Below are 230,686 nucleotides of genomic sequence, written 5' to 3' on the forward strand. Positions count from 1 at the left end.
CCATCGGAGATCGACATACGCCGATGCCGTGTTTGCCGCGAGCGCGAGACGAAGTTCATCGACGGCGTGTTGACGGCCGGTCAGTTGCGCTTCTGCCGCCAGTAATTCGAGGCGTTCTCCGCCGAAGACATCGGGCGCCCAGCCAAGCGCGACGCCAAACCCTGCATCACGTACGTAACCCAAAGGCGGCGGCGCGTTCTGGCGGGTGTTCGCGGCCGTCGCAGTGGCGTCGAGCTCGGGCAAGAGCACCGCACGACGTTGCGTGGTGACGGCCTGCGCCTGTTTCACGCGCTCGATCGCCGCTTGCACATCGAGGTTCTGGCTCAGCACCGACGCCACCAGTTCGTGCAGCACCGGGTCGCCGAATTGCAGCCACCATGCGGCGGTATCGGCGTTGTCCTGGGGTGCATCGACGCTCCAGTTTTCGGGCGCAACCGTCTTTACCGTCGATGGCAGATCCGCGTGCTGCGCGGGTTGAACGGCGCATGCCGCGAGCATCAGGCCCGGTATCAGCGCCATCAGCGCCAGCAATCTTTTATGCATGATCGACCTTAATGAGCGTCAGGAGAAGGCGGAGCAGCGCCGATTGGCCGCGCGAATATCACGCTGATTGCGCCGATGGCAAAGCACATCGAGAGTACGAAGAACGTGTCGGAGAACGTGAGGACGAGCGCCTCGCGCATCACGAGCGCATGCAGGTTCGCAAGGCTGGCGCTGGTCGCATTCAACGCGTCGCCAGCGGCCGACCCCCAATGCGCGAACTGGCGCGTGAGGAATGCCTCGGTTTGCGGGTTGCCGGTCGTGACGCTTTCGCTCAGGCGCTCGTAGTGGAAATTCAGGCGGTCGTTGAGCATGGTCGCGCTCACTGCAATGCCGATCGCCCCGCCGAGATTGCGCATCAGGTTGAACAAACCGCTTGCCGACTTCAGGCGTGATTGCGGCAACGAACCAAGCGCCATGGTGACCACGGGCGGCACGAGGAACTGCTGTCCGATTCCGCGCAGCGCTTGAGGCAATAACAACTGCTGCCAGCCCCAGTCGTTGGTCAGCGGCACATAGAAATAACAGCCGACACCAAAACACACGATCCCGAAGATAAGGCACCAGCGCATGTCGACGAGACGGGAAATGTAGGCGTATGCGCACAGCGACATCAACTGGAACACACCGACCGAAAGCAACGCAATGCCGATCTGCAGCGAATCGAATTCACGCACACGGCTCAGGAACAACGGCGTGAGAAACACCGAAACGAAGATGCCGATGCCCGTCACGAACGAAAGCAGACAGCCGATCGCGAAGTTCCGGACCGCGAGCGCACGCAGGTCGACGACAGGATCCTTTGCAGTGAACGCGCGGACGAGGAACAGAAAGGCGCAGATGGCGGAGATCCATGTACAGGTGACGATCACGTCATCGCCGAACCAGTTCTTGCGCGGACCTTCTTCGAGCACGTATTCCAGGCAGCCGAGAAAGCCCGACATCAGCGCAATGCCCAGGTAGTCGCCTTTTTTGAGCAAGGCCAGATTCGGTTCATCGATATGAACGAATTTCGGCACCAGAATGGCAACGACAAGGCCCGGCACGAGGTTCAGATAAAACAGCCAGTGCCACGACCATTGCGATGTGATCCAGCCGCCGATCACCGGGCCAATAGCCGGCGCGAGCGATGCAAGCGCGCCGATCGTCGTCGATGCAATCACGCGCTGCTTGCCTGGGAACAACACGAACGCCGTGGTGAAAACCGTGGGAATCATCGCGGCGCCGAGCGCGCCTTGCAGACCGCGAAAGAGGATCATGGAGTTGATGTCCCATGCGAGGCCGCAGAGCATGCTCGTGATGGTGAAGCCGACCGCCGAGGCTACGAACAACCATCGTGTGGAGAACACTTTCGAGAGCCAGCCCGACATCGGGATCACCAGGATTTCCGCGATCAGGTAGGACGTCTGCACCCACGAGAGTTCGTCCTGGCTTGCGGACAAGCCTCCGCCAATGTCCTTCAACGACGACGCCACGATCTGGATATCGAGCGTCGCCATGAAGAAGCCCAGGCACATCAGCGCGAAGGCGAAGATGCGTTGCTTGACCGGCTGGTCGGCGGGAGTGAGGGGCGCGGCGTTCATGAATGGCTCACGCCGCCGAGGTGCACCGTGACCGTTGCCGAGAGTCCGGCGCGCAGCACGTTCTCCTTGCCGGGCGGCACGTCCAGGCGAATTCGCACGGGTACGCGCTGCACGATCTTCGTGAAGTTGCCCGTGGCGTTCTCGGGCGGAAGCACGCTGAACGTCGCGCCGGTTGCGGGCGCCAGGCTTTCTATATGACCCTGGATCACGTCGCTCGCGGCATCGAGCGCCACGTCGACCCGATCACCCACGCGCATCTTCTTGAGTTGATCCTCCTTGAAGTTTGCATCGACCCAAAGGCCGTCCGCCGGGACGACGGTCAGGAGCGCCGCGCCCGTGTTTGCCAGCATGCCGACGCGTGCCGTGCGATTGCCTACGTAGCCATCGACCGGCGCGCGAATGGTCGTGTATTCCACATTCAACTCGGCAACGCGTCGCAACGCGACGGCGGTCGCCACCTTTGCTTTCGCGTCTTAGACCTGTGCGGCGAGCACGGCGAGCTGACGGGTGGCGGCAAGCGTTGCGGCGTTGCTGTTGTCAAGCGTCGCGCGGGCCTTGAGAAAGTCGGCATCGGCACGTTCGACTACCTGATTCGATACCGCCTCGTCCTTCACCAGTTGCCGATAACGCACCTGATCCGACGCGCTGCGCGTGACTTCCGCCGACGACGCCCGCGCCTGCGCCTGACTCTGGTTGATCACGGCGGCCTGCAGTTGCTGCCGCGCAACCAGTTCATCAACCGATGCACGTGCGCTCTTCAGGTCGGCGTCGGCCTGGGCGAGACGGGCATCGTAGTCGCGGGAATCTAGGCGGACCAGCACTTGTCCGGCCTTCACGCGCTGGTTGTCGGCGACCAGTAACTCGGTCACGAAACCGTTCACCTTCGGCGCCATGACGGTGACGTTGCCGCCTACATAGGCGTCATCGGTGCTCTGGACAAAACGCAGCACGGTGTACCAGTAAGTGGCGGCAGCGGCCACCACGACCAGCACGACGATGATCGCCGCCGGCATCCAGCCGATCCGGAACGAGCGCCGGGCGCCTCCTTCAACGGCGGGAGATGCGGTGGACGCAAGCGGCGTGGAAGGCGTGGTCATGTCGTTTCCTGTTGGTTGCATCGGATATCTTTTAAGCGCGTGGTCATTCGCTCGTCAGCCGGAACAGTTCGCGCCGCAGGCGCGCGGCCTGCCGCCGCCCGAACTTCGCTTCGAATTCTTCCTGCGCCGCATGCCAGTGGCGCAGTGCATCGGCGAGCCTGGCCTGGCCAATCTGTGTGAGCGTGAGTTGCAGCCGCCGCTGGCACGGACCGCCCAGTTCCGCCGATACCAGACCGTTGCGCAACAACGGCTGCAGCACGCGAACGACTGTCGTGCGTTCCATCACCATTGCTTGCGCAAGCTCTGCCATCGTCATGTCGGGCGCGCGTTCCAGCGCCGACACGATGCTGAATTGCGTCGGCGTCATGCCGGCCGCCGAGAGATGCCGCTCGTAAAGCTGCGAGATGTGGCGCGCGGCCTGCCGGAGGGCAAAACAGTCATCGTGTCGGGGTGGACGGGTGTGCATGTGCACAGACTAAGTGTGTATATGCACCTAGTCAACCGTCATCGCGCACATCAGATTGATGTCGAGTCAGTCAACAATGGAATGGAATCGATGCAAAAGGAGGATGAAAGCTGACGCTTCAGACTTCGAAAAACTCGGATGCATGCTCGATGAACGCCCGCACCTTGGCCGGCAACAAGGTCCGGCTGCTATAGGCGAGACGGATTTCGATGGCGCCATCGATTATCTCGAAGTCGTCCATCAGCGAAACCAGCGTGCCGGCCGCAAGCTCGTCGCGCACCAGCGCGGAAGGCAGCACGCCCACGCCAAGTCCCTGCAACACGAGGCCGCGGTTCAGCAGCGCATTATTCGATGTCATGTCGGCCTTGGTCTGCACCGTCAATTCTTCGCCGTCGCCCAAGCGGAACGTCAGCATATGCTTGCGGATGGACGGATGCATGGCGACGAACTCATGTTCCGCCAGGTCCGCGGGGTGAATGGGCCGCGGCTTGTCCGCCAGGTATTCGGGCGTGGCCACGATCACAAGCGGGATGCGTTCAAGCAGGCGCGTGACGGTGGTGTCGCTGGTCAGCATGAAAGGCAGCACGATGCCGAGATCGTAACCGTCGGCGACCAGATCGACGGGACGCTCCGTCAAGGTGACATCCACGCCGACCAGCGGATAGCGGCGTCGAAAGGTGGCGAGCAGCGGCACGAGGCGGCTCAATGTCGCCGTGGTATGGGAAACCACACGCAGGTTGCCGCTTGGATCGCTGGCACGGTTCGACGCCTGCGTTTCCAGCGCATCGAGTTCATCGAGCACGCGCGAGCAACCCTGGAAAAACTTCTCGGCGGTTTCCGTCAGCGAAATATGTCGGGTCGTGCGATGAAAAAGCCGGTTACCGAGCCGCTGCTCGAGCGTGGAGATGGCACGCGATACAACCGGCGGCGAGACGCCAAGCAGATCGGCGGCGCGCGTGAAGCTTTTCGCCTCCACGACCGCCCGGAACACTTTCAGGCTTGTCAGATAGTCCATCGCTCGATCCTTGAGAAAGCCGCGCGTTTCAATGTTGATGTCGGGCGCGGACGTCGTCGGGATTGTGCGGCAAATCCAGGATCTGGACTGGAATGGCAAGACCGGCTTGCCCGTGACTTAGAAAAGGTGGGGTGGCGTGCGGTCGGTCAGGCTGCGTGGAAGGGTTTCATCGAGCGTCAGTTCAAAGTGCGGCAGGTCGGCCAGCTTGCCGTGGAATTCAGTGACATCCTCGCTGGTGAAAAGACCATCGAGGTAGTCAAACGTGATCTGCGACGCAATGTTCTGCAGCGCTTTTTTCTCGCTCGCTTCCGGCTCCGATTCCAGTTCGTCGACGTCCAGCGACACGACAAACCCCTTCTTTTCACGATGCTCGATCGCGCCGATATCGATCAGTTTGCCATCGCCGTTTTGCGCCAGAACGCGATGGTCGGTTGCGAACAACTTGAAGGTGTAAGCGAGACTTGCCGCCAGACTCGCCGGAGCGGAGTCGTCGGCCTGCCTGGGTTTGGATGCCATGGTTCGGTCCTCGGTTTCAATGATTTCAGCCGGCCTCTCCAACGTCTTTCGGGTCGGACAGGTCGGTGCCGCTTCCGGGTTTGGGCGGTGCGGGCTCGCCCTTGGGCGAGTCCTTCTCCGCGTCGCTCAGTTGCCGGTCTGCTGCGGTGGCATCGTCGTCACGTTGTTTGGGCGGTGTGTCGCGTGATGATTCTGTCGCCATGGTTCAGTCCTCGGTTGAAATGGATTCAGGTGCCCCGGCCGGTCTTCGCCTGAAGCTCTTCAATTCTTCGCGACGCCTCCGCTTTATTCAGCGATGCATCAAATGGTTCTTTCGCTTCTTCCGACAACGTCTTTAAATACGATGCCTGCGCGCCGGTCATTGCTTCGTCGCCCGTGACCCAGTCGGCAGGATCTTTTTCGGCATTTGATGTCGGATGGCTCTTGGGGTTTTCGTCGGCTGGCTGATTCGGTTGATTGCTCATGATCGCGTCCTGGTTGAGGTCACAAGTCCACAGCAAGCCGTGTTCCAAGCACTCAGGACGTTTTTGCCGGGAGCGTTACTTGCTCGACTCAATTCATCGATAAAACCGGGCGGCGACTCCAGCCGAATAACAATGACATTCTCCCCACGCGTTCTTTTGATGATCGGCAGTTTGATCGCGGCATCGGCTGTCCCACTTTACGCCGATGGCCAGCAGCAAAAGCCCAACAAGCTCGAGTCCGACAGCACGCCAGCCTACGACGAGCACAACACCACGTCGCCCGCGAGCGCTACGAGTTCCTCCGTGGCGCGGGACAACGCCCTCAAGCCCGCGCCGGGCAAGGTGTCGGCGGGAAAGGAGCCGCCCAGCGGCCGCAAGAACGGAATGGGGCTCGATGCTGGCGCAAGCAGCATGAGCAAGAAGCCCTGAATGCTTTCAGGTTTTTTCGGGCCAGGGCCAGCGGGTGAGGCCCGAGGCCTCTGAGGCTTCCGGTTCAGGTTCGCCTTCGGCGGGAGGTGCTTTCAGGCCTTCCGCAAACCACGCGACGTCTTTTCTGCGCTCGGCCACGTACCTGGACCACCCTTGCGGATTGCCGGCAAAAAGATCGTGCTGCACTGTCGATGCTAATAACGGCCGGTTCAGGTTTTCGTCGAGCAACGACTTGGGCCAGAGAAAGAACGCGTTGGCCGCGCGATCCGATACGGTTCGCGGCGACATTGCGGAATCGATGAAACCCAGCCATGTAAAACTCACCAGCGAATCTTCCGCGACCAGCGCCTCGCCGAGCGTCGCGTGCGGTGCGCCGCTGCGTGACAGGCACGAGAGCGCTTCGAGCACATCGCCCAGATGCAGGAGCAGCGCACGTCGTTCGTAAGCATCATCTTTCATCAACGTCTCCGGAATGTTCGTGTGATTGCGCGAGTGGATGCGAGCACAAACCGGAGCACGAACCGGTCCAGCGTTCGTCCATGCAAGGATCAGCTTTCGCGCTTCTGAAAACTCACCCGATAATCATTCGGCGACACGCCTAGCCGCTGCCGGAACACGATCCGCATCCGGTCCGCTGTCCCAAAGCCGCACTCATACGCGATGGTCTTCAGCGGCGTGACCGTGCTTTCGAGCGCGTTGCGCGCGGCATCGATACGCGCGCGTTCCACGAAATCATGCGGCGTCAGTTCGGTCGCCTCCACGAAAGCCCGGGCGAAATTGCGTTCGCTCATGCCAGCGATCTGCGCGAGCTTCTCGACCGTGAGCCGCTCGCCGATATGCTCCATCACGTAAGCCTGGACCCGGGCGGCGGGTGAGGTCTCGTCGGCGGGTGCACTCAGGTAAGGACTGAATTGCGACTGGCCGCCACGTCGCTGAGCAAACACCACAAGCCGTTTCGCCACCGCCAGCGCGACCGTCGAGCCATGATCCTCTGCGACGAGTGCAAGCGCGACATCGATACCCGCCGTCACCCCCGCCGACGTGACGAGGTTTCCGTCGCGAATATGAATGCGGTCGAGCTCCACGTTGGCCTTGGGAAACATCCGTGCGAGTTGCGGCGCGTTCTGCCAGTGCGTCGTCACATGACGGCCATCGATCAAACCCGCATGACCCAGCGCGAAGGCGCCCGTGCAGATCGACCCGTAGCGATCGCAGCGGGACGCGACATCGCGCAACCAGGCTGTCAGGCGCGGGTCGGGTTGATCGACTGGAAGCGCCGGGCCGCCCGCGACCAGCGCGATATCGAAGCCGCCCTGCGCTTCATCGCATGTGAGATCCGCAAGCATGCGCGTGCCGTTCGACGCGCGCACCGGCGTGTTGTCGACACCCACCAGCGTGATCGCGTATCCGTCGTCCAGCGCGACAAACCCGTTCGCTTCGGCGAAAACATCGAGTGGACCGGCTACATCGAGCGCCTGCACTTGCGGAAAGATCGCGATGGCGACGCTGCGCATGAAGTCGTGCTCCTCAAGAATTTGCGGGGGTTTTTCGGTGCTTGGCAGCAGACGCCGTGCGGTTGGCAGGCTTCGACGGATGACATCGATTGCCGCAGCAACCCGCCGGGGCGACACTGATCTGGTCGTCCAACCTCTTCAGCTTGCCCGGCGAACCCACGCAGTTTAACAAGACGTCCGCGGCAAACCTCACACCAAGGAGCACCGAACATGACTACCACGATCGCCGGCATCCGCATCCCCGACAGCGCCATGGCGCGCGCCGCCACAGAACTCGTCCGCGATACCGAGCCGGACCTTCTCTACAACCACTCGCGCCGCGTGTTCCTGTTCGGCGCGCTGACGGGTGAGCGCCGCAAGCTCGGCTACGACGCCGAGCTGCTTTATATCGGCGCGATGTTCCACGACATGGGCCTGATCGATGCCTACAGCAGCAAGCACGACCGCTTCGAAGTCGATGGCGCCAACGCGGCGCGCGATTTCCTGAAGGGCTATGGCATTGGCGAACACGACATTGAACAGGTCTGGGATTCCATCGCGCTGCACACCACGCCCGGCATTGCGCAGCACAAGAAACCGGTTGTCGCGCTGGTCACGGCCGGCGTGGAAATGGACGTGCTGGGTCTTGCATACGACGAATTCAGCGACACACAACGCAAGCAGGTCATTGCCGTGCATCCGCGTGAAGTGAATTTCAAGGAAGGAATCATCGATGCATTCGCGCACGGCACGATCCAGAAGCCGGAAACGACCTTCGGCAATGTGAAAGCCGATGTCCTCGCGCTGAAAGACCCGACTTACAAACGCCTGAATTTCTGCAGCCTGATTTTGGGCTCCGCGTGGAACGACAGCCCGGGTGCATGTGCGCATTGCAACGATGCATCGCACAATCACTGAGCTGCGCGCTCGCCCCGACAGCCGTTCCTCTACTGGAACGGCTTGTTTATCGCTAAAACAGATAAGCGTATGGGATTTGGTTTGTTGACCTTGTACGCGCGGAAACATAGATTCGATAATCTGCCAAAGCAATTTCCCAATCGAATAACGAGTCCCGCGTGACGACCCAAACTCTCAACCAGACCATTGCAATCACGCCGTTCCAAGGCCCGGTAGGCGCCGAAGTAACCGGTCTCGACCTGAGCCAGCCTCTCGCCGACGACGATTTCAAGCGCATTCACCGTGCGCACCTCGATCATCACGTGGTCGTGTTCCGCGACCAGCGCATCACGCCCGAACAGCACATTGCCTTCAGCCGCCGCTTTGGTCCGCTGCAAATCCACGTGCTTCACCAGTTCCAGTTGAGTGGCCACCCGGAGATCCTGATCGTTTCGAACGTGATGGAAAACGGCAAGCCGATCGGTCTTGGCGATGCCGGGCACTTCTGGCATTCGGACCTTTCGTATAAGGAAACGCCCAGCTTGGGTTCACTCTTGCACGCGCAGGAATTGCCGTCGGAAGGCGGCGATACGCTCTTCGCGAACATGCATCTGGCTTGGGATACGTTGCCGCAAGCGTTGCGCGATGCAGTAAAGGGCCGCTTCGCCGAACACACCTATCTTGCAAAATACGCCGAACTGCAAAAACGCAGCCCGTGGAGGCCGAATTTGTCGGCTGAACAGATCGCTCAGGTCAAACCCGTGGTACAGCCGATCGTGCGCACGCATCCGGAAACCGGGCGCAAGGCTCTGTTCGTGAGCGAGCACTTCACCACGCGCGTGATCGACATGCCCGACGACGAGAGCCGCGATCTGCTGCAAGCGCTCTTCGACCACAGCGTGCGCGAAGAACATCTGTACCGGCATCAATGGCGTGAACATGATCTCGTGTTCTGGGACAACCGCTCGCTGATGCACCTCGCGGCCGGCACGCCCGATCATCTGCGCCGCAAGATGTACCGGACCACGATTGAAGGCGATACGCCGTTCTGATCACATCTTCCAGAACCGCAATTGGCTCCGCACGGATCGCGTGTTCGCGGGACTCGCCGCGCTGATCGGGATCGGCCTGGTCGTCGAACTCTCGTCTTCGATACCTTCGAGCGCCTGACGGTTCGCCGCTGAGGCGTGCAACGATAGGGCCTTTTACCGCAGATATGAAAACCCGCGAGATTGCGTCTCGCGGGTTTTTTTACGCCTGCTGATTTCAGAACACGTTGACCGGCACATTCACCATCAGGCGATACACATCGCTCGAAGAATCCGAATAATATTTGCCGCCGTGGTGATGCATGTAATAGAACTTGGCGCTCGCGCCCTTCAGTTTGCCCGAACCGATGGTATAAGACGGAATGACGCCAAACTCGTAATGCGTCCCGTGAACCGGTTCGCCGTTTTTCCAGTACAGATCGTGAAGCGAACTGGCGGGATCGGCATAACGGTCGGCCAAGGTCGATGCATCCGCGCCCCAGCCGTACGCACCCCACGTCGTCACCTTCGCGCCAGGCAAACCATAACCGGCAAGATTCAACGTGTAACCGAGTTGGAGTGACTTTTCATGCGGCGCGTTGTAGTCCACATCGAGCGAGTTCGCCAGATAATCCCCCGCCGACTGACCGACATAATCGAAGAACTGGTTGCTCGCGATTTGCTGGAAACCCACGGAAATGGTATGCGCGTTGTGCGTACCCGATAACAACAAGCTATACGCATGGTTATTGATGGGACCATTCCTGCTTTGTCCGACGTCATGCGTGTAGTAATAAGTCAGATTGCCGGTCCAGCGAATCTGTGCCGGATCGCCAATACTGTGACCCAGCGTCAGGTAATACTGGTCCCAGACGTTCTCGGCACGGCTGGCATATAACGACGCTGACGTGTCGTCATTGGGCGCGTAATCGCCGCCGGCAAACGTAAAGCGGCTGAACCGGGTGCCGCCGTATTCCGTCTTCAGCGTGGTCACGCTGGTCTGGCCGCGCGCCATGACGCCATCCACGCTTCCCGCCTTGAGCGTCACGTTCCTGATCTCTTCGCTGGCAAGAGAGAAGCCGCGATAGCTTGGCGGCAGCGCGCGGTTATCGTGGGGAACGAGAAAGGGGTTATCGAATAGTTGCAGGCCGTATTTGAGCACCGTATTCGATACCCGCGCCTTTACGTCCCACACGCCTGGATACGTCCACGCCAACTGGTTCTGGCCGGTCTGGCCATCGTGATTCAAATGCACGCGGTTTCCCGCGCCTTGTCCGCCATTCAGTTTTAAATCGCTGAACAACGACGCATCCAGACCCACGCCGAATAATCCGCGCGTATACCCCGATTCAAATACTGCCTGATTACCCAATACCCACGCGTCCTTGTTCTTCGCCCCATCCGATTCCAGGCGCTCGGTATAACTGCGGAAAAGCAACTTCAAATGTGAATCTTCGATAAACCCCTGCGATTTCGATTGATTGCTGATAGGCGCGTCGGCTTCTGTATTAGGCGGGGAACTCGGTGGTGCTTCAGTGTGACGCGTTGAAACATCGTCATCATCCGCAAAAGCGGAAATGGACGGACCCATCAATGCAGTGGCAACAGTTAAAGTGAGTGCAAGCGAATGTTTCTGTATTGTCATTATTGTTGTCTCTGACTTGTTATAGATTGTGATCAAAGGCCGACAACCATCTCAATAAAACCGGCGCGAGTTTATAAACGCGCCTGTTCAAGGAGCGAAGCATCGGAGGGTTACCGCGGGAACTACGGGGTTAGCAAAGCACCGCCGCATTCCGCCGTTGAAAAACGGCGAAACGCGCGATGTCTAGGCAATGGACGAAATCAGTCGTGGATCAGGCGAGCAGGCAGGCGGCGGCAACTCCATGTTCAAGGGTTCGCAATGCGGGCACTTCCTGCGAACAGCGCGGCTCCGCAATCGGACATCGAGTATGAAACACACAGCCGGTCGGCGGGTTGATCGGGCTCGGGATATCGCTCGAAAGAATCTGCACGACCTTCGTCCGCTCGATGGCCGGATTCGGCACCGGCACGGCGGACAGCAACGCGCGTGTGTAGGGATGGCGAGGCCGGGCATAGAGAGAATGTTTATCGGAGAGTTCCATGACGTGACCGAGATACATCACCATCACGCGATCCGAGATGTGTTTGACCACGGCCAGATCGTGCGCAATGAAAATCAGCGCGAGCCCCATTTCCTGCTGCAGTGACTTGAGCAAGTTGACGATCTGCGCCTGGATGGACACGTCGAGCGCGGAAACAGGCTCGTCGCAGACAATCAGCTTCGGCTCCACGATCAGCGCACGCGCAATGCCGATCCGCTGGCACTGTCCCCCGGAGAACTCATGCGCGTAGCGGTTGATCATCTGTTCGCGCAGGCCGACCTTCGCCATCATCGCGCGCACGCGCTGGTTCATCTCGTCCTTCGACATGCCCGGCCGGTGTTCCCGCAACGGTTCCGCAATGATCTGTCCGACCGTCATGCGCGGATCGAGCGATGCCAGCGGGTCCTGGAAGATCATCTGGATGTCGGCCCGCACGCCGTGCCATTGTTTGACCGTCGCGCCGCTCAGGTCCTGCCCCATCCAAACAATCTTGCCGTGCGTCGCGGGAATCAGGTTGAGGATTGCGCGCGATAACGTCGATTTACCGCAGCCCGACTCACCGACCACGCCGAGCGTTTCGCCCGCCTTCAGGTCGAAGCTCACGCCATCGACGGCCTTCAAGGTGCGCCTCGGCGCCCACGGCAGCTTGCTCTTTGCCTTGACGCTGAAGTGGACCTGCACGTCGCGTACGGACAGAATAGTTTGCTCAGGCATGGGCGACCTCGTGCAGCGACTTCATTTGCTCGACCGGGCGATAACACGCGCGCAGCCAGGTTGGATCGCCGGCGAACGCTTCGAGCGGCGGCGTTGATTCGGCGCAGCCCTGGCTGGCATCGATACACCGCTCCTGGAACGGGCAACCCGAGGGCGGATGCGCCATGTTCGGCGGATTGCCCGGAATGCCGACGAGCGGCGCGTCGCTTTGATCGAGACGCGGCAGCGCCCGCAACAAACCGATGGTGTAAGGATGCGACGGACGCGCAAACAGATCGTCCGCGTTGCAATGCTCCATCACGCGGCCGCCATACATGACCATGACCTTCTCGCACAGGCCGGCAACCACGCCCAGGTCGTGCGTGATCAGGACGATTGCCGTGCCGAAGTCGTGCTGCAGGTTGCGCAGAAGCTGGAGAATTTGCGCCTGGACGGTGACGTCGAGCGCGGTCGTGGGTTCATCGGCGAACAGCACTTGCGGTTCGCACAGGAGCGCCATCGCGATCATCACGCGCTGGCGCATGCCGCCGGAAAGCTCGTGCGGGTATTGGTCGATACGATGCGCCGCTTCCGGAATCCGCACCGCTTCGAGCATGTCGATTGCGCGCTTTTTCGCGGCCCGCCGCGTCATGTTCTTGTGCAGTTCGAGCACTTCCGTCATCTGGCGTTCGATCGTCAGATACGGATTGAGCGATGTCATCGGGTCCTGGAAGATCATCGACAAGCGGTTGCCGCGAATCCGGTTCAGCTTTTTCGACGGCATGGTCAAGAGGTCTTCGCCCTGATAGATCGCGTTACCTTTGACACGGCCGTTGCGCGCGAGCAGTCCGAGCATGGCGAGCACGCTCTGGCTCTTGCCCGAGCCCGATTCGCCCACGATGCCAAGCGTGCTGCCCTCTTCCAGATCGAAGCTCACGCCGTTCACCGCGCGAACGACGGCGTCGGGTGTATCGAATGCGACTTCGAGATTGTGTACCTTGAGCAATGACATGATGCTTACCGATCCTTCGGGTCGAGCGCGTCACGCAGACCGTCGCCGACAAAGTTGATGCAATACAGCGTCACCGACAACAGCGCCGCCGGGAACAGGAGAATCCACGGCGACGTTTCCATCACGCCCACGCCGTCCTGGATCAGCACGCCCCAGCTTGTCATGGGCTCCTGCACGCCGAGCCCGAGAAACGATAGTACGGACTCCGTGAGAATCACGCCCGGCACGGTCACGGTCGTATAGATCGCGACAATGCCCAGCAGGTTCGGCACGATATGCCGCAAGATGATGCCGCTCGTCGATACACCGATCGCACGCGCCGCCTCGACGTATTCCTTCGACCGGATCGCGAGCGTCTGGCCACGCACCACCCGCGCCATGTCCATCCACGAAAATACGGTGATGGTCAGCACCACGAGGTAGAACTCGCGTCCAAGCAGCGTCACCATCAGGATCGCGATCAGCAGGTAGGGAATGGCGTACATCATGTCGACAATGCGCATCATCGCGTTGTCCACGCGTCCGCCCACGAACCCCGCAATCGCGCCCCACACAATGCCGAGCGTCACGGACGTGAGCGTCGCCAACGCGCCGATCATCAGCGACACACGTCCGCCCACGAGACACCGCACGAGCAGGTCGCGGCCGGTTTCATCGGTGCCGAACAAATGCCAGTTGGCAAACGTCGGCGTGGAACTCATCATGTTCCAGTCGGTGGAATCGAAGGCGTTGGGCAATACGATCGGACCGATGATGCAGGCGAGCGTGATCAGAACAAGAATCACGAGGCTCGCGACGGCCGCCTTGTTGCGCGCAAAGCGCAAGCGCGCGTCCTGCCACGGGCTGCGCCCTTCAACCGGCACGGCCAGCACGCTTTCGAGCGCGGGGACGAGCGTTCCTTGTTTCATTGCAGACCTCATGCGCATGGGCTAACTGATCAGTAGCGGATTTTCGGATCGAGCCACGCATACGCGAGATCGACCAGCAGATTGAGCAGGACGGCAACCACGGTCACCAGCACGACGAGTCCGAGCACCAGCGTGTAATCGCGATTCGCGGCGCCGTTCACGATCAGCTTGCCGATACCCGGTAGCGAGAACACGGACTCCGTGACAACAGCCGCGGTGATCGAACCAATGGCAAGCGGCCCGATCACCGATACCACCGGGATCATGGTCGGGCGCAGCGCGTGGCGCAGCACGACGGTCCATTGCGACAGGCCCTTTGCATAGGAGGTACGAATGTAGTTGGTGTTCATTACTTCGATCAGACTGCCGCGCGTCACGCGTCCGACGGTCGCCACATTGATGATGGTCAGGAGCGCAATAGGCAGCACCATGTAGCGCACATGGAAACCGTTCCAGCCGCCGGCGGGAAGCCATTTGAGAAGAATCGCGAACACGAGAATGAGCACGGGCCCGATCACGAACGACGGAAACGCACTGCCCGCATTCCCCACGATCATCAGCAGGTAATCCGCCGGGCTGTTCCTGTAGAGCGCCGCGAAGATGCCGAGTATCACGCCGAGCACGATTGCGAGCACCATCGACACACCGCCGATGGTCAGCGACACCGGCAACGCGCGCAGCACGAGGTCGTTCACGCTCCAGTCGGCGTATCTGAACGATGCACCCAGGTCCCCATGCAAGAGGCTGTTGAGATACAGCAGATACTGCTTCCACAGCGGTTCGCCGAGATGGTATTTCGCCTGCAGGTTCGCAAGCACTTCGGCCGAGACCTTGCGCTCGCCATCGAACGGACCGCCCGGCGTTGCATGCAGCAGCAGATAACACACCGTGACGACAATCAGCAGCGTCGGCACGGTCAGCAGTACACGCCTCAACGTATAAGACCACATGGAACTTCTCTCCTGGCGGCGTCGCGATCAGTGTGCGTCGCGACGGCCGCCTCATGGGTGTTGCGGGAACGGTAGCGAAAGCGTGGCGCCTCGCTCAATGCTTCACGATATACAGATCCTTGCTGCGATAACGGTCCATCGGGTTCTTCAGTGAATACCCGCCCACGTAGCTCTTCACGAGCCGCGCGATCGTGTATTGCAACAGCGGCAACATCGGATAGTCGTCCATCACGAGTTTCGCGGCCTGCGTCTGCAATTGCGTGCGTTTTGCCTGATCGGTGGTGGAGTTCGCTTCCTTGATCAGCGCGTCGGCCTTGGGATTGCAGTTGAAGTTGTCGTTCTGCTCCGACCCGCATGAGACGAGCCCGAGAAACGTGGTCGCGTCGTTGTAGTCGGCGACCCAGCCATTGCGCGCGATCTGGAAGTCACCGGAATGACGTTTTTTGGTCAGGACCTTGAATTCCATGGTGTCGATCTGCGTGTCGAGACCCAACTTGGTCTTCCATTCCGATGCCGCGAAAATGGCCATCTTCTTGTGGTAATCGCTCGAGTTCATGGCGAAGCGAATCGTCGTGCCGGGCTTTACGCCCGCTTGCGCGAGCAGCTTCTTCGCTTCTTCCACGCGCTTGGCCATCGGCCATGTCGACCAGTCGTAGGCCGTGACGTCGGCGCCCTTCACACCCTTCACGATCACACCATACGCCGGGATCTGGCCGTCGGCGGTGACGCGTTGCGCGAGGATGTCGCGATCGATCACCATCGACAACGCCTGGCGCACGCGCACGTCCTTGAGCAGCGGGTCCTTGTTGTTGAACGAGTAATAGCGCAGGCCGAGCATGGGCGAGAGCTTGATGTCGTTCGGGAAGTCCTGCTTGTACTTCGCGTACGTTCCCGACGGCAACTGGTAGACCCAGTCGTTGTCGCCTGACTGGAACAGCTTGATGTCGGTGGTTTCGCTTTCCACCGGCAGATACGTAACCTGCGTCAGTTGCACGTGCGCCGCGTCCCAGTAGTTCGGGTTGCGCGCAAGCACCAGCTTGCTGTTCACTTGCCAGTCCTTCAGCACGAACGCGCCGTTGCCGACCAGCTTGCCGGGCTTCGTCCAGTCCTTGCCGAATTTATCGATGGCGGCTTTGTTGACCGGACCCAGGTTCGTATTCGACATCAGTTCGGGAATGAACGACACAGGACCCGGCGTCCTGACTTCGATGGTATAGGCGTCGACCGCGCGAACGCCGAGCGAATCCAGCGGCTTTTTCCCCGCGATGATGTCAGCGCCATTGAGCAGGAAGATGCCAAACGTCGTTGCGTAAGGCGACGCGATCTTCGGGTCGACAAGACGCTGGCATCCGTAGACGAAATCATTGGCGACCACAGGTTCGCCATTGGACCACTTCGCGTTCTTTCGCAAATGGAAGACCCATGTAGTGGCATCTTTCTGTTCCCATTTTTCCGCCACGCCCGGGACGACTTCGCCATCGGCATTCGTCGCGGTCAGGCCTTCAAAAAGATCGCGGGTCACGTTGTTCGACGGCACGGTTTCGGCCAGGTTCGGATCGAGCGTCTCGACTTCAGACGCGTTGTTGCGGACCAGCTCCTGCTTGGCGGCGAGCTGCACGCCGGCCGGCACGTTTGCCGCATGCGCTACAGGAATCGTGCTGGCGGCGACAACGACGCTCGCGGCCAATGCCGGCAGCCATTTACCGCTTTTGCCGAAGATGCGGCGATCGACAGCATCGCCCGGACGAAAAAAAGCGTCAACGCGTGCGCTACGAGCAACGAGTCCTGCGAACAACATCATGGGAATCCTTTTTATTTATCTGTACAACGGCGCAGCGGGGCATGCACGCGCCAGACAAGGCCAGCTTTTACCTTATCTGGCGGCGCGTTCTGTGCAGAAATGTGTCAGCGTCTGCGGCTTGATCAGGAACGACGTTCCGGCCTCCTGCGTGTGTCTCCAATCCGCAGTGACTGCTTTGCTTATCTTTCAAACTGCTTTACCGACGCTACGAATCCACAACAAATTCGAATTCGCCGGGAGTATTTCAGAGCAATAAAGTGGAATCCACTCACATGTGCTTATAGGCCATGTGTTTTATGTATGACTGAGTAGCCTCCGTGCATAAGTTTTGTGTTTTCGCACGAGCGTTTTTCTTCGGTCGGCAAGCATGGGCGTATCGCGCTACCATCGGCGTCCTCACGGTTCACCAGCAGGCTCGCTACGATGATTCGTTTTCGCCAGATAGAAGCATTCCGTTCGTTGATCATGACCGGTACCAGCGTGGGCGCTGCGCGTGCTTTGCACGTCACGCAACCCGCCATTAGCCGTCTGATTGCAGATTTAGAGGCTGACCTCGGTTTCAGTCTGTTCAGCCGCACTGGCGGCAGGCTCAATCCAACCAATGCCGGATTGCGTTTCTTCAAGTCGGTCGAAGAGAATTTCCTGGGGCTCGACCGCTTGAAACAAGTGGCCGAACTCATCCGCGATGAAGCTTCAGAAGGACTGACCGTCGCCTGCTTGCCGGTGCTTGCAAGCACCCTGCTGCCGCCTATACTCGCCGATTTTGTCGAGCGTCATCCGGGCGTGCCCATCCGCGTGGACTCGGTAAAGGTGCCCGAAGTGCTTACCATCCTTCAGAATCACAAGGCCGACGTTGCGATCAGCCAGGCGTTCGCGCCGGTTGCAGGTATCGAAGTGGAAAAACTGCTGAGCGCGCGCGGTCAATGCGCGATGCCGGCGTCGCATCGGTTGGCCAGGAAAAAGGTCGTGCGTACGTCGGATCTTCGTGGCGAACGCATCATTGGATGGCTGCCGAATTCGCGTCAACCGTATGCCGCCGAGCAATCGTTGTTCGCGGCCGGCGAGGATCGCGCGAACTATACGGTGATGACCGACACCGCGCATACACGATACGCCATGGTCGCGGGCGGCCTGGGCGTGTCGATCGTCGAACCGTTCGCCGCGAAGGTGTGGCGCATGCACGGCGTGATCGTGCGGCCGTTCGAAGCGGCTATTGAATACGAGTACGTGCTTTCGTATCCGAGCAGCGGCATCCGTTCGGATCTGGTCGCGTCTTTTCGCGAGTCCGTCCTGCGCGTGGTGGCGACGTATTCCCTCGATGAAGCCCCCGTGCTCGCCGACGCATAAAAACACCGGATTTGCCAGCCTTTCAAAAGAATTCCGCCTCGTGGTATAAGCCCGGATGCGCTTCCCGTGAAGCCGTCCACCGGGAAGTGACGACGAGACGAGACGAATCGACGAGACGAATACCCAATCAAGAGGAGGAGAAAGATGGCAATGAAGATGTCCATGAATTCACTGCATCGCACGCGTTCGTTTGCGCTTGGAAGTGTAGCGGCGGCGATTTTTGCGGTATCGATGGGATTTGTCGAAAGCACGCCGGCATACGCCAAGGTTGCACAGCAACCGGTGGTGCTGACGGCGTCGGCTGTTGCTGTCGCGGACAAGTTCGCCGCTGATGCCGCCGAGCAGATCTTCAAACAAGGCGGCAACGCGGTCGACGCCGCCGTTGCCGTCGCCTTCACGCTGGCGGTGACGTATCCGGAAGCAGGCAATCTCGGCGGCGGCGGTTTCATGACGCTGTACGTGGATCATCGTCCGTACTTCCTCGATTATCGTGAGCGCGCGCCGATCGCGGCCACGAAGAACATGTATCTCGACGACAAAGGCGAAGTCATCAAAGGCATGAGCCTTTACGGACATCGCGCGGTCGGCGTGCCGGGCACGGTCTCGGGCATGTGGGAAGCGCAAAAGCGCTTTGGCAAGCTGAAGTGGAAGCAAGTGGTCGCGCCCGCGATCAAGTACGCGCAGGACGGCTTCGAAGTCAGCGACCAGTTGCAGGAACGCAAGGACGCGGCATCGAAGGAATTTGCAGGCAAGACGAACTTCGACAGTTACTTCGGAACCCTGAATAAAGGCGTGAACTTCAAGCAGCCGGAACTGGCTGCCACGTTGCAGCGCATTGCGGACAAGGGCGCGAAGGGCTTTTATGAAGGTCAGACCGCAAGCCTGATTGCCGACTCCATGCGTGGCCACGGCCTCATCACGGAACAGGATCTGAAAGAGTACAAGGCGGTCTGGCGCACGCCGGTTCTCGCAAGCTGGAACGGCTACCGGATCATCACCGCGCCGCCTCCGAGTTCGGGTGGCATCGGTCTCGTCCAGTTGCTCAAGATGAAGGCCGATCTCAAGGACAAGTACGCAAACGTTCCGCTGAATTCGGCGCAATACATCCACCTGACGGCGGAGATCGAGAAACGCGTCTTTGCCGATCGTGCGCAGTATCTCGGCGATCCTGATTTCTACAAGGTGCCGATCGCGCAACTCATCAACGACGACTACATCCTGAAGCGTGCATCCGAAGTGAATCCGGACACGCCGTCAGACACGAAGAGTGTTGTTCCGGGCCTGGGCACCACAATGCCCGAGAAAGCCGAGACCACGCACTTTTCGATCGTGGACAAATGGGGCAACGCGGTATCGAATACGTACACCATCAACGGTTATTTCGGCGCGGGTGTAATTGCCGACGGTACGGGTGTGGTGCTCAACGACGAGATGGATGACTTCTCCTCGAAACCGGGTGTTGCAAACATGTTCGGCGTGGTCGGCAGCGATGCCAACGCAATCGAACCGCGCAAGCGTCCGCTCTCCTCCATGTCGCCCACGATCCTGACGAAGGACGATCAGGTCGCAATGGTGATCGGCACGCCGGGCGGCTCGCGCATCTTCACCTCGATCTTTCAGGTGATCAACAACGTGTACGACTTCTCAATGCCGCTGCCCGAGGCCGTCGCCGCGATGCGCTGGCATCACCAGTTGCTGCCGCCGAACACGATCTTCTGGGAGCCGTACAAGCCTATCGACGGTGATCTGGCGAAGGAGCTCGAAGCGAAGGGTTATACGCTGCAGAAGCAAGGTTTCAACGGAGACATCCAGGCCATCGAGATCAACGATAAAACGCCTGAACCCGTCGCCGATCCCCGCGGCCGCGGCGTGACGCGCGTGATCCAGTAAGCCTTGTAAGGAGCCTCGACAAAGCACAAAGGCCAGGTCTTCGGACCTGGCCTTTGCATTTTCCGCCGCACGATAAAACCCGCCCATAAGCCCCTGGAATCAAGCTTATAAGGATCGCGGCATGACTGGAATCCCATTTTTGAGATTGGATGCGGCGTGCTGATCGCCTAGTCTCTGTCCTGGCCCAGTCCAGCGCATCGTTTCTGGCCACTACTAAAAATACGACTTTCGAGACGACCCCTGAAGACGGCTCTCCGGCTTGTTCCCGGCCCGTTTCAGCATGCTGATAAAGGAGAACAGCTCATGATGGAACCCCACGCCCAGCCGCTTCGCGGCATCGATATTCAACAGGACGAATCCCCGTCCGCTCACGGCCGAACTCAAGACGAGACGCAAAGCAAAACGCAAGGCGGCGCAATCGACCGCTATTTCCAGATCAGCGCACGCGGCAGCACGCAGCGGCGCGAAGTGATCGCCGGCATTACCACGTTTCTCGCGATGGTTTATTCCGTCTTCGTCGTCCCCGCCATGCTCGGAAAAGCCGGATTCGATACCCGCGCCGTCTTCGTCGCCGTCTGCCTCACGACCGCCTTCGGTTCGCTGCTGATGGGCGTCTGGGCACGCCTGCCGATCGCAATCGGCTGCGCAATCTCGCTGACCGCCTTCACCGCATTCGGGCTTGTGCTGGGCAAAGGGCTCTCGCCATCCGTGGCGCTCGGCGCCGTATTCCTGATGGGTGTCACCTTTACGGCGATTTCCGTGACCGGCGTGCGTTCGTGGATCTTGCGTAACCTGCCGGCCGGGGTCGCTCATGGGACGGGCATAGGAATTGGCTTGTTCCTGCTGCTGATTGCATCGAACGATGTCGGGCTGATCGTGAAGAACCCGGGCGCGGGCATGCCCATATCCCTCGGCCATATCACTGCGTTTCCGGTGCTGATGTCCGTGTTCGGGCTGGCTGCGATTCTCGGCCTGGAGCGGCGCCGTGTGCCCGGCGGGATTCTGATCGTGGTGATCGGCTTGTCCGTGCTGGGTCTCGCCTTCGATCCGTCCGTTCACTACACGGGGGTATTCGCGGTGCCGTCGCTGAGCGCGCCGGGCCATGCCTCGTTGATTGGGGCAATGGATATTCGTGGCGCGCTTTCCATGGCCGTGCTGCCGAGCGTTCTTGCACTCGTGATGACCGCAGTCTTCGATGCCACCGGCACCATTCGCGCAGTCGCGGGCCAGGCGGGTCAGATCGATGAAAACGGCCGAATTGTGAATGGCGGACGCGCATTGACAGCGGATTCGGTGAGCTCGATCGTGGCCGCTTGCCTGGGCGGTGCGCCGGCTGCGGCTTATATTGAATCGACGGTAGGTGTAGCGGCGGGCGCGAAGTCGGGCCTGGCTGCCGCGACCGTGGGCCTGCTGTTCCTGGCCGTGATGTTCTTCTCGCCGATCGCAGGCCTTGTGCCTTCGTATGCGACGGCGCCGGCGCTGATGTACGTCGGTTTGCTGATGCTTTCAAGCGTGAGCAAACTGCACATGGACGATCTCGTCGATGCCATGTCCGGCTTGGTCTGCGCAGTGTTTATCGTGCTTTCGGCGAACATTGTCACCGGCATCATGCTCGGCTTCTGCACGCTCGTGATCGGACGCGTGATTGCGGGTGAATACCGCAAGCTGAACGTGGGTACGGTCGTGATTGCAGCCGTACTCGCCGCGTTTTATCTCGGCGGCTGGGCGATCTGACGCTCAGCTAATCGGCCTGCAAGCTCCCTGCTTTTTGCGTTCAGCCTGTAAATCCGTGCAAATCGACGTGCGAGAGCCGGTGAAAAGCTCGATCAGCGCGTCGATCCAATGCAAACGGATTTACTTGCGACGATACGCCTCTGCCATCACAGCGCAGTTTTGCAGGTGAAGGTTCAATGCGCGAACAGCTTCGCGGCGAACAGCTGCTTTCGTCTTGCGAAACCATGAACCGAACGAAACGAGAACTGAACCTTGAGCGGCGGTTTTCATAGAGCACCTTTGCGTAGTTAGGGTATTTACTCTTAGTGAATACCCTTAATTATACGCATTTCGTGCTGCATTGCAAAAAAGTTTCAGGAAATTGTGGCCAGGGTCGTGTCGATGCAACAGCAAAGCCACGCCCTGCGGCCCTCTTACGGCACAACGGACAAGAACAGGAACGTCGCAAAAATCACCAAGTGGACGACGCCCTGCAGTACGGTCGAACGGCCAGTTCCGAGCGTGAGGATGCTGACCAGCAAGGTCAGCGCAAGCAATACGATCTCCTTCGAGCCCAAGCCAAGTGAAATTGGCTGGCTGATCGCGATCGACACGACGGCGACCGCTGGAATCGTCAAGCCGATGCTGGCCAGCGCCGATCCAAGCGCGAGATTCAAGCTTGTCTGCAGCCGGTTCAGTCGTGCAGCGCGCAATGCGGCCACGCCTTCCGGCAACAGCACGAGCGCCGCGATCACCACGCCAACCACCGCTTCCGGTGCGCCTGCGCTGGCAACGCCCGCTTCGACCGTCGGAGAAAGAATCTTGGCCAGTCCGACCACGGCCAATAACGACAGCAACAGCAATCCGCCCGAAGCCAGCGCGTGCCCGTTCGTTGGCAGCGGCGCGTGGACATCGTCGGGACGGTTGGGATCGAGCGCGGGCACCGGCGGCAGGAAGTAGTCGCGATGCCGGACGGTCTGGACGAACACGAATACGATGTAAAGCACGAGCGATGTCACCCCGACGAACACCAGTTGCGATGTCGAAAGACCCGGTCCGACAACAGTACTCGTGAAGTTCGGCAGCACCATGGTCAGCACCGACAGCGCGCAAAGAATGGCAAGGGCAGCGCTCGCACCGCTTAGCTGGAAATTCTGTTCGTGATGGCGCAAGCCGCCGACCAGCAAACAGATTCCGACGATTCCGTTGCAGCAGATCATGGCCGCGGCGAACACGGTATCGCGGGGAAGCGCAGCTTTTTCCGGACCGCCCGTGAGCATCACGGAGACTATCAGCGCCACTTCAATGACCGTTACCGCAATCGCCAGTACCAGGGTCCCGAATGGCTCGCCCACTCGATGCGCCACCACTTCCGCGTGATGCACGGCGGCGAACACGGCGGCGGCCAGGGTGATTGCGGCCAGACCGAGTATCCAGCCGTTCGGCATGGCGACTGCAAGTCCAAGGATGATGAGTGCGGCAAATGGTGCGATGCCCGTCCAGTCCAGCTTGAATTTCATCGATGCTCCAGGGCGGTAATGCAGATAGAGGGGTGGCAGAAGCGGCCAGCGAGTTCAAACATGACGCGTCCGAAAGATCACGTTTTCTGGCCGGGCTTGAATGCCGGAAGAACCGTCAGATTACAGGTTCCTCCTTCAAATTAATCGAATTGAACGCTTGCGGGAATGCGGGTTGAATGCGTGTCGGGCAAAGACAGGCATCACTGCACGCAATCTGCCGGAGAGCTACAAACCGTTACGCGTCAGTGAGTTGATGAGCACTTCAGCATGTTGTCCACACGGCTATCCACAAAATCTGTGGACAACCTTCGGACGTTGCGTTCATTCGCTGATGCACGAAATGCCACGCTTTGTGGTTTTTCTAAGTTCGAGCGCTTGAGCGGCTTATCTATCACGATAAAAAAGCGCGACCAGTTCATGAGTCGCGCTTCTTGTCATACCCAGTTTAACGAACTTATTCGACGAATTCCGAATTCATCGTGATCTTCGCGTTGCCGGCAAAAAGTTTCGATACCGGGCAACCTTCCTTCGCGGCGGTCGCCAGTTTTTCGAACGTGGCCTTGTCAGTGCCCGGGACCTTGGCCTTCACGTCAAGATGGCAAGCGGTGATCGAGAAACCCTCGCCGTCCTTGTCCAGCGTCACGGTAGACTTCGTTTCAATGCTTTCCGCCGTGAGTCCTGCCTGCGTGAGCTGCAGCGACAAGGCCATGGTGAAGCAGCCTGAATGCGCCGCGCCGATCAGTTCTTCCGGGTTCGTTCCCGGACCGCCTTCAAAGCGCGCCGCAAAGCCGTACGGCGCGTCCTTCAATACGCCGGTTTGCGTCGAAATGTAACCTTTACCGTCCTTGATGCCGCCACTCCATTTTGCAGATGCTGTCTTTTGCACGAGTGTTCTCCAGTAAGTCAGGGTGGATTGCCGCGCAGTGCCGCCGCAGCAAGGATTCGACCGCAAAGCCTGCATTCAGTACGAACCGGCTTGGCGTGCCATCGGGTTGGACCAAGCACACAGAATGCCCGAAAGCGCATCGGGCAGGTTGATTGATCGTCGAACATCAAATCACTCAGGAGAATGGATGGGTCCGCAAGTCGTGGTTGTCGATGAAGACCGGGTGTTGCCGGAGCAGGTAGATGTCGTTGTCGTGGGCGGCGGGATCATCGGCATGAGCACCGCGCTCTACCTCGCCGAGAAAGGGATTTCGGTCGCCGTCTGCGAGAAGGGGTATATCGGCGGAGAACAGTCGAGCCGCAACTGGGGTTGGTGCCGCGCGACGCATCGCGATTTGCGCGAGCTTGAGTTGAGCATCGAAAGCCTCAAGCTGTGGCGAAGACTGGATCAAACGCTCGGGATAGACACCGGCTTTTGGCAAAGCGGCATTCTCTACGCTGCCGATAACGAAGAAGCGCTCGCCGATCACGAAAGCTGGCTCGCCCGCGCGGTGGAACGGGTGGGTCGAGATGGCATCGATTCACGCATCACGTCCGGCAGCGAAACCGCCGCGCTCATGCCGGGCGCATCGCGCATGTTCGCCGGCGGCATTTTCACGCCTTCGGATGGCCGCGCCGAACCGCAGCGCGCGGCACCCGCGATCGCCAATGCGTTGCGTGCGCGCGGCATGAAAATACTGACGCCATGCGCCGTGCGTGGTGTCGAAACAAGTGGCGGCGCGGTCAGCGCAGTCGTCACCGAACACGGCACGATCCGATGCCAAAGCGTCGTAGTCGCGGGCGGCGCATGGACGCGATTGTTCGCCGGGAACCTCGGTATAGATGTGTCTCAACTGACCGTACGCTCGTCGGTGCTGCGCACGGAGCCCATTGACGGCGGCCCGGAAGTCAGCGCCTGCACGGACACTGTTGGATATCGCAAACGTATGGATGGCGGCTACACGATCGCCAACGCATTTCGCAGTCTCGCCGAGCTCACGCCCGATAGCTTCCGGCTGTTCGGTCAGTTCCTCCCGGCACTCAAAAGCAACTTCCGTTCGATGGACTTCGCCCTCGGCGAGCGTTTCTTCGATGCGCTGCGCCAGCCACGCTCATGGCAGCTCGATCAACCGACGATCTTCGAATCGGTCCGAACCCTCGATCCGGCGCCGACGCAAATGTACAACCGGACCGCCATCGACGAATTCCGCGCGATCTTTCCGGCCCTCGCGCACGTAAAGGTTGCGCAGGCGTGGGCGGGGTATATCGATGTCACGCCTGACGCGGTGCCGGTCATCTCGCCGGCGGACACGCTGCGCGGTATGTTCGTCGCGACCGGGTTTTCGGGTCATGGCTTCGGAATCGGGCCGGGCGCGGGGAAACTGATGGCGGACATCGTTGCAAACGATACCCCGCTGGTCAATCCGCACGCGTTCCGGCTGGCGCGGTTTCGCGATGGATCGAAAATCGAACTTGACGGCGGGTTTTAAACGGCCCGATTGCGGCCGGGTTGCCGCTTGTTGCGTGGCGCCTGAGACAAAACCAAATGCGGGGTAAAATTTCGCACGAATTTTCAACGAGCCTCATATGACAAGCCCCACGCTGTACCTCGACGTCTGGTCGGACTATGTTTGCCCGTTCTGCTATCTGGAACTGCCGGTCATCGACCAGTTCCAGAACGCTTATGGCGATGCCGTCGAAGTCCGCTGGCATGCGTTCGAATTGCGCCCGGAACCCACGCCGCCGCTCGAACCGGATAGCGACCTTCTGCAACAGAGCTGGGACAGCTCCGTTTATCCGATGGCGATCGACCGCGGCCTGCTGATGCGCCTGCCGCCGGTTCAACCGCGCAGCCGCAAGGCGTTCGAGACCGCGTTTTTTGCGCGCGAGTCGGGACGGTTCGATGTTGTGCATCGGGCGATCTTCAAGGCGTTTTTCGAGGACGGCATTGATATCGGCGATACCGATGCGCTTCTCGACATCGCGGCCACGTGCGGTATCGATCCGGAATCGCTGGAAGAAGTTTTGCTTGGCGACGAGCTCACGGACGCGGTGATAGAAGACGAGGAATTCGCGCAGAAGCTGGGCGTGACGGGCGTGCCGTTCGTGGTGCTGTCGCGCGATGGCGTGGGCGATCAGGAACCGCCGCCGCCCATCGCACTGCGTGGCGCGGCGCCGATCGAGCACTTCCAGGCCGCGGTCGAGCGGCTTTTCCCCGATGGTTTTCCTCCGGGCGCAAGCGGCGCGAACCTGCCGTAATTTACGCAACGGACTGACGTGGCGGACTAGTAGACCTGCTCCGCCATGAACGACTTCAGCGCAATGCGCTGCGACGGCTCGAGCGTCTCGAACTCGAGCCCGTACCCGGCGTTCCTGCCGTGGGCATCGGCATCATGAAGGTGCCGCACGATCGCGTGGCAATCGATATCGACATCCGTATCGTCCGTATTGAAACGGAACAATAAGCGCAGACGGTCGCCCAGCTTCGCGTGCGCCTCGGTCACTGCGAGCGACATGCCGAAGGGGCTGATATCGCGGATCAGGCCGAGCTGGGATGCGGGTTCATGGCTTTGCGCCGGGTCGATCACCGAAAAACGGGCCGGCAAACGCGTGGACATCCGCACGAACTTGCGCGCCCGCAAACGGCGGATCGCGCCGGGTTCCGACAACACCAGGTAGCTGAACGGCTCGCGGCAGACGGCATTGACGGTGCACGCGAACTGGAACACCGCGCGCGTGCCGAGCGCGACGATTTCGACGCGCTCGCCTTGCGACAAAGCCAGCGGCCCATGCCCCGCCATCACCGGCTGTGTGATGAACACCGCCCGCGTGCGATGCGGTCCCGGCGTCGAAAACCCGATCACGCGGGCGGAATACGTCGCAGAGCCGGCCGGTCCGCGCAGACCGAGACGCGCGCCGATGGTCAAACCGATGGTATCGAGCGTGAGTAATTCGGCCGATGCGGACGACGAATCCGCCAGCGGCGGTTCCGGAGCGACCGGTTCGATCAAATCATCCAGCCTGTGCGGTTCGAAGTGCGCAAACAGGAACGCGCGCTCAGGGACGCCGGCGACGACAGCGCCGGCATTGAAGAGCAACGCTCCGTCGGCGGCGACGATCGGCCATGCAAGCGGCTCGCCAATCGGAACGTCCGCCAGCGAGAGACGGACGAGAGACGCTTGAGTCAACGTAACGGATTCTTCTTCGGACATGGTCGCTTGGATCGCTTGGGTCGATCTGGCCGCCTGGAAGCGGCAATCGTCTTATGAGTCCGCGACTGCGTCAAGTGCCGCGGTGCTACGAGCTTGCCTGACCGGCAGCGATCAAGCTTGCCGGGCTTGCGGACGACCTTTCTGCGCCCGGCATCACGCTTTCGATTGCGCTGAGTACTGCAGGGACATCGGGCGGTGCAAAGTGATCGCCGACCGATACGGAGCGTCCCGGCGCGCTGAAGCCAAAATGCTCGCGCGAGGTTGCGGTAAAGATCATGACCGTGGGCCGCCCAAGCGCATGGGCCAAGTGAACCAGGCCGGTATCCATGCCGACCACGATCGCCGATTCATCGATGCAATGCGCGCATTCAGTCACGCTCAGTTTGGGCAACACCACCGCGCCGGGCACGAGCGCGGCGATCTGCTCGCCCTCCCGGCGCTCGCCGTCCGTGCCCCACGGCAGCGCGATCCGGTAGCCGCGCCCGGTGAGCCATCGGCCGGTTTCGGCCCAACGCTCGATCGGCCATTTTTTTTCATCGGCGGATGTAGCGTGGAACAGCATCGCGACCGGCGCGCCCTGAGGCAACGCCGACGGCGTTGCGAGCGGCGGTAGATGCAGGTTGAAGTCAGGGGTAACGTCGAAGGTATAGCCCAGCGCGTCCGCTACGCTCACGCGCATGCCGCGCCATGCATCGGTGCGGGGGCGCGGCCCGAAGCGCGCGTTGTACGCGAACGCCGCGCCAAGCTCGCCCAGGTCCTTGTTCTTGTAGCCATAACGGCGACGTCCGCGCGCCAGAAACGCGATGATCGCACTCTTGTAGACGCCGTGGATATCCAGCACGACGTCGTACTTCTCGGCCCTCAATTCGCCGATGGACGCTGCGATTTCCTTGAGGTCGGCCCAGCCGCGAGCCTTCTTGAACTTTCGCAACGGCGCGCACAGGACGCGATCTACGGCGGGATTCCAGCGGATGATATCGGCGAACGCTGCATCAGCGGCCCAGTCGATCTTGGCCGAGGGAAAGGCACGGCGAAGATCGGAGACGACCGGTTGCGTCTCTACGATATCGCCCAATGACGTCACTTTGACAATCAGGATTCGCTTCATGGGGATGCAGGGGGACCTTTAATTCATCCGGCGGCCGGCCTCACGCGCGCCATGATCAACGCGCGAGACGGGCTGCCCGAGGCTAACTCGCCTGACCGGCGCGCTTTCTGCGGATCAAAAGGCGGCTCGGCGGCGATCTGTTATGAACGGCAGAATTGCACGAACTGGCACGCGGAGCGCTGAAAGCGAATCCGCGCCTGTCGCAACTTCTTCGGACGGAATTATCCGTCGAAATGGCGCTTTACTCTAGCCGCTTTTTACCGATGCCGCCCTGAAGCTCACAGCGACTGGGCGCCGAAGGTATCACACTGCCCCAGGTCGCCCGTTGCCAGTCCCCGGTTGAGCCAGCGCTGGCGCTGCGCGCTCGTGCCGTGCGTAAACGCTTCCGGCACCACGCGTCCCTGCGTTTCCTTTTGCAACCGGTCATCGCCGATGGCGCCCGCCGCGTTCAAGCCTTGCTGGAAATCGCCGGGCTCGATCAGCTTCGCGTTGTTCTTCTGCGCCACGTTCGCCCAGACGCCCGCGAAGCAGTCGGCCTGCAATTCCACGCGCACCGACAACTGGTTCGCCTGAGCGGGCGACATGCGGCGGCGGGCGTTATCGACTTTGGTCATGATGCCGAGCACGTTCTGCACGTGATGACCGACCTCGTGCGCGATCACATACGCCTGTGCAAAGTCTCCGCCCGCGCCAAAGCGGTCGCGCAATTCCTTATAAAACGACAAGTCGATATATACGCTCCGGTCGTTCGGGCAATAGAACGGACCCATTGCGGATTGGCCCGTCCCGCAAGCGGTCGCGGTGCCTCCGCTGAATAGTACGAGCTTGGGCGCCGGATAGTCCTGGTTGAGTTGCGTTCGGAAGATTTGCTGCCACGTACGCTCGGTGTTCCCGAGAATGCGCCGCACGAACACCGCGCCCGCGTCGCTTGCAGCGGCCTGTGGCTGCCCGTTCGAGTCCGCCGGACGCTGTTGCTGCTGCGTGTAAGAAGTGCTCGATGAGCCGCCCGATCCCCCGACAGAAGATTCAGGACGACCATCGGATTGATGCCGAAAAAATACGACGCCGCGAGCGCAATGACGATGGAGCCGATCCCGATCGAACCACCGCCCATGCGGAAACCGCCGCCGCCCCCGCCTCCCGAGCCGCGCCGGTCTTCGACATTCTGGCTCTCTCGTTCGTCGTCCAGACGCATGATTTCTCTCCCTTCACCTTGTTCGACTCGTTTTCCGTTTGCGGCCCTGCTGTCGATGCGCTGATCAAGCACGACACGGGCCAGCCGTGATGACGCCATGGTACCCGGCGCGCTGCAGCAAGCGTTGCGAGACGTGTAAAACATCGTGCGCTTCAGTTCGGCACATGCGAATCGAAACAACCTTTCAGAAGACAACGTGCCCGATTGACGCAGTGCGGTTGATTGTCGCGCAAATTCCACCTGAAACGTTGAGAGCGCCTACTCCGTGAAGGGCAGCAAGTACTTGATAAAGCGCAAGTTATCGAGAAATTATGCCCGATAGCGCGACATTTACGCACATGAGAACGCGCCTGCCGCGTCGCAGCAAACGTCTCAAAAATTGGCTTACAGTCGCCTCTGAAGTAACCAGTCCAACCAACCAGCGCCCGCCCGCGACTCCATCAGAGTGCGCCCGCGATGGCTGCACAACCTGTCATGCATGCCACTCAACAAGCGCTCGACCTGGCGCGTATCCAGTTCGCCTTCACCGTTTCGTTCCACATCGTTTTTCCGGCGTTGAGTATCGGGCTGGCGAGCTTTATCGCCGTGCTCGAAGGCGCGTGGCTCAAAACCGGGAAACCGGTCTACAAGGAGCTGTGCCTGTTCTGGTCGAAAGTGTTCGCCATTGCTTTCGGAATGGGCGTCGTCTCCGGCGTGGTGATGAGCTACGAGTTCGGCACCAACTGGGGCGGTTTTTCGAGCTTCGCCGGTCCGATCACGGGCCCACTCCTCGCCTACGAAGTGATGACCGCGTTTTTCCTCGAGGCCGGTTTCCTTGGCATCATGCTGTTCGGCTGGAACAAGGTCGGCCCGAAAGCGCACTTCGGCGCCACGCTGATGGTTGCGATCGGCACGTTGATCTCGACGTTCTGGATCCTGGCATCGAATAGCTGGATGCAGACGCCGCAAGGATTCCGGATCGAAGGCGACCACGTCGTACCGGTGAGCTGGTTCCAGATCATCTTCAACCCATCGTTTCCTTATCGGCTTGCACACATGGCCATCGCGGCGTTCATTGTCGCGGGGCTGGTGGTCGCGGCATCGGGCGCATATCACCTGCTGAAGGGCCGCCGCGACCCGGCGATCAAGAAGATGTTTTCGATGGCGCTCTGGCTTTTGCTCGTACTTACGCCCCTCCAGGCGATGGTCGGCGACCAGCACGGACTGAACACGCGTAAATATCAGCCTGCGAAGATCGCCGCCATCGAAGGCCTGTGGGAAACCGAGAAAGGCGGCACGGCGCTGAATCTGTTCGGCATTCCGGATATGGAAGCCGAGACCACGAAGTACGCGCTATCCGTTCCCCATCTGGGCAGCCTGATTCTCACGCATAGCTGGGACGGCGAGATCCGCGGGCTCAAGTCCTTCCCGAAGGAAGACCGGCCCAACTCGACAGTCGTGTTCTGGAGCTTCCGGATCATGGCCGGATTGGGCGTCCTGATGATCCTGATGAGCACTGCGGGATGGGTGCTCAGACGGAAAGACAAGCTGTTCGAGTCGAAGCTGTTTCAGCGTTTCGTGCTTGTCATGGGGCCGACGGGTTTCATCTCGCTGCTTGCCGGTTGGGTGACGACAGAGGCCGGGCGGCAACCGTGGGTGGTCTATGGCGTGATGCGCACGTCGGAGGCCGTGTCGCCCGTGACCGCGCAGCAAGTCGGCGTGACGCTGCTGATCTTCGTCATCGTTTATACGCTCGTGTTCGGCACGGGCATCTATTACCTGCTCAAGCTGCTCAAGACCGGGCCGGCGTTGCCGGGCACGATCACGCACGCGCCCAGCATGGACGATGACAACCACACCGCGCGCCGGCCGCTCTCGGTCGCGACGCATTCGATAGAAGGAGCGTGAGATGGATTTATCGCTGACATGGGCCGCGATCATCGCGCTGGGCGTGCTGATGTACGTGGTGCTGGACGGGTTCGACCTGGGCATTGGCATCCTGTTTCCGTTCTTCCCGGACGAACATGACCGCGACGTGATGATGAACACCGTCGCGCCCGTCTGGGACGGTAACGAGACGTGGCTGGTGCTCGGAGGCGCGGGCCTGTTCGCCGCGTTCCCGATGATCTATTCCACTGTGCTTTCCGGGCTTTACCTGCCGCTGATCTTCATGCTGGTCTGCCTGATCTTTCGCGGCGTCACGTTCGAGATCCGCTCGAAGGCAACGCGCACGAAGCCCATGTGGGATCTTGCGTTTATTGGCGGATCAGCGGGGGCGACGTTCTTCCAGGGCGTGGCGCTCGGCGCGTTTCTCAATGGCATACCGGTCGCCGACGGCCGTTATTCCGGCGATGCCTTCACGTGGTTCACACCGTTCAGCATGTTCACCGGGCTCGCGCTCGTGGTCACTTATGCGCTGCTCGGCTGTTGCTGGCTGATTGCCAAGACCGAAGGCGACCTGCAACGGCGCTTTTACCGGATCGTTTGGCCGCTCACGCTGTTGCAGCTCGGGACCATTGCGGTCGTCAGTATCTGGACGCCGCTGCAGGACGCGGGCATCGCGTCGCGCTGGTTCGATACCCCCTGGTTTTATCGGTTCCTGCCGGTGCCGGTGCTAGTGGTCGCCTGTGCCTGGCTGATGCGCCGGTCCATCCTCTCACGTCACGAAACGCGGCCGTTCATGATGGCGCTCGCGTTCGTGCTGCTGGGTTATAGCGGTCTGGTCCTGAGCATTTCGCCTCACGCCATTTTCCCTGGCGTGTCGCTTTGGGAACTGGCTGCACCGCATTCGAGCCAGAAGTTCACGTTGATAGGGGCGGCGGTGATCTTGCCGGTGATCATCGCTTATACGACGCTCGGTTACTGGGTCTTCAGAGGCAAGGTGCGCCATGGCGAACATCACTATCACTGAAACACGCGTTGAGCCGCGGAAGCGTTCTGCACTTAAAAAGACGCTTTGGTTTATCGCGCTTTGGGGCGTAGGTGTGGCGGGGGCAATGTTGCTGGCGCTGCCGTTCAAGTTGCTGGTTCAGGCGGCAGCGCGATAAGACGTCGCTCAACGCCTGTTCGATTGAATCGATGCGCAAGTGCACCGCGCACAGCTCACGTGAGAGCTTTCGGGCGATGCTCGTTTTTCCCGTTCCAGGCAGTCCGCCAAGCGCAATCAGCATTTTGCCCTCAGACTGAAGTCATTCAAAGCTACGATTCGGACACTGTATCCCATCCTCACCGGGCCAAGCCTGTGTCAGCCAAATGGCACGTTACGGCGCTCAAGCAGCCTCAAGCAGCCTCAAGCAGTTCGCAGTATCTGGGCGCAGCCGTCTGTTCGGGAAAGTCAGCTTCGTATAGCAACCCGGCCGTGTTCCAATCGATACCCACCGCTGCCTCCGGTTTGTAGACGATCAGCGCCATTTCGAAGCGGGTCATCCAAAGTTGACGTGCCAGTTTATAGCCCGCTGAGTGGCGCGTGATATCTTTCATGAATGCTCCTTTGCACGTGATAGAACACCAACCCTACTCCACCTCGTCGATCCTGTCTTGAGTGCTTTAGTGTCGTGATCGGGTCTGCAGTGACAGGTGCACGCACAATGCGCTCGTCAGCCTCGCGGCGAATCAGTCGATAAGCAACGATCAGGACTGCCGATTGCACTTCACTCTCAGCAACATCTCATGTGGTTCACATCAAACTCTTCGCTGTATTGCGAACAAAAAGTAGTTCAGACGATTGGCTCGTGCCTGGTTGATGAATGAGGAAGTCATCTCACGAGCGCACTCACTATCAAAGAACACGACATACCGTCAATAACGAGTGAGAACCAGGACCGCCTATGTTGAAAAAGCTTATTCAATTCCTGATTGGATTTGGGTGCGTTCTCGCTTGCACCGGGATAGGCGTGCTCGCGCTTGGTTTTCTTGGCGTAGTGAATGTAGAGCGTTTTGCATTTGGCCTGTCTGCTGGCGTTCGGATCGTGGGCTCGGTTGCCATTGCCGGGTGCTTGCTTTGCGCAATCGGCTATGGCCTCGAAGAAAATACTTAACTCACCTCCGGAATACGCATGTTCAGAAAATCTGACTTTTTCATCATCTCCGCTGTTCTTCTGTCCTTCATCATTTCCGGCTATCTCTGGTTCGTTCTAAAGGACCGGGAGCAGGCGATCTTCACTGCAATCTGGGTGCCTTCGATCCTGAGCTTCGGGATCTATTTCAAACTGTGTTTCCTGTTGGGTAGAAAGACATGACGTTCCCCCTGCTCTACCCGGCCGTAGCCATCTTTTCGCTGCTGCTCGTCGGTCTGCTGCTTACTGTCATCGAATTCAGACAGATGTCGGTGCGCACGGCGAGCGTGCGCAAGCGCGGCCTTTGCACGAAGGAAGTGAGCGCTGAAGTGTGATGCGACCGAAGCAATCAATGCAGTGAGCGACGGGAACCCACGCCCCGAATCGCAAGATTTCATAACTGGATAGGACCATGACCATAAGCGCTCTGACTACCCTCAACGGCCTCTTCGAGCGGCATGCCGCTCTTCGCCAGCGAGTGGATGATGTTGCCCCGGAATTTCCCGACGGTCTCGCGCGGCAAGTGCGGCTGTTACTCAGCTACACGGTCGAATATGGCCAGGATCGGCATGTCCGCCTGGACACGCTCGGCATCGCGCAGTCGATGCTGATGCTGAAGCGTCCTGGCAACGCACTGGACCGTGTCCTGTGCGTACTGCTCCAGTACAAGAAAGAAGACGACAAGCCGCGTTTAAGTATCAATGGCACGGAATCGCGCGACCCGCAGCCCTCACTCGATACCCATGTGTAATGACGGCATGACGAAAGGACGGCATGACGAAAGCGAGGCGGCAGCGATCGCCCCGTGTCGCCAACCAGATTCAGAACCCCAGCGCCACTGCCAGCAATCCCGCGAGGACCCCGAACCCGACCACGGCAACTGCAACCATCGTCAATACCCGTGGTGGAAAAGAGCGCCCCAGCATGGCAACTGACGGCAGGCTGATCGGCGGCAGCGTCATCAATAACGCGCCTGCCGGCCCCACGGACATGCCGAGCGAGAGCATCGCCTGGATGATCGGCACTTCGCCGGCCGTCGGAATGACGAATAAGGTGCCGGCAATGGCAAGACCGACGATCCACAACACGCTGTTGTCGATGTTCGGTCCGATATGCGGAAACAACCACGCACGCGCCGCCCCAAGCACCAGTACGAGAACGATGTACTCCGGCACCAGCCGGATGGTCATGCGCCCGAGGATGCGAACCCAGCGCGTGAACGCAGTCCCCGGATCTTCCGCAGCCACGAGCTTCGCCATCTCGCCGCGCGACGCCTCTGCTTCTTTCGGCGTCACCATGCGGTTCACGGCGTAGCCGAGCCCGAACACCATCAGGACCCCCAGGGCTAGACGCAAGCCCATCCATTGCCAGCCGAGCACGAAGCCCATGAAAATCAGCGTGGCCGGATTGAGTACGGTATTGCCGAGCCAGAATGCGATGGCCGCCCCCGGCGCCGCCTGACGCGCACGCAAGCCAGCGACGACAGGCGCCGCGCAGCAGGTGCACATCATGCCTGGCAGTGACATCAGGCCGCCGTTCACGACGCTGCCAAAGCCGCTTTTTCCCAGCGCACGCGCGACCCATTGCGGCGGAATCAGCGCCTGCACTGCGGAGCCGAGCAAGAGGCCCAGGACCATCGCTTGCCAGATCGCCTTGCCGTACGCAAACGCGTAATCGATAGCCGCTTTCCACGACGGCTCGGGCGCACTCGCGGCCGTGCCCATCAGGATCGATTTACCGATGGAATGCTGGCTGGCCGCAACGAACGCACGGTTGTAGTACGGAAACCATTTGACGTAGAACAGGCCGACGACGGCGATCAGCAGGAAGACGATCCAGCCGGCCGCTACGCGGGGTTGTCGAAGAGTGGATTGCATGGTTGGTCTTGGTTTTTAAGAAAAAATAAGGTGTCACGCCGCGCTCGCGGAGGTCTCGATCTGCGCGAGCAGCGCCTTCGCCTGCTCGACGACATCGGCGTCATTCGGGCGGAACAGCACACGTGTAGCGCGCGGCAACTCGGTGAAATGCGCGCCGCTGCTGCGGGTATAGGCGGGATCGTAATGCTGGTCGATCAGTTCGCGAGCGAGTTCGGGACCCCGGTTTTCATCGATCAGCTTGTGCCAGTGGTGCACTCGCTCCCGGCTATGCAAACCGATCAGCTTCGATAACTGCTGCTTGAACAAGTCGGGATCGTGGAACAGATGCGCGTAATCATGCAGGAGGAACGCGGCGCGGTCGTCTCGGCTTGCTTCGACCTGGATGCAATCGCCGCGATGAAACGTGTCCACCAGCGCGAGCGGCAACGCCACCGCGCCGATCCGCCGGCTTTCCGCCTCGACAAACACAGGCCGCGCCGGATCGAAGCCCCGCAGCGCGCCGACCAGCAACGTATCGAACCATTTCTGCGATGGCTGCAGCTCACCAGGCAACGCGCCGAGCAGCGATCCGCGATGCGCCGCAAGCTGCTCCAGGTCGAGCGTCTGCGCCCCGGCAACGCTCAAAGCGTGCAGCAAACGCGTCTTGCCGCTGCCTGTCGGGCCCGTCAGCGCGATATAGCGAAACGCCGCCGGAAGACGCTCGAGCGTCTCGATCGTCGCGCGCCGGTAGGTCTTGTATCCGCCTTCCAATTGCCGCGCCTGCCAGCCGATCATGTTGAACATGGTCGTCATGGAGCCGGACCGGGTACCGCCGCGCCAGCAATAAATCAGCGGGCGCCAATTGCGGGGCCGGTCGGCGAAGACCGTATCCAGATACTGCGCGATATTGCGCGCGACCAGCGCCGCGCCCACCCGGGCGGCTTCGAAGGGCGAAACCTGCTTGTACATCGTGCCGATGCGCACCCGCTCTTCGTTGCTCAGCACCGGCGCGTTCAACGCGCCCGGAATGTGGTCATCGGTGAATTCGAGTGGTGTGCGGACGTCGATTATTTCGTCGAAATCGGCCAGCCGGTCGAGCGGAACAAGCAGGTTTTTCAAGGTGCGACGCTACAAAGTGAACAAATACGGTGGACAAACCGGAGGTTTCGGATTATCGCATGGGCAAAACGGACAGTGGATGGTCCGCATTTTTGACCATGCACGGATACGTCGCATACTTCAGTATTGGATGGCCGCCCTGAAATCAAGGATCACGCGATGAGCTACAACGAGACCATCGGTCATCGGACGTATCGTTTCGACGACCTGAAAACCCTGCTGGCCCGAGCCACGCCGCAGCGCTCCGGCGATCAGCTTGCGGGCGTCGCGGCCGCCACCGAGGAAGAGCGCGTCGCCGCGAAGATGGCGCTGGCGCAAGTGCCGCTGCGCACGTTCCTCAGCGAAACCGTGATCCCTTACGAAAGCGATGAGGTGACGCGGCTGATCATCGACGAACATTGCGCGCAGGCCTTCGCGGAGATATCGCATCTCACGGTGGGCGATTTCCGCAACTGGCTGCTCGCCGACACCACCGATACCGCCGCGCTCGTGCGCATCGCGCCCGGGCTCACGCCGGAAATGGTCGCCGCCGTATCGAAACTCATGCGCAATCAGGACCTGATTCTCGCGGCCAAGAAACGGCCGGTGGTCACGCGCTTTCGCAATACCATCGGGTTGCCCGGACGCATGTCCGTGCGCCTGCAGCCGAACCATCCCACCGACGACGTCAAGGGCATCGCCGCGTCCATGCTCGACGGGCTCATGTACGGCTGCGGGGATGCGGTGATCGGCATCAATCCGGCATCGGATTCGCTCAATGCAATCACGACACTGCTCGTGATGATCGATGACTTCCGGCAACGCTACGAAGTCCCGACGCAATCCTGCGTGCTGACCCATGTGACGAACACGATCGCTGCGATCGAGAAAGGCGCGCCCGTGGATCTCGTGTTCCAGTCGATCGCGGGCACGGAAAAAGCCAACGCGAGTTTCGGCGCGTCGCTCGCGCTGCTGCAGGAAGCGTATGAGGCGGGGTTGTCGCTGAAGCGCGGTACGGTCGGCGACAACCTCATGTACTTCGAGACCGGCCAGGGCAGCGCGCTTTCCGCCGATGCCCATCACGGCGTCGATCAGCAAACCTGCGAAGTTCGCGCCTATGCGGTCGCCCGCAAGTTCAAGCCGTTGCTGGTGAATACGGTGGTGGGGTTCATCGGCCCGGAGTATCTCTACGATGGACGCCAGATCATTCGCGCCGGTCTCGAAGATCATTTCTGCGGCAAGCTGCTCGGCGTACCGATGGGTTGCGACATCTGCTATACGAACCACGCCGAAGCCGATTCCGACGACATGGACACCTTGCTCACGCTGCTTGGCGTAGCCAACGTCAACTTCATCATGGGCGTACCGGGCGCTGACGACATCATGCTCAACTACCAAAGCACATCGTTTCATGACGCGTTATATGTGCGCAATGTGCTGGGGCTGCGCCGCGCCCCGGAGTTCGAGGCATGGCTTGAATCGATGCAGATCATCGATACACGCGGCGCCCTGCTCAGCCCGTCCGCACCGCAACCCTTGCTTGAATGGATCACGACGTAATGGCCGATACCGACGCAGATCCAAAGGACGCGCCCGCGCCATCCAACGCCAGTCCGTGGGACGCGCTGCGCCGTTTCACGAACGCGCGCATCGCGCTGGGCCGCGCCGGCAGCAGCCTGCCGACGGCGCCCTTGCTTGCGTTCAATTTATCGCACGCGCAGGCTCGTGACGCCGTGCATCAACCGCTCGATGTGGACGCGCTGCATGCAGCACTGCGAGAAGCCGGTTTCGATACGCTCGATGCCGAAAGCGCAGCGCCCGATCGCGATCATTATTTGCGTCGCCCGGATCTGGGCCGCAAGCTCAACGATGAAAGTACGGCACGTCTTCGCGATCACGAAGGCAAGGGTTTCGATGTGGTGTTCGTCGTCGCCGACGGCTTGTCGGCCTACGCTGCAACGCGCCATGCCGTGCCGTTGCTGCAGCGCATGCGCTCGAAGCTGGATGGCGTGCGCATCGGTCCTGTCGTCGTGGCGCGGCAGGCGCGGGTGGCGCTGGGCGACGGTATCGGTGAGCTTTTACGGGCGCGGATCGTAGTCGTGCTGATCGGCGAACGGCCGGGTTTGAGTTCGCCCGACAGCCTTGGCGTGTACCTGACTTACGAGCCGCGAGCCGGCCGGAGCGATGCCGAGCGCAACTGCATCTCGAACGTCCGGCCCGAAGGTCTCCCCTACGATGCCGCCGCGTTCAAGCTGCATTACCTGCTCAACGAAGCGGTCCGTCTGAAGCTGACCGGCGTCAGGCTCAAGGACGATAGCGATGCGCTGTTGTCGGCGTCCGACCGCACCACGCTGCCGCCGGCCTGATGATTTGTGTGGCGTTAGTAACGAATCGGGGCGCCTTGGCAGGCGCCCCGATTCGTTACTACGCGTGCTGTGTGTGAGCCGTTAGAGCACCAGTGAACCTGCCGAGATAGCCACGACCAGGAAGATCACGAACAGCACGAGGAAAATGAAGAAGAAGATCTTGGCGATCCCCGCCGCGCCCGACGATACGCGTCCGAAGCCGAAGAATCCAGCGATAACCGATATCACCGCGAAGAGAATGGCAAGCTTGAGCATGGTAAATCCGTTGTTATGGTTGAAGTCGCAACGGTTTAGCAAAGCCTATGCCCGGCTTGTTCTTGCCGGACGTTTCTTGAAAGCGGATCGACACTCGAACCAGCAGGCGGATGGGGCACATGTAGACCGTTAGTAGCGTTTTAGATGAGCTGGCTGAAGCTCAGAAATATCGCCGCGCTACCCTTTCGCCTTTGCCGCAGACGTTATCGATCCAAAGCCCAACGCATCGAACAGACGCTGCCGATGCGGGATCGCAAACAGCAAGCCGATCGCGATGGCATCGGCGGCGAAACCATACGGCACGTCGAGCAAACCGCCCGTCAGCGTGAACAACACCGAATCCACGATCAGCGAGATCACCGCGCCCGCCACGAAACACACGAGGCCGTCGCGTCCTACCGCGCCCACCCAGGGCGCAAGCTGCGCGATCCGCCGGACCACGCCGCGACGCGTCAGATCGCTGGCGAGCCACGCGATAGCCACGAAATTGACGATGCGCGCGCCCGCCAGATTGCGCTTGAAATCACCATCGAAGGAAGTCGGGAGCACGAGCAGCTTGTAGTACGCCATGCCCAGGGCAACTGCGAGCGCGGCCACGCTAACGATCCATCCGAACCTGTGCCCGCTCACCCGCTGATAAACCGGCTGGGCAACAGGCAATCACGCCGATCACGAACATCAGTTGCCATGCGGCAGGGTTGAAGTCCCACAGCAAATCTTCCGCCGACGGCAAATACTCGGCGACAGGAGGGGCGAGCGCCCACAACGCAATACTCGCGGCGAGCAGAAGCCACGGCTTGCTGCGCGCGAGCGGTAACACGAGCGGCACGGCGAGCGCGAAAAACGCGTACATCGGCAGGACGGATGCGAGATAGGGCTGGCGTCGCAACAGCAGGATATCGATGAGCGCCGTGAACGGTGCGGCAATGAACGCGTCGAGGTCGGTCGTGGCGAGATTCGGCGCGCTGCCGAACAGCGGCCGCAACACGAAGCTCGTGAGCAGCATGAGCGCGGCGGTGACCAGAAATGCTCTATATATCTGGAAAGCGCGGCGGAGAAATCTTGCGCGGGCGGCGGATTCCGAGCGCCTCGCGCACATCGATACATAGGCGGTGGCAGTCGCAAAACCGCCGAGGAAAACGAAGACTTCGGCGGCATCGTTAAGAGCGAACGCGTGCAGCGTCATGCGGGACACCATGCTGCCGCCAATATGATCGACAAGAATCACGAGCAGGACGAGGCCGCGAAAAAAGTCCAGCTCAACCAGTCGTTGCGATTTTCCCTGCATGCGTAACCCGAAAGACTGCCGGATCAGGCAGCGAACGTGAAAGGCGCGATTCCAACTTCCAACTTCCAACTGAGGAATAGCGTGCGGCACCGAGAGTTTACCCGTATTTGTGCGCGAAAGTTTTTCGAAGCCGGTGCCCGCTTGGAAATGGTGGAGAACTTTTTTCAGCTCGAAGCACTCTCAAAATTTCAATAAGCTTACATTATCGATGCGAACGTCGCGTACGATTGCGTGAAATTCGTGACCTATAACCGGACAACCCTCACATCTCATGGATTACCTCGTAGCGCTTGCCAGCGACCCCACCGCCTGGGCGGCCCTGGCGACACTCGTTGTCATGGAAGTCGTGCTCGGCATCGACAACCTGATTTTTATCTCCATTCTCACGAACAAATTGCCAGAAGCGCACCGGGCGCGCACGCAGCGTCTGGGTATCGGGCTTGCGCTCATCATGCGGCTTGGCTTGCTCGGCACGGTCGCACTGATCGTGCGGCTGACGGCGCCGATTTTCACGGCGTTCGGGCATGATTTTTCGTGGCGCGACCTGATCCTGATTGCCGGCGGCGTGTTCCTGGTATGGAAGGCGACCACGGAGATCCATCATCACGTGTCGCATGCTTCCGGCGAATCCGGCGGCCCGGCCAAGACCGCTTCGATCACGCCCTTGGCGGCGATCGGGCAAATCCTGGTGCTGGATCTGGTGTTTTCCATCGACAGCATCGTGACCGCCGTCGGCATGACGGAACACATTCCCATCATGTTCGTCGCCGTGATTGCAGCGGTGGCCGTGATGATGTTCGCGGCGGGTCCGTTGTCGCGGTTTATCGATAGAAACCCGACCGTGGTGATGCTCGCGCTCGGCTTCCTGCTGGTGATCGGGATGACGCTGGTTGCCGAAGGGTTCGGGTCTCACGTGCCGAAGGGCTACATCTACGCGGCGATGGCGTTCTCGGCGCTGGTCGAGGGGTTGAACATGCTGTCGCGCAGGGCGAAGAAGAAACGCGCCTGACGTGCTGAGTCTGGTGCGTTGATCGTGGGAACGCCGCGCGCCTTTGAAACCGCGCGGCGTTTTTTCAATGTCTCAAGGCTCCTTCCGGTACAGCGAAGAATCCGTGAATCCCTCGGCATTCAGCACGTACCCGACCACGATCAACGCCGTCCTTTCGATGCCTTTTTCAAGCACTTTCACAGCGATATCCGCGAGCGTTCCAAGCACTTTCTCTTCGTCGGGCCAACTCGCGCGGAAGATCACGGCAACGGGACAATCCGCGCCGTAATGCGGGATCAGGTCGGCGACGATGCGCTCGATATGGCGCACGCCCAGGTGAATCGCCATGGTCGCGCGGTGGCGCGCGAGATCGGCGAGTTGCTCGCCTTCGGGCATCGATGTCTTCGTCGCAAAGCGCGTGAGGATCACGGTCTGCGAGATGCCGGGCAACGTGAATTCGCACCCGAGCGCCGCCGCCGATGCCGCCGCTGCCGTCACGCCCGGCACGATTTCATAGGGAATGGCGAGCGCGTTCAGACGGCGAATCTGTTCGCCGATCGCGCCGTACAGCGACGGATCGCCCGAATGAACGCGCGCCACGTCCTGCCCTTTGGCATGCGCGGTTTCGAGCAACGCGATGATTTCATCGAGGTGAAGATCGGCGGTGTTCACGCAGATTTCCGCGCGATGCCCGCTCAAAACCGCTTCCGGCACCAGCGACCCGGCATACAGGATGACGGGACACGAGCGCACGAGACGCTGCCCTTTCACGGTGATGAGTTCGGGATCGCCGGGTCCGGCGCCAATGAAATAGACCGTCATTTAAAGGGCTTTCTGTAAAGCGTCGAGCGCGTTCAGGAGTGAGGCCGTATCGGTGAATTCGCGTTCGACTTGAGGAAGTGACGGACGTTGCAGCATCACGACGGGCAGACCGCGTTCACGCGCGACCGCGAGTTTCGCTTCGGTCGCCGCCCCGCCGCTGTTCTTGCTGATGAGGACATCGGTATCTTGCTGGTCGAATAAAGCGCGCTCGCCGTCCAGCGAGAACGGCCCGCGCGCCGCGATGATCGTCGCGCGTGCGTGGCCAACATGGGGATCGAGGCAACGGATGGTCCAGTGTTGCCCCGACGGGATTTCGTCAAGATGATCGAGCGGCTCGCGGCCGAGCGTCCAAAACGGATGTTTGTATGGCGCGATGGCTGCCATGATCGATGCAAAGTCAGAGACGCTCCGCCAGTCATCGTCCGATCCCGGTTGCCACGGCGCACGGCGAAGCGCCCAGCATGGGACGCTCGTCACCGCTGAAGCAGCGGCGGCATGACGGCTCATTTGCGCGGCGAAGGGATGAGTTGCATCGACGATCAGACCAACCGATTCTGCTTTTATAAAAGCCGCCAGCCCTTCCACTCCGCCGAACCCGCCAACTCGCACGCAACACACGAGATCGCCCGGCGTGCGTCCCAGTCCAGCAAGGCTATAGACATGTTCCGGACTGAGACGCCGCGCGATCGTCAATGCTTCGCCCGTGCCGCCGAGCAGCAGGACGCGCGTCATGATTTCACTGCATGCAGCAGCGTGATGGGGAGCGCCTGACGCCATGTATCGAAGGCGCCGAGAGGTTGCGCGTGCGCCACGCTTATACGCGTCAGCTCGCCGCCATGCACCGCCCGCCACGCGACGAGCGTCGCCTCGCTTTGGATCGTCACTGCGTTGACGATCATCCGGCCGCCTTTCTTCAGACGCGCCCAACATGTATCGAGCATCTCGGGCGCGGTTACACCGCCGCCAATGAAGATCGCATCCGGCGATGGCAACCCCATCAACGCGGTCGGCGCTTCGCCCTCCACGAGTTGCAGTCCGGGCACACCAAGCGCATCACGATTGTGTTCGATAAAACGCTGACGTCCGCTATCCGCTTCGATCGCGATGGCGCGGCAATCAGCGTGCGCGCGCATCCATTCAATGCCGATCGAACCGCATCCCGCGCCCACGTCCCACAGCAATTCGCCGGGTTCGGGGGCGAGCCGCGCGAGGGTGATGGCGCGGACGTCGCGTTTGGTGAGCTGGCCATCGTGCTGGTACGCGTCGTCGGGAAGACCGGGTGTGAGCGGCAGACGCAAGGCGTTGGCATCCGCAATGCAGGCGATCGCCACCAGGTTCAGCGCAGCGATATCGGCTTGCGGGTTCCACGTGTTTGCGATGCCATCAGTGCGACGTTCACGCTCGCCGCCCAGATGTTCGAACACGCTCATCCGGCTGGCGCCGAAGCCGCGCCGGTTCAATAACTGCGCGACTTCGGAAGGGCTTGAACCATCGCTGCTGAGAACGAGCATGCGCGTGCCGGAATGAAGGCGAACGCCAAGCGCTGCGATCGGACGCCCGACGAGCGAGACCACGGCCACATCCTGCATCGCCCAACGCAAACGCGCTGCAGCAAGCGACACCGATGACGGCGCAGGCAATACGGTGAACTCACCGGGCTCCAGTTCGCGCGCGAACGTGGCGCCGACGCCGAACATCATCGGGTCGCCGCTTGCGAGCACGCAGACTCGCTTGCCGCGATAGTCGAACACCGGCGTTATCGAAAACGGCGTGGGCCACGCGCGGCGCTCAGCGGAAATCTGCTCCGGCAACAGGTCGAGATGGCGCTTGCCACCGAAGATGATGTCGGCGGCAAGCAACGCTTCGTGCGACGTCCGGCTGAGCCCATACCAGCCGTCCTCGCCGATTCCCACTACCGTCAACCACGTTGCCATCCGCCGATCCTCGCATGATTCATTTGCAGGTTACGCTGCCCGGCCGCTTGCCGAGCCATGCGGCGATTGGTTTTGTCGGCTGCAAAAACGGGCATAATATCGCGTTTAGTCGGTGCCCTCACGGGCCTAACAGGGAACACAGCGAAACTGTGGCTGCCCCCGCAATTGTACGCAGCGAGTCCGCGCTCCACTGCCACTGGTTTCGACTGGGAAGGCCGGCGCGGGCGGCGACCTGCCAGCCAAGAGACCTGCCGACCGGAATTCTTCGTGCAAGCCAACATCGGGCGGGGTGTACCGATGCCGCGATCCTGCCTGTTTTCATGTGCTGCTGACAAGGCAAAGGTCGAGGCGCCGCGCGAGACCGGACGGGTCACGCTTTGAACGCATCGCAAACACTCACTACTGAACGCGGGTCGGTACCGGCATCGAGGCCATCGGCATGTCCCGGCCTGATGCGGATCGTGCCTGCGCGCGACGGCGGCCTGTGCCGCATTCGCCTGACCGGCGGCGAGATGAGCGCGGCGCAGGCGCGTGTGGTGGCGGATGTGGCGATGACGTGTGGATCGGGTGTCATCGATGCAACGAATCGCTCGAACTTGCAGATTCGAGGCGTGCGGCCGGACGCTGAAGATGCGTTGATTTCCCGTTTGATCGAAGCAGGCCTGGGTCCGGCCACACCGGATGCGGACGATCTGCGCAACCTCTTGCTCAGCCCGCTCGCCGGTCTCGATCCGCATGCCATTGTGGACGTCACGCCGATCGCTCGCGTGTTGCTCGAACAAATGCAGCACGATGCGCGTCTGCGCGAGTTATCGCCGAAATTTGCAATCATGCTCGACGGCGGCGAGCGTCTTGCCATGCTCGATCATCCTCACGATGTCTGGTTTTCGGCGCTATCGGCGGATCGGTTCGCATTCGGACTTGGCGGTTGTCCACCGACTTGCGCGGAGCATTTGCCTGCGGCCGCGTCGGTCGAGTCCGTGCACGTCCCCGACTTGATGAACGCGGTGTTGCATACATTCCTCGATCTTGCGCTGCCGGAGCAGACGAGGATGCGGGACTTGCTGCAGACGTATTCAGCCGAAGCGGTTCTTGACCGCGTGCAGCAGAAACTCGATTTCCAGCTCAAGCAAGACACAAAAGATTGGCGTCGCCCTTCGTCCAATGCACAACTGCGTTTCGGCGTGCATCCGCAACGCAACGAAGGCGCGGTGTGCATCGGTACGCAGACACCGCTGGGCCGTCTGGATGCAACCACGCTCCGGGCGCTCGCCGACATCGCGCCGCGCATGCGCATGACGCCGTGGCAAAGCGTGATGTTGCTTGACGTACCTGTGGCAGACGCCGCGTCAACCATCGACCGGCTCAAGGCGCTCGACCTCGCAACCACGCCGAACGAGCCCTTCGCGCGCCTCATCGCATGCACGGGTTCGCAAGGCTGCGCCAAAGGTTTCTCCGATACCAAGGCGGACGCGCATCAACTTGCGTCCTTGATGCCCGAAACAGGCAACGTCCACTTGAGCGGATGCGCGCGTTCCTGCGCGGCGGCTCATCACGTCGACACAACCCTGCTCGCCGTCGCGCCCGGCCGCTACGATGTATACACGCAAGCGTCTGAACCGGTCGCCCGGCGCATAACCATTGAAGAGGCGGCCCGCTGGCTCGCCCGGAGCACCACCGATGCTTGATTACATCCGCGACGGGCAGGCGATTTATCGTGCGTCGTTCGCGACCATTCGCGCCGAAACGAACCTCGACGCGATTCCCCCCGACCTCGAAAAACTGGCTGTGCGCGTGATCCACGCATGCGGCATGACGGACGTGATCGATGACCTCGTGTTCTCGAATGACGCCGGAACAGCGGGCCGCGAAGCGCTCAAGCAAGGCGCGTCCATTCTCTGCGATGCCCGCATGGTCGCCGAAGGCATCACGCGCGCGCGCCTGCCGGCTGAGAACCGCGTGATCTGCACGCTCAACGACGCATCCGTGCCCGAACGCGCGCGCGAACTCGGCAATACGCGCTCGGCGGCCGCGCTCGAATTGTGGCGTCCGGATCTTGAAGGCAGCGTGGTTGTGATCGGCAATGCGCCGACCGCGCTGTTCCATCTGCTCGACATGCTCGACGCCGGCGCACCAAAGCCCGCGTTGATCCTCGGCTTTCCGGTGGGGTTCATCGGCGCGGCGGAATCGAAGGCGATGCTTGCCGCCGACAGCCGCGGCGTCCCGTTCGTCGCGTTGCGCGGCAAGCGCGGCGGCAGCGCGATGGCGGCGGCCGCAGTGAACGCGCTGGCTTCGGAGACTGAATAGATGAGCGGACGTCTCTATGGTCTGGGCGTCGGTCCGGGCGATCCCGAACTGATCACGGTGAAGGCGCTGCGTTTGCTGACATCCGCGCCGGTGGTCGCGTACTTCGTGGCGAAAGGCAAGAAGGGCAACGCGTTCGGGATCATCGAAGGGCATTTGAAGGACACGCAGACGCGCATGCCGCTCGTGTATCCCGTGACGACCGAAGCGCTCGAACCGCCGCTTTGCTATGAAACGATCATCGGCGATTTCTACGATGAATCCGCCATCCGCATTGCCGATCATCTCGAAGCCGGCCGCGATGTCGCCGTGATCTGCGAAGGCGATCCGTTTTTCTATGGCTCGTACATGTACCTGCACGACCGGCTCGCCGAGCGCTTCGAAGCTGAAGTCGTACCCGGCGTATGTTCGATGCTCGGCGGCGTCGCCGTGCTCGGCGTGCCGCTCGTGTACCGGAACCAGAGTTTGTCGGTGTTATCGGGCGTGCTGCCGGAAGCGGATCTTCGTGACAGGCTTGCCGCCACCGACGCCGCCGTGATCATGAAACTTGGCCGCAACTTCGACAAGGTCCGGCGCGTGTTGAAAGACCTCGGACTCGATAAACGCGCGCTCTATGTCGAACGCGCGACCATGGCGAACCAGCGCATCGTGCCGCTGGAGGATGTCGATCCTATGGCGTCGCCCTACTTCTCGCTGCTGGTCGTGCCGGGGGAAAAATGGCGGGGTTGATCGACGCAAAATCGCCTGCAATCGTGGTGCTCGGTACGGGCGCATTGCAGACTGCGCAGCGAATCCAGGCACGTTATCCCGGCGCGTTGATTCACGGCCTCGCGAACCGCGTGCAAGCCGATGTCGCGTTCACTGAATTGAGCGCTCATCTGCGCGAGCTCTATTCGAGCAACACGCCGATCGTCGCGTTGTGCGCGGCGGGAATCGTGATCCGTTGCGTGGCTCCCCTTCTAGCCGATAAAACCGTCGAACCGCCCGTGCTTGCCGTCGCCGAAGATGGCAGCGTGGTCGTGCCGCTGCTCGGCGGCCTTGGCGGCGTCAACGTCATGGCGCGCGAAATCGCGGCGGTCCTGCAGGTCGCGCCCGCGATCACGACGAGCGGCGAATTGCGTTTCGGCACATGCCTGCTGAATCCTCCGGCGGGGTATGTGCTTGCGGATATCGAACATGGAAAGCGCTTCGTGTCCGATCTTCTGGCGGGAAGCACTACGCGTATTGAAGGCAACGCACCGTGGCTGGATCAGGTCGAATTGCCCCGTGCCTCCGATGCAAACCGCGCAATCCGGATCTCGCCGCATGTTAGTGAAAACGCCGGCGAACTCATGATTCACCCGCGCTCGGTCGTCATTTGCGTGAACGCGGTGCGTTCGGATGATCCGATCGCCGAACGCATCCGCCGTGCGTTGCTTGAGACAAAGATCTCGCCGCTGTCGGTCGCCGCCATGCTTGCGCCCGTGTCCATGATGACGTCGGCGCGCCTGATCGAAGCTGCGCATGTCCTCGATGTACCCCTGAGATTCGGCGCCCTGCCGGAAGGGTTCGAAACGCTGAGACCGCATGATCAAGACCTCGCGATATCGATTGCATCGCATCCGGTTGATGTCACGAACCTCGGACAAGCACGCGGCACGCTGACCGTGATCGGCCTGGGTCCCGGCAGCGCGGACTTGATGGTACCGGCGGCCAAATACGTGTTGTCCCTCGCCGACGATATTCTTGGCTACGAAACCTACGTGCGCATGGCCGGTCCATTCAAGCCGAATCAAATCCTCCATTGCACCGATAACCGCGAAGAAATGCAGCGCGCGCGTCATGCGTTGGAACTGGCGAGCACGGGGCGCAGGGTCGTGGTTGTGTCGTCAGGAGATCCGGGCGTGTTCGCCATGGCCGCCGCAGTGCTCGAAGCACTTGACGCAGGACAATCCAACGAGGCGTGGTCTTCCGTAGACCTGAACATCCTGCCCGGTGTGTCGGCTGCGCTGGCGACTGCCGCGCGTGCCGGCGCGCCGCTCGGTCACGACTTCTGCATGCTCTCGCTTTCCGATAACCTGAAACCATGGGCCGTCATCGAGATGCGTCTGCGACATGCCGCTCAAGCCGATCTCGTGATGGCGTTCTACAACCCGGTCTCGCGTGCAAGGCCTTGGCAGTTGGATCGTGCGCTTGAGATCGTGCGTGAGTATCGCGATGGAACGACCACGGTCGTGCTGGGAAGGAACATCGGCAGGCCGGGTGAAACGTTGATCACGACCACGCTCGCAAACCTGCGTTCCGATCAGGTCGATATGCGAACCATGGTGATCGTCGGATCATCGACGACGCGAAGCTTTGCGCGCGGCGATGGCAGTGGCGAGTGGGCGTACACGCCCCGCTGGTACGAATGAGCGGCTGATGAGCCACTAAGCCGCTGTCATGTCAGCGGCCGTGCGGTAATCCGCATGCCACGACTTGGCGAGTTTCGCGCATCGGCCAAGACTCACGGCCGCGCTTTCAAAATCGACGACAACGATCTGATCCGCCGAATCGGGACGCGCCGGCGTTTCGGCGCTTCGCCCATCGGTGAGCAACCAGAGAATGCGACGCTGCGAAGGCTTGCGACGCGCAGCGCGCAGCAACACGTTGGCGCCCGTGCGCACGCCCAACGCGAGCGGCGTACCGCCTCCGCCACCGATCGGCGCAAGCCATCGGTCGTTCCACCAGTGCGCGGCGCCTGGCTCGCGGCGCACCTCGGCCGTCGCGCCGCCAAAACACACGAGCGCCACCTCCGCACGCTCCCGGTATGCGCGATCGAACAACGCAACAACCAGCCCCTTCGCGAGCGCGAGCCGCTTGCCGCCAAGCATCGAACCTGAACAATCGAGCACGAAACAATGCAGCGCGCTCGCCTCGCCTTCCTCGCAATGAAACCGCAGATGCGCCGCGTCGAGCATCTGATTGCGTTTCGCGAGCAGCGTTTGCATCCAGTCGATGCGCCCGCTCTTCTCGCCTTCGCGTGAACGCGCTTTGCCGGGAGCGAAAGCATCGAGCCATCGAAGGCGGCCGGGGTCGGCGCGTGTTTCCGGCCTTCGATGGCTCAGGATTTTTTTGACGTGAGCGGCCTCACGTTTTTTACGGCGGTTATATCGACGGGCTCGGGCGGCATGTAGCCGAAGTTGGCTTCATCGGTGTCTTGCGATTGGGGTTGCTGCTTTTCCTGTTCGCGTTTGCCTGCAGGTTCGTTGCCGACTTTCCGCCGATGCAAAAGCACCGCCTCCGCAATGCGTTCGACATGATCTACCCGGACCGCATCGGCCTCTTCCAATGCAGCCAGCGCACGCGCCGCACGCAGCATGACCAGATCGGCGCGCAAGCCGTCGACGTTTGCCTCGATGCAAAGCTCGCTCACACGCGCATGAACGGAGTCATCGAATTCGAGGGCGGGAAGAGCTGAACGTGCACGTAGAAGCTTATGCGACAACGCATCTTGTTGCGGCGCTAACCGCAAACGGAACCCTTCAGGGTTTGCGTCGAATGCAAGCCGCGCCTTGACGATCTCGCGACGTACGTTGGCATCAAAGCAATTCTGCAACTCCACCGCAAGCCCAAACCGATCGAGCAACTGCGGCCTGAGTTCGCCTTCCTCGGGGTTCATCGTGCCAATCAACACAAACCGCGCGTCATGCCGATGCGAGATGCCATCGCGCTCGATCAAGTTCACGCCGCTTGCAGCGACATCGAGCAATTGATCCACGAGCTGATTCGGCAGCAGATTGACTTCATCCACATACAACACGCCTTCATGCGCCTTCGAAAGCAAGCCCGGCGAAAAACGCACGCCGCCGTCGCGTAACGCCGTTTCAAGATCGAGCGATCCGATCAGTTGCTCTTCACTCGCGCCCAACGGCAGGGTGACGAAGCGGCCTTCGGGAAGCAGCTCGGCCAGTGCGCGCGCTGTGGTGGACTTCGCCGTGCCGCGCGGGCCGCTCACCAGCACGCCACCCAGCGCAGGGTCGACCGCAGCGAGCAAAAGTGCTTGTTGCAAGGGCTCCTGCGCGACCAATGCGGTGAAAGGAAAGAGAATATCGTTCACGTTCGTTGCCCTTCGAGTTGCTGTTCGGCATCCAGCAGATGGCGTTCGATCTGCGTCTGGTAGTCGCCCGGGCTTTGCCATAAACCGCGTTGCATGGCTTCCGTCAAACGCTCGCAGATGGAATGCAGCGCATGCGGATTGTGCTGCTGCATGAACTCGCGGGTATTGGCGTCGTTCACGTAAGCATCGGCGACGAGCCCGTATTGATGATCCGACACCACGCGTGCGGTGGCGTCATAGCCAAAGAGATAATCCACCGTGGCCGCGAGTTCCGATGCGCCCTTGTAGCCGTGCCGCTTCACGCCATCGATCCATTTTGGATTGACCACGCGCGAGCGGATCACGCGCGATATCTCTTCCTGCAAGGTGCGTATGCGCGGCGATGCGGGGTTGCTGTGATCGGCGTTGTACGCCTGCGGCTGCGCGCCCGACAGATGCCGCACCGCCGCGACCATGCCGCCCTGGAATTGATGATAATCGTTGGAATCGAGCAAGTCGTGTTCGCGGTTGTCCTGGTTCTGCACCACCACGTCAATAGTCGATAACCTCGCGCCAAATGAATCGCGTGCATGGACGCCATCGCCCTTTTGCGAGTACGCGTAACCGCCCGAGTCCTGGAATCCACGCGCAAGATCAGCATCGCTCTGCCATTGCTTTGCGTCGATCATCTCCTGCAAACCCGCACCGTACGCACCCGGTTTCGTGCTGAACACGCGCCAGCCCGCGCGCAGACGCGCTTCTTTTTCGTCCAGTCCGCGAGCGACGTGTTCATCACGTTCGCGCATGATGCGTGCGCGGATCGGATTGATGTCTTCGTCTTCATCGTCGAGTTCGGCGACGGCCTGAACGGCTGCGTCGAAGAGATGCATCAGGTTCGCGAAGGCATCGCGGAAGAAACCCGAAACGCGCAGCGTGACATCGATACGCGGCCGGTTGAAGATCGTGATAGGCAAGACCTCGAAGTCCGTCACACGATTGCTGCCCGCGGCCCACTTCGGACGCACGCCGATCAGCGCCATGGCTTGCGCAATATCGTCGCCGCCCGTGCGCATCGTGGCCGTTCCCCACACCGACAAACCAATCGCACGCGGGTAATCGCCGTGCTCTTGAAGATGTCGTTCGATCAGCAAGTTCGCGGACTTCAGGCCGAGCGTCCAGGCTGCGCGCGTGGGGACAGCGCGGGTGTCGACGGAATAGAAGTTGCGTCCGGTGGGGAGAACATCGGGTCGTCCGCGTGAAGGTGAACCACTCGGACCTGGCGGCACAAAGCGTCCGTCGAGGCCGCGCTGGAGTTGCAGCAGCTCTTGCGGACCGCATGCATCAAGGCGAGATAAAAGATCGCCGTTCAAACGCCTGAGCACCTGCGATGTGTTGGGGCCGACCGTATTCGCGGGACCGTCCAGCAGCGACGTTGCAAGCAACTCAAGACGCTCGCGCGTATCGCCATGATGACGCCAGGGGGCATCGATCATTTGCATCAGTCGAGCAGGACGCGGCCCCGTCCATGCCGCAGTCCAGTCGGAGTCCAAAGGATCGAACGTGTCGCCGAGTTGCAGGTCACGAGCCAGCGCCGTGAGCACGCTCGCATTAGCGCCGAGTCCGTCGCCTGTCGGATAACGGCCCAATGCGAGCAAGGTATCGCGGCGTTGAACGCCTTGCGGCGAAGCACCGAACACGTGCAGTCCATCGCGGATTTGCGCTTCCTTCAGCTCGCACAAATAGGCATCGGCACGATTGAGCAACGCGTCTTCGGTATTGGAGTCGCGCGGTTTCTCGAGTCCCAGTTCTTCATGCAGCCGATGCTCCACGATGCTCGCCAGAATCGTCTTTCGCAAGAGCTTCGCGCGGCGTGGATCGACCATCAGCGCTTCATAATATTCATCGACCTGACGTTCGAGGTCTTGCAACGGCCCATAGTTTTCAGCGCGCGTAAGCGGCGGCATCAGATGATCGATGATCACCGCCTGCGCGCGCCGCTTCGCCTGACTGCCCTCACCCGGATCGTTGACGATGAACGGATATAAATGCGGCATGGCGCAGAGCGTCAGGTCGGGCCAGCACGACGCGCTCAACGCCACGCTTTTCCCCGGCAGCCATTCAAGATTGCCATGCTTGCCGACGTGTACGATTGCATCGATGTTGAAGCGCAAACGCAGCCAGAAGTAGAACGCGAGATACGAATGCGGCGGCACGAGTTCGGCGTCGTGATAACTCGCGTAATCGCCGCGTTCTCGCGAGCGCGCCGGTTGAATGCCGACGAACACATGCCCGCACCGCCAGCCCGCGATCATGAAGCGGCCGCGCCGCACAGTCGGATCAGCTTCGGGCGGACCCCAGCGGGCGTTCAGGTCTTGCTGAACGTCGGAGGGGAGCTTGCGGAATGCATCGAGATAATCATCGAGCGCGAGACTCTGCAGCGCAGGACGCATATCGCGCACGACGGGATCGTTGGTCACGCCCGCTGTCAGCGCCTGCATCAGCGCGTCGGCATTAACGGGAATATCCTGCGTGGTATATCCCTCGCGTGCGAGCATCGAAAGAATATTCACGACCGATGCCGGCGTATCGAGACCCACGCCGTTACCAATGCGCCCTTCGCTCAGCGGATAATTTGCGAGCACGAGCGCGATGCGTTTGCCGGCGTTCGGAAGCTGCCTCAGGCGACACCAGCGCCTGCTCAGCTCGGCGACGAAACGCACACGCTCGAGGTCGGGCTGATAACGCACGACATCCACTTGCGTCAGTTTGCATCTGTACGCCAGGCCCTTGAAACTGATCGCGCGGGTGATGATGCGCCCATCGACTTCCGGCAGCGCAACGTGCATGGCAATGTCGCGCGATGTCAGCCCGTGGTTGTCCTTGACCCAGTCCTCGCGATTCCCGCCGCTGAGGATCACTTGCAGCACGGGCGCGTCGCCAGCGAGTTCGAACGGCGCGGGGTCATCGATCACGCCGGCCGCGAAGGAGGTCGTGTTCAACACGAGCAACGCATTGTTGTCCGCGCACAATGTCTGCACGACTTCGCGGCTCAACGGGTCCTTCAGCGACGCCATCGCGATCGGCAACGGGTTCAGGCCTTGCGCTTCGAGCGCATCGATCAATGCGTCGAATACGTCTGTATTGCCAGACTGCAGATGCGCGCGGTAGAACAGCACGGCAACGACAGGCGCGCCCTGCGTCCATCTGTCCTTCCAGTCGTCGATGGTCGCAATCTGCCGCGCCGGATGATAGATCGCAACCGCGGGCAACTGCGTGGGCAAGTCGGCCTCGCGCCCGTAGCCCAGCGCCCGATACGCAATGCAGCGCAGGAACGCCTCGGCATTTTGCGCGCCGCCCTCACGCAGATAACGCCAGAGCTGGTCGCACAATGCGGGCTCCGCGGTGCTCTTCGCAACGAGGTTCGGGTCTTCCTGCAAGTCGCCGGAAAACATCACGAGCATCTGGCCATTCTTGCGCGCAAGCGTGGTGATACTCTCGATTCCGTAGGGCCAATAGGCCTCGCCGCCAAGGTGATCGATCACGATCACGCGCGCATGCCTGAGCACGTCATCGACGTAGAAGTCCACCGATGCCGGCTGCCGCAGGAACGCCTGATTGGCGAGGCGCACAGCAGGAAACCCCGCTTCGAGATTCGGCACGACGCCTGCAAGAAGCGACAGCGTGGTATCGGCCGAACTCAGCACGACGATCGGCGCAGGCGTCTGGTCGATGCGCATGACGCCCGCGGCGTCATCGACAAAACCACCGGGCGTCGTGCGTAGCAGATGCACGGTTCAGGCCTGCACAGGTGCGCTGGCGAGCGCGTCGAGAAGCGCTTGTTGCAGACGCGGCTGATCCAGGTCTTCGCCAATGAGCACAAAGCGGCTCGTTCCGACCTCGGCTTCAGCGGGTGTCCACCGGCGATCGAAGTAGGTATCGAAACGTTGCCCCACGCCCTGCACCACAAGACGCATCGGCGTGCCCGGCAACGCGGCGAAGCCCTTCACACGATAAATCGTGTTGGCGTCGACCAGCGCGCGCAATGCAGCGACCGCCGCGTCGCGCGACTCCACGCGCGCCTCGACCACGACAGAATCGAAGTCGTCGTGATGATGGTCGGCGTGGCCTTCGTCATCTACCGACCCATGATGATCCACGCGCAGATGGATCGTGGTCTCCGACGCCGCTTCGAGCCCGAGCAGCGCATGCAGGTCGAGTTGCCCCATCTGCGCCGGAACGATCTTCACGCCCGCCGGAATCTCGCCGCGTATGAGCGTTTCGACGGCGCGTTGCTGCGCCTCATCGATCAGGTCGATCTTGTTGAGAATCACCAGATCGGCTGACGCCAACTGGTCTTCGAACAACTCGTGCAGCGGCGATTCGTGATCGAGATTCGGATCGGCGCGGCGTTGTTCGTCGACGGCTTGCGGGTTCGCCGCGAACTGGCCGCTTGCAGCAGCCGGACCATCGACCACGGTCACGACGGCATCGACCGTGAACGCATTTTTGATCGATGGCCAGTTGAACGCCTGAACCAGCGGCTTGGGCAAGGCGAGACCGGAGGTCTCGATCAGCACATGATCGATCTGATCGCGACGCTCGACGAGCTGCTCCATCACCGGATAAAACTCTTCCTGAACGGTGCAGCAGAGGCAACCATTCGAAAGCTCATAGAGGTTCGGCTGGTCGGTCGTGCTTTCGTCCTCGCAACCAATGCTGCAGCCCTTCAATATCTCACCATCGATACCCAGTTCGCCGAACTCGTTCACGATCACTGCGATCCGCAGCCCTTTGGCATTTTCAAGGATATGCCGCATCAACGTGGTCTTGCCGCTGCCGAGGAAGCCTGTGACGACCGTGACCGGGATCTTGCGCATTTGCATCCTTCACTCCGTTTTTATCGATTGACTGCCTGATGCCGGAAACGCCATGAGCCTCCAAATGACGCAAGCGAAAAGCATACTGGGCTTCAAACCCGGCAAGGCATGATGAAAGTGTCGAGCCCGCACCGCATCCCCGCGGCACCTGTTGCTCCAGATGTCAAACCGTTCCGGCCGGTATCCGGGCTGGCGAAATGCCGCTTCACCTTCCCGCACGCAGCACGCATGCAGTGGTGTTCGAAGCCGGCTTTGCCGCGCGCGACGTCATGCTGCGCGGTTTTCGCTTACCGTTGCGGGGGCAGCGCAGGTTGGCGCGCACGAGTGTCCGGCGGCGCTCCCTGCTTCCCGTTTAACTGCGCACAGAGAGAGACCGCGCGCGAGCACCAGAAAACTGCGCCAAGTCTAGGCCGGTGAAGCCTTGCGGTCAAGGTTACGGCCAGTTGTCGAGCAATGGAAACCCAAGCGCCGGCACGCCTCCGTGTGCTATCTTTGGCTCGCGTCTGGTGCTCACGCGCGCTTTTCCTGCGTGCGTAGTTAAACGGGAAACAGGATGCAAGAGCGTTTATTCTCAGCGCGCCTGCATGCAAGAAACCTGTGCTGTCCCCGCAACGGTACGCGACCCGCGCCGGTTCGAATTGGTTTCACAGAACCCGTGCGCACATTTGCTTCATGGCCACTGCTTGCCAAAGCGGGAAGGCGCAAGCGAATGCGGTCGCCAAGCCCGGATACCGGCCAGCGCAAGTGGCGTGTCATGGACGCGCCGGACGCCGCATCCGCGAGGGACGGATGAAGGACGTAATGAATCTATCGTCTTACATGAAATCTGATCCGCAGTGTATTTGCAAGCTTCTATCCGCGCGTCTGGAACGCACGGATGGAGCGGGACGTTGAGCGCGTGGGTGATCGGCATAGGCTGCCGGCGTGGCGTGAGCATCGGGCAGATCGATGCGGCGGTTTGCGCGGCGCTTGGCAATGAGCCGATCACGCATGTGCGCGCGCTGGCATCGATTGACGGCAAACAGGATGAAACCGCTTTGCTCGAATTCGCCGCTCTTCACCACCTGCCGATAGAATTTTTTTCGAAGGACCGCGTGTCGCAAGTCGAGACGAGAGCATCGGAACGCGTCCGGACACTGATCGGCGTCGATGGCGTCTGCGAACCGTGTGCGCTCCTGGCATCGCGTGACGGACGAATCGTACGGCCCAAGATCGCAGTGGATGGCGTGACTGTCGCCATTGCCGAAGACAACTCGAATCAACAGAAAGACAACGAGAGAATGTAATGAAAACGGACGAAGAAGCGCATCTGCGCATGACCCAGCGTCGCAAGGAAGGCCACGAGAAAAAGCAGGCACAGGCGTCGATTGAAAAAGGCTTGTTGATCGTCAATACGGGCACGGGCAAAGGCAAGACCACGGCCGCATTCGGCATGGCCGTGCGCGTGCTCGGCCATGGCATGCGGCTTGGCGTCGTGCAGTTCATCAAGGGTGCGCTGCATACGTCGGAGCGCGATTTTCTCGGCGCGATCGCCAATTGCGACTTCGTGACGATGGGCGACGGCTACACCTGGGACACGCAGAATCGCGACGCCGATATCGCCACCGCCCGCAAGGGCTGGGACGCGGCGCGCACCATGATCGAAAGCGGCGAGTACCAAATGGTCGTGCTCGACGAACTCTGCACGGTGTTGAAATACGAATACCTGCCGCTCGATGAAGTCCTCGGCGTGCTCAACGCACGGCCCGAGATGCTGCATGTGGTCGTGACAGGCCGTCATGCCCCTGAAGCGCTGATCGAAGCGGCCGACCTCGTGACGGAAATGCGGCCGGTCAAGCATCCGTATCGCGAGCAAGGGGTCAAGGCGCAACGTGGCGTCGAGTTCTGACGTGCGCGCCTGTCCTGCTTTATTCATCAGCGCGCCTGCATCGAACCAGGGTAAAACCACCGTGACCGCAGCGCTTGCGCGCTATCACAGACGGCTCGGCCGGCGTGTGCGCGTCTTCAAGACCGGCCCGGATTTCCTCGACCCGATGATCCTCGAACGCGCATCGGGCGCGCCCGTTTATGCATTGCATCTCTGGATGGTCGGCGAGCGCGGCTGCCGCGCGTTGCTTGCAGAAGCCGCGCAAACGGCCGACCTGATCCTGATTGAAGGCGTGATGGGTCTCTTCGACGGCACCCCCAGCAGCGCCGATCTTGCCGCGACATTCGGCGTACCGGTGCTGGCCGTGATCGGCGCGCATGGCATGGCGCAGACCTTCGGCGCGGTGGCGTTCGGGCTCGCGCGATATCGTGACGACCTGCCGTTTTACGGGGTGCTGGCGAACCGCGTGGCATCCGAGCGGCACGCGCAAATGCTGCGCGAAGCGATTCCCGAGGGCGTGCGTTATTGCGGACATGTATCGACCATGGACGACGTCGCGCTGCCCGGGCGTCATCTCGGTCTGACGCAAGCGGCCGAAGTCGAAGACCTCGATGCACGGCTGGATCGCGCCGCGGACGCCATCGGCGAGACTACGTTGCGCGAGTTGCCTCCTTCAGTTGAATTCGCCGAGGAACCTCGCGAACAGCCATCATGTTTGCTCGAAGGTCTGCACATTGCCATTGCGCGTGACGCGGCGTTTTCGTTCATCTACCCAGCCAATCTCGATCTGCTCAGATCGATGGGCGCAACGCTGTCGCACTTTTCTCCCTTGGCCGATGAACCGTTCAATGCCGATGCGCTTTATCTGCCGGGCGGTTATCCCGAGCTGCATGCCGCGCGCCTTGCCGCGAATGCGACGACGGCGGCATCGATTCGCGCGCATGTCGGAGCAGGGAAACCGGTGGTCGCCGAATGTGGCGGCATGCTGTATCTTCTCGAGTCGCTGACCGATATAGATGGCGCACAGCACACCATGCTCGGCCTCTTACCCGGCCACGCGAAGATGCAAAAGCGCCTTTCCCGCCTCGCTATGCAGCGCATCGAAAGCTGTCACGGCGTCAGTACAGGGCACACATTCCATTACTCGTCAGTGACGACCGACATGGCACCTGTCCTGAACGCAACGCACGCAACCACGGGCAAGGAAGGCGAAGCCTTCTACCAGGAAGGCCCGATTACCGCGACCTACATGCACACTTACTGGCCGACGAATCCGGCGGCAGCCGCCGCCCTTTTCCGTGGCGAACCGCTATGACAATGCCTTTGGAAACACCTGTAAAAACGCCGCTTGAACTCGCATTCACCATCGAACGTGCGAGCCAGCTTCAGCCCGTAGGTTCACCCTGCACGGACGTATGCCGCCTCGATAAAACCACGGGTTATTGCGAAGGCTGCTTCAGAAGCCGCGAAGAGATCAAGGCATGGAAGACATTGCCCGACGCCGACAAGCTCGGCCTCTTCCCTGCCTTGCTGGCCAGAAAAGCAGCGGCATAAAAAAGGGCGGCTCGCGAGCCGCCCTTCTCTTACCAAGAATCTTAATCGATCAAGCCGTTGCTACACGCCGCGCGGGCACACGTTCCACTTCACGCTGTGCAAGCACGCCGAACAACAAACCGAGCGTGGTCCAGATCACCGCCTGAATGCCGATTGCGGCCACGCGGAAATTCCACAACAAGGTCGCCGAAAACTTCGCCGGTACTTCATCGATCGATGGCAACGCAGCGTAAGCGAGCCCCATCAGCACGATGTAACCCGCGAGCGCAATCAGCGACGCATTCCAGTTGCCGTGTGTCGGCTGCATGCGGCGCTGAAACCGCACCGCGAACACGGCCACCACGAGTGAGATCGCGACCATGCCGAAAAAGAGCGCCGTTCTCGCGCCAATCGTCTCGGGATTTCCCACGGACGGCGGGTTCGGCGGATACTTGAGAAACGGCACGATTGCAACCGTCACAAAGCCGAACACGCCGAGCAATGCTGACGTTCCGCGGGCGCGCAACGCACCGAGCCGCGCATACGAAAACGCGAACACGAGCGAGAACAAACCGCCCAGCGCCGTACCGAACACCGAGACGCCTGTCAGCAAACCTAGCCCCGCTTGCGTGCCGCGGCTGACCAGTTCGACATCGTCGCCATGTTCGTGCGGATGCCCGGCGGCCGCTTCCGCCTGCTCATGTGCCTGTTCCTGCTGGGATTCGAATGCAATGGCACGATCCACCGACGGCTCGCCGAAGGTTTTTGCAAACCCGAAACCGAGCAGGCCCGCGACCAGCCCCGCGATCATGCCGCGTATGAGGAGATTTCTGATCATGGACGGTCTCAGTGGCAGGGGAAACCGAGCAGATGGCGACCGTCGTGCACGAACTCGTGGATATACATGCCCTGGAAGATCGACGTTGCGCCTTGCTCCGCGCCCACGAAATAAATTGCGATCAACAAAAGCAGACCGATAAACACCGCCCAAGGCAGCACCTCACGCACCGGAATAGGTACGGGTGCATCAAATGCGGGATTCATGGCGGACAGATTCGCCGTTGGATTGGCTTGATTCATGAAAGCTCCGAGGGATAAGCGCGTCCCGTAAGAAAATAGAAAGGCTGCAGCGGGGGTCTGACTTGCATGCGTCGAATGGTTTTTTTACCTTGATTCAAGGATGAAAACGCACTCGGCACGCTTACAGTGGCGCGACCGTGCCGGGTTTTCACCGGCTTCCTCGCGCTGCAAGCTTGCCATTCTAAGATGTGATCACCGAAAGTAAAGCAATGCATCATTGAAGCGAATCCGGAAACCATGAAAAACGAACTGATCCTGCTTTGCCACGCGGCAACGCACGCCATGAAAACCGGCATGTTTCCCACGCTCCATGATCCGATCGAGCATCTCGAGCGCCCGCGTCTTTCGGCGCTTGCATCGGTTTATGTGCCCGACCGTGTCATCACGAGCCCGTCCCATGCCGCAGTGGAAACGGGACGGACGTTTGGCATCGAAATGTCGGCCGATGCGCAGTGGAGCGACCTGGATCATGGCCGCTGGCAAGGACGTTCTTTGAAAGAGATCTACGACGAGGAGACCGGCGCGTTGAGCGCTTGGTTGTCGGAACCGGACAGCGCTGCGCATGGCGGCGAAAGCCTGGAGGCCCTTCAGGGGCGGGTTCGGCGCGCGCTCGACGAACAGCGCGATGACGGGACTACGGTAATCGTGACGCACGCCATCGTAATCAAGGTGGTGCTTGCCGTGGTGCTGGACGCACCGCTTACGACGGTTTATCGGATGGATCTGGAGCCGCTTTCTGCAGTCACGCTGACCCGCGCGGACGATACATGGCGTCTGCGCTGCAAATCGTCCATCTGATCAGGCCCCGGCGCCCCGCGCCATGCGCCGAAGCGTCGATGAATCAATCGCGCCCGCGCAGATCCGGACCGCCTCGTTCAGCGTGCGGGGCCGGCCAGCGGCGAAATGCGCTTCGAGCATGGCAATAGCGCGAAGCCGTTCGTTATTACCGAGCTTCTCGCCGGTGGCAAGTTCAAGCACCGAGATGAAGTAGGTCGCGGGAGGCGTGGCGCCCCGCGCGCCGGTCGAAAACACGGGAATCGCGTCGGAGCATGCCTGCCTTGCAATCGTCGCAACATCGCGTTGGGGAAGCCAACTCGATTCGCTGAGCTGGTGTTCGGTTTGGCGTGTCATGGATAAAGCCCTGGAATATCCGTAAGTCGTATGACCTTTACCTAGCAAGGACTATTCCAGCTTGACAAGCAGTCACACATTGGTGTGGACACCATCCCAGCGTCGCGACAAAAGAATCAGCACAGGCAGCAAAACCGCCCAACCGGCAGCTAGCGTGAGCGTCGCCGCCAAAGGCTGCGCGAAGCGAACCGCGCCCAGCGCAGCGCCGCCCCGGAACGATAAAGGCCCCGCAACCGCGCCCAACACCGAAGCCAGCAGCATGCGCGACTTCAGCCAACCGAAGGTCGTATTGAATTGCGCGGCGAAGAGTGCCCACAACGCGAGAATCCAGTAAGGTGCGGCGCCGGGAAGGACCGTACCGTTCGGGTAGCGCAGCAACCCGGCCGCGACCGGCACGCTTTCCCAAACGGCGCCGATCGCAATCACGCTCGCCAGCAGCTTGAGCTCCGGCACCCGCCGGTCCACCCGAGCCAGATGCACGGCGACCAGGACCAGCGTGACGGCAACGCCGATCCACGGGACATCGTGCGCTGCGCTCAGCACGCAGGCGAACCACCCGAATTGCCCGACGATGAAATAGATCGTCGGTGCCCAGCGCTCAAAAGCTGACCTCCGGGCGGGACCGTCTGGAATGTTGCTGGATGCGTCGGGCATGCGGCTCGCGGTTATCTGATTGGCGTAACGACGTGGGGCGATGCTACCGCATTGGCGTTTTAAAGCGGGGCCGATGATCCATCCGACCAATCAGCCTCCCGGAATAGCGTTTGCTGCCGTAACATTCCTGAAATCAAGCGGCCGGATAATCGTCATTGTGCAGGATTGCGTCCTGATTCCAGCGATGCCCAGCAATACCAGAACGCCGCCAACATGCCAAATCAACGGAGCTACTCATGAATTCGCAGGAAAAACAGCGCCGCTTCGAAGAAGACCTGATCGACAGCTACGACGAAGAACTGGAGATGGAAGTCGACGACCGGATTCTCGACGGCGAAGGTGCGTTTTCCGCCGAAGCGCGCGAGCAGCGCAAGGTTTATTTCCGCGAGCTGTTCCGGCTGCAAGGCGAACTCGTAAAGTTGCAGGACTGGGTGGTTGCGAGCGGACATCGTCTGGTGGTGATCTTCGAAGGCCGCGACGCCGCCGGCAAGGGCGGTGCGATCAAGCGCATTACGCAGCGGCTCAATCCCCGCGTGTGCCGCGTAGCCGCCCTGCCCGCGCCGAACAATCGCGAGCGCACGCAATGGTATTTCCAGCGTTACGTCTCGCACTTGCCGGCGGGAGGCGAGATCGTCCTGTTCGACCGCAGTTGGTACAACCGCGCGGGTGTGGAACGCGTGATGAACTTTTGCACCGACGACGAGTACGAAGAGTTCTTCCGCTCAGTGCCGGAGTTCGAAAAGATGCTGGCGAGAAGCGGTGTGCAGATCCTGAAGTACTGGTTCTCGATCACCGACGACGAGCAGGAAGTGCGCTTCCAGGCGCGCATCCAAGACCCGCTCAAGCAATGGAAACTCAGTCCGATGGATCTTGAAAGCCGCCGCCGCTGGGAGGCTTATACGCAGGCGAAGGAAGTGATGCTGGCGCGCTCGCATATTCCAGAGGCGCCGTGGTGGGTAGTGCAGGCGGTCGATAAGAAACGTGCTCGCCTCAATTGCATCAGTCATCTGTTGAGCCAGGTGCCGTACCACGAGATCGAACACCCGGCGATCGAATTGCCCGACCGTGTCTACAACGATGACTACTTGCGCCAGCCCGTGCCGGAAACCATGGTCGTTCCGGAAGTGTATTGAGGCAGGTTCAGCAGTGGCAGGTCTTCTCATGCATGGCGTGGACCTGCTGCGGCTTCTGGACGTCGCCACGGTCATGGCGATGCCTGAATACCACTTGAAATAGGTATTGCGAACTCTTCATGACCACGACGAACGTCACTTGCATCAGGTTGAAATCGAGCGTCACCATCAGGCGCATCAGGACCAACAGAGGAAGTACGACGGCAGGCCGGTAGAGTTGTCGTTCAAGTAATGCTTTCATGACGGCTCCCGTATCCATAAACAGAATTCTACGGATCGGGAGCCTCCGGATAAACCCGCTGTAATCGAAGACACTTGTCGTGCGGCTTGAACAATCGCGTTTTTATCGCGATGCCACGCTCGCGTTTGACGCGTCAGAGGCGGCAACAGCCGGCTCAGCCGATGCCACCGGCATATCGCCCCAGCCACCACCCAGCGCACGGATCAGGTTCACCGTGGACGTCGCCTGCACGCCCGCCAGTTGCACCGCAGTGCGCTGCGACTGCAGTACGGTACGCTCGGCATCGATCACATCGAGGTAATTGATTGCGCCCTCGGTGTATTGCGTGCGCGAGAGCTGCGCTGCGCGATTCGATGCGTTCACAGCCTCAGCTTGCGTCTGCGTCTGCGTTTCCAGAATGCGCAGGTCGGAGAGGTTGTCCTCTACTTCCTGGAACGCCACCAGCACCTGCTGACGGTAATTCGCCACATCCTCTTCATAGATGGCGCGTGCGTTCGCGAGGTTGCCCTTGCGACGGCCGCCATCGAAGATAGGAAGATTGAGCGCCGTACCCGCGAACGGTCCGAGCAGGAACGTACGGCTTGACCAGTTGAACAGGTCGCCGAGCGTTGCCGACTCGAACCCACCCGAACCGGTGATGTTCAGCGACGGGAAGAACGCCGACTTCGCCACGCCGATGCGCGAATTCGCTGCCGCCATAGCGCGTTCGGCTGCCGAGATATCCGGACGGCGTTCAAGCAACGACGAAGGCAAGCCCGGCGGAATCTTGATATCGACGGGCGTCAGCGGGTTGGCGGCCATGGTGAACTGCGATGCCGACTTGCCCAGCAACACGGCAAGGCTATGTTCCGATGCAGCCCGCATGCGCTGCACCGTCATGGCGTCGGACCTGGCGCTCGCAAGCTCGGAACGCGAACGTGCAACGTCGAGCTCGCTGATGTCGCCCTCTGCAAAGCGATGCTGCACGAGCTTCAGGCTTTGTTCCCGCAATGCGACCGTGCGTGCAAACACATCGTTTTCGGCATCGAGTTCGCGCAAGTTGAAGTAGTTCTGCGCAACGTCCGCTTGCAAGGCAAGTTGTACCGAGCGGAATAGCGCTTCGCTTTGCGCGGTATCGGCGTTTGCCGCTTTCACCGAATCCGATACGCGCCCAAACAGATCGACTTCGTACGATGCACTCGCCTGCGCGCGCCACAAGGTCTGCGACGGCACGTTGGTGTTCTGCGGCAGGAATTGCGACGCCGGCGACAGCCGCTCGCGCGTCGGGCCAAAACCCGCGTCGAGCGTCGGAAACAAGCCCGCCCGCGCCGTCTGGTTGATTGCACGCGATTCCGACACGCGCGCCGCTGCAGCTTTCAGGTTCTGGTTGGCATCGGCGGCCTGGCGTTCGAGGTCGTTCAGGGTGTCGTCGTTGAAGACGGTCCACCATTCGCCGCGCATCACCTGCTCCGACGGTTGCGCCGTCTTCCACGTGCCCTGCTCGGATGCGGCAAGCACCGTCTGCGATGTTTCCTTGAACGCAGCCGGCTCCTTCACGTCAGGCCTGGCATAAGTCGGTGCGAGCGAGCAGCCCGCGACGACCAGCAACGACCCGAGCAGCGCCGACAATCCCAGCCATCGTTTGATATTCAGCGTTTTCATTTCAATTTCTCTCATGCTTCGAGCGAAGCATTGACACCGCGCATGTGCGGATTGTGGCCGTGCTTGTCGACGAGATGCTCGCCGCCAGCCAGCTTTCTCAACAGCACATAAAACACCGGCGTAAGCATCAGGCCGAACAAGGTCACACCGAGCATGCCGAAGAACACCGCCACGCCCATCGCGTGACGCATCTCCGAACCGGCGCCCGACGAAATCACCAGCGGCACCACGCCCATGATGAAAGCGATCGACGTCATCAGAATCGGACGCAGACGCAGACGGCTTGCTTCAATCGCGGCTTCCACAATGGAGCGTCCCTGCATCTCCAGCTCACGCGCAAACTCGACAATCAAAATGGCGTTCTTCGCCGACAAGCCCACCAGCACCATCAAGCCAATCTGCGTGAAGATGTTGTTGTCGCCACCTGTGAGCCATACACCGACCAGCGCCGAGAGAATGCTCATGGGCACGATCAGGATCACGGCGAGCGGCAGCGTCAGGCTTTCATAGAGCGCAGCCAGCACCAGGAAAACCAGCAGCACGCTGATCGGGAACACCCACAACGCTGCATTGCCCGCGAGGATTTGCTGATACGTCAGGTCGGTCCATTCGAACTTGATGCCGCGCGGCAGCGTTTCGGCTGCGATGCGTTCCACTGCGGCTTGCGCCTGACCGGACGAATAACCCGGAGCCGGCCCACCGTTGATGTCGGCTGAGGTATAGCCGTTGTAGCGCACCACCATTTCCGGACCGTAAGTCGGCGTCACCTTCACGAGCGACGAGAGCGGCACCATTTCGCCGTTCGCATTGCGCGTCTTCAGCAAGCCGATGTCTTCCGTGTTCGCGCGGAACGGCGCATCCGCCTGCACCCGCACCTGATACACACGGCCGAAGCGGTTGAAGTCGTTCACGTACAACGAGCCGAGATACACCTGCATCGTGCTGAAAACATCGGTGACGGACACGCCCAGTTGCTTTGCCTTTACCCGGTCCAGATCCACGTTCAGTTGCGGCACGTTGATCTGATAGCTCGAGAACGTCGGGCCGAGCTCAGGCGACTGCGATGCGCGTTTGATGAACGCCTGCGTGGCGTCGTTCAATGCGGCATACCCCAGGGCGCCACGGTCTTCCAGTTGCAGCTTGAAACCACCCAACGTACCGAGACCCAGAACCGGCGGCGGCGGGAACACGGCAATGAAGGACCCCTTGATCACGGCGTACTGCTGATTCAGGGAACCCGCGATTGCACCGGCTGACAGCGCGCGGCCCTTGCGTTCGTCGAATGGCTTGAGCGTCACGAACACAACGCCGGCGCTCGACGAGTTGGTGAAGCCATTCACCGACAAACCCGGAAACTCCACCGCGCTTTGCACGCCCGGCGTCTTGCGCGCGATATCCGTCATCTGGCGGATCACAGCTTCGGTACGATCCAGCGATGCACCGTTGGGCAGTTGCGCAAAGCTGATCAGGTACTCCTTGTCCTGCGCGGGCACGAAGCCGCCCGGCACGATCTTGCCCATCATCACCGCGCCTGCAAGCAGCACGACATAAATGCCGACCATCACGGCCTTGCGGTTGATGACACCCGTCACGCCCTTGCCGTATTTCTCCGAACCGCGTTTGAAGACCTTGTTGAACTGCCGGAAGAATCCGCCGAACACGCGATCCATGCCGCGCGTGAGCCAGTCCTTCGGTTCGTCGTGGCCCTTCAGCAACATTGCTGCGAGCGCCGGCGACAAGGTAAGCGAGTTGAACGCGGAGATCACCGTCGAGATGGCGATGGTCATCGCAAACTGCTTGTAGAACTGACCTGTCAGGCCCGACATGAATGCGAGCGGCACGAACACGGCGGTCAGCGTCAGCGCAATCGCGACGATTGGCCCGCTCACCTCTCGCATTGCCTGGTAGGTCGCCTCCCGCGCCGACAAGCCGGCCTCGATATTGCGCTCGACGTTCTCCACCACCACGATCGCATCGTCGACCACGATCCCGATGGCAAGCACCATCCCGAAGAGTGACAACGCGTTGATCGAGAATCCAAACGCGAGCAACAACGAGAACGTACCGATGATCGAAACCGGAACGGCCAACAACGGAATGATCGATGCGCGCCACGTCTGCAGGAACACGATCACTACCAGCACGACCAGCGCAATGGCTTCGGCCAGCGTGTGGATCACCGCGTCGATACTCGAGCGCACGAACTGCGTCGGGTCATACACGATCTGGTATTCCACGCCCGCGGGCATGTCCGCCTGCAGTTCCTTCATGGTCTTGCGGACCGTGTCGGAGATCTGCAGCGAATTCGCGCCCGGCTGCTGGTTGATCGCCATCGCGACCGCGGTCTTGTTGTCGAGCAACGAACGCAGTCCATATTCCGATGCCGCCAGTTCAACGCGCGCCACGTCATGCAGGTACGTGACGGCGCCGTCAGGCGAAGTCTTCAGCACGATATCGCGGAATTCCTGTTCGGTCTGCAAGCGCCCCTGTGCGTTCACGTTCAACTGCAACGGCACGTTCGGCAAGGTCGGCGATGAACCGATCACACCAGCCGCCACCTGCACGTTCTGCTCGCGAATCGCGTTCACCACATCGGTCGCCGTCATGCCGCGTTGCGCGACTTTCTGCGGATCGAGCCAGATGCGCATCGAATAATCGCCCGAGCCCCAGAGCTGAACCTGCCCCACGCCCTGAATCCGCTCCAGCCGGTCCTTCACATTGATCAGCGCGTAGTTGCGCAGATACGTCATGTCGTAACGGTTATTCGGCGAGTTCAGGTGAACCACCATGGTGAGCGTCGGCGACGACTTGATCGTCGTCACGCCAAGACGCGTCACGTCTTCCGGCAAACGCGGCAACGCTTGCGACACGCGGTTCTGCACCAGTTGCTGTGCCTTGTCCGGGTCCGTGCCGAGCTTGAACGTCACCGTGATGTTCAGGTTGCCGTCGCTGTTCGCCTGCGACTGCATGTACAGCATGTCTTCCACGCCGTTGATCTGCTCTTCCAATGGCGACGCCACCGTTTCAGCAATCACCTTCGGGTTTGCGCCCGGATATTGCGCATGGACGACCACGGACGGCGGCACGACTTCCGGATACTCGGAGATCGGCAGCTTGAACATGGCGATGACACCCGCCAGCAGGATGAGCACCGACAGCACGCCCGCAAAGATCGGGCGGTCGATGAAAAACTTGGAAATGTTCATGACGATTTCTTTATAAGCATGAGAGGCTGCGCGCGCGTTTCCCGCAGCGTGTCCCGTACCGGAACTCGCCGCTGTCACGCACACCAGGAGCCACCGTTAAGCGGCTATAAAGCGCGTCTTATGAAGCTTGTTTTGTTGCCGGCGACGCACTCGCCATTGCTACCGCGTTGGGTTTCACGACATCGTTCGGACGCACGCGCTGCAGACCGTTCACCACGATCCGTTCGCCCGGCTGCAAGCCCTTCACGATCACGCGCAAACCATCGCTCTGGGTGCCGAGCGTGACTTCACGGTATTGAACGCGGCTGTCTTTATCGACGACCATGACGAATTTCTTGTCCTGGTCCGTACCGATAGCGGCATCTTCGATCAGCACTGCTGGATGCGGCGTCCCGCCGCCGACCTTGATGCGGGCATAGAGCCCCGGCAGCAGGGAACCGTCGTTGTTGTCGAAACGGGCACGCACGCGGATGGTGCCCGAGCCGGTATCCAGTTGGTTATCGACCGATGCCACCTTGCCTTCGCGCGAGAAACCATCTTCATTTGCAAGGCCGAGCGAAACCGGCACGCTTGAGCGTGAGTCGCGGCTCAGATAACGCAGGTAGGTTTGTTCATCGACATCAAACGATGCGTAGATGGGCGAGACCGAAACCAAAGTGGTCAGCAACGGCGCGCTGGAACCGGTGGAAACAATATTGCCCACCGTCATTTCCGCACGCGATACGCGACCCGACACAGGCGCCACGATATGCGTGTACGTCAGGTTGATCTTCGCGGTTTCGAGCGCCGCTTGCGCCGCCTTCAGGTTCGCCGCCGCCTCGTGCGCGGCGTTCTGCTTCTCGTCGTAATCGCGTTTGGCGATCGCATTGTCCGTGAGCAAACGCTCGGCGCGCGCCGCATCGGTCGATGTATAACCGTTGCGCGCCTGAGCCGCCGCGAGTTGCGCCGCAGCCTGGTCGACCGCCGCCACGTACGGACGCGGGTCGATCGTGAAGAGCGGATCGCCCTTCTTGACCAGCGCGCCGTCGGTGAAATGCACGGCTACGATCGTGCCGGGCACGAGCGGCCGGATATCGACTTTATCGACGGCTTCGAGGCGCCCCGAATAGTTCTGGTAGTCGGTGATGGTCTTCGAGACCACAGTGGCGACATCCACTTCCGTTGCGGGCGGCGCGGCCTGGACCGCGGCCTCGGCATTGTTGACCGGCAGGCCGAAACCGTGCATGGCAGTGTATGTGCCGATGCCTGCCACGACCAGCGTCGCCCCTAGCGCGACGGTAATTCGTTTGCGAGTGATGGACATGCGATGCTCCAATAAAGTCGTTGAGATTGTTTTAAATTTTTAGTGTGCTGCATGCGTCTTCGGCTTGGCGCGCGCGGGCCCTGGCCGCTGCGCATGATCGGTCCTATCCCGCAGCCGCTTCCTGAAGAACGCGACCACGTCGGCGAGCGCGGAGGGATCCGTGACCAGCCCGTAATGCGATGCGTCGACGTGGCGCGTCACTTCAGTCGGCACGCCCGCCGCGATCAGTTCGCCGGCGTATTTCTCGGCCTCGATATGCAACAGGTCATGCTGGGCGCTCGCGATCAATGCCGGCGGCAGTCCTGCAAGACGCCTCGATTCCAGCGGCGCCGCATACGGATGAAGCCGTTGCGAAGCATTGGGCAGATACGCCCGGTAACACTGCGCGCACTCGGACGCGCAGATGTCCGGTGACAGCACCTTGTTCTCGTCGGCCATGCGCGTCATGCTCGGGTCCAGCAAGGGCGCGAGCAACGCTTGCGCGTGGATTGCGATGTCACCGCGGTCCCGGGCAATCGCCGCAAGACACGTGGCTAAGTTGCCGCCTGCATCGTGTCCCGCCACGCCGATGCGATTTGCATCGGCCCCTTGTGCACGGGCGTTCGCCACCACCCACTGCGCCGCCCGGTATGCGTCTTCGGGCGCCGCCGGAAAAGGAAAGGCCGGCGCGAGCGAATAACCGACCGAGACGACCCACGCGGGGGTATCGCGGGCAATGGTCGTCGCTGCGATATCCGCGTCGTCGAGCGTGCCGCGAACAAACCCGCCGCCATGAAAATAAAGCACGACCGGCAGGACGGTGCCGTCCGATGCGGGGCGATAACTGCGCAAGGTTATGGGTTGCGCATGTCCCGCGATTCGAACATCCTCTATGCAGAGGCCCAGATCCAGCGTCGATGCCATGGTTATTTTCAGCGCGTCCGCGCCATCCCACCTTGATTGCGATGGGACGAATTCTGAGGTCTACGTCTTTCGAAATAAATGCCTATAATCCGGCAACACAATTCGGTCGCGCTGAACAATCACGATCAATTTGACACTGCCCATTCCTACAACATCCTCGCAGCGGCTTTATTCCATGCGCTGCAAAGATTTGACGGTGAGAGAAAAATGGACCGGCTACAAGCTATGCAGGTGTTTACAAGAGTCGTCGATACCAATAGTTTTTCGCGCGCTGCAGACACGCTGGATATGCCTCGCGCCTCGGTAACGACGATTATTCAAAACCTTGAAGCGTTTCTTAACGTGCGTCTTCTGCAACGTACGACACGACGCTTGAACCTCACGCCCGACGGTGCTGCTTACTATGAGCGCTGCGTGCGGATTCTCGCGGACATTGAAGAAACCGAGAGTTCATTCGCCAATACAGGAAAAGGTCCGCGCGGCAAATTGCGGATCGATATGCCGGGGTCGATCGGACGAATGATCGTCATGCCCCAATTATGTGAATTCCATACGCGTTATCCGGATATCGAGCTGATGATCGGATTCGGCGACAAACCGGTCGACCTGATTCAGGAAGGCGTGGACTGCGTGATTCGCGTGGGGACTTTGCAGGATTCTAGTCTTGTTGCAAGAAGGATTGGCGTTTTTCAAGGGCTGACCGCGGCGAGCCCGGATTATCTTGAACTGCATGGCGTGCCGCATACCATCGAGGAATTGCAGCAGCACACGGCGGTGAATTATTTTTCCAGCCGTACCGGCCGCGTGATGGATATGGATTTCGTCATCGATGGGAAATCCGTCGATGTGAAGATGCGTGGCGCCATCGCGGTGAACGATGCAGAGGCTTATCTGGCTTGCGGCGTGAAGGGCGTCGGGCTCGTGCAGATCGCACGATTCATGGCGCTGCCGTACCTGCGTTCGGGTGAGCTGGTCGAAGTGCTGCCGCAATGGAAGCCGTTGCCCATGCCTATTTCGGTCGTGTATCCCCATAACCGGCACTTGTCGCCCAAAGTGCGCGTGTTCGTTGACTGGGCCGCCGAATTGTTCGAGCGTTGCCCGTTGTTGTCCGGTCAGGAAGATGCGGAAGAGCGCTGCTTGCCAACAGCGACACCGCGTTCGGTTATCGTCAAGCACGGAACACCGGATGTTGCTGGAACCGCTGAAGTGGTCGTTTAAGAGCGCTTATTGAAGGGGTTTATTCGCGGGCTTTTTACGGCGAATAAACCCCTTTCTTTTGCAACGTCGCGGCGGTCGGCAATTCAATTCAGCACTTTCAACCATCCTCAGTGTAAGGGCTTAAGCCCCTATCGCACCGATAGATTTTCTCCGAAACCCCTTGGAATAAGGCGCTTTGCGATTGTTCGGATCTCGTGATTAATCAATTCGCCTAAGCATCATTTATCCCGCAGTCGCGGTTGACTACATTTCGTCCTGTCGCAGCGCGGCATCGCATTTGCCGCTGACTGCCCGTGCATCTATTCGAATGGCATCGATCTGATTCATGCCTTCGCTTGAACCGACAGGAGCATCACCGTGAAAACCGCAATCGCAGCGCTCTCGCTTTCCGCCGTATCCGCACTCGTTGCAACGACCGCCTTTGCCGATGGCGGCATCGGGCGCGCCGGAACCTATCAAACCGCAACGACGTCGCAAAGCACGATGACCCGCGAACAGGTCCGCGCCGAACTCGCCGCTTCTTATGCAAACGGAACACTGCCCGCATTGAACCGGAACACGTATCCGGATCGCAGCATGGCAGGTATCGCGATCGCCGCTCAGCACGATCAACGCGCTCGTGACGCGGCGCTCGCAGAAGAACGCAATCGTTCGATAGTCGAATTTGCCAACGGGTCCGTCACGCAAAGCGGCAAGGCACGAATCCAGTAATCGCCTTGAATGTGCATTGAATGTGCTTTGAACACACAGGAGCCGATCATGGATGATCTAGCACCGCTGGAAGACTTCTCCGCACTCGATGACTGGTTGCCCGAAGCGCAGCCGTTGTGGAAGCCGTTCAGGCCTCAGCTTGCCCGGGAAGAAGTGGCTGTAGAAGTGGAAGGTTGAAGGTGGGAAGCATTGACCGCAGACTTATGAGGTCCGCGGTCAATAAAAGACCAGGCCGGCGTTATCCGCAAGCCCCTACTTCACCGCACGCAGTACAGAAGTCGCAGCCGTCCTTGCGAATCATCGCGTTGGCGCCGCATGTCGGGCATTTACGGCCCGGGATCGGCAGCAATGCGTGAGGGTTGGCGGCATCCGCGTTCTCTTCTACAACGGTCGTGATGTCGTTGTCTTCACCAGCGGAAGCGGGCACGTCCTGCGTGGCCTGCGCCGAGTCCTTGCGGCGTTGAGCAAGCAAGCGCGACGGTACTTGTCCGCCTTCGACATCGAGAAATCCGCGCCGATGCAAAATCTGCTGGATCGCATACGCGAGCGCCGCGACTTCGGAATCGTGCCAGCGCGGTGACCTGTGTCCATCGAGATGCTCTACATCGCCCAGACGCACTTGGCCGCGATCCCATGACACCTTGCGCATGTCCTGCAAGTTGCGTGCGACAAACCCGCCACGCGCAGCAAGCGACAACGAGCGCATGGTCGCCGTGATCCACTGCTGCGATTCATCGCGCTGACCCGTTGGAATGAAGAACTCGATAGGCCGCTCGATGGTGACATCTTCACCGCCAAGCCGCCCCGTGATCTCCATGAAGGACACCGCCACGTATAGCGACTTCTTGCCCGCTTGCGTGAGGTACTCCACTTTTTCGATGATCGCCGGCAATTCACCGCGCGGCCGGTGATCGATGGCAATGCGCAACGGATCGAGTTGCACTTCCGAGTCGGCTGCATCGGATGGATCGGAAGCGACGACCGCCGGCGTCTCGGGGGTGACTGAGAGTACCGCGCCAAGGGTTTCATTGGGCCTGTAAGTGGCGAGCCCTTTCAGCCCGCGACGCCACGCATCGAAGTAGAGATCCTTGAAGGCATCGAAGGGATAATCGGCGGGGACATTGACGGTCTTCGAAATCGATGTATCCACGAACGGCTGAACCGCCGCCATCATCTCCAGATGATCGTGCGCGGACATGTCGAGCGCGCTGACGAAGTAGTCGGGCAGCGCCTTCACATCGCCCCCAAGCTCACGATACAACCGGTACGCATGATCCTCGACCGCGAACGATTGCCTGCTGCCATCGGCCATGCGCTTCGTGCGGGTATAGCTCCACGAGAACGCGGGTTCGATTCCGTTCGACGCGTTGTCCGCGAACGCAAGGCTCACGGTCCCCGTCGGTGCAATGGAAAGCAGATGGCTGTTGCGGATGCCGTCGCGGCGGATTTCATCCTTGAGGTCATCGGGAAGACGTGACGCAAAAGTGCCTGTTTCAAGGTACTTTTCTGCATTGAAGAGCGCAAACGCGCCGCGCTCACGCGCGAGATCAACCGATGCACGATACGCCTCATCGCGCATCGTCCGCGCCACGCGCGTCGCGAATTCGCGTCCCTCTTTCGAGTTGTAGCGAACACCGAGCATCACGAGCGTATCGCCGAGTCCTGTAAAACCAACGCCGATGCGCCGCTTGTCCTGCGCTTCCTTGTCCTGCTCCGGCAGCGGCCAGAGCGTCACGTCGAGCACGTCATCGAGAAAACGAACCTGCGTGCGTGTGCTCTTGGCAAGCGCATCCCAGTCGAAGACCGGCGTGCCGCCATGCCGCTGCGCGAACGGATCGCGCACGAAACGCGTCAGGTTCAGCGGCCCGAGATTGCAGCATCCATACGCGGGCAAAGGCTGCTCGCCACACGGATTTGTCGCACGAATCGTTTCCACGGCGCGCAGGTTGTTGTCGTCGTTCATGCGCGACATGAAGACCACGCCGGGCTCCGCCACGTCATAAGTCGAACGCATGATCGTGTCCCACACTTCACGCGCCTGCACCTCGCGGTACACCCACAAACCGTCGTCACGCTGATGTGAGTCGGCGGAAGCCTTGAACGCGGGCGACGGTTCCGCGCGATGCACGAGTTGCCACGACGCGTCGTCGGACACGGCCTGCATGAACTCGTCGGTCACCGCGACCGATACATTGAAGTTGTTCCAGCGCCCCTTCACATGCTTCGCCGCGATGAACTCCAGCAAGTCGGGGTGCGTGCAGTCGAGAATGCCCATCTGCGCGCCGCGTCGCGAGCCCGCGCTTTCCACGGTCCTGCACGATGCATCGAATACGTCCATATAACTGCACGGACCCGACGCCGATGAACCCGTCGAATGCACGCGCGCCCCTTTCGGCCTGATGGCGGAAAAGTTGTAACCCACGCCGCCGCCGCGCCGCATGGTTTCGGCGGCCTGCAGCAACGCCACGTAAATGCCCGGCAAGCCGTTTTCGTCGATGCCCTGAATCGCGTCGCCCACCGGCTGCACGAAGCAGTTGATGAGCGTTGCCTGGATTCCCGTCCCTGCCGCGCTCATGATGCGCCCGGCGCCCAGCGCGCCGCGCTGGAAATTCTCGAAAAACGCCGTCTCGGCCTGCTTGCGAAGCGCCTCGGGTTCCGCGAGCGCCACGCCTCGCGCGACCCGCCGAAAGATATCGTCGATCCGGGTTTCATCGCCCTTTGCGTACTTTTCCAGCATTACGTCGATGGAAAACTGCTGCGGTGAAACCGTCAGCTTCAAATCGTCTTCAGCCATGTCCTGTCCTCATGTCCAGCGGGTGGTGCGTAGTCGCGAAGTTGCGGCGTCGGGTCCGTCCCGGGTCCGTCCCGGGTCCGTCCCATATGGGTTTGGCACGGATTTACTCCGTTCGAAGTAGTGCCGCCGGCGGAGCGACATGAAGTCGCGTCATCCCATCGGCGAATGGGCGGCACGCCGCGCAATTCCTAATCTTGCAGTCGATTCCCACTACAACGCAAACTTAATCGACAGGCACGCACCATGACGGCCTCACGCAAGACTTCCGCGACTACTCCGTCCGCTTTGGCGGCAGCCGATCCGCGCGCCTGGCGCGTCCTGTGGTCGAGCACTTTCGCTTTCACCATCTGCTTCGCGATCTGGATGATGTTCGCGATTCTCGGCATTCCGCTGAAAACGCAGCTCGGCCTCTCCGATACCGAATTCGGCCTGATCGCCGCCACGCCGGTTTTGTCGGGTTCGCTTGCACGCGTGCCGCTCGGTATCTGCACGGACCGCTTCGGTGGCCGCATCGTCTTTTTCCTCACGATGCTCGCCACCGTCATTCCCATCTGGCTGCTCACCTATGCCACGCAATTCTTGCAATTCATTTCGCTGGGACTTCTGATCGGGCTCGCAGGCGCCTGTTTTTCGATCGGCACGCCTTACGTGGCGCGCTGGTTCCCCAAAGACCGCCAGGGCCTTGCAATGGGCATCTTCGGCGCCGGCAACAGCGGCGCTGCGTTGACCAAATTCGTCGCGCCGGTGCTGATCGTGAGCTTCGGCACGTGGATGATCGTGCCGAAGGTCTACGCCATTGCAATGCTGGTGACGGCCGTGGTGTTCTGGATGACTTCGGCTACCAATCCCGCACATCGCGTCGAGAATCCGCCGAGTTTCTCGAGCCAGTTGCGCGTGATGAAAGATCGCCGCGCATGGCGCTACTCGCAGTACTACTCGGTCGTGTTCGGCGGTTATGTGGGCCTCGCTCTGTGGCTGCCGCATTACTACGTCAACCACTACGGTTTTCATATCGAACAGGCGGCGCTGCTCGCTGCGTGTTTCTCGTTGCCCGGCGGCGTACTGCGCGCGGTCGGCGGATGGCTCTCGGACCGCTTCGGCGCGCAAAAAACGACGTGGGTCGTGATGTGGACCGTGCTCGCCTGCTTCTTCTTTCTAAGCTATCCCGACACCGACCTGATCGTGCAATCGGCCCGAGGCCCGCTCGCGTTCAACATCGCCATTTCTCCCACGCTGTTCACCGTGCTGATGTTCACCGTCGGCATTGCCATGGCGATCGGCAAGGCCTCGGTCTTCAAATTCGTCTCCGATGAATACATCGGCAATATCGGCGCGGTGTCCGGTGTGGTCGGGCTTGCGGGCGGTCTGGCGGGTTTCGCGCTGCCGATTCTTTTCGGCGTGCTCGCCGACCTGACCGGCGTCAGCAGCTCGTGTTTCATGCTGCTTTTCGGCGCGACGGCTGTCAGTCTCGTCTGGATGCATTTCTCTTTTCGCGCGCATGGCACGGCTGTCGAGCCACGCGCATCCACCTAACCCATCGGCTGAAACCATGTCCAACCATGTGCTGAAAAATTGGGAGCCGGAAGATCCGGCTTTCTGGAAAACACGCGGCTCGGCGATTGCGAACCGCAACCTGTGGATCTCGATCCCCGCGCTGATGCTCGCGTTCGCCGTGTGGTCGTTGTGGAGCGTCGTGGTCGTCAACCTCGACAAGGGCGGCTTCCACTTCACCAAGAACGAATTGTTCTGGCTGACCGCGTTGCCCGCGCTTTCCGGCGCCACACTGCGCATCTTCTATTCGTTTCTCGTACCCATTTTCGGCGGCCGGCGCTTTACCGCTTTCTCCACGGCCACGCTGCTGATTCCTGCTCTTGGCATGGGCTTCGCGTTGCGCGATCCGGCCACGAGCTATTCCACCATGCTCGTACTCGCGTTGCTGTGCGGGTTTGGCGGCGCGAACTTCAGCTCGTCGATGGCCAACATCAGCTTCTTTTTTCCCAAAGCCAGAAAAGGGCTGGCGACAGGACTGAACGCGGGCATCGGCAACCTGGGGGTGTCGCTGGTCCAGTTCGTGACGCCGATCGTGATCGCCACGGCCGCGTTCGCCTCCTTCGCAGGCGGCGGCCAAACCTTCGTCAAGGAAGGCGTCGAGCATGGCATCTGGCTGCAGAACGCGGGCTTCATCTGGATGCCGTTCATTATCGTTTCGTCGATTGCGGCGTGGTTCGGCATGAACGATATCGCCGACGCGAAAGCCTCTTTCGCCGATCAGGCCGTGATCTTCAAGCGCATGCACAACTGGTTGATGTGCTGGCTGTATATCGGCACGTTCGGTTCCTTCATTGGTTTCTCGGCAGGCTTCGCGCTCTTGACCAAGGCGCAATTCCCATCGATCAACCCGACCGCCTATGCGTTCCTCGGGCCGCTCGCAGGCGCGCTGACGCGTCCTGTCGGAGGATGGATCTCGGACCGCCTGGGCGGCGCGCGAGTGACGTTGTGGACGTTCGTCGGCATGATCGCCTCGGTATTCGTCGTCATTTCGTTCATGCCGGGCGCAGGATCAAGCGGCAACTTCGCCGGCTTCCTCGGCGCGTTCATCGTGTTGTTCATGCTGGCGGGTATCGGCAATGGCTCGACCTTCCGCATGATCCCGGTGATCTTCATGACCCAGCATCAGCGCGCAGCCAAAGGGCTCGACGACGCTGCCCAGCGCCAGGCGCTTCACAACGCCGCGAAGGAATCCGCGGCCGTGCTGGGCTTCTCCGCAGCAATCGGCGCGTACGGCGGCTTCTTCATTCCCAAAACCTTTGGTACGGCGCTCGACATGACCGGCTCGGCCGTTCCCGCGCTGTATGTGTTCATCGCGTTCTACGTGACGTGCGTTGCCATCACGTGGTTTTTCTATGCACGCCGCAACGCCGGCATGCCTTGCTGACGCGCCCTACCCGACACAGGACAAAACAATGAGTCATTTTCTGGATCGCCTGAAGTTCGTCAAGCGCACGCAGTCGACGTTTGCGAACGGCCATGGCGCGGTTGTCAGCGAAGACCGCAAGTGGGAAGACGGATATAGAAACCGTTGGCAACACGACAAGATCGTACGTTCCACGCACGGTGTGAACTGCACCGGTTCATGCTCGTGGAAGGTGTACGTGAAGAACGGTTTGATTGTCTGGGAAACGCAGCAGACCGACTATCCGCGCACACGCGCCGACTTGCCCAATCACGAACCGCGCGGCTGTCCGCGGGGGGCATCGTATAGCTGGTACGTGTATTCCGCGCAGCGCGTGAAGTACCCGATGATCCGCGGCCGCCTGATGGACATGTGGCGCGAAGCACGCAAGAGCATGGACCCGGTCGCGGCCTGGGCATCGATCAGTCAGGACCCCGTCAAGTCGAAACGCTACAAGAGCGTGCGCGGACTCGGCGGCTTCGTGCGCGCCGACTGGAATACCGCCAATGAAATGATCGCGGCGGCGAATGCGTTCACCATCGGCAAGTTCGGGCCGGATCGCGTGATCGGCTTCTCGCCGATCCCGGCAATGTCGATGGTGTCATACGCCGCCGGTTCACGTTATCTCAGCCTGATCGGCGGCGTCTGCCTCTCGTTCTACGACTGGTATTGCGATCTGCCGCCGGCTTCGCCGCAAGTGTGGGGCGAGCAGACCGACGTGCCGGAATCAGCCGACTGGTACAACTCGACCTACCTCATGGTGTGGGGATCGAACATTCCTCAAACCCGTACGCCCGACGCGCACTTCTATTCCGAAGTCCGCTACAAGGGCACGAAGACTGTGGCGGTATCGTCGGATTTCGGCGAGATGGTCAAGTTCGGCGATATCTGGCTCGCGCCGACGCAAGGCACCGACGCAGCGTTGGCAATGGCAATGGGCCACGTCGTGCTGAAGGAATTCCACGCGGCCAACGCGTCGAACAAGTCCGCGTATTTTCGCGACTACGTGAAGCAATACACCGACATGCCGATGCTCGTGCTGCTGCGCGACAACGGCGAAACCCTGGTCCCCGATCACTTCCTGCGCGCATCGCATCTCGCCGATAACCTCGATGAAGCCAACAACGCGCAATGGAAGACGCTCGTGCTGGACGCCGGCAGCGGCGAGATTGTCGCGCCCAACGGCACGATCGGTTTTCGCTGGAACGAGGCGTCGCACAACGACGGCGAGAAGGTCGGCCGCTGGAACCTCGAACTGAAGGACGGCGGCAGCGGCCGCGCCATCGACCCGCGTCTTTCCATGATCGACGCGCACGACGAAGCCGTCGAAGTCGGCTTCCCCTATTTCGGCAGCGAGCACGACGCGCTGCTGAGCCGGCGCGTCCCGGCAAAACGCGTCACCCTCGCCGATGGCACCTGCGCGCTCGTTGCGACCGTGTTCGATCTGCAGATGGCGAACTACGGCGTGGACCAAGGCCTTGGCGGCCCGAACGTCGCAACGAGCTACGACGACGACGTCCCCTACACGCCGGCATGGCAGGAAAAGCACACCACGGTCCCGCGCAACCTCGTGATCCAGGTGGCGCGCGAATTTGCGACGAACGCCCATCAGACCCAGGGCAAGAGCATGGTGATCGTGGGCGCGGCGCTCAATCACTGGTATCACAACGACATGATTTATCGCGGCATCATCAACCTCCTGATGATGTGCGGTTGCGTGGGCAAGAGCGGCGGCGGCTGGGCGCACTACGTAGGCCAGGAAAAGCTGCGTCCGCAGTTCGGCTGGGCGCCGCTCGCATTCGCGCTCGACTGGTCGAAGCCGCCGCGCCAGATGAACGGCACGTCGTTCTTCTACAACCACACGAGTCAGTGGCGTCACGAGAAAGTGGGCCTGAGTGAAGTCCTCGCGCCGACCGCGAACATGGGCAAGTATTCGCACCTCTCCATGCTCGATCTCAACGCGAAGTCCGAGCGCATGGGCTGGTTGCCGAGCGCACCGCAACTCGGTGCAAACCCGCTCGACCTCACTGACGCGGCCGTTCACGCCGGCATGAAGCCTGTGGATTACGTGGTGGACCGCCTGAAGTCCGGCAAGCTGCAGTTCTCCTGCGACGACCCGGACAACCCCGTCAACTTCCCGCGCAACATGTTCGTCTGGCGCTCGAACATCCTGGGCAGTTCGGGCAAGGGGCACGAGTATTTCCTGAAGTATTTGCTCGGCACGCAGAACGCCCTCTTCTCCGATGAAAACGACGCCATCATGCCGGGCGAAGTCAACGTGCGCCCCGCCGCCGAAGGCAAGCTCGATCTTCTCACCGTGCTCGATTTCCGCATGAGCACGACTTGCCTTTATGGCGACATCGTGTTGCCGACCGCTACGTGGTACGAGAAAGACGACCTCAATACATCGGACATGCATCCGTTCATTCATCCGTTGTCGGAAGCCGTGCAACCCTTGTGGGAAAGCAAGAGCGACTGGGAAATCTACAAGGGCATTGCCGAGAAGTTCGCGGAAATCGGCGGTGCGCATCTGGGCACGCGCACCGACCTGGTCTGCACGCCGCTCATGCACGACACCCCCGGCGAGCTCGGCCAGCCGTTCGAGCCGAAGGACTGGCGCGCGGGCGAATGCGACCTGATCCCGGGCAAGACCGCACCGTCCATGACCGTCGTCGAGCGTAACTACAAGGATGTGTATCGCAAGTTCACGTCGGTCGGACCGCTGCTCGATACGCAAGGCAACGGCGGCAAGGGCATCAACTGGAACAGCAAGCACGAAGTCGGCGAGCTCGCGGACATCACGAAAACCGTCACCGAACCGGGCGTGAGCCTGGGACGTCCGCGTCTGGATACGGCTATCGATGCAGCCGAGATGATCCTCACGTTCGCGCCGGAAACCAACGGGCATGTGGCAGTCAAGGCGTGGGAAGCGTTGTCGAAGATCACGGGACGCGAACACGCGCACCTCGCGCTTGGCCGCGAGCACGACAAGATCCGTTTCCGCGACGTCCAGGCGCAGCCGCGCAAGATCATTTCCGCGCCCACATGGTCGGGCCTCGAATCCGAGGAAGTGAGCTACAACGCCGGTTATACGAACGTGCATGAACTGATCCCATGGCGCACGCTGACGGGCCGGCAGCAGTTCTACCAGGATCATCGATGGATGCTGGATTTCGGCGAAGGCTCGTGCGTGTATCGCCCGGCGATCAACACGAAAACCGTCACCGCCATGCTTGGCGCAAAACCCAACGGCGAGCATGAGCTCGTGCTCAACTGGATCACGCCCCACCAGAAATGGGGCATCCACTCCACTTACTCGGACAACCTGCGCATGTTGACGCTCTCGCGCGGCGGACCTCACGTGTGGGTGTCTGAAGCAGAGGCAAAAGAAGCAGGTCTCGTCGATAACGACTGGGTGGAAGTGTTCAACGTGAACGGCACGCTGACAGCGCGGGTCGTGGTGAGCCAGCGCGTGCCGCGCGGCATGTGCCTGATGTATCACGCGCAGGAAAAGATCGTGAACGTGCCGGGGGCCGAAACAAGCGGCATGCGCGGCGGCATCCACAACTCGGTCACGCGCACGGTGCTCAAGCCGACGCACATGATCGGCGGGTACGCGCAGCAAGCCTACGGTTTCAATTACTACGGCACCGTGGGGTCGAACCGCGACGAGTACGTGATCGTGCGCAAGATGAAAAAAGTGGCGTGGCTCGAAGGTCCGCTGAAGGAACATGAAGGAGCTGCATCGTGAAAATTCGTGCGCAAGTCGCAATGGTGTTGAATCTGGATAAATGCATCGGTTGCCATACGTGCTCCGTGACGTGCAAGAACGTGTGGACCTCGCGCGACGGCGTGGAGTACGCGTGGTTCAACAACGTGGAGACGAAACCCGGCATCGGTTATCCGAAGGAATGGGAGAACCAGAAGAAGTGGCAAGGTGGCTGGATACGCGATGCATCTGGCCGACTGCGTCCACGCCAGGGCGGCAAGCTGAAGGTGCTCGCGAACCTGTTCGCGAACCCGAATCTGCCGGCTATCGACGATTACTATGAGCCGTTCACGTTCGACTACGAGCATTTGCAGAAAGCGCGCCTGAGCGAGACGCCGCCGACCGCGCGCCCTGTTTCGGTCATCACCGGCAAGAAGATGGACAAGATCGTCTGGGGTCCGAACTGGGAAGACGACCTGGGCGGCGAGTTTTCATCGCGCGGACGTGACGCGTTGTTCGAGAACGTGCAGAAGGAGATGTACGCCACCTTCGAAAACACCTTCATGATGTATTTGCCGCGGCTGTGCGAGCACTGCCTGAACCCGGCGTGCGTGGCGTCGTGCCCGTCAGGTTCTGTTTATAAGCGCGAAGACGACGGCATTGTTCTCGTCGATCAGGACAAGTGCCGCGGCTGGCGCATGTGCATCTCGGGGTGCCCGTACAAGAAGATCTACTTCAACTGGAAAAGCGGCAAGGCCGAAAAGTGCAACTTTTGCTATCCGCGACTTGAAGCAGGTCAGCCGACCGTATGCTCGGAGACGTGCGTGGGACGGATTCGCTATCTCGGCGTGCTGCTCTATGACGCCGACAAGATTGGCGATGCGGCAGCGGTTGAAAACGAGAAGGACCTGTATCAGTCGCAGCTCGATGTGTTCCTCGATCCGCACGATCCCGCCGTGCAGGCCGAAGCGCTCGCACAAGGCATTCCGCAAAGCTGGCTGGATTCCGCACGCAAGTCGCCGGTCTACAAGATGGCGGTTGAATGGAAGGTCGCGTTTCCGCTGCATCCCGAGTACCGGACGTTGCCGATGGTCTGGTACATCCCGCCCCTTTCGCCGATTCAATCGGCGGCGGATGCGGGTCATATCGGCATGGACGGCATCATTCCGGACGTGAAGAGCCTGCGCATTCCGGTGAAGTATCTGGCCAACCTGCTGACCGCCGGCGACGAAGCCCCAGTCACGTCCGCTCTCGAACGCATGCTCGCCATGCGCGCGTTCAAGCGCGCTGAAGTCGTGCATGGCCGCGCCGAACCGGAATTGCTGAAGGGCCTGAACATCACGCCCGCACAAGTTGAAGACATGTACCAGACGATGGCCATTGCGAACTACGAAGACCGTTTCGTCGTGCCGTCATCGCATAAGGAAATCGTCGAAGACAGCTTCAACGACAAAGGCAGTTGCGGCTTTACGTTTGGCAATGGCTGCTCGGGCGGGGTCTCGGAAGTATCGTTGTTCGGCAAGAAACCGCAGGGCAGCGTGGTATTCGCCGACATGCCGAAGTCGCGCAAGCAAGCTGAGGTCTCATCGTGAACGCTACGCTTTCCATCTACACGTTGCTCGCGACCTTGCTCGACTACCCCGAGCAGGAATTGCTCGATGCACTTGGCGAGATCGATCAGGAGCTGCACGCGTTCCCGGACACGACCCGCGCCGCGCTGCAGCCACTCGTCGCCTTGCTCAATGCATCCCCGTTGATCGAGTTGCAGGAGAATTACGTCGCGACATTCGACCGTAATCCCGCGCATTCGCTGCATCTGTTCGAGCACGTTCACGGCGAAAGCCGGGACCGCGGACAAGCCATGGTCGATCTGCTCGATGAATACCGCCGGCATGGCCTCGAAATGGCGACGAACGAATTGCCCGACCACGTGCCGCTGTTTCTGGAAGTCCTTGGCAACATCGAGCCTTCCGAAGCACGTGCGTTACTCGACGAAGCCATCCACGTCCTCGCCGCGTTAGGCGACCGTCTTGCTCGCGATCAAAGCCCGTACGCCGGTGTCTTCACAGTCCTGCGTTCAATGACCGATGTCGTCCCGCAAGCCGCCGAGATTCCACCCATTCGCGACATGGACGAGGCGCTCGAACGCTTCGGCCCGGGCGCGGACGGAGTCGAACCGCTGCTTGCTCCATCCACGTCCACGCCGATGGCCCAGCCGGTGCATTTCCATCCGCGTCCACCGGCCACGGCCAACTGAGTTCAAGGGACCCGCTCATGTTCAATCAATTTCTATTCGGCATTTATCCGTATATCGCGGCCGCCATCTTCCTGTTCGGCAGCCTTGCGCGTTTCGAGCGCGAGCAGTACACATGGAAAACCGACAGCTCGCAGATGCTTCATCGCGGCAATTTGCGGCTGGGCAATATCCTGTTCCACATCGGCATTCTCGGGTTGTTCTTCGGGCATCTCGCCGGCTTGCTGACGCCGGTCGCCGTATGGGATTTTCTCGGTGTCGATCACAGCACGAAACAAGCCGTCGCGATGATCGCCGGCGGCATCATGGGATGGCTGTGCCTGTCGGGACTGCTGATCCTGATTCATCGGCGCATGACCAACGCGCGTGTTTCGGCCGTCACCCGCATGGGCGACAAGATCCTGCTGCTCTGGATTCTTTGCACGCTGCTGCTGGGACTGACGACGATCGGAGAATCGTCCGCTCACATGGACGGTCACGTGATGGTTCAGCTGATGACGTGGGCGCAGCACGTGGTCACGTTCCGGGGCGACGCCGCCAGCTTCGTTGCGAGCACCCCGCTGCTGTTCCGCCTGCATCTCTTCATGGGAATGACGCTCTTCGTGATCTTCCCGTTCACGCGGCTCGTGCATGTCTGGAGCGGCTTTTCTTCCGTGACGTATCTGGGCCGCGCATGGCAGCTCGTGCGTCCGCGCTGATCGGCGCTTGTCCGCGCTTATTGTTTGGAAAGGAACATCATGGCGATCACAGTCAACGGCACGGAACTGACAGACCAGGATATCGAACGCGAGTTGTCCGGCGAAGCAGAGACGCCCGACGCACATCAGGCAGCACTGACGGCGGCCGTACTGCGCCGTGTGCTCCTCGATGAAGCCGCACATCTGGACCTCGCGTCCGCTGCGAGCGACGAGCAGTTGATCGAAGCGCTGCTCGAGCACCAGATCGCCGGAGCCGTCGCGCCCACGCACGAAGAGTGCAAGCGCCATTACCTGGCGGATCAGGAACGCTGGCGCGTGAACGAGCGCGCGAGGGTCAGCCACATCCTGTTCCAGGTGACCGACCGCGTGGACCTGGCGGCGCTGAGAAAACGCGCGCAGCAAACGCTCGACGCGTTGCTGGGAGCGGGCGCCGACATCGAACTGCGTTTCGTCGATGCTGCGCGGACCTTGTCCAATTGCCCCTCGGGACGGGATGGCGGCGCGCTCGGAGAAATCGGCCGCGGCGATACCGTGGCAGAATTCGAGCGCGCGGTATTCGCCGCGCCCGCCGGCACGCTCTGCCCTGCGCTCGTGGAAACGGAATTCGGTTTTCATATTGTCCGCGTTCACGAAAAATCGCCGGGCAGGATCTTGCCGTTCGAACAGGTCGAGTTGCGTATCCGCGAAGCGATGTCGCTCGCACTGCGCGACCTTGCCGAACAGCGCTATGTCACCGAAGCAGTAGCGCGCGCGGATATCAAGGGTTGGAAAGACGGGAAAGCGATATGACGCAAGCGGCGGCAAAGCTGCACATCTTCGGAATCTGCGGGCGTTCGGGACAAGGCAAGACCACGCTGATTGAAGCGCTCCTGCCCTGGTTCCAGGCGCGCGGCCTGATTGTGAACGTGGTGAAACACAGCCATCATTCGATCGATCTGGAACCGCCGGGCAAGGACAGCGCACGGTTTCGCGCCGCCGGCGCGGGAGAAGTGCTGATCGCTTCGCCGTACCGTTACGCGATCGTGCGTGAGTTGCACGATGGTCCCGAGCCGCCGCTTACTGATCTGATTGCGCGGCTGAGTCCCGCTGACCTCACGCTCGTGGAAGGCTTCACGCGGGAGCCATTGCCGCGTCTGGAAGTCGTGCGGCCGGGCGAGGGTCGCGATCCGCTGTATCTCTCCGATACAGCGATCCTCGCCATCGCCACCGACGACGCCCCGCGTCTTCATGCCGCACCCAATGTTCCGCTTCTGCCTCTGGCGGACGTCGCTGGGATTGGGGAGTTCATATGTAAAACAGTCGGACTTTCGCTTTAAGCTGCGGGTACGCCGGATAATCAGGAGTCTTTGCTTTTTCCTGGCATCAACCCGGCTTCCACCCGCAGTCCAATGTCCGACCTTCTCTTTCACGCGGCTTCACCCGCCACACCGCTGCGCTACCGGCTTTCCACCCGCATCGTCACATTGTCGGGCGTGGCGCTGGCGCTGTTCTTATCGATGATCGTGGGGACGCTGTGGCTGTCGTGGCAGCTCGAAGGCGCCGGCGCCGCGATCAACGACGCCGGCAGCCTGCGCATGCGTGCGGGCAACATCGCGATCCAGCTCGGCGAAATGCGCGCCGCCCGTCCCGCCAACGTGGCTTTGCAAAGCGCACAACTCGACCAGACGCTCGCGCGGCTCGACCAGGGCGATCCGGTCCGCCCGCTCTTTCTACCGGAAACGCCTGCCATACGCGTGCAATTCAATGTCGTATCGGCGACCTGGCGCGACGCGCTGAAACCCGCGATCGCACAGAACGGCATGGCCCCTCACCTGTATCTCGACCGTCTGCCCGCCTTTGTCATGCAAGCCGATGCACTCGTGCGTCTGATCGAGCAGGAAAACGCGCGCAAGACCGCGTGGCTCAGGCGCTCGCAACTCGCGCTCGCGGCGCTGGCCTGCCTTGGCACCATGGCGATCGTGTACCTGCTCTACGCGTGGTTCGTGCTGCCCGTGAGGCGCCTAGAACGCGGTTTGTCGCGAATTGAACAACGCGAATTCACCGCCCGCCTGCAAGTCGAATCGCGTGATGAATTCGGCCATCTGGCGCAGGGCTTCAATCGCATGGCGGCAGAACTCCAAAGCCTTTACCAGGACCTGGCGCTGCGCGTTACGCACAAGACCGCGCAACTTTCGGCACGCAACGGCGAACTGCTTGCGCTCTACGAGATGACGGCGTTCCTGCACGGCGCGCACGACGTAGAGGTGCTGTGCCGCGGTTTTCTGACGCGCGTGATGCGCCAGTTCCACGCCAACGCTGGTTCGGTCCGCATCCTCGCCCCGGACGATGACAACCTCCATATGGTCGTCTCGGAAGGATTGCCCGAGCGCATGACCGACGTTGAACGCTGCATGCCGGCGAGCGATTGCGTATGCGGCGCGGTGGCGACAAGCGGTATCGCCGTGATCAGGGACCTGCGTTCGGGACGCGCCTCGATCAGCGCACCCGCAGTCGATTGCGGCACCGCGGGGTTCGCCACCGTCACTGCGTTCGGTATTGTCTCGAAGCAGATTGCGCTCGGCTCGTTCTCGCTGCACTTTCGTCACGAACGCGACATGCTGCCGTCCGAGACGCGGTTGCTCGAGACGCTCGGACGGCATCTTGGCACCGCACTGCAGAACCATCGGCTGGCGGCGGCCGCCCGTCAGCTTGCGGTGGCGCAGGAGCGCCATCTGGTCGCGCAGGGCTTGCACGACAGCATTGCGCAAAGCCTCAATTTCCTGAAGATGCAATTACATCTGCTCGACACCGCCGCGACCCGCGACGACTTGAACGAGATCCGCGAGATCGTGCCGCTGCTGCGTGGCGGCCTGGAAGAAAGTTACGAAGATGTGCGCGAACTGCTCGTGAATTTCCGTACGAAGTTCGGTGCGGGAAATCTTCGCGATGCCATCGAGGAAACAGTCACGCGCTTCGAGCGGCAATCGGGCTCGCCCTTGCACCTCGATTACGAAGAGGCAAGCGGATTGCCGTTGCCGTCCGATCAGCAATTGCAGGTGCTGTTCATCCTGCAGGAGGCGTTGTCGAATGTGCGCAAACATGCATCGGCCTCGAACGTGCGTGTAGTCATCAGGAACGCCGAGGATTTTCATCTGACCGTGCAGGACGACGGCGATGGTTACGACCCGGCCGACATCGCGAGCCGCGGCGAAGCGCACGTCGGCTTTCACATCATGCGCGAACGCGCGGCACGCCTCGGGGCGCAACTCCGACTCGAAAGCCGGCCGGGCGGCGGCGCACGCGTTCACCTCCTGCTGCCCGCAAGCAGAAGGCAGGCAGCATGACCATCCGCATTCTGTTGATCGACGACCACACGCTGTTCCGCTCCGGCGTGCATGCGCTGTTGCAGCATCAGCCGGACTTCGAGGTCGTGGGAGATGCCGCCGATGGCATCGAGGGAATCAAGCGCGCAAAGCAGCATCGGCCGGATGTGGTGTTGCTCGATCTGAACACGCCGGGGTTATCGGGTATCGAGACGCTGCAGTTGCTGCAGCAGGACTTGCCCGACACGGCCGTGATCATGCTAACGGTGTCGGAGGACGTGGATGAACTGACGTCCGCGCTGCGCGAAGGCGCGTGCGGATATCTGCTCAAGAACATGGACGCCGATGCACTCGCCACCATGATCCGTCGCGCCGCCGGTGGCGAATCAGTCATCGCGGAAAGCATGACGCAGCGTTTGATCGCGAAAATGAGGACGCCGCAGAAGGCAGAAGAATTGCCTGCACGCGATGCCCGTGAATCATCCGCGTTGACGCCGCGCGAGCGCGACATTGTGCGGATCGTTGCACGCGGCGCGAGCAACAAGGACATTGCGCGCGAACTCGATCTGGCCGAAAGCACCGTGAAGATTCACGTTCGCAACGTGCTGCGCAAGCTCAACCTGACGAGCCGCGTGCAGATCGCGATCCACGCGCTCGCACGCGACATGGAAGACTAGACCGTCAGTTCGTGATACACCTCTGCATATCGCAACGCCGAGGCTTCCCAGCCGAAGTCCTGCTCCATCGCGCGATGCACGACGGCCTTCCAGTCGGGCCTCCGCGCTTTCAACGCAAACGCCCGCCGGACGGCCGCGACAATCGACGGCCGGTCGAACTTCTCGAACACGAAGCCGGTGGCGATTTCATCGGCGAGATTCTCAAGCGATGTATCCACGACCGTGTCCGCCAGGCCGCCCACGCAATGCACGAGCGGCAGCGAACCATATGCAAGCGCATAAAGCTGCGTCAGTCCGCACGGTTCGAAACGTGAAGGCACCATCACGATATCGCTGCCCGCGATAATCGAATGAGACAGCGTTTCATCGAATCCGAGTTCCACCGCCACCGATTGGGGATTGGCTGCCGCAGCGTACTTGAGGCCGTTCTCGAGCGCCGGATCGCCGGTCCCGAGCACCACGAGCTGACCGCCGCGCTGGACAATATCGGGCAGCGCCGAGAGCAACAGGTCGATGCCCTTTTGCTCCGTCAACCGGCTTACCACGCCAAACAGGAGCGCGTCGGGATCGCGCGCGAGGCCCATGCGTTCCTGCAGCGCCGCCTTGCATTTCTCCTTGCCGGAGATCTTTTCAACGGAATACTGCGTGTTGATGGCTGTATCAGTGGCCGGATTCCATACCGTTTTATCGACACCGTTCAGGATGCCGGTGATGTCGTGTGTACGGGTGCGCAACAGGCCGTCGAGACCGGCGCCCTGAACCCGGGTCTGGATTTCGCGGGCGTAGGTTGGACTTACCGTCGTGATGCGATCGGCGTAGAAAAGCCCCGCCTTCAAGAAAGACAAGTGACCGTAAAACTCGATTCCATCGACGGAGAAAAAATCCGCCGGCAATTGCAGCACGCCGAATTCGGCTGCCGGGAAAACGCCTTGATATGCGAGGTTGTGAACCGTGATGACCGACGGCACGCGCACGCCCGACGTGCGTTCCCACGCTCGCAAGTAAGCCGGCGCGAGCCCCGCGTGCCAGTCGTGCGCGTGCACCACATCGGGTCGCCACGTTGAATCGGCGCCGTGGGCAATGCGCGCTGCCGCCCAGCCGAGCAATGCGAAACGCCGGTCGCTATCGGCATATTGAGTGTGCGATGCATCCAGATACGGATTGCCGGGCCGGTTGTAGAAGGCATCGGCGCGCACGATGTACACCACGATCGCATGCGGCTCCAGCACGCCGCGTTCGAGCCTGACATTTCCCAGTCCGAACGCCGGACCGAGATCCGCCACGTGCTCGATCTGCGTCAAACCCGCCACAACAGAGGGAAACGCCGGCAGGACCACCCGGGCATCCGTGCCCAGCTGCATCTGGGCCGGCGGCAAGGCGCCCACTACATCGGCGAGGCCGCCGGTCTTCAAAAGCGGATACATTTCCGCTGCAACATGCAGCACGCATACGGTCATCGGTTCCCCATTGGCTGGTTGCGCTGAACGGTATCGTCCGCTCAGTCTTTCACGCACGCAGTTTAGCGAACTATGACTGCTTTGCTTGTCCGAGACGTGTCAACGCCTCTTGCGTGACCAGCACCACACCGCTTTCCGTCCTGTAGAACCGCTCCGCGTCGTACTGGGGATCCTCGCCGATCACAAGCCCCTCCGGCAGCGTGCAACCCCGGTCGATCACCACCTTCTTCAGCCGGCAACTCGACCCCACCGTGACTTGCGGCAGCAACACGGCTTCATTGATGTGACAGAACGAATTCACTCGTACCGCCGATGAAAACACCGACCGCGACACTTGCGACCCCGCGATCACGCAACCGCCGCACACCAGCAGGTTGTTGATCGCGCCTTGCTGTCCGTGCAGGTCGCGTACGAACTTGCCCGGTGGCAACTGTTCCTGATTGGTCCAGATCGGCCAGCGCCGGTCGTAGAGATCGAGCGCGGGTATCGTCGATGCCAGGTCGAGATTAGCCGCCCAGTACGCGTCGACGGTGCCCACATCGCGCCAGTACGGCGGTGCGTTGGGATCGGTTTCCGACGTCACGCACGACATGCCGAACGGATGAGCGATCGCCCTGCCGCTCGTCACTACGCGCGGCAGAATGTCCTTGCCGAAGTCGTGGTCCGTCTCGGACGTAAGAATGTTTTCCTCGAGCAACTGGTAGAGATACTTCGCGCTGAACACATAGATGCCCATGCTCGCAAGCGCGATGTCGGGCTTGCCGGGCATGGCGGGCGGATCTTCGGGCTTTTCCAGGAACGCGGTGATGCGGCGTTGTGCATCGACGTGCATCACACCGAACGCGGTCGCTTCCATGCGCGGCACTTCAATACAGCCGACCGTGCAATCCGCGCCGCTCTCCACATGGTCGAGCACCATGCGCGTGTAGTCCTGCTTGTAGATGTGATCGCCCGCCAGCACGACTATGTATTCCGGGCCGATCGAACGAATGATGTCGAGATTCTGGAACACGGCGTCCGCCGTCCCGCGATACCAGCTTGCATCGACACGTTGCTGTGCCGGCCAGATATCGATGAATTCATTGAATTCGCCACGGAGGAAACCCCAGCCGCGCTGCAGGTGGCGCAACAGCGAATGCGCCTTGTATTGCGTCACGACGGCGATGCGCCGGATGCCCGAATTCAGACAGTTGGACAACGCAAAGTCGACGATCCTGTATTTGCCGCCGAAGTGCACCGCCGGTTTGACGCGTTTGTTCGTCAGTGCGCCGAGGCGCGTGCCGCGACCGCCTGCAAGGACGATGGCTAACGTGTTTTTCTGCAAATCGGTGTGACTTTGCGACAACTTCTCTCTGTTCAGCGTCTCCATACTGACCTCCTCTTTTGCGGCCTGTGCGGCCTGTTTCTGATTGTTCCCGACCTGTCCCATCAAATTCGAACCAAAGAATTCGGATTTCCTCCAGAAGATTCAAATGGCTTGGAAATACAGCTCGTGGGATTGATTCTGCTGCAAAGGTAAATAGTTCGCACCTGCTTTTCAGCGTTGAATGGACAAAGATCTAGGTGGTGGCGGATGGGGCTGTGAAAGGCCGGTCAAACGCTTGGCAATCCGAGGGTTTCAGGCACCCTGAGCAATCACCGTGCCAAACGAGGCTACTCGAAGCGTTAACGTGTCGGGAGGAAGGAAAAATCTGCTTTTCGGCGCGTCACAAAGCCACGCGCCACGGCACAATGACGTGCGGTGCGCCAGGCCTCGGCGCATATGGCGCCGCGACCGATCCGCCACATTGGCCAATGACGAAAAAACATCATGAACAACGTCCTCAGTATTCAGTCGCACGTCGTGTTTGGTCACGCAGGCAACAGCGCGGCCGTCTTTCCCATGCGCCGCATGGGCGTGAACGTCTGGCCGCTCAACACCGGGCAGTTTTCCAACCATACCCAATACGGGCGCTGGACCGGCAGTGCTGTCGACGCCGGCGAGCTCACGCGCGTGATCGAAGGCGTCGGCGCCATCGGCGTACTTTCTCGATGCAATGCCGTGCTGTCCGGATATCTCGGCGCGCCCGACCAGGCCGCGGCGGTGGTCGAGATCGTCAGGATGGTCAAGGCCGTGAATCCCAAAGCGCTCTACTATTGCGATCCGGTCATGGGTGCGGCGACCGGTTGCATCGTGGAGCCGGGAATCCAGGAGTTTCTCGTCACCACCATGCCCGGGATCTCCGATGCCATGACGCCGAATCACGTCGAGCTGCAGAAGCTGACCGGCCGCACAATCGAGACCGTGGAAGAAGCCGTCGAAGCGTGCCGGGAACTCATTGCGCGCGGTCCGAAGGTCGTGCTGGTCAAACATCTGATCGACAGGAACAGCCGCGCCGACACCTTCAACATGCTCGCCGTGACCGAAAGCCAGGCGTGGTTCGCGCAGCGGCCGCTCTATCCGTTCGCGCGCCAGCCGGTCGGTGTGGGCGACCTGACGAGCGCGGTGTTCCTTGCGCGCACGCTGCTGGGCGATTCGGTGCGCGGAGCTCTCGAACACTCGTTGGCCGCCGTCAACGCAGTTGTGAAAACCACCTACGAAGCCGGGCGATACGAGCTCGAAATCGTCGCGGCACAAGAAGAAATTGCGCACCCGACCGAGCTGTTCCCCGCGCTCGCCGTTCACGCGGAGTGATACCCCGCGCTGGCCTGACGGCCGGGACCGGGATTTGCTTGCGGCCATGACATCGCCGGCTCCGGCCGGCCCCATAAGGATGCATCGCGAGCCAGCCTCCGGAACTCGCTTCGCATCGAATCAGGGAACGCCATGGCTCAAAGACTTGCAGGTCAAATCGCGCTCGTAACCGGCGGCAGCTCCGGCATTGGTTACGGAGTCGTGCTCGCGCTCGCCGAAGCTGGCGCGAGCGTCGCCATCAACTACCACTCACATGGTGAAGAGGCCGAAGGCCTCGCTGCCAAAATCGAACAGGCCGGTGGCCAGGCGATCGCGATCCAGGCCGACGTCTCCGACGAAGCCGACATCGACGCCATGTTCGATACCCTCGTCAAACGCTTCGGCACGGTCGATATCGTGGTCGCCAACTCCGGCGTGCAGAAGGACGCGAAGTTCATCGACATGACGCTTGCCGACTGGAACGCGGTGATGAACCTGAATCTCACAGGCCAGTTCATGACCGCACAACGTGCCGTACGCGAATTCCTTCGACGCGGTCCGCGGCCCGTATCGAAAGCGCTCGGCAAGATCATCTGCATGAGTTCGGTTCATGAGGTCATTCCCTGGGCGGGGCACGTCAACTATGCGGCGTCGAAGGGCGGCATCCAGATGATGATGAAATCGCTCGCACAGGAAGTCGCACCGCACAAGATCCGCGTGAACTCGATCGCTCCCGGCGCGATACAGACGCCGATCAACAAGTCGGCCTGGGACAACCCCGACGCGCTCAAGAAGCTGCTCGAACTCGTGCCTTACGGCCGCATTGGAGAAGCGGAGGACATCGGCAATGCGGCGGTATGGCTAGCATACGACGAAAGCGACTACGTGACCGGCACCACGCTGTTCGTGGACGGCGGCATGACCTTGTATCCGGGGTTCGCTGATAATGGCTGATCCGCGGACGCAGGACTCTCACGACGACAGCCCGGCCAAGACCGATCCGCCGACCTTGCACGGCATTCCTATCGATGCACACGGTCTGATCGGCAACATGCGCACGACGGCGCTCATATCCACGGAAGGCTCGATCGACTTCATGTGTTTTCCGCGCGTCGATTCGCCGACCATCTTCGGCGCGCTGCTCGACGAAAAGCGCGGCGGCGCCTTCACCATTGCGCCGACCTTCAAGATCGCGCGCACCAGGCAGATGTATCTGCCTGAGACCAACGTGCTGCTGACGCGCTTCATGTCGGGCGATGCGGTGTGCGAGCTTGTCGACTTCATGCCGGTATCGAAAGACGATGAGGACGAGAAAGGCGACTCGAATTGCGTCGTTCGCGTGATCCGCGCGAAGTACGGCGACATGTCCGTACGCATGCATTGCGCGCCGCGCTTCGACTACGCGCGTGGCAGCCACGAAGCCGCTCAAGTCGATAAGAACACCATCCGCTTCACGCCCTCAGGCAAGAACCCGGGCGAGATCGACGCGCTGATACTGGACTCGACAATCGAGCTGGGAATCGATGGAAACGATGCTGTCGCGCAGTTCGAACTCAAGGAAGGCGAGACCGCGTGCTTCCTTTTCGGCGGCGAAACAGAGCCCGCTCGCGGCGAACTGCCGTGCAAGCAGGCGCTCTCCGACACCATCGATTTCTGGCGGGCTTGGTCAGCGAAATCGACTTATCACGGGCGTTATCGCGAGGTCGTGATGCGCTCCGCGCTGCTGCTGAAGCTGCTCAGCTCGCGCGAGACTGGCGCAATCATCGCCGCACCGACCTTTGGCATGCCGGAAACGCCGGACGGCGGCCGCCGCTGGGATTATCGCTACGCGTGGATTCGCGACGCCGCGTTCTCCGTCTACGCGCTGCTGCGCCTCGGCTACGTCGGCGAAGCGCGCGACTTCAAGAACTGGATCGCCGAGCGCAACAAGCAATGCGACTCGGATGGATCGTTCAACGTGATGTACGCCGTCGACGGCGAAGCACCGCCCGACGAAGAAGCCGTCGATACCCTTTATGGCAGCGGCATGGAGCCGCCGTTGATTGGCAATGGCGCGCGCGACCAGACCCAGCTCGACGTGTACGGCGCGTTGCTCGACGCCATCTACCTCTACAACAAGTATGGCGAATCCATCTCCTACGATGGCTGGCAACACGTCACGCGCACCGTCAACTTCGTCGCGCAGAAGTGGCAGAACCCGGACCAGGGCATCTGGGAATTCCGCAACGGTGGCCGGCCGTTACTGCACTCGAGATTGATGTGCTGGGTCACCCTCGACCGGGCGATACGCCTTGCGCAAAAGCGCTCGCTGCCCGCTCCGTTCCAGGAATGGAATGCGGTACGCGACGCGATTCACGAGGACATCTACACGAACTTCTGGAACGATGAGATCAAGAGTTTCGTGCAGACGCCGGATTCGAAAACGCTCGATGCCTCCACGCTGATGATGCCGCTCGTGCGCTTCATAGGACCGAAGGATCCGCGCTGGCTTACGACGCTCGATGCAATCGGCAACGAGCTTGGAGTCGATCCGTTGATCTTTCGCTACACCCGCGGCGATTCACTCGACGGCTTGCCCGGAGAAGAAGGCGGTTTCAGCGCCTGTTCGTTCTGGTACGCGGAGGCGCTCGCGCGCGCAGGCCGTGTCGACGAAGGCCGGCTCGTCTTCGAAAAAATGCTCGCGTATGCAAATCACGTGGGGCTTTATTCGGAGGAAGTCGCCATCAGCGGAGAAGCGCTCGGCAATTTCCCGCAGGCACTGACGCATCTGGCGCTGATCAGCGCAGCGTTCCAGCTAGACCGCAGCCTCGGCGGCGAACATCCGCAATGGTCGTAGAAACACTCAAAGGGTACTGATGAAGCAAATCAAGGTGGACGTCGCCGTCATTGGCGCGGGAACGTCGGGCATGGCCGCGTATCGTGCGGCACGCAGTGCGGGCAAGGAAGCCGTGATCATAGAAGGCGCCGATTTTGGCACCACGTGCGCGCGGGTGGGCTGCATGCCATCCAAGCTCTTGCTGGCGGCGGCAAACGGCCTGCACGATGCCAAGGATCAAGCGGCAAGAGGTATTGAAGGCACGCACGATCTCGAAGCGAACGGCGATCACGTGCTCGCTTACATGCGCAGCGAACGTGATCATTTCGTCAAGGGTGTGCTGGAGGAAATCGCTTCGTTCCCGCCGGAAACAGTGATTCGCGGACATGCACGTTTCGAGTCACGCAACGTACTGATCGTCGATGATGCAACGCGCATTGAAGCCACGAGCGTGGTCATCGCGACCGGATCTGCATCGGTCATTCCCGACGACTTCAAGATTTTCGGCGACCGGCTCGTCACGAGTGACCAGGTCTTCGAGTTGAAGACCTTGCCCAAACGTTGCGCTGTATTCGGCGCAGGTCCTATCGCGCTGGAACTGGGCCAGGCGTTTGCGCGGCTCGGCGTGGACGTCTTCATGTTCAGCCAGAAAAACCAGGTAGGCGCGCTTACCGATACCCCCGTGCGCGATGCGCTGGTCAAAGCGCTGCAGGCGGAGTTCTATCTCGACCCGGACGCAACCGTCCACGAGAAGTCGATGCAGGATGGCGAACCGACCATCCGCTTCAAATCGCTCGATGGCAGCGATCGCACCGAGCGTTTCGATCTTGTCCTGGTCGCAACCGGCAGGAAGCCGACGCTCGGCAATCTGCGACTGGACACCACGGGTATCGAACTCGACAAGAAGGGTGTTCCCGCCTTCAACGAACAATCGATGCAATGTGGCGACAGCAACATCTTCATTGCCGGCGATTGCGACGGTACGCGGCCTTTTCTATCCGACGCCGCCGACGAAGGCAAGCTCGCGGGCGACAACGCGGCAAATTTCCCCAACGTGCAGACGGTCAGGCGGAAGGTACCGTTCTCGCTGGTCTTCAGCGAGCCGCAAGTGGCGATCGTGGGCGCGTCCTACGACGACCTCGATAAACAGATGACAGTGACCGGCAGCGTGTCATTCGAAACGCAAGGCCGCAGTCGCGTGCTGAGACAAAATCGCGGCTTGCTGCATGTCTATGCGGATGCGAAAACGGGCAAGCTGCTCGGCGCGCAGGGTTGCGGGCCGGCCGCCGAACATCTGGGTCATCTGCTCGCGTGGGCATTGCAACTTGAACTCAGCGTGGCAGACATGTTGAAGTTGCCCTACTACCACCCGGTCGTTGAAGAAGGCTTGCGCACCGCGCTCAAGGAAGCGAACAAGAAGTGCTTCGAGGCGCGCGCGGAGAAGGCGCCGGAACTCGCGAGCGCAGTGGGTTGCTGAAACGCTTGCACACTTCGGCAGCACGATAAAAAGCCCGCTTGAACCTGATGTTCAAACGGGCTTTTCTTTGCTGCGAGAACCCAAAGCGATTTTAAGAATTACATCGCATATTGCAACGCGAGGTCGAACCCCAATACGACCACCGAACAGAAAATGCCGAGCAGCAAGTTGCCTGCGCGATGCGCCACATCATGATGCTTGGTCAGCATGGCTGCCGCCATGAATGCGATCTCGACCACGACCTGCATCAGGAACACGGCCAGCATGAGCGCGAACTCATAACTCATCGCGCTGAAGTCCGTGAAGTTGAATCCGCGGACTGCGACCCACGACCCTACGCGCCATAGCTCATACACTGCCAGTACCAACGGGAACAGATAACTGAACACGTAGGTCGGCATTGTTGCGTGACGCAACTCCATGTGGAAATGACGAGTTGTTTGCATCTGGCTCTCCTTGATCCTGGCTTGCCGCCGGTATTGCTGCCGGCCTAGGTTAAACCTAATGTGTATTCCAAAGCGGCTTCGCTGACTTCGTCATCTACTTACTAATTAAGACGGAGACATGAACGTCGTGCTTTGAGAATAGGCCAATTTCAGACGAAGCGAATCATCGTATTCCCCATGTCCCTGTCCCATATGACGCGGACGTTCGACATGTTGCAACGCAGCTTAATAAAGCACCTACAGACGTATTTTCACTATTGCGGTTTATTCAGGCATCCTCGTTACTGTACAGCTTGATGATCGCGGAGAAGTCCAGCCCGCCCAAGCCCTGCATGCTCATCGATTGATAAAGCTGTTGTGCAAGCGCGCCAAGCAGGATCGGTTGCTTCACCTGACGCGCTGCATCAACGGCGAGTCCCAGATCCTTGAGCATCAGGTCTGCGCCAAATCCCCCGGTATACCCGCGTGAAGAGGGCGCGTTCGGCAGCACGTTAGGGTAGGGATTACACGTATCGGCGCTCCAGCAACGACCTGTCGATGTGTTGATGATCCCGGCAAGCTTGTTCGGATCGATTCCGAGCGAAGCGCCCAGCTTCATGGCTTCGGCCACGCCGATCATCGAAATGCCTAGCAGGAGGTTGTTGCAGATTTTCGCGATCTGGCCGGTGCCGGTGTCACCGCACTGCACCATGTTCTTGCCCATCCCCGCGAGCACCGGCTTGAGCGTTTCGAACAACTCAGCATTTGCACCGACCATGAACGTCAGCGTACCGGCCTGGGCGCCCACCGTGCCGCCGGACACGGGGGCATCGGCGAACGGGTTGCCATGTTTTGCCGCGCTCTCACTAATCGACCGGGCGGTCGCCGGATCGATCGTGCTGCTGTCCACCAGCGGCACGCCTGCGCGCACGCCCGCGAGCACGCCGTCGTCGTTTAGATAGACCGCCCTGACGTGCGCGGCCGCGGGCAGCATGGTGATCACCACCTCGGCCTCGCGCACCGCTTCACGAGGCGATACGGCAGTCCGCGCGCCGGCGTCGACGGCTGCCTGCAAGGCCGTCTTCGATAAATCGAACACCGTCAGCGAATGTCCCGCCTTCAGCAAGTTGGCGGCCATGGGGCCACCCATGTTGCCGAGCCCGATAAAACCGATTTCCATGGCGTATCTCCTGGTTATTGTTCTGTGCGGAAAATGCTTAGCGAAGCGAAATAGTTGTGTTCACACCGTCGTTGACCGTGGCGTCGTCGAACCAGCGCGATGTGATCGTTTTCGTCTGCGTGTAGAACTGCACGACCTGCTTGCCGTACGGGCCGAGATCGCCGAGTTTCGATCCGCGCGAACCGGTGAAACTGAAGTACGGGACCGGAACGGGAATCGGGATATTGATGCCGACCTGGCCCACGTCGATCTCGCTCTGGAACTTGCGCGCCGCCGCGCCGCTTTGCGTGAAGAGGCCAACGCCGTTACCCATGGGATTGCGGTTGACGAGGGCGATGGCGTCATCGAGCGTGGCTGCTTCCAGCACGCAGATCACCGGGCCGAAGATCTCCTGCTTGTAGACGGTCATCTCGGTGGTGACATCGGAGAAGATCGTCGGGCCGATGAAGTTACCCTTCTCATAGCCCTTCACTTCCACGCCGCGGCCGTCGAGCGAAAGCGTTGCGCCCTCGCCCACACCTGCTTCGATCAAACCGATAATGCGCTCCTTCGCCGCACGCGAAACAACGGGCCCGACATCCGTATTCGCCTCCGTGCCGCCGTTGATAGACAATCCGCGCGCACGCTCGACCAGATCCGGCAACCAGTCCTTCGACGCCCCCACGAACACCACGACGGACGTCGCCATGCAGCGTTGCCCTGCCGCGCCGAACCCGGCGCCCGCAAGTGCGTTGAGGGTCTGCTCCTTGTTTGCATCGGGCAGGACGACGGCGTGATTCTTCGCGCCCATCATGGCCTGCACGCGCTTGCCATGCTGGCTGCCCAGGTTGTACACGTGCGTACCCACATGCGTCGATCCGACGAACGATATGGCCCGGATGTCGGGATGCGTGCAGATGGCATCGACCACATCCTTGCCGCCGTGGACCACGTTCAAGACGCCCGCCGGAACGCCGGCTTCGAGCGCGAGTTCGACGAGTTCCATGGTCGACAACGGGTCCTGTTCCGATGGCTTCAGCACGAACGTATTGCCGCAGACGATCGCCATCGGGAACATCCAGAGCGGGATCATGGCGGGGAAGTTGAACGGCGTGATGCCGGCGCAGACGCCTATCGGCTGGCGCAGCGTGTAGGTATCCACGCCGCCCGCGACGTTCTCCGAGAATTCCCCTTGCTGCAACGTGCCGATGGAACAAGCATGCTCCACGACTTCGAGCCCGCGGAAGATATCGCCTTCGGCATCCGCCAGCGTCTTGCCTTGCTCGGCCGTCAGCGTCTGCGCGATGCGTTTCATGTTCTGGCGCACGAGGTCCTGGAACTTGAGCATCACGCGCATGCGCACGCCAAGCGATGTCAGCCGCCACGTCCTGAACGCATTCGCCGCCGATGCCACTGCGGCATCGACTTCGTCTTTCGTCGCGAACGGTACGCGTCCGACCACTTCCTGCGTGGCGGGATTGACGATGTCGCGCCATTCCTTCGTAGTCGATTCCACGAACTTGCCATCGATCAGCAATTTGGCCGTGCGTACGGAAGCGGTGTGTTCGGCGAGCGCCGGGCGGTCAGCAGCGGTATTCATGTGGGAGTCTCCTGAAGGAAGGGGCAAGCAAGCGGAAGACGCGGACCATTGCTACGGGAAAACCCGCGCGAGGTCGCCAAGGGAAATGTCGTCTCCGTTTATTTGAATAACGTCAGTATAGTTATGCAAATCTCTCTAAAGTATCGATAGAAACACCCATCCGATATGCAAAAAAGCACGCCATCGACCGCACACAACCTGCATAACCTGAACTGGGACGACCTGCGTTACTTCCTCGAAGTCGCGCGGACGCAGCGGGCGAGCGGCGCGGCGAAGCGTCTTGGCGTGGACTACACGACCGTCGCGCGCCGCGTCCGTGCGCTCGAAGACGCATTGGGCACCCTACTCTTCGATAAATCCCGCAGCGGCGGATTCGTCCTCACTGCGGAAGGCCAGCGCCTGCTTGCCTACGTCGATGCCATGGAAACCACGGTCCAGTCCGCGACGGAACACATCGCGAACTCGGGGCACGCGTTGTCCGGCCACGTGCGCGTGGGATGCACCGAAGGCTTCGGCTGCTTTTTTCTCGCGCCGCAACTCGCGCGCTTTCAGGACACGCACAGGCAGATCTCCATCGACCTGTTGCCGGTCCCGCATTTCGTGAGCTTGTCCAAACGCGAAGCGGATATCGCGGTGACGCTCGAGCGCCCCGAACACGGGCAGACCGTCTACACGAAACTCTGCGACTACCGCTTGCGTCTCTACGCCACGCGCGAATATCTCGCACAGCATGAGCCTGTGCATCGAGTCGAAGATCTGAGGACGCACCGCTTCGCAAGCTACATCGACGACCTCGCTTTCAGCTACGAACTCCTCTATCTCGATCGTGCCATTCCGGGTGCGGTTTCCAACTGGCGCAGCACCAGCGTGATCGCGCAATATCACGCTGCATTGCAGGGTCGCGCGCTCGCCATCCTGCCGTGTTTCATGGCCGCACAGGACCCGCGTCTCGAACCGGTACTCGCCGATGACATCGTCGTCACGCGTGCGTTTTATCTTTCCTGCCGCGAGGATTTGCGCAAACTGAAACGCATCACGGCAGTGTGGGATTTCCTGCGCACAGTGGCCGAATTGAACCGTCCGCTGCTCATGGGCGAAGCCCGTGAAATGCTGTGGAGCGAAACGGCGCAGCCCTGAATTTCGCGTTTATTCAGCAACCCTTATATATGAGATACGCATTTGGATAGTTGGCGCATAATCGTCCGCCCATAAGGCCTCTCGCCGTAGCCCCGCTGCGGCGTTTTCACATGGACGTGACTTTCATTTATCTCAATTTCAACCGTCGAACACGCGCCAGTGTTTCTGTTTTGGTGAACGTTATTTTGCCTTTGCGCGCGTCGCGCCCGGTGCACTGATGGCGTTCGTCATCTGGTCGCGAAGGACCATGTCGAACCAGCGTGTCCGGTTCGTCGAAGCGCGCACGGTCCGCACAATGGTGATCATCGCCGTCATTGCAATGGTTCTCGCTGCGCTCGCGCTTGGCATTGCAATTGGCGCAGCAATGGGCAACACGCATGCAGCCGGAGAAAAAGCGCAGGCCGAGCGCCGCTCCTACGAAATCGATGAGCTCGGCAAGATCAGTGCAACGCTCATTCATCTCGAACCGCGCGTGGGACAACTCGTTACGCAAGTCAACGAACTGCAGGACTTCGAAGCGCAGTTGAAGGCATCGCGGCGCGCGGCCGATCGTCCGGATATCCACAACGTGCCGCCGCTGCCCGACAACGACGACGAATCGCCGCTCGACAGCGCCGGTGGTCCGTTATTGCCCCCACGACGTCCGAAAGACAGCGCCGCGACGAACACCCGACGCCCGGCGTCACCGCCCGCGCAGGCGAGTGCAACCGACGCCGCCGAGGGCGGTCCGGCACTCCCCGCAAGGCTCTGCGATGCCCAGCGCGCCACGCAGACCGGTTCGGCGCCGCAGCGCCTGCGCCGCACGCAGAACGCACTCGATTGCCTCGATACAACCCTCAACCAGCTCGACAATGCCGTCCTCGCGCACTACGCCTCGTACATGGCGTTTCCCGGCCGGCAACCCGCGCCGGGGGCACGCTTTGGCTCGCCGTTCGGCAACCGCATCGATCCGTTCAACCAGCATCTGAGTTTTCATCCAGGCATGGATCTCGTCGCGCCGTCAGGCACGCCCATCTTCGCAAGCGCGGGCGGCCGCGTGATCCAGGCGGGACCGCACGGCGGATACGGCAATGCAATCGATATCCAGCACAGCACCGGCATGGTGACGCGCTACGGTCATACGTCGAAGATCTTCGTGAAGGTCGGCGACCTCGTGATGCCCGGCCAGAAGATCGGCGAAATCGGTTCCACCGGCCGCTCGACCGGACCGCACTTGCATTTCGAGGTGATCGTCGACGGAACGCAGGTCAATCCCAAGCACTATCTCGCGCTCTTCAAGCCGACTTCCCATGCCGCAAGCTGACAAACGCCGGGCGACGCATCGCCTCACGCGCCGCACCTACTCGCTGACTTCGCGCCGGGGCCCGAGCTGGGCCATGATCATGCTCGGCCTGCTTGCTGCCGCGTGCGCCGCCGCAGCGCTCGCGGCAGCAGGCTTTGCGCTCGTGACATCGCGGGAAAACAGCAAGAAAGCCGATGCCTTGTGCGCACCGCCCATGTCCGAGCGTGAAATTCGCGAACAGCTCGCAAAGGCGCAGATCGCGCTCGATCACGAGGTCGCGACGCGGCTCGTGCTGCAGCAGCAGGCAACCGACAGTGCGGCCGAAATGCATCAGATGCGCACTGATCTCGCGTTCATCAAACGCCAGCGCGACAAATCCAACTAACGCAGCATCCAGGGCTTCCAGGCGCCGGCCACGCGCCTTGCACGCGGCCAGTATCGAAATCGCAATCCAGACCAGAAAGGGGTCATCCATGTTCAAAGCAAAAAAAACCACCGGCGTCGGCCAGGCCAAGCTTGCCACGCTGATCGCACACGATGTCCAGATCGCCGGCAATCTCGAATTCAGTGACGGGCTGCGCATGGACGGACATGTCAAGGGCAACGTGACCGGGCGTCCAGGCGAGCAGACATTGCTGGTCGTCAGCGACCAGGGATCGATCACGGGCAATGTCGTGGCCTATGACATCGTGATCAACGGGACCATCAATGGCGATGTGACCGTCGAGCATTTCGTGGAACTGCAATCGAACGCGCACGTGAACGGCAACATCTATTACCAGCAACTGCGCATGGATGTCGGCGCGTCGGTGGAAGGCAAGCTCACGAAGCGTGACAACACACTGGCGCCGGTCGAGACGCCCCGGCTAAGTTCCGAGATGGCATCGGATTATTCGAACAGTTAGGCTTCACCTCGTGGCCGGCGCCGCCCGCCGGCCACCCGATGCGCGCCCTCGCCTTGGGCAGATTCGCAAATCCGCTAAGATTCACGGAAGTTCCGGCGGACGGCCTCACCACGCATCCAGTATCAGTGCGGGGTGGGCCGCGCCGGTTTCATTACCGTGTAAGAAGGGCGGACTACATGCTGGTCAATTGCGCGGCCTATCAAGATGGCCGCAAGCTCGCCGATGTCCCCATCGACGATATCTCCGCCTATCGGGATGTTCCCGACTGCTTCGTGTGGGTCGCCTTGAAAGACCCGGGTCCCGGCGAACTCGCGCACATGACGCACCAGTTCGGGCTGCATGAACTCGCGGTGGAAGATGCCCAGCACGGCCACCAGCGTCCGAAGATCGAGGAATACACGGATTCGCTGTTTTGCGTGCTCCACACGGTCGAACTCGACGCCGAGGACGAACTCGTGGTCGGCGAGATCAATGTGTTCGTGGGCCAGAACTACGTGCTCTCGGTGCGCAACCGGACCAGCCAGGGTTTCCAGGAAGTGCGCACGCGCTGCGAGCGCGAGCCGCATCTGCTCAAGCACGGCCCGGCGTTCGTGATGTACGCCCTGATCGATAACGTCGTCGACCGCTATTTCCCCATCCTGGAAGCGCTCGGATCGGAACTCGATGAACTCGAGGAGCGCATTTTCGAGCGCAATGGCTCGGCGGCGTCGCGGGTGATCATCGAAGACCTGTATTCGTTGAAGCGCCGTCTCGTCTTGCTGCAGCATCACACGGCGCCGTTGCTGGAGGCGGTCAGCAAACTCTATGGCGGCCGCGCGCCGGGCGTCTGCGACGGCATGCAGGACTATTTCCGCGATGTCTACGACCATCTGCAGCGCATTGTGAAGACCATCGAGGGACGCCGGGAAATGGTCGTCACCGCCATTCAGGTCAATCTGGGGCTGATTTCGCTGGCGGAAAGCGAGGTGACCAAACGTTTGGGGTCATTTGCTGCGCTTTTTGCGGTCCCGACCATGATTGCCGGCATCTACGGCATGAATTTCCACAAGATTCCGGAACTGGACTGGGCGTATGGCTATCCGGCGTGCATCACCGTGATGCTGCTGGTCGACATCTTCCTTTGCTGGCGGTTCCGCAAGGCGGGCTGGCTATGACGGTATAATGGATCTTTCGATGCTGCCGGAAAGCAGCGGGGCGGCGGGCGCGAATGAGCAGCATTGCTCCGAAAGCGGACGAGTGCTCAGGTCTGAGGCCACGTCAGCATTGCAGCATCGAGAGGCGGGGCCTCCGGCGACAGCAGAACTTTTTTCTGATTTGCTGTCTAATATTACACAGTGCGCCTTGGCGCAGCGTGTTCGCCACGGCAGCAGCGATCCACCCGGCATTTCAGCGCAAGTTCTGGTTGAGTGTCATCGCCCCGGCAGTGCAGGCTTCGCATCGAACGCGGCCAGGCACTCGTCTTCAGAGTCGTCTTCAAAGTTTAAACAGCAGCGACGTCGGCGGATGGCTTAGTCCATGCGTTATATCGTGTATGACTCACGGTATTGCGCGCTTTACCCCGGCGTTCTTCGACACCTACAGCCCGGCGAACGGCTGCACCCCGAGTGCGCCGTGCGCTATTTTTTGCTCGAAACCGCTGATCGACCGCGAGCGCCGAGGCGCCCGGACTGGCCGTCGGCGGGGTTGTGACGCATCGAATGCACTATTTCGATGCCCGGGCGGGCGCAATACAGGAATTCACGAAACATGAAAGAACTGGTCAAGCCGCTTAAGACGTACAAGGGTTACGAGATTCACCCGCTGATCTACCCGCGCGGAGCACGTCAAGGCGCAGCGGTTCGTGCAGCGGATACCGGTTACGAAGCATCGGTGCGTATCTGCCGCGCGCCGCCGGCTGGTGAGGAAGCCACGGGCGAAAGCCGCGTGTTCCGTATCGAGCAGGACGGAAGTTTCGAAAATGGCGGACAGGCGCGGCGGGCCTGCTTGTTGCATGCGGAAAAGCTGATCGACGGTCAGATCGACGGGCAGTCTGTTGCAGATCTGTGACTATCGGTGATTGATATCCGATAAAAGGCATCGCGGTTGCATGCTGGTCTCGCATACAATCGCATCGAACGACGAATTAAGGAGCTTTATATGGCGAAAGAAGAGTTACTCGAGCTGGACGGCATTGTTGACGAAGTGCTTCCCGATAGCCGCTACCGCGTGACGCTGGATAACGGCGTGGTCGTGGGCGCGTATGCATCGGGCCGCATGCGCAAGAATCACATCCGGATTCTTGCTGGTGACCGCGTGACGCTGGAATTGTCGGTGTATGACCTGACGAAAGGCCGGATCAACTTCCGGCACAAGGACGAGCGCGCTACCGGCGGCGGTGGACCGCGTCCGCAAATGCGTCGCCGTTAAGACCGGATGTCCGTATAGGGCACGCGTCAATGCGCGCCGTGGGCAACAGGTAACAACGCAGCAACGCCGAGAGCCAGGCTTCGTCGGCGCCGCCGCTGGATGCTGTCAGTCAGCATCGCATGGCGCCGATGTCGCTCTCCCGTCTGTCAAAAAACTTTTCCCCCTTTCCGGGCCGCGAGCAATCCGTTCACGCCCGCTGCAAAGCCGTTTTCGTCATTTGTCGACGATACGAAGGTAGCACTTGCCTGTACCTGCGCCGACGCCTGCCCCATCACAATCGACACGCCCGCAACATCGAACATGGCGACGTCGTTCTGCATATCCCCCAGAACCGCCACGTTTTCCAGCGCCACGCCGGCAAGCTGCGCAAGTTCCCGGATGCCTTCACCTTTGTTGGCGAGCGGATGCGTGATGTCGAGGTAATAGCTTTGCGAACGCATGGCAGTGGCCTGGCCCTTCAACGTGCCTGCAAACTCAGCTTCCTTGCGTTCGAGCAAATCCGCGTTACTGGTCGACGCCACGATCTTCTCGACCGAACCCAGGTCGATGTCCTCGAACCGCTTCACCACCACCGCGTCGTATCCCACGGTCCGGCGCTCGAGCGGCACGTACTCGCCGGCGGGATTCGTGATGTACCACTGGTCGTCGATAAACACCCACGCATCGATCCCGTCGCGCGCCAGGCTTTCCAGCGCGGTTTCGGCGGCATCACGCGCGAGCCAATGCGCGTTCATGGTCTTCCAGCCGGCGGGGTCCACAAGTTTGCCGCCGTTGAACGCGGCAAACGGCGTCTTGATACCGAGCGTATCCACGATCGTGCGCATGCCCTTGCCCGGCCGGCTGCTCGCAACCGTAAAGCGCACGCCCGCGGCGCTCAGGTTGCGCACGGCTTCCTTTGCGGGCTCGCCGAGAGTTTTATCGGTGTAGAGCAGCGTGCCGTCGCAATCGGTGATCACAAGTTCGACCTTCGATAACGCCTCCAGCGCGCGATCGGAGTCGTCCTGTGAGCGTTTGGTCAGCTTCAAACCCTTGGGCATCATTCGAATGTCCCCGGCGGCAATTGCCGCGTTTCGCGTACCGAACGCGGATGCCAGAGACGCGCGCCGCCTTCGATGCCCGCTTCGTTCGACACCACCTTCACGTTATCCGGCAAATCGAACTTGAGATTGGCCGCGTTGCCGCCGCCGATCCAGAGGCGGTCGTAGTTCACGAGCGAACTCAGGATGCCGATGACCTTTTCCACACGACGGTTCCAGCGCTTGTTACCCGCCTTGTCGCGCGCGGCATTACCGAGATATTCGTCGTACGTCTTGTTCTTGCTGACCGGATGATGCGCGAGTTCCAGATGCGGCATCAGCTCGCCATCGCGGAAAAGCGCGGTGCCGGCGCCTGTACCGAGCGTCAGCACGAGTTCGATCCCCTTTCCTTCGATAGCCGCCAATCCCTGCATCTCGGCGTCGTTGATGATGCGCACCGGCAAGTGGTGGCCGAGCTGATCCGAAAGCATTTGCGCGAGCGGGATGTTGCGCCAGCTTTCATTGCCGAGGTTCGGCGCGGTCAGCACATGGTTGTCGCGCACCACACCAGGAAAGCCGATCGAGATATGCGTCGCCGGCAACGGCTGCATCAACGGCTCGACCAGCTTGACCAGCGTGTCCACCAGCAACTCAGGCGGGCACGGATGCGGCGTCGCGACCTTCAGGCGCTCGGTCTTCATGGTCCCGTCCGCGTCGATGATGGCCGCTTTCAGGCCCGTCCCGCCGACATCGATGGCAAGGATTCTTTCGAGGTGAGTTCGGTCTTTCGTGGCACTGCGTTTCGCCGGTGTGCTTGCCGCTGCCTTTTTTGCTGCTGTCCCCATCAGGTTTCTCCTCAGTTCTTGTCGTTGTGACCGGCGTTTTTCGTATGTTCGTCGCCAAGCGGACGCCATGCGCGGCCATCAGCCTGCAGCAGTGCGTCGGCTTCCTTTGGGCCGGCGCTTCCCGCCTCGTAGCCATGAACCGGCAACGGACCGCCTTCGGGATGCAGAACCGCGTCGACCGCCGCCCAGCTCGTCTCGATGCTGTCCGCGCGCTGGAACAGCGTTTCGTCGCCGAGCATGCAGTCGTACAGCAGCGTTTCGTAGCCTACGTTCGGTTTTTCATCGAAGAAATCGCCGTATTTGAACGACGACTGCACCGCCCCGACCTGCATCACCGGACCCGGCACCTTGACGTTGAAGTCGAAGGTCGTACCGTGTTGCGGGTCGATGCGCAATGTCAGCACGTTCGGCACGAGCGTATCGACGGGTGTGTCGCGAAACAGCAGGAACGGCACGGCTTTCAGTTGAATCGATATCTCCGTGCGCCGCGCCGTCATGCGCTTGCCCGTGCGCAGGTAGAACGGTACACCGGCCCAGCGCCAGTTCTCGACATACACCCGCGCCGCCGCGTACGTTTCCGTCTGGCTGTCAGGCGCAACGTCCTTTTCCTCGCGATAACCCGGCATGCTCGCGGACTTCTCGTATTGTCCGAGCACCACGTCGCCGGCTTTCAGCGGCTGGATGGCGTCGAAGATCTCGGCTTTCTTGTCGCGGACGGCCTCGGCGTCGAAGGAATTCGGCGGTTCCATGGCGACCATGCCGAGCAACTGGAACAGGTGGTTAGGAACCATGTCGCGAAATGCGCCGGTTTGCTCGTAGAATCCGCCACGCCCTTCCACGCCGATGGTTTCCGCCGCCGTAATCTGCACGTGATCGATATATTCACGCCGGAAGATCGGCTCGAACAACGCGTTGGCAAAGCGCACGGCAAGAATGCTCTGAACGGTGTCCTTGCCGAGAAAGTGATCAATGCGATAGATCTGATTTTCCCCGGCGAACTTGAGAATGCTCTCATTCAAGTCTTTCGCCGATGCGTAGTCATGCCCAAACGGCTTTTCAATGACCACGCGCCGGAACGCTTGATCGTTTTCTTTCAGTAATCCTGCTTTGCCGAGCCGCTCGACAATGGGCTTGAAGAAGCGTGAGCTGACGGCGAGATAAAAAATGACATTTCCACTTTCACCCAAAGTCTGCTTTAGCTTGTTGAATACGTCATCCGTTTCGAACTCGCCCGCAACGTACTGCAGGCGGTCGGCAACCCAGTTCCATGCCTTTTCGTCGAGCTGGGATGTATGAAAGGCGCCGGCCTTGTCGGCGGCGAAACTCTTGAGCGATTCGGTGAGCTGGTCACGCCAGGCGCTGGTTTCGAGCTCGCCGTGATTGACACCGATGATCTTCATCTTGTCGTCGAGCAGACCGTCCGACGAGAGGTTGTACAGTGCCGGCATCAAGAGCCGCTTGGTGAGGTCGCCGGCAGCGCCGAAGATCACGAGCGTGCATGGTGGGGCAGGATGTTTGCCGGGAGCCGGCGGGGAGGACGTAGCAGTAGCAAGTGGGGTCGACATAGGGTTCTTTAAGAGAAGAGTTGAACGCACCGCCTATTAAAGACCATCTTAGTCGTCTCACAGTTCAAAATCGTGACCAATCGGCGAGCTTATGCCCGCCGCCGTATGCAATTTGTAATCAAGACTGGGCTGTGCCGGTAGAATGTCGGCACCTCGCGGCGGCACGCCCGGCCGAGTTTTTCCATCATCAGGGCAGGAGTTCCACACATGATTCAGACAGTCTCGCCGGTGCAGCTCACCGCCTATTTCGACCGCATCGGTTATACCGGCCCGCATGAAGCGAGCGCTGATACGCTGCATGCGCTGCACCGGCTGCACCCGCAGGCCATCCCGTTTGAAAACATCGACACGCTGCTTGGCGTCACGCCGCGGCTCGATCTCGAGTCGGTGTTCGCAAAGCTCGTGAGCGCGCGCCGCGGTGGTTATTGCTATGAACACAACCTGCTGTTTCGCGCAGTGCTGGAGACCATCGGATTCGAGACGACCGGGCTTGCAGCGCGCGTGCTCTGGGCCGATCCGGATGCCATGCTGCCGCGCACGCACATGATGCTGCTCGTGGAAACGCCGGATGAAACCTGGCTCGCCGACGTTGGTTTCGGCAGCATGACGCTCACCGCTCCCCTAGTGTTCGATAACGGCCGTGAACAGGCCACGCCGCACGAGACCTTCCGCCTCGATCTGATCGAGCGCGGCGATTTCAAGCTGCTGGTGAAGCTCGGCGAGACGTGGAAGCCCGTGTACCGGTTCGATCTCGAACCCCAGGTGCCCTCCGACTACGCCATGGCGAACCATTACGTGTCCACCCTCCCCGATTCGATCTTCGTCAATCACCTGATCGTGGCGCGCGTGATCCCGGGGCAACGCCAGACGTTGTTCGACCGGACGGTGACCCGCCGGGGCACGGCTGAAGAGCATCGCGAACTCACGTCGGCCGCCGAGCTGCGCGGCGTGCTGGAAGACACCTTTGGCATCACATTACCGACGGACGCCAAACTTGCAAGCGTGCTCGAGCACCTGGCTGCGCAAGCCGCATCCGCCGCGACCTGACCCATCAAACGAGCCGACCCAAGCATGCGTAAAACCGCCAGGCGCGCTCACGAAGCGTACCGGACGCCCGTGAAGAACGCCGTCCTCGAAAGCCGGCTGCCTCAGTGGCGCTCCACTTTCATCGTCATGCTGATGTTCGCCGCGTTCGCGGCGCTGGCGGCGCGCGCGCTGTGGGTTCAGGTCGTGAACCAGGACTTTTACATCGGTGAGGGACAAAAGCGGTATCAGCGCACACTCGAACTCGCCGCCACGCGCGGGCGAATTGTCGACCGAAACGGCGCGATGCTCGCCGTGAGCCTCGCAACCTATTCCATCTGGGCGACGCCGTCGCGCTTCAGTGCCGAAACCCGGCCGCATGTCGCGCGGCTGCTCGACATGCCCGAAAAGGAACTCGCCCGCCGGCTCGGAACGGAGCGTTCGTTCGTCCTGCTGAAACGTCAGGTCGATGCCGACCAGGCGACGCGCATTGCGGAAACGGGTCTGGCGGGTGTCACGCTCGTCGCAGACACCAAACGCTTTTATCCTGAGGGAGAGTCGGCGGCGCATATCGTCGGTTTCACCGATAACGAGGACCACGGCCAGGAAGGCGTCGAGCTCGCCGCGAACGATCGCCTCACCGGGGAACACGGTCAGCGCGAAGTGATCCGCGACCGGCTGGGCCGCGTTGTATCGGAGATTGGCGAAGCCGAATTACCCGAGAACGGCGAGACCATCCACCTGACCATCGACCGGCGCATCCAGCAGCTCGCGCATACGCAACTGGCAGCGGCGATCAAAAAGCACAAGGCACGCGCGGGCAGCGTGGTCGTGCTGGATGCCAAGAACGGCGAGATCCTCGCGCTCGCCAACTATCCGACCTTCGACCCGAACGATCGCTCGCGCCTGACCGGCGAGCAGTTGCGCAACCGGGCGCTCACCGACACGTTCGAGCCCGGCTCGACCATCAAGCCGCTGGTCGCGGCGCTTGCCATTGATATGGGACAGGTGCGCCCCGATACCCGTATCGATACCTCGCCGGGCACCTTCAAGCTCGGTCCGAACACGATCCACGATACATCGAATCACGGCGTCATTACGGTGTCGGAGGCCGTGCAGATGTCGAGCAATATTGCGTTGACGAAGCTCTCGCTCAAGCTGCCTGCGCAGACGGTTTGGGACAAGTACCGCGAATATGGCATAGGGCAGGCGCCGGAGCTGACGTTCCCCGGTGCGGCGACGGGGCGCTTGCGCGCGTACCAGCGCTGGAGGCCTATCGAGCAGGCGACCATGGCTTACGGCTATGGCCTGTCCTTGTCGCTGTTGCAGATCGCGCAGGTTTATACGGCTTATGCCGGCACCGGTGAATTCCGCCAGTCGACGCTCGTACGCGGCAAAGCGGCACCGGAACCGGTTCAGGTCACCAAGGCCACGACGGCCGCGGCCGTGCGCAACATGCTCGAACTCGCGATGGGGCCCCGTGGCACGGGACGTGCGGCAGCGGTAGAGGGTTATCGGGTGGGCGGCAAGACCGGTACGGCGCGCAAACAGGTCGGGCGAACCTATGCTGCGAACAAGTATCGTGCGTCGTTTGTCGGAATGGCGCCCATGAGCGACCCGCAAGTGATTGTCGCGGTGATGATCGATGAACCGTCGGCAGGCTCGTATTACGGCGGGACCGTGGCAGGGCCGGTGTTTTCAGGCGTTGTCGGTGGAACCATGCAGCTTCTGGGCGTGCCGCCCGACGCCTGATGCGCTTTTACGTAAATCGTAAGGCCGCTGTGATGTAATCGGCATGACAGACCCAGCGTTGCTGTGGCCGAATTTTTGAAGGACACCATGAAAAAGATTGCCTGCGCTCTCGCGCTTCCCTTGTTTTTGCTCCAGGCCTGCGGCCAGTTTCATAATGCCGACGCCGGACAACCCGAAGTCGAAACCGCTACGAACGCATCGGTCACGAGCATCGTCCAGTGCCTGACGGACGAGGCGCAAAAGCACGATGCGAAGTTCAAGAAAACACCGATTCCGCAAGGCACGATGCTCGAATTCGGCGATTCCAATGTGATCAAGGTTCGCTTCGACAACGGCGAGACTTCGTACCGGTTTTATCCGGGCGAACGGCACGTGTCGAACTTGTGGCTCGAAGGCGCGAGCAAGAAATGCGCGCCCGGAACCAACGGTTCCTGATGAGTTCGCCTTTCAAAGCCGGACAGCAAGTCAGACGAGCCGATCGTGCGGTCCACTAAAGCCATCAACGCCGTTGAACGGCTCAAGACACGCTCGGGCAATCCTCAGTACGCCGCGATCAGCCTGAGCGGCGGCCTTTTCTATCTCGTCGACCGCGCGCTCGCCGGCGAGCAAAAACTGTCCTCACCCCTGCCGCTCGACGATTTTGTAGCGTTCGTGAACGCGCTCAAGCCGGAAAAACCACGACGCGTGAGCAAGCTCGACCTTGCGATGGACGAGCAGATCAAACGCAGCGGCAAGCCACGCGACCCAAGCACCGGGTAATCCTTACTACGCGAGCGTCCCATCACGGATACCCTTTACCGCGAAAACGTTTGCGTATTTCATCCGTAAAATTCCCGTGTTCCCCTGCGCACCCAGCGGCGCGCCCAATGTGCGATTCCAGACAGTGCATGGCCGCCACACCGGGCGAGTATGCATCGACGGTCGCATCAAACCGGGGCCGCCCGACGCGCAGATAAGCGCGCAGGCGAAGGGGAAAAAAAGCCGGACGACGCACGACGGGCCTTGTCATCGAAACAGGTGGCAGCGCTCGCGGCAGTACGCCGGCAAAAACGGTGGCGCAGATGAAAAACAAACAGGGTGCAACATCAGGGGGCTTGAAAACATCGTCGCATGCGGACGCGGAACTCCAGCACATTGAACGCGCAATCGGCCAGTTGCGCGCAATGAGCCAGAAGCCGACAGGCGCGATGAATGTGGACTACTGGCGTGAACGGCTTGCTGCGGTAGGCGGTGAACACGTGCTCGTGCCGGCTCAGCGGCAACGTATCGATGCATTGCGCAAGGTTCTCGATTCGTTTTCACAGCCGCCCGGCGGTCCGGTACCCGGGGGCAAGAGATCGACCAACAGGCTTTGGGCGAAAGCGGCGTAATCACGACGCTTTCGCCATCGCGCGCAAAAAGTGCGCTTTCGTTGTTCATATGTTGTTGCTTGCGAACAGCGTGCCCTGGAGGCGTGCCGCTCGCAAGCAGGCAGAAGCATCAGTCGATCTCGGGCGCAATCGCCGCGTGATTGACGATCGCCACAAGCGAGATCCCGCCGATCATATTGCCGATGAACGTCGGCAACAGGAATACGAGCAGGTAATCGCGAATGGTCGCGGCGCCCGTCATGACCGCGTACGACGTTTCCACGGACCCGGCGATCACATGCGACAGCTTACTCACTGCGACCGTGTAGGTGATCAGCAGGATTGTCAGGAAACGGGCGGAGCGCGCGCTCGGCAGCAGCCATACCATCAGCGCGATCAGCCATCCTGCGAAGATCGCGCGGACTACGGTCACGCCGAAGCTGCCGGAGATCGGTAACTGCGCAAGCTTGCCGAGCGACCCGACGACATCGTCAGAGAACACACCGTGGATCTGCAGGATCGCGGCGAAGATGATCGTCCCGATCAGGTTGAACGACAGCACGATCGCCCATAGCCGAAACGTCTTCAACAAGGTCTTCAGATCGCGGCGCGTGAGCACGGGCAATACGGCGCTCAGGGTGCTTTCGGTGAACAATTGCTGGCGTCCGAGAATCACGATCACGAATCCGATCGTGTATCCAAACGATGCCACCAGATCGCGCCAAGGCTCATCGGGTAACGCGCTTAGAAGCGTGGCCTGCGTGAGAAACGAAAATCCTATCGATAACCCCGCCGCAAGCGCCGACCACGCCAGCGCGAAGAAGGTACGGTCCATCGAATTCTCGCCTTCCTCGCGAACGATCTCGTGGATCACGAGCGCGTGCGGGGACGAATGTTCGGCGGCCTGTTCCTTTTCGTCGCTGTCGAGATGGGGAGAGTTCGACCCTGCTTCCTGATTCTTTTGTTCTGCTTCCTGCTTTTGCGGCATCGCGCGCTCCCTGCAGCGGTCGCCGGGCCATGGCCGACGTCGCGCTGTCTTGTCTTGGCCAAGTCCGGACGAACGAGCCACCCCGACCATGGTTGGGGTTGCATCGCACGAGCAGGAAAGATGCCTACTAAATCCTTACACCGTCTGAAATGTGGAGTGCGTCAACAGCGTGATAAACAGATTCATCGCATGGGAACAAGCTTAGCGGAATCGCTTGGTTTGGCCGGCGGCGACGCGACGCTAAGATCGTGGCTCGATCCGTCACCGAATTCCCATGAGTATTTACATCGACGACGCCCAACGCCGCACCATCCATCAGCTTCGCGCTTCGTGGCGCTGGCGCAGCGAATGGCCCACGTGGCTCCTGATCGTGGCCCTGTATGGCGGATGGTTCGGCACGGCGCTCAATGCACGCGCCCTTGGCGTGCCGCTCGCCGTCGGGATCCTTGCGGTGCTTTCCTGCCTTTATCTTTCGTTGCAGCACGAATTGCTGCACGGCCATCCGACCTGCTTTCCGTTGCTCAACGCGTTGTTCGGCATTGCGCCGCTCGCGGTGTGGTTTCCGTACGCGGTGTATCGCGAGTCGCATCTGCGCCATCACGACGACGTTCATCTCACAGATCCCGATCTGGATCCGGAAACCTATTTTGTATCGGCGGAACGCTGGCGCGGCGCGGGGTTCGTCGTGCGTGGCCTGCTCACGTTTCGCAACACGTTCGTTGGACGCATTGTGCTCGCGCCCTGGTTTTCGATTGCATCGACGCTCGGTTCGGCAATGGTCGCAATTGCGCGCGGCAACGCCCGGATGGCTGGCGCATGGGCGCTCCATCTCGTGATGCTCGGTCTGCTTGTCACGTGGCTCGATCGTTATTGCGGCATCAGTCCTCTCGTTTTCGTTTTCGGCGTGGGATACCCGGCGCTGGCCCTGAGCGCAATCCGCTCATTCCAGGAACACCGCGCAGCCGATAACATCAGTGAACGCACCGTCATCAACGAAGCATCGTGGTTCTGGCGGCTGCTGTTCCTGAACAACAACTTCCACTCGGTCCATCATGATCTGCCGGGCGCGCCGTGGTTCGCGTTATCGGCGATCTATCATGACGAACGCGATGCTTACTTGCAGCGAAACGGCGGCTTTATCGTGCGGGGTTATCAGGAATGGATGGTCCGGTACGGCGTAAAACCGGTGGCGCCGGCGCTGCATCCGCTGCACGCCCGCGCCGATCAGATCGCGCTCGCCGAACTCGAAGCTGCCAAGGACGCAAAGTCCGGAGTCGCGCAAGCCGTATAAGGGACAACGAACCTGCATGAAATGGCTTGCGGCTTTACCGATGTACAACGTCACACCAACGCTCGCCGGGGACTGGCGCGTGCTGCTGGAACACGTGCGCAGTCAACTGCGGCCGTGGCTCGACGCTCGCGGCGATACGCTGGAGCTGGTCGATCCCGACACATCGCTGACCGAATTCTGGCTGCGCGACGACGTGCTCCTTACCCAGACCTGCGGTTATCCGCTGATGCACGCGCTTGACGGCCGCGTGCAGCTACTCGCGACCCCGATTTTTTCCATCGATGGCTGCGCGAACGGGGATTATCGAAGCGTGCTGGTCGCGCGCAAGGCGGCGAGCGTGACATCGCTCGAATCCAGTCGAGGCCTGCGCGCCGCCTACAACAGCGACGACTCGAACAGCGGCATGAACCTGCTGCGCCACGCCGTTGCGCCATTCGCGAATGGCCGTGCGTTCTTCTCGTCGCTGGTCGAAACCGGAGGGCATCTGGCGTCGCTCAAAGCGCTTGCCGACGATCGTGCCGACATTGCCGCCATCGACTGCGTGACCTTCGCCTTCGTGCGCGAACATCTTCCAGCACTCGCCGATGGCGTCATCGAGATTGACGTGACGGCCTCGTCGCCGGGCTTGCCGCTGATTGCGTCGAAGAGGGTTCCGGCGGATGGAATCGATGCGCTTCGAACCGCTCTTTCCCGCGCCCTCACCCAGGATGCACCGCTGGCAACGCGCCTCAAGCTCGCCGGCTTCGCGCAGCGCCTGTTGAGCGATTATTCGGCGATCATCGATCTCGAATCCGACGCCGCGAGGCGCGGCTACCCTCGCCTCGCCTGAGGGCGGTCACGGCAGACTTTCAAGACTTTCGGCACAATCGGCATTTAGCCACGCGTTCGCGGTGCGCGTCTACGGTGTGTTTTCGTCCGCCGCACGCACAGCCGCCCGCTCGAAGTCACGGAAGCCGCAATGATCCCCTTTTCAGTTCTCGACCTCTCCCCGATCCCCGTCGGATCGACCGCCGCCGACGCGTTTCAACATTCACGCGAGCTCGCCCAGCACGCCGAAAAACTCGGCTACCTGCGCTTCTGGCTGGCCGAACACCACAACATGACGGGCATCGCGAGCGCCGCGACATCGGTTGTGATCGGACACGTTGCCGCAGGCACCAGCACGATTCGCGTCGGCTCCGGCGGCGTCATGCTGCCGAACCACGCGCCGCTCGTGATCGCGGAGCAGTTCGGCACGCTCGCGTCGCTGTTTCCGGGGCGCATCGACCTGGGACTCGGCCGCGCGCCCGGCACCGACCAGACGACGGCTCGCGCGCTGCGTCGCGACCTGCACGGCAGCGCCGACAGTTTTCCCGACGATGTGGTCGAACTGCAGCGCTATTTCGCCGAACCGGTCGAAGGCCAGCGCGTACGCGCGGTGCCGGGCGCGGGGCTGGAAGTGCCGATCTGGCTGCTGGGGTCATCCACGTTCAGCGCGCAGCTCGCCGCCGCGCTCGGACTGCCGTTCGCATTCGCCTCGCATTTCGCGCCGGATTACCTGCTGACAGCACTGCAGGTCTACCGGTCGCAATTCCGCCCATCGAAGCAACTGGATCGTCCTTACGCAATGGTCGGCGTCAACGTCTTCGCCGCCGATACCACCGCCGAGGCGGAGTTCCTGTTCACATCGTTGCAGCAGCAGTTCATCAACCTGCGCCGCGGCACGCCGGGTCAGTTGCCCCCGCCCGTGAAGCAGATTCCGTGGAACGACGGAGAACGCGCGGGCGTCGATCACTCGCTGGCATGTTCGGTAATCGGCGACCAGCGGGAAGTGGAAGCAGGACTGGCGTCGCTGATTGAACAGACGCAGCCCGACGAACTGATGGTCACCGCGCAAATCTACGATCAGGCTGCGCGGCTGCGCTCGTTCGAAATCACGGCGCAGGCACGCGCCGCATTGTCGTCGTAAAGCATCACTTCGGGCTGCGTTCTTTCAGGATGGAACGCGGCGCAGCGAACCCGCGTTCAATACTGGACGGGTATCGTTTTGACAAGCAATAATAAGGTCAGTGACCTCACGACCCGGCGCGCAATGCCCGTTTTTAGTGCCTGACGCGTTGACGAAGGGTCTCGACAACAAGCTGTCGGATTATTGGAAGGGAGAGAGAGAATGGCCAGAAGTCCCGCCACAGGATCCATGACCTTGCTGACGGAGCGTGATGAGGCAACCGGTCAGGAAGTGCGTACGTTGCGTCTCGAGCCGGCTGCGGATGGCAAGGCTGTTCTACTGATTGAAGTCGACGAACGGAAGGCAGGCATTCATCGTGAAGTACGTTATGAAATCACGCCGGCGGAACTGATTGCTGCAATTCGCGCGCATGGCGCGGAACTGCCAGGCGAGCAACATAATCGCTAAAATGATTTAGGCATACAATAGCGGCATTCGGCGCTATCATTTCCTCGTGGCGCCCGCGGGTGTCGGGACAAATTGTTAAATGCGCGGCTGGGTCGAAGGTGTTACTGAAACAAGACCGGCCGCCAGTCGTGCACCGATCTGGTCGTGAGCTTTCAGCCGCTGAATCGGCAATTCATCGCTTTGCACCGATCTCAACCACAGTAACCAGTTTGTAGAACCGCATTCGCAGCAGCCCATTATTGGTTGTTGCGAGTAAGGCGGCGATTTGCGGTATTACACTAATTGACGCGTGCCATTCAGCGCGCCACGATTTTAGTCAACCCACTTATTCCTCGAGCCGCCCCGGTCCGCGCGGGCAGATGGCTCGCCTTCAAGAAAGTAAAAGCTGAATCAGGACAGCCGTGGACGAAAGAAAGCGAGACAGCATCATTGCCTATTTGCGCAGCCGAATGGCTGAGTTTGGCATTTCCGAAACAGCACTGGCCGAAGCATTGGCCGAAGCGCAGGCTTCTGTTACTCCTCCCCCATTGACGAAGAGTTCGAGCGCCACAAAGCGCGCGCTACCTTCCATGCCTCAAATGCCTGAGAACGCCAACGGCGCTACGCCGGTATTCAGGAATGCAAGCGGCGACACGTGGGACGGAGAAGGTGAAATGCCAGAGTGGCTCAAACGCGCCGTGCATGCCGGGCAAGATATAGAGTTCTACAGGGTTTGAAGTCGCTGGCTCAGTCGCTGACTCAGTCGCTGGATTAGTCGCTTCGGGACTGCGAGCTTCAGGCGTGTCAGGCTGCAACCTGCAGACTGACCAGGGACGGCGTTGCCTTGTCCACGGTGGAACCATCTACCTTCATTACGCCGTCTGAAACGCCCCGAAGGGCGTTTCAGACGGCTATTGCCAGACGCTCTAGAAGTTGAAGTTATCGATATTCGATGAATCGAACGTCGTTGGCGGTCCGAGTACGACCTCACCGCTCTTGCCTACCGTGCGCTTGCCGAGCTTGCCCGCTTCGAAGCTGTCGCCTTCCTTCCCGGTGATCGTGCCCGACGCGAGGTTGGCTGCCGCGTACGCCGCGAGATAACCGAGTTGACCCGGGTCCCACAACTGGAACGCCGTGACGGTGCCGTTCTTCACGAACGCGCGCATCTGGTTCGGTGTGCCGAGGCCCGTGACCATCACTTTGCCTTTGGCCGGCGACGTCGAGATATAACGCGCCGCTGCCGCGATACCCACAGTGGTCGGCGAAATGATGCCCTTAAGGTTCGGATATGCCTGCAGCAAGCCCTGCGTTTCGACGAACGATTTCTGGTCGTCGTCATTGCCGTAGGCGATCTTCACGAGCTTCAGCTTCGCATACTCAGGCTTCTTCAACTCCTCCTGCATGTACTTGATCCAGGTGTTCTGGTTGGTCGCGTTCGGCGTGGCCGAGAGAATCGCGAACTCGCCCTCGCCGCCTACCAGTTTCGACAATAGCTGGATCTGTCCACGGCCGATCGCTTCCGAGTTCGCCTGGTTCACGAAGATCTGGCGGCCGTCGGGCGCGGTATCGGAGTCGAACGTCACGACCTTGATGCCTTGCGCCATCGCTTTTTTCAGGTACGGAACGACTGCGTTCGCATCGTTGGCGGCCACCACGATCGCGTTCTGGCGTTGCGTGATCAACGTGTTGATGTATTGCACCTGCGACGACGCGCCCGCATCCGATGGTCCGACCACCTTGCCCTGCCCGCCCATCTCCTTGATGGCGGCAAGGCCGCCTTCGTCGGCGATCACTTCATAGGGGTTGTTGATCTGCTTCGGCAAGAAGGCGATCTTCAGGTCCTTCTTCAGATCAGCGGCGGCCGCACTAATCGGCACTGTGGCCGCCGCGGAGATCGCGATCAGTGCGGCGCATAGCACCGGACCGCGAAGTGAGTGAAAGGGTTTGAACATGCTTGTGTCTCCTGATGTCGCGCGCCGCTCCGTTTTTTTGGAGTCTTCACGCTGGTTTTAAAAAGCCAACTTTCATCAAAGCGTCTGCGTCATCAGGCGCTTTTCGCGCATGACACGCCAACGTGCAACAAGATTCGGGATCAACACCGACGACAGCAACAGGCCGCCGGTCACAATGGTCAGCGTTTCGCTGGAGACGTCGGACAAAGTCAGCGCATTGCGCAGCACACCAATGATCAGCAACGACAACAGCACGCCGATCATCGATCCTCTTCCGCCGAAAATACTCACGCCGCCGAACAGCACGGCCGCGATCACGGACAACTCGAAGCCTTCGCCATTGTCGCCGCGCGCGCTCGTGAAACGCAGCGTGTAGACAATCCCGGCGAGCGCGCTCATCGCGCCGGAGAGCATGAACAGCTTGATCTTGGTACGGGCTACATCGATGCCGGAGAATTGCGCCGCGACCGGGTTTGCGCCTATCGCGTAGAGGCTGCGGCCGAAAGGCGTGGCCTGCAACAGCACGGTAAAAACGATCGCTCCGATGATCACGAGCACGAAAGGCATCGGCAGGAAAGCGGCGATGGTGTCGATGCCGAACGATGTGTAAGAGGGAGGGAAATCGGCCACGGCCTGATCGCCGAGCAGCACGTACGCAAGCCCGCGAAAGAGCGCCAGCGTGCCGATGGTGACCGCAAGCGAAGGCAGGTTGAAGCGCACGATCACAAGGCCGTTGAAGAGCCCGGCGAGCGTCCCGGCAACCATTACGATGGCAATCACGAGCGGCATCGGCAGGCCCATGTGCCAGAGCACACCCATCAGTGCGCTCGATGCGCCGAGCACCGACGCCACCGACAAATCGATCTCGGCCGCGACGATGATCAGCGTCATCGGCAAGGCGATCAGCGCAATCTCGGTGAAGTCGGCGAGCATGTTGGAGAGATTGGCGCTCGATAAAAACTCGGGCGACAACACGCGGCCCAGGACCAGCGCGAGCACGAGGACCGCAACGAGCATGGTCTCCCACGAGAGATGGCGCCGCTTGGTCAGCGCGAGTGCGGAATCGGGTTTAGCCATGATCGCGTTTCCTCATCATGCGCCGTGCGACGGAACGCGCCAGCATTGTGTCGAGCGCGATCGCAGCAACGATCAGCGCGCCTTGAATTGCTTGTTGCCAGAACGGCGACACGCGTAGCACCACGAGCGCGATATTGATCACGCCCAGCACGAGCGCGCCGAGGGTCGCGCCCATGATCGTGCCCACGCCGCCCGTGATCGCGACGCTGCCGACGACCGCCGCAGCCACGACCTGCAACTCGATGCCTTTCGCCGTGCTGGCATCGACGGTGCCGAAACGGGCGAGCCACAAAACCCCTGCCAGACCCGCAATCGCGCCCGACAACAGGAAGCCGATCATCACGCGGCGCTCGACCTGGATGCCCGCGAGACGCGCGGCCTCGGGGTTGGAGCCGATCGCGTAATGCTCGCGGCCACCGCGATATTGCTTGAGGTAGATGCCGATCACGACCAGCACCACCACTGCGATCAGCACGAGATTCGGAATGCCCAGCAGCGTGCCCGTGGCGATGTGCGAGAAGGCATCGGGCAGGCTCGTTGCGTTGATCTGGCCGCCGTGGACCCACGCGTAATCGGCACCCCGTACGATGTACAACGTGGACAGCGTCGCGACCAGAGACGGCACGCGCCCAAACGTCACGAGCGTCCCGTTCACCGCGCCGATCAAAAAGCCGATCGCGATCCCTGCCAGCATCGCGAGGATGATGGGCATATGCGGGAACATCACATAAAGCGCGCCGACGGAATATGCGCTCACGCCAACCACCGACGCCACCGACAAATCGATGTGCCGCATCAGCATCACGACCGTCATGCCGGCGGTCAGCAAGCCAATGATCGACACGTTGAGCAATACGTCGCGCAGGTTCTGCAGATTGAGGAACTCAGGTTTGACTGCTGCGGTGGCCGCTATCAACGCAATCAGCACGACAAACAGCGTCGCCTCGCGGCTCCGAACGAGTTCCGCGAGCACGTTGCGGCGCTTCGGTTTGGGTGCGTGCACGGCCGGCATCGCGGGAGAATGTCGGGTCATCATGCGGCCTTCCCTAGCGTCGATGGCAAAGCGCCGAGCGCCGCGCTCATCACGCGTTCTTCGTTGGCATCGGCGCGTGGAATGTCGGCGCTGATCCGGCCTTCGTGCATCACCAGGATGCGGTCGGCCATGCCGAGGACTTCCGGCAACTCGCTGGAAATCATCAGGACCGCCATGCCTTCACGGACCAGATCGGCAAGGGTCTTATAGACTTCGGCTTTTGCACCGACGTCGATACCGCGCGTCGGTTCATCGATGATCAGCACTTTAGGGCCTGTGGCAAGCCACTTTCCGAGCACGACCTTTTGTTGATTGCCGCCCGAGAGCGTGCCGACGGGCGCATCCAGATCGCTCGCCTTCAGACGCAAGCGCTTGCCCCAATCGGAGGCGAGATTGGTCTCGCTACGCGCCGAGATCAGCCCGTGCTTGACGAGCCGGCCAAGTACAGTGAGCGACGCATTGCGCGCAATGCTCAGCTCCAGAGCCAGGCCCTGCGCGCGTCGGTCTTCGGGAACAAGCGCGAGTCCCGCGCGAACCGCGGCTTGCGGACGGCCGAGTTGCAGGGTCTTGCCCGCGATCTTTACTTCACCCGCATCTACCGGATCGATACCGAAGATTGCCCGGGCGACTTCGCTGCGCCCCGCGCCGACCAGTCCCGCTAAAGCGACGATCTCGCCCGCGTGGACATCGAAGGAAATATTCTTGAAAACACCGTCGCGCGTGAGGCCTCGCACCGAAAGACGCACCTCGCCCGGCGGTACATCGGCTTTAGGATAGAACGTATCGAGATCGCGTCCAACCATCTTGCTCACGATGGAATCGATGGTCATGTCGGTGGTCATCGAGTCGAAAACCTTCATGCCGTCGCGCATGATGGTCAGGCGCTGCGTCAGCGCAAAGACTTCATCGAGCCGGTGCGTGATGAACAAGATGGCGGCATCGCGTTCACGCAATGCACGCACGATTGCAAACAGACGCTCGACTTCCGTCAACGACAACGCCGCGGTGGGTTCGTCCATGATGAGCACGTTTGCATTGAGCGACAGCGCCTTGGCGATCTCGACCACTTGCTGGTCAGCGATCGACAAACCGCGCACCAGACGTTCAGCACGCAGATTGACGCCCAGCGATTGCAGCAGTGCATCGACTTCGCGATTCATCTCATCGTAACGAATCCGTCCAATGCGATCGCGCGGTTGACGCCCCATGTAGATGTTTTCGGCGATCGAAAGGTCCGCGAACAGCGTGGGTTCCTGGTAGATCACGGCAAGGCCTGCGTCGCGTGCTTCAGCGGGATTCGCGAACGTGCGCGCCACGCCGTCGACGAGCAATTCGCCCGAGTCCGGCTGATAAACGCCCGCAAGCAACTTGACCAGCGTCGACTTGCCCGCGCCGTTTTCGCCAAGCAGCGCGTGCACTTCTCCTGGCCATAACGCGAGGCTGCCGTCGCCGAGCGCGCGCACGCGCCCGAACGACTTGCTCGCGTGCCTCAACTCCAGCCGAGGCGTTTGATTCGTGCTCATGCCTGTCTCCTTCAGATGCGATAGATTCGCTCTGCGTTGCTTTTGAAGAGCGCATCTTTTTCTGTATCGCTGAAATGCTTCACGATAGACGCATACGCCTTCCACAGTCCTTCATACGTGGCGAACAACCGGTCCACCGGAAAGTTCGATGCGAACATCGACCGGTCGCAACCGAATGTATCGATGGTTTCGAGCACGTAGGGACGAAAGCTTTCGACGGTCCATTCGTGATCGAACATTGCAAGGCCGCTGACTTTTACCGCTACATTCGGGCGTGCTGCCAACGCTTTCATGCCGTCACGCCATTCGGCCTTGCCTTCGGCGGAATCACGATCCACGCACATGCCCGCATGGTTCACGATGAACTGCGTATCGGGATGCTCTTGCGCCAGCTGAGCCGCTTCATGCATCTGCGACGGGTAGAGCTGCAGATCGAAGGACAGCGAATACTGCTTCAACAGCGCGAAATTCCTGCGCCATTGCGCATCACGCATGAAGTGCCGGCTTACGTAGTTGTAGAGCGGGTTCGAATGCACGTTCAATATCTGGCGAATGCCGCGCGTGTTCTTGAACGCCGCATGCGCCTCGAGAATTTCATGCGCGTTTTCCGCCGACAGATCCGCGCCCGCCACGATTGCATTGGGCATGCCGTGGCCTTCGTTATCGGCGACTTGCTGCAGCCAGCGCGTCTCTTCAACGGGGTCGTCCGGATCGTGATTCGCGTCCACATGCACGGTCTTCAGCACCTGCACCGAGCCCGTCTCGCTCAAATAATCCTTGATCAGATAGTCATGCTTCAGGTCGCGTGCGTCGCCCACGAACGACCTTCCCGGGCTTGCCAGCCACGGATAGTGATGCGTCTTCAAATCCCAAAGATGAATGTGCGGATCGACAACCTGCATGAATATGTCCTCGTGCCGAAAAGCTGAAAGCGAGCCAAAGCGTATTGACTGTAGATACCGGGCGTAATCAGGGAAGATGGAAAACCGGCACGAGCGCGGCCTGCACCGGCGAGCGGTCGGAATTCGTTTCCATGAGTTCGGCCATGCTGTCCCACCATTTGCGCATCACGGGCAAATCGGGCAGCGCGTCCATGCTGTGATCGGCCGCACGCTTGAGCGTGGCGAAAAGCTGGCCGGTGGGTTCGTCGAGAAAGATCCAGTAGTCGCGCACGCCGGCGTGCCGCAAGGCTTCCACCAGCTCGGGCCAGATCTCGCGATGACGCCGCTCGTATTCATCGCGCATGCCCGGCTTGAGGGTCATCCTGAACGCAATCGTCTCCATTGCGGCTTGCCTTTTATAAGTGTTGAAGCTACGGCGTAGCGTCGTTTGGCTACGACTATAATTCGCCGACTGATAACATGACAATCCGAAGTCAGGATCAGCCGATCGCAAAACCGAATCGCAGGCCGGAGTTCCTCGCGGAGTGCCAATGACCCAGAACGTGTCCCAGATTGCCCTCGTCAATCGCCTCAAATTCAAGCACCTTGCGCTGCTGGTCGCGCTCGATGACGCCCGCAACCTGCATCAGGCGGCCGAAATCATCAACGTCGCACAACCCAGCGCCAGCCGCATGCTGAGCGACATAGAGGAAGCGTTCGGCTTCCTCCTGTTCGAGCGCAATGCGCGCGGCATGCAGCCCACGCCGCTTGGCGTCACCACGCTCGCCTACGCGCGCCGCTCGCTTGCCGACCTCACCCGCTTTGCCGCCGACCTGGAAAGCAAGCGGCGCGGCGGACACGGACAACTCACGGTCGGCGCGATCATGGGCGCCGCGCCCGATGTGCTCGCCATGGCCATTGCGGAACTCAAAAGCGAACGGCCGCTGCTCAATGTCCGCATTCTTGGCGAAACCAGCGACCAGGTCGTGCAACTGCTGCATCGCCGGGAAGTGGATCTTGCGCTCGGCCGCCTCACCACGCCGCTGCAACACAACGACTTCGATTTCGAACCGCTTTCCCGTGAAGCGATGCGTCTGGTCGTGCGCGCCGGCCACCCGCTGGGCAAACAGACGTCGCTCTCGCTCGATGCGCTGATCTCATGGCCGTGGATACTGCAGCCCATCACGAGCCCTGCTCGCGCCTTGTTCGAAGAAGAGCTTGCTCGTGCAAAACTTGCATCGCCTTCCAACATAGTTGAATGCGCTTCGATCTTCGCAACGTTGCAGCTTCTCCAAAACAGCGACGCCGTGGCGATGCTGCCTGAATCAGTGGTGCGCGACTATTTGCGCGCGCATCTGCTGGTGGAACTGCCCATTGAAATCGGCAAGAGCCTTTCGGGCTTCGGCCTTCTGCGACGCAAAAACGAAACGCTCAGTGAACCCGCCGAATACTGCATTGCATTGCTGCGCAAATACTCGGCGGGTTCATTCAGTGAAACTCACTGAAGGTTGACGAACAAACCGCCATCTACCAGTAACGATGCACCCGTCACGTACCGGGCGCGATCGGACGCGAGAAACGTCACGCATTGTGCGACGTCGTCGGGCTGACCCAGACGTCCCAGCGGAATGCGCTTTTCCATGTAGGCGCGCTTTTCGGAATCGGCTAGATCTTCGGCGTTCAGGTCGGTGGCGATCGTGCCGGGCATCACCGAATTGCAGCGAATGCCGTAAGGTCCCAACGCGATCGCGCACGATTGCATCAGCGAATGCACGCCCGCCTTGGTCGGCGTGTAATGCGTCTGCATCGCGCCGCCAACCAGTGCGCTGATCGAGCTCGTCGCGACAATCGCGCCGCCCGTTCCCTGCAACTTCATCTGGTTCGCTACCGCCTGCGTGACATAGAACGCGCCGTTCAGGTTCACGCCGACCGTCGCTTCATACACCGACGCCGGCATGTCCAGGAACGCATGAAACGGGCAGATGCCGGCGTTGCTTGCGAGGACATCCACGTGACCGAATGCATCGACAGCGTGCTTCACCAGTTCGATACCCGTCTCGCGCTCGGCAACATTGCCTTCCACCGCGATCACACGCTGGCCGAGTTGTTCGATCTCGCCGGTGACTTCTTCCACAGCGGATAAACGTCCGTATGAGCGGTCGTTATCGCCCCAGTAATTCAGCACGACGTCCGCGCCTTCCTTCGCGCACGCCACCGCGATCGCGCGGCCAATGCCTCGCGATGCGCCGGTCACGATCACCACTTTGTTCTCGAGCAGCACGATTAACCTCAATAGGCTCAGTGTGTATAAGGACGCGTCAGCGTGCATTCGGGATTGAGCCGCACGCCGAAACCCGGCGTCTCCGGCACCTTCATCCGGCCATTCACGGGCACGGGTTCATCCAGCAGAAGCGGGTTGAACATGGGCACGACTTCATCGGCTTTGGGCGCCATCATCAGGAACTCGGCGAACGGCGAGTTATGTCTTGTGACCACGAAATGATAGCTATATACCGATGAACCATGCGGCACGACAAGCACGTTATGCGCGTCGGCAAGCGCCGAGATCTTGATCAGTTCCGTGATGCCACCGCACCAGCCCACATCGGGCTGCACGAGATCGGCGCAACCCATTTCAAACAGCATACGGAAACCCCAGCGTGTGGCTTCGTGCTCGCCGGTCGTCACCATCATGCCGCGCGGCACCGAACGGCGCAGTTCGGCGTAACCCCAATAGTCGTCGGGCGGCAGCGCTTCTTCAATCCACTTCAGGCCATACTCTTTCGCTGCATGCGCAAGACGTGTGGCGTAGTTCAGGTCGAGGCTCATCCAGCAATCCAGCATCAGCCAGAAATCGTCGCCCACTTTCGCCCGCATATCGGCGAGCTTGGCAATGTTCTTCAGGAGCCCTTCTTCGCCCTCGGCAGGCCCATGTTGCAATGGCATCTTCCCGCCGATAAACCCCATCCCCTTCGCCAGATCCGGACGTGCGCCCGTTGCATAGAATTGCAGTTCGTCGCGAACGGGTCCGCCCAAGAGGTGAAATACCGGTTCCTTGCGCACCTTCGCAAGCAAGTCCCACAGCGCAAGATCCACCCCTGATATTGCGTTGAGCACGATACCTTTACGCCCGTAATAGAGCGTGGCGAAATACATCTGGTCCCACATCTTCTCGATGTCCGTCACGCGCTGGCCTTCAAGGAATCTCGCCAGATGCTTCTCCACGATGAACGCGCCGATCTCGCCGCCCGTGGTCACTGCAAAGCCGACGGTTCCATCGCTTGCTTCGATCTCGACGACCAGCGAGCCGAGCACGTTCAGGCCAAACGACTGCCGGCTTTGCCTGTACTCGGGATAACGCGCCATTGGCGTGGAGACGTGGTCATCGATCCAGTGATCGGCGCCCTGGTCGTGGTAGTCGGCGCCGCCGCCGCGAACGGTGAACGCGCGGACGTGGCGAATGGTAGGCATGGACATGATCGGACTCCGTTTAAGTTCTGGTGTTCAGGATGCTTTGGCGTGTTCGCCAGGTGTGTAAGCAGATGTCCGCGCGGGTCGCACGAATACGATGATGGCTATCGCGGCGAGCACGGCAACGACGCCGAGAAGCACGAGGCCGGCGCTCGTTGAATCGTAGAAACGCTCGGCGCTCGTACGGATCATCGGCGCGACGAAACCGCCGAGGCCGCCGAGCGAGTTGATCAGCGCAATCGCGCCCGCCGCCGCAGCGCCCGTCAGATAATGCGTCGGAAAGGTCCAGAAGAGCGGCTGCGCGGCAATCAGTCCACTTGCGGCAAAACACAGGGCGATGAGCGAAATCAGCGGCTGGCCCGCGAGCCCCGAGATCGCGATACCCAATCCCGCCACGACCAGCATGACGACAGCGAGACGCCTGTGCTGCGCGTGACGATCCGCGTAACGCGGCACGATCCACGTGACGAGCACCGCGCACAGCCACGGAATCGCCGTCACGAAGCCGACCTTGGCGCCGACATGCGCGCCCATCAGCGCGGCCACCTGTTGCGGCAGATAAAAGATCACGCCATACACGGACATCTGGATCAGGAAATACACCGCCGACAAAATCAGCACGCGCGGATCGACCAGCGCGGCAAACACGGAACGCGGACCATGCGCGGATGCGGTCGCCGCGTCCTGGTCGAGTCGCGCGATCAGCAGGCTGCGTTGGTTTGCATCGAGCCAGCGCGCCTTGGACGGATCGTTGTCGAGATACCAGAACGCCCAGATTCCCACGAGCGATGCCAGCACGCCTTCGACCAGAAAGAGCCATTGCCAACCGGCAAATCCGAGCGCGCCGTGAAGGTCGAGCAACGCGCCCGACAGCGGACTGCCGAAGATGAACGCGAGCGGCGCGCCGAAATAAAACACGCCCAACGCCCTTGCACGCGCGGATTGCGGAAACCATCGCGTGAGGTAATAGACGATGCCGGGGAAAAATCCTGCTTCCGCCACGCCGAGCATGAAGCGCAAGACGTAGAACGCCGTGGCCGTATGCGCGAACGCCATTGCCGCCGACACAAGCCCCCATGTCACCATGATCCGGCACATCCAGAGCTTCGCGCCCACGCGATGCAGCAGTAGGTTGCTCGGCACTTCGAAGAGTGCATAACCCACGAAGAACACACCCGCGCCGAATGCGAACGCGGCGTTCGACAAACCCGTATCGTGCTGAAGCGCTTTCTGTGCGAAGCCGATGTTCGCCCGGTCGAGGAACGCGAGCATGTACATCAGCAACAGGAACGGCAGCAGGCGACGCATCACGCGAGCGGTGACGGCGTCCTCCGCATTTGCGAGATCGCTCATGCGTGTCTCCGGATATTGTTATGTCGCGGGCAACGCCCGCGTGAAGCAGAACGCTTTAGTAAGTCGCGCGTCCGCCCGACAGATCGAATACCGACGCCGTGCTGAATGCGCAATCCTCGGAACTGAGCCACAGGATCAGCGACGCCGCTTCTTCCGGCAGAAGGAAGCGGTTCATCGGGATCTTGGAGAGCATGTAGTCGATGTGCTGCTGCGACATCGAATCGAAGATCTCGGTCTTGGCAGCAGCCGGCGTCACGGCATTCACGAGAATGCCGCGCGTGGCGAGTTCCTTGCCGAGCGACTTCGTCAGTCCGATAAGACCTGCCTTCGAAGCGCTGTAGTGCGATGCGTTCGGGTTGCCTTCCTTGCCGGCCACTGATGCAATGTTCACGATACGCCCATACCCTTCCTTCAGCATATGCGGCACGATTGCGCGGCAGGTGAGATACGGGCCGATCAGGTTCACGTCGATCACGCGGCGCCAGACATCGGGCGCGAGTTCCCATGTCGTGCCGTTGCCGCCCGTGATACCGGCGCAGTTGATCAGCACGTCGATCTTGCGATGCGCTTCCAGCGTCTGCTGAACCGCCTGTTCAACCGATGTTTCCTCGGTCAGTTCGACCACGGCAATGCTCACCTTGCCGCCATTCGACAGTTCGCCACGGGCGCGTTCGAGCCGCTCGGAATCGATATCCCACAGCGCGACTTCCGCGCCCGAAGCCAGCGCGCGTTGCGCCACCGCATAACCGATACCGCGTGCGCCGCCGGTAATCACAACGGTCCGTCCGGCCAGATCGATCTGGTTCATCGTGTCTCCTTGTGTTGGATGTTCTGCTGTTGCAAGCACTATAGGGGCCAAGTCATAGCCGGACAATCCGAGTATTCGATGATGCGATAGCGAAAGCGGATCGCAGCGCGGTGATAGCATTCCTGTCACTACTCGGAAGTCAGGGTAACAACATGCGGAGTGGACATGCCGGAAGTCATCGAACACACGGTGTTTGCCGAGGGGCGGCTTTCAATCGGCTTGACCCTGCCGATGCTGTCATCGGGCAATGCCGTAGCCGACTTCGATGAACAGATCGCGTTGGCCCGCCTCGCAGACGAGCTTGGCTTCGCCGCGCTGTGGGTGCGCGACGTGCCGTTGAACAGCAGCGACTACCCGGACCCGGTCGGGCATCTCGATCCCTGGGTATTGCTTGGCGCGGTGGCGTCGCACACCAAGAACATCGCGCTCGCCAGCGGCGCAATCGTGCTGACGCTGCGGCATCCGCTTCATATCGCGAAGGGTGCGGTATCGGTGAACACACTGAGTAAAGGGCGATTCATCCTGGGCCTTGGCTCCGGCGATCGTCCGCATGAATACGCGGCGTTTGGCATTGATGCGAACGAGCGGCGGGAGGTGTATCGGCAGCATTGGGATACGGTCGCGGCCGCGATTGGCCGCGAACCAAGGGTCATTCCGGACCAGTCGCCGCCGGACGCGCCCGAATTCTTCCTGTTACCAACATCGCCGACACCCGTTCCGATGATCGCCGTCGGTTCAGGCGGCCAGAGCGTCGACTGGATTGCACGCAATGCGATCGGCTGGATGACGTATCACCGAGAGCCGGAAAAGCAGCGCGCGAGGTACAGCATGTGGAGGGCGGCGGTCGATCGCGTCGCGCCGGGCGAGTTTCGGGCGTTCGGCGTGGCGATGGGGCTCGATCTCGCCGCCGATCAAAACGAAGCCGCCGAGCCTCGCTCGCTGGGATACCGGACGGGGAGCAACGATCTCATCAGGATTCTGCGAGAGATGCGCGAGAACGGCACGCATCACGTCACGCTGAACCTGCAGGCATCGAAGCGCCCATCGCGCGAGATTCTTGAAGAACTCGCAGCGGAAGTACTGCCTGAGTTTCAGATCCGGGCGTAAGGCGGCGGGGATTCGCCGCAGCGGTATCTGGCGTCGAAGTAAGGGTGTTCGAACGCTCAGACGTGGAAGAACTGCGCCACCAGCGTCGCGCCCAGGAACGTTCCCGCATTCGCCACGAACGAAACCAGCACGATGCGCCATCCCAGCCGGCGAAACGCGGGGATGTCCTTGGCAATCGAGAGGCCTGCAAAGGTCAACATGGGCGTGGTGATGTTGAGAAAATCGTTCTGTGCGCTGTACGCCGATATCTGTGACGCCCACGGGCACCACGGTGACGTCAGGAACATCGCGACAATCGAGACCCAGCAAACCGCCGGGATCTTGCGTCCGCTCACCGTGTAGATTGCATCGCCAACAATGGTCGCAAGCACCATGATCAACATGCCGGGGAAACCGGAAAACGGCGTGGTGCCGTGCGTGATCCAGTCGCAACCGAGTGCGAACACAGCGGTCACGCCCCACGCAACCAGCTTCCCGCGATAACCCAGTTCGGGCGCGGCGGTTTCGACATCGCCAAGCTTCGGACGCTCGTCTTCAATGACCTTCGACGCATCCGACGCCTTGCTCGTACGCCCGATCAGCGGCTCGAGAATGCGGTATCCCCATACGGCCATCGGCAGCGAAATGAAGAGCGTGAAGTAGGTGCCGACAGTCGTCGTGATCAGGTTGCTCGCGGCGGCAAACGTCAGCACGGCCTTCGCCATTTCGGGCGTCTGCTGTGCGGCGATTGCACCTGATGCGGCGGCCATCATGCTGCCCGACCCAACACCCGAACCCATTGCAAGCGCAAGCGGATGGAAGATGTTCAGGCTTGCGACAAAGCCCGCAAAGATCGCGATGAACACCGCGCCGAAGACCGTCCCCGTCAGATACTCGGCAAGCACGCCGCGTCCTTCCGGCGAGTCCATGCCGTACTTCTCGCCGATGATCGCAAGACTCGGTTCGCGCCCCACGGAAAAGGTCGCGCCGATCGCCTCGCGCTTGATACCGAGCAGCAACGCAAGCGGCAAACCGAGCAGGATGGTCCCGACAAAATGCCCGAGCTCCTGGAACGCCAGTGCCCACCCCGACGCGGCGAGCTTGGGCAACGCACCGCCCACCAGCAATCCCAGCTTGGCTACAAACAAGAGAAGTGCAGGCTGCAATACGGCCGCAGCGAGGAACTGCGTCTTGACGTCGAGCCGCGCGGCGCCGCTCCATCGGCCACTTGCCAGACCTAGAGCGGCGCCGAGAAGAAGCGCCCAGATCATAGGGAGCAGAACGACTTTTCCCGGCCCGACCTTGAACGTGAACGAGCCGATGAATTCGGCAATGAGCAGGATGACTGCTGCATAAAAGAAGAGCTTCGCGCTCCTCAAGCCATCACTGCCCCGTTGTTGCGCAGCCACCGTGCTTGCCATTGTTTTTCTCCTTTATGTCCTCTTGTCTTCCCGCTTCGGTCCAACGCGGGAAGGCATGTTGCCTTATAAAAAACTTCAAAGATAGCCGAATGCAGTTGCCGGTTCTTTAGCCGTTTCAACCCACACGCTCTTGGTCTGCGTGTACTCGTACAACGCTTCCACCCCGCTCGAACGTCCGTATCCACTCATACCATAGCCACCGAACGGAGACGCGACATTAATGGTTTTATAGCCATTGATCCAGAAGGTTCCGGCATTGACCTGACCCGCCACGCGATGAGCACGGCCCACGTCGTTGGTCCACACCGCACCGGCAAGGCCAAACTCGGTATCGTTCGCAATGGCAAGCGCCTCTTCTTCGGTATCGAATGGAATGGCGGCCACCACCGGTCCGAAAATCTCCGTGCGCGCCACATCCATTTCGTTCGTTACGTTCGACAGCACCGTCGGCGAGACGAAGTAGCCGCCATCGGATCGCTCAGCCGATCCCGCTGCGAGCGTTGCGCCTGCCTCGACGCCGCTTGCGATCATCTTCATCACATGGTTGTACTGCGTGATGTTATTGATCGGGCCGACTTCGGTGGCGTCATCGAGCGGAAGACCGACCTTGATCTTGCGCGCGCCCGCTGCCACCATGCCGACGAACTCGTCATAGACCGAACGCTGGACCAGCAGACGCGATCCCGCCACGCAACTCTGGCCAGCTCCGGCGAAGATCGCGGCTTGCGCGGTCAGCGCGGCGTGCTTCAGGTTGGCATCGGCGAAGATGATGTTGGCCGACTTGCCGCCGAGTTCCAGCACGCAGGGCAGCACCCGTTTGGCCGCCGCTTCTGCAATGCGCACGCCGGTCGCGGGCGAACCGACGAACACGACTTTCTTCACTGCCTTGTGCGCGATTGCAGCTTGCGCAACGGTGTGTCCAAGACCTGCGAGAACGTTGATCAAGCCCTTGGGCGCACCCGCCTTTTCCGCGAGCATGGCAACGACGAGCGACGTAAAAGGTGTCATCTCCGACGGCTTCAGCAACACCGCATTACCCATGCAGATAGCCGGTGCAAGTTGCCATCCGCATGTGAAGACCGGTGCGTTCCAGGGCGTGATCTGCAAGACGGTGCCCGCCGGTTCGCGCCGCGTGTAGTTCAGATGCGATGTCGGGACGGGGATCACGTCGCCGTAGAACTTGTCGGCCCAGCCGCCGTAGTACTCGAACATTTCCGCGACCTTGGCGACTTCGCCACGGCAATCGCGAATAGGCTTGCCAGAGCCCATCGATTCAAGGCGTGCGAGGTTTTCGGTATCGCGCCGCAACTCGCGCGCAATGTCGAACATCACGCGCCCGCGTGCGGCGTGCGTCATCGCCCACCATTGTTTCTGCGCGCGTTGTGCAGCATCCGCGGCGATATCGACGATGGCCGCGCCGCCATCCTTGTACGAAAGGCTCGGCTTGCCGGTGGCGGCATCGTAGAGCTGGATCAGTTCGCCCGTTCCTTCTATGAGTTCACCGCCAACATACGATCCGATCGTCTTTGCATTCGGGAAGAAATGTGCGAAGGCGGCCAACAGGTTTTCTGCTGCGTTGTCATCCATTTTGATTCTCCGGAATTCGCTTACTTTGGTTCGATGAATTGCACGATGCGATTGAAGTCCTCCGCATCGCCGATGGTCTTTTCGCTTTCCGCCCACAAGCGCCCTGCTTCCGTGGCGACCGGTGCATCGATGTCCTGAGCGCGCAGCAAGTCCATCGCGAGGCGCACGTCCTTGCGCATCAGTTTCATGGTGAAACCGGAATCGAACGTGTCGGTGAAGATCCACGTGGGATAGTTCGTGAGCGTCGCGCTGTTGCGGCCCGAACCGCCGTTGAGCGCTTCGACCAGTTTCTCCGGATCCACGCCGGCGGCCTTTGCCGCGCGCACCGCTTCACTCGTTGCGAGCAGATGCACGCCCGTCAGCAAGTTGTTGATGATCTTCGTGACGTGCCCCGCGCCGACCGGGCCGACATGCACGCGCTTCGCGCTCATCACGGCGAGGATCGGTTCGACCGCCGCGACGTCCTGTTCCGAACCGCCGAGAACCATGGTCATGGTCGCGGTTGCCGCGCCTTTCGGACCGCCGCTCACGGGAGCATCAACGAAACCGATCTTCAGCTCCGCCAACGCAGCCGCGACCTTGCGCGTGCTGTTAGGCTCGGCCGTAGTTGTATCGATAACGATGAGCCCCGCCTTTCCGTGCGCGGCAATTCCGCCTTCACCGAGTACGACCGCTTCCACGATCGCCGATGTCGGCAGCGACAAGACCAGCACATCCGCGTCCCGCGTGATGTCGGCAATGGACGCACGCGGCGAGACGCCCTCGGCTTCGAGCGCGGCCGCGACACCGGGCGCCGCATCGAATCCAAGCACGGCATAACCGCCGCGTTTGAGCGAAAGCGCCATGCCGCGCCCCATGTTCCCCAATCCCACCACACCAACCGTCTGCATAAATCCACTCCATCGGGAATACGCCCCGGCCGGAGAGAAAAGGTCTGTCCGTCGTCGAGCGTGTTTGGAAGGCTTATCTTCGGTCGGCAAGACCCTATAATCAATCAGCGCCAATATTGATATCGTTCTGATTTTTAGAACACTCACCCTCGAAGCGAGCGCTGGAAAACCACGCCATGGCCGACAACCTGACCGAAAGCAGAATCGTCTATTTTTTCGAGGCGGTCCGATGCGGCACGATCCGCGCCGCCGCCGACTGGCTCGACGTAGCGCCTTCGGCCGTGAGCCGGCAAATCGGCTTGCTGGAGACGGAACTGGACGCGGCATTGCTCGAGCGGCACGCACGCGGCGTGCGGCCCACGGAGGCCGGCCAGATCCTGATCGAATACTTCCGCGAGCAACTCGCGCACAAGGACGACCTGATCTCGCGTCTGCAGGAATTGCGCGGGTTGAGAACAGGAACGGTCGGTGTCGTGCTCGGAGAAGGTTTTGTTTCCGACGTCCTGGCCGGACCCATGCAGCATTTCTGCAGGCTTTACCCCGGGATCAAGATCAACCTCGATCTCGGCAGCACGAACGACGTCATGCGCAGAATCTCCGAAGACGAAGGCGAGATCGGACTGGTTTATAACCCGCCGGGCGAACCCAAGATCGTGTCGCGCGCGATCAAGCAGCAACCGATGATGGCCATCGTCAATCCGAAGTTCATTCGTTCCAGCAAGCAGAAAACCATGAGCGTCAAAGAGCTGGCGGGTTATCCGTTGGCGGCAACACATGCGACCTACGGCACGCGGCAGATGCTCCAGGCCGTCGAATTCGCGGAAAAGGTCAGGCTCGATCCCGTTGTCACGACCAACTCCATCAACATCCTCAAGCAGTTCGCAAAATCAAACCTGGGTCTCGCTGTCCTGCCTGCGTTCGCCGTGACGACCGAACTGGCAGCGGGCGAACTGCTAGCCATTGAAATCGATCATCCAATACTGAAGAAGGCCGAAGCGCACCTGGTCACGCGTGCAGGAAGGAAGTTGTCGGTGGCATCGAACAAGATGCTCCAACTGATGTCCTCGCAAATGAGAGCGTTTCGTTAAGCGAAGGTCGCGGTTGTTGATCAATCTAAAATGAGTATCCAGGGCACCGAGCTTAGTTCTTATGTCCTTCATTAACTCAGTCAAAACGATTCAACATGGTCACCAAGCTCGTCACTACAAAGACCAACGCAATGCTTCGAAGATGCAGCACGATGTGCGGCATCTTCATTGCGACAATGCTTCTACTGCAGCCATATGGCGCCCTCGCCGCGGATCCCAACGCTAATTCGAACAGCGCGCCAACGCTCAAGGGAAAGCGGATCGGCATCAGCGTGGCCGGCACGGAACACTACTGGGACTTGAAGGCGTACCAGGGACAAATCGATGAAGTGAAACGGCTTGGCGGCACGCCCATTCCCATGGACGCGGGCCGCGAAGACAGCAGGCAAGTCGAGCAGTTGCAGGCGCTGACCGGGCAGAAGCCTGATGCGATCATCGAACAGCTTGGTTCGGCCGCGCTGCTCGAACCGTACCTCAAGAAGATTCGCGAGGCAGGCATTCCGCTTTTCACCGTCGATACCGCCAGTCCGTCGAGCATCAACGTCACGACATCGGATAACTTTTATATTGGCGAGCAACTGGCGTTGAAGCTCGCCAACGATCTTCGCGGTGAAGGAAAGATCATGGTGTTCAACGGCTTCTATAACACGCCGGTCGATGCCATCCGCTACGAGATGCTGCGCGCTGTGCTGAGGTGGTATCCGAAGATCACGATCATCGAGCCCGAGTTGCACGAAGTCATTCCGAATACGGTGGAAAACGCACGTCAGCAGGTTGCGAGGCTGCTTGAAAAGTACCCGAAGGGAACCGTGCAGGCGATCTGGGCCGCATGGGACGGGCCGCAAGTAGGCGCCACGCAAGCAGTGGATGCAGCGCACCGCAGCGAGATCCGGACCTATGGCGTGGATGGAAGTCCCGAAGCAGTCGCGCTCGTGAAGGACGCCCATTCAAGCGCAGCGGCTGTGGTCGCACAACAGCCTTACTTGATCGGCAAGACGGCTGTCGACAACGTCGCACGGTATCTTGCGGGCGATCGCACGATACCGCCCGCGACATACGTGCCTTCGATTCTCGTCAGCAAGGAGAACGCGGCGCAAGCGCAGAAGATGCTGGGGCAGGACAAGGCGAAGTGAGCAGTGCAACCCGTTCCAGTGAACGTTGCATCACCCATGAAATTCATCCGTCGAACTTGACCAGGTCCTTGAAGATCAGTTGACCCCAGCTATTTCCGCGCGCCTGCACAAGCAGTCCACCTTCCGAAAGGCCGCCAAGTTTGATCGGCGAGAAACCGAGATTTTCCGCAACCGTACCAATCTTCGCTGCCGCGCCGTCATCGTCGCTCGCCAGGAACACGACTCTCCTGCCACCCTTTACGGCCGGATCCTGGTCAAGGACGGCCGCGCCCAAATGATTGAAACCCTTGACCAGTCTTCCGCCAGTGAAGGCCTGCGCGACGACCCTGGAAGAAGGTTGTCCCCCCAGTTCCTCAGGCGGCACGCCGTAGGCGTTGGTCACATCGACGATGGTCTTGCCCTGCCAGGTGGACAGCGCCTTCGCGACATCCCGGTGCGACTCGAAACGCACAGCCAGGAATACGATGTCCGCCTTGACCGCTTCCTCCAGTTTTTTGGGAATGATCATGGGTCCGATCGCGGCCGCGGCGGATGCAAAGCTTTCCGGGTCGCGCGTGGTTGCAACGGATACTTCGATGCCGCTTCGGGCAAACGCCTTGGCAAGCGCCTGGCCGATCTTGCCGAAGCCGATGATTGCGTAGCTCATACATTCTCCTTCGATTAATACGCCCTACGGGCTCCGAATATTGAATGGAGTGACCGGCGGGCGTAGCGCATCAGAGTTGCGCCAGGCCGCCGTCGACGGCGACCTCGCTGGCGGTCATGAAGCTGCTGTCCGACGACGCGAGAAAGGCGGCCACAGCCCCGATTTCTGCCGGATCGGCCATGCGCTGGAGCGGATTCATCGAGGCGAAGACCTTCATGCCCTCCTCGCCTAGCGCTGCCTTCGCGAGATCGGTCGCAGTCCCCCCAGGCGACAGCACGTTGACCCGGATGCCGGTGCCCTTCAGATCCTCCGCCCAGGTCCGCGCGAGGTTGCGCACTGCCGCCTTGCTCGCGCTATAAGCGCTCATTGCCGGGGCGCCCGTGGTACCGGCGCTCGATCCGGTCAGGATGATCGAACCGCCCTTGCCCATCAGCGGCAGCGCCTTCTGGACTGTGAAGATCGTACCCTTCACATTGGTGTCGAAGTGTTCGTCGATGTGCTCGGCGGTGATCTTGCCGAGCGCAGCCTGGCTTCCCGCCCCGGCATTGGCGAAGACTATGTCGAGGGTTCCGCGCTCGGCCTTCACCGCCGCGTAGAGCCGGTCGAGGTCAGCCTCATTCGAGACCGAGCCCTTCACCGCGCGGGCATTAGGACCGAGGGCGGCCACGGCGGCGTCGAGCGCTTCTTGCCGGCGGCCGAAGATGAAGACGAAGGCGCCCTCTTCGATGAACCGCTTTGCTGAGGCGAGGCCGATGCCGGTGGCGCCGCCAGTGATCACCGCGGTCTTTCCATTGAGTCTGGTCATGTCGTGCATCCTTCCTTGAAGTTGTCCGGAAGCAGGGAACTGCTTTCTTGAGACAAGCATGCACTTCTGATAACCTAAGCACAAGTATGCACCTTTTGGTAACCATGATATGATCGACTCTTCTGACCATTGCGGTGGCCGTTACTCCTACGGGCTCGCGGCCACACTCAGCATCATCGCGGGCAAGTGGAAGCCGCTGATCCTGTACTTCCTGCTCGACGGCCCGAAGCGCTACGGTGAGATCAAGCGCAACGTCCATGGCGTCAGCGCCAAGGTGCTGATCCAGCAATTGAAGGAACTGGAGACCGATCGCGTGCTGGTGAGGACCGACTACAAGGAGGTGCCACCGCGCGTGGACTACGCGCTGACTCCGCTCGGCCGCAGTCTGACCGACCGGATTGTCCCGCTGTGCACTTGGGGAACCGAGAACATGGCAGATATGGTGAGCGCTCTCGTCGAGCGCGACACGTTGCGCTAGCCGGATGCTGAAGAACTGCCGAGTCGGACGACCCGCCGCATTCGTGGGAGAGCGGCAGGTCGAACTCTTCCGATGAGGCCGTCAGGATGGGCGACTGTGATCGCCGCGCTCGGCTCAGAGCCATCGTCCGCGCTTGTATCAAGCCGGCGCGAGCCGAGCCGTTTCAATCACGTCACAGGCGCAGGATTGAACAGCGTCAACGCGTTATGCAGATTGAGCTTCTCGGCACACGTCTGCTTGCGTCCGCTCGCGACATCGAGCATCAGGCGGAACAGTTCCCAGCCCACGTCCTCGATCGTCGCGTCGCCCGTTGCGATCCTGCCAGCATCGATGTCCATCAGATCATGCCAGCGGCGCGCAAGGTCGGAACGCGTCGCCATCTTGATGACCGGTACTTCGGCAAGGCTGTACGGCGTGCCGCGTCCGGTCGTGAAGACATGCAGGTTGATACCGGCGGCCACTTGCAACGTGCCGCAAATAAAATCGCTGGCGGGCGTTGCAGCGAAGATCAAGCCCTTTTGCTTCACTTTCTCGCCGGGTGAAAGCACGCCGGAGATGGCCGAATTGCCGGACTTGATGATCGAACCCATCGCTTTTTCGACGATGTTCGACAAGCCGCCTTTTTTATTGCCGGGCGTCGTGTTCGCGCTGCGGTCCGCGCCGCCGCGCTTCAGATAGCTGTCGTACCACTGCATCTCGCGGATGATCGCCTGCGCGACCTCCGCGTTCGCAGCGCGGCTCGTCAGTTGATCGACGCCGTCACGGACTTCGGTCACTTCCGAAAACATCACCGTTGCGCCGGCGCGCACCAGCAAATCGGTTGCGTAACCGACTGCAGGATTGGCCGTGAGTCCGGAGAACGCATCGCTGCCGCCGCACTGGACGCCAATCGTCAGGTCGGAGGCGGGACACGTCTCGCGCCGCCGCTGGTTCAGGCGTTCGAGATGGCGCGTGGCTGTGCGCATGATGGAATCGATCATCGACTGGAAGCCGACGTGCGCATTGTCCTGCAGTACGACGACGTCGCCGTTGGCTTCGTCCTGCATCGCGATCGGGATCGTGCCGGCGGGCATGAGGCGTTCGGGCTGTAGCTTTTCGCAACCGAGACTCACCATCATCACTTCGCCGCCGAAGTTCGGGTTCAGGCTGATGTTTCGCACGGTGCGAATGGGGACCATGGCATCGGTTGCATCGATAGCCACGCCACAACCGTAGGTATGTTCGAGTCCGACGACGTCATCCACATTCGGATAACGTGGCAGCAGCTCCGCCTTGATGCGCGCGACCGCGTGTTCGACCACGCCCGATACACATTGAACGGTCGTCGTGATGGCCAGGATATTGCGCGAGCCCACGGTGCCATCGGCGTTGCGATAGCCTTCGAAGGTGAAGCCTTCGAGCGGCGGCATGTCGGGCGGGACGCGAGTCGCGATCGGCAAGTCTTCGAGGCCTGGCGGCTCGGGCATGCGGATTACGTGCTCGTTGATCCAGCTTCCCTTGGGCAGGTCCTTTAGCGCATAGCCGATGACCACGTCGTAGCGTATGACGGCATCGTTTTCGGCGAGGTCCGCCAGCGCGACTTTATGGCCTTGGGGGATGCGTTCGCGCAGCGCGAGACCATCGGGGAAGGTTGCGCCTTCGGGCAGGCCACCGTCGTTGACGACAATCGCTACATTGTCGTTGGGGTGGACTTGGATGTAGTGGGGGGACTGGTCCATGGTTTTGATGGTTCCGGGTTTAGCGGTCGGAGATTGTGATGGCAGTGTGCACGGGTTGTTCGCTGGGGCTTGGTCGGTTATTGGCAGCGGTCAGGGTTCATGCTGGGTTGCTGCTCTTGAGGCTACCGCGCGTTTTGTGTTGGCTGACTTTTTTAGCACTATTAGCCACTGTCCGTGGCGGGACTTCTTTTCACGGGTTATGCGCTGGCGCTTGGTCGGTTTTTGGCAGCGGTCAGGGTTGATGCCGGGTTGCTGCTCTTGAGGCTACCGCGCGTTTTGTGTTGGCTGACTTTTTTAGCACTATTAGCCACTGTCCGTGGCGGGACTTCATTTCTTTTTCCAACGGCGAAAAAGAAACGAAGCAAAGAAAACGCCTTTCAACCGCTAATTCTTAAGTGTCCCGAGCGTGCACTGACAACTGTTTGGTACTTCACAAGAACGCTCGACGCCAGAATTCAGAACACTTGAAACCCTCCCCCTCCGTCAACAGATACCCACACGCTTCGCCACCAGTAACTGTGGCAGTCAATACGGAAATCTGGCCCAGGTAAACAACGGGTCGAGCTCATAACGGCCCTACAGCATCCTGATTTTGCCAAGCTTCGCGGCGTCGGTCCCAGGTAAGCACGGGCACAACGGAACCAGTACAGCGAACTCCCCCGTTTGGGCGCGAGCGCGCGCAGCGCGGAGGCCTGGTTAACGGATTCCCACACCGGTGGCGAAGCGTGTGGGTTGCCGTTTACGGAGGGGGAGGGTTTCAAGTGTTCTGAACTCCGGCGTCGAGCGTTCTTCTGAAGTACCAAACAGTTGTCAGTGCACGCTCGGGACACTTATGTGCCGTCGGTGGAGAGGCGTTTTCTTTGCTTCGTTTCTTTTTCGCCGTTGGAAAAAGAAATGAAGTCCCGCCACGGACAGTGGCTAACAGTGCTAAAGAAATCAGAAAACAGGGAACGCGCGAAGGCCTAAGCAGCAGCAACCCAGCATTAATCCTGACCGCTGCCAAAGACCAGCCAAGCGTCAGCGCATTACCCGTGAAATGAAGTCCCGCCACGAACAGTGGCTAATAGTGCTAGAAAAATCAGCCAAGACAAACCGCGCGAAGACCTAAAAAGCAGCAACCCGGCATCAACCCCGACCGCCCACCTCCCACCCCTTACCTCTGCTCCTTAACCCTCGAAACAAGCTGCGTCGGACTAACAAACTGCAGCGCGATCAAAACCCACACCAGCGTGATAGCCATATAGATCATCGCCATTGCATCAATGGACTGAGGTGCTCTCACACCCGTCGAAAACACAGCGTAATACAGCGCAACAACAAGCGTCTGCGTGGTCGGCCCAGCAGTAAAAAACGTCAACTCGAACATGCCAATGGTCCGAACCAGCACAAGCAACCCCGCGGCAAGCATCCCGGGCATCAACAGCGGCAGCAGCACATATCGAAAGTACTTCGCCGTGTTCGCGCCAAAGATCCGTGCGGCCGCTTCGAGATTCGGATCAATCTGTTCAATGAACGGCGTCATCACCAAAATCACAAACGGCAACGCCGGCACGAGGTTCGCAAGGATCACGCCGCTCAGCGTTCCAGCAAGACCAACCTTGTACATGACGGTCGCCATCGGAATGCCGTAAGTGACCGGCGGCACCATCAGCGGCAACAGGAACACGAGCATCGCAAAACGTTTGCCGCGAAACTGCACCCGGGCGAGCGCATAGGCTGCGGGTACACCAAGCGCTATCGACAAAAGCACCACCGCGCCAACGACTTCCATGGTCACCCACAGCACGCTCGCCAACTGAAAGTCGCCCCAAGCCTGCGCGTACCAGTGCAGCGTGAAGCCGGCCGGCAACAGCGTACCGAACCAGCGCGTCGCCACCGAATTCACCGCGACAGTTGCAATCAGCAACAGCACGTTGAAGAGGAAAAACGCCATCGCGCCCCAGACGAACATCTTCCAGACGCGGTCGCCGAGGCTCACATGAGGTTTCATCGGCTTTGCGGGTTGAGCGCCGTCGTTACGGCTGTCGGGCGCCGGAGCACGGGAGGAAGCGGACCACACGGGTGCGTGATTATCGGTTGCCATCAGCCTTTACCTCCGGTCACCGGACCCGTGTAGAAGAAGCGCCGCGTGCCGAGCATGCCCGCGACCACCAGCAATTGTACGAAGCCCATAACCATCGCAATGGCGGATGCAAGCGAATAATCATAGTTCTCGAAGGCGGCTTCCGCAGCGGCGATCGAGATCACGCGGGTTGGGCCGGCCGGCGCGCCAAGCAGAACCGCCGATGGAAACACCGAGAACGCCTGCACGAACGAGAGGCACGCAGCCATGGTGAGCCCCGGCATCAGAAGCGGCAGGTAGATCTGCTTGAACTGCTGCCAAGGACTGGCGCCAAGGGTAGCGGCGGCACGTGCAAGCGTCGGATCGATGCCGGTCACGTACGAGAGCGTCAGCAAGAACGCAAACGGAAACCCCGACACGATCAGCGATATCAGCACGCCCCAATAGTTATGCGTGAGCCGGACTTCATCGCGATAAAAATGCAGTCCGTGCACCGCTTGCGAGAACCAGCCGTTGGGGCCGAAGTACGTCAGCATGCCATCGGCAATCAACACGGTGCCGAGTGTCACCGGAATCACGAGCAGCGTGGTCACGAACTTCTGGTACGGCGAATTGCGCCGCAACGCGAAGGCAACCGGAACCGATAATCCCACGTTGATGATCGTCGCCGGAACAGCGAGCTTCAACGTGACGATGATGGTGGGCCACATCGCGGTATCGGTGAAGAACGTGATGTAATTGGCGAACGCGGAACCGCCGTTCATGGGCTGGAACGAAAGCACCAGGCCGTAGATGAACGGATAGACGAACAACGCGAAGATGAAGATCAGCGCCGGCGAGACGAGCCATGCCTTGGCGTCGCGCGGAACCGCATTGGGTAGCGGCAGCGGTGGCGAGCTCATTGCGCTTCCCCTTCATATACGAGCGTACGCAGTGGCGGCACGCGAAGTGTGATGACTTCGCCAACGGCTACGTCGCCCGTCACGCGCGCCCACAACAAACCGAACGCGGCCTTCACGCGGATCAGCGAATCCTGGCCGCCGTATTCGACCGTCAGCACTTCGGCGTTAAATGAATTCTCCGCACCCGGCGACGCATGGTCGATATCCTCGGGACGCATTGCAACGCTCACGCGCTTGGTGTTGAAACCGGCCATCGGCATGCCGACCAGGCGCACGCCATTCGCGTTGACCGCAACGCCCTCGCCCGCCATGCCTTCCAGCGTGAACTCCGCCACGTTCCGATACCCCAGGAAACGCGCCACATGCAGATTGCCGGGCCGCTCGTAAATCTCTTTCGGCGACGCGACTTGCTGCACGGTGCCTTCACGCATCACCACGATACGATCCGCCATCGACAACGCCTCGTCCTGATCGTGCGTCACATAAATGGTCGAGCGTCCGAGCTGGCTGTGAATGCGCCGGATCTCGGCACGCATTTCAATGCGCAACTTCGTATCCAGGTTAGAAAGCGGTTCATCCATCAACACGAGCGACGGTTCGATCACGATCGCCCGCGCGATGGCAACACGCTGTTGCTGACCACCGGACAACTGTCCAGGCAGCTTCTTTTCCTGTCCGACGAGCTGCACCATCTGCAACGCTTCGAACGCCCGGCGCGCGGCTTCGCTCTTGGCTACGCCCCGCATCTTGAGGCCGAAGCCGACGTTATCCAGCACCGACATATGCGGGAACAACGCATAGTTCTGGAACACCATGCCGAACCCGCGCTTCTCGGGTGGGAGGACATCGATACGCTGTGTATCGAGCCAGATCTTTCCGCCGGTCAGCGGCTGCAATCCGGCGATGCAATTGAGCGCCGTCGACTTGCCGCATCCGGAAGGTCCCAGCAACGCGATGAACTCGCCACGCTGGATACTCAATGCTAGTCCGCGCAATGCCGCGACCGCCTGGCCTTCGGCGTTCATGAAACTGCGGCTGACGGAATCGAGTCGCAACTCATCGAACTGATGTTTCATGGCAGGTTCCTGATACTTCACTCACGAAGCTGTTGATGAAGCTGTTGATGAAACTGTTGATGAAACTGTTAACGACGCCGTGCGGCTTGATGAAAACCGCACGGCCTTAGGCGCTTTACTTCGCCTGCCTTACTTTGATTTCTGCGAACCGATCTCGCGGTCCCATTTCTGGAACGCGGCAACCATCGCGGTCGCGCTCAACGGCACCACGTGCGGACGGTCAGCCAGCAGCTTTGCGTATTCCGGACGGCCGTACTTCTTGATCACGTCCTGGCTCTTCGCCGGCGCCGATTCGATCGTTACGCCCTTTACGGCCGGCCCCGGATAGAAATAACCATCGTCGAAAGTCATGGCCTGCTGCGCCGGTTCGAGCATGAAGTTCATCATCTTGTAGAGCACGTCGAGCTTTTCCTTCGGCACGCCGTTCGGGATCACCATGTAGTGGGCGTCGTTGACCCACGTCATGTTGTCGAACGCCTGGACCTTGAACTCCGCCGGCACCAGACCCAGTGCGCGCGGATTGATGTCCCAGCCTGTCACCGTGAGCGTCATGTCGCGCGAGCCTTCGCCCAGCTCCTTCATCACCGCCGATGTTCCGCCCGGGTAATAAGGAATGCAATCATTCAGTTGCTTGAGGAAGGCCCATGTCTTGTCCCAGCCGTTGATGGGGTCACGCGGGTCCTTGTCGCCGAGAACGTATGGCAGGCCCATCAGGAAAGTGCGTCCCGGACCGGAGTTGGCCGGGCGTGCATAGATGAGCTTGTCCGGATGTGCCTTGCACCATGCGAGCAACTGCTCGGGCGTCTTCGGCGGATCGGTGACCTTCGCCGGGTTGTATTCAATCAGCGGACCGGCAGGCATGTACGTCACTTCAATGCCGTAACCCTGCGCTATGTCCTGCATCTTGCGCGGACCGGGTGCGTATTTATCGAGGAGACCGGGGAATGAGGCCGATTGTTCGGGCAGCAGTTTCATCCACAGCTTCTGTTCGATACCCGCAGCCAGCGCGTCGGTGCCGGTCAGCACGAGGTCGATGTCGGAGCGTCCGGCGGCCTGCATCGCCTTGATCTTGCCGGGCAATTGCGGGGCGGGCGCGTTGGTGAAGGTAATGTTGGAAACGAGCTGCGGATACTTCGCCTTGAATGCTTCGAACGCCTTTTGCGTGAGCTGCAGGTTGCCCGCTACGTCGACGATGTTGATCGACACAGGGTCGGCCGCGTGCGCGGCAGGCGTGGTGATCACGGCAATAGCCGCCACCGCGCTCAACGCGCCGCACAGCACGGTCAGCTTCGCTGAAAATCTAGCCAGTAATCGGCCGGACAGAATCATTTCGTCTCCTCGCTCTTCGTATGGATTTTATGCGGATCGATTTGGGGCCGATGCCGGCCGACGGCCAGGTAACGGCCGCAGGAGGACGCTCTTTACGGCGCATTTATCGATGTATGTTGTCGTATGAGAACATAACCGGGACGGACTACGCTTTCCATAACCGTTAACCCTTAAACGTAAGGTTGCAGGTGAACGCTGAATTCTCGCGCATGGACGCACGAAGGCCCGTATATAAACCATCTCGCCGTTTAGAGCAGCCCGCACAGGTCATTTGCGAGTGGAGAATTAATTGCGACAACCACCCGACAAGCAGGTACGTTGTACGACAACTTTTCGGTGAGTGCGTGAAAGTGTAGTTGGCAAGATCGGCCACCTTGATGCGTGGCAACCGGAGAACGGTAACTCCCCGACGAGCAATGTCGCCGGGCAAGCATGATCTTACTGCCAGCCAGCTTAGTGGCTGATTGAAGCCGTCTGCATCGAGGTTTCGACGCGCGGTTCTTGAACCCGCAAATCGGGCGGAGCCTGGGGCTGCTCGACGATTTCCGACGCCTCGACGGAAAACCCAAACGTATTGATGCCACCCGCGCTGGTCGCGAACACCTTGCCGCCGTGCATCTCGGCCGTCGCTTTCACGATAGCCAGGCCCAGTCCGTGATTCTCGCGGCTGTTCGTACGCGATACTTCCGCCCGGTAAAACCGGTCGAACAGATGATCGAGCACGCCCGGTTCTATCGCCTGCCCCGGGTTCGCCACCGCCACGCGCACCTGATCGCCTTCGCGCCTGATCGAAACGCTGATGACCGATCCCGCCTCGCAATGCTGGATCGCGTTCATCAGCAAGTTGATGCATGCGCGGCCGAACAGCGATTTGTTGACGCGCACGAAGGCGTCGCCGGAAGAAATTGCATGGACCTGCGCCTCTTCCAGCGGAATCTCGAGAAACTCCAGCGTGTGCGCGACTTCGGCGGCAAGCGATGTATCGACGAGACCCGTTGCTCGCTCGCCCTGGTCGGCACGCGCGAGGAACAACATGTCGTTGATGATCGCCCGCATGCGACCGAACTCTTCCAGATTGGATTGCAGCGTCTGGCGCAGGTCGTCGACTGACCGATTGCGCGTCAATGCGACTTCCGTCTGCCCGATCAGGATCGTGACCGGCGTGCGCAACTCGTGCGCGACATCGGCATTGAACGACTCGAGCCGTCCATACGCGGCGTCGAGCCGCTCCAGCGCGCCGTTGAACGAGTTGGCGAGATCGCTCAGTTCGAGCGGCAGCGAACTCGTGTTGAGACGCTGCGAGCGATTGTTCGGGCTGACTGCCGAAGCGTCGCGTGTTAGCCGGGTGAGCGGCGCGAGGCCCAGACGCGTGACCGAATAACTCAACAACAAGACCCCGAGACTTCCAAGCGCCGATAACGCCGCAAGCGCAAAACCAAACGCGCGCATGGTGCGCGTGTTCGCGGCATAACCCGCGCCGACCTGGAGCTGAACCGCGGGCCTGTCGCCATACGACGGGATCTCGATCGTGTTGATGAGCATGTCGCATTTGCCGTCGTTCGTGCGGACGCGTTCGTAACCGCCGGGCCAGCGATCGACCACCTGGCCTGTCATCGGTTGCCCGATGCTGAACGCCGGATTGCTGCTCGTCACCGAATAGCGGGTGTAGCCGTCGCGGGGGGTCATGTCGGCGAGGCGTTCGCGCGCGAGCTTCCATTTCTCGGGTGTCATCGCGTGATAAACGATGATCTTCGCAATCTCGCTGCGGTCATCGAGCGATTCGCGCAAATGCTGTTCAAGCTGCGTGCTCAGTACCAGGAATAGCCCGGAGCCTACGAGCGTGAACACGAACAGCGCGACCGCCGCGAACATGAATGCAAGACGGCGCGAGATGGACCGGTTCATGATGCGGCCGCTTCGTCGCGGACCTCGAGGACGTAACCCATGCCGCGCACCGTGTGCAGCAGCTTGGTCCGGAACGGACCGTCGAGCTTCGCGCGCAGCCGCTTGATCGCGGTTTCCACCACGTTGGTGTGGCTGTCGAAATTGACCTCCCACACCAGCTCCGTGATGGCCGTCTTCGACAGGATGTCGCCCTGGCGGCGCGCCAGAACGCTCAGCAACTGGAACTCCTTCGCGGTCAGGTCAAGCCGTATGCCGTCGCGCGTCGCCCGGCGGCCGATCAGGTCCACATACAGATCGCCCAGTGCGATCAGCGTGGATTCCTGCGCACGCGTGCGGCGCGCGAGCGCGTGCAGCCGCTCGACGAGTTCGAGGAATGAAAACGGTTTGGTCAGGTAATCGTCCGCGCCTTCGCGCAGGCCGCGCACGCGGTCGTTGATCTGGTCACGCGCGGTCAGCATGATCACAGGCGTCGCCTTGTGTGCCCGGAGCGCCTTCAGCACGCTGAAGCCGTCGCGCTTGGGCAGCATCACGTCGAGTACGATCACGTCGTAATCGAACTCGATCGCGAGATGCGTGCCCTCCTCGCCGTCCATGGCGACATCGACTATCCAGCCCTGCTCCGTCAGCCCGGAGCGCAGGTAGTCGACTACCTTGTGTTCGTCTTCCACGATGAGCAGTTTCATGCGCGCCTTCTTATGTACGTTCTTCCATTATAGGAAACGTAATGGCTCTGTCACTGCGATGACGGCGGGTTCGCTGCCATCGTATTGGCGGGTGCGGGCGAGCCTGCAAGGGGCGTATTCACGTCCCAGCCGCCGCCCAGCGCTTTCACCAGCGACACCGACATTGTCAGCTGTTGCCCGTGAATCTGCACATCCTGCCGCTCGCTCGTGAGCAGCGACTGCTGCGCGGTGATCACATCGAGAAACGCGACGAGGCCGCCCGAATAGCGATCGTTCGCGAGCGTCAAGAGGCGCCGCGCGTCGGTCACGGCCTCTTGCGACTCCTTCGCGGCGGCATCGAGCACCGATAAACCCGTTACCCCGTCCTGAACTTGCTGGAACGCGTTGAGCACCGTCTGCCGATAATTCGCCTCGGCGGCCTGATAACCCGCGCTCGCGAAATCCACGTTCGCGGCGCGCCGCCCGCCATCGAAGATGACCTGGCCGACCGTTGCGCCGAGCGTCCACATCAAGGTGGGCGCGCTCAGCAGGCTGGCGAACTGCGTGCTTTCCCAGCCGATACCCGGCATCAGCGAAAGGCTCGGGAAATAGGCCGCCTTCGCCACGCCGATCTGCGCGTTGGCGGCGGCCATCGCACGTTCCGCCGATGCGATGTCCGGACGCCGTTGCAGCAGATCGCTCGGCAAGCCGAGCGGGATGATCGGCACGTTGGCATCGATCACCTTCGGCGCAATGGCAAACTGCGGCGCGGGCACGCCGATCAGCGCCGCGATCGCATGCTCGAACTGGGCGCGCTGGTTGAGCAGCAGGCGCGCCTGTACGCGCGTGGTATCGAGTTCGGATTTCTGCTGCAGCACGTCGAGCCCTGACACCGAGCCGAGATCGTGCTGCGTCGTCACGTAATCCAGCGCCTTCTGTTGCAGTACGACCGAGCGGTTTAGCACGTCGATCTCGGCGTCGAGTTCGCGCATCGAGAAGTAGTCGTTCGCGAGATCCGTGGTGAGCACGAGGCGCGCGTTCGCAAGATCATCGGCGGATTGCTGCGCGGACGCCGTCGCACTTTCGATCTCGCGGCGAATCCGGCCGAACAGATCCGTGTCGTAATCGATGGTCGGACCAACGCGAATGTCGTTCTGAACCGTCGACTGCGTCGGCGTTGCGTAACTGGTTTGCGGCCGGTTCTGCGAGATCCGGGCGCGTGCGCCGGTCGCGCCGAAATCGACCTCGGGCAGGCGTTGCGCCGCGTTGTTTGCAAGCGTCGCGCGTGCCTGCGCGTAGTGGGCAAGCGCCGCGGCGAGCGTCTGGTTCTGCGCGAGCGCCTGATCCACGAAGCCGTTGAGCGTTGCGTCGCCGTAACTCGTCCACCAGTTGGCGCCAAGCGGCGCATGCGAAGGTTCGGCGACGCGCCAGTACGAATCCGTCTGCCACTCGGGCGGCGTCTGCGCAACCGGCTGCTTGTAGTCCGGCCCGACCGTGCAGGCGGACAGCAGGATCGCGCCGGCTGCCAGCGCCCCCAGCCGCATGGTCCGATGCGCCTCCATCACGACATCCCCTTCTTTGCAGGCTTGAGCGGCGCTATGGTGACCGGGTCGCCGTCCGCGATGGAATCGCTCGGATTGACGATGATCTTGTCGCTCTGCTCTATGCCGCTTTCGATTTCCAGTGTTCGCCCCAGGTCTTGCGCAATGACGATCTTGCGCAAGACGACCTTGCCGTTCTGGTCGACGACAGCAACCCGCGGCCCTTCGGCGCGAAACAGCAGCACGTTGCCAGGAACGACCAGCGGCGCCCGCGCGACACCCGGCAACGCCACCTGAACGTAAGCACCCGGGCGCAACTTGTTGTCCGGATTCGGCAAGCGCACTTCGACCTGCAGCGAACGCGTAGGGACATCGATTGCGCCGGAGATATTCGCGATGCTTCCATGGAACTGCTGCCCCGGCAGTTCCGCTTGCGTGACGATCACGTCCTGCCCGGGCTTGATGTTTTGCGCATATGCCTGCGGAAGCTGCACGTAGACCCGCAACGGGTCGGCCTGCGCCATTGCGAAGAGCGCGCGGCTCGCGCCGCTGCCGGCATCGATAAGATCGCCTACGTCCACGTTGCGCTGCGTCACCACGCCCGTGAACGGCGCCACGATGCGCTTGAACGACTCGAGCTGCTTCAGGCGCTGCACGTTCGCGTTCGCCGCCGCGAGGTTCGCGACGCCCTGGTTGAAGGTGCTCTGGCGTTCATCGAGTTCCTGCTGGGACACGGCGTCGCGTTGACGCAGTTGCTGCCAGCGCGTGAACGAACTCTTCGCGAGCACGAGGCTCGATGCCGTCTGGTCGCGCTGCGCGACGGCTTGCGCAAGCTCCTGGTCGATCTCCGGGGTATCGAGCGTGGCGAGCAACTGGCCCTGCTTCACGCGTACGCCGATATCCGCATACCAGTGCAGCAGATAGCCGGTCGCCCGCGCATAGATGGGCGACTCCACGTAGCCTCGCAAGGTGCCGGGCAACACGGTTTCACCGCCGCCTTCCGCCGGTTTCGGCGAGATCACGTTGACGTACACCTTCGCGTTTTGCTGAGAGGTCTCGGTCGCCGCGTGGCTTTCCGACACGTTCGATACCACGGTGCGCACGGCCCCCGCCGCGAGCACGATCAGCACGATCACCACTGCGATCTTCGCGCGCTTCCATTCGCGCCCCCGGGGCGGCAACGCGTGGCCCTCGTCGGATTCCCTGACGGGAATCCCCAGCGATGCGTGAGTTTTTTCGGTCATATCGTTCAGCCAGTTTTAACTTGGTGCATGTTCGGGCGTGCCGTGGCCATCGCGATCATCGTCGTCATGGTCGTTTTCCGAACGCTCGCGCCGCCGGGCCAGCCGGCTATGGATACCCGCAAAAATAAGCGGCACGAAGAAAAGGGTGGATACGGTTGCAAACAGCAGGCCGCCGATCACTGCGCGCCCGAGCGGCGCATTCTGCTCGGCGCCTTCGCCAAGCCCGAGCGCCATCGGAATCATGCCGATGATCATTGCGAACGCCGTCATCAGGACCGGCCGAATACGGCTCGCGCCCGCTTCGAGTGCGGCGGTGAGCGGCGGCGCGCCGGCCTGCAGGCGCTGTCTTGCGAACGACACCATCAGGATACTGTTCGCGGTCGCCACACCCATGGTCATGATCGCGCCGGTGAGCGCCGGGACACTCAGGTGCGTGCCCGTGAGAAACAGCATCCATGCAATACCCGCCAGCGCCGCGGGCAATGCGCTGATGATGATCAGCGGGTCGACCCACGACTGGAAGTTCACCACGATCAGCAGATACACGAGCACGATGGCCATCGCGACGCCCACGCCCAGGCCGAAGAACGATGAGCGCATGGTCGCGACCTGGCCGCGCACGGTGATCTCGCTGCCGCGCGGCAACTTGGCGCGCGCCTGGTCCACGAGCTTGTCCACCTCCTTCGCGACGCTGCCGAGATCGCGTCCTTCGACGCTTACGAATACATCGATGACCGGCTTGATGTTGTAGCGCGTCACCACGGCGAACTGGCTTTGCGGCGAGACGCGCACGAGATTGCCGAGCAGTTGCGTAGGACCCGTTGCGCTGCCGGAAACAGGTGTGCGCAGCAGCTCATCGATGGAAGAAATCTGGTACTGCGGCGTCTGCACCGCGACCTGATACTCCACGCCATTCTTGTTGTTGAACCAGAAACCCGGCGACGTTTGCGAGCTGCCCGAGAGCGAAACCAGCACGTTCTGCGCGACGTTGTTCGCCGTCAGGTTGAGCTGCTGCAGCCGCGTGCGGTCCATTTGCAGGTTGAGCACCGGCTGGTCGAACTTCTGCTGGATGTGGGTGTCGACGGTGCCGGGAATTTGCCGGATCGACTTCATCAGGCCGGACGCAACTTCGAAATTGCCGCGCTGGTTCGCACCGGAAATCTGCACATCGACGGCTGCCGGCAGACCGAAGTTCAGGATCTGCGTGACGATGTCAGCCGGCTGGAAGAAGAAGTCCACGCCCGGAAATTTCTGCGGAAGAATGGTGCGCAGCTTGTCCACGAAACCCGCGGTCGGATCGTGGTCGGGCTTCAATGCGACCTGGATCTCGCCATCGAGCGTGCCGATGGTTCCTGCGTTGCTGTACGAGAGGTTGATACCGCTGTACGGCAACCCGAGGTTGTCGAGGATCGTTTCGAGCTGGCTGGCGGGCACGACCTGACGCACGACGCGCTCGACATCGTCCGCGAGCCGCGCCGTTTCTTCGATGCGCGTACCCGTCGGAGCGCGCATGTGAAGCCGGATGTTGCCGGAATCGACGCTCGGGAAAAAGTCTTCGCCGAGCACGAACACGAGTCCGACCGAGACAATACAAAAGTTCAGGAATCCCACTGCGAACAAGCGGCGGCGCACGAGCAACGTGCTCAGGATCACAATGTAGGTGGCGCGCATCCGCTCGAAACCGGCATCGAAACGATGATACAGACGCATGAACAGATTCGGCTTCGCGTTCTTTTTTGGCTTGTGCGCGTGACCCATCAGCAGCATGGCGAGCGTCGGCACGAGCGTCCGTGAAAGCACGTAGGACGCGAGCATGGCGAACACTACGGCTTCGGCGAGCGGCACGAACAGGAACTTCGCCACGCCGGTGAGAAAGAACATCGGCACGAACACAATACAGATACATAACGTGGACACGAGCGCCGGAATTGCGATTTCGCCCGCGCCCTCCAGGATCGCCTCGTGCAGGTCCGTGCCCATGTGCAAATGCCGCTCGATATTCTCGATGGTCACCGTGGCGTCATCAACCAGGATACCCACGGCAAGCGCGAGTCCGCCCAGCGTCATGATGTTGATGGTCTGCCCGAGCGCATGCAACGCCAGCAGCGACGACAGAATTGAAAGTGGAATCGATATCGCGATGATGCAGGTGCTGCGCCAGTTGCCGAGAAACAGCAGGATCATCGCGGCGGTCAAGGCGGCGGCGATCACGGCTTCCTTGATCACGCCCTGCACGGCGGCTTTCACGAACACGGACTGATCGAAGAGCGCCGTGATCGTCAAGTCTTCCGGCAACGAAGCCTTGGCTTTCGGCAAGATGGCGCGCAACGCATTGACGATCGACAGCGTCGACGCGCTGCCGTTTTTCATGACTGATATCAGCACACCGCGCTGTCCGTTCTGCCGCACGATGTTCGTCTGCGGAGAGAAACCGTCGCGCACGTGAGCGACTTCACGCAAGTAAGTAGTCGCACCGTTCACGGTGCGCACGGGGATCTCGTTCAACGCGGCGATGGTCGCCGGCGAACCGTTCATGTTGATGGTGTATTCCTTCGGGCCGATCTTGGCTGTGCCCGTTGGCAAGATCAGGTTCTGCGCGTTGAAAGCGCTGACGACATCGGAGGGCGTGAGGCCCTTCGCCAGCAGCGCGCGCGTATTCAGATCCACGGAGATCAGCCGGCTCTTGCCGCCGTACGGATAAGGCACCGACGCGCCCGGAATGGTCACCAGTTGCGGGCGCAGGAAGTTCAGCGCCGAGTCGTTCAGGTCTTGTTCGGAGAGCGTCTGGCTCGACAACCCGAGCTGGATCACCGGAATGCTCGATGCCGAATAACTCAGCACGAGCGGCGGTGTGGCGCCGGGCGGCATCTGTTTCAACTGCGCCTGTTCGACGGCCACCGTCTGCGCAATCGCAGTCTGGATGTTCGCATTCGGCTGCAGAAAGACCTTGATGATGGCGATGCCCGGCAACGACTGCGACTCGATATGCTCGATATCGTTGACCGTGGTCGTGAGGCTACGCTCGTTGACCTGGGCGATACGGTTCGCCATGTCTTCGGCCGACAAACCCGTATATGTCCAGATGATGCTGACGACCGGAATATTGATTTCCGGCAGGACGTCGACGGGCGTTGTCAGGAGCGCAAACGGCGTCGCCAACAGGATCATGATGGCCATCACAATGAATGTGTAGGGCCGCTTCAGCGCAACGTTGACGATCCACATTAAGACGCGCTCGAAAAAAGCAGGAAAAGAAAATGACTGAGCCAGTGCCGGGACTGCACGCATTCGGCGAGCCTGATGTCCCAGGCAAACCAACCTCCGCGCAAACCGCCGACGCCCGCATCTTAACGGCCAAGCCCCAACGCCTAAATGGCGCCAAAATGGCAAAACTGCCAGAAAACTCTGCACGCCCTCCACATGCTTCCGGTGAAAATCAGAACGAAAAACCTTTCAATGTTCAAACACTTGAACAAAACCTCTGGACACGACCGGTTCTAGACAACAGGTTCTGTGCGGTTATTTCCCCGGGCGCGCTGCAATTCCAACGACTCGATGACAGCGTCCACGACCCGCTCGACGCTCGGCCAGTTCAGAGCATGCTCGCCAGGAACGTACCGCTCGGGCGCAACGCTCCGATAAGGCGGCGGATAACCCCAGATAGCGTCGTGAACCTCGGGCCGCGTCACGCTGCCGCCGATCACGGCAACTGTCGGACGCTGGAAAGCGGCGGCAACGTGCAGCAGCATGGAGGAATTTGTCAGCACGACGTCCGCGTTCTCGACCAGCGCAAACATGATGCGCATCGATACTTCTCCTGCCATCGAACGGATCGCCGTAGCCGGACTCGCAGCGGCCATGGCCTCTTCCGCGCGCAGCCGGTCGGTGTCGCTGCCGACGATCACGATATTGCATGCATTACCGGCCTTTTCCATTGCCTCCGCAATCCGGGTTAGCGCGTCCCCGACCTGCCGCGCATCCCATGCCTTGCTTGAAACGCCGGCGCCCACGCCGGCAACTATCCGCACCGTGCGGCGGCCGCCGGCCTCGCCCGCGTTCCAGACCTGCGCCGCCTGCAAGCGTTCATCGTCAGTCAGGAAAAGCTGGGGACGTGCCTCCGGCAGCGTCTTCGCACCGAGCAGTTCCGCTTGCCCGAGCGCGGCCCGGCCGCATTGCCGCCTGGCGAACTCGATGTAATCCTGGCAGCCGCTCCAGCCGCCGCGATACCCGCGCACGCCAATGCGGTATCTGACGCCCGCGCGCATCATCAGCACCGCGCCCATGTAGCTGCCGAGCACGTCGATACCCACGTCAAAACCGCCTCGTGCGCGCAGTGCCGCGACTTGCGGCGACTTCCAGAGAAACCGCATTACATTGCGATGCGACCGGTCCTCGACGAGCTTGTTGTTCCAGGGCGCATCGATCTCGACGATTTCATCGACGAACGGATTGTTTTCCAGAATGGGACGCGCCCAGCTTCCTACACCGGCGATCAGGCGCGTCGTTGGAAAGCGCTTGCGCAGCGCTTCGAAAAGCGGAGTGGTGGTGAGCAGCTCACCGAAATCATTCGGGCGCAACACCAGAATCTCGCGGGGCGTCTTGCGGTTCGGATCGAAGCGCGGCCGGTAGAACCGGCTGATTAACCAGACGGGCGCTTCGATCAGCAGGTTTTTCCAACCCATTGTTTCTCCAATATCGCATTGACTATGTTGACTGTCGCCGGAATCCCGCTCGGGCCGGAACACGTCCGTTCTTCAGGTGATTGTGCTTTGTCGCGTCAATGCGATATGTGGCCGGCCAAACGGAAATGCACAAACGGGTCGCGCTCCCTGCTGCCGAAGCAGGGAACGCGACCCGGCAGTCGTGCTTCAGAAACAACGTTCAAACGTCGGCGTTGGCCGCGATGAAAGTTGCAAAGGCCGCGTAGGGGAGAATCGACTTCACGCCGGCCGTAACGATCCCGAAGGTGTTGTTGCCGCTGTCGAGCACGTAATACATCGTCGATTGAATATTGTGGGTTTTCCGCGCCTGATACAGGTTCGTCAACTGGGTTGTGATGTAGGTCGCACGGTAAGCCTGCGTTTGCTCAGGACCCGTATTCCACTCGGTGATCATGAACGGCACACCGTACCGGGCCTTGCAGTACGTCGGCAAGTCGAAGCCCGGGCCCGCGCCGTCCGTGCCGATGTTGAAGATGTCACCGTACACCTCGTAGTTGTGCCACGTCGTGATGTCCCAGCGCACGATCGGATGTCCCGTGGTTCCGTCAGGTTGCGAGCCTTCCCACAAGGCGTCTGCGGCGCCGATGTCGGAGGCGCAAAAATTGATGCCGCACTTGGCGTTCGGCTGAACCGACCTCACGCCATCGAGCATACCTCGCATCACACCTCGCATGGCCGGCCAGTTCGCATTGTTGAAGTCGGCCGCCGTATTACCCGCCTGATTGAAGTCCAGAATGGTCGAATTCTGGCGGGTCAGCTCGTTCCCGCATTCGTACATGGTCACACCGTACTGTTTCAGCCTGTTCGCAACCGTCGATCCAACCATGTACGCCTGGTTGTAAGCGACGCTCTCGCCGCTCAGCACGTTCCCGGATGCGTCGGTCATTCCCTGGTTGATCAGCACGAAAAGCGTCATGCCGGCCGACTGGAAAGCTTGTGCAAGGGCCGACACCGCGTTGAGCTGCGTGGGGTCGTCGCTGACGCCGACACGGTAGGTCGACATGCCCAAACCCTTCAGCATCGTTACAACTTGCGCAGGGCTATAGGTGTAGTCGAAGTGCCCGTTGATACCGTAGAAGTTTCCGGCAACCGGCGCGGTCGCGATGCGAGGGTCAGTGGCATGCAGCCAGCCTGCGGCGCCCACGTCGGCCCAGACGTAGAACTGCCCGCTCGTGTTCTGATGCCACATATTGCCGCCGTACCAGAGCAGCAAGGCGACGCCATAGTTGATGCCGGCCACCACGCCGTCGCGGTAAATCACGCCGTTCGTGACTGTCCACTGTCTGCCGACTGCGTCGTTGATATACGTGCCGGTCGGGATGGTCGTACCGTTGGGCGAGGTGCCTCTCGCAGAACGCGGATCAAGACAAGCGGACCAGCCCGAACCTGACCACGCATAGAACTTTCCGGAAGAATTCTCGTGATAGATGGTGTTGCTGAACCACAGTACCAGCGATACGTTGTAGTTGACGCCGGCGACCGCGCCATTCTTGTACACCACGCCGCCGGACAGCGTCCAGACGGCACCGTTGCTGTCGGTCAAGGAGGCCGCCGGAGGTATTGTCGCTCCATTAGTCGATGCCCCCCCGATGGCCGCGTTCTGCAATGCCTGGACATTCGCTGCAGCGCTCACAGCGGCGCCGGTACTGCTTGCGCCCGAGCCGCCACCGCATGCGGCCAACAAATAGCTGCTACTGAAGGCCGCAAGGCCACCAAGAAATTGACGTCGTTTCAACATGGCGAGTTTTCCCCTGCCGGGCGAAGTCCGGCATAAAAAAGTTTGGTCAGTTTTTGTGCAATGCGAACGAGAAAGGCCGCCGATGAACGGCCCTTGCTAGGTTTACTTTGTGATCCTAATTTCTTGAGGAGGTCATTCCTTCATGAAGGTTTGTTTAGGATATCTAATGCACGCAATTGAATTAACGGTAGGAAAACATGAAACTTGAACCGTTTATTCAGTTCGGTTACGACGTTTTCGCGTCCGAAGCAAACGTTTGGCTAATCGGTGCCAGAACGCGACGGTTAAACATGTCGCCGTGACGGATCGAAATGCCAAAGGACCCCGACGTAAAGCTCCCTGATTCAACATTTCCAAAACGGTAAAAGATACATAACCGCTTTAGTATGAGTAAATGATACGCGAGCCAGATGAAAATCAAATACATTTGGTTACATCAGATCAAAAAAGCCAGAATTTTTCGGAAATCAGCCGTTTGCAGCGACGCGCTGATCTGCCGTTCTCATCAGAGGAATGTTTATATCGCAAATCTGTGCATATCGAACTGTTGTTTCGGGCAGGACACTTACCGTGGAACGCTTTTCGACAATCGAGTGCACAGGAGAAATATTGCCTCCATGTCCAGCCGGTAAATTTTTCGTTATCAGAACGGAAAAGTTGGAGATTTAAATTGGGGCATGACTAAAGTTGTGGCCTCAAGAGTCGATACTACGAATTAACTGATAACCAGCTTCCACCACTAAAAGGTATATGTCGAAAGCGCCTGTGCCCGCAAACGAAGCAGCTCGACTACGCCTCTTACAAGGGCTGGACGTCCTCGATACACCCGCTGACGAAGCCTTTGACCGCATCACCCGGATCGCTGCCGAGATGCTGCAGGTGCCGATCGCCCTGATCTCCCTGGTCGATGAATACCGTCAGTGGTTCAAATCGCGAGTAGGCCTCGACGTTTGCGAAACCAGCCGCGACCTCGCCTTTTGCGCGCATGCGCTGGATATCGACAAGATCTTGCTGGTGGAGGATGCGCTCGAAGATGCCCGCTTTGCAGACAACCCGCTGGTCACTGGCGCACCGTTCATCCGCTTTTATGCGGGCATTCCGCTGCGTTCCGCGGAAGGTCTCGTGCTCGGCACGCTATGCGTGATCGATACAAAACCCCGCACGCTCAGCGGCTCCGCCATCAGCGCGTTGCACGACCTGGCGCGCACCGTTGAAAGAGAATTGCTGCACAAGGAAACCGCGCGGGTTGGCCGGGCCGTGCAGGAATTCGACCGCCGTAATCTCGCGCTGAGCGCATCTCGCTTCGAGACCATTTTCAGGCAGACGCCAACCGGAAAGGCCATCGTCGATCTGAGCGGCCGGTTTATCGATGTCAATTCAAAACTTTGCGAAATCACCGGCTATAGCGCCGAACAGCTCCTCAGCCTGACATTCCCGGAAATTACGGTGGAAGCCGATCTTGCGATGGATCTCCAACTCGTCGCCGATCTGCTGTTCGGCCGAAGGAAGACCTATTCGCTGGAAAAGCGCTACAGGCGACGAGACGGCACGATCGTCTGGGTCGATCTGAGCGTGGCGCTCGTACGCGATGAAACCGGTCAGCCGCTGCACTTCATCAGCGTCATCCAGGACATCTCAGCGCGCAAGGACAGCGAGAAGTTCCTGCGCGACTATCAGCACGAGCTCGAGCAGCGCGTCACCGAACGCACGGCCGAATTGACGCAGAGCCGGGAAACGCTGCAGACCATCACCAATAACCTGCCGATTCTTATCGGCCATGTAGACGCGAACCTGCGCTACCAGTTCAACAACGACGTGTATCGCGATGTCTTCGGCGTGGAGCCGGGCAGCCTGCGCGGGAAATCGCTCGAGGAGACACTGGGTTTTTCACTTTTCGAGGAGCTTCGTCCGTACTTCGAACGCGCCCTGGCGGGCGAGCGGGTCACGTACGACAATGTCCGCTATTGGCCGCAGCATGAGCGCATCTGGAGTGCGACCTACATTCCCGATATTCGCGGCGACAAGGTCGCGGGCTTTTACATCATGAGCCAGGACATCACCGACCGGAAGCTCGCGGAAAACGTGCTCTTGGCCAAGGCCATGCTTGACCCGTTGACCGGCCTGCCGAATCGCCGGGCATTGCATGAAGAACTGGCCCGAGCAGTCGAACACGGCAAGCGCGAAGCGGTCCCGTTCGCGTTGTTCTTTCTCGATCTCGACGGGTTCAAGACCGTCAACGATACCTACGGGCACGACGCCGGCGATGCATTGCTGATCGAAGTGGGCAAGCGATTGAAGAAAGTCGTTCGCCAGAACGATGTTGTCAGCCGCCTCGCCGGCGACGAATTCATCATCCTGAGCCAGGGAATCGCTACGGCGAATGCGTGCAGCCGGGTTGCGCAGGACATCTGCCGCACCTTGACGCGTCCGTTTGTCCTGCCGGGCGTCACCGTCGACATCAGTACGAGCGTAGGCATCACGATGTGCACCGACGCCCGCCAGGCATCCGCCGATGAACTCATCAGCAGCGCGGACGGCGCGATGTATGAAGCCAAGCGAAAAGGCCGCAACGGCTTCCGGTTTGCACGGGACCCGCATATCCGGATTGAACAGATGGGCGAAGACCCGGTACAGTTGCCGGCGAAAATCGCGCAGGCCGTTTGAAGAGGAACCTGGTGTCAGTCCAGAAGGGACGCGGCCCCCAAGAACTTGGCTAAGGACGGAACGATCCGTTCGATCACACGAGCCCATCCGCGATCCCCGCTTCTTTGCCTGAAGAGGCGCACGTTCTGCGGATACCACGGCGAATCATCGCGGTCATTCATCCAGCGCCAGTCCACATCGCGAGCGGGCAGCAAGACCCAGCACGGCTTGCCCAGCGAAGCCGCAAGGTGCGCAATCGACGTATCCACGCAGATCACAAGATCAAGCTCGGCAATGACCGCAGCGCTGTCCGCGAGATCCGTCACCGCCGAGCCGAGATGCAGCAGCGGCTGATTCTCCGGCGCGTGGGCCGCCTCCTCTTCGCCCTGTCCTTTTTGCAGACTCACGAAACGGGCGCCGGGCACTGACCAGAGGGGCGCAAGCGTCGCCACGGAAGGCAGGGACCGGTTTGCGTCGTTGTGATGCTTCGGGTTGCCTTTCCATACAAGCCCGATCCTGACGGCACCGCGCAGTGCGGCGATTGGAGGGCGCCATTGATCGATAAGCGCTTGATCCGGACGCAAACGCAACGGCTCAGGAATGCTCTCGACTGTAGTCCTGAAATGCAGCGGCGCGCTCACAAGACTGGTCCAGTAATCGAACGATGCGGATTGCGCCTGTGCCGTGGCGTGATCCAGCACCGCGTCGACACCACTGCCATTTGCAAGTAGCCGATGCAACGCGTTCACGCACCCAAGCGCGACGTGCCGCGCGCCTGCTGCTTTGAGCACCGGCAGGTACCGGGCGAACTGAACCATGTCGCCGAGGCCGTCTTCCTGCCAGACCAGCAACGACTTGCCGGCGAGCGGCTCGCCTTGCCATTGCTGACAGCCAAGCATCGTCTTCGACTGACCATGAACAAACAGCGGGTAATCGTAACGCGATTCGTAGCGTTCCCAGCCTTCGTCGAAGCGCCCCATGCTCATCAGCAGCGTCGAGAGACCGAGTGACGCGTCCCGATAGCCGGGACGCAGCACGAGCGCCCGACGGTAAGCCGATTCGGACTCGTCCAGACGCCGGACCTGACGCATCAGACTGGCGAGGTTATAGTGCGCTTCCGCAAGGTCAGGGTTGAGGCACAACGCGATCCGGATGTGCGATTCGGCTTCTGAAAAGCGATCGAGCACCTCAAGCAGGTTGCCCAGATTGTTGTGCGCTTCTGCGGCGGCCGGCATGATCCGCAGCACGTGCCGATATTCGGCCTCGGCGTCCCCAAAGCGATGTTCCCGGAACAGTATGCTGGCAAGGTGGAAACGCGCCTCCGCTGTGTCGGGGCTTTTTGCCAGCACCTCGCGAAACAGCGTTTCCGCTTCGGCGACGCGGCCGAGTCCCTTCAACATCACACCCAGGTTTTGATACGCGCCGGTCACGTCAGGCGCGATCTCGATCGATACTCGCCAGTATTTTTCCGCGTCGAGTGTCCGGCCCAGGCCGAGCGAACAGAACGCCGCGATGTCCAGTGCCAGCACGCGATCGGCACCTGCGTCGCAAGAGTCGAGCAGGGGTTGCACAAGCGCCAGCGCATCGGCAAAGCGGCCGCTCTGCCGATGCGCGTCTGCCTGAAGCACAACGCCATGCGGCGCGGTTGCGGTCATGTCTGCCATTGAACGGAAAGTGGGAATCGACGGTCAGAGCTTACCGCGCATGCCGTCTCCGCGAATCAGGGATTTGCGACGATCAATCCGCGCTATTCGCCGAAACAAGTCCCGCGTTCTACCCCAGTTTGTCGTCCACCCATGCCATGAACGCCGCGATCAGCGGCGACTCCATCAGTTCATTTCGACGCACCCAATAATACGCATGCTTCGCCGGCACGGTGATGCGAAACGGGCGGATCAGGGTGCCATCGGCGAGATCGTCGCGTACCGAGACGCTGTCGCCCAGCGCCACGCCCTGCCCTCGCACGGCCGCTTCGATCCCGACGTGCGCAATGCCGATCTCGAGGATGCGCAAGCCCGCAAGTTTGTCCGCCGATGCCGCCGCGAGCCATCGTGTCCATGAACCGGCGTATTCGCAGAACAAGGTCCGGTTCGCCAGGTCCTGCACCGTGCGCAATGTGCGCGGACCGTTCATCAACGCGGGGCTCACCACGGGGAACAAGACCGGATGCGTGATGAGCTTGACGTCGCGATCGCGCCAGCGACCTTCGCTGTAGCGAATGCACAGGTCGACATCGGAGGAATATATTTCCTTGTCATCGTTCGACGGAATCAGCTTCAGGTTCACCGCCGGAAACTGGTCGAGGAAATCGCCGATGTGCCGCGCGAGCCAGCGCGACGTGAACAGCAATGGCGCCGATACCACCAGATCCCCCGCGATCGCCGGCGAATCGAGCCTCACGACGGCCGTCGCGATCATGTCGAACGCGGTCTTGACCGGTTGCAGCAACGCCTCGCCCGCGGGCGTCAACTTCACGCGCGCCTTCGAACGGATGAACAGGGCGACGCCCAGCGTACTTTCCAGCACACGCACCTGGTGACTGACGGCGCTCGCGGTGACGCTGAGTTCATCGGCGGCGGCCGCGACCGTGCCATGCCGGGCGGTGGCTTCAAATGCGCGCAACGGGTTGAGCGGCGGCAATCTGTGGCGCATGGCGGGAACCCGGAGATGCTGAGAAAAATTTGATTTGATGCGAATTTAATTCTCTGTACAAGCAAAAAATTTGAACGATTAAGCTAGTCGTAATGAGCAGAACGCCTTAACGAACAGGAAAACCCCATGACCACGAATGCAGCAACCGAACGCCTCTGGGGCGGCCGCTTCAAATCCGGACCCTCGCTCGCGCTGGAAAACCTCTCCCGCTCGGATCCCAGCTTCTTTCGCCTCGCCCCCTACGATCTTGCCGGTTCGCGTGCGCACGCGAACGAACTCGAACGCGCGGGGATCCTGAGCGCGGCCGAGCTCGAGCAGTTGCTCGGCACGATGGATCAGATCGAAAAGGAATTCGCCGCGGGCGAACTTGCGCCCATCCTCGCCGATGAAGACGTCCACACGTTCCTGGAACGCGAGCTGACGCAGCGGCTGAAGGCGGTCGGCGGGAAACTGCGCGCAGGACGTTCGCGCAACGACCAGGCGGCGAACGACTTGCGTTTGTATCTGCGGGACAAGGCACGACAGCTCGCGCTCGCCGTGAATGAACTGCAGGATGCGTTGATCGAACAGGCAAACGCGCACGTGGAAACCATCACGGCCGGCTTCACGCATTTGCAGCCGGCCCAGCCGATCGTGTTTGCGCATCAGTTGCTCGCGCATGCGCAATCGATCTATCGCGATGTGGACCGTCTGGTCGACTGGGACCGCCGTTCCGCGCGCTCGCCGCTGGGCGCGGCGGCGTTGGCCGGGTCCGCGATCTGTTTGCGCGCCGATCTGTCGGCGCTCGAACTCGGCTACGACGGCCCGTGCGAAAACTCCATCGATGCCGTCGCTTCACGCGACCACGTCGCCGAGTTCACGTTTATCCTGAGCATGTTGTCGGTGAATCTTTCGCGCTTGTCCGAAGAAGTCATCCTGTGGACATCGCGCCAGTTCCGCTGGGTCGAACTCGACGACGCCTACGCCACCGGCAGCTCGATCATGCCGCAGAAAAAGAACTCGGATATCGCAGAGCTCACGCGCGGCAAGGCGGGCCGGTTGATCGGCAACCTGAGCGGCTTGCTGGCCACGCTCAAGTCATTGCCGCTCGCATATAACCGCGATCTGGCGGAAGACAAGATCGCGGCCTTCGACAGCATCGATACACTCGAACTCGTGCTGCCCGCCATGGCCGGTATGATCCGCACAATGCGCGTGAACGTGGCTGAAATGCGCGCTCAGGCGCCGCTCGGGTTTACGCTGGCAACCGAAGTCGCCGACTGGCTCGCGCTGCGCGGCGTGCCGTTCAGTGAGGCGCACGAGATCACCGGCGCGCTGGTGCGGGCGTGCGAGCAGCAAGGTATTGAACTCGGCGATGTATCGATTGCGACGCTCGCTCAAGTCGATGCACGGCTTGAACCCGCCGTCCTCGATCACGTCACGCTGGATGCCGCGGTCGCAGCGCGCAGCGGGTATGGCGGCACGGCGCCGGCCCGCGTGAAGGAACAGATCACGCGGCTGCGCACGGCAATAGACAAACAGGCCGCATGGGCGGCCGACTACAAGGGACCTACATGCTGAGTGCATCGAACGAACGGGAATCGAACCATCGCGCAGCGCACGAAAGCGCCGGCGCGTTCGCCGATATCTCGCACTTCGAACACGTTCCGCGGCGTTATTACGGACGCTATGTTGCATCGGCCGTGATCCTCGCGATAGTCGCGTACATCGTCCTGGCGTTTGCGCGCGGACAGATCGACTGGGCGGTGGTCGCGCGTTTCCTCACAGCCAAGTCGATCCTGAAAGGTCTCGCCAATACCGTCATCATGACCATTCTCGCGATGGCGCTTGGCATCGTGCTAGGCGTGGTCGTGGCGATCATGCGGCTCTCGACCAACCCGGTCCTGCGCAGCGTCGCTTATGCCTATGTGTGGCTGTTTCGCGGCACGCCGGTGATCCTTCAGTTGCTGTTGTGGTTCAACCTGGCTCTCGTGTTTCCGGTCATGGGCATTCCCGGATTGTTCGAGTTCCGTACCGTCGACATCATGACGCCGTTCCTTGCCGCATTGCTCGGGCTTGGCATCAACCAGGGTGCGTACACATCCGAAGTCGTGCGCGCGGGTCTCCTTTCCGTCGATACCGGCCAGTACGAAGCCGCCAAGTCCATCGGCATGCCGAGGTTGCAGGCGCTGCGCCACATCATCCTGCCGCAGGCCATGCGCGTGATCGTGCCGCCTATCGGCAATGAACTGATCGGCATGGCGAAACTCACGTCGCTTGCAAGCGTGATCCAGTACGCCGAGATGCTGCACAACGCCGAGAATATCTATTACGCGAACGCCCGCGTGATCGAATTGCTGATGGTCGCGGGCGTCTGGTATCTCGTGATCGTCACCGTGCTTTCCATGCTGCAGTCACGCGTCGAAGTCCGCTTTGCACGCGGCGCGGGCCGCGCGTCGGCGAAGCAATGACGCAAGAGAACACGGGAATGAATACAGCCATGAACCCATTAGTCAAAGCCGTCGATCTACGCAAGTCCTATGGCGAATTTCAGGCGCTGCAGGGCGTTCACCTCGACGTCGAGAAAGGCGAGGTGCTTTGCATCATCGGGCCATCGGGCTCGGGCAAAAGCACGTTCCTGCGCTGTATCAACCAGCTCGAAACCATCAGCGGCGGCGCGCTGTGGGTGAACGGAGAACTGGTCGGGTACCGTCGCGTGGAGAACAAACTTTACCCGCTTTCAGAAAAACAGATGGCGCGGCAACGGCTCGCGACCGGCATGGTGTTTCAGCGCTTCAACCTGTTCCCCCATATGACCGCGCTGGAAAACGTGATCGAGGGGCCGGTGCAGGTGCTGAAGAAGAAAAAGTCCGAAGCGGTGGAAGAGGCACGGGCGTTGCTTGGGCGCGTCGGCCTCGGCCACAAGTGCGATGCCTTCCCGGTGGAGTTGTCGGGCGGCCAACAGCAGCGCGTCGCCATAGCACGCGCCCTGGCGATGCATCCGCAGCTCATGCTCTTCGATGAACCCACCTCCGCGCTCGACCCTGAACTTGTCGGCGAAGTGCTGAGCGTGATGCGCGATCTCGCGAGGAGCGGCATGACGATGATCGTGGTCACGCACGAACTCGGCTTCGCCCGCGAAGTGGCGAACCGCGTTGTCTTCATGGATCAAGGCAAGATCGTGGAAACCGGCACCCCCGAACAAGTGTTGTCTCAACCGCAGCAGCAGCGTACGAAGGACTTCATATCGGCCGTGCTGTCCTGATTTTTTACGGCGTAACCGTATTGCCCATCAACCTCTAGCTCAGGCGACTACTCATGATCGACTCCTTGTTCCGGCGCACCCTTGGCGGTTTTTTAGTTGGGGCCGTGATGCTGAGTGCATCGTTTGCACACGCCCAAACGCCCGTTGGCGGCAAAGGAACGCTTACGGCTGCCATCGTGCCGAACTATCCGCCGTTCGAATACAAGGACCCCGCCACCGACGAACTCACCGGTTTCGACGTCGATCTCGGCAATGCGCTCGCCGCGAAGATGGGCGTCAAGCTGAAGTGGGAAGAAACCAGTTTCGACCAGATGATGAGCGCGCTGACCACGCATCGTGTGGACGTGATCTTGTCGGGCATGACCGACTTGCCGCCGCGTCGAGAATCCGTGAACTTCCTCGATTACATCAAGACCGGTCCGCAGTTCTACACGCTGAAAGCACGCGGCGGCGAATACGCGCAGATCGAAGCAATCTGCGGCAAACGCGTGGGGTCGAGCCGGCGTACATCGTTTCCCGACGACACCAAGACATGGAGCGACGAGCATTGCGTAAAGGCCGGCAAGCCTGCAATCGTGGTCGTAGGCACGGACGGTTCCGCCGACGCCCGCCTGCAATTGCGTCAGGGCCGGCTCGACGCGGCTGTGCAAGGCGGGGAGACCTTGCCGTATCAGAACACGCTGGAAAAGGATGCGTACGCGCCGATTGGACAGTCCTTCCTTTCGCAGTACACGGCCATCGGCATGGCGAAGGACAACACCGCGTTGAGCGACGCCATGAAGCAAGCGTTCGGAAAGCTCCTCGCCGACGGCACCTACAAGAAGATCCTGACGAAATGGGGCCTGCAGGAGCATGCGGTATCGAAGGTCGTGATCAACTCGCAGGAATAAGCCCGCACGGAAAAACGAAGTGGCTGGGCGAATTCTTCGAAATTGGCCCTGTTTCCGCAGGCGGTTTTTAGCGCATCATTGCGTGTTGGCATCGGGGATTGCTTCCGGAGCCGATCAAGCCGCCAAGGATACAGGAGCCTGAATGTATATCCCCGCCCACTTTGCCGAAACTCGCGCTGACGAGCTTCATCGGCTGATGAACGAATACCCGCTTGCCGCGCTCGTCACCCACGGCCCGGACGGACTCGATGCGAATCATGTGCCCTTCGAACTGGATGCATCGGCGGGGAGTCATGGCATTCTGCGAGCGCACGTCGCGCGGGCGAATCCGGTCTGGAAAGAAGTGGTGGACAGCACCGAGGTGCTCGTGATCTTTCGCGGACCCGAGCACTACATTTCGCCGAACTGGTACCCGAGCAAGCACGAGGCGCATCGGCAAGTGCCGACATGGAACTATCAGGTGGTCCATGCGCATGGAAAGATCACGATCCGCGATGACGAAAAATTCCTGCGCGGACTCGTTGGGCGGCTCACGAGAGTGCATGAAGCCGGCGAGGAGAAGCCCTGGAAAATGGGCGATTCAACCCGCGAATATATCGATTCGATGCTGGCGGCCATCGTCGGCATCGAGATCGAGATCACGCGGCTGGTCGGGAAATCGAAGCTCGGCCAGAACAAGGAGCGACGCGACCTTCAGGGCGCAATTGACGGTTTGCTTGCCAACGGCGAACAGCCGCTTGCCGACGTAATGTCCGTAGCGCTCGCCGCCAGACCGGAGTGACAAAACGGGCGTTGCCTGAAGCCACGCCCGTTGTTCTATCAAGCCTCGATCAACGCTCGACCTGACGATTCCAGCGCGCGTCCCACTGCGGACGATTCGCGTTGATCACATCCCAGTCCACCGTGTTGACCTTCTTTACGAGGTCATCGAGATTGCCAAGTTGCTGTTGCATGGCGTCGGTCATCTTCGCCTGACGGTTCGTCGGAATCTGGCGACCGGCGCTCGCCGCCTTCGTTTGCGCCGATGCCGAGATCATGAACGCCGCAAGTTTCTGCGCCAGTTCCGGGTCGGGATTATTCGCGACGACGCATTCATCCACGAGCAGGAGCACCGGTCCTTCCTTCGGGTTCACGTAGGCAACGGGAATGCCCTTCGTCTGCAGATCGCCGGCGGCCGTTGGGGTCAGCGGGAACAATCCGGCCTGACCCGTTTGCACCATCTCCGAGATCTTCGCCGAGTTCGGAATGTACTCGATCACATTCTTGCCTACCGTGCTCTGCCACTTCGTGAAGCCCGGTTCGACGTTCTTTTCCGTGCCGCCTTCAAGGCGGTTGATCATCAGGAAACCATGCAGGCCGAACGTGCTGCTCGATGCCGACTGGAAGACCACCTTGTCCTTGTATTTTGGATCGGCGAAGTCCATCCAGGAGGTCGGCGGTGCCCAGCCTTTTTCCTTGAACAACTTCGTGTTGTATGCGATGCCGGTCATGCCGAGCTGCACGCCTGCGCCGATGTCGTCCTTCATGCGTGCGAAGGGGTAGAGTTGCTGGAGCTCGGGACCTGCCGCCATTTTCTGGCATACACCCATGCTGACAGCGCGGGCCATGACGCCATCGTCAAGGAACACTACGTGGATCTGCGGTTTTGCTTTATTTGCCAACAGCTTCGCCAGGATGTCCGAGGACGTGCCCGGGACTACGACTACCTTGACGTTGTTGGCCTTTTCGAAGTCAGGGAGCACCTCGCTGGTGTAGGCCTTTTCCATCGGGCCACCGTTCATTCCTATGTATATGGTCTTGGTTTCTGCGTGGGCGGGGATCGAGGCCAAAAGGCCCGCAGCACAGAGGGCGCTCGTGAGACTCGCTAGGGATTTTTTCATTGGAGTTGCTCCTTGGTAACAGGGTCTTTTCGTCGTTTTGTTGTTGGGGGTTTGCTTTTGCTTTAGCGGGTGGTTCTTTGCCGGGTTGATGCTTTTTGCGCCCGCGCGCATCTCGCTCTAACTGTTCTTTTTCGCACTGTTAGCCACTGTCCGTGGCGGGACTTCATTTCACGGGTTTTGCGCTCGCGCTCGGGACAGTGTTCGTTGCGGTCGGGTTTGGTGCTGGATTGCTGCTTTTAAGGCTTTCGCGAGTTCCGTTTTAAATGACTTTTTTAGCACTATTAGCCACTGTCCGTGGCGGGACTTCATTTCTTTTTCCAACGGCGACAAAGAAACGAAGCAAAGAAAACGCCTCTCCACCGATGGCTCATAAGTGTCCCGAGCGTGCACATTTATCTGTTTGGTACTTCAGAAGAACGCTCTACGCCGCAATCAAGAACACTTGAAACCCTCCCCCTCCGTCAACAGATACCCACACGCTTCGCCACCAGTGTGGGAATCCGTTAACCAGGAAAACCACCCCTCACGCGCCGTGCGAACTATCAGTCAAGCAGCCGCTACTCCCGACCATCTCTTGATCGAGAAACCATCTATCGGTGTGCTCGTCTTTCCGTCTATTACCAAGTCCGCCAAGACTTCACCTACCCCCGGCGCAAGCAAAAAGCCACCGCCCGAAAAGCCGAAAGCGTGGAGCAGCTTTGGCGTCGTTTGGCTAGGGCCAATCACGGGGTTGTCATCGGGTGTGCTGCCTTCAACGCCAGTCCAGGTTCGCAACAGCAAGGCGTTTTTAAGTCTCGGCAATAGCTCACATGCCGCTCTCATTACTGTGCGTGTGGTCTCGGTCAGCGGTTGTGCATATTCTCCATCACCCAAACCGCGGCCGCCGCCAATCACCACGTTTCCTCGCGATACCTGACGCGCGTAGATTCCGCCGCCATACACGCCCAGATTGTGATCGATGAAATACGGCATCGGCTCCGTCACCCACATGTTCGGATAGATCGGCTCCATCGGAATGGACTCACCGAAGAAACCCGCTACGGTGTTGCCCCACGCACCCGCCGAATTGATCAGCCAGTCAGCTCGCGCCTCAATCGTCACACCCGAATCATGGCGCGCCCGGATCACAAACTGCTCACCATCTCGCGTGATTTGCGTCACCGCCGTCTGCTCGCGGACATCGGCGCCAGCCACGCGCGCAGCGCGCGCAAACGCAGGCGATACGATTCGCGGATTCGCATGACCATCGCCAGGACATAACGAACCGCCCAACGCCGCCGGGCCTAGCCACGGGTAGCGCCGGCGAAACGACGGACCACTCATCACCTGCAGGTCAAGACCATATGGATTTGCGACCCGCGCGTATGCTTCGAGCGCCACAAGGTCCGCTTCACTGCGCGCGAGGCGCAAATGGCCCGATATCACAAACTCGCCATCCGTTCCGATCAACTCCGGCAACCTGTCCCAGATCGCCCGCGCACGCACGGCAAGCGGCAATTGCACTGCGGAACGCCCTTGCCGGCGAACACCGCCATAGTTCACACCGCTCGCCTGCGCACCGCAATAGCGGCGCTCGAACAAGCCGACCTTCAAGCCGCGCTTGGCAAGCATCAGCGCCGCCGATGAACCAACCAGTCCGCCACCCACCACCATCACGTCGAAGCGCAAGGTTTCATTCATCGCGGGCGTGCTCCGGGATCGGGGAAAGATCGTCTGCGCCGTTCATGTCCGCCATCAACGCAATCGATAAAGGCACCGGCTTGATCGGTGCCTGTCCCCGCAAACGACCAACATCGGCGATGCTCTTGCCCGTCTCCGCACTCAACAACTCGGCAGCAGCCGCGCCGCACATGCGACCCTGGCATCGGCCCATGCCGACGCGCGTGAGCGCCTTAAGCCGGTTGATCTCGCTTGCTTCGCCATCACGGATGCATCGGCGTAACGTGCCCGCGGTCACTTCCTCACAACGGCATACGGTCATGTCGTCCGGCCATGCCGATGCACAGTCCGAGGGCGGCGCAAATGCCTGCTCCAGCCCCACGCGAAACCGAGCGATGGTCGAAAGTTGCCGGTCGAGTTTCGATGCCTCTCCGATGTCCGCAGCAGGATGCTTGAGGTCTTCGAGCATCGCCAATGCAGCGCGTCGCCCGGCCAGTTCAGCCGCGTCCGCGCCAGCTATACCTGCGCCATCGCCCGCCAGATAGACACCCGCTACGGAGCTGCGGCCGGCGGTATCGCGCTCCGGTAACCATGCGCGATTGAGCGCATCGAAACTGAAGCGGCAAGCGGCAAGATCAGCGAGCTGCGTCTCGGACCGCAAGCCGTATCCAAAGCCGATTGCGTCGCACGGGATGGTCATTTCACGCGCGCCGTCGCTGAAGGTGATGCCCTGAACGGCGCCATGTCCGTCAGCGCGCACGATGCGCACACCGCGCTCGATGCGAACGCCATGCGCCGCCAGCCAGCCGACGTAATACAAACCTTTCGCAAACGTAGATGGCTGCTTCAGCAAGCGCGGCGTCGCGGCGAATTGTTTGGAGAATGGATTGGTGTCGAGTATTGCTTCGACCTGCGCGCCCGCTTTCGCGTACTGATATGCGACAAGATAAAGCAGCGGCCCGGTTCCCGCGAACACGACCCGCCGTCCGATCGAGCAGCCTTGCGCCTTCAACGCAATCTGCGATGCGCCCAGCGTATAAACACCCGGCAAGGTCCATCCCGGGAACGGCAGGATGCGATCCGTTGCGCCCGTCGCGATAAGCAGATGCGAATACGGCACCGTGCGCTGACGCCCCGCATGGAAGGTATCGAGTTGCCCCGCTCCGCATCCCCAGACGAGCGTATCCGGCCGGTAATCCAGCTTCGACATCAGGTTTGCCATCGTCGAATGTACGGCGTCGGCCTTGCGCGCCTCCATGCCATATAGCGCGCTTTTGGCGCGGGCGAAGCCAGCATCGGCCGGCGGCTGCCGATAGATCTGACCACCGGCACGCGCCGCTTCGTCGATGACAACCGGCCTCAAGCCCGCCGCCACCAGTGTCTCGGCCGCGCGCACGCCCGCAGGACCTGCGCCGACAATCACGATGTGCTTTTGATCGCTCATGCTTCAATGGGCCGCGTCTGAATACGCATGCCGTCCTTGATGATCGTTGAACATGCCCTGATCCGCGTGCCGTCTTCCAGTTGCACCCAGCAGTCCTGGCACGCGCCCATCAGGCAAAATCCCGCACGCGGTTCGCCGCTGAATTCGGTGTTGCGCACGCGCCGCGTGGTCAGCAGGATAGCGCTCAGCACCGTATCGCCGGTCAACGCAGTTGCAGATGTACCATCTAGTACAAAATTCACGGCCTTGCGATGTGTCTCCGTCAATCGAACGAATTGCGGCTGTGGGTCTTGTGTCATGGGCTCGAATCAATGCGTTCCGATCAGGATGCGGTTCAGTCCGTACACGCGATCGAGCAGGATCATCGCGCCCGCGGTGATGAAGATCACGAGCGCGGAAACCGACGCCATCATCGGGTCGATCGATTCCGTCGCGTACATGTACATGCGCACGGGCAGCGTGACCGTCTGCGGCGATGTGACGAAGATCGACATGGTCAGTTCATCGAAGCTGTTGATGAACGCCAGCAGCCAGCCGCCTGTGATGCCGGGCAGAATCATCGGCAACGTGATACGGCGAAACGAGGTCCAGCGGTCAGCCCCAAGCGACTGCGCCGCATGTTCGATACTGCGATCCATGCCACTGACAGACGCCAGCACGAGCCGCATCACGAACGGCGTGATGATGATCATGTGCGCCGCGACGAGCCACGGAAACGATCCGGTCGCGCCGATCATCGCGAAGAATCGCAGGAACGCGATGCCGAGCACGAGGCTCGGAATCACCAGCGGCGAGAGGAACAGGCCGTTAAGAAATTCGCGCCCGGGGAAGCGTTCACGCCCTATAGCGAGCGCCGCGGGCAAGGCGAGCGCGAGCGACAACGTAGCCGATGAAAACGCCAGCTTGATGCTGTTCGCAAACGCCGAGATGAAATCCGGATAGTCGAGGATCGCGCGGAACCAGCGCAGCGACAAACCGTGCGTGGGGAGCGTCAACGTCTGCTCCGGCGTGAACGCGACGAGCACCACGATCACGAGCGGCGCAAGCACGAACAGGATCACGAGCGTGTGGAAGCTCAGTGCAATGAGCCCGTTCTTTCGCATGGCGGCGGCCTCCTTAGCCGAGGCTTCTGGAGTAACGCCGCTCCAGAACCCTGTAATACGTGATCATGATGATGAGGTTCGCGATCAGCAGCAAAATGGCAATGGTCGCGCCGAGCGGCCAGTTGAGCGAACCAAGGAATTCATCGTATACCGCGGTCGCCGCGACTTTCAGACGGCGTCCACCGAGCAGACCCGGAATCGCAAACGCGCTCGCCGACAACCCGAACACCATCAGGCTGCCCGAGAGAATGCCGGGCGCAACTTGCGGCAACACGATCCGTCGCAAGGTCGTAGCCGGCGATGCCATCAGTGAGAGCGCCGCGTTCTCGACCTGCGGATCGAGCTTCTGCAATGACGTCCACACAGGGATCACCATGAACGGCAACATCACATGCACGAGTGCAATGACGATCGCGAACGTCGTATATTCGAGCTTGTACGGACCCATGCCGAACAGTCCGAAGAACTGGTTCACAATGCCGCCCGTATTCAGCAACATGCTCCAGCCGAACGCGCGCACGACCACCGAAACGAGCAAGGGCGCAAGGATCACGAGCAGGAACATCGAACGCCACGGATCGCGCATCCTGTACAACACGTACGCTTCGGGCGCACCGATCGCAACGCACAGCAAGGTGGTCAGGATCGCGATGCCGAAGGTCCGGGCGAAGATGATCTGGTAGTAGCTGTCCGTCAGCACTTCGGCGTAATTGCCGAACTGGAACGCGGCGATGGGACCGCTCGCCGGATCGAACTTGTAGAAGGTCAGGACAACCGTCATTGCGAGCGGCGTGAGCACGAGCACCGCGAACAAGATGAACGCGGGCAAGCTCATCAGCCACGGCGGCACGAACGCGTGCCACGGCGCGCGAGGTTTGTTCGACGAGTCCGGAGAAGATCTATTCGTGGATTCGAGCATGCTAGCCATGGTTCGCTTCCTGAATCACACGCACGGAATCGCGATGCCAGTCGATACCCACCGCCTCGCCTTCGGCCACCGGTTCCGTGCCTTCGTTCTGGCTGCAAACGAGGACTTCGCCGAGCGCGGTGTCGACGCGATACAACCACTGGCTGCCCAAGAAGAACCGGCTCGTGACAGTCGCCGACAACCGCCCCGTTCCCACCTTGCACAAGTGCAATTTCTCTGGACGAATGCATAAGGTCACCGTGTCGCCTTCGCGCCAGACGGTGCCTGCGTCGATGCAAGCAATGCCGGTCAGGTCATGCCCGAGGTCCACATGCACCTCGTTGGGACGCGCCTCGGTCACCTTGCCCGCAAGCATGTTCGCCTTGCCGATGAACTGCGACACAAATCGATTCTCGGGCCGCTCATAAGCACGATACGGCGAGTCCACCTGCGTCACACGCCCTGCTTCCATCACGACCACGCGGTCACTGATGGACAACGCCTCGGACTGATCGTGCGTGACCATCACGGTCGTCGTGCCGACCTTGCGCTGGATGGTGCGTAATTCGAACTGCATCTCCTCGCGCAACTTGGCGTCGAGGTTGGACATGGGTTCATCGAGCAACAGAACCGGCGGCTTGATCACGAGCGCACGTGCGATTGCCACGCGTTGGCGCTGGCCGCCCGAGAGTTCACGCGGATAACGCGCGGCGAACGCATCGAGCCGCACGAGCGAAAGCGCTTCGCGAATCCGCTCCGCACATTCGGCCTTGCCGATGCCGCGCATCTCCAGACCGAAGCCCACGTTCTGCGTCACCGTCATGTGTGGAAACAGCGCGTAGCTTTGAAACACCACGCCGAGGCCGCGCTTGTTCGGGCGGACATTCGTGATGTCCTTGCCATCGAGCGAAATACGGCCCTGCGTGACATCGATAAAACCCGCGATCATCTGCAGCGTCGTGGTCTTGCCGCAGCCCGATGGTCCAAGCAGCGAGACGAACTCGCCCTTTTCGACCGAGAGGCTCACGTCGCTGACGGCGTGCAGGTCGCCGTAGGCTTTTGTCAGTTTGTCCAGCACGAGAAACGACACGGTGGCCTCCAGGGTCTTCCGGAAAACAGTTGGGCAATCAGACAGGCGATGCGAACCGCTTGAAAAGCCGCTTTAAAAACGGCTCTTCACAGTGAAACGCGATGGAACACACGCGGAGGTCCGCTGCCCGGTTGACGTGCCGCGGTTGGCACGCTTCGGGCGGCAGGGTCGACGCCGGGGTATGGCGTCTTGTCTTTCTTTTATTGACTACACGTCGAACTTGACGCCTTGTGCAAGCGGCAATTCGCGGCTGTAGTTGATCGTGTTGGTCGCGCGGCGCATGTAGCCCTTCCAGGCGTCGGAGCCCGATTCGCGGCCGCCGCCGGTTTCCTTTTCACCGCCGAACGCGCCGCCAATTTCCGCGCCGCTCGTGCCGATGTTCACGTTCACAATGCCGCAATCGCTGCCCGCCGCCGACATGAATTGCTCCGCTTCACGGATGTCGTTGGTGAAGATCGCCGACGACAAACCTTGCGGCACGCCATTCTGCAGTTGCAGTGCATCGGCGAAATCGTCGTAGGTCAGGACGTAGAGGATCGGCGCGAAGGTCTCGCGTTCGACCACGGCCGTTTGCGCCGGCATGCGCACGAACGCGGGACGCACGTAATACGCATCGGCATGACCGCCGATTTCCACGCGTTCGCCGCCCTTCACGTCGCCGCCTTGCTCGCGTGCATCGCGCAGCGCTTTTTGCATGGCATCGAATGCGGCGCGATCAACCAGCGGACCGACCAGCGTATCGCTTTCAAGCGGACTGCCCACTTTCACCGATGCAAACGCTTTCTCCAGACGCGGCAACAGTTTGTCGACCACGCTGGTGTGAACTACCAGACGGCGCAGCGTCGTGCAACGCTGACCTGCCGTGCCGACCGCCGAGAACGTCACGCCGCGCACGACGAGATCCAGGTCGGCGCTGGGCGCCACGATCACTGCGTTATTGCCGCCGAGTTCCAGAATGCTGCGGCCAAGGCGCTTCGCCAGCACTTGCGCGACTTCCATGCCCATGCGCACGCTGCCGGTGGCGCTGACGAGCGGCACCTTGGTGGATTCGGTCAGCGTCTGGCCGATATCGCGTTCGCCGAGCAGCAACTGGCTCAGGCCTTCGGGCGCGACGCCGGGATGGGTTTTATCGAATTCGCGCAGCGCTTTTTCGAACAGCGCGTGACACGCGATGGCCGTCAAGGGCGTTTTCTCCGAAGGCTTCCACACGACCGAATCGCCGCAGACGATTGCCAGCGCCGTGTTCCACGACCACACGGCAACCGGGAAATTGAATGCCGAGATCACGCCGACCACGCCAAGCGGATGCCACGTTTCCATCATTCGATGCCCGGGACGCTCGGACGCGATGGTCAGGCCATAAAGCTGGCGCGAGAGACCGACTGCGAAGTCGCAGATGTCGATCATTTCCTGCACTTCGCCCAGGCCTTCGGAGGTGATCTTGCCGGCTTCCAGCGTCACCAGGCTGCCAAGCGCGGCCTTGTGCTCACGCAACACGTTACCGAACACGCGCACGAGTTCGCCGCGCTGCGGCGCGGGCACCGTGCGCCATTTGAGGAAGGCGGCGTGGGCCGCGTCGATCTTGCGCGCGGCGCTGGCGGGGGTATCGACGGCGAGTTTGGCGAGCATTGCGCCATCGAGCGGCGAACGCGCCACGAGGGCGTCGCCCTTCCACTGGCCGAGGTCTACGCCGAGTGCGCCAAGAATATCGTTCAGTTGCATCACTTCCTCTCTTTATGTCGGGTTACTGCCGGGGCGTTGCGCGCGGCTCGTCGCCGTCGACATCAACACCGCTCTGGAACTTGCGCCGGCATGAAATGCGTAAACGACGGCACAGAGTTTCAGGGCCTAAAAATACCGTTGCAAATGATTAATCGGTACGACTTGGTGCGCTGGACGAACCAACCCACATCAATCCGTCGTGCCGGATCATGCGATTAGAACGCGTTTCTCCGCGTCTGGCGAGACATCGTGTTACCGGCTTGCCAGCGCGAGCTTGAGACGGCGGACACCCTCAAACACTTCGGCCTCCCCCGGCGCGGCGGCAAACGAAAGCCGCATGCTTGATTCATCGGCGTTGTGCACGTAGAAAGCCGGACCGGGCACGTAAATCACATTCTGCTCGATTGCGCGCTTGAGTACGTCTGCGGCAAGGCGGTCGCCCTTCAGGCGCGCCCATACGAACATGCCGCCCTGCGGCACGACATACTCGATGTCGTCAGGAACGAACTGCCGCAGCGCGCTCGACAACGCCTCGTAACGCTTTTTGTACGCCTGCACGATAACCGGCACGTGCTCCGCAAGCCGTCCGCTTTCCAGATAAAACCGCGCCGTCTCCTGCGCAAGCGGCGACGTGCACAGATCGCTCGTTTGCTTCGCGACCAGCATGCGGCGCGTGATGGCGGGCGGCGCAATCGACCAGCCGATGCGCAAGCCCGGCGCAACGATCTTCGAGAGACTGCCGAAATACACGACCCAGTCGCGCGCGCCGGGAATGGCATCGGCAAGCGCAATGATCGGTTTGACCGGATCGCCCGCGAAACGCAGCTCGCCGTATGGATCATCTTCGATCAGCACGAAGCGAAAACGCATTGCGAGGCGTGCGAGCGCTTCGCGGCGTTCCACGGGCAACGTCGTGCCGGTTGGATTCGCGAAGGTCGGCACCGTGTAGAGCAACTTCGGACGCACGGCCGGATCGAGCGCTTCGAGTTGTTCGGTGAGTGCGTCGACGTCGATGCCCTGCGCGTCCGTGCGCACCGGAATCAGCTTCGCACCCGCAAGACGCAGCGCCTGGATCGCGGCCGGATAAGCAGGCTCTTCGATCAGCACGGCGTCGCCCGGCGCGACCAGGATCTTGATCAACAGGTCGAGACCTTGCTGCGAGCCGGTGGTCACAAAGAGGTCATCGATTTCACGCGCCACGCTGCGATCGTTCATCAACCGCACAATCGCGCGGCGCAGCGCGGGCGCGCCGGCGGTGTCGCCATACTGAAGGCACGCAATCGGGTCGGCGCGATAAGCCTCTTCCATCGCGCGCCCGATTCCAGCCCGGTCGAACAAATCCTTCGATGGATAGCCGCCCGCGAACGAGATCATCCCCGGCCGGGCGAGGTACTTGAAGAGCTCGCGGATCGCGGAGCCTTGCGGCGCCTTGAACGGCTCCGTGAAGTCGTATAGATCCGATGCAGCAGTCGCGTTCGTGGTCACGCGGCCGCCGTCATCTTGAAGATGCCCGTGGCGTTGCCAGCATCGAAACCGAGATCGAGCACGCTGCGGCCGGTGGCATTGTCGAGAACCGTATCGCGGCTGATGAATTCATAGAACGAGCCGGGCACGTCGCGCTCGATCTGCGCGCCGGTTTTATCGATAAACACACGGCGCACCGGGTCCGCACGGAACGCCGTCTGGCGCACACGGCCCGACTTCGACACCTCGACCGAATCCTTGATCGGGCGGCCCAGCGCGCGCTGGGCCTCGGCGACGGCGAAGACATCGTCCACGCGATCCGTTGCGTGATTGAACGCGTTGCCTTCAGTCGAGATCCACGCCATTTCCGCCGATTCGGCGCGCAGCGTTTCATAGTCGGCCAGTTGCGGCACCGGATGCTGGCGCTCGAAACAGCGCACGATCACCGGCAGCAGGTCCAGCGCGATGGCGAGCGGCAGCGAGCCGTCGCGCTCCAGCTCGGCGAGCGACGCCACCGCTTGCGGCGTCAGCGGATCCACGCTTTCGCCGATCACGCGCGTCACTGCCTGCTGGAATTCCGGGCTGAAACGGCCGGGATGCAACTCGCTGACGAAATACTGGGCGATGTCATTGGGGGCATCGAGGTGTTTGTACGAACGCCCCGTCATCTTGATTCGATCGAGCGGATACGTGCCGTTCAGCACAAAACCCAGCGGCCGGAGAATGCGCGTGAACGCGGCCTCGCCCGGCGGCAACGCGCCGGATTCGCTCCATCGCACGGTGCGCAGCGCGCCGTGATCGAACTGGACGCGGGTTTGCGTGTGTTGCAGATCGTCTGTGTACGCACGGCCGCTCGGCACGCGTTCGAGCAGGTCGGCGAACAGCGCCATGTTCATCGCCTGAGCGAGTTCGGCCCGGGTAACCGTGCCGGGCGTGAACGTGTCCATTCCCGCAGGCAAGTTCATCAATAGCACTAATCCGGCGACCTCCCTTTCAGGAACGACGGTAGAAAGCAGGGCGGCGAGGTTGGAATTCATTCTTTGAGTTTCCGGCTGATGCTGTACGGCAGGGGCGGAAGGCTCGATCAGCCCTGTACGCAATTCAATGGAAACTGGATTTTGGGACGGGTCAAAAAGCCACGCAACTGATATAAACTCATCAGTTGGTTCTTGAAATGCACCAAGTGCGGTTTTTTGCGTTATCGAGGCTTGTAAATACATGAGAAAAGGCATCCCCAATCTGGTCGCGCTGCAGATTTTCGAAGCGGCTGCGCGCCATGAGAGCTTTACCCGCGCCGCCAACGAACTCTCGCTCACGCAAAGCGCGGTGTGCAGGCAAGTGGCATCGCTGGAAAGCAGATTGGGCGTCGCGTTGTTCCTGCGAATCAAGAAGCGCATTGTGCTGACCACGCACGGAAGGCAGTACGCCGCGCTCGTGCGCAAGAATCTCGACCGGATCGAACGTGACACGCTCGAATTGATGGCACAGCGTGGCGTCGGGCGGATTCTGGAGATCGCGGTCGTTCCGACCCTCGCGAGTCAATGGCTGATTCCGCGACTGCCGCAGTTTCGTGCGTTGCGCCCGGATATCACGGTGAACCTGTCGATCCGTACGGAGCCTTTTCTGTTCAGCGACTCTCCTTTCGATGCCGCGCTGTACTTCGGCGATTCCGTTTGGCCCGGGACGCAAGGCAAGCTGCTGTTCCGCGAGGGGAAGGTCGTGCCGGTGTGCAGTCCGTCGTTACTGGCGGGCGCCGCGCCGGTTTCACTGGACCAATTGACTGATTTGCCGCTGTTGCATTTATCGACGAGACCGGACGCCTGGCGTACGTGGTTCCGGCTCAATGGACTGGAACACGACGTGCGCGCGGTCCGTGGCGCCCGGTATGAATTGTTCACGATGCTCACGAGCGCCGCGCAGGCGGGTCTGGGCGTGGCGCTGCTGCCGGAGATCCTGCTGGCGGATGAATTGTCGTCGGGAAGGCTGGTCGTTCCCCTCGATAAACCCATGACCGGCGCATCGGGCTATTACCTCGTTGCCCCGGATGAAATTGCCAACGACGAACCGTTCGTGGCGTTATCGGAATGGCTGAGTTCGATCGTGCCGCGGATGGAGGAGGTGGAGGCGTGAAGAGCGCTGCATTTCGTGCTGCTTCACCGGCATGCCATGTTCCCGTAAATGTGTGATTTCTCATCAAAAACTACGGTTTTGATATACTGATAGCTCCCAAAGTCGCTACTCATTCCATGAAGCTCGAAAGCCGCATGCTCTCGTCGATCAGACACCGCTCCAGTACCGTGGTGCTGCGTAGTGACGTCTCGGGCTTGGGTAGTGCCTCGCAAGTGTCCGAATCGCTCAACGCGCTGCTGGACAAGGGAGTCATCGCACGAATTGGAAACGGAATCTATGCAAAGTCGACCAAGGACCCCGACACCGGAGAAGTCCGGCTGGTCGCTTCGGAGAAAGATGTTGCGACCGAGGTCTTTCAAAAACTGGGCATCAGCGTGCGCGTTGCGCAAGACGGATCATCTGGTGCGGTTGCAGTGGATATCGGTTCGCATCGTATCAACCGGCGCCTGTCAATTGCCGGGAAGCCGGTGATCTACGTTCATCAGCGGCCGAACAACGGCATTCTGACACCAGACCCGGCAATGCAGATTCCTACCGAGGGCGTCAGCCAGTTCGTTGCAAGCCTCGCGCGCAAGCATCACATCAGTTATCAACGCACCGCTGGCGACGAATGGGCCGAAACCGTCACTCGACTTTCCGACGACAACGTCCAGTCTGACGAGACGAGCAATCTGCTCGTATCTCTCAAACGCGCCCACAAGTTGACCGATCGCGAGATGACCGCGTTGTTGATCAATCATCTGCGAGAAAAGCGCCGTGTTTGATCCGTTCAGGGACTTCGATACAGCCGGCTACCTGCGCAATTTCGCGGGAGAGAAAGACCTCGACATCGTGAAGATTGCCGAACACGAGTTGTTCCGTGCCAACCTGCCCGACGCAGTGAGTTATCTGGCACGGCGAAAAGCCATCACGTACCGGGATTTCCTGAAGGTTCACGAGATCCTGTTCAAGGGTTTCTACCCTTGGGCGGGCGAAGACAGAATGAGGACAGCCCCGGATCGCTCGATCACCAGGGGGGAACCGTATTTGCCAGCCCTGCGGACGCGGTGCGATCTGTGACACACGGGCTTCGTCTGGGACAGGATGCTGCAACAATGCGCGCACGGCCCGGCGAAGTAATGGGTCTGTTTGCGTTCGGCCATCCGTTCCTTGATGGCAATGGAAGGACGATGCTGCTCGTACACGCCGAGTTATGCCGGCGCGCCGGCTTCTCCATACTTTGGCACAACACGCGCAAAGCCGACTATCTGCGTGCTCTGACTCAGGAGATTGCATCGCCAGTCGAGCATCCACTCGATGCCTATTTGCTGCAATTCATCGGCGATGCGCAGGAGAAAGAAAGCTGGGTTCAATCAGCAAACGTTCTTCAGGGACTGGACGGCGGCAGAGAGCCAGACCAGATTGGCGGTGACTTCAGCGATCCGGTGGTTATTGCGCAATATCGGCAGTTCGAACGGCAACGTGGTTACGAACTGAAGGGTTGATGTTGCAAAATAGGCCCTCACGCCCCCACCGGAGACAAACCTTGGCCCAGACAAAAATCCCTGCCGTCTACATGCGTGGCGGCACGAGCAAGGGCGTTTTCTTCCGTCACGACTGGCTGCCCGAAGACCCGGCTCTGCGCGACCGCATCCTCATGCGCGTGATCGGCAGCCCGGACCCCTACGGCCAGCACATCGACGGCATGGGCGGCGCCACCTCGAGCACGAGCAAGGTCGTGATCGTCGGGCCATCGTCGCGTGAAGATTGTGACGTGGATTACCGGTTCGGGCAGGTCGCCATCGACAAACCCGTCGTCGACTGGTCCGGCAATTGTGGCAACCTGACCTCGGCAGTGGGTCCGTTCGCGATCGCCCAGGGTCTCGTCGATGCCCCGCGCGACGGGGTCGCCACGGTCCGGATCTGGCAGGCCAACATCAACGCGAAGATCATTGCCCACGTGCCCATGCGTGACGGCGAAGTCGTGGAAGAAGGCGATTTCGAACTCGATGGCGTGACGTTTCCAGCAGCGGAAATCCGCATCGAATTCCTCGACCCCGCCGGCGATGGCGAAGGCTCGGTCGGCGGCATGTTCCCGACCGGAAACGCATCGGATGTGCTCGACGTACCCGGCGTCGGCGCAGTCGAAATGACGATGATCAACGCCGGCAATCCTGCCATCTTCATCGATGCGACAGCCTTGGGCCTGAACGGCAACGAACTTCAGCGCGACGTGAATGGCAACGCGGAGTTGCTGCTCAAGGCCGAGGCGATTCGCGCGCACGCGGCGGTCCGCATGGGGCTCGCCAAGACCGCCAGCGAAGCCACGCAATCAAGGCCGCATACGCCCAAGCTCGCGTTCGTCGCGAAGCCGAGCGCTTACGTGGCATCGAGCGGCAAGCACATCGACCCCGCGACGCTCGACATCAACGCCCGCATTTTTTCGATGGGCAAACTCCACCATGCGATGACCGGTACCGGGGCCGTCGCCATTGCGGTCGCGGCGGCCATTCCCGGGACGCTGGTCAACCGGCTCGTACCTGAATCGCAGGGGTCGATCCGCTTCGGCCATCCATCGGGGAGCCTTGCGGTCGGCGCCGAAACCCGGCGGATAGACAATGACTGGATCGTGACAAAAGCCGTCATGAGCCGAAGCGCGCGCAGGTTGATGGAAGGGTTCGTGTTCGTGCCTTCAACGGTGTTTGATTCCTGAAACAACCGGTCAGGCTTTCACCATTAGGTTGACCAAGCATGGCCTAATTACCTGATCCACCGGTTATCACCGAAAGATTTCCGGCATTCAAGTACGCCGATAACGTCAAATAAAAACGCGCCATTTATTTTTGATTTTTATCGGCGGCGCTATCCAATATTTTCCCTTTACGATCAGCCGTAGCGTGGTTGAGGCATCGACTCGTCTCGATCACATACACCCCTCGCAGACGCCGCCCAGGGCAATCGCGCGCTCTACGCGCCCACCCCGCTCAAGCCCACCAAAAACGTCCAGGAGAACATCGCTCATGGTTATGACACGCCTTCGCGTTCTTTTAGGCGCGCTCGTGCTGCTCGCCACGATCGCACGCCCCAGTCACGCGCAATACTCCACGGACTGGATCGCGAACACGTTTGGTACGAGTTCCACCTACGTAGGCAACGGCGCCCGATCGATGTGGATCGCGCCGGAAGGCATCGTCTACACGGCGTCGCTCTGGGACGAGAACGAGGGCGGTATCGCGATCTACCAGAACCGCCAGAACGCGGGTTCCATCGGCATACACAACGCATTTCAGGGCAGCGCGATCACGGGCAACGCGACATCCATTTTTGCAGCCATGCAATATGACAGGAACAAAGGCAGCGGCTACGTGGGCCGGTATAACCGCGTGACGAAGACGCAGGACTTTTCCATTGCCGTCAGCGCGACCACGACCGAAAAGCGCGCCGATGTCATCACGGGGCTCGCCACCTCCGGCTCCCTGCTCTACGCAAGCGACTTCCCGGGCAATCGCGTGCGCGTCTACACCACGGACGGCGTCTGGCAAAGCGACATCAACGTGACGGGTCCCGGCGCGCTCGCGCTGGACGCCTCCGGCAACCTCTGGGTCGCGCAGCAGGGCGCGGGCGCCATCGTGGAATTCAGTCCGGGCGGTGCAACCATGACCACCATCCAGATGGCCGCCGTGTCGCGTCCGTCCGCGCTTTATTTCGATGCCACCAACGGGCAGCTCCTGGTCGGCGACCAGGGACCCGACATGAACATCAAGATCTACCAGACATCGGGCAGTCCGGTTCAAGTGGGCACGTTCGGGATCCAGGGCGGTTATCTCGACACCACATCCGGCATCAAGGGCCAGGTCGGCGACAGGCGCTTTACGCGCGTGGTGGGTATCGGCAAGGATGCGGCCGGCAACCTCTATGTGCTCAGCAACCCGTGGGGCGGCACGTGGGACCTCGCCCGCAACGGCAACACGGACATCTATGTGTACGACACGTCGAACATCCTTCGATGGAGACTGCAGGCGCTCAACTTCGAGGGCAACGGCGCACCGGACCCCGGCACGGACGGCGCGTTTTTCTATGGCGGTTTCAACGTCTATACGGGCACGGCCGGCGGCACGTTCGTGGCGAACACGGTGGACCCGTTCGACTATCCGGCTGACCCGCGAATCGATATCAACGATACCCAACGCGGCCAGCACTTCGCGCAACTCGCAACTGTTGGAGCAAACAGGGTCATGGTTGCGGCCGGCCAGAATCCGGGCGTGTTCAATTTCTATCACTTCAACGCGGCGAACGGATACATTGCGATTCCGGATGGATCACTGCCGGGCGCGCTCTTCAATTCGAGCACGTTGATCACAGGCGGGTTTTCGCTCGATAGCAACGCGAACGTCTGGGCCGGTCCGGACAGGACGAACCGCATTTACGTCTATCCGCTGACGGGCTTCGATGCCGACGGCAAACCGTCATGGGGACCCGGCTTTGCCTATGCCACGCCCAGATCCGTCCTGCCGCTGACACGCATCATCTATCTTGCCGACAGCGACACCATGATCCTCGGACAAGGCATCATTGGCAGCGCGGACTGGACATCGATAGGCACCCGCATCGAGGTCTATCACGGCTGGCGCGCGGGCAACCAGAAGTCGCCGAGCCCGGTCATCACGCTCACGAGCGCAAATCCCAAATCGATCACGGCGGCGGGCAACTATTTGTTTGTCGGGTATGTGCATGCGGCGCCGAACATAGACGCGTTCAATCTTGCGACTGGCAGTCTCGACATGACGTTCGCGAACAGCAATCCCGGCTCGGTCGATATAGGCAACGACGTCGATTCCATGTACGGCCTGAGGGCGTATCTGCGCTCGACGGGCGAGTACGTCGTCACGAAGGACAACTACAACGAGTCGAGCATCATTGTTTACCGGTGGACGCCGGGCGCCGTTGCGAATGCCGCTAGACCTTAGCCGGCGGCTGAGGATTGTTCGCCGGATTGGTGTCGAACCTGGAGACGCGTTCTATGCCGGACGGATCTGCGAGCGCGGACAATCCCGCTTGCAGCGCGTCGGCAATGTCCGCGGCGTAGACATCCGCATCGTTCACGTAGACGGTGAACGACCGTAGGTATTTGGCCTTTTTCTCCGGGTTCTCGATCGTATCCCGGGTCCATTGGTACAGCGGATATTTGTCCACTCCGAGTTTTTCCGCTTCATCGACATAACCCGCGAAGGCGTCGAACTGGCACACGAGCGACGCGTCATGCCGGCGCAGCAGATCACTCAACGGCTCCGGCACCTGCTGCGGATCGCCGCGCAAGGTCGCGGCGAGTTCGGGCGAAGCAGTGATCCGGATCTGGAACAACCATGCATTGCTCATGTTTCCTCGCTTCGTCTATGTCGCCGTGCGCAGCACCTGAGCAAGATCGGCCAGCCGATACGGCTTGGTGATGAAGGTGAATGCATCGGTCGGGCCATGCTGTTCCTTCAACATGGGCAGCGGATAACCCGACGCAAGGACGACCTTCAATTGCGGCAACAGCGCCCGCGCCGTCCGCGCGAGCTCCAGTCCATGCATGCCTTGAGGCATCACGACGTCGGTGAACAAGATCGAAATGTTGGCGCTCCGGTTCAGCATCTCCAGCGCTTCCTTCGCGTTGTTCGCCGTCAGGACCTGATAGCCGATCGACCTGCACAACTCCGCGCCTATGTCGAGCACGTCCGGTTCGTCATCGACCATGAGGATCATCTCTTGCGATGCCGCGGGCGCGCTTTTCGACTCCACCGCGCTGTCCTCGATGGCCGGCAGATACAGCCGGATCGTGGTGCCCTGCCCCTCTTTGCTGTCGATCTGCACCTCGCCGCCCGACTGCGCTATGAAACCATACACCTGACTCAAGCCGAGCCCGGAGCCCTTGCCTACTTCCTTGGTCGTGAAGAACGGCTCGAACGCACGCGCAATGACACGCTCCGCCATGCCCGTTCCGGTATCGCTGACGGTGACCGCTATGAAAGCGCCGGCCTTGAGTGTGCCGACATCGCCGTCCTTGAGATCCGCGTTGTTCACCGCCACGATGATCTTGCCGCCCTCGGGCATCGCGTCGCGCGCGTTGACCACCAGGTTGAGCAACGCCGCCTCGAACCGCGCAACATCGATTGCGACCATCCGCAGTTCCGGCACATAGGCAAAGTCAATCTCGATACTCGAGTTGCCCGCGCGCTTGAGCACCGCTTCGAAACCGGCAATCACCACGTTGAGGTCGCAGTTCTGGACTTGCAGCGGCTGCTTGCGCGCAAACGACAAGAGCTGCTGCGTGAGGGTCGCGCCACGTTCGACGGCTCGGCGCATCGTATCGAGAATACGGATGTCCGATGGGTTGCTCAGACGCATGGTCAACAGGTCCATGCTGCTCGACAGGACGGTCAGCAGATTGTTGAAATCATGCGCGATACCGCCGGTCAGCTGCCCGACTGCCTCCATCTTTTGCGACTGGAACAGTGCGGCGTTGGCGCGCTCGAGCGCCTCTGCGGCCAACTTGCGCTCGGTGACGTCGCGCGTGATCTTGGCGAAGCCGATCAGTTTCTGATGATCGTCATGGACTGCATCGACTACAACGTGCGCCCAGAACCGCGTCCCATCTTTTCTGACTCGCCAGCCTTCCTGCTCGAACCTCCCCACCGATGCAGCCACTGCGAGCGTTTTTGCAGGAGAGCCGGCCTGGCGATCCTCGGGTGTATAGAAGCAGGAGAAGTGCTGGCCTACGATCTCGTCGTGCGTGTATCCCTTGATGCGCTCGGCCCCCGAATTCCAGTTCGTGACCACACCGTCCGGCGCCAGCATGTAAATGGCGTAATCCGTCACGCCCTGCACGAGCAGGCGAAACCGTTCTTCGCTTCCGCGCAAGGCTTCCTCGGCCGCCTTGCGTTCGGTGATATCGCGCGTGACCTTGGCGAAGCCGACCAGATTGCCCTCGGGGTCGCGGATCGGATCGATCACGACGTTCGCCCAGAAACGGGTGCCGTCCTTGCGCACCCGCCAGCCCTCGTCTTCGAAACGGCCTTCTTCGCGCGCCGTGCGCAGGGCGCGAGCAGGCCTGTTGTTTTGCTGGTCTTCCGGGGTATAGAAAAGAGAGAAATGCTTGCCGATGATCTCGCTGGCCGTGTAGCCCTTGAACCGTTGAGCGCCGGCGTTCCAACTGTTGATGCGACCGCTCAGGTCGAGCATGTAGATTGCGTAGTCACTGACATTGCTCACCAGCAGCTCGAAGCGCCGTTCGTCGGAGAAGCCTGCGGTGGTTTCTTGTGTGGTCATTTACTTGAATCTTCGAGTGAATCCATCTAGCAGCCAGGGCGGGTCAGGACCCGGCTATAGACATAAATTAGACGAGTAATCATAGACCTATACACGCGCTTTCACCGTTTCAATAAGCGTTGTCCCAGCAAGGAACCCGGCGACGCCAGGCCATTTCGATGTAAGATACTGTATATCCATACAGCTATCGATGTCATGTCCGATCCTGGAGCGCCTTCGTGACCACGCGCCGTATCGCGCATCTCGACATGGACGCGTTCTACGCGTCAGTCGAACTGTTGCGCTATCCCGAACTGCGCGGCCAGCCGGTTGTGATCGGCGGCGGCCGGAACGCCACGCCGCAAACCCTGCCCGACGGCAGCCGCCGTTTCGTCCGGCTGCGCGATTACGCCGGCCGGGGCGTGGTAACGACTTCCACTTACGAGGCCCGGGCGCTCGGTGTGTTTTCGGCCATGGGCATGATGAAAGCGGCGCAACTCGCGCCGGACGCCTTCTTGCTGCCCACGGATTTCGATTCGTACCGGCATTATTCGCGGCTTTTCAAGGCAGCCGTCGCCACGTTCACCACGCAAATCGAGAATCGCGGTATCGACGAAATCTATATCGATCTGACGGATTTGCCGGGCGACCCTGCCGACACCGCCGCGCGCATCAAGCAGGCCGTGCGGGACGCAACCGCCCTGTCGTGCTCGATCAGCGTCGCGCCGAACAAGCTGCTAGCGAAGATCGGATCGGAACTGGACAAGCCCGATGGCCTCACCATCCTCACCGCCGCCGATATCCCGCTGAGGATCTGGCCGCTGGCAGTACGCAAGGTCAACGGCATCGGGCCGAAGGCGACCGAAAAGCTGGCCGGCATCGGCATAGAAACGGTCGGCGATCTGGCCCGTGCGGACCCGGAACTGCTCCAGGCTACCTTCGGGCGAAGCTATTCGGCGTGGCTCGTGGAAGTCGCGCAAGGTGAGGACGAACGGCCGGTGGTCGTGAGTTCGGAACCCAAGTCGATGAGCCGCGAAACCACGTTCGAGCGCGACCTTCACCCGCGCCAGGATCGCAGCACGTTGTCGGCGGCGTTCACGGATTTATGCACGCGGGTGGCCGACGACTTGCGGCGCAAAGGCTACGAAGGCCGCACGGTTGGCATCAAGCTGCGTTACAACGACTTCAGCACGGTCACGCGCGACCTGACGGTGCCCGCGCCCACGGCCGACGCCACCGATATCCGCCGCGCCGCCACCGAATGCCTGCGGCGCGTGCCGCTCGACCGGCGTTTGCGTTTGCTGGGGGTGCGTGTGACGGCGCTGGTGCCGGCGGGGTCGTATGTCGCCGAGCCGATCGCCGTCCAGGGGGAACTGCCGTTTTCGGCGGATTGAGGAAATATCGTGTATCAGAACGATTTGTTCGATCCCGTGCCGCTCGATCTCATCGATGACGCCGAAAGCGGGATTCGCTATCTGCCCGGTGTGGTGTCGCCCGCCACGGCGCAAGCGTGGTTCGAGCAAGCGCTCGATGGCGTGATCTGGAGCAACCAGCGCCGCATGATGTACGAGCGCGAGGTCGATGTGCCACGCCTGATGGCGCATTTTTCGCTCGATGCCGCCGACCTGCCCGCGCCGCTGCTGCAGGCGGCGGAACAGGTCCGGTCGACCGTCGACGCGGCGTTCAACAGCGTCGGGTTGAATCTGTATCGTGACGGCAACGACAGCGTCGCGCCGCACAACGACCACACCAAGGGGCTCGTGGCGAAAGCGCCCATTGCCATTCTTTCGCTGGGCGCCACGCGCCGCATGAGCATCCGCGCGAAATCAGGCAAGGGGCGCACGCTCAACGTCGATCTGCACGCGGGGAGCGTGCTCGTGATGAGTTACGCATCGCAATTCACGCACAACCACGGCATCCCGAAGACGAGCGAAGTGGCCGGTCCGCGCATCAGCCTGGCGTTTCGCTGCCTGGCTGAGAAGGCGACTGCCGCTTAGAACGCTTCCCAGTCGGCCGCGCCCGCCAATGCAACCGGCTTCGCTTTTTCCACGCCCGCGAGCGGCGCTTTCAGCCGGGCCAGCCGCTGGGTTGCAACGGCACGGGGTGTCGGTTTCTGCGCCGGCTTTACGACGACCTTGACGCTTTCCACGCCGCCATCGTTCAGTTGAAATACCGATACCGCCGCCTTCAACGCGCCCGCTTGATCTTCCAGCGATTGCGCCGCGGCCGCCGCCTCTTCCACCAGCGCCGCGTTTTGTTGCGTCACTTCGTCCATCTGTGTGACGGCGAGCGCCACCTGCTCGATACCGCTGCTCTGCTCGTGCGAAGCCGCTGCAATCTCGCCCATGATGTCGGTCACGCGCTGCACGGCGCCGATGATCTCGGACATCGTGCGGCCGGCGTCGCCCACCAGCGTCGTGCCTGTCTGCACACGCGAAACGGACGTGTTGATCAGTTCCTTGATCTCCTTGGCCGCCGCCGACGAACGTTGCGCAAGACTGCGCACTTCCGCCGCCACGACCGCGAAACCACGGCCCTGTTCGCCCGCACGCGCCGCTTCTACCGCCGCGTTCAACGCCAGGATGTTGGTCTGGAACGCGATGCCTTCAATGATCGTGATGATGTCGGCAATCTTCGTCGAGCTCTGGTTGATGTCGCCCATGGTATCGACGACTTGCGAGACCACCGTGCTGCCCTTGTTCGCAATCTCCGACGCGTTCGCGGCCAGCGAACTCGCCTGACGCGCGTTCTCGGCGTTCTGCTTCACCGTGCCGGTCAGCTCGTCCATGCTCGACGCCGTCTGCTGCAACGCCGACGCTTGCTCTTCCGTGCGCGACGACAAATCGATGTTGCCCGCTGCAATCTGCTTGGTCGCCGATGCAATCGACTCGCTGCCCGAACGCACCGAGCGCACGGTGTCGACCAGACTTGCCTGCATCTTTGCGAGACCGTTGAGCAATTGACCCATCTCGTCGCGCGATGTCACGACCAGTTCGCGGCGCAGGTCACCGGAAGCGATGGCATCGAATTGCGCGAGCGCTTCGTCGAGCGGACGCCCGATCGCGCGGCGCAGCGAAACCCACGAAAACGCCGCAGCCAGCAATCCGATGATGATCGCCACCACGCTGATGGTGCGGAACTCGCTGAACTTTTGCTGCGAGAGTTCGAAGTCGCTCTTCGCCGAATCGAACTGGTACTTGCGCAGCGATTCGCCGATGGTGGCCAGTTCGTTGAACTTGACCTGCATGGCTTCCGCCGATGCAACGATCTTCTCGGCGTCATTTGCGCGGACATTCGCGTAGCCATCGTCGAGCATTTTCTGCAGTTCGAGACGCTTGGCCTGGAACGCATCGGCCATTTCCTTTTCGCCGGGTCCTTGCGGCAACGCAGCGTAGCGGGCCCATTCCTTGTCTGCGCGTTCGCGCATCAATGTGCCGCGTCCAATTGCCGTCTCCGCCGCGGGCTTGCCGACCAGCAAGGCTGCTCGGTCGAAGCTGAGCCGCTCACGCGCGGTGAACATCTCCGCGTTGCCGGCGGAGACCGCGCTGGGCATTTCATTGGTGAAGAGGCTGCGCGTGGTTTGATTACCCAGGCTCATGCCCCACAGCCCCAAGCCGCCGATAACCACCAGCAACAGCCCCAAAAACGCCATCGCAATGCCGAGGCGGCCCTTGATCGTCGAAAGTATGTTCATGTCTCAGTTGTCTCGATACTGTTAGCAAGCGGCGGCGCACACCCGTGCCACGAGCGCAACCGGAGCCGGCAATGTTCCCCCACTCGTACCCTTTAACGGCAATCCCACCTGTCACTTGAGTAAACTGTCATAGCATCTGCTTATGCTGCATCGACAAGAATCCTTTCATTTCGATTATTCCGGGAATGAAAACCGGCCGGCTGCACTTTCAGAGATAAGGGAGACGACGACATGGACATCACGATCTATCACAACCCGTTATGCGGCACGTCGCGCAACACGCTTGCGCTGATCCGCAATGCGGGGATCGAACCGAAGGTCATCGAGTATCTGAAGACGCCGCCCGATCGCGCCGCGCTGACCAGGCTCATTCAGGACGCGGGGCTTGGCGTGCGCGATGCGCTTCGCGAAAAAGAAGCTGTATTCGTGCAGCTCCAACTCGCCGATGCAACGCTGACCGACGAGCAATTGCTCGACGCCATGGTGGCGCATCCCATCCTGATCAATCGTCCATTCGTGGTGACGCCTGAGGGCACGCGTTTATGCCGGCCATCGGAGAAACTCCTGGAGATTCTTTCGGCCGCGCAGAAAGGTCCGTTCGCCAAGGAAGACGGCGAACGGATCATCGATGAAAAAGGCAAGCTGGTTCGCTGAGCCGGCGGCAAGCTGGCTCGACACGCGGCCGCGCAGCTTAGTGGCGCGCGATATCGACCTGGTTGAGCAACGGTTCGCCGCGCACCATCCGGCGCACGTTTTGCGCAATCTGCGAGCCGATGGTATCCAGCGTGGAGATCGCCGCCATGTGTGGCGTGACGATGACTTTCGGGTGCTGCCAGAGCGGGTCGTCGGAAGGAAGTGGCTCGTTCGGGAATACATCCACCAGCGCGCCGCCGACCTGACCGCTGTCCAGTGCACTCAATAATGCTTCGGCGTCCAGATGTTCTCCCCGGCCGACATGAATCAGTTTCGTACCGGGGCGCAACTGCCTGAAAAGATCCGCGTTGAGCAGACCTCGCGTTTCGCTTGTCAGTGGCAGCAAACAAACGAGCGTATCGATACGTTCGAGGAAAGCAGGCAACGCGTCGCGGCCATTGAACGTTGCAACGCCAGGCAGGTGCTTGGGACTGCGCGACCAGCCCGCCACGGAAAAACCGGCGCGCAGCAAATCCAGCGCGACGCGCGAGCCAATCTCCCCCAGTCCCATCACACCGACGGTGCAATCGCTCGCACGCGTTTGCTCAGGCAACGTCCATGACGCGTGACGCTGATTGACCAGAACCTGATCGAATCGACGATGAAAATGCAGCACGCCCCACATCACATATTCGCTCATGGCGCGCGCCTGATCGGGGTCGACCACACGGCATAGCGGAACCGCGGGAAAATGCGGATCGCAGAGAATGTTATCTACGCCAGCCGCCACGCCATGCACGAGCCTCAGATTCGGCAGCGAGCGCAACGCGCCGGCCGGAGGTTTCCAGCACACCGCCACTTGTGCGTCATTCGCTTCATGCGTACCGAATGCATGGACTTCGAGTTCCGGCGCCGCGGCGATGATCGCAGGAGCGAGCGGCGACATGTCGTAACCGCTGCTGATGAATACGAGCTTGGTCATGTGCGGATTTTGCGGATGATCACGAGCGGTAGTCGGGCTGCGTATCGGCGATGAGACGCAATGCCGCTTGCCACGCAAGTTCCGTGATGCCGTCCGCGCCCTCCGACTCGAACTGCCGCGCGGTCAGTTCACGGACATGTTCGGGAGGAAAGCGCAGTTGTGTGCCGCCGGCCATGGCCTGGACTTGCGCCTGACATGCGCGCTCGAGGAAGTAGATTTCATGGAACGCTTGCGCGGCGGTAGCGCCCCCAGCCAGCAAGCCGTGGTTGCGCAGGATCATCGCTTTGTGCGAGCCAAGGTCTGCCACAAGACGATCACGCTCACCCAAGTCGAGCGCGATGCCTTCATAGTCGTGATAGCCCAGCTTGCCGTAGAACTTCAGCGCGTGCTGACTGATGGGGAGGAGCCCGTGCTCCTGCGCGGACACCGCCGTGCCAGCCGCCGTATGCGTATGCACCACAAACGCCAGGTCGTGGCGCGCCATATGCACCGCAGAATGGATGGTGAAGCCCGCCGCGTTGACCCTGAAAAGCTCGGGCATGTCGCCGGCGCGGTCATCGATCACCTTGCCCTGATAGTCGATCTTCACCAGATCCGATGCCCGCATTTCGTGGAACAGCACGCCATACCGGTTGATCAGGAACGCGGGCTTATCATCGGGCGAGCCGGGAAAGCGCGCGGTGATGTGCGTATCGATCATGTCGGTCATGCGGAAATGCGCAGCCAGCCGGTACAACGCGGCGAGGTCCTCGCGGACTTTCTGTTCCGTGGCGGGAGGCGAGTTCGGGGCGGTTTGCATGGTGGGGTCCTTGTCCTTGTGGCGCGTGCCCGACAGCTTAACGCCTGATCACACCCGGCAGCACGCAAAGCATTTCATACAGGAGATTGGCGCCGAGCAGCGACGTATTGCCAGTTGTGTCGTAGGGTGGCGACACCTCCACCAGATCGCATCCGATCAGGTCCAGCCCGTGGCAGCCCCGAATGATTTCCATGCCTTGAATCGTCGTCAGGCCGCCGATTTCCGGCGTGCCCGTACCCGGCGCCCAGGCAGGGTCGATACCATCGATGTCAAAACTCAAATAGACCGGGCCGCCCTCCACCTTGCGCCGCACTTCGGTCATCAACGGGTCGAGCGATTTGTGCCAGCACTCCTCCGCCTGCACGACGCGAAAACCTTGCCGCCGGCTCCAGTTGAAGTCGTCGGCGGTATAACCCTGCGCCCGCAAACCGATTTGCACCACGCGCTCGCAATCGAGCAGACCCTCTTCCACGGCACGACGAAACGTCGTGCCGTGCGCGATCTTCTCGCCAAACATATGGTCGTTCACGTCGGCGTGCGCATCCACATGCACGAGCCCGATCTTGCCGTATTTCCGATGCATTGCACGCAGGATGGGAAGCGTGATGGTGTGGTCGCCGCCCAGCGAGAGCGGTTTGACATCGTGCTTGAGAATGCCGTCGTAATGCTCTTCGATGATGCGCACCGCGTCGAGCAGATTGAAGGTATTGATGGGTACGTCGCCAATATCCGCCACCGACAGCGAGTCGAACGGCGCCGCGCCGGTCGCCATGTTGTAAGGGCGGATCATGACCGACTCCGCACGAATGCCGCGCGGCCCGAAACGCGTGCCGGGGCGTAACGACGTACCGATATCCAGCGGCACGCCTATGAACGCGGCATCGAGTCCCTCGGCGGACTGCAGATGCGGCAGGCGCAGCATTGTCGCAATACCCCCGAAGCGCGGCATCTCGTTGCCGCCCAGCGGCTGGTGGAAGATCTTTTCCATGGTAAGTCCCTCGCAGTCATTCATCGAACAAGCATGCATCCAATTCTGAATGCGTGCGGCATGACGACAAAGTGCTGGTGCGAAATATTTAGTTCAGGTATTTCTAAAGTATCGGCGCGGCGCCTTTATCTGTCGCGGTTTTCATGGAGCTTGGTCGTGGCTACAGTCTTGCCTGAAGCACGCCTGCTGCGCATCTTTACTTGCGTGGTGCGGCATCAGGGTTTCGTCGCAGCGCAACAGGAACTGAATCTATCTACATCGGCCATCAGCACCTACATGAGCCAGCTTGAATCGCTGGTGGGCGTGGTGTTGTGTCATCGCGGGCGCGGCGGCTTCAGCCTGACGCCCAAAGGCGAAGAGTTTCATCAGGAAGCGTTGCGCCTGATCGGCGAAGTCGATGGCTTCGAGCGTTACGCCGCCGGCTTGCGCGGCGAGTTGCGCGGCAGCATCAAGCTGGGCGTGCTGGATTCAACGGTGAGCGACAAGGCCCTGCCCTTGTCCGAAGTCATCGGCGCATTCACGCGCGAACATCCCGCGCTGCATTTGCATCTGCATGTGCAAAGCCCGTACGAATTGCAGCTTAGCGTGCTGGGGAACCGGCTCGATCTTGCTATCGGCGCATTTCATCTGCGCATGAACGGGCTGGTTCATCACTCGCTTTATCGTGAGCAGCACTGGCTTTATTGCAGCGACACGCATCCGCTTTTCAACGAGCATCAGATACCGCACGAGACCATCAGCCAGCAACGGATGGTCGGCCGCGCTTACTGGAGCCAGACCGAGCTTGCGCGTCACGGCTTCAAGCGCAGCGAAGCCACGGTCGACAGCATGGAAGGACAGTTGATCCTCATTCTGTCGGGCGCGTTCATTGGCTTCTTGCCGGAGCATTATGCGCAGACATGGGTCGACAATGGCCGTTTGCGCGCGCTTGCACCGGCAGCATTTGGTTATCAGGCGCCATTTGGACTGATCCTGCGGCGCGGGCGCTCAAAGGAACCGCTGATCCAGAAATTCCGCGACACGCTCAAAGGATATCTGCCGCGGTAGATTTCAAGGCCGGCGAAGCCGGCACGGCTTGCTGCCCGCGTTCGACACCAATGAACCGGCGCACGCGTTCAGCACCACCTTGCAGACGGATGGCTTCCGGCGCGGCAGGCCCACTTTGTCCAGCAACGAGAACTATCGTGCGGTTACATCCGCACCCTTGCCTTGGCGTGATAGTGCGGTGCGAGCGTAAGGCTCTCAAGAAACCCGTCACTCCGACTTGCAGAGAACCGCAGTCGTGACAGGCGTTATTTCGTGCACGATCGCGTTGCTTCCCGCTTGATGCACGCGATCCCTGACGTCGTCGGGAGGGCCGGTCACCACGACGCCATAAGCGGAATCCGCGATGGGCGTGCCCTTGCCCTGCGCAAAAATGGGATCGTCCTTCTGGTAACCCAGCACCACGAAAACCTTGTAGTCGTAGGCCGTAAGCTTGACGCCATGCGCCGGCCGGAACGCATTGATGGAATTGGATTCGACGCGCATCGGCTTGCTCTGGATCTCGCCCCCGGCCAACAGCGCGCTGATAAACGTATGGCCCGACGATTTGCAATCGAGTTGTTCCTCGATCGCCTCGGCACGTGCAAGCACCGGCGACAGCACGAACAATGCTGTCGCAAACCCTGCCGCCGTTCTGAGAGACTTGGTGACACGCATCATCGGCCCCCGATGTTCGATCCTGCATTGACCTGCGGCAAATTTTCTTTCGCAAATTGCGACTGTACGCGCATGGCTGTTTAATTGCCTGACCGATATGGGAACCCCGAACCCGCATAACCGCTGTGCGCTTTCAAACCACGCTAACGTTTGCATCTTTTAGCGTATTGCGCCACCGGATTCAAAGTCCTTCCGCCACTGGAAAAAAACCGGTCGAGATGTGCGCAAACCCTTTCAACGGCTCAAGTGTTTTGCTAAGAGCGACGCTCTTGCGCCTACAATACCCCCCTCTCAGTCTGTCGACACCACACGCTTTAACCGGTAAGCAGCAGCATGGTCACTGAAACCTCATCTTCTGATTCCCTCGCCGTCGCCCAGCGCGTACGCGACCTGATGAATCGCCACGGCATCGGCAAACGGCAGCAGACCGCCGAGCTTTGCCGCATTCTCGACCTGAGTTTCTCGCAGGGCCATCGCAAGTTGCGCGGCAACAGTCCCTGGACGCTCGCGCAGATCCGCCGCGTGGCGGAAGCCTTCGACGAACCGGCGCTGCAACTCTTCGATGCCAAGAACGCCGACGTCGACGACACCGAAGGCGCGGCGCAAGACGCCGTACTCAAGCTCGGCGCCGCCGAAATCGCGTGCGTTGCATGGATAGGCGACGCGCTCGAACCCGGCAGCCGGCCGGATTTCATCGCGCAGAACATGAATGGCAGGTGGATCGTGACCACGCACGAAGGCGTGCTGCTGCAAGCCGCGCACGACGTCCACAAGATCGAGATCCAGCCGCGCCGCACCGACATGGACAAGCCGCTGATCGCGGTAGTCGACGACGACCAGACTTCCGCCGACAACCTCCACGACTACCTGGAGCGCAGCGGCTTTGCGGCAGTGGCGCTGTATGGCCTGGAGGGTTTTGCCGAAGCGCTGCAGACGCAAGTCTTCGATGCCGTGGTCATCGACTGGTTGTTTGGCGCGCATACCTCGGCCGATGCGATCCGCGCCGTGCGCAACTCGGACAATCCCGATGCGCCGGTTTTCGTGCTGACGGGCGAACTGACGACCGGCAAGGCCAGCGAATCGGAAATCAGCGACGTCATCCAGCGCTACAACGTGACGTGTTTCGAAAAGCCGGCGCGCATGGCGATTCTCGTCGCAGATCTTTCCAAGCGCCTGTTGCGGGCGTAGCGCGCTTTAATGAACCCGTCGCGTCGCTGATAAGGCCCGCGCCAGCGCGCTTTTCAGCACCTCATAGCGCACAGGCTTGAGCAGGTAATCGAAGAACAGAATGGCCGCGCTTGGATCGACGAGATCCGGCGCATAGGCGCTGACCGCAATGACCGGCAAACTTGCGCCCGACGCGCGACGCGCCCGATATTCATTGACGAACGAATACCCGTCCTTGCCCGGCATATGCAGGTCCGCGAGGATCACGTCGGCCTGATTCGTCTCCAGCCACACAAGGGCGCTGTCCACATCACCCATGGCCACGCTTGCGTAACCCAGGTGAGCAAGCATTTCAGAAAGCGATTCGCGTATCGAATTGTGGTCGTCGATCACAAGCACGCGCGCTTTTTTCAGCGGCGGCAAATCAGCCGGCGCCCGTTCGCGTTCAGGTACGTGCGCCACGGGCGCCGCTGGCAGGCTCACACGAAACGCCGCGCCCTGCCCAATATCGCTCGATACATTCACCACGCCGCCCAGCAACTCGACCAGTCCGCGGACCACGGCGAGGCCCATGCCGGCGCCATCGAAACGGCGGGTCGTCGATGAATCCAGTTGCGTGAATTCCTTGAAGATCAACGGCAACTGTTCGCGCGGAATACCCGGACCCGTGTCTATTACAGAGATATCGAGGCGCTCCAGCGTGCGCTCGAAACGCACGTCGATGGACCCTGCATCCGTGTATTTGACCGCGTTCGTCACGAGGTTGGTCACGATCTGCCGCAACCGGTGCTGATCAGATTCGATCAACCCCGCTTCGCCCGCGAACTGGCCGCGCAGCACCAGACCTTTTGCAGTTGCGGCCGGAATGTTTGCATCGACGATGGAATCGAGCAGCTCCATGGGGTCGAACACGGTCAGGCGCAATTCGAGCTTCCCGGCGCCGAGCCGCGCAAAGTCGGTGAGGTCGCGCATCTGCGCTTCGAGATGGCGCGCGCCGGTTTCGAGCCGCTGGATGATCTTGCGATCGGCCTCGCTATGCAGATTGAGCTCGAGCAGTTCCACCGACGAGACGATCGCGTGCAGCGGCGTGCGCAGTTCATGGCTGATCATGCCGAGAAACGCGTCCTTCGCCTGCGATGCCCCGCGCGCGGCGCGCGTTGCCTGATGCTGCGCTTCGAGCGCCGCGCGTTGCTGATGAATCAGCCGCGACCGCCGGTATCCGTTGAGCAGCAGCATGGCCGTCGCGACCATGGAAAGCAGCGCGAGCAGCATGCCGCCCGCGAACAGATAACGGCGCTTGGACACGAAATCACGCACGATGTAATCGCGCTCCGCAACGTCCACGATACGCCGCCCGTTCGCCAGTTCGTTCACCGCATCCTGGTTCTGCCGCAACACGCCGATGACCCTCAGCGTGTGCGCACTGTCGGCGCTCAATGCATCGATGTCCGGTTCGATGGACTCGAGCGCAGCGTCGAGTTGCCTGAGAATTTCCTGCTGCCTGCTGCGCAGCGCTTCGCGATCGGCAAGCATCGCTGTGGAAGCCGTGACGATGGCGAGCTTCGATTCGAGGATCTCGTAGCGAAGCTTGACTTCGTCGACGTTGGCGTCGATACCGCTTCGATACAGCAATATCTGATTACCCAGGCGTCCATAGGCAATCTGGAACTGCGCACCGTCCCAGTAGAAACCGTCGTACGGCATGTCGAGTTGCTGGTTGCTCTGGTTCGCAAGCAAAGTGGAATACAGCAGATATCCCACGCCCGCGAGCGGCGGCGCAATGGCGGCGGCGAGCAGCAACGCAACCTTCAGACGGCGAAGCGACGCACCGATCATTTAAGGACCAGCGCCTTGATTTGCCATACGAACTTCGCGTCCGCCACTGAACCGGTCAGTTCCTGCGGATAGGCATCGCGTGGATAGATCAGGAATAGCGGACCGAAGTTGCTGATCTTCAAACGCGTGCCGTTCATGCTGTACGCGAGGATCGCACCATAGCGCTCCGCTTCGGAGATGCTCACGGTGTAGGCGTAGTCGTCGAGTGTGCGAAGCTCCACCAGATCGCCATGCGCGCCCACGAGACGCAATACGTCGGCGAGCAAAGGACCGGTGAAGGCAGATTTGGGCGTCCAGGTTGTCGATATCGTGATGGTGTGCGGCGGCAACTTCATCAGCTCGGCTTCGCTGATGCGGTAGATGGTGTGGTCAGGGTCGTTCGTGCGGCTGATTTTCCCTTCCACGTCGAGCGTGACCGGCGCGGCGCTCGCCATGAGCGGCGTGCATGCAAGGGTCAGCAGCAGCAATACGCAACGAATCAGGTCGAGCCTTTTCATCGCCGGTCAGTGTTGTTCGTCGAAGGCGCGTGCCGCGCGCTCGGAAGCCACCACGATCAGCTTCATGGTCGCGCGCGTCGCACCGACAAAAAACTTCCGTGCGACCTGTTCGTCGAAGGTATCGAAATCGACTTCGGTGAAGATCACGCACGGCGCCGACTGTCCCTTGAACCGGTAAATGGATTCGAGCAGCACGTCACCCTCGCGATATTCCGGATTCCCGAACAGATCGTAAGATCCCGTAAAACTGCGCAGCCGATGCGGCCCGAGATGCTCCTGCGACGTCAGGACCGATCCTTCCCTGCCGCGAAACGACAGCACCGCGATATCCTGCTTCCGATAACCCAGCGCCAGCGCTTGCGTAATTGCGCGCTTGGTCGCTTCGATCACTTCGTCGGGATGGCCGTTTTCATACGTGGACAGACTGACTTCGGAACCGTCGAACGGGCTGCCGGCATCGAGCCTCACTTCGCGTCCCACGATCCGGCGGATATAAGCAAGCAGGTCGCGCGGGCTGCGGTAATTCGTGGTCTCGCGCAACGTGGTCCACCCCGGCAACGGCACGGGATCGCGGAAATAGAGGTTCTGCATGGGATCTTCGAGCCACCACCATGCGCCGTCGGGCTTGAGAAGACGCGCGAGCGCATCGACCCAGACCGCATGAAAGTCCTGGCCTTCATCGACAATCAACACGTCGAACTTCCAGTGCTCGGCAATCTCGACATTCGCGAAGCGTTCTTCGAGCGTAGTAAAGACGTTCGGCTGGCTGAAGTCGGGCGGCGCGCCGGCGTCGCGCGTGACGGCGGCGCTCAACTGGTGATAGTTGGCGATGCGCGCTTCAGACGGCGCCACCAGCCGGATGTGATCAGCGAGCGGCCGGTTGAAGCAGACGTAGAGCACGCTGCGTCCCTTGGCAACTGCGTCGCGCATGACCTGCACCGCGAGCTGGGTCTTGCCCGAGCCGGCCGTGCCGATCACGCGTAACCTGAACGGCTCGAACTCGAGGCGCCGCGCCCATGTCGCCAGACCGCCCGACAAGCGTGTGACGAGCATGTCGGCCTGGCCGACGAGCGCGTTTGTATCGGGCGTGAGCGCGAGTTCGTCGGAGAGAAAATGATGGATGCGCGCCGATGCTTCGAAGCGCGGTTCATCCGGCGGCAGGATCTCGAGGACAACCGAAGGCAGCTTCGCTTTGCGGCTGGCATCGACAATGCGCGATTCCGGCACACCCGCTATGGACACGTCCTTGACTGTATAGTCCGGGCAATAAAGCAATTCTTCGATGCGATACGTGCCCGCGCCGAATGCCGCGGTAAACCGCCGGTGCAGGTTTTCGAGCGTGCGCGCCAGTTGAATGGCGACGTTGCGCTCCTTTTGCATGTAGACCTTCATCAGGCCGGCTGGCGTCTCGCGCAGGAAGCCGGCCTTTTGCTCGATCACGAGCACCCGCCCGGAAGGCGCGACCACCACGAAGTCCGCTTCGCCGAACACGGAAAAACCCTCGTTGATGCGCGTCCAGTGCACCCCGTGATACACGGTGTAGTCATCGGGAAGCTTTGCGAGCAATGCGAGCGTGTCGAGCTCGCGCACGGCCGCGCCGGTCGCTTCCAGGTTTTTCCAGTCGTCGGGGACGATTCGAGCCATGCTTCGCCTTCGCGCTAAATACGGGATTCGGGTGCTTGTTCAGGAGATCGACGGGCGTCTTCAGCATGCCCTGAAACCGCCTGGATCCAAGCCGGATTCGGGAAATCAGCGGCCATTGTACGCAAGCCGCGCGAACGCCCTGCCCCGTCTGCCCGTTTAGTCCGCGAAGTCGTATTTGCCGCCGCGTTCGAGCGCTCGCTGATAAGCCGGACGCGCGTGAATGCGCTGCAGGAATGCCGAGATGCGCGGCAAGGATCTGGCGCCCGCGCGCTGCCTGGCGGCTTCGAGCGGAAAGCTCATCTGGACATCGGCGGCGCTGAAGGTGTCTCCCGCAAACCACTCGGACTTCGACAATTCGTTTTCCACATAACCAAAGTGCAGTTTCAACTGCGGATCGATGAAACTGTCCTGCATGGTCTGGGCGATCCGGCGTGCGATCGGCTTGACGAAGAACGGCATGGGCGCGCTGCCGATGCGCAACGCAACCAGCTTGAGCAGCAAAGGTGGCATGGCCGAGCCTTCCGCGTAATGCATCCAGTAGTCGTAGCGCAACCGCTCAGGCGAGATGCCGTGTGGCGGTGCAAAGCGGCCTTCCCCATAACGCTCGTTCAGATACGCGAGGATTGCGCCGGATTCGGCGAGCGTGCGGCCATCGTCGGTGATGACCGGTGACTTGCCCAGCGGATGGACCGCGCGTAGTTCGGGCGGCGCCAGCATGGTGTTCGGATCGCGTTGATAACGCTTGATGTCGTATTCGACACCCAATTCTTCCAGCATCCAGAGCACACGTTGTGAACGGGAATTATTGAGGTGGTGAACGATGAGCATGTAGGCTAGGCCGTAAAGGTTGGAGTCCGGGCGCGAACGCGCAAAGAATACAACACGCATGCGTGCGCGGGGCGTCGGCAAACCGAGCCGGTCCTCGTTTTTTTTGTGGCATGCAGCGCACTAGGCCCGCTTTATGCGTGGGCCATGGTCCGGTTTACGGCTCTCATACCAACACGCACGCAAAGGACAATTCAATGACCCTGGTGATTTATCTCGTCGGCTGGCTGATTCTGATCGGTGGGGTTTCATGGGCGCTGGTCGCCATGCACGTGACACAGCACACCATCCTGATCGTCGATGTGATCCTGCTCGGAATCGCGGTCATCACAGGCGCAACCCGCGCGCGAAACCGGGACCGGTCCTAGGCAGATTCCGGCGGCCATGGGATGCGCTCCCGTGACCATCGTACGAGCCGCCTAAGACAGCATCCGCGCGCTGAGCGATTGCTGGATCAGCGTGATCAAGGCGTCCGGTTGTGCGGGCTTGGTCATGAAATGCTGAAACCCCTCGCCAATACTTCGCAGGCGGTATTCGTCGCCATCGTGGCCGGTCAGGGCAATCGCAATCGAAGGCGTCAGATTGCCTCGAATTTCGTGGTCGCGCAAACGTTGGATCAGGTAGAAGCCATCCATCATCGGCAAGTCGATGTCGCAGATCACAGCGTCGGGCAGTACGCGAATCGCAGTCTCGGCACCCTCTTCGGCATCGGCAACGGCAACCACATCCGCGCCTTCTTCCTCCAGCAACATACGCAGTGATTCCCTGCTTTCCAGATCGTCTTCGACCAGCACAATCCGGGCATGCCCCAGTCTCGCTACTTCATTCATCATTATCTTTTCTTACAGCTCAAACAGGATTCCGGTGCCGATGCTGCGTCCGCTTAATCGCGGCTGACTGCTGACTGCTGCACGACGGCGCGAGATCCATGCGGCACCGTGTTGTAAGCCGCGCATGCCGGTGTCGAACATTGCACGGTTCAAGATTTTCAACGGGCGCAGTATGCCTCATTGCTTTCGACCATCCATGGAGCAAAAAACAGACCGACCGCAGAAAGTGCATGAGCAATCGGGCCAGCAGCCATGCTGCACAAGCGTTCGGAGCAATGCCGCGGGTGCGCGTCGTGGCTTTGAGCACGCAGCACTGAACGGCAGGCAGGTAACTTTGGGTGCGCCAATCTTCCAACAAACCGTCAGACTTATTGATTCGACTGCGCGACGCCCGCGCTTTTCACAGCCGGGTACGTGCCCGAACTGTGGGAGCGCAAAACCGCTCGATATTCCGTCGGCGTCAGACCCACGGTCGCCTTGAACTGACGCGTGAACGCGCTATGGTCGGTGTATCCGCACAGCGCCGCCACGTCCGTTACCTTGTCGTGCGTGACAAGGAGGGCCGTGGCTGCATCGAGCCGCGTCTTGAGCAGCACTTGCCGCGGCGTCAGATGAAACACCTTGTGGAAATATCGCTCGAGTTGCGCGATGGACATGTTCGCCATGGCCGCGAGATGCGGCATGTTCAGCGGCTGCACGAAATTGCACTCGATGTGCTGGACCACGGCGGCAAGCCGGCTATAGGCGGGATGCGTGCTTTCATCGGCCTGAAGGTCGCGTGAGATGCCCGCAAGACCGACCACGTTGCCGTGTGCATCGTGCAGCGGCTGTTTCGATGTCATGCACCATCCCGGCTGACGTGCCGGATAGAGATGCAGTTCGAGCTGATCGATCATTGCATTGCCTTGCGCAATGACGGACCGATCCTGCGCCGTATAGATGCGCCCGAAGCGCTGCGGGAACACTTCTTCCGCAGTCTTGCCCAGCAACCCGGACTTGTCTTTCAGGCCGCATCGCGATGCCAGCGCGCGGTTCACGAGCGCATAACGCGCGTCTTCATCCTTGATGAAGAACACGATGTCGGGCATTGCGTCGAAGACGGGCTCAAGCAGCCTGAAATGCTCGAGCATGGAATCGAGCGTCGACGCACCCGCAGGAGTTTGCAGCGCCGCCTGCGGGCCAGCCTGGCTGCTCCTGGGTTCATGCGCGCGCGGCGCCGGACGGTCCGTCGTAGTGATCATTCGCGTCTCGCTGGCGTCGTCGATGTCCGCGAGTGGCGCTTATCGGCCACTGATCGACCTCGAGCGCACTGCGCTGCGCCCGATTATAGAGGCGGCGCGCACGCGCCAAAATTGGTGATGACCGCAGGCGGTTCGAAGCCACCGCTCATAGGGCCTTGATTCCCCGGGCGAACGGATCGGAACTTTCGAAACACAGGCGGCCTTCCGCCATGATGTGCGCGCGGCCGGTAATGACCGGAATCACCACGGTTTTACCTTCAACGTGGGCGCGCTGATAACTGGCATCGAACACGCTGCCGATAATACTTTCCTGGCGCCATATCTCGCCCTCGGCAAGCTTGCCGTCGTCCGCAAGACACGAAATTTTTGCGCTTGTGCCGGTGCCGCACGGCGAACGATCGTAAGCGCTGCCCGGGCACAGGACGAAGTTGCGGCTGTCGATACCCTCATGCGGCGAGTCCGCAAACAATTCGATGTGATCGATCAGCGCGCCGTGTGCGCCGGTAATGTCCTGCGCCTGCAGCGCATCGCGCACGGCATCCGTGAACACGGTCAGACGCCCGATGTTGCTTGTGGCGAGTTCCTGACCATGGTCCGCCGCGAGGAAAAACCAGTTGCCACCCCAGGCGACGTCGCCGGTGAGCGTTCCGTGACCGGGGACATCGACGGTGATCGCATGTCGATACCGGTATGCAGGGACGTTGCGAACGCTCACGCTGCCGTCTTCATTGAGCGTTGCTTCCACGACGCCTGCCGGCGTCTGGATCTTGTGCAATCCCGCCTGGATCCTCCCGAGATGAGCGAGCGATACGACGAGTCCTATGGTCCCGTGACCACACATGCCGAGGTAACCGACGTTATTGAAAAAGATGACCGCCGCCGCGCACTCGGGATCATCCGGCTCGCACAACAACGCGCCCACGATGACGTCAGAACCGCGCGGCTCAGTGACGACGCCTGCGCGCCAGTCGTCGTGCTGTTCGCGCAAATTGTCGAGGCGACGGGTCAGCGTCCCGGTGCCAAGATCCGGGCCTCCGGATATGACAAGGCGCGTCGGTTCGCCACCGGTATGCGAGTCGATGAAGTTCAGGGTTTTCATGCTGTCATCGTAGGAATCGGGGCGCGTTGCGTCTTGGTGGCACTAGGCACGTTCAATGCCGATTTCAGCATAGTCAGGCTAGTGCCGCGGCGCTTGTCTGATTGCGGTGTCTTGCGGCATAGCCAGGAAATTCGCTATGCCGAAATCGGCATCCAGCCTGCGTGACTGATGCAAGACCAACCGTCCAGCAATGCTTAGACTCTATTCCATTCACTATTGTCAGGAGCACTGCCGTGGCACATATCTGGGAAGGCGTCATGCCGGCCGTTACAACCAAGTTCAATGCGGATTTCAGCATAGACCGCGAGTGGACCGGTAAGAATATCGAAGCGCAGATCAGCGCAGGCGTAGACGGCATCATTGTCTGCGGGTCGCTGGGGGAAGCGTCCACGCTCTCGCTCGACGAAAAGCTGGACGTGCTCGACATCGCCGTCAATGCCGCCCAGGGCCGCGTGCCCGTGCTGCTGACCATCGCGGAGAACAGCACGCTCGACGGCTGCCGTCAGGCCGAACTCGGCGTGAAGCACGGCGCCGCGGGTTATATGGTCTTGCCGGGGCTGCGTTATGTATCGGATCGTCGCGAGACGCTGAATCATTATCGTGTGGTTGCGAGCGCAAGCCCGCTGCCGATCATGGTCTACAACAACCCGCTTGCATACGGCGTGGACGTGACGCCCGACATGTTCGCCGAGCTCGCGGACGAAAAGAAGTTCGTCGCAATCAAGGAATCGGCCGGGGACGTGCGGCGGTTCACCGACCTTATCAATGTGGTCGGCGATCGATACGCGCTCTTTTGTGGCGTCGATAACCTCGCAATGGAAGCCGTCCTGATGGGCGCGCATGGTTGGGTCGCGGGGCTCGTCTGCGCATTTCCGCAGGAGACCGTCGCCATTTTCAAGCTGCTTAAAGCCGGCCGCCTGGACGAAGCGCGCACGATCTACCGCTGGTTCGCGCCCATGCTCGCGCTCGATGTCTCCACTAAGCTCGTGCAGAACATCAAGCTTGCCGAAGCGATGGTCGGCCTTGGCACCGAACCAGTCCGCCCGCCGCGCTTGCCGCTGGCAGGCGACGAACGGCGCCAGGTCGAGTCGTTGATCAGGCATTCGATCGAGACACGCCCGGTCTTGCCGGCTTACTAAAGCCAACTCGCAAATACGTTTTGCGGTCGGGCAAGATCCAGCGCTTGCCTGACATTTTCTCCGCGCCAGTCGCACATCGATCCGGCTTCATCACGAAGCCATTCCACGCGTCGCCCTCCTCCTCCAAGCGCCGGAAAAACCACCGAGCAACGCAGAATTGTCGCGTTCGTTATATTCTCATGTATATCACGGTACTATTCGCTTACGCCGGAGATTGTCCACACGGCAGCCGAAAACAGCTATTGAAAGCATTACAAGGAGTTCCCGATGTCCGGGCAGCAGGCAAGTACACCTCGCATCGCAGCGTCGACTTCAATCGCGTCTGGTTTGTCGGGCGCAATCACGCCGCTCAACACCGCGCGCGATCCCGAACATACGGCAGCGATCCGCGAAGTTGTCGATGCGTTCCGGAACCTTCATGCAAGCGTCGCCCGTTTTGTATTGATGCTCGAAGATTTGCTGGGCGATGCGCGCTCGCTCGAGGCGACTACCGGACAGTCGCTGGGCGAACTCTTGACGTCGCTCTATGATCACGCGCGCGCTCTGGGTTTCGTGCGGATCGATGATCTGCGCCTTGCCATAGACACGGCGCGCTCGGCGGAACAACAACGTGACCTGGTCTTCCAGGTCACGCCGGGAAGCGGAACCGAGGGTTTGCAGCGCGTTGCGCGCGGCTTTCAACGGCTGGACGCGACCTTCGTTGGCCTATGCGTCGAGCACGTGCTGGAGCAGCATTATCGCGACCGCGCCAATACCGGCGCATCCGTCTAGCGGCAAGCCCGGCACAGGGGTTCGAATTTACTCCGTTATATTCGATGGTATATTTCGGTATCCATGCGCCGGACAATCCTTGTGCCGTTTTGTGCAGCTTTAATGTCCTGCCGCTTGAAATTCAGATCGTTTCGAGGTGAATGTGCAATCCGTTCCCCCTTTCCGCTCCGCCCTGACGGGCCTCGCCCGTGCGCCCTCGAGTGAATTCGCCAGCAGCGCGGGCGCTTACAAGCGTCTATCGGCCGATGCATGCTGCGCGCCCTCCGAGGCGGAGCTTCGCAGCGCGAACCGTCGCGCGCGGCTGGTGGACCTGGATTCGCACCTGCATTGCTCGATTATTGGAACCTGCCTGAGCACGAGTGAACTCAGGAAGCTCGTTCCCAAATTCACCGATCTCGACAAGCAGCACGCAAGCGACCTGGAAATTCATCATGCGGCGGTGGAACTCGCCATAGAAGGCGGCCAGGGCGCCAAGGCCTTGCAAAAGGCACTCGATGCGCGTTATTCGGGCGCGGTGCGGCGCTTTGAAACGGCCAAAAGTCCTGAAGCATTGTTGACGCTGTGGAAAGAAGCGCTCAAAAGCGGCGACATCCCGCCCGCATACTGGGCGCTGATGACGCATCCGCAAGCCGTCATGAGCGTGCGGCAGGTTGCGTTCGGCGACCTGCATATGCTGTCGCATTTGGTCGGCGCGGCTAACCGCGCCGACATTCGCCGGTTGGTCGCGTTAGAGGAAGAAAATGCGGCGCTCAAGGACAAGATCGAGCGTCAGCAAGGCAAGCTGCTTGAACTCGGCACCGAGCGCGATGCAACCATACGTGAGCTGACCGGACAACTCGCGGAGATGTCGGCGAAGGCGCAGCGTGCGCCGGATATATCGGAGGGCAGTCTCGAAGCTGAAGTCCTGATGCTTCGCGACGCGCTCAATGCTCGCGACGAGCGCCTGGCAATTCACACCAGCCGCCGGGAAGCCGCGGAACGGCGCGCGATCAACGAGCAGAACCATGCACGTACGTTGAGCGCGCGCCTTGACGACACCATTGCTACGCTCAACATCGTGCAGGCCGAATGCAGCGCGCTCGAGCAAGCGATGCTCACCCAGGGAGATAAAGCAGGATCGCGCAGTGCGGACCTCGAAAATCTCGCAGGCAAGCGCGTGGTGTATGTAGGTGGCCGGCCGGGATCGAACGCCGCGCTGAGGCAACTGGTCGAATCGGCAGGCGGGGATTTTGTCGTGCACGACGGCGGCATAGAGGATCGCAAGGGCATGTTTGCCGCTGCGTTGCCACGTGCGGATATCGTGGTATTTCCGGTGGATTGCATCGATCACGATTCCATGAATCTGCTTAAGCGCGTGTGTGATCGGCATCAAGTCGATTACCATCCGGTGAGAACCGCGAGCGTCGCGAGCTTCATGGAATTGATGGCGCGGCTAAGGCGCACAGCTTCGCAACCCCCGGCCTCGCACTTTTGCCTGCGGCACGGCTAAGCCGGCGCAATCGAATCTTAGCGCTTCATCATCCGGGTCAGCGCGGAAATCTGCGGCGAGCAACTCCTTGCCGCTTCTTCTTCAATCTCCCGATACAACCGCACGATCTTTTCGCCGACCGGCGTCAGCACACACCCGCCACCTGACGAGCCACCTGTCTCCGACGACGTCGCCGGCGTCTTCAGCGTCCGGTTCAACTCATCGATAAGCAGCCACGCCCGCCTGTATGACATGTTCAGACTTCGCGCAGCGGCCGAAATGGAACCGTGTTCCCGCACGGCTTCGAGCAGATCGATTTTCCCCGGTCCGATCGCAACGGCATCCGCCTGCCGGATGCGCATGCGAAAACGCACCTCGGGTTGATTCGATGCGGATGGGGTCGGGGCTTTCGTGGATTTGGCCATGCGCGAAAGCATACACGAGCAACGCGGACCGAGGCTTGTGCAGGCCGGCTGGACGAGATGTCCCCCGCGCTATGTCCCGGGACCAAAACAAAAGCCGAAATCTTCGCAGTCGGGACATCCGGGTGCGGGTTGCGGCGCCATGCCCATCGACAGCGCGAGTTCTCGAGCCAGGAATTTCTTCCATCGCGTTCCGTCGGTATTGCGCATTGCGAGCGCTGGAAAATATCGGCCAAGCATTGCAGTGACTTCATCACGCCCGCCAAGGCCCAGGTCACGCCATAAATGATCGGGCCGCAAGCACGCATGCGCGATGATCGTCGCTACACACTGCGCGTTCGTCGTATCGGCGGAATCGGCACTATGACTTAGCAAAAAACGGCTAAGCGTTTCAACGAACGCCGCGTTCTCTTCTGATTGAATCCCTACCTTGGCAATGGGTGCCGCCAGCCCACCGAAATGCCGTGTGTAGAGCCAAGCCGTTTGCTCGCGCGATAACCCCAGCAGATGCCGTTCATCGTGCGCACAAAGCAGCGTGGCGAATAAAACGGTGTCAGAGGAATGCGGATTTGCCGACGCCGCAATCAGGTCAGCGCGGGTTCTGTGCATTGGGCCAGGACGTGCCATTGATGAGCATCAAGCATGAGTCGAACCGCGTGGGCGACCAGTATGCCACGCCGCAGATGTCGTCAAGCCATTGTGTCAGGAACCATACAAATTCGAAAATCACGTTTACCAAATGCTGACGTATCGTTATATTCCGGTCGATATTTCGCAATCGAAATACACCTGCAATAAAAGCCTGATCGCTGCACACCTTAGCAGCATCGACCTAATACAAAACCAGGAAAGATCAATGAAAATGAAGATCGTGGCGGCGGCCGCATTGAGTACGTTCGGCGTAGTCGCACATGCACAAAGCAGCGTGACGCTTTATGGTTTGATCGACGCCGGTGTGAGCTATGTCAGCAATGCAGCAACGGCCACCGGACACGACCATTTGATCCGCTATGGCGACGGCGTTGCCCAAGGAAGCCGCTGGGGCCTGCGCGGTGCAGAAGACCTGGGTGGCGGCCTGCAAGCCATCTTCACGTTGGAAAGCGGCTTCAGCTCCGGCGACGGCACCCTGGGTCAGGGCGGGGCGCTGTTCGGCCGTCAGGCGTATGTGGGCATAGCGAAGAAAGGGATTGGCTCGGTGACGCTCGGCCGTCAGTATTCGTTTTCGACCGATTACCTCGGCGGCAACTATTCAATGGGCGGCCAGACGCCCGCCGGCAACTACGCATACCACATCAACGACCTGGACCAGCTCACGTCCAGCCGTATCAACAACTCGATCAAGTTCAGCAGCGCCGGTTTCTCGGGCCTGACCTTCGGCGCCTTGTACGGCTTCTCGAACCAGGCGGGATCGTTCGCCGGTTCGCCGACCACGACCGCCGGCACCACGACCACGCAAGGTTCGTCGAGCACGGTCAGCGCGGGTGTGAACTATGCGCAAGGCCCGTTCGGCATTGGCGCAGCCTACACGAACATCCGCTTCCCGAATGGCGCCACGCCTGCATTCAGCGTAAGCATCGCCAACGTGAACACGGGCGGCTTGCGTGACCTCGAAACCTTTGGCGTCGGCGCGCGCTACACGATTGGCGCCGGCACGGTCTGGGGCCTCTGGACCCACACCAGGTTCGAGCCGATCACCGGCGCAGAGTCGAAGCTGAACAACTATGAACTGGGCGGAAAGTACGCATTCACGCCAGCATTGAGCGCCGGCCTGGGCTACACGTTCTCGAAGCTCGATGACCACTTCGAAGGCAAGTGGCATCAGGTCAACAGCGTGCTGGACTACGCGTTCTCAAAGCGTACCGATGTCTACGGAATCGTGGCTTACCAGAAGGCGTCTGGCAGCAACACGGTCAATGGCCGTAACGTTCCGGTGCAGGCGGAAATTGGTTCGAGTTCCAGCTTCCTCGGCAACTCGGGGACGGGCGCGAACAACCAGGTAGCGGTTCGTATCGGCTTGCGCCACAAGTTCTGATTAAGCATTGAAGGCGAGCGCTGCACGCGGCGCTCGCAGTCAAATGCTTAGTGTGGTCTAGACCGTCAATACGCGGGCCACGATTCGCGCAAGCCGCTTTACATGACGCGGCGCTGGAAGAATATCCGCGCCGGAAAATAATATAGGCGCGCCCTCCTCGCTGGTGATCGTCCGGCCACCACACTCATAAGCCACGATCACGCGCTCTCCTACGGGCGTATTGAACAACTCGTGCCACGAGAAAATCACGGCGTACCCGTCCTGCGCCACGGCGATAAAAACTGTTCGCTTGAATTGTCCTGCCGGCTCGGGTTGCAAGCCCGCTCTCAGAATCAGATCCTTCAACAGCACGCCACGGTACGTATCCACGCTTCGAATAAAACGGTTGGTCGTATAGCAGCGAAGGTCGAAGGGATCGGAGACAACCGCAGGTTGTTCCCTGAATTCTGCGAGGTCGACCGTCAAGGGACGCAGGAAATCGCCCTCCAGCGAAATGACAGTCTTGGCGTCCTCGACTACGAGTGCCTGAGCGTTGGCATCACTCATCTTGTGTCCTCCAGGGACCGGTTGCAGACAACTGCTACGTCATTATATCCACGTGAATATTACGACGTCGAAAAGCGATGCTGACATGCGCGTGAACCATGTTGGACATACCGCTTTTCGCATATGCGGCGTGCGGCCGGGAACAACCGGGACTTAAGCGTTATATTAAGTGCCCCGTCGCAACGAGAACCAACATGGATTTTTCATATCTGACCGCGCGTTTTGTGAGCCTTCCGCGCATCGCTTTCTGTGCGTTGTCGGCGTCGGTGGCGTTATCGCTTGCGGGTTGCGGGTCTGCGCAAATCGCAAGCGCGCCTCAGCAAATAACGCTCGATGCGCGCCCTAACGGCATTGCTATTGCTCAAGCCGATGGCCGCATTTTCATAACCGACGATAAAACCAACAGCGTGCTTGTATCGACGGATGGCAAGACCTTTGTGCCGTTTGCAGTCATTGCGCCAATCGCGGGACAATCCAATGCGCTCAGTCAGGTGACGTTCTCGACCAAGGGCACACTGCTGATAGAACGCTTCGGTTTCGGCACGTCCGGCGCCGTAATGGAGGTCGGCGCGAACAAATCAGTGGCAATGCTTTCGGGGATCGATCCCGCACGGCGCCGATTGGGACTGGCCGTTATCGGCCCGGGAAGATTGCTTTCAACATGGTTCGTCAAGGAGGGGAGCGCGCCCGCAACGGGCGGCGTAAGCCTGATCACTTACGACGAATCCACGCACGCGGCATCCGAACACAACGTGCTGTCCGGGTTGGCGAAACCTGTGGGAATTGTCGTGCGAGGCGATGCGGTATCGATTTCGGACCAGGGGAACAACATGATTCTCAAGACCAGCCTTGCCGGATTGCTGGATCATTCGCAAGCGGGCGGCCTCAAGACGCAAGTGGTGAAGATCAACGGTCCGGATCTGCTTGCCATTGATACAAGCGGTGCGCTCTACACAAAATGCAACGCAACCGCGGTATGCCGGATCACGCCTGACAACACGGTGACTGAAGTCGCAAACGGTTTCGACGATGCGCGCGGTGTGGCAATCGACCCATTGCACCGTTCGCTTTACGTCGTGGACCGTGCAAAAGGAGCAAACGGCGCCAGCATTTTGAGGATCATTCCGCTGAACCAGGCCGCTGCCACTAACTGATCTGACTTAGTCATCCACGCCGATGATCACGCTCGACGCCTTGAAGATCGCCGTAGCCACCTTGCCGGTCGCGAGCGCAAGACGTTGAGCACTTTCATTCGTGACGATCGCCGCGATCTGCGCGCCGCCCGCTACGGTAATGACGACTTCCGTATTCACGGCGCCCGGCGTGACCGCCGAGATCGTACCGGCAAAGCCGTTTCGCGCCGACGTCTGGCTGTTGGCCACGTCGACCATCACGATGACCGACGACGCCTTGACCAACGCAAACGCAGCCTTTCCGGCCGCAAGACCCAGGGACGTCGCACTGCCATGCGTAATCACCGAGACAATCTCGAGGCCGTCGTTGGCGCGCAGCACGATTTCGTCGTTCACGGCGCCGTGTTTGACATCCACCACTTCACCCACGAATTGATTTCGGGCGCTTGTACGCATTTTTATCTCCGGTTGCGGCGTCCTCAGGCGGGCATGAACGGCCGCAAGGCAAGAACGCACGTTGTAGTGTGATTGCCGGTTCGCAGGCAAGCCAGAAGTTTACCTGCGCAACAGGGCGGACGCGAGTCAAATTGCCGCGAAAAACCGCCTTTCGACGTGATGATCGGGTTAGCGAACTCCGTATGTCTCAGCGTAATATAGCGCCCTTTATTACGCCCTTTATTACCCCTTGGTACCTTTCAACCAGAATCGGAAAACCGTGGAGAACAAGATGATCCGTAAGGCAATGGTGTCTGTTGCAGTGATGGCCGGCGCGATGTTCGCGCACACCGCAGTAGCCGACGACAACGTCGTCAACGTCCTGTATGCAGGCTCGCTCGTGAACCTGATGGAGCGCAGTGTCGGTCCTGCGTTCGAGAAGGAAACCGGTCTTCATTTCCAGGGCTACGCGGCGGGTTCAAACAAGATTGCCAACGAGATCAAGGGCAAACTGCGTCGCGGTGATGTGTTCATCAGCGCAAGCCCGAAGGTCAACACGGGTTTGATGGGCGCGGCCAATGGCGATCATGTCGCGTGGTATGTGACCTTCGCCGAATCGCCGTTAATGATCGGCTATAACCCGCGCAGCAAGTTCGCGGGCGAATTCAAGACCAAGCGCTGGGATCAGGTTCTGCAGGAACCGGGCATCAAGATTGGCCGCACCGATCCCAAGCTGGATCCGAAGGGCGCGTTCACGGTCGAGATGGTGACGAAGGCGGCCGGCCTTTATCACCAGCCTGATCTGGTCGAGAACACCCTTGGCGCCGCTGAGAATCCGGAGCAGGTCTTGCCTGAAGAAGCGCTTGTCGGACGTCTGCAATCCGGACAACTCGATGCAGGTTTCTTCTATTCAACCGAAACGTCGGACCTGAAGATTCCATCCATTCGTCCCGCGCCTGAATTGCAGGCCAAGGCGAGCTACACGCTCGCCATCCTGGGCGACGCGCCGAATTCAACAGGCGCCACGCGTTTCGTCGACTTCCTGCTGAGTGCAAAGGGACGCGAGTTGCTGAAGGAACATGGCGTCGATGTCATCAAGCCCGCTGTCACGGGTAACGCGCAGGCCATGCCGCCGTCGCTCCAGGCTGTGATCGACGCGACGCAATGAGGCGCGCCGCTGCGCGACCTTTGTCGTGGCTCGCAGCGCTGCTCGCGGTCTATCTATGCGCGCCGTTCCTCGCCAGCATTCCGCAGATCGGCGCGGCGGACTGGCAGGGTGTCGACTGGCGCTCGACGCTTTCGGCAGTCGCGGTATCGGCGGGAAGCGCGAGCGTCGCGTCGCTTGTCATCCTGATCGGCGGCGTGCCGTTGGGGTATCTGCTCGCACGATCCGCTTCGAAGCGTTCGGCGTTGCTTGGTTTTATCGTGCAGTTGCCGCTTGCGTTGCCGCCGCTGACCAGTGGCGTATTGCTGCTGTTTTTGCTCGGCCCCTATAGCTGGGTCGGGCAACTGACCGGCGGCAAGCTGACCGACTCGTTTGCGGGCATCGTGCTGGCGGAGACGTTTGTCGCCGCGCCGTTTCTGATCATTGCGGCACGCTCGGCGTTTGCCGCCGTCGACCCCATGTTCGAAGACGTGGCCGCAACGCTCGGTCATCGCGCGGGCAGCCGCTTTTTTCGCGTGACGCTGCCGGTTGCCTGGCCCGCGATCAGCGCCGGTCTTGCACTTGCTTGGTTGCGCGCGTTCGGAGAATTCGGGGCGACCGTGATGGTCGCGTATCACCCGTATTCGCTGCCGGTGTATACGTACGTGGTCTTCGGCGGACAGGGCCTGCCCGCCATGATGCCGTTGCTTTTGCCTACGCTTGCAATCGCCATTGTGTGCGCGGCACTGTCGATCTATAGCCGCAACGGGCGCGTTACGTCGAGCGTGGAATTCGTCAATGCAGACGATACCAATGACCTTTCACAATCACATGCCGCAATCGATACCGACGACCGCCGTTTGAGCATCGTATTGAAAAAACAGTTGGGCAGCTTCGATCTCGATATCAAATGGGCGCCGCAAACACGGCGTCTTGCGATCATCGGAACGTCGGGTTCAGGCAAGTCGATGACCTTGCGCCTCATCGCCGGACTTGAAACCGGACAAACAGCGATGGTGTCGCTGGGAGATGCGTCGTTGACGGGCCTTCCGCCCGAGGCACGCAAGATTGGTTATATGCCACAAGACTATGGCCTCTTTCCGCACATGACGGTCGCGCAGCAACTCGCGTTTCCCTTGAGCGCAGATGCCGCCAGCGCGCGGCAATGGGTCGAGCAGCTTGGACTTTCAAGCCTGCTTCAACGCTTGCCGCAGGAGCTGTCGTTCGGTCAGCGCCAACGCGTGGCGCTTGCTCGCGCGCTGACGCAACACAGTCAGCTTCTGCTCTTCGATGAACCCTTCGCCGCCCTCGATACCCCGCGCCGCCGGCGTCTTCAGCGGTCCCTACGCGAGCTGCAAAAGGAGATATCGGCGGTGACGGTGATCGTTACGCATGATCCCGATGAAGCTGCCCTTCTCGCCGATGAAGTCCTCCTGATCGAACAAGGCCGCGTGCTTCAGGCGGGTTCCGTGAGCGACGTGTTCGAGCGGCCGGCAACGCTGCGCGCGGCGCAATTGCTGGGTCTGCACAACGTCGGACAAGGCGTGCTCGTTGAACCGGGCGTGGTCGAACTGGGTGGATCGTTACGTTTGAGCATTGCGCAAGATAGCGCAATGGGACGCAACGTCATGTGGCGACTTCCGGCGTCGGCGATCACACGAGATCAAACGGGCGCGTTCGAGGGCATTGTGGAAAGCATCGAATTGCGTCGCGGCGAGCGCTACGCGCGACTGAAGATCCGGGGCGCTGCATTTGACATCCCCACCGATGACCCGCAGATGAAACCCGGCACGCCGCAGCGTTTTGCAATCGATATGAACCGGTTAACCGTTTGGCCCATTTAAAAAGCCGTCATTTTTCCAATGACGGCTTTTTCCAAGTTCCACAAACGAACCTCAAGCGGCCGCTTCCTCTTGCAACATTTGCTGCGTGGCTTCTTCATCGCCATAAAGATGCAGCAGGCGATATCCGCTCTTGTACACCGGCTGCAGGCGGAAATGGTTGATCGGCTCGATGCTCAACGCAAGCCGCAGGCGCGATACATGGCTGTCGATGGTACGCGTGCTTTCGCGGAACTCGCGTCCCCAGACCATGGCGAAAATGTGGTCGCGCGACAGCACGCGGCCGATGTTCGAGAAGAACAGCAATGCGAGCCGGAACTGCGTGCCGCTCAACTGCACCGGCTGGCCGCGCACCGTCACGCTTTGCTGGCGTGAATCGAACCGGTACGGACCGAGTTCGGTGACGGCCGCCGAGTTCGCCGGATAAGCGCGCCGCAGCAACGCCTCGATCCGCGCGCCGAATTCGGCGCTGCGCACCGGGTGCGTGACGAAGTCATCGGCGCCGGCGGTCAGCGCGCGCACGATGTTGCTCTCGCCGCCGTCGGCGGAAGCGAACATGACGGGAACGCGTTCGCCAATGCCAGAGCGCATCGACTTGACCAGGTCCAGGCCGGACAAGCCGGAGGAATGCCAGTCGAGGATCAGCATGTCGACGGTCGAGCGCGACAGCGACTTCGACATCGCCAGGCCGTCGCTGAAGGGAATGCATACATGGCCGAGCCGCTCGACGATTTCGCCGACGACATAACGGTGCTGGGGATCGGACTGCAGGATTGCGATACGCATGATGACGATGCCGGTGACGCTGCGCACGATGACTTCGGCTTGATGGATCGAAGGCATCGCAGAAGGTCTCGTGAAGCTTCACAAGACCGCTTTGAACGCGCGAATTTTGCGGAGCGGCACCACCTTGTTCTATCGGACAACTCCCAAACTCCCGGACAACACGGTCACAAATGCTTTCAATATGTCGCGGGAGGTCACTGCTTGTGCCGACTCGTGCCTGCTTCAGGCGAAACGGCGTTTCGCCGGCGTGCGGTCGGGACCACATATCGGGATGCACGAAAGCAACAGGGCGTGATGCAAAAACCTTGCACGCACATTTCAGGATTCACGGAAACGTCGTGCGTTCCAGCTCGTTAAGCTGGGTCACATGAACTCGAACCTTCACTCCGCACGCGCTGGACTGAGCACACGTCAGGCGCTGATCGTCACCACGGCAAGCATGGGCTTCGTGGTCTCTCAACTCGATGTCACCATCGTCAACGTGGCGCTAGCGAGCATGGGACGCGACTTGCACGCGAGCGTCGCGAGCCTGCAATGGACCGTGGACGCCTACGCGCTCGCCTTCGCGGCGCTGATGCTTTCAGCGGGCGTGCTGGGCGACCGCTTCGGCGCGCGGCGGCTGTTCGTGGCAGGACTGGCGCTGTTCGGACTGGCGTCGGCGGCATGCGGATTTGCAGCCGATGCCAGCCAGCTCATCGCCGCCCGCGCGTTGCAGGGTGTGGGCGCCGCCGCCATGCTGCCGAACTCGCTCGTGCTGCTCAACCAGTCCTGCGGCCACGACGACGGCTTGCGGGCGCGCGCCGTGAGCCTGTGGACGGCGGCGGGCGCAGTATCGATCGCGGCGGGGCCGGTGGTCGGCGGCGCGCTCATCGCGGCGTTCGGCTGGCGCAGCATCTTCTGGGTCAACGTGCCGCTGTGCCTGGTCGGCATTGCCGCGACCTGCGCATGGATCGCCGATCAAAAAACCGCGCAAAAAGGCCGGGGCGTCGACCTGCCGGGGCAAGTGCTGGCGATCGTTGCGCTCACGTCTTTCGTCGGCGCGATGATCGAGCTTCGGCCGCTGGGAATCGCGCATCCGGTCGTTATCGGCGGGATGGTGCTGGCGTTGCTGACCGGAACAGGGCTTGTTGTGGTGGAACGGCGTGCCCGGGCGCCCATGCTGCCGCCGGCGCTCTTTCGCGACCGCACGTTCAATTCGGCGATCGGGTTTGGCATCTGCGTGAACCTGACTTACTACGGCACGGTGTTCGTGCTGAGCCTGTATTTGCAGCGCGTGCTGGGTCTCTCGCCGCTTCACGCTGGGCTCGCATTCCTGCCGCTGACCGGAGGTTTCCTGTTATCGAATCTCGCGGCCGGCCCGGTCGTGGCGCGCTTCGGTTCGCGGTTGCCAATGATCATCGGCGCATTGATCGATGCCGCCGGCTTCGCGGCACTTTGTTTTGTCGATGCCCGCACGCCCGTTGCCGTGTTGCTGCTGCCGTTCCTGCTGATACCGACAGGCATGGGACTCGCTGTTCCCGCCATGACCACCGCGATGCTCGGAACGGTGGACTCCAGACGCGCAGGCACGGCGTCGGCAGTGCTCAACACGGCGCGGCAAGCGGCCGGCGCGATCGGCGTGGCGATTTTCGGCGCTTTGGCAAGTCATGCGGCGTCGGCCGAGACTGCGCAGATCGTGATGGGGGTCAGGCTCTCGGCGGCAATATCGATCGCGATGCTGTTGTTGGCCGCCGCGATGGCCTGGCGCGTAGTGGAGAACAAAAAGAAAAACCATCGCTAGCGGTGCATCCTACGCGCCGGGAACGTGGGTTGCGAATTGTCTGGAGCACCTCTCGTGCAACGCGCGGTCCGCAGGCCGCTGGAGGTATCGAACCATGTCCACGCCCATAGATCCGACGCAACTGCCGATAGAACCCGACGCCGACGAACTGCTCGATCCCGATGCGCCGCCGAATCCGGACGATCCTGATCTCCCCGACGGCCCTGATTCCGCGACACCGCTCGTTCCCGCTGACCCCAACAACGGCTCTCCGCGCCTTTAAATCCCAGGATGCCGCCGTATAAAAAATGCCCGGCACGCGAAAAACGCGTCCGGGCATTTCTTCAGTTCAAGATTCGAAGCAAGTGATCATAGCGTCGTGGTCAATACGTCGCCGGATTTGAGCGCTTTCTCTATCAGCCCGTCGGCCTGGGCCTTGCGCACGGCATCGGCTACAAAAGATTCGGGCGCCTCGACCTCAGCCTTGATTGCGCTGATGATCCCGGACGCCTCGACGATCACCAGCGATTTCGCCGAATCGGCACGGCTGATGATCACGCGCTGCGGGCTGCCGCCGTCTGCGATGCTTGCGCAAAATTGCATCGGCTGTCCGTCAATGGTTTGCTCAAAGGTTTGAATCATATTGAAGGTTCGCCTCTGGTAAAGGAACGGTAAGTCCTTAGAAGGGGACGCATCATCCATGCCAACCCGCCTGGCGCGCGTCTTTCTTACTATTGAGCGTGAGCCGGGCGGGAGGTTCAACCCCTGTGGGTAAGTCTGTATCTTAGAAACGATAAGTCACGCCGATCTGCACGACCGGATACCAGCGATATTTCTCGACGCGATTCGTAATGTCCTGCTTTTCCTGATCGATATTCGCCTGCGTGGTGAGCAAACTGTACACCTCCGGCACGAAGTACGACACGTGCGGGCGGCCATATGCCACGCCAAGGTCGGCCATGAAACCAAAGCCCTTCGATACCGGTTTGTGCCCATACCCCACGCCAAGATACGGCATGACGCTCGGCAGCCGCACCGTGGCCGATGGCGCGCCCGCAACGGCAGGAACCGTATCGTCACCGATCTTGAAGTTGCCTTGTGCGTCAGGTACCGCATGCGCCTTCAGTTCGTCGCCATTGATGAGCGCACCGCCCGTCACGCGAAAACCGCTATTCGCAAACGGAAACAGGTCGAGATAAAGGCCGCCTTGAATCAGGCTCAGATGCCCGCTGTATTTGGCGCCGTCGACATTGAACGAATGCGAAAAACCGAGGCCTTCCATTTCAGCATGGACGCCCGCCCAGGAGTTCAGCGAGTAGGCGGCGCCGACACCGCCGCCCAGCGTTCCGCCTTGTATATAGACCTCTTGCGCTTGGGTCGTCTGCGTTGCCAGCATGGCGATCATGGCGGCCGCCGCCGCGCTCAGGACTGTCTTCACCGCACCTTCTCCGTAAGTAGCCGGGGCATTCCCCGTGGCGAGACTGTACGGTTGCGTTAAACGATTCAATGGAACGAACAGTGACCGTTTTTGGCGTCAATTCGAACGTCCATGCGTCGTCCACGAAACGTTCATCCTCGATGCAAAAAATGCATGTTTGCCAGAGTAAATTTTGCTGACTTGCGTAAGTCGGTAAGAAAAGATTCCTCGCATCTACCCTAAATGTGAGAGCCCGCTTGCCGTTAAGTTCTATGACAGCTTCATTCAATCGAAGCACACATTTACGCGGAGAGAGCATGTTTGTCGTTATTGGATGGGTGTTGGTCATCGGCTCGGTAATCGGGAGTTTCATGGGGGTTGGCGGTCATCTGGCAGCGCTCGTTCAGCCCTTCGAGCTGCTCTGCATCTTCGGTGCGGCCATCGGGGCATTCGTCGTATCAAACCCTCCCGCGACACTCAAGAAGACGCTCAAGAGCATCCCGACTGCGTTCAAGGGCGGCGGATACTCGAAAGAAAAGTACGTGCAATTGATCGCGCTGCTTTATGAGCTGCTTCAAAAGGCGCGCAAGGAAGGGATGATGGCGCTCGAAGTCGATGTGGAAGCGCCGGAAAAAAGCCCGACCTTCATGAAGTACGAACACGTGCTCAACGATCACCATCTGCTGGAGTTCATCGTCGATTATTTGCGCATGATGTCGAGCGGCAACGTCAACGCGCTCGAGATGCAGGACCTCATGGATGAAGAGCTCGAGACGCATCATGCGGAGGCATCGGTGGCATCCGGCGCGATCCAGAAGATGGCCGACGGCCTGCCCGCATTCGGCATTGTTGCGGCCGTGATGGGCGTGGTTCATACCATGGGCTCTGTCGGCGCTGCGCCTGCCATCCTGGGCGAGATGATTGCCGGCGCACTCGTCGGCACGTTCCTTGGCATCCTGCTCGCGTACGGTTTCTTCGGACCGCTTGCCGATCTGCTCGCGGCAAAGGGACAGGCGGAGTCCAAGCCGTTCCAGTGCGTGAAGTCGGTACTGCTTGCATCGATGAACGGTTATGCGCCCGCCATTGCCGTGGAGTTCGGCCGCAAGGTGCTCCTCACGGCTGACCGCCCGAGCTTCAAGGAACTCGATGAAGCCGTCCGCGCCACCAAATCGCCGAAGTCGGCCTGATGCATTGCATGCATTCAGACACCACGGGTAACGAACATGGCTGAAAAACCATCCCGCGATCCCCTGCAGTCGGTGCTTGCGCCGACCATCGTGGTACGCCGCAAGAAGAAGTCCGGACACGGGGCGCATCATGGCGGCGCGTGGAAGATTGCCTACGCCGACTTCGTCACGGCCATGATGGCGTTCTTCCTGCTGATGTGGCTGCTCGGTTCGACATCGAAGTACGACAAGCAGGGCATCGAGGATTACTTCAACGCTCCGCTCTCCACGCTCTTTGGCGGCAAGGACGGCAGTGGCGCTGCGCGCTCGAGCGTGATCAACGGCGGCGGCCGCGACCTGTCGAGTTCACGTCCGGGCGAAGCGACCAAGAGCCAGGCCCAGCCGATGCCCAAGACCCCCGCGCGCATTGCCGCGGAGGACGACGCGCGCCGCCTCAAGCAACTGAAAGAGAAACTCACGGCGCTGATCGACAATACGCCGGCGCTGCGTGCATTCAAGGACCAGATTCGTATCGATATCACGAGCGAGGGATTGCGCATCGAGATCGTCGATTCGCTCAAGCGTCCGATGTTTGCATCGGGCAGCTCGAAGCTCGAAAGCTATGTGGGCGTGATCCTCGCGCAGATCGGGGCATCCATGAACGACGTGGACAACCGGGTATCGATTGCAGGTCACACCGACGCCGTGCCCTACTCCGGCGGCCAGGCGGGTTACTCGAACTGGGAGCTGTCGAGCGAACGCGCGAACGCCGCGCGCCGCTCGCTGATCGCAGGCGGCATGAGCGAAGGCAAGATACTGCAGGTACGCGGCCTGGCCGATGTGCTGCCGCTCAACAAGGCCGTCGCCGACGAACCCACCAACCGGCGCATCAGCATTCTCGTGTTGAACAAGGCGGCGGAGCAGGCGTTCTTCGCGGATGGCGGACGGACTTCGGTGGATGATTCGCAACCGGCGAGCGCCGTGATCCCCGCGAAGGTGGCGCAAGAGCAAGCAAAACCGCGGCCGTTCTCCCCAAGCGGCGAAGTCTCTTCGAAAGGCTGACACGCCGCAGGCGCCGCGACGATACCCATTCGCTCGCGGCGCTCATCGCATCACTTCCCCTTCCCCTCCAGTAATACATCGCCGGCATCTCGCGCGAACCTTTCCCATAGCACAGCAGCGGCATGTGCAGCGTGGCCGTCGTTTCATTACAACTGTCATAGACCTTACATACGCCTCCCGTAAAGTCCGCCCGTCGCAAGTCAGCGGACCGTCAGAGTCCCGCGTATCCACGCACTTGTTGCACCAGACCCATCACGCTACCACCCACGCTCACGGAGAATGTCTTGAACCGTAAATCACTGCTCGCCATCGCCGCACTCGCTGCGTTTGCCGCATCGGCCGCACCTGCGCAAGCTCAAAGCAGCGTCACGCTGTATGGTTTGATCGATGCCGGTATCAGCTACGCTAACCACAGCACCGCCGGCACCGGCAGCTCGAAGATTTTCAAGTACGACGACGGCGTATCGCAAGGCAGCCGCTGGGGCCTGCGTGGTGCTGAAGACCTGGGCGGCGGACTGAAGGCCATCTTCACGTTGGAAAGCGGCTTCAACAGCGGTAACGGCACGCTCGGTCAGGGCGGCGCGGAATTCGGCCGTCAGGCTTACGTGGGTATTTCGAAGTCGGACGTGGGCTCGGTGACACTCGGCCGCCAGTACTCGTTCTCGACTGATTACCTGGGCGGCGCTTATTCCATTGGCGGCCAGACGGTTGCAGGCAACTACGCGTATCACATCAATGACGTGGACCAGTTGACGTCGAGCCGTATCAACAACTCGATCAAGTTCAGCAGCGCCAACTTCTACGGCGTGACGTTCGGTGGCCTGTACGGCTTCTCGAACGCTGCAGGTGCATTCTCGGGCTCGCCCACGACCACGACGGCCGGCGTGACCACGCAAGGTTCATCGCGTGCATACAGCTTCGGCCTGAACTACGCGAACGGCCCGTTCAGCGTTGGCGCGGCTTACACGGACATTCACTTCCCGGCTTCCTCCACCCCGGCGTTCAGCACGAGCATTGCAAACGTGGCGACGGGTGGCTCAAAGGACCTGCGCACGTTCGGCATTGGCGCGAACTACAAGATCGCTGCTGCGACCCTCTTCGCGTTGTGGACCAACACGCGCTTCGAAGCGATCAGCGGAGCTACTTCCAAGTTCAATACGTATGAAGCGGGTGCCAAGTATGCGTTCACGCCAGCTGCAACGGCGAGCCTCGGCTACACGTACATGAAGCTGACGGACGCGGCTCAAGGCAAGTGGCAACAAGTCGATGCAAGCGTGGATTACGCGCTCTCCAAGCGTACCGATGTCTACGTGCTGGGCATTTATCAACACGCGTCGGGTTCGAACAACGGAACCGGCGTGCAGGCGCAGATTGGTTCGAGCACGAGCTACTTCGGCACGTCGGGCCGCGGTACGGACAACCAGATCGCTGGACGCGTGGGTATCCGCCACAAGTTCTGAGCGTTTAGCTGAAACAGGAACGGGCCGCTGAAGAGAGCGGCCCGTTCCCATTTCGATGCCTGATTACAGCACCTTTTTACTGTCGAGCGACTTGCCCGTTTCCGCGTTATACCGTTCCACGTATTCCGCCATCAGCTTGCGCAACGCACGGCCGATCTGCTTGTAGTCGCTTTCGTTCAGATTGGCGAGCGACACGCGGCCCGACGGATGCTGCGTACCGAAGCCACGCCCCGGCAACAGCACAACGCGTGCGTCCTTCGCAAGGCGGAACAGCAGCTCTGACGGTTCGGTGTTCTTGAACAGCCACTGCACGAATTCTGGTCCATACGCGCGATTGCCGAGGAACTCGAGGTCGAGGATCGTGTAGTAATCGACCTGGTTCACGTCGCTGTCGTCGAAACTGATTCCAATCTCACGATACAACGCCTCCTTGCGTCCACGAATCAGGCGCTTCAACGCGTTCTTGTATGCCTCGGGCGTGTCCATCAGCGAGAAGAGCGAGAACAGCACCATCTGCACCTGCTGCGGCGTCGATAAACCCGCCGTGTGATTCAGTGCGACGGTGCGGCTGTCCGCAACCAGCCGGTCGATGAACTTGAGGTTCTCCGGCTCCGTGGTAATGGACTCATAACGCTCGTGCAGTTCGGCGCGTTGTTCCTTGGGCAGCTTGCGGATCAGTTCGTCGATCACGTTGTCCTGGTGTGTCGCGATGGTGCCGAGCCGCCAGCCCGTGGCGCCAAAGTATTTCGAGTACGAATACACGAGGATGGTGTTCTTTGGGCACAAGGCGAAGAGCGAAACGAAGTCGTCGGCGAAGGTGCCGTACACGTCGTCGGTGAGCAGGATCAGGTCCGGCCGTTCCTTCACGATAGCTGCAATGTACTGCAGGCTTTCGGTATCGATCTTGACCGACGGCGGGTTACTCGGATTCACGAGGAAAAACGCTTTGACCTTCGGGTCGCGCAGCTTGTCGAGTTCTTCCTTCGAATATTGCCAGCCGCGTTCAACGTCGGCGTTGAGATTGACCACATTCAACTTGTAGTCGTTGAGCGTGGGGATTTCAATGTACGGCGTAAAAATCGGTGACCCGAGCGCAATGGTGTCGCCGGGTTTGATCAGGTGATTTTCGCGCAAGGTATTGAAGATATACGTCATGGCCGCGGTGCCGCCTTCGGTCGCGAAGATGTCGAAATCGCCAATGAAAGGATGCTTGCCGACCATTTCCTTTTTTAGATACTGCGCCACGATCACTTCAGACAATTTCAGCATCCGGTCGGGCACCGGATAAATTCGAAGCAAGAATCCCCTCGCACATTTCGTAAAGGAATTCGCCGCCGTTCAAACCCAGTTGATCGCGCACGTACGACAGTGCGCCGCGCAAGAAATCGATACCCGGAACGCCCTTGTTGTCGCGTGCGAAAATCTCGAAGCGTTCTTCAAGTCCCTCATGTTTTGGAAACCCGCCCAGCCCTTCTGGCATATGTGCGAATGAACGCTCGGATTCGCGCATGGCGAACAGGCCCAGTTGCCAAAAGCCATGGCGAGGGATGGTGGCGAGGAAGTTCGGGTTGCCGCGGCCAGCGTTGAGCATGGCGACGTTGGCCGGGCGGTCGACGGCACCGCCGCCCGCAGCCTTGATCAACTCGTCCTTCAGTTCGAACGGGCTGAGTGCTGCAATCTTGGACTGCTCCTGCGAACCCGCTTTCTTGGATTTGGACATCCAGTACCTCCAGAAATAATCGACTGCTTTGAAAGAGAGCGGCGCGCGTTGTCTTGGCGCCGGCCCTCGGGAGAAGCGGCAATGAGAGTCAGGGAATGCATGCTTGCCGCGACTAATAATCAAGGCATCCCACATCTCCTGATCGAAAGGGTCGAGCGTTTTGCGTTGGGCTCCATGCCCTGGTCCACATGCCAGGTCTACATACATAAGTCGCGACATTTATCGCAGGCAATGAAACAATTACTCATTCCATTGCAGGAAAAAAATCGCGATAAACCTGTCCAACGCACAAAGTCGCAACCGCTTCATGATTTGAAATAGCGAAGCGATCTTGCAAAATCGCATCTCGCACCCCTCACTAATATCACGTCCGCGTAGCGAAAGCGGTTTCGATGGCGCGAGAATTTGGCGGTATCAAAAGCGGCTTTTAAACGCCGCCTGTCGAATGCCTCGCTTGTGCTCCCATGCGAAAGCCCGGGCACAAGCTCTGCGGGTCGATTAATGCTGAGCCCTAACTGCAAACCAAAGAAAAGGCGCATGACAGATCGAAATAACAAATCTTCGTCTCCTCGACCCGGCTTCGTTCGTGTACGTGGCGCACGCGAGCACAATCTGCGCAACGTGGATGTCGACATACCACGCGACGCACTCGTGGTTTTCACCGGCGTGTCGGGCTCGGGCAAATCGTCGCTTGCATTCGGCACGCTTTACGCCGAAGCGCAGCGCCGGTACTTCGAGTCGGTCGCGCCCTACGCACGCCGTCTTATCGATCAGGTTGGCGTGCCGGAGGTGGATTCGATCGACGGATTACCGCCTGCGGTAGCGCTCCAGCAGCAACGCGGTACGCTGAACGCGCGGTCGTCGGTCGGCAGCGTCACCACGTTGTCGAGCCTCGTGCGCATGCTGTATTCGAGAACCGGCACATACCCGGCAAAGCAGCCCATGCTGTTCGCCGAGGACTTCTCGCCGAACACCGTGCAAGGCGCCTGCCCCACATGCCACGGCCTCGGACGCGTGTACGATGTCACCGAACAGTCGATGGTGCCCGACGACTCGCTGACCATCCGCGAGCGTGCGGTCGCTGCGTGGCCACCGGCGTGGCATGGCCAGAACCTGCGCGACATTCTCGTCACGATGGGTTACGACGTCGATACCCCTTGGCGTGACCTTCCCAGGAAAGCTCGCGACTGGATCCTCTTTACCGACGAAACGCCGACCGTGCCCGTCTATGCGGGCCTCACGCCCCAGGAAACGAAAGCCGCGCTCAAACGTCACGCCGAACCGAGTTATCAAGGCACCTTCACAGGCGCGCGCCGCTATGTGCTGCACACGTTCGCCAATACGCAAAGTGCGTTGATGAAAAAGCGCGTGTCGCGTTTCATGGTGAGCAGCGCGTGTCCGACATGCCATGGCAAGCGGCTGAAGCTCGAGGCGCTGTCCGTCACGTTCGCGGGACTGGATATAGCGGAGTTGTCGCAGATGCCGATGGCGCGGGTCGCGGAAATATTGCGCCCCGTTGCGCGCGGCGAGGCGTCGCCCGATGTAAAAACCGGCGAAGTGCTGAACAAAACAGAAATGCGCGAAGCCTTGGAGCGCCGGGTTGCGTCGGGAGGATCTGCGCACAAGGCATCGCCTGATATACGACGGACAACGAATCAATCCCGCGAAAAGCAGGTCGCCGCACAACGCATGGCAAGAGAGCTGCTCGAGCGATTGTCCACGCTGATCGACCTCGGTCTCGGGTATCTTGCGCTGGACCGGAGCACGCCGACGTTGTCATCGGGCGAACTGCAGCGCCTGAGGCTCGCGACGCAGTTGGCATCGCAGTTGTTTGGCGTCATCTACGTGCTCGACGAACCCTCCGCCGGACTTCATCCCGCCGATGGCGAGGCACTCTACAGCGCGCTGCAGCGCTTGAAAGAAGCCGGCAATTCGCTCTTCGTGGTCGAGCACGATCTGGAGATGATGCGTCGCGCGGACTGGCTGGTGGATGTCGGGCCGGCGGCGGGGACGGCAGGCGGGAGCATCGTGTACAGCGGTCCGCCTGCAGGATTAGCCGACGTGGAAGCATCGCAGACACGGCTGCATCTGTTTGGGGAACGCCGGACTGTCGGACGCACGAAGCGTTCTCCGGCTGGATGGTTGCGGCTTGCCAACGTCACTCGAAACAACCTGCAAGCTCTCGACGTAGCATTCCCGCTTGGGTGCTTCACGACGGTCACCGGCGTCTCGGGATCGGGGAAATCCAGTCTGGTAAGTCAGGCGCTGCCGGAACTCATCGCGGAAAAACTCGGCAGTCCGATAGCGACCGAAACCGACGAAGAACGCGATCCTCTCCTCGACACGGAAGACATTCAGACAGACGGCGAGATCGTGGAAGGGATGGAACACATACGCCGCCTCGTAAGGGTCGACCAGAAGCCGATTGGCCGCACGCCGCGCTCCAATCTCGCCACTTATACCGGCCTCTTCGACCACGTTCGCAAGCTGTTTGCCGACACGCCGCAAGCGCGCCGCCGACGCTACGATGCCGGCCGTTTTTCATTCAACGTCGCAAAAGGCCGCTGTCCGACGTGCGAGGGCGAAGGCTTCGTCAGCGTGGAATTGCTTTTTATGCCGAGCGTCTATGCGCCATGTTCCACTTGCGGCGGAACGCGCTACAACCTCGAGACGCTGGAAATCAAATGGAAAGACAAGGACATTGCGGAAGTCCTGCAGATGACCGTCGATACCGCCTGCGGCTTTTTCGCAGACGAACCACAGATCATGCGTGCGCTCGCGGTATTGCGTGACATCGGGCTGGGCTATCTGCGGCTCGGGCAGCCCGCGACGGAACTCTCGGGCGGCGAGGCGCAACGCATCAAGCTCGCAACGGAACTGCAGCGCGCGCAGCGGGGCAAGCACCTCTACATACTCGACGAACCCACCACGGGCCTGCATTGCGTCGACAGCGACCGGTTGCTGGTGCAGTTACAGGGTCTCGTCGATGCGGGCAATACCGTGATTGTCGTCGAGCACGACATGCGCGTGGCGGCGCAAAGCGACTGGGTCATCGACATGGGGCCGGGCGCGGGAGAAAGCGGTGGCAATGTCGTGGCAAGCGGAACGCCAGAGGACGTGGTGAAGAAGGGAGCGCGCGGTCATACAGCGAAATATCTGAAGGCGTGCATGACATGAAAAACGGTGGCCCAAGGCCACCGTTTTTCATGAAACCAAAAAGATCAGTCCATGGTTTCGAGCGTCGGATAGTCCGTGTACCCCTCGGTACCGCGTGCATAGAACGTCTCGGGAATCGGCGCGTTCAACGGGGCATCGGTTTCGAAGCGCTTCACCAGATCCGCATTTGCAATGAACAACTGGCCCCATGCCACAGCATCCGCATCACCGCGATCGAGTGCGGCCTGCGCGCTTTCCTTCGTGAACTTTTCGTTCGCGATATAAACGCCGCCGAACTCTTTCTTCAGCAACGGTCCGATCGAATCTTCAGCCACACGTTCACGTGCAGCAATGAACGCGATCTTGCGCTTGCCCAACTCACGTGCGACATAACCGAAAGTCGCGGCGCGATCGCTGTCGCCCATGCTGTGCGAATCAGCGCGCGGTGCGAGATGCATGGCGACGCGATCCGCGCCCCACACCTCAATACATGCGTCGACGACTTCGAGCATCAGGCGCGCGCGATTTTCAACAGGACCACCGTAATTGTCCGTGCGCGTGTTCGTGCTGTCCTGCAGGAACTGGTCGAGCAGATAACCGTTAGCGCCATGGATTTCAACGCCATCGAAACCGGCCAGCTTCGCGTTCTCAGCTCCTTTACGGAAAGCGGAGACGACGCCTGCGATTTCATCGAGTTCCAGTGCGCGCGGCGTCACGAACTCGCGTTGCGGACGCA

The 230,686-nt window shown here is 60.7% G+C and carries 208 protein-coding genes, 7 pseudogenes and 4 riboswitches (2 of these 219 running past the window's edge); of the genes and pseudogenes, 99 read left to right on the plus strand and 116 right to left on the minus strand.

What is annotated here, in order from left to right; all coding sequences use genetic code 11:
- The 8 genes and pseudogenes from AXG89_RS17215 to AXG89_RS17245 all read right to left on the minus strand — a co-directional run.
- Window positions 1-543: the 5' portion of an efflux transporter outer membrane subunit gene (locus AXG89_RS17215; protein ID WP_062171151.1), read on the minus strand. It extends 870 nt beyond the left edge of the window; the window shows 543 of its 1,413 coding nt (coding positions 1-543); its start codon is at window positions 541-543; the stop codon falls past the left edge of the window.
- An 8-nt stretch (window positions 544-551) separates the two neighbouring features.
- On the minus strand, window positions 552-2,123 hold the full coding sequence (locus AXG89_RS17220) for a DHA2 family efflux MFS transporter permease subunit (RefSeq protein ID WP_062003092.1): 1,572 nt from the start codon (window positions 2,121-2,123) through the stop codon (window positions 552-554).
- A pseudogene (locus AXG89_RS17225) lies at window positions 2,120-3,220 on the minus strand (HlyD family secretion protein). The gene AXG89_RS17220 and the pseudogene AXG89_RS17225 overlap by 4 nt, the downstream one beginning before the upstream one ends.
- A 43-nt stretch (window positions 3,221-3,263) precedes the next feature.
- Window positions 3,264-3,587: a MarR family winged helix-turn-helix transcriptional regulator gene (locus AXG89_RS17230; protein WP_305954584.1), complete on the minus strand. Its 324-nt coding sequence runs from the start codon at window positions 3,585-3,587 to the stop codon at window positions 3,264-3,266.
- A gap of 217 nt (window positions 3,588-3,804) precedes the next feature.
- Window positions 3,805-4,701, minus strand: coding sequence for a LysR family transcriptional regulator (locus tag AXG89_RS17235; RefSeq protein ID WP_062171156.1), 897 nt, complete (start codon window positions 4,699-4,701; stop codon window positions 3,805-3,807).
- 117 nt (window positions 4,702-4,818) lie between these two features.
- Entirely contained in the window at window positions 4,819-5,217 is a 399-nt protein-coding gene (locus AXG89_RS17240) for a hypothetical protein (protein ID WP_062171158.1), read from the minus strand.
- Between the two features lie 25 nt (window positions 5,218-5,242).
- A complete protein-coding gene (locus AXG89_RS42165; RefSeq protein WP_162916081.1) occupies window positions 5,243-5,419 on the minus strand; it encodes a hypothetical protein in 177 nt (58 codons plus the stop codon).
- A gap of 25 nt (window positions 5,420-5,444) precedes the next feature.
- Window positions 5,445-5,681: a DUF3072 domain-containing protein gene (locus tag AXG89_RS17245; RefSeq protein WP_062003096.1), complete on the minus strand. Its 237-nt coding sequence runs from the start codon at window positions 5,679-5,681 to the stop codon at window positions 5,445-5,447.
- 132 nt (window positions 5,682-5,813) lie between these two features.
- On the opposite strand from AXG89_RS17245, the gene AXG89_RS17250 reads away from it, so the two are divergent.
- Window positions 5,814-6,110 carry a hypothetical protein gene (locus tag AXG89_RS17250; protein ID WP_143325505.1) on the plus strand — a complete coding sequence of 99 codons (297 nt, stop codon included), beginning with the start codon at window positions 5,814-5,816 and terminating at the stop codon, window positions 6,108-6,110.
- A 6-nt stretch (window positions 6,111-6,116) separates the two neighbouring features.
- Here the strand turns inward: AXG89_RS17250 and AXG89_RS17255 are convergent, their stop codons facing one another.
- A complete protein-coding gene (locus AXG89_RS17255) occupies window positions 6,117-6,569 on the minus strand; it encodes a hypothetical protein (RefSeq protein ID WP_062171162.1) in 453 nt (150 codons plus the stop codon).
- 89 nt (window positions 6,570-6,658) lie between these two features.
- On the minus strand, window positions 6,659-7,624 hold the full coding sequence (locus AXG89_RS17260; protein ID WP_062171164.1) for a GlxA family transcriptional regulator: 966 nt from the start codon (window positions 7,622-7,624) through the stop codon (window positions 6,659-6,661).
- Window positions 7,625-7,834: 210 nt separating this feature from the next.
- Here AXG89_RS17260 and AXG89_RS17265 point away from each other — a divergent pair, with 210 nt between their 5' ends.
- The 3 genes and pseudogenes from AXG89_RS17265 to AXG89_RS17275 form a co-directional block, all read left to right on the plus strand.
- Window positions 7,835-8,521, plus strand: a complete 687-nt coding sequence (locus tag AXG89_RS17265) for an HD domain-containing protein (RefSeq protein ID WP_062171166.1) — start codon at window positions 7,835-7,837, stop codon at window positions 8,519-8,521.
- Between the two features lie 158 nt (window positions 8,522-8,679).
- On the plus strand, window positions 8,680-9,552 hold the full coding sequence (locus AXG89_RS17270) for a TauD/TfdA dioxygenase family protein (RefSeq protein WP_062171168.1): 873 nt from the start codon (window positions 8,680-8,682) through the stop codon (window positions 9,550-9,552).
- Between the two features lies 1 nt (window position 9,553).
- Window positions 9,554-9,684 (plus strand): annotated as a pseudogene (locus tag AXG89_RS17275) (ABC transporter permease); the annotation flags it as partial.
- An 82-nt stretch (window positions 9,685-9,766) separates the two neighbouring features.
- Here the strand turns inward: AXG89_RS17275 and AXG89_RS17280 are convergent.
- The 6 genes from AXG89_RS17280 to AXG89_RS17305 all read right to left on the minus strand — a co-directional run bounded on the left by AXG89_RS17280 (window position 9,767) and on the right by AXG89_RS17305 (window position 17,018).
- A complete protein-coding gene (locus AXG89_RS17280) occupies window positions 9,767-10,972 on the minus strand; it encodes an OprD family outer membrane porin (protein ID WP_236873454.1) in 1,206 nt (401 codons plus the stop codon).
- A 412-nt stretch (window positions 10,973-11,384) separates the two neighbouring features.
- Complete coding sequence (gene oppF / locus AXG89_RS17285) at window positions 11,385-12,368, minus strand: murein tripeptide/oligopeptide ABC transporter ATP binding protein OppF (protein ID WP_062171172.1); 984 nt, start codon at window positions 12,366-12,368, stop codon at window positions 11,385-11,387.
- A complete protein-coding gene (locus AXG89_RS17290) occupies window positions 12,361-13,362 on the minus strand; it encodes an ABC transporter ATP-binding protein (protein ID WP_269465470.1) in 1,002 nt (333 codons plus the stop codon). Before AXG89_RS17290 ends, oppF begins: the two co-directional genes overlap by 8 nt.
- Before the next feature lie 2 nt (window positions 13,363-13,364).
- Entirely contained in the window at window positions 13,365-14,267 is a 903-nt protein-coding gene (locus tag AXG89_RS17295) for an ABC transporter permease subunit (RefSeq protein ID WP_062171173.1), read from the minus strand.
- 29 nt (window positions 14,268-14,296) lie between these two features.
- Window positions 14,297-15,217 carry an ABC transporter permease subunit gene (locus tag AXG89_RS17300; protein ID WP_062171175.1) on the minus strand — a complete coding sequence of 307 codons (921 nt, stop codon included), beginning with the start codon at window positions 15,215-15,217 and terminating at the stop codon, window positions 14,297-14,299.
- Window positions 15,218-15,311: 94 nt separating this feature from the next.
- Window positions 15,312-17,018, minus strand: a complete 1,707-nt coding sequence (locus tag AXG89_RS17305) for an ABC transporter substrate-binding protein (protein WP_236873455.1) — start codon at window positions 17,016-17,018, stop codon at window positions 15,312-15,314.
- Between the two features lie 423 nt (window positions 17,019-17,441).
- Here AXG89_RS17305 and AXG89_RS17315 point away from each other — a divergent pair, with 423 nt between their 5' ends.
- The 3 genes from AXG89_RS17315 to AXG89_RS17325 all read left to right on the plus strand — a co-directional run bounded on the left by AXG89_RS17315 (window position 17,442) and on the right by AXG89_RS17325 (window position 21,989).
- Window positions 17,442-18,365, plus strand: a complete 924-nt coding sequence (locus tag AXG89_RS17315) for a LysR substrate-binding domain-containing protein (RefSeq protein WP_062003109.1) — start codon at window positions 17,442-17,444, stop codon at window positions 18,363-18,365.
- A gap of 231 nt (window positions 18,366-18,596) precedes the next feature.
- Window positions 18,597-20,255: a gamma-glutamyltransferase gene (gene ggt, locus AXG89_RS17320; RefSeq protein ID WP_372237033.1), complete on the plus strand. Its 1,659-nt coding sequence runs from the start codon at window positions 18,597-18,599 to the stop codon at window positions 20,253-20,255.
- Window positions 20,256-20,558: 303 nt separating this feature from the next.
- Complete coding sequence (locus tag AXG89_RS17325) at window positions 20,559-21,989, plus strand: NCS2 family permease (RefSeq protein WP_062171179.1); 1,431 nt, start codon at window positions 20,559-20,561, stop codon at window positions 21,987-21,989.
- A gap of 413 nt (window positions 21,990-22,402) precedes the next feature.
- On the opposite strand, the gene AXG89_RS17330 is transcribed toward AXG89_RS17325, so the two are convergent.
- Both AXG89_RS17330 and AXG89_RS17335 read right to left on the minus strand, forming a co-directional pair.
- Complete coding sequence (locus tag AXG89_RS17330) at window positions 22,403-23,488, minus strand: calcium:proton antiporter (RefSeq protein ID WP_062003111.1); 1,086 nt, start codon at window positions 23,486-23,488, stop codon at window positions 22,403-22,405.
- A 454-nt stretch (window positions 23,489-23,942) separates the two neighbouring features.
- Window positions 23,943-24,374 carry an OsmC family protein gene (locus AXG89_RS17335; RefSeq protein WP_062003112.1) on the minus strand — a complete coding sequence of 144 codons (432 nt, stop codon included), beginning with the start codon at window positions 24,372-24,374 and terminating at the stop codon, window positions 23,943-23,945.
- Between the two features lie 187 nt (window positions 24,375-24,561).
- Between AXG89_RS17335 and AXG89_RS17340 the strand changes: the two genes are divergently transcribed.
- Both AXG89_RS17340 and AXG89_RS17345 read left to right on the plus strand, forming a co-directional pair.
- Window positions 24,562-25,902: an NAD(P)/FAD-dependent oxidoreductase gene (locus AXG89_RS17340; RefSeq protein ID WP_062171181.1), complete on the plus strand. Its 1,341-nt coding sequence runs from the start codon at window positions 24,562-24,564 to the stop codon at window positions 25,900-25,902.
- A gap of 97 nt (window positions 25,903-25,999) precedes the next feature.
- Window positions 26,000-26,671, plus strand: coding sequence for a DsbA family oxidoreductase (locus tag AXG89_RS17345; protein ID WP_062003114.1), 672 nt, complete (start codon window positions 26,000-26,002; stop codon window positions 26,669-26,671).
- A gap of 26 nt (window positions 26,672-26,697) precedes the next feature.
- On the opposite strand, the gene AXG89_RS17350 is transcribed toward AXG89_RS17345, so the two are convergent.
- From AXG89_RS17350 to ypfJ, 3 genes and pseudogenes are all read right to left on the minus strand, one after another.
- Window positions 26,698-27,624 (minus strand): flagellar brake protein, encoded by a 927-nt coding sequence (locus tag AXG89_RS17350; protein WP_062171183.1) that lies wholly within the window; start codon window positions 27,622-27,624, stop codon window positions 26,698-26,700.
- Between the two features lie 85 nt (window positions 27,625-27,709).
- On the minus strand, window positions 27,710-28,732 hold the full coding sequence (gene waaC, locus AXG89_RS17355; protein ID WP_062171186.1) for a lipopolysaccharide heptosyltransferase I: 1,023 nt from the start codon (window positions 28,730-28,732) through the stop codon (window positions 27,710-27,712).
- A 278-nt stretch (window positions 28,733-29,010) separates the two neighbouring features.
- Window positions 29,011-29,927, minus strand: a pseudogene (gene ypfJ, locus AXG89_RS17360) (KPN_02809 family neutral zinc metallopeptidase).
- A 474-nt stretch (window positions 29,928-30,401) separates the two neighbouring features.
- Between ypfJ and AXG89_RS17365 the strand changes: the two are divergent.
- Genes AXG89_RS17365 through AXG89_RS43055 form a run of 3 tightly spaced genes read left to right on the plus strand, consistent with a single transcriptional unit; the run spans window position 30,402 to window position 32,953 of the window.
- Window positions 30,402-31,814, plus strand: coding sequence for a cytochrome ubiquinol oxidase subunit I (locus tag AXG89_RS17365; protein ID WP_062171188.1), 1,413 nt, complete (start codon window positions 30,402-30,404; stop codon window positions 31,812-31,814).
- A gap of 1 nt (window position 31,815) precedes the next feature.
- Window positions 31,816-32,817: a cytochrome d ubiquinol oxidase subunit II gene (cydB, locus tag AXG89_RS17370; RefSeq protein WP_062171190.1), complete on the plus strand. Its 1,002-nt coding sequence runs from the start codon at window positions 31,816-31,818 to the stop codon at window positions 32,815-32,817.
- Entirely contained in the window at window positions 32,795-32,953 is a 159-nt protein-coding gene (locus AXG89_RS43055; protein ID WP_236873456.1) for a hypothetical protein, read from the plus strand. Before cydB ends, AXG89_RS43055 begins: the two co-directional genes overlap by 23 nt.
- Before the next feature lie 39 nt (window positions 32,954-32,992).
- Here the strand turns inward: AXG89_RS43055 and AXG89_RS43060 are convergent.
- Both AXG89_RS43060 and AXG89_RS17380 read right to left on the minus strand, forming a co-directional pair.
- Window positions 32,993-33,076, minus strand: a pseudogene (locus tag AXG89_RS43060) (hypothetical protein); the annotation flags it as partial.
- A 109-nt stretch (window positions 33,077-33,185) separates the two neighbouring features.
- Window positions 33,186-33,386, minus strand: a complete 201-nt coding sequence (locus tag AXG89_RS17380; protein ID WP_062003119.1) for a hypothetical protein — start codon at window positions 33,384-33,386, stop codon at window positions 33,186-33,188.
- Window positions 33,387-33,733: 347 nt separating this feature from the next.
- Between AXG89_RS17380 and AXG89_RS17385 the strand changes: the two genes are divergently transcribed.
- The 4 genes from AXG89_RS17385 (at window position 33,734) to AXG89_RS17395 (ending at window position 34,712) form a co-directional block, all read left to right on the plus strand.
- Window positions 33,734-33,943 carry a hypothetical protein gene (locus AXG89_RS17385; protein WP_062171193.1) on the plus strand — a complete coding sequence of 70 codons (210 nt, stop codon included), beginning with the start codon at window positions 33,734-33,736 and terminating at the stop codon, window positions 33,941-33,943.
- An 18-nt stretch (window positions 33,944-33,961) separates the two neighbouring features.
- Entirely contained in the window at window positions 33,962-34,144 is a 183-nt protein-coding gene (locus tag AXG89_RS17390; protein ID WP_062171195.1) for a hypothetical protein, read from the plus strand.
- On the plus strand, window positions 34,141-34,296 hold the full coding sequence (locus AXG89_RS42170) for a hypothetical protein (protein WP_155524347.1): 156 nt from the start codon (window positions 34,141-34,143) through the stop codon (window positions 34,294-34,296). The genes AXG89_RS17390 and AXG89_RS42170 overlap by 4 nt, the downstream gene beginning before the upstream one ends.
- A gap of 77 nt (window positions 34,297-34,373) precedes the next feature.
- Complete coding sequence (locus tag AXG89_RS17395; RefSeq protein WP_062171197.1) at window positions 34,374-34,712, plus strand: hypothetical protein; 339 nt, start codon at window positions 34,374-34,376, stop codon at window positions 34,710-34,712.
- A 70-nt stretch (window positions 34,713-34,782) separates the two neighbouring features.
- On the opposite strand, the gene AXG89_RS17400 is transcribed toward AXG89_RS17395, so the two are convergent.
- Together AXG89_RS17400 and mnmH are read right to left on the minus strand one after the other, a co-directional pair.
- Complete coding sequence (locus AXG89_RS17400; RefSeq protein ID WP_062003123.1) at window positions 34,783-35,838, minus strand: permease; 1,056 nt, start codon at window positions 35,836-35,838, stop codon at window positions 34,783-34,785.
- Window positions 35,839-35,871: 33 nt separating this feature from the next.
- The gene (gene mnmH / locus AXG89_RS17405) at window positions 35,872-36,936 is read right to left on the minus strand and encodes a tRNA 2-selenouridine(34) synthase MnmH (RefSeq protein WP_062171199.1); all 1,065 of its coding nucleotides are present in this window, start codon (window positions 36,934-36,936) and stop codon (window positions 35,872-35,874) included.
- A gap of 159 nt (window positions 36,937-37,095) precedes the next feature.
- Between mnmH and AXG89_RS17410 the strand changes: the two genes are divergently transcribed.
- A complete protein-coding gene (locus AXG89_RS17410; protein WP_062171201.1) occupies window positions 37,096-38,475 on the plus strand; it encodes an ethanolamine ammonia-lyase subunit EutB in 1,380 nt (459 codons plus the stop codon).
- A complete protein-coding gene (eutC, locus tag AXG89_RS17415) occupies window positions 38,475-39,281 on the plus strand; it encodes an ethanolamine ammonia-lyase subunit EutC (protein ID WP_062171203.1) in 807 nt (268 codons plus the stop codon). The genes AXG89_RS17410 and eutC overlap by 1 nt, the downstream gene beginning before the upstream one ends.
- A gap of 81 nt (window positions 39,282-39,362) precedes the next feature.
- On the opposite strand, the gene AXG89_RS17420 is transcribed toward eutC, so the two are convergent.
- Complete coding sequence (locus tag AXG89_RS17420) at window positions 39,363-39,536, minus strand: DUF1328 family protein (protein WP_069638391.1); 174 nt, start codon at window positions 39,534-39,536, stop codon at window positions 39,363-39,365.
- 177 nt (window positions 39,537-39,713) lie between these two features.
- Window positions 39,714-40,824, minus strand: a pseudogene (locus AXG89_RS17425) (OpgC domain-containing protein).
- A gap of 271 nt (window positions 40,825-41,095) precedes the next feature.
- Here AXG89_RS17425 and AXG89_RS17430 point away from each other — a divergent pair.
- Window positions 41,096-41,833 (plus strand): TerC family protein, encoded by a 738-nt coding sequence (locus tag AXG89_RS17430; protein ID WP_062171205.1) that lies wholly within the window; start codon window positions 41,096-41,098, stop codon window positions 41,831-41,833.
- A 72-nt stretch (window positions 41,834-41,905) separates the two neighbouring features.
- On the opposite strand, the gene cobM is transcribed toward AXG89_RS17430, so the two are convergent.
- Genes cobM through AXG89_RS17445 form a run of 3 tightly spaced genes read right to left on the minus strand, consistent with a single transcriptional unit; the run spans window position 41,906 to window position 44,568 of the window.
- Entirely contained in the window at window positions 41,906-42,634 is a 729-nt protein-coding gene (gene cobM, locus AXG89_RS17435) for a precorrin-4 C(11)-methyltransferase (protein WP_062171207.1), read from the minus strand.
- Entirely contained in the window at window positions 42,635-43,369 is a 735-nt protein-coding gene (locus AXG89_RS17440) for a cobalt-precorrin-6A reductase (protein WP_162916103.1), read from the minus strand. It abuts the gene before it with no gap.
- Window positions 43,363-44,568 (minus strand): bifunctional cobalt-precorrin-7 (C(5))-methyltransferase/cobalt-precorrin-6B (C(15))-methyltransferase, encoded by a 1,206-nt coding sequence (locus AXG89_RS17445; RefSeq protein ID WP_062171211.1) that lies wholly within the window; start codon window positions 44,566-44,568, stop codon window positions 43,363-43,365. Before AXG89_RS17445 ends, AXG89_RS17440 begins: the two co-directional genes overlap by 7 nt.
- 93 nt (window positions 44,569-44,661) lie before the next feature.
- Window positions 44,662-44,838, plus strand: a riboswitch (cobalamin riboswitch).
- 107 nt (window positions 44,839-44,945) lie between these two features.
- Here AXG89_RS17445 and cobG point away from each other — a divergent pair.
- Genes cobG through cobJ form a run of 4 tightly spaced genes read left to right on the plus strand, consistent with a single transcriptional unit; the run spans window position 44,946 to window position 49,265 of the window.
- Window positions 44,946-46,256 carry a precorrin-3B synthase gene (cobG, locus tag AXG89_RS17450; RefSeq protein ID WP_075358657.1) on the plus strand — a complete coding sequence of 437 codons (1,311 nt, stop codon included), beginning with the start codon at window positions 44,946-44,948 and terminating at the stop codon, window positions 46,254-46,256.
- Window positions 46,249-46,875, plus strand: a complete 627-nt coding sequence (locus tag AXG89_RS17455; protein ID WP_062171215.1) for a precorrin-8X methylmutase — start codon at window positions 46,249-46,251, stop codon at window positions 46,873-46,875. The genes cobG and AXG89_RS17455 overlap by 8 nt, the downstream gene beginning before the upstream one ends.
- The gene (locus tag AXG89_RS17460) at window positions 46,876-47,601 is read left to right on the plus strand and encodes a precorrin-2 C(20)-methyltransferase (protein WP_062003133.1); all 726 of its coding nucleotides are present in this window, start codon (window positions 46,876-46,878) and stop codon (window positions 47,599-47,601) included.
- Window positions 47,589-49,265, plus strand: a complete 1,677-nt coding sequence (gene cobJ, locus AXG89_RS17465) for a precorrin-3B C(17)-methyltransferase (RefSeq protein WP_062171217.1) — start codon at window positions 47,589-47,591, stop codon at window positions 49,263-49,265. Before AXG89_RS17460 ends, cobJ begins: the two co-directional genes overlap by 13 nt.
- A gap of 15 nt (window positions 49,266-49,280) precedes the next feature.
- Here the strand turns inward: cobJ and AXG89_RS17470 are convergent, their stop codons facing one another.
- From AXG89_RS17470 to cobW, 4 genes are all read right to left on the minus strand, one after another.
- The gene (locus AXG89_RS17470) at window positions 49,281-49,841 is read right to left on the minus strand and encodes a vWA domain-containing protein (protein WP_062171219.1); all 561 of its coding nucleotides are present in this window, start codon (window positions 49,839-49,841) and stop codon (window positions 49,281-49,283) included.
- Between the two features lie 113 nt (window positions 49,842-49,954).
- Window positions 49,955-50,950 (minus strand): ATP-binding protein, encoded by a 996-nt coding sequence (locus AXG89_RS17475; RefSeq protein ID WP_062171221.1) that lies wholly within the window; start codon window positions 50,948-50,950, stop codon window positions 49,955-49,957.
- A complete protein-coding gene (gene cobN, locus AXG89_RS17480) occupies window positions 50,947-54,720 on the minus strand; it encodes a cobaltochelatase subunit CobN (RefSeq protein ID WP_062171223.1) in 3,774 nt (1,257 codons plus the stop codon). The genes AXG89_RS17475 and cobN overlap by 4 nt, the downstream gene beginning before the upstream one ends.
- Before the next feature lie 3 nt (window positions 54,721-54,723).
- Window positions 54,724-55,812, minus strand: a complete 1,089-nt coding sequence (gene cobW / locus AXG89_RS17485) for a cobalamin biosynthesis protein CobW (protein WP_062171225.1) — start codon at window positions 55,810-55,812, stop codon at window positions 54,724-54,726.
- Between the two features lie 152 nt (window positions 55,813-55,964).
- Window positions 55,965-56,210: riboswitch (cobalamin riboswitch) on the minus strand.
- A gap of 82 nt (window positions 56,211-56,292) precedes the next feature.
- A riboswitch (cobalamin riboswitch) is annotated at window positions 56,293-56,560 on the plus strand.
- A gap of 88 nt (window positions 56,561-56,648) precedes the next feature.
- Here cobW and AXG89_RS17490 point away from each other — a divergent pair.
- From AXG89_RS17490 to AXG89_RS17505, 4 genes are read left to right on the plus strand one after another with little or no spacing between them, the layout of a single operon-like run.
- A complete protein-coding gene (locus AXG89_RS17490; RefSeq protein ID WP_236873457.1) occupies window positions 56,649-57,092 on the plus strand; it encodes a cobalamin biosynthesis protein in 444 nt (147 codons plus the stop codon).
- Window positions 57,092-57,694 (plus strand): cob(I)yrinic acid a,c-diamide adenosyltransferase, encoded by a 603-nt coding sequence (gene cobO / locus AXG89_RS17495; protein ID WP_062171229.1) that lies wholly within the window; start codon window positions 57,092-57,094, stop codon window positions 57,692-57,694. Before AXG89_RS17490 ends, cobO begins: the two co-directional genes overlap by 1 nt.
- Before the next feature lies 1 nt (window position 57,695).
- Window positions 57,696-58,988, plus strand: a complete 1,293-nt coding sequence (locus tag AXG89_RS17500) for a cobyrinate a,c-diamide synthase (RefSeq protein ID WP_062171231.1) — start codon at window positions 57,696-57,698, stop codon at window positions 58,986-58,988.
- Window positions 58,985-59,227 carry a DUF1289 domain-containing protein gene (locus AXG89_RS17505; protein ID WP_178391865.1) on the plus strand — a complete coding sequence of 81 codons (243 nt, stop codon included), beginning with the start codon at window positions 58,985-58,987 and terminating at the stop codon, window positions 59,225-59,227. Before AXG89_RS17500 ends, AXG89_RS17505 begins: the two co-directional genes overlap by 4 nt.
- Before the next feature lie 49 nt (window positions 59,228-59,276).
- Here the strand turns inward: AXG89_RS17505 and AXG89_RS17510 are convergent, their stop codons facing one another.
- Together AXG89_RS17510 and AXG89_RS17515 are read right to left on the minus strand one after the other, a co-directional pair.
- Window positions 59,277-60,044, minus strand: coding sequence for a CbtA family protein (locus AXG89_RS17510; RefSeq protein WP_062171232.1), 768 nt, complete (start codon window positions 60,042-60,044; stop codon window positions 59,277-59,279).
- An 8-nt stretch (window positions 60,045-60,052) separates the two neighbouring features.
- The gene (locus AXG89_RS17515; RefSeq protein WP_062171235.1) at window positions 60,053-60,286 is read right to left on the minus strand and encodes a CbtB domain-containing protein; all 234 of its coding nucleotides are present in this window, start codon (window positions 60,284-60,286) and stop codon (window positions 60,053-60,055) included.
- Window positions 60,287-60,317: 31 nt separating this feature from the next.
- Window positions 60,318-60,471, minus strand: a riboswitch (cobalamin riboswitch).
- Between the two features lie 52 nt (window positions 60,472-60,523).
- On the opposite strand from AXG89_RS17515, the gene AXG89_RS17520 reads away from it, so the two are divergent.
- Complete coding sequence (locus AXG89_RS17520; protein ID WP_062171237.1) at window positions 60,524-61,084, plus strand: histidine phosphatase family protein; 561 nt, start codon at window positions 60,524-60,526, stop codon at window positions 61,082-61,084.
- Here AXG89_RS17520 and AXG89_RS43065 read toward each other — a convergent pair whose 3' ends face one another.
- Both AXG89_RS43065 and AXG89_RS17530 read right to left on the minus strand, forming a co-directional pair.
- A complete protein-coding gene (locus tag AXG89_RS43065; protein WP_236873458.1) occupies window positions 61,085-61,417 on the minus strand; it encodes a hypothetical protein in 333 nt (110 codons plus the stop codon).
- A gap of 72 nt (window positions 61,418-61,489) precedes the next feature.
- Window positions 61,490-62,071, minus strand: coding sequence for a DUF2878 domain-containing protein (locus AXG89_RS17530; RefSeq protein ID WP_082771494.1), 582 nt, complete (start codon window positions 62,069-62,071; stop codon window positions 61,490-61,492).
- A gap of 236 nt (window positions 62,072-62,307) precedes the next feature.
- Here AXG89_RS17530 and ppk2 point away from each other — a divergent pair, with 236 nt between their 5' ends.
- Window positions 62,308-63,204 carry a polyphosphate kinase 2 gene (gene ppk2 / locus AXG89_RS17535; RefSeq protein ID WP_062003145.1) on the plus strand — a complete coding sequence of 299 codons (897 nt, stop codon included), beginning with the start codon at window positions 62,308-62,310 and terminating at the stop codon, window positions 63,202-63,204.
- 7 nt (window positions 63,205-63,211) lie between these two features.
- Here ppk2 and AXG89_RS17540 read toward each other — a convergent pair whose 3' ends face one another.
- The 5 genes from AXG89_RS17540 to AXG89_RS17560 form a co-directional block, all read right to left on the minus strand.
- Window positions 63,212-63,445: a hypothetical protein gene (locus AXG89_RS17540; protein WP_143325573.1), complete on the minus strand. Its 234-nt coding sequence runs from the start codon at window positions 63,443-63,445 to the stop codon at window positions 63,212-63,214.
- Between the two features lie 102 nt (window positions 63,446-63,547).
- The gene (locus AXG89_RS17545) at window positions 63,548-65,086 is read right to left on the minus strand and encodes an efflux transporter outer membrane subunit (protein ID WP_062171241.1); all 1,539 of its coding nucleotides are present in this window, start codon (window positions 65,084-65,086) and stop codon (window positions 63,548-63,550) included.
- A gap of 11 nt (window positions 65,087-65,097) precedes the next feature.
- Window positions 65,098-68,292, minus strand: a complete 3,195-nt coding sequence (locus AXG89_RS17550) for an efflux RND transporter permease subunit (protein WP_062171243.1) — start codon at window positions 68,290-68,292, stop codon at window positions 65,098-65,100.
- A 118-nt stretch (window positions 68,293-68,410) separates the two neighbouring features.
- Window positions 68,411-69,595, minus strand: coding sequence for an efflux RND transporter periplasmic adaptor subunit (locus tag AXG89_RS17555; RefSeq protein WP_062171245.1), 1,185 nt, complete (start codon window positions 69,593-69,595; stop codon window positions 68,411-68,413).
- A 39-nt stretch (window positions 69,596-69,634) separates the two neighbouring features.
- The gene (locus tag AXG89_RS17560; RefSeq protein ID WP_082771495.1) at window positions 69,635-70,498 is read right to left on the minus strand and encodes an alpha/beta hydrolase; all 864 of its coding nucleotides are present in this window, start codon (window positions 70,496-70,498) and stop codon (window positions 69,635-69,637) included.
- A 207-nt stretch (window positions 70,499-70,705) separates the two neighbouring features.
- On the opposite strand from AXG89_RS17560, the pseudogene AXG89_RS17565 reads away from it, so the two are divergent.
- The 3 genes and pseudogenes from AXG89_RS17565 to AXG89_RS44160 form a co-directional block, all read left to right on the plus strand.
- Window positions 70,706-71,635: pseudogene (locus AXG89_RS17565) on the plus strand (LysR family transcriptional regulator); the annotation flags it as partial.
- A gap of 438 nt (window positions 71,636-72,073) precedes the next feature.
- Window positions 72,074-72,427 (plus strand): DUF4148 domain-containing protein, encoded by a 354-nt coding sequence (locus tag AXG89_RS17570; RefSeq protein WP_062171247.1) that lies wholly within the window; start codon window positions 72,074-72,076, stop codon window positions 72,425-72,427.
- 48 nt (window positions 72,428-72,475) lie between these two features.
- Window positions 72,476-72,604 carry a hypothetical protein gene (locus AXG89_RS44160; protein WP_256701155.1) on the plus strand — a complete coding sequence of 43 codons (129 nt, stop codon included), beginning with the start codon at window positions 72,476-72,478 and terminating at the stop codon, window positions 72,602-72,604.
- 61 nt (window positions 72,605-72,665) lie between these two features.
- On the opposite strand, the gene AXG89_RS17575 is transcribed toward AXG89_RS44160, so the two are convergent.
- Window positions 72,666-75,221 (minus strand): adenosylcobalamin-dependent ribonucleoside-diphosphate reductase, encoded by a 2,556-nt coding sequence (locus AXG89_RS17575; RefSeq protein ID WP_062171249.1) that lies wholly within the window; start codon window positions 75,219-75,221, stop codon window positions 72,666-72,668.
- A gap of 243 nt (window positions 75,222-75,464) precedes the next feature.
- Between AXG89_RS17575 and AXG89_RS17580 the strand changes: the two genes are divergently transcribed.
- The 10 genes from AXG89_RS17580 to AXG89_RS17625 all read left to right on the plus strand — a co-directional run bounded on the left by AXG89_RS17580 (window position 75,465) and on the right by AXG89_RS17625 (window position 88,814).
- The gene (locus AXG89_RS17580) at window positions 75,465-76,754 is read left to right on the plus strand and encodes an MFS transporter (protein ID WP_062171251.1); all 1,290 of its coding nucleotides are present in this window, start codon (window positions 75,465-75,467) and stop codon (window positions 76,752-76,754) included.
- Window positions 76,755-76,770: 16 nt separating this feature from the next.
- Complete coding sequence (locus tag AXG89_RS17585) at window positions 76,771-78,156, plus strand: NarK family nitrate/nitrite MFS transporter (RefSeq protein WP_062171254.1); 1,386 nt, start codon at window positions 76,771-76,773, stop codon at window positions 78,154-78,156.
- 28 nt (window positions 78,157-78,184) lie between these two features.
- Window positions 78,185-81,925: a nitrate reductase subunit alpha gene (locus AXG89_RS17590; RefSeq protein ID WP_062171256.1), complete on the plus strand. Its 3,741-nt coding sequence runs from the start codon at window positions 78,185-78,187 to the stop codon at window positions 81,923-81,925.
- The gene (gene narH, locus AXG89_RS17595) at window positions 81,922-83,475 is read left to right on the plus strand and encodes a nitrate reductase subunit beta (RefSeq protein ID WP_062171258.1); all 1,554 of its coding nucleotides are present in this window, start codon (window positions 81,922-81,924) and stop codon (window positions 83,473-83,475) included. Before AXG89_RS17590 ends, narH begins: the two co-directional genes overlap by 4 nt.
- Window positions 83,472-84,140, plus strand: coding sequence for a nitrate reductase molybdenum cofactor assembly chaperone (gene narJ / locus AXG89_RS17600; protein ID WP_062171260.1), 669 nt, complete (start codon window positions 83,472-83,474; stop codon window positions 84,138-84,140). The genes narH and narJ overlap by 4 nt, the downstream gene beginning before the upstream one ends.
- A 17-nt stretch (window positions 84,141-84,157) precedes the next feature.
- Window positions 84,158-84,835, plus strand: a complete 678-nt coding sequence (gene narI / locus AXG89_RS17605) for a respiratory nitrate reductase subunit gamma (protein WP_062171261.1) — start codon at window positions 84,158-84,160, stop codon at window positions 84,833-84,835.
- A 39-nt stretch (window positions 84,836-84,874) separates the two neighbouring features.
- Window positions 84,875-85,624 carry a peptidylprolyl isomerase gene (locus AXG89_RS17610; protein ID WP_062171264.1) on the plus strand — a complete coding sequence of 250 codons (750 nt, stop codon included), beginning with the start codon at window positions 84,875-84,877 and terminating at the stop codon, window positions 85,622-85,624.
- Window positions 85,621-86,151, plus strand: coding sequence for a molybdopterin-guanine dinucleotide biosynthesis protein B (gene mobB, locus AXG89_RS17615; protein ID WP_062171272.1), 531 nt, complete (start codon window positions 85,621-85,623; stop codon window positions 86,149-86,151). The genes AXG89_RS17610 and mobB overlap by 4 nt, the downstream gene beginning before the upstream one ends.
- 72 nt (window positions 86,152-86,223) lie before the next feature.
- Entirely contained in the window at window positions 86,224-88,158 is a 1,935-nt protein-coding gene (locus tag AXG89_RS17620; protein WP_062171274.1) for a type IV pili methyl-accepting chemotaxis transducer N-terminal domain-containing protein, read from the plus strand.
- Window positions 88,155-88,814: a response regulator gene (locus AXG89_RS17625; protein WP_062171276.1), complete on the plus strand. Its 660-nt coding sequence runs from the start codon at window positions 88,155-88,157 to the stop codon at window positions 88,812-88,814. Before AXG89_RS17620 ends, AXG89_RS17625 begins: the two co-directional genes overlap by 4 nt.
- On the opposite strand, the gene glgA is transcribed toward AXG89_RS17625, so the two are convergent.
- Window positions 88,811-90,271, minus strand: coding sequence for a glycogen synthase GlgA (gene glgA / locus AXG89_RS17630; RefSeq protein ID WP_062003172.1), 1,461 nt, complete (start codon window positions 90,269-90,271; stop codon window positions 88,811-88,813). The genes AXG89_RS17625 and glgA overlap by 4 nt on opposite strands.
- 70 nt (window positions 90,272-90,341) lie before the next feature.
- Window positions 90,342-91,640 carry a glucose-1-phosphate adenylyltransferase gene (gene glgC, locus AXG89_RS17635; protein ID WP_062003710.1) on the minus strand — a complete coding sequence of 433 codons (1,299 nt, stop codon included), beginning with the start codon at window positions 91,638-91,640 and terminating at the stop codon, window positions 90,342-90,344.
- Window positions 91,641-92,081: 441 nt separating this feature from the next.
- Here glgC and pdxY point away from each other — a divergent pair, with 441 nt between their 5' ends.
- From pdxY to AXG89_RS17655, 4 genes are all read left to right on the plus strand, one after another.
- A complete protein-coding gene (gene pdxY / locus AXG89_RS17640) occupies window positions 92,082-92,945 on the plus strand; it encodes a pyridoxal kinase PdxY (RefSeq protein WP_062171277.1) in 864 nt (287 codons plus the stop codon).
- A 132-nt stretch (window positions 92,946-93,077) separates the two neighbouring features.
- On the plus strand, window positions 93,078-93,878 hold the full coding sequence (locus AXG89_RS17645; RefSeq protein WP_062171284.1) for an SDR family oxidoreductase: 801 nt from the start codon (window positions 93,078-93,080) through the stop codon (window positions 93,876-93,878).
- Complete coding sequence (locus tag AXG89_RS17650; RefSeq protein WP_256701154.1) at window positions 93,871-95,760, plus strand: glycoside hydrolase family 15 protein; 1,890 nt, start codon at window positions 93,871-93,873, stop codon at window positions 95,758-95,760. The genes AXG89_RS17645 and AXG89_RS17650 overlap by 8 nt, the downstream gene beginning before the upstream one ends.
- A 19-nt stretch (window positions 95,761-95,779) precedes the next feature.
- Window positions 95,780-97,216: a dihydrolipoyl dehydrogenase gene (locus AXG89_RS17655; protein ID WP_062171286.1), complete on the plus strand. Its 1,437-nt coding sequence runs from the start codon at window positions 95,780-95,782 to the stop codon at window positions 97,214-97,216.
- A 98-nt stretch (window positions 97,217-97,314) separates the two neighbouring features.
- Here the strand turns inward: AXG89_RS17655 and AXG89_RS17660 are convergent, their stop codons facing one another.
- The 3 genes from AXG89_RS17660 to AXG89_RS17670 all read right to left on the minus strand — a co-directional run bounded on the left by AXG89_RS17660 (window position 97,315) and on the right by AXG89_RS17670 (window position 100,400).
- Window positions 97,315-97,662: a hypothetical protein gene (locus AXG89_RS17660; protein WP_062003176.1), complete on the minus strand. Its 348-nt coding sequence runs from the start codon at window positions 97,660-97,662 to the stop codon at window positions 97,315-97,317.
- Between the two features lie 268 nt (window positions 97,663-97,930).
- Window positions 97,931-98,821 carry a 3-hydroxyisobutyrate dehydrogenase gene (gene mmsB, locus AXG89_RS17665; protein WP_062171288.1) on the minus strand — a complete coding sequence of 297 codons (891 nt, stop codon included), beginning with the start codon at window positions 98,819-98,821 and terminating at the stop codon, window positions 97,931-97,933.
- Window positions 98,822-98,858: 37 nt separating this feature from the next.
- The gene (locus tag AXG89_RS17670; RefSeq protein ID WP_062171290.1) at window positions 98,859-100,400 is read right to left on the minus strand and encodes a CoA-acylating methylmalonate-semialdehyde dehydrogenase; all 1,542 of its coding nucleotides are present in this window, start codon (window positions 100,398-100,400) and stop codon (window positions 98,859-98,861) included.
- Window positions 100,401-100,565: 165 nt separating this feature from the next.
- Between AXG89_RS17670 and AXG89_RS17675 the strand changes: the two genes are divergently transcribed.
- From AXG89_RS17675 to infA, 7 genes are all read left to right on the plus strand, one after another.
- Window positions 100,566-101,537, plus strand: a complete 972-nt coding sequence (locus AXG89_RS17675) for a LysR family transcriptional regulator (protein WP_062171292.1) — start codon at window positions 100,566-100,568, stop codon at window positions 101,535-101,537.
- 217 nt (window positions 101,538-101,754) lie between these two features.
- Complete coding sequence (locus AXG89_RS17680; protein WP_062171294.1) at window positions 101,755-102,840, plus strand: M23 family metallopeptidase; 1,086 nt, start codon at window positions 101,755-101,757, stop codon at window positions 102,838-102,840.
- A complete protein-coding gene (locus AXG89_RS17685; RefSeq protein ID WP_062003181.1) occupies window positions 102,827-103,204 on the plus strand; it encodes a hypothetical protein in 378 nt (125 codons plus the stop codon). The genes AXG89_RS17680 and AXG89_RS17685 overlap by 14 nt, the downstream gene beginning before the upstream one ends.
- A gap of 88 nt (window positions 103,205-103,292) precedes the next feature.
- Window positions 103,293-103,724 (plus strand): bactofilin family protein, encoded by a 432-nt coding sequence (locus AXG89_RS17690; RefSeq protein WP_062171296.1) that lies wholly within the window; start codon window positions 103,293-103,295, stop codon window positions 103,722-103,724.
- Window positions 103,725-103,900: 176 nt separating this feature from the next.
- On the plus strand, window positions 103,901-104,878 hold the full coding sequence (corA, locus tag AXG89_RS17695; protein WP_062003183.1) for a magnesium/cobalt transporter CorA: 978 nt from the start codon (window positions 103,901-103,903) through the stop codon (window positions 104,876-104,878).
- A 601-nt stretch (window positions 104,879-105,479) separates the two neighbouring features.
- A complete protein-coding gene (locus AXG89_RS17700; RefSeq protein WP_172812043.1) occupies window positions 105,480-105,770 on the plus strand; it encodes a hypothetical protein in 291 nt (96 codons plus the stop codon).
- Between the two features lie 90 nt (window positions 105,771-105,860).
- Window positions 105,861-106,130, plus strand: a complete 270-nt coding sequence (gene infA / locus AXG89_RS17705; RefSeq protein ID WP_050382773.1) for a translation initiation factor IF-1 — start codon at window positions 105,861-105,863, stop codon at window positions 106,128-106,130.
- 146 nt (window positions 106,131-106,276) lie between these two features.
- Here the strand turns inward: infA and AXG89_RS17710 are convergent, their stop codons facing one another.
- From AXG89_RS17710 to zwf, 3 genes are read right to left on the minus strand one after another with little or no spacing between them, the layout of a single operon-like run.
- Window positions 106,277-107,170, minus strand: coding sequence for a Cof-type HAD-IIB family hydrolase (locus AXG89_RS17710; protein ID WP_062171298.1), 894 nt, complete (start codon window positions 107,168-107,170; stop codon window positions 106,277-106,279).
- Window positions 107,167-107,991: an ROK family protein gene (locus tag AXG89_RS17715; protein WP_082771496.1), complete on the minus strand. Its 825-nt coding sequence runs from the start codon at window positions 107,989-107,991 to the stop codon at window positions 107,167-107,169. The genes AXG89_RS17710 and AXG89_RS17715 overlap by 4 nt, the downstream gene beginning before the upstream one ends.
- Before the next feature lie 11 nt (window positions 107,992-108,002).
- Window positions 108,003-109,556: a glucose-6-phosphate dehydrogenase gene (gene zwf, locus AXG89_RS17720; protein WP_062003186.1), complete on the minus strand. Its 1,554-nt coding sequence runs from the start codon at window positions 109,554-109,556 to the stop codon at window positions 108,003-108,005.
- Window positions 109,557-109,763: 207 nt separating this feature from the next.
- On the opposite strand from zwf, the gene AXG89_RS17725 reads away from it, so the two are divergent.
- From AXG89_RS17725 to AXG89_RS17745, 5 genes are all read left to right on the plus strand, one after another.
- Window positions 109,764-110,603, plus strand: coding sequence for an arylamine N-acetyltransferase family protein (locus AXG89_RS17725; RefSeq protein ID WP_062171299.1), 840 nt, complete (start codon window positions 109,764-109,766; stop codon window positions 110,601-110,603).
- Window positions 110,604-110,627: 24 nt separating this feature from the next.
- Window positions 110,628-112,331 carry a peptidoglycan D,D-transpeptidase FtsI family protein gene (locus AXG89_RS17730; RefSeq protein WP_062171302.1) on the plus strand — a complete coding sequence of 568 codons (1,704 nt, stop codon included), beginning with the start codon at window positions 110,628-110,630 and terminating at the stop codon, window positions 112,329-112,331.
- A gap of 87 nt (window positions 112,332-112,418) precedes the next feature.
- Complete coding sequence (locus AXG89_RS17735; protein WP_062003713.1) at window positions 112,419-112,766, plus strand: hypothetical protein; 348 nt, start codon at window positions 112,419-112,421, stop codon at window positions 112,764-112,766.
- A 45-nt stretch (window positions 112,767-112,811) separates the two neighbouring features.
- Window positions 112,812-113,090 (plus strand): hypothetical protein, encoded by a 279-nt coding sequence (locus AXG89_RS17740; RefSeq protein ID WP_062171304.1) that lies wholly within the window; start codon window positions 112,812-112,814, stop codon window positions 113,088-113,090.
- A gap of 302 nt (window positions 113,091-113,392) precedes the next feature.
- Window positions 113,393-113,701, plus strand: coding sequence for a hypothetical protein (locus tag AXG89_RS17745; protein WP_062172566.1), 309 nt, complete (start codon window positions 113,393-113,395; stop codon window positions 113,699-113,701).
- Window positions 113,702-113,810: 109 nt separating this feature from the next.
- Here AXG89_RS17745 and AXG89_RS17750 read toward each other — a convergent pair whose 3' ends face one another.
- Window positions 113,811-114,668, minus strand: a complete 858-nt coding sequence (locus tag AXG89_RS17750; protein WP_062003191.1) for a formate/nitrite transporter family protein — start codon at window positions 114,666-114,668, stop codon at window positions 113,811-113,813.
- Between the two features lie 274 nt (window positions 114,669-114,942).
- On the opposite strand from AXG89_RS17750, the gene AXG89_RS17755 reads away from it, so the two are divergent.
- The 5 genes from AXG89_RS17755 to AXG89_RS17775 all read left to right on the plus strand — a co-directional run bounded on the left by AXG89_RS17755 (window position 114,943) and on the right by AXG89_RS17775 (window position 119,070).
- On the plus strand, window positions 114,943-115,959 hold the full coding sequence (locus tag AXG89_RS17755) for a fatty acid desaturase (protein WP_062171306.1): 1,017 nt from the start codon (window positions 114,943-114,945) through the stop codon (window positions 115,957-115,959).
- 16 nt (window positions 115,960-115,975) lie between these two features.
- Window positions 115,976-116,788: a phosphate/phosphite/phosphonate ABC transporter substrate-binding protein gene (locus tag AXG89_RS17760; protein WP_062171308.1), complete on the plus strand. Its 813-nt coding sequence runs from the start codon at window positions 115,976-115,978 to the stop codon at window positions 116,786-116,788.
- 129 nt (window positions 116,789-116,917) lie between these two features.
- Entirely contained in the window at window positions 116,918-117,907 is a 990-nt protein-coding gene (locus tag AXG89_RS17765) for an LLM class flavin-dependent oxidoreductase (protein ID WP_062003193.1), read from the plus strand.
- A 201-nt stretch (window positions 117,908-118,108) separates the two neighbouring features.
- Window positions 118,109-118,354, plus strand: a complete 246-nt coding sequence (locus tag AXG89_RS17770; protein WP_062003194.1) for a hypothetical protein — start codon at window positions 118,109-118,111, stop codon at window positions 118,352-118,354.
- A gap of 401 nt (window positions 118,355-118,755) precedes the next feature.
- Window positions 118,756-119,070 carry an H-NS family nucleoid-associated regulatory protein gene (locus tag AXG89_RS17775; RefSeq protein WP_056364829.1) on the plus strand — a complete coding sequence of 105 codons (315 nt, stop codon included), beginning with the start codon at window positions 118,756-118,758 and terminating at the stop codon, window positions 119,068-119,070.
- Window positions 119,071-119,259: 189 nt separating this feature from the next.
- On the opposite strand, the gene rhaS is transcribed toward AXG89_RS17775, so the two are convergent.
- The 6 genes from rhaS to rhaM all read right to left on the minus strand — a co-directional run bounded on the left by rhaS (window position 119,260) and on the right by rhaM (window position 125,202).
- Complete coding sequence (gene rhaS / locus AXG89_RS17780) at window positions 119,260-120,285, minus strand: rhamnose ABC transporter substrate-binding protein (protein ID WP_062003195.1); 1,026 nt, start codon at window positions 120,283-120,285, stop codon at window positions 119,260-119,262.
- 75 nt (window positions 120,286-120,360) lie between these two features.
- Window positions 120,361-121,362, minus strand: coding sequence for an ABC transporter permease (locus AXG89_RS17785; protein WP_062171310.1), 1,002 nt, complete (start codon window positions 121,360-121,362; stop codon window positions 120,361-120,363).
- The gene (locus AXG89_RS17790) at window positions 121,355-122,395 is read right to left on the minus strand and encodes an ABC transporter permease (RefSeq protein ID WP_062172567.1); all 1,041 of its coding nucleotides are present in this window, start codon (window positions 122,393-122,395) and stop codon (window positions 121,355-121,357) included. Before AXG89_RS17790 ends, AXG89_RS17785 begins: the two co-directional genes overlap by 8 nt.
- Window positions 122,395-123,918, minus strand: a complete 1,524-nt coding sequence (locus tag AXG89_RS17795) for a sugar ABC transporter ATP-binding protein (protein ID WP_062171313.1) — start codon at window positions 123,916-123,918, stop codon at window positions 122,395-122,397. Before AXG89_RS17795 ends, AXG89_RS17790 begins: the two co-directional genes overlap by 1 nt.
- Before the next feature lie 11 nt (window positions 123,919-123,929).
- Entirely contained in the window at window positions 123,930-124,820 is an 891-nt protein-coding gene (locus AXG89_RS17800) for an amidohydrolase family protein (RefSeq protein ID WP_062171315.1), read from the minus strand.
- A gap of 67 nt (window positions 124,821-124,887) precedes the next feature.
- Entirely contained in the window at window positions 124,888-125,202 is a 315-nt protein-coding gene (gene rhaM / locus AXG89_RS17805; protein WP_062171317.1) for an L-rhamnose mutarotase, read from the minus strand.
- Between the two features lie 148 nt (window positions 125,203-125,350).
- On the opposite strand from rhaM, the gene AXG89_RS17810 reads away from it, so the two are divergent.
- A complete protein-coding gene (locus AXG89_RS17810) occupies window positions 125,351-126,304 on the plus strand; it encodes a LysR family transcriptional regulator (RefSeq protein ID WP_062171319.1) in 954 nt (317 codons plus the stop codon).
- Here the strand turns inward: AXG89_RS17810 and AXG89_RS17815 are convergent.
- From AXG89_RS17815 to AXG89_RS17830, 4 genes are read right to left on the minus strand one after another with little or no spacing between them, the layout of a single operon-like run.
- Window positions 126,298-127,080, minus strand: coding sequence for an SDR family NAD(P)-dependent oxidoreductase (locus tag AXG89_RS17815; RefSeq protein WP_062171321.1), 783 nt, complete (start codon window positions 127,078-127,080; stop codon window positions 126,298-126,300). The genes AXG89_RS17810 and AXG89_RS17815 overlap by 7 nt on opposite strands.
- Before the next feature lie 17 nt (window positions 127,081-127,097).
- Window positions 127,098-128,276, minus strand: a complete 1,179-nt coding sequence (gene rhmD / locus AXG89_RS17820) for an L-rhamnonate dehydratase (protein WP_062171323.1) — start codon at window positions 128,274-128,276, stop codon at window positions 127,098-127,100.
- Window positions 128,277-128,303: 27 nt separating this feature from the next.
- Complete coding sequence (locus AXG89_RS17825; RefSeq protein ID WP_062171325.1) at window positions 128,304-129,623, minus strand: MFS transporter; 1,320 nt, start codon at window positions 129,621-129,623, stop codon at window positions 128,304-128,306.
- Window positions 129,624-129,678: 55 nt separating this feature from the next.
- A complete protein-coding gene (locus tag AXG89_RS17830; RefSeq protein ID WP_062171327.1) occupies window positions 129,679-130,431 on the minus strand; it encodes an SDR family NAD(P)-dependent oxidoreductase in 753 nt (250 codons plus the stop codon).
- A 165-nt stretch (window positions 130,432-130,596) separates the two neighbouring features.
- On the opposite strand from AXG89_RS17830, the gene AXG89_RS17835 reads away from it, so the two are divergent.
- Window positions 130,597-131,538, plus strand: coding sequence for an LLM class oxidoreductase (locus AXG89_RS17835; RefSeq protein ID WP_062171329.1), 942 nt, complete (start codon window positions 130,597-130,599; stop codon window positions 131,536-131,538).
- 56 nt (window positions 131,539-131,594) lie between these two features.
- Here the strand turns inward: AXG89_RS17835 and AXG89_RS17840 are convergent, their stop codons facing one another.
- The 3 genes from AXG89_RS17840 to AXG89_RS17850 form a co-directional block, all read right to left on the minus strand.
- Window positions 131,595-132,938, minus strand: coding sequence for a DUF3100 domain-containing protein (locus AXG89_RS17840; protein WP_062171331.1), 1,344 nt, complete (start codon window positions 132,936-132,938; stop codon window positions 131,595-131,597).
- 75 nt (window positions 132,939-133,013) lie between these two features.
- Window positions 133,014-134,525, minus strand: a complete 1,512-nt coding sequence (locus AXG89_RS17845) for an aldehyde dehydrogenase family protein (RefSeq protein ID WP_062171333.1) — start codon at window positions 134,523-134,525, stop codon at window positions 133,014-133,016.
- Window positions 134,526-134,545: 20 nt separating this feature from the next.
- Window positions 134,546-135,415, minus strand: a complete 870-nt coding sequence (locus tag AXG89_RS17850; protein WP_062171335.1) for an NAD(P)-dependent oxidoreductase — start codon at window positions 135,413-135,415, stop codon at window positions 134,546-134,548.
- Between the two features lie 176 nt (window positions 135,416-135,591).
- On the opposite strand from AXG89_RS17850, the gene AXG89_RS17855 reads away from it, so the two are divergent.
- Window positions 135,592-136,503 (plus strand): LysR family transcriptional regulator, encoded by a 912-nt coding sequence (locus AXG89_RS17855; RefSeq protein ID WP_062003209.1) that lies wholly within the window; start codon window positions 135,592-135,594, stop codon window positions 136,501-136,503.
- A gap of 176 nt (window positions 136,504-136,679) precedes the next feature.
- Window positions 136,680-137,636, plus strand: coding sequence for a sugar ABC transporter substrate-binding protein (locus AXG89_RS17860; RefSeq protein WP_372237057.1), 957 nt, complete (start codon window positions 136,680-136,682; stop codon window positions 137,634-137,636).
- 43 nt (window positions 137,637-137,679) lie between these two features.
- On the opposite strand, the gene AXG89_RS17865 is transcribed toward AXG89_RS17860, so the two are convergent.
- Both AXG89_RS17865 and AXG89_RS17870 read right to left on the minus strand, forming a co-directional pair.
- A complete protein-coding gene (locus AXG89_RS17865; RefSeq protein WP_062171337.1) occupies window positions 137,680-138,282 on the minus strand; it encodes an NADPH-dependent F420 reductase in 603 nt (200 codons plus the stop codon).
- Between the two features lie 70 nt (window positions 138,283-138,352).
- Window positions 138,353-139,087 (minus strand): SDR family NAD(P)-dependent oxidoreductase, encoded by a 735-nt coding sequence (locus tag AXG89_RS17870; protein WP_062172569.1) that lies wholly within the window; start codon window positions 139,085-139,087, stop codon window positions 138,353-138,355.
- A gap of 109 nt (window positions 139,088-139,196) precedes the next feature.
- On the opposite strand from AXG89_RS17870, the gene AXG89_RS17875 reads away from it, so the two are divergent.
- The gene (locus AXG89_RS17875; protein WP_062171340.1) at window positions 139,197-139,565 is read left to right on the plus strand and encodes a winged helix-turn-helix transcriptional regulator; all 369 of its coding nucleotides are present in this window, start codon (window positions 139,197-139,199) and stop codon (window positions 139,563-139,565) included.
- A 167-nt stretch (window positions 139,566-139,732) separates the two neighbouring features.
- Here the strand turns inward: AXG89_RS17875 and garD are convergent, their stop codons facing one another.
- The 12 genes from garD to AXG89_RS17935 form a co-directional block, all read right to left on the minus strand.
- Window positions 139,733-141,283, minus strand: a complete 1,551-nt coding sequence (gene garD, locus AXG89_RS17880; RefSeq protein WP_062171342.1) for a galactarate dehydratase — start codon at window positions 141,281-141,283, stop codon at window positions 139,733-139,735.
- Between the two features lie 1,153 nt (window positions 141,284-142,436).
- Entirely contained in the window at window positions 142,437-143,366 is a 930-nt protein-coding gene (locus AXG89_RS17885) for an ABC transporter permease (RefSeq protein ID WP_062171343.1), read from the minus strand.
- A complete protein-coding gene (locus AXG89_RS17890) occupies window positions 143,366-144,247 on the minus strand; it encodes an ABC transporter permease (protein WP_062171345.1) in 882 nt (293 codons plus the stop codon). The genes AXG89_RS17885 and AXG89_RS17890 overlap by 1 nt, the downstream gene beginning before the upstream one ends.
- Complete coding sequence (locus tag AXG89_RS17895; RefSeq protein ID WP_062171347.1) at window positions 144,244-145,323, minus strand: ABC transporter ATP-binding protein; 1,080 nt, start codon at window positions 145,321-145,323, stop codon at window positions 144,244-144,246. Before AXG89_RS17895 ends, AXG89_RS17890 begins: the two co-directional genes overlap by 4 nt.
- Window positions 145,324-145,452: 129 nt before the next feature.
- Window positions 145,453-146,652 (minus strand): extracellular solute-binding protein, encoded by a 1,200-nt coding sequence (locus AXG89_RS17900; RefSeq protein ID WP_062171349.1) that lies wholly within the window; start codon window positions 146,650-146,652, stop codon window positions 145,453-145,455.
- A gap of 453 nt (window positions 146,653-147,105) precedes the next feature.
- A complete protein-coding gene (locus AXG89_RS17905; RefSeq protein WP_082771497.1) occupies window positions 147,106-148,557 on the minus strand; it encodes a heavy metal sensor histidine kinase in 1,452 nt (483 codons plus the stop codon).
- Window positions 148,554-149,240 (minus strand): heavy metal response regulator transcription factor, encoded by a 687-nt coding sequence (locus AXG89_RS17910; RefSeq protein WP_062003216.1) that lies wholly within the window; start codon window positions 149,238-149,240, stop codon window positions 148,554-148,556. The genes AXG89_RS17905 and AXG89_RS17910 overlap by 4 nt, the downstream gene beginning before the upstream one ends.
- Window positions 149,241-149,290: 50 nt before the next feature.
- Window positions 149,291-150,781, minus strand: coding sequence for an efflux transporter outer membrane subunit (locus AXG89_RS17915; protein WP_062171351.1), 1,491 nt, complete (start codon window positions 150,779-150,781; stop codon window positions 149,291-149,293).
- On the minus strand, window positions 150,781-152,004 hold the full coding sequence (locus AXG89_RS17920) for an efflux RND transporter periplasmic adaptor subunit (RefSeq protein WP_062003218.1): 1,224 nt from the start codon (window positions 152,002-152,004) through the stop codon (window positions 150,781-150,783). Before AXG89_RS17920 ends, AXG89_RS17915 begins: the two co-directional genes overlap by 1 nt.
- A 15-nt stretch (window positions 152,005-152,019) precedes the next feature.
- Window positions 152,020-155,229, minus strand: a complete 3,210-nt coding sequence (locus AXG89_RS17925) for an efflux RND transporter permease subunit (protein ID WP_062171353.1) — start codon at window positions 155,227-155,229, stop codon at window positions 152,020-152,022.
- 272 nt (window positions 155,230-155,501) lie between these two features.
- The gene (locus AXG89_RS17930) at window positions 155,502-156,686 is read right to left on the minus strand and encodes a glycosyltransferase family 9 protein (protein ID WP_062171355.1); all 1,185 of its coding nucleotides are present in this window, start codon (window positions 156,684-156,686) and stop codon (window positions 155,502-155,504) included.
- Between the two features lie 199 nt (window positions 156,687-156,885).
- Complete coding sequence (locus tag AXG89_RS17935; RefSeq protein ID WP_062003221.1) at window positions 156,886-158,463, minus strand: hypothetical protein; 1,578 nt, start codon at window positions 158,461-158,463, stop codon at window positions 156,886-156,888.
- A 750-nt stretch (window positions 158,464-159,213) separates the two neighbouring features.
- On the opposite strand from AXG89_RS17935, the gene AXG89_RS17940 reads away from it, so the two are divergent.
- Window positions 159,214-161,127, plus strand: a complete 1,914-nt coding sequence (locus AXG89_RS17940) for a bifunctional diguanylate cyclase/phosphodiesterase (RefSeq protein WP_062171357.1) — start codon at window positions 159,214-159,216, stop codon at window positions 161,125-161,127.
- 14 nt (window positions 161,128-161,141) lie between these two features.
- On the opposite strand, the gene AXG89_RS17945 is transcribed toward AXG89_RS17940, so the two are convergent.
- Both AXG89_RS17945 and AXG89_RS17950 read right to left on the minus strand, forming a co-directional pair.
- Complete coding sequence (locus AXG89_RS17945; RefSeq protein WP_082771498.1) at window positions 161,142-162,761, minus strand: tetratricopeptide repeat protein; 1,620 nt, start codon at window positions 162,759-162,761, stop codon at window positions 161,142-161,144.
- 118 nt (window positions 162,762-162,879) lie between these two features.
- Window positions 162,880-163,758 (minus strand): LysR substrate-binding domain-containing protein, encoded by an 879-nt coding sequence (locus AXG89_RS17950; protein ID WP_062171359.1) that lies wholly within the window; start codon window positions 163,756-163,758, stop codon window positions 162,880-162,882.
- A 126-nt stretch (window positions 163,759-163,884) separates the two neighbouring features.
- Between AXG89_RS17950 and argH the strand changes: the two genes are divergently transcribed.
- From argH to AXG89_RS17975, 5 genes are all read left to right on the plus strand, one after another.
- Entirely contained in the window at window positions 163,885-165,318 is a 1,434-nt protein-coding gene (argH, locus tag AXG89_RS17955; protein WP_062171361.1) for an argininosuccinate lyase, read from the plus strand.
- Window positions 165,312-166,208, plus strand: coding sequence for an amino acid ABC transporter permease (locus AXG89_RS17960; protein WP_062171362.1), 897 nt, complete (start codon window positions 165,312-165,314; stop codon window positions 166,206-166,208). Before argH ends, AXG89_RS17960 begins: the two co-directional genes overlap by 7 nt.
- Before the next feature lie 29 nt (window positions 166,209-166,237).
- Window positions 166,238-167,002 carry an amino acid ABC transporter ATP-binding protein gene (locus tag AXG89_RS17965; RefSeq protein ID WP_062172571.1) on the plus strand — a complete coding sequence of 255 codons (765 nt, stop codon included), beginning with the start codon at window positions 166,238-166,240 and terminating at the stop codon, window positions 167,000-167,002.
- Between the two features lie 53 nt (window positions 167,003-167,055).
- A complete protein-coding gene (locus AXG89_RS17970; protein WP_062171364.1) occupies window positions 167,056-167,892 on the plus strand; it encodes an ABC transporter substrate-binding protein in 837 nt (278 codons plus the stop codon).
- Window positions 167,893-168,034: 142 nt separating this feature from the next.
- Entirely contained in the window at window positions 168,035-168,673 is a 639-nt protein-coding gene (locus AXG89_RS17975; RefSeq protein ID WP_062171366.1) for an FMN-binding negative transcriptional regulator, read from the plus strand.
- A 49-nt stretch (window positions 168,674-168,722) separates the two neighbouring features.
- Here AXG89_RS17975 and AXG89_RS17980 read toward each other — a convergent pair whose 3' ends face one another.
- The 10 genes from AXG89_RS17980 to AXG89_RS18025 form a co-directional block, all read right to left on the minus strand.
- The gene (locus tag AXG89_RS17980; protein ID WP_062003228.1) at window positions 168,723-169,772 is read right to left on the minus strand and encodes an ABC transporter substrate-binding protein; all 1,050 of its coding nucleotides are present in this window, start codon (window positions 169,770-169,772) and stop codon (window positions 168,723-168,725) included.
- Window positions 169,773-170,318: 546 nt separating this feature from the next.
- The gene (locus tag AXG89_RS17985) at window positions 170,319-171,452 is read right to left on the minus strand and encodes an NAD(P)/FAD-dependent oxidoreductase (RefSeq protein ID WP_062171368.1); all 1,134 of its coding nucleotides are present in this window, start codon (window positions 171,450-171,452) and stop codon (window positions 170,319-170,321) included.
- A complete protein-coding gene (locus tag AXG89_RS17990; protein WP_062171370.1) occupies window positions 171,445-172,875 on the minus strand; it encodes an FAD/NAD(P)-dependent oxidoreductase in 1,431 nt (476 codons plus the stop codon). Before AXG89_RS17990 ends, AXG89_RS17985 begins: the two co-directional genes overlap by 8 nt.
- Window positions 172,872-173,174 (minus strand): (2Fe-2S)-binding protein, encoded by a 303-nt coding sequence (locus AXG89_RS17995; protein WP_062171372.1) that lies wholly within the window; start codon window positions 173,172-173,174, stop codon window positions 172,872-172,874. The genes AXG89_RS17990 and AXG89_RS17995 overlap by 4 nt, the downstream gene beginning before the upstream one ends.
- A gap of 9 nt (window positions 173,175-173,183) precedes the next feature.
- Window positions 173,184-173,978 carry an ABC transporter permease gene (locus tag AXG89_RS18000; RefSeq protein ID WP_062003232.1) on the minus strand — a complete coding sequence of 265 codons (795 nt, stop codon included), beginning with the start codon at window positions 173,976-173,978 and terminating at the stop codon, window positions 173,184-173,186.
- Between the two features lie 13 nt (window positions 173,979-173,991).
- On the minus strand, window positions 173,992-174,906 hold the full coding sequence (locus tag AXG89_RS18005) for an ABC transporter permease (RefSeq protein WP_062003233.1): 915 nt from the start codon (window positions 174,904-174,906) through the stop codon (window positions 173,992-173,994).
- Complete coding sequence (locus tag AXG89_RS18010; protein WP_062003234.1) at window positions 174,899-175,975, minus strand: ABC transporter ATP-binding protein; 1,077 nt, start codon at window positions 175,973-175,975, stop codon at window positions 174,899-174,901. Before AXG89_RS18010 ends, AXG89_RS18005 begins: the two co-directional genes overlap by 8 nt.
- A 207-nt stretch (window positions 175,976-176,182) precedes the next feature.
- A complete protein-coding gene (gene amaB, locus AXG89_RS18015) occupies window positions 176,183-177,697 on the minus strand; it encodes an L-piperidine-6-carboxylate dehydrogenase (RefSeq protein WP_062171375.1) in 1,515 nt (504 codons plus the stop codon).
- Window positions 177,698-177,949: 252 nt separating this feature from the next.
- Window positions 177,950-179,182, minus strand: coding sequence for an aminotransferase-like domain-containing protein (locus AXG89_RS18020; RefSeq protein ID WP_062171377.1), 1,233 nt, complete (start codon window positions 179,180-179,182; stop codon window positions 177,950-177,952).
- A complete protein-coding gene (locus tag AXG89_RS18025) occupies window positions 179,179-180,126 on the minus strand; it encodes a DUF1338 domain-containing protein (RefSeq protein WP_086386475.1) in 948 nt (315 codons plus the stop codon). Before AXG89_RS18025 ends, AXG89_RS18020 begins: the two co-directional genes overlap by 4 nt.
- Window positions 180,127-180,379: 253 nt before the next feature.
- On the opposite strand from AXG89_RS18025, the gene AXG89_RS18030 reads away from it, so the two are divergent.
- The 6 genes from AXG89_RS18030 (at window position 180,380) to AXG89_RS18050 (ending at window position 186,237) form a co-directional block, all read left to right on the plus strand.
- Window positions 180,380-181,291, plus strand: a complete 912-nt coding sequence (locus AXG89_RS18030; protein WP_062003238.1) for a LysR substrate-binding domain-containing protein — start codon at window positions 180,380-180,382, stop codon at window positions 181,289-181,291.
- Window positions 181,292-181,425: 134 nt separating this feature from the next.
- Window positions 181,426-182,055 (plus strand): hypothetical protein, encoded by a 630-nt coding sequence (locus AXG89_RS18035; protein WP_144029406.1) that lies wholly within the window; start codon window positions 181,426-181,428, stop codon window positions 182,053-182,055.
- Window positions 182,048-182,350: a hypothetical protein gene (locus tag AXG89_RS42760; protein ID WP_205583080.1), complete on the plus strand. Its 303-nt coding sequence runs from the start codon at window positions 182,048-182,050 to the stop codon at window positions 182,348-182,350. Before AXG89_RS18035 ends, AXG89_RS42760 begins: the two co-directional genes overlap by 8 nt.
- Before the next feature lie 35 nt (window positions 182,351-182,385).
- The gene (locus tag AXG89_RS42765) at window positions 182,386-182,775 is read left to right on the plus strand and encodes a hypothetical protein (protein ID WP_335671966.1); all 390 of its coding nucleotides are present in this window, start codon (window positions 182,386-182,388) and stop codon (window positions 182,773-182,775) included.
- Window positions 182,775-183,983 (plus strand): 2-methylaconitate cis-trans isomerase PrpF, encoded by a 1,209-nt coding sequence (gene prpF / locus AXG89_RS18045; protein WP_205583082.1) that lies wholly within the window; start codon window positions 182,775-182,777, stop codon window positions 183,981-183,983. The genes AXG89_RS42765 and prpF overlap by 1 nt, the downstream gene beginning before the upstream one ends.
- Window positions 183,984-184,290: 307 nt before the next feature.
- Complete coding sequence (locus AXG89_RS18050; RefSeq protein ID WP_062171385.1) at window positions 184,291-186,237, plus strand: SMP-30/gluconolactonase/LRE family protein; 1,947 nt, start codon at window positions 184,291-184,293, stop codon at window positions 186,235-186,237.
- Here AXG89_RS18050 and AXG89_RS18055 read toward each other — a convergent pair.
- Window positions 186,227-186,646 (minus strand): hypothetical protein, encoded by a 420-nt coding sequence (locus AXG89_RS18055; RefSeq protein ID WP_062171386.1) that lies wholly within the window; start codon window positions 186,644-186,646, stop codon window positions 186,227-186,229. The genes AXG89_RS18050 and AXG89_RS18055 overlap by 11 nt on opposite strands.
- Before the next feature lie 15 nt (window positions 186,647-186,661).
- Window positions 186,662-188,578: a hybrid sensor histidine kinase/response regulator gene (locus AXG89_RS18060; RefSeq protein WP_062171387.1), complete on the minus strand. Its 1,917-nt coding sequence runs from the start codon at window positions 188,576-188,578 to the stop codon at window positions 186,662-186,664.
- Window positions 188,579-188,826: 248 nt separating this feature from the next.
- Between AXG89_RS18060 and AXG89_RS18065 the strand changes: the two genes are divergently transcribed.
- Together AXG89_RS18065 and AXG89_RS18070 are read left to right on the plus strand one after the other, a co-directional pair.
- On the plus strand, window positions 188,827-189,951 hold the full coding sequence (locus AXG89_RS18065) for a Y-family DNA polymerase (protein WP_062172572.1): 1,125 nt from the start codon (window positions 188,827-188,829) through the stop codon (window positions 189,949-189,951).
- A gap of 9 nt (window positions 189,952-189,960) precedes the next feature.
- The gene (locus AXG89_RS18070) at window positions 189,961-190,554 is read left to right on the plus strand and encodes an alpha-ketoglutarate-dependent dioxygenase AlkB family protein (protein ID WP_305954596.1); all 594 of its coding nucleotides are present in this window, start codon (window positions 189,961-189,963) and stop codon (window positions 190,552-190,554) included.
- Here AXG89_RS18070 and AXG89_RS18075 read toward each other — a convergent pair.
- Window positions 190,551-192,251: a methyl-accepting chemotaxis protein gene (locus AXG89_RS18075; RefSeq protein ID WP_075358193.1), complete on the minus strand. Its 1,701-nt coding sequence runs from the start codon at window positions 192,249-192,251 to the stop codon at window positions 190,551-190,553. The two genes, AXG89_RS18070 and AXG89_RS18075, sit on opposite strands and share 4 nt — an antisense overlap.
- A 231-nt stretch (window positions 192,252-192,482) precedes the next feature.
- Between AXG89_RS18075 and arsC the strand changes: the two genes are divergently transcribed.
- Window positions 192,483-192,905 (plus strand): arsenate reductase (glutaredoxin), encoded by a 423-nt coding sequence (arsC, locus tag AXG89_RS18080; RefSeq protein WP_062171389.1) that lies wholly within the window; start codon window positions 192,483-192,485, stop codon window positions 192,903-192,905.
- A gap of 37 nt (window positions 192,906-192,942) precedes the next feature.
- Here arsC and AXG89_RS18085 read toward each other — a convergent pair whose 3' ends face one another.
- The 3 genes from AXG89_RS18085 to speB are packed head-to-tail and all read right to left on the minus strand — an operon-like array spanning window position 192,943 to window position 195,653.
- Window positions 192,943-193,866 (minus strand): 2-hydroxyacid dehydrogenase, encoded by a 924-nt coding sequence (locus tag AXG89_RS18085; protein ID WP_062171390.1) that lies wholly within the window; start codon window positions 193,864-193,866, stop codon window positions 192,943-192,945.
- A gap of 19 nt (window positions 193,867-193,885) precedes the next feature.
- Window positions 193,886-194,665, minus strand: coding sequence for a class II aldolase/adducin family protein (locus AXG89_RS18090; protein ID WP_062171392.1), 780 nt, complete (start codon window positions 194,663-194,665; stop codon window positions 193,886-193,888).
- 37 nt (window positions 194,666-194,702) lie between these two features.
- The gene (gene speB / locus AXG89_RS18095) at window positions 194,703-195,653 is read right to left on the minus strand and encodes an agmatinase (protein WP_062171394.1); all 951 of its coding nucleotides are present in this window, start codon (window positions 195,651-195,653) and stop codon (window positions 194,703-194,705) included.
- 156 nt (window positions 195,654-195,809) lie between these two features.
- Here speB and AXG89_RS18100 point away from each other — a divergent pair, with 156 nt between their 5' ends.
- Window positions 195,810-196,700 carry a LysR family transcriptional regulator gene (locus tag AXG89_RS18100; RefSeq protein WP_062171396.1) on the plus strand — a complete coding sequence of 297 codons (891 nt, stop codon included), beginning with the start codon at window positions 195,810-195,812 and terminating at the stop codon, window positions 196,698-196,700.
- Between the two features lie 207 nt (window positions 196,701-196,907).
- On the opposite strand, the gene AXG89_RS18105 is transcribed toward AXG89_RS18100, so the two are convergent.
- On the minus strand, window positions 196,908-197,357 hold the full coding sequence (locus tag AXG89_RS18105; protein WP_236873460.1) for a hypothetical protein: 450 nt from the start codon (window positions 197,355-197,357) through the stop codon (window positions 196,908-196,910).
- A 330-nt stretch (window positions 197,358-197,687) separates the two neighbouring features.
- Between AXG89_RS18105 and AXG89_RS18110 the strand changes: the two genes are divergently transcribed.
- Window positions 197,688-198,542: a helix-turn-helix domain-containing protein gene (locus AXG89_RS18110; protein ID WP_062003250.1), complete on the plus strand. Its 855-nt coding sequence runs from the start codon at window positions 197,688-197,690 to the stop codon at window positions 198,540-198,542.
- A gap of 6 nt (window positions 198,543-198,548) precedes the next feature.
- Here the strand turns inward: AXG89_RS18110 and AXG89_RS18115 are convergent, their stop codons facing one another.
- The 4 genes from AXG89_RS18115 to AXG89_RS18130 form a co-directional block, all read right to left on the minus strand.
- Window positions 198,549-200,357 carry an ATP-binding response regulator gene (locus AXG89_RS18115; protein WP_062171398.1) on the minus strand — a complete coding sequence of 603 codons (1,809 nt, stop codon included), beginning with the start codon at window positions 200,355-200,357 and terminating at the stop codon, window positions 198,549-198,551.
- On the minus strand, window positions 200,354-200,791 hold the full coding sequence (locus AXG89_RS18120; protein ID WP_236873472.1) for a molybdopterin-dependent oxidoreductase: 438 nt from the start codon (window positions 200,789-200,791) through the stop codon (window positions 200,354-200,356). Before AXG89_RS18120 ends, AXG89_RS18115 begins: the two co-directional genes overlap by 4 nt.
- A 69-nt stretch (window positions 200,792-200,860) precedes the next feature.
- Entirely contained in the window at window positions 200,861-202,498 is a 1,638-nt protein-coding gene (locus AXG89_RS18125) for an ATP-binding domain-containing protein (protein ID WP_062171409.1), read from the minus strand.
- A gap of 156 nt (window positions 202,499-202,654) precedes the next feature.
- Window positions 202,655-203,326 (minus strand): glutathione S-transferase family protein, encoded by a 672-nt coding sequence (locus tag AXG89_RS18130; protein ID WP_062172574.1) that lies wholly within the window; start codon window positions 203,324-203,326, stop codon window positions 202,655-202,657.
- Window positions 203,327-203,520: 194 nt separating this feature from the next.
- Here AXG89_RS18130 and AXG89_RS42175 point away from each other — a divergent pair, with 194 nt between their 5' ends.
- Window positions 203,521-203,691 (plus strand): hypothetical protein, encoded by a 171-nt coding sequence (locus AXG89_RS42175; protein ID WP_162916082.1) that lies wholly within the window; start codon window positions 203,521-203,523, stop codon window positions 203,689-203,691.
- Between the two features lie 51 nt (window positions 203,692-203,742).
- On the opposite strand, the gene AXG89_RS18135 is transcribed toward AXG89_RS42175, so the two are convergent.
- The 4 genes from AXG89_RS18135 to AXG89_RS18145 all read right to left on the minus strand — a co-directional run bounded on the left by AXG89_RS18135 (window position 203,743) and on the right by AXG89_RS18145 (window position 206,493).
- The gene (locus AXG89_RS18135; protein WP_086386473.1) at window positions 203,743-204,156 is read right to left on the minus strand and encodes a response regulator; all 414 of its coding nucleotides are present in this window, start codon (window positions 204,154-204,156) and stop codon (window positions 203,743-203,745) included.
- A 9-nt stretch (window positions 204,157-204,165) separates the two neighbouring features.
- On the minus strand, window positions 204,166-204,294 hold the full coding sequence (locus AXG89_RS44165; protein ID WP_256701070.1) for a hypothetical protein: 129 nt from the start codon (window positions 204,292-204,294) through the stop codon (window positions 204,166-204,168).
- Between the two features lie 227 nt (window positions 204,295-204,521).
- On the minus strand, window positions 204,522-205,283 hold the full coding sequence (locus AXG89_RS18140) for an AraC family transcriptional regulator (RefSeq protein WP_062172576.1): 762 nt from the start codon (window positions 205,281-205,283) through the stop codon (window positions 204,522-204,524).
- A 256-nt stretch (window positions 205,284-205,539) separates the two neighbouring features.
- On the minus strand, window positions 205,540-206,493 hold the full coding sequence (locus AXG89_RS18145; protein ID WP_062171411.1) for a 4-hydroxyproline epimerase: 954 nt from the start codon (window positions 206,491-206,493) through the stop codon (window positions 205,540-205,542).
- A 233-nt stretch (window positions 206,494-206,726) separates the two neighbouring features.
- Between AXG89_RS18145 and AXG89_RS18150 the strand changes: the two genes are divergently transcribed.
- From AXG89_RS18150 to AXG89_RS18160, 3 genes are all read left to right on the plus strand, one after another.
- The gene (locus AXG89_RS18150) at window positions 206,727-207,632 is read left to right on the plus strand and encodes a dihydrodipicolinate synthase family protein (protein WP_062171412.1); all 906 of its coding nucleotides are present in this window, start codon (window positions 206,727-206,729) and stop codon (window positions 207,630-207,632) included.
- 267 nt (window positions 207,633-207,899) lie between these two features.
- Entirely contained in the window at window positions 207,900-208,403 is a 504-nt protein-coding gene (locus AXG89_RS18155) for a hypothetical protein (RefSeq protein WP_062171414.1), read from the plus strand.
- 142 nt (window positions 208,404-208,545) lie between these two features.
- A complete protein-coding gene (locus tag AXG89_RS18160; RefSeq protein WP_075358227.1) occupies window positions 208,546-209,892 on the plus strand; it encodes a DUF2325 domain-containing protein in 1,347 nt (448 codons plus the stop codon).
- 17 nt (window positions 209,893-209,909) lie between these two features.
- Here the strand turns inward: AXG89_RS18160 and AXG89_RS18165 are convergent, their stop codons facing one another.
- On the minus strand, window positions 209,910-210,233 hold the full coding sequence (locus AXG89_RS18165) for a winged helix-turn-helix domain-containing protein (RefSeq protein WP_197672690.1): 324 nt from the start codon (window positions 210,231-210,233) through the stop codon (window positions 209,910-209,912).
- A gap of 132 nt (window positions 210,234-210,365) precedes the next feature.
- A complete protein-coding gene (locus tag AXG89_RS18170) occupies window positions 210,366-210,902 on the minus strand; it encodes a nitrogen fixation protein NifQ (RefSeq protein WP_236873461.1) in 537 nt (178 codons plus the stop codon).
- Between the two features lie 247 nt (window positions 210,903-211,149).
- Here AXG89_RS18170 and AXG89_RS18175 point away from each other — a divergent pair, with 247 nt between their 5' ends.
- A complete protein-coding gene (locus tag AXG89_RS18175) occupies window positions 211,150-212,325 on the plus strand; it encodes a porin (protein ID WP_062172578.1) in 1,176 nt (391 codons plus the stop codon).
- A 57-nt stretch (window positions 212,326-212,382) separates the two neighbouring features.
- On the opposite strand, the gene AXG89_RS18180 is transcribed toward AXG89_RS18175, so the two are convergent.
- On the minus strand, window positions 212,383-212,871 hold the full coding sequence (locus AXG89_RS18180; RefSeq protein WP_062171418.1) for a molybdopterin-dependent oxidoreductase: 489 nt from the start codon (window positions 212,869-212,871) through the stop codon (window positions 212,383-212,385).
- Between the two features lie 194 nt (window positions 212,872-213,065).
- Here AXG89_RS18180 and AXG89_RS18185 point away from each other — a divergent pair, with 194 nt between their 5' ends.
- Window positions 213,066-214,025 carry a hypothetical protein gene (locus AXG89_RS18185; protein WP_062171421.1) on the plus strand — a complete coding sequence of 320 codons (960 nt, stop codon included), beginning with the start codon at window positions 213,066-213,068 and terminating at the stop codon, window positions 214,023-214,025.
- 6 nt (window positions 214,026-214,031) lie between these two features.
- Here AXG89_RS18185 and AXG89_RS18190 read toward each other — a convergent pair whose 3' ends face one another.
- Window positions 214,032-214,460, minus strand: a complete 429-nt coding sequence (locus AXG89_RS18190) for a TOBE domain-containing protein (protein WP_062171423.1) — start codon at window positions 214,458-214,460, stop codon at window positions 214,032-214,034.
- A gap of 271 nt (window positions 214,461-214,731) precedes the next feature.
- On the opposite strand from AXG89_RS18190, the gene AXG89_RS18195 reads away from it, so the two are divergent.
- Window positions 214,732-215,607, plus strand: coding sequence for an extracellular solute-binding protein (locus tag AXG89_RS18195; RefSeq protein ID WP_062171425.1), 876 nt, complete (start codon window positions 214,732-214,734; stop codon window positions 215,605-215,607).
- Window positions 215,604-217,427 (plus strand): ABC transporter ATP-binding protein/permease, encoded by a 1,824-nt coding sequence (locus AXG89_RS18200; RefSeq protein WP_062171427.1) that lies wholly within the window; start codon window positions 215,604-215,606, stop codon window positions 217,425-217,427. Before AXG89_RS18195 ends, AXG89_RS18200 begins: the two co-directional genes overlap by 4 nt.
- A 51-nt stretch (window positions 217,428-217,478) precedes the next feature.
- On the opposite strand, the gene AXG89_RS18205 is transcribed toward AXG89_RS18200, so the two are convergent.
- A complete protein-coding gene (locus AXG89_RS18205; RefSeq protein ID WP_062003727.1) occupies window positions 217,479-218,210 on the minus strand; it encodes a response regulator transcription factor in 732 nt (243 codons plus the stop codon).
- A 367-nt stretch (window positions 218,211-218,577) separates the two neighbouring features.
- On the opposite strand from AXG89_RS18205, the gene AXG89_RS18210 reads away from it, so the two are divergent.
- Together AXG89_RS18210 and AXG89_RS42180 are read left to right on the plus strand one after the other, a co-directional pair.
- A complete protein-coding gene (locus AXG89_RS18210) occupies window positions 218,578-219,990 on the plus strand; it encodes an MFS transporter (RefSeq protein ID WP_062171429.1) in 1,413 nt (470 codons plus the stop codon).
- A 94-nt stretch (window positions 219,991-220,084) separates the two neighbouring features.
- Window positions 220,085-220,252, plus strand: coding sequence for a hypothetical protein (locus AXG89_RS42180; protein WP_155524353.1), 168 nt, complete (start codon window positions 220,085-220,087; stop codon window positions 220,250-220,252).
- An 86-nt stretch (window positions 220,253-220,338) separates the two neighbouring features.
- Here the strand turns inward: AXG89_RS42180 and AXG89_RS18215 are convergent, their stop codons facing one another.
- On the minus strand, window positions 220,339-220,611 hold the full coding sequence (locus AXG89_RS18215; protein WP_062003266.1) for a hypothetical protein: 273 nt from the start codon (window positions 220,609-220,611) through the stop codon (window positions 220,339-220,341).
- A 142-nt stretch (window positions 220,612-220,753) separates the two neighbouring features.
- A complete protein-coding gene (locus tag AXG89_RS18220; protein WP_236873462.1) occupies window positions 220,754-221,407 on the minus strand; it encodes a hypothetical protein in 654 nt (217 codons plus the stop codon).
- 296 nt (window positions 221,408-221,703) lie between these two features.
- On the opposite strand from AXG89_RS18220, the gene motA reads away from it, so the two are divergent.
- The 3 genes from motA to AXG89_RS18235 all read left to right on the plus strand — a co-directional run bounded on the left by motA (window position 221,704) and on the right by AXG89_RS18235 (window position 225,074).
- Window positions 221,704-222,573: a flagellar motor stator protein MotA gene (gene motA, locus AXG89_RS18225; RefSeq protein ID WP_062003267.1), complete on the plus strand. Its 870-nt coding sequence runs from the start codon at window positions 221,704-221,706 to the stop codon at window positions 222,571-222,573.
- A 36-nt stretch (window positions 222,574-222,609) separates the two neighbouring features.
- Window positions 222,610-223,614 (plus strand): flagellar motor protein MotB, encoded by a 1,005-nt coding sequence (gene motB / locus AXG89_RS18230; protein ID WP_062003268.1) that lies wholly within the window; start codon window positions 222,610-222,612, stop codon window positions 223,612-223,614.
- A 284-nt stretch (window positions 223,615-223,898) separates the two neighbouring features.
- Window positions 223,899-225,074, plus strand: coding sequence for a porin (locus AXG89_RS18235; protein WP_062003269.1), 1,176 nt, complete (start codon window positions 223,899-223,901; stop codon window positions 225,072-225,074).
- A gap of 63 nt (window positions 225,075-225,137) precedes the next feature.
- On the opposite strand, the pseudogene AXG89_RS18240 reads toward AXG89_RS18235, so the two are convergent.
- A pseudogene (locus AXG89_RS18240) lies at window positions 225,138-226,794 on the minus strand (bifunctional aspartate transaminase/aspartate 4-decarboxylase).
- A gap of 537 nt (window positions 226,795-227,331) precedes the next feature.
- On the opposite strand from AXG89_RS18240, the gene AXG89_RS18245 reads away from it, so the two are divergent.
- Entirely contained in the window at window positions 227,332-229,971 is a 2,640-nt protein-coding gene (locus AXG89_RS18245) for an excinuclease ABC subunit UvrA (RefSeq protein ID WP_062171431.1), read from the plus strand.
- Between the two features lie 44 nt (window positions 229,972-230,015).
- On the opposite strand, the gene AXG89_RS18250 is transcribed toward AXG89_RS18245, so the two are convergent.
- On the minus strand, window positions 230,016-230,686 hold the 3' portion of the coding sequence (locus AXG89_RS18250; RefSeq protein ID WP_062171433.1) for an alkene reductase. The gene runs 391 nt beyond the window's last position; only the last 671 of its 1,062 coding nucleotides appear in the window; the start codon falls outside the window, past its right edge; it ends in the stop codon at window positions 230,016-230,018.

The sequence above is a fragment of the Burkholderia sp. PAMC 26561 genome (assembly GCF_001557535.2).
Lineage (GTDB): Bacteria > Pseudomonadota > Gammaproteobacteria > Burkholderiales > Burkholderiaceae > Caballeronia.

Bases quoted from the DNA above. Each gene is read 5' to 3' on its own strand.
- AXG89_RS17620 (WP_062171274.1), top strand. From the start codon at position 86,224: ATGTCCGACCTTCTCTTTCACGCGGCTTCACCCGCCACACCGCTGCGC.
- AXG89_RS17945 (WP_082771498.1), bottom strand. From the start codon at position 162,761: ATGACCGCAACCGCGCCGCATGGCGTTGTGCTTCAGGCAGACGCGCAT.
- AXG89_RS17420 (WP_069638391.1), bottom strand. From the start codon at position 39,536: ATGCTCAAGCTTGCCATTCTCTTCGCGGTGATATCGGTTATCGCTGGA.
- AXG89_RS17325 (WP_062171179.1), top strand. From the start codon at position 20,559: ATGATGGAACCCCACGCCCAGCCGCTTCGCGGCATCGATATTCAACAG.
- AXG89_RS18190 (WP_062171423.1), bottom strand. From the start codon at position 214,460: ATGCGTACAAGCGCCCGAAATCAATTCGTGGGTGAAGTGGTGGATGTC.
- AXG89_RS17265 (WP_062171166.1), top strand. From the start codon at position 7,835: ATGACTACCACGATCGCCGGCATCCGCATCCCCGACAGCGCCATGGCG.
- AXG89_RS17230 (WP_305954584.1), bottom strand. From the start codon at position 3,587: ATGACGCCGACGCAATTCAGCATCGTGTCGGCGCTGGAACGCGCGCCC.
- AXG89_RS17715 (WP_082771496.1), bottom strand. From the start codon at position 107,991: ATGGGGACAGCAGCAAAAAAGGCAGCGGCAAGCACACCGGCGAAACGC.
- AXG89_RS17925 (WP_062171353.1), bottom strand. From the start codon at position 155,229: ATGTGGATCGTCAACGTTGCGCTGAAGCGGCCCTACACATTCATTGTG.
- AXG89_RS42765 (WP_335671966.1), top strand. From the start codon at position 182,386: ATGCGCGCACGGCCCGGCGAAGTAATGGGTCTGTTTGCGTTCGGCCAT.
- AXG89_RS17950 (WP_062171359.1), bottom strand. From the start codon at position 163,758: ATGCGCCACAGATTGCCGCCGCTCAACCCGTTGCGCGCATTTGAAGCC.
- AXG89_RS17835 (WP_062171329.1), top strand. From the start codon at position 130,597: ATGCCGGAAGTCATCGAACACACGGTGTTTGCCGAGGGGCGGCTTTCA.
- AXG89_RS17685 (WP_062003181.1), top strand. From the start codon at position 102,827: ATGCCGCAAGCTGACAAACGCCGGGCGACGCATCGCCTCACGCGCCGC.
- AXG89_RS18105 (WP_236873460.1), bottom strand. From the start codon at position 197,357: ATGATGCGTGTCACCAAGTCTCTCAGAACGGCGGCAGGGTTTGCGACA.
- AXG89_RS18115 (WP_062171398.1), bottom strand. From the start codon at position 200,357: ATGATCGGTGCGTCGCTTCGCCGTCTGAAGGTTGCGTTGCTGCTCGCC.
- AXG89_RS17725 (WP_062171299.1), top strand. From the start codon at position 109,764: ATGATTCAGACAGTCTCGCCGGTGCAGCTCACCGCCTATTTCGACCGC.
- AXG89_RS17875 (WP_062171340.1), top strand. From the start codon at position 139,197: ATGATCGACTCTTCTGACCATTGCGGTGGCCGTTACTCCTACGGGCTC.
- AXG89_RS17540 (WP_143325573.1), bottom strand. From the start codon at position 63,445: ATGAAAGCATTACTTGAACGACAACTCTACCGGCCTGCCGTCGTACTT.
- AXG89_RS18035 (WP_144029406.1), top strand. From the start codon at position 181,426: ATGCTCTCGTCGATCAGACACCGCTCCAGTACCGTGGTGCTGCGTAGT.
- arsC (WP_062171389.1), top strand. From the start codon at position 192,483: ATGGACATCACGATCTATCACAACCCGTTATGCGGCACGTCGCGCAAC.
- AXG89_RS17730 (WP_062171302.1), top strand. From the start codon at position 110,628: ATGCGTAAAACCGCCAGGCGCGCTCACGAAGCGTACCGGACGCCCGTG.
- AXG89_RS17255 (WP_062171162.1), bottom strand. From the start codon at position 6,569: ATGAAAGATGATGCTTACGAACGACGTGCGCTGCTCCTGCATCTGGGC.
- AXG89_RS17340 (WP_062171181.1), top strand. From the start codon at position 24,562: ATGGGTCCGCAAGTCGTGGTTGTCGATGAAGACCGGGTGTTGCCGGAG.
- AXG89_RS17800 (WP_062171315.1), bottom strand. From the start codon at position 124,820: ATGCAGGTTGTCGATCCGCACATTCATCTTTGGGATTTGAAGACGCAT.
- AXG89_RS18130 (WP_062172574.1), bottom strand. From the start codon at position 203,326: ATGCTCATCGTTCACCACCTCAATAATTCCCGTTCACAACGTGTGCTC.
- AXG89_RS43065 (WP_236873458.1), bottom strand. From the start codon at position 61,417: ATGACACGCCAAACCGAACACCAGCTCAGCGAATCGAGTTGGCTTCCC.
- AXG89_RS17460 (WP_062003133.1), top strand. From the start codon at position 46,876: ATGAGCGGACGTCTCTATGGTCTGGGCGTCGGTCCGGGCGATCCCGAA.
- AXG89_RS17680 (WP_062171294.1), top strand. From the start codon at position 101,755: ATGGCGTTCGTCATCTGGTCGCGAAGGACCATGTCGAACCAGCGTGTC.
- AXG89_RS43055 (WP_236873456.1), top strand. From the start codon at position 32,795: ATGGCGAACATCACTATCACTGAAACACGCGTTGAGCCGCGGAAGCGT.
- AXG89_RS17985 (WP_062171368.1), bottom strand. From the start codon at position 171,452: ATGAATGAAACCTTGCGCTTCGACGTGATGGTGGTGGGTGGCGGACTG.
- AXG89_RS17385 (WP_062171193.1), top strand. From the start codon at position 33,734: ATGTTGAAAAAGCTTATTCAATTCCTGATTGGATTTGGGTGCGTTCTC.
- AXG89_RS17970 (WP_062171364.1), top strand. From the start codon at position 167,056: ATGATCGACTCCTTGTTCCGGCGCACCCTTGGCGGTTTTTTAGTTGGG.
- AXG89_RS18110 (WP_062003250.1), top strand. From the start codon at position 197,688: ATGGTCACTGAAACCTCATCTTCTGATTCCCTCGCCGTCGCCCAGCGC.
- AXG89_RS17555 (WP_062171245.1), bottom strand. From the start codon at position 69,595: ATGTCCATCACTCGCAAACGAATTACCGTCGCGCTAGGGGCGACGCTG.
- AXG89_RS17410 (WP_062171201.1), top strand. From the start codon at position 37,096: ATGAGCTACAACGAGACCATCGGTCATCGGACGTATCGTTTCGACGAC.
- AXG89_RS18180 (WP_062171418.1), bottom strand. From the start codon at position 212,871: ATGAGTGATGCCAACGCTCAGGCACTCGTAGTCGAGGACGCCAAGACT.
- AXG89_RS17770 (WP_062003194.1), top strand. From the start codon at position 118,109: ATGGCCAGAAGTCCCGCCACAGGATCCATGACCTTGCTGACGGAGCGT.
- AXG89_RS17920 (WP_062003218.1), bottom strand. From the start codon at position 152,004: ATGACCGAAAAAACTCACGCATCGCTGGGGATTCCCGTCAGGGAATCC.
- AXG89_RS17905 (WP_082771497.1), bottom strand. From the start codon at position 148,557: ATGAACCGGTCCATCTCGCGCCGTCTTGCATTCATGTTCGCGGCGGTC.
- AXG89_RS18030 (WP_062003238.1), top strand. From the start codon at position 180,380: ATGAGAAAAGGCATCCCCAATCTGGTCGCGCTGCAGATTTTCGAAGCG.
- AXG89_RS17560 (WP_082771495.1), bottom strand. From the start codon at position 70,498: ATGGCATCGACGCTGGATCTGGGCCTCTGCATAGAGGATGTTCGAATC.
- AXG89_RS18175 (WP_062172578.1), top strand. From the start codon at position 211,150: ATGAAAATGAAGATCGTGGCGGCGGCCGCATTGAGTACGTTCGGCGTA.
- AXG89_RS17455 (WP_062171215.1), top strand. From the start codon at position 46,249: ATGCTTGATTACATCCGCGACGGGCAGGCGATTTATCGTGCGTCGTTC.
- amaB (WP_062171375.1), bottom strand. From the start codon at position 177,697: ATGCAACTGAACGATATTCTTGGCGCACTCGGCGTAGACCTCGGCCAG.
- AXG89_RS17530 (WP_082771494.1), bottom strand. From the start codon at position 62,071: ATGCCCGACGCATCCAGCAACATTCCAGACGGTCCCGCCCGGAGGTCA.
- AXG89_RS17840 (WP_062171331.1), bottom strand. From the start codon at position 132,938: ATGGCAAGCACGGTGGCTGCGCAACAACGGGGCAGTGATGGCTTGAGG.
- AXG89_RS17510 (WP_062171232.1), bottom strand. From the start codon at position 60,044: ATGATCAGAAATCTCCTCATACGCGGCATGATCGCGGGGCTGGTCGCG.
- AXG89_RS17295 (WP_062171173.1), bottom strand. From the start codon at position 14,267: ATGAAACAAGGAACGCTCGTCCCCGCGCTCGAAAGCGTGCTGGCCGTG.
- AXG89_RS17520 (WP_062171237.1), top strand. From the start codon at position 60,524: ATGAAAAACGAACTGATCCTGCTTTGCCACGCGGCAACGCACGCCATG.
- AXG89_RS17470 (WP_062171219.1), bottom strand. From the start codon at position 49,841: ATGCAAACGCTGCTCGCGAAACGCAATCAGATGCTCGACGCGGCGCAT.
- cobO (WP_062171229.1), top strand. From the start codon at position 57,092: ATGAAAACGGACGAAGAAGCGCATCTGCGCATGACCCAGCGTCGCAAG.
- AXG89_RS18075 (WP_075358193.1), bottom strand. From the start codon at position 192,251: ATGAACATACTTTCGACGATCAAGGGCCGCCTCGGCATTGCGATGGCG.
- AXG89_RS17245 (WP_062003096.1), bottom strand. From the start codon at position 5,681: ATGAGCAATCAACCGAATCAGCCAGCCGACGAAAACCCCAAGAGCCAT.
- AXG89_RS17365 (WP_062171188.1), top strand. From the start codon at position 30,402: ATGCATGCCACTCAACAAGCGCTCGACCTGGCGCGTATCCAGTTCGCC.
- rhmD (WP_062171323.1), bottom strand. From the start codon at position 128,276: ATGTCCATGCCTACCATTCGCCACGTCCGCGCGTTCACCGTTCGCGGC.
- AXG89_RS17885 (WP_062171343.1), bottom strand. From the start codon at position 143,366: ATGGCAACCGATAATCACGCACCCGTGTGGTCCGCTTCCTCCCGTGCT.
- AXG89_RS17940 (WP_062171357.1), top strand. From the start codon at position 159,214: ATGTCGAAAGCGCCTGTGCCCGCAAACGAAGCAGCTCGACTACGCCTC.
- AXG89_RS18135 (WP_086386473.1), bottom strand. From the start codon at position 204,156: ATGATGAATGAAGTAGCGAGACTGGGGCATGCCCGGATTGTGCTGGTC.
- AXG89_RS18140 (WP_062172576.1), bottom strand. From the start codon at position 205,283: ATGCTCGAGCATTTCAGGCTGCTTGAGCCCGTCTTCGACGCAATGCCC.
- AXG89_RS17750 (WP_062003191.1), bottom strand. From the start codon at position 114,668: ATGCCGCAAAAGCAGGAAGCAGAACAAAAGAATCAGGAAGCAGGGTCG.
- AXG89_RS17300 (WP_062171175.1), bottom strand. From the start codon at position 15,217: ATGTGGTCTTATACGTTGAGGCGTGTACTGCTGACCGTGCCGACGCTG.
- AXG89_RS17515 (WP_062171235.1), bottom strand. From the start codon at position 60,286: ATGAATCAAGCCAATCCAACGGCGAATCTGTCCGCCATGAATCCCGCA.
- AXG89_RS42165 (WP_162916081.1), bottom strand. From the start codon at position 5,419: ATGGCGACAGAATCATCACGCGACACACCGCCCAAACAACGTGACGAC.
- AXG89_RS17690 (WP_062171296.1), top strand. From the start codon at position 103,293: ATGTTCAAAGCAAAAAAAACCACCGGCGTCGGCCAGGCCAAGCTTGCC.
- AXG89_RS17910 (WP_062003216.1), bottom strand. From the start codon at position 149,240: ATGAAACTGCTCATCGTGGAAGACGAACACAAGGTAGTCGACTACCTG.
- AXG89_RS17735 (WP_062003713.1), top strand. From the start codon at position 112,419: ATGAAAAAGATTGCCTGCGCTCTCGCGCTTCCCTTGTTTTTGCTCCAG.
- AXG89_RS18210 (WP_062171429.1), top strand. From the start codon at position 218,578: ATGAACTCGAACCTTCACTCCGCACGCGCTGGACTGAGCACACGTCAG.
- AXG89_RS17670 (WP_062171290.1), bottom strand. From the start codon at position 100,400: ATGAATACCGCTGCTGACCGCCCGGCGCTCGCCGAACACACCGCTTCC.
- AXG89_RS17855 (WP_062003209.1), top strand. From the start codon at position 135,592: ATGGCCGACAACCTGACCGAAAGCAGAATCGTCTATTTTTTCGAGGCG.
- AXG89_RS18165 (WP_197672690.1), bottom strand. From the start codon at position 210,233: ATGCGCATCCGGCAGGCGGATGCCGTTGCGATCGGACCGGGGAAAATC.
- AXG89_RS18170 (WP_236873461.1), bottom strand. From the start codon at position 210,902: ATGCACAGAACCCGCGCTGACCTGATTGCGGCGTCGGCAAATCCGCAT.
- narI (WP_062171261.1), top strand. From the start codon at position 84,158: ATGTTCAATCAATTTCTATTCGGCATTTATCCGTATATCGCGGCCGCC.
- argH (WP_062171361.1), top strand. From the start codon at position 163,885: ATGACCACGAATGCAGCAACCGAACGCCTCTGGGGCGGCCGCTTCAAA.
- AXG89_RS17545 (WP_062171241.1), bottom strand. From the start codon at position 65,086: ATGAAAACGCTGAATATCAAACGATGGCTGGGATTGTCGGCGCTGCTC.
- cobM (WP_062171207.1), bottom strand. From the start codon at position 42,634: ATGACGGTCTATTTCATTGGCGCCGGACCCGGCGATCCCGAACTCATC.
- AXG89_RS17610 (WP_062171264.1), top strand. From the start codon at position 84,875: ATGGCGATCACAGTCAACGGCACGGAACTGACAGACCAGGATATCGAA.
- AXG89_RS17710 (WP_062171298.1), bottom strand. From the start codon at position 107,170: ATGATGCCCAAGGGTTTGAAGCTGACCAAACGCTCACAGGACGACTCC.
- AXG89_RS18085 (WP_062171390.1), bottom strand. From the start codon at position 193,866: ATGACCAAGCTCGTATTCATCAGCAGCGGTTACGACATGTCGCCGCTC.
- speB (WP_062171394.1), bottom strand. From the start codon at position 195,653: ATGGAAAAGATCTTCCACCAGCCGCTGGGCGGCAACGAGATGCCGCGC.
- zwf (WP_062003186.1), bottom strand. From the start codon at position 109,556: ATGTCGACCCCACTTGCTACTGCTACGTCCTCCCCGCCGGCTCCCGGC.
- AXG89_RS17585 (WP_062171254.1), top strand. From the start codon at position 76,771: ATGTCCAACCATGTGCTGAAAAATTGGGAGCCGGAAGATCCGGCTTTC.
- ggt (WP_372237033.1), top strand. From the start codon at position 18,597: ATGGGATTTGTCGAAAGCACGCCGGCATACGCCAAGGTTGCACAGCAA.
- AXG89_RS17315 (WP_062003109.1), top strand. From the start codon at position 17,442: ATGATTCGTTTTCGCCAGATAGAAGCATTCCGTTCGTTGATCATGACC.
- rhaM (WP_062171317.1), bottom strand. From the start codon at position 125,202: ATGGAGACGATTGCGTTCAGGATGACCCTCAAGCCGGGCATGCGCGAT.
- AXG89_RS17785 (WP_062171310.1), bottom strand. From the start codon at position 121,362: ATGGCTAAACCCGATTCCGCACTCGCGCTGACCAAGCGGCGCCATCTC.
- oppF (WP_062171172.1), bottom strand. From the start codon at position 12,368: ATGCCTGAGCAAACTATTCTGTCCGTACGCGACGTGCAGGTCCACTTC.
- AXG89_RS17965 (WP_062172571.1), top strand. From the start codon at position 166,238: ATGAACCCATTAGTCAAAGCCGTCGATCTACGCAAGTCCTATGGCGAA.
- mobB (WP_062171272.1), top strand. From the start codon at position 85,621: ATGACGCAAGCGGCGGCAAAGCTGCACATCTTCGGAATCTGCGGGCGT.
- AXG89_RS18125 (WP_062171409.1), bottom strand. From the start codon at position 202,498: ATGGCTCGAATCGTCCCCGACGACTGGAAAAACCTGGAAGCGACCGGC.
- rhaS (WP_062003195.1), bottom strand. From the start codon at position 120,285: ATGTTCAAACCCTTTCACTCACTTCGCGGTCCGGTGCTATGCGCCGCA.
- AXG89_RS18055 (WP_062171386.1), bottom strand. From the start codon at position 186,646: ATGAGCAATGCATGGTTGTTCCAGATCCGGATCACTGCTTCGCCCGAA.
- AXG89_RS17745 (WP_062172566.1), top strand. From the start codon at position 113,393: ATGAAAAACAAACAGGGTGCAACATCAGGGGGCTTGAAAACATCGTCG.
- AXG89_RS17870 (WP_062172569.1), bottom strand. From the start codon at position 139,087: ATGACCAGACTCAATGGAAAGACCGCGGTGATCACTGGCGGCGCCACC.
- AXG89_RS17900 (WP_062171349.1), bottom strand. From the start codon at position 146,652: ATGATTCTGTCCGGCCGATTACTGGCTAGATTTTCAGCGAAGCTGACC.
- AXG89_RS44165 (WP_256701070.1), bottom strand. From the start codon at position 204,294: ATGTTCGACACCGGCATGCGCGGCTTACAACACGGTGCCGCATGGATC.
- AXG89_RS17345 (WP_062003114.1), top strand. From the start codon at position 26,000: ATGACAAGCCCCACGCTGTACCTCGACGTCTGGTCGGACTATGTTTGC.
- AXG89_RS17790 (WP_062172567.1), bottom strand. From the start codon at position 122,395: ATGACCCGACATTCTCCCGCGATGCCGGCCGTGCACGCACCCAAACCG.
- AXG89_RS18155 (WP_062171414.1), top strand. From the start codon at position 207,900: ATGTCCGGGCAGCAGGCAAGTACACCTCGCATCGCAGCGTCGACTTCA.
- AXG89_RS17990 (WP_062171370.1), bottom strand. From the start codon at position 172,875: ATGAGCGATCAAAAGCACATCGTGATTGTCGGCGCAGGTCCTGCGGGC.
- AXG89_RS17580 (WP_062171251.1), top strand. From the start codon at position 75,465: ATGACGGCCTCACGCAAGACTTCCGCGACTACTCCGTCCGCTTTGGCG.
- prpF (WP_205583082.1), top strand. From the start codon at position 182,775: ATGTTGCAAAATAGGCCCTCACGCCCCCACCGGAGACAAACCTTGGCC.
- AXG89_RS17960 (WP_062171362.1), top strand. From the start codon at position 165,312: ATGCTGAGTGCATCGAACGAACGGGAATCGAACCATCGCGCAGCGCAC.
- AXG89_RS17995 (WP_062171372.1), bottom strand. From the start codon at position 173,174: ATGACACAAGACCCACAGCCGCAATTCGTTCGATTGACGGAGACACAT.
- AXG89_RS18245 (WP_062171431.1), top strand. From the start codon at position 227,332: ATGACAGATCGAAATAACAAATCTTCGTCTCCTCGACCCGGCTTCGTT.
- AXG89_RS44160 (WP_256701155.1), top strand. From the start codon at position 72,476: ATGGATGATCTAGCACCGCTGGAAGACTTCTCCGCACTCGATGACTGG.
- AXG89_RS18205 (WP_062003727.1), bottom strand. From the start codon at position 218,210: ATGCGTATCGCAATCCTGCAGTCCGATCCCCAGCACCGTTATGTCGTC.
- AXG89_RS17895 (WP_062171347.1), bottom strand. From the start codon at position 145,323: ATGAAACATCAGTTCGATGAGTTGCGACTCGATTCCGTCAGCCGCAGT.
- AXG89_RS17755 (WP_062171306.1), top strand. From the start codon at position 114,943: ATGAGTATTTACATCGACGACGCCCAACGCCGCACCATCCATCAGCTT.
- AXG89_RS17305 (WP_236873455.1), bottom strand. From the start codon at position 17,018: ATGATGTTGTTCGCAGGACTCGTTGCTCGTAGCGCACGCGTTGACGCT.
- AXG89_RS17890 (WP_062171345.1), bottom strand. From the start codon at position 144,247: ATGAGCTCGCCACCGCTGCCGCTACCCAATGCGGTTCCGCGCGACGCC.
- AXG89_RS17915 (WP_062171351.1), bottom strand. From the start codon at position 150,781: ATGGAGGCGCATCGGACCATGCGGCTGGGGGCGCTGGCAGCCGGCGCG.
- glgC (WP_062003710.1), bottom strand. From the start codon at position 91,640: ATGGAGACGCTGAACAGAGAGAAGTTGTCGCAAAGTCACACCGATTTG.
- AXG89_RS17980 (WP_062003228.1), bottom strand. From the start codon at position 169,772: ATGAAAAAATCCCTAGCGAGTCTCACGAGCGCCCTCTGTGCTGCGGGC.
- AXG89_RS18090 (WP_062171392.1), bottom strand. From the start codon at position 194,665: ATGCAAACCGCCCCGAACTCGCCTCCCGCCACGGAACAGAAAGTCCGC.
- pdxY (WP_062171277.1), top strand. From the start codon at position 92,082: ATGAACAACGTCCTCAGTATTCAGTCGCACGTCGTGTTTGGTCACGCA.
- AXG89_RS17930 (WP_062171355.1), bottom strand. From the start codon at position 156,686: ATGGGTTGGAAAAACCTGCTGATCGAAGCGCCCGTCTGGTTAATCAGC.
- AXG89_RS18185 (WP_062171421.1), top strand. From the start codon at position 213,066: ATGGATTTTTCATATCTGACCGCGCGTTTTGTGAGCCTTCCGCGCATC.
- AXG89_RS18120 (WP_236873472.1), bottom strand. From the start codon at position 200,791: ATGGCGAGCGCCGCGCCGGTCACGCTCGACGTGGAAGGGAAAATCAGC.
- AXG89_RS18215 (WP_062003266.1), bottom strand. From the start codon at position 220,611: ATGATTCAAACCTTTGAGCAAACCATTGACGGACAGCCGATGCAATTT.
- AXG89_RS17220 (WP_062003092.1), bottom strand. From the start codon at position 2,123: ATGAACGCCGCGCCCCTCACTCCCGCCGACCAGCCGGTCAAGCAACGC.
- AXG89_RS17645 (WP_062171284.1), top strand. From the start codon at position 93,078: ATGGCTCAAAGACTTGCAGGTCAAATCGCGCTCGTAACCGGCGGCAGC.
- AXG89_RS17625 (WP_062171276.1), top strand. From the start codon at position 88,155: ATGACCATCCGCATTCTGTTGATCGACGACCACACGCTGTTCCGCTCC.
- AXG89_RS17250 (WP_143325505.1), top strand. From the start codon at position 5,814: ATGACATTCTCCCCACGCGTTCTTTTGATGATCGGCAGTTTGATCGCG.
- AXG89_RS18195 (WP_062171425.1), top strand. From the start codon at position 214,732: ATGATCCGTAAGGCAATGGTGTCTGTTGCAGTGATGGCCGGCGCGATG.
- AXG89_RS17675 (WP_062171292.1), top strand. From the start codon at position 100,566: ATGCAAAAAAGCACGCCATCGACCGCACACAACCTGCATAACCTGAAC.
- AXG89_RS17350 (WP_062171183.1), bottom strand. From the start codon at position 27,624: ATGTCCGAAGAAGAATCCGTTACGTTGACTCAAGCGTCTCTCGTCCGT.
- AXG89_RS17860 (WP_372237057.1), top strand. From the start codon at position 136,680: ATGCTTCTACTGCAGCCATATGGCGCCCTCGCCGCGGATCCCAACGCT.
- AXG89_RS17825 (WP_062171325.1), bottom strand. From the start codon at position 129,623: ATGAGCGATCTCGCAAATGCGGAGGACGCCGTCACCGCTCGCGTGATG.
- AXG89_RS17765 (WP_062003193.1), top strand. From the start codon at position 116,918: ATGATCCCCTTTTCAGTTCTCGACCTCTCCCCGATCCCCGTCGGATCG.
- AXG89_RS42170 (WP_155524347.1), top strand. From the start codon at position 34,141: ATGACGTTCCCCCTGCTCTACCCGGCCGTAGCCATCTTTTCGCTGCTG.
- AXG89_RS17330 (WP_062003111.1), bottom strand. From the start codon at position 23,488: ATGAAATTCAAGCTGGACTGGACGGGCATCGCACCATTTGCCGCACTC.
- AXG89_RS17660 (WP_062003176.1), bottom strand. From the start codon at position 97,662: ATGCAAACAACTCGTCATTTCCACATGGAGTTGCGTCACGCAACAATG.
- AXG89_RS17655 (WP_062171286.1), top strand. From the start codon at position 95,780: ATGAAGCAAATCAAGGTGGACGTCGCCGTCATTGGCGCGGGAACGTCG.
- AXG89_RS17400 (WP_062003123.1), bottom strand. From the start codon at position 35,838: ATGCAATCCACTCTTCGACAACCCCGCGTAGCGGCCGGCTGGATCGTC.
- AXG89_RS18065 (WP_062172572.1), top strand. From the start codon at position 188,827: ATGGACGCGTTCTACGCGTCAGTCGAACTGTTGCGCTATCCCGAACTG.
- AXG89_RS17845 (WP_062171333.1), bottom strand. From the start codon at position 134,525: ATGGATGACAACGCAGCAGAAAACCTGTTGGCCGCCTTCGCACATTTC.
- mmsB (WP_062171288.1), bottom strand. From the start codon at position 98,821: ATGGAAATCGGTTTTATCGGGCTCGGCAACATGGGTGGCCCCATGGCC.
- infA (WP_050382773.1), top strand. From the start codon at position 105,861: ATGGCGAAAGAAGAGTTACTCGAGCTGGACGGCATTGTTGACGAAGTG.
- cobJ (WP_062171217.1), top strand. From the start codon at position 47,589: ATGGCGGGGTTGATCGACGCAAAATCGCCTGCAATCGTGGTGCTCGGT.
- ppk2 (WP_062003145.1), top strand. From the start codon at position 62,308: ATGAATTCGCAGGAAAAACAGCGCCGCTTCGAAGAAGACCTGATCGAC.
- AXG89_RS18025 (WP_086386475.1), bottom strand. From the start codon at position 180,126: ATGAACTTGCCTGCGGGAATGGACACGTTCACGCCCGGCACGGTTACC.
- AXG89_RS18005 (WP_062003233.1), bottom strand. From the start codon at position 174,906: ATGGCTAGCATGCTCGAATCCACGAATAGATCTTCTCCGGACTCGTCG.
- AXG89_RS17935 (WP_062003221.1), bottom strand. From the start codon at position 158,463: ATGTTGAAACGACGTCAATTTCTTGGTGGCCTTGCGGCCTTCAGTAGC.
- AXG89_RS17260 (WP_062171164.1), bottom strand. From the start codon at position 7,624: ATGCGCAGCGTCGCCATCGCGATCTTTCCGCAAGTGCAGGCGCTCGAT.
- AXG89_RS18050 (WP_062171385.1), top strand. From the start codon at position 184,291: ATGGTTATGACACGCCTTCGCGTTCTTTTAGGCGCGCTCGTGCTGCTC.
- AXG89_RS17235 (WP_062171156.1), bottom strand. From the start codon at position 4,701: ATGGACTATCTGACAAGCCTGAAAGTGTTCCGGGCGGTCGTGGAGGCG.
- AXG89_RS18145 (WP_062171411.1), bottom strand. From the start codon at position 206,493: ATGAAAACCCTGAACTTCATCGACTCGCATACCGGTGGCGAACCGACG.
- AXG89_RS17390 (WP_062171195.1), top strand. From the start codon at position 33,962: ATGTTCAGAAAATCTGACTTTTTCATCATCTCCGCTGTTCTTCTGTCC.
- corA (WP_062003183.1), top strand. From the start codon at position 103,901: ATGCTGGTCAATTGCGCGGCCTATCAAGATGGCCGCAAGCTCGCCGAT.
- cydB (WP_062171190.1), top strand. From the start codon at position 31,816: ATGGATTTATCGCTGACATGGGCCGCGATCATCGCGCTGGGCGTGCTG.
- AXG89_RS17395 (WP_062171197.1), top strand. From the start codon at position 34,374: ATGACCATAAGCGCTCTGACTACCCTCAACGGCCTCTTCGAGCGGCAT.
- AXG89_RS17760 (WP_062171308.1), top strand. From the start codon at position 115,976: ATGAAATGGCTTGCGGCTTTACCGATGTACAACGTCACACCAACGCTC.
- AXG89_RS17240 (WP_062171158.1), bottom strand. From the start codon at position 5,217: ATGGCATCCAAACCCAGGCAGGCCGACGACTCCGCTCCGGCGAGTCTG.
- AXG89_RS17850 (WP_062171335.1), bottom strand. From the start codon at position 135,415: ATGCAGACGGTTGGTGTGGTGGGATTGGGGAACATGGGGCGCGGCATG.
- cobW (WP_062171225.1), bottom strand. From the start codon at position 55,812: ATGCAAATGCGCAAGATCCCGGTCACGGTCGTCACAGGCTTCCTCGGC.
- AXG89_RS42175 (WP_162916082.1), top strand. From the start codon at position 203,521: ATGACCCTGGTGATTTATCTCGTCGGCTGGCTGATTCTGATCGGTGGG.
- garD (WP_062171342.1), bottom strand. From the start codon at position 141,283: ATGGACCAGTCCCCCCACTACATCCAAGTCCACCCCAACGACAATGTA.
- AXG89_RS17975 (WP_062171366.1), top strand. From the start codon at position 168,035: ATGTATATCCCCGCCCACTTTGCCGAAACTCGCGCTGACGAGCTTCAT.
- AXG89_RS18060 (WP_062171387.1), bottom strand. From the start codon at position 188,578: ATGACCACACAAGAAACCACCGCAGGCTTCTCCGACGAACGGCGCTTC.
- motA (WP_062003267.1), top strand. From the start codon at position 221,704: ATGTTTGTCGTTATTGGATGGGTGTTGGTCATCGGCTCGGTAATCGGG.
- AXG89_RS18000 (WP_062003232.1), bottom strand. From the start codon at position 173,978: ATGCGAAAGAACGGGCTCATTGCACTGAGCTTCCACACGCTCGTGATC.
- AXG89_RS17575 (WP_062171249.1), bottom strand. From the start codon at position 75,221: ATGGCTGAAGACGATTTGAAGCTGACGGTTTCACCGCAGCAGTTTTCC.
- AXG89_RS17445 (WP_062171211.1), bottom strand. From the start codon at position 44,568: ATGGCAACGTGGTTGACGGTAGTGGGAATCGGCGAGGACGGCTGGTAT.
- AXG89_RS18200 (WP_062171427.1), top strand. From the start codon at position 215,604: ATGAGGCGCGCCGCTGCGCGACCTTTGTCGTGGCTCGCAGCGCTGCTC.
- AXG89_RS17380 (WP_062003119.1), bottom strand. From the start codon at position 33,386: ATGAAAGATATCACGCGCCACTCAGCGGGCTATAAACTGGCACGTCAA.
- AXG89_RS17650 (WP_256701154.1), top strand. From the start codon at position 93,871: ATGGCTGATCCGCGGACGCAGGACTCTCACGACGACAGCCCGGCCAAG.
- waaC (WP_062171186.1), bottom strand. From the start codon at position 28,732: ATGAAGCGAATCCTGATTGTCAAAGTGACGTCATTGGGCGATATCGTA.
- AXG89_RS17550 (WP_062171243.1), bottom strand. From the start codon at position 68,292: ATGAACATTTCCAAGTTTTTCATCGACCGCCCGATCTTTGCGGGCGTG.
- motB (WP_062003268.1), top strand. From the start codon at position 222,610: ATGGCTGAAAAACCATCCCGCGATCCCCTGCAGTCGGTGCTTGCGCCG.
- AXG89_RS42180 (WP_155524353.1), top strand. From the start codon at position 220,085: ATGTCCACGCCCATAGATCCGACGCAACTGCCGATAGAACCCGACGCC.
- AXG89_RS17505 (WP_178391865.1), top strand. From the start codon at position 58,985: ATGACAATGCCTTTGGAAACACCTGTAAAAACGCCGCTTGAACTCGCA.
- AXG89_RS17430 (WP_062171205.1), top strand. From the start codon at position 41,096: ATGGATTACCTCGTAGCGCTTGCCAGCGACCCCACCGCCTGGGCGGCC.
- AXG89_RS17830 (WP_062171327.1), bottom strand. From the start codon at position 130,431: ATGAACCAGATCGATCTGGCCGGACGGACCGTTGTGATTACCGGCGGC.
- AXG89_RS17795 (WP_062171313.1), bottom strand. From the start codon at position 123,918: ATGAGCACGAATCAAACGCCTCGGCTGGAGTTGAGGCACGCGAGCAAG.
- AXG89_RS17810 (WP_062171319.1), top strand. From the start codon at position 125,351: ATGACCCAGAACGTGTCCCAGATTGCCCTCGTCAATCGCCTCAAATTC.
- eutC (WP_062171203.1), top strand. From the start codon at position 38,475: ATGGCCGATACCGACGCAGATCCAAAGGACGCGCCCGCGCCATCCAAC.
- glgA (WP_062003172.1), bottom strand. From the start codon at position 90,271: ATGACCGTATGCGTGCTGCATGTTGCAGCGGAAATGTATCCGCTTTTG.
- AXG89_RS17865 (WP_062171337.1), bottom strand. From the start codon at position 138,282: ATGAGCTACGCAATCATCGGCTTCGGCAAGATCGGCCAGGCGCTTGCC.
- AXG89_RS17590 (WP_062171256.1), top strand. From the start codon at position 78,185: ATGAGTCATTTTCTGGATCGCCTGAAGTTCGTCAAGCGCACGCAGTCG.